The 230686-nt window shown below is 63.8% G+C and carries 157 protein-coding genes (1 of these 157 cut by a window edge); 52 read left to right on the top strand and 105 right to left on the bottom strand.

What is annotated here, in order from left to right:
* Both CWE01_RS14075 and CWE01_RS14070 read right to left on the bottom strand, forming a co-directional pair.
* Positions 1 to 936 carry the 5' portion of a glycerate kinase gene (locus CWE01_RS14075; protein WP_100941134.1) on the bottom strand. The gene continues 210 nt to the left of window position 1, outside the view, so 936 of the gene's 1146 nt are visible here — the first part of the coding sequence; it begins with the start codon at positions 934 to 936; its stop codon lies beyond the left edge, outside the window.
* A 99-nt stretch (positions 937 to 1035) separates the two neighbouring features.
* Positions 1036 to 2166, bottom strand: a complete 1131-nt coding sequence (locus CWE01_RS14070) for a sugar diacid recognition domain-containing protein (protein ID WP_100941133.1) — start codon at positions 2164 to 2166, stop codon at positions 1036 to 1038.
* 167 nt (positions 2167 to 2333) lie between these two features.
* On the opposite strand from CWE01_RS14070, the gene CWE01_RS14065 reads away from it, so the two are divergent.
* The gene (locus tag CWE01_RS14065) at positions 2334 to 3647 is read left to right on the top strand and encodes an MFS transporter (protein ID WP_100941132.1); all 1314 of its coding nucleotides are present in this window, start codon (positions 2334 to 2336) and stop codon (positions 3645 to 3647) included.
* Positions 3648 to 3721: 74 nt separating this feature from the next.
* On the opposite strand, the gene CWE01_RS14060 is transcribed toward CWE01_RS14065, so the two are convergent.
* Positions 3722 to 3952, bottom strand: coding sequence for a hypothetical protein (locus CWE01_RS14060; RefSeq protein WP_100941131.1), 231 nt, complete (start codon positions 3950 to 3952; stop codon positions 3722 to 3724).
* Positions 3953 to 4268: 316 nt separating this feature from the next.
* Between CWE01_RS14060 and CWE01_RS14055 the strand changes: the two genes are divergently transcribed.
* Positions 4269 to 5282, top strand: a complete 1014-nt coding sequence (locus tag CWE01_RS14055; protein ID WP_100941130.1) for an aldo/keto reductase — start codon at positions 4269 to 4271, stop codon at positions 5280 to 5282.
* Between the two features lie 92 nt (positions 5283 to 5374).
* Here CWE01_RS14055 and CWE01_RS14050 read toward each other — a convergent pair whose 3' ends face one another.
* Positions 5375 to 7180 (bottom strand): sensor domain-containing phosphodiesterase, encoded by a 1806-nt coding sequence (locus CWE01_RS14050; RefSeq protein WP_256346801.1) that lies wholly within the window; start codon positions 7178 to 7180, stop codon positions 5375 to 5377.
* 144 nt (positions 7181 to 7324) lie between these two features.
* Entirely contained in the window at positions 7325 to 8179 is an 855-nt protein-coding gene (locus CWE01_RS14045) for a pirin family protein (RefSeq protein ID WP_100941129.1), read from the bottom strand.
* Between the two features lie 157 nt (positions 8180 to 8336).
* Between CWE01_RS14045 and CWE01_RS14040 the strand changes: the two genes are divergently transcribed.
* A complete protein-coding gene (locus CWE01_RS14040) occupies positions 8337 to 9263 on the top strand; it encodes a LysR family transcriptional regulator (RefSeq protein WP_100941128.1) in 927 nt (308 codons plus the stop codon).
* Between the two features lie 119 nt (positions 9264 to 9382).
* Here CWE01_RS14040 and mqo read toward each other — a convergent pair whose 3' ends face one another.
* Positions 9383 to 11029, bottom strand: coding sequence for a malate dehydrogenase (quinone) (gene mqo, locus CWE01_RS14035; protein WP_100941127.1), 1647 nt, complete (start codon positions 11027 to 11029; stop codon positions 9383 to 9385).
* Between the two features lie 410 nt (positions 11030 to 11439).
* On the opposite strand from mqo, the gene CWE01_RS14030 reads away from it, so the two are divergent.
* A complete protein-coding gene (locus tag CWE01_RS14030) occupies positions 11440 to 12291 on the top strand; it encodes a CAP domain-containing protein (protein ID WP_100941126.1) in 852 nt (283 codons plus the stop codon).
* Here the strand turns inward: CWE01_RS14030 and CWE01_RS14025 are convergent, their stop codons facing one another.
* The 3 genes from CWE01_RS14025 to CWE01_RS14015 form a co-directional block, all read right to left on the bottom strand.
* Entirely contained in the window at positions 12292 to 12981 is a 690-nt protein-coding gene (locus CWE01_RS14025; RefSeq protein ID WP_100941125.1) for a GNAT family N-acetyltransferase, read from the bottom strand. It lies immediately after the preceding gene.
* A 77-nt stretch (positions 12982 to 13058) separates the two neighbouring features.
* On the bottom strand, positions 13059 to 13688 hold the full coding sequence (locus tag CWE01_RS14020; protein WP_100941175.1) for a LysE family translocator: 630 nt from the start codon (positions 13686 to 13688) through the stop codon (positions 13059 to 13061).
* A 210-nt stretch (positions 13689 to 13898) separates the two neighbouring features.
* A complete protein-coding gene (locus tag CWE01_RS14015) occupies positions 13899 to 14273 on the bottom strand; it encodes a tautomerase family protein (protein ID WP_100941124.1) in 375 nt (124 codons plus the stop codon).
* A gap of 109 nt (positions 14274 to 14382) precedes the next feature.
* Between CWE01_RS14015 and CWE01_RS14010 the strand changes: the two genes are divergently transcribed.
* On the top strand, positions 14383 to 15249 hold the full coding sequence (locus CWE01_RS14010) for a LysR substrate-binding domain-containing protein (RefSeq protein WP_100941123.1): 867 nt from the start codon (positions 14383 to 14385) through the stop codon (positions 15247 to 15249).
* Between the two features lie 82 nt (positions 15250 to 15331).
* Positions 15332 to 16774, top strand: coding sequence for a SulP family inorganic anion transporter (locus CWE01_RS14005; RefSeq protein WP_100941122.1), 1443 nt, complete (start codon positions 15332 to 15334; stop codon positions 16772 to 16774).
* Between the two features lie 23 nt (positions 16775 to 16797).
* On the opposite strand, the gene CWE01_RS14000 is transcribed toward CWE01_RS14005, so the two are convergent.
* From CWE01_RS14000 to CWE01_RS13990, 3 genes are read right to left on the bottom strand one after another with little or no spacing between them, the layout of a single operon-like run.
* Positions 16798 to 17682: a LysR substrate-binding domain-containing protein gene (locus tag CWE01_RS14000; RefSeq protein ID WP_100941121.1), complete on the bottom strand. Its 885-nt coding sequence runs from the start codon at positions 17680 to 17682 to the stop codon at positions 16798 to 16800.
* A 59-nt stretch (positions 17683 to 17741) separates the two neighbouring features.
* A complete protein-coding gene (locus CWE01_RS13995) occupies positions 17742 to 18494 on the bottom strand; it encodes an Asp/Glu racemase (protein WP_100941120.1) in 753 nt (250 codons plus the stop codon).
* A 26-nt stretch (positions 18495 to 18520) separates the two neighbouring features.
* Complete coding sequence (locus tag CWE01_RS13990; RefSeq protein ID WP_100941119.1) at positions 18521 to 19840, bottom strand: MFS transporter; 1320 nt, start codon at positions 19838 to 19840, stop codon at positions 18521 to 18523.
* Between the two features lie 269 nt (positions 19841 to 20109).
* Here CWE01_RS13990 and CWE01_RS13985 point away from each other — a divergent pair, with 269 nt between their 5' ends.
* The 3 genes from CWE01_RS13985 to rarD are packed head-to-tail and all read left to right on the top strand — an operon-like array spanning position 20110 to position 22422.
* Positions 20110 to 20511 (top strand): RidA family protein, encoded by a 402-nt coding sequence (locus CWE01_RS13985; RefSeq protein WP_100941118.1) that lies wholly within the window; start codon positions 20110 to 20112, stop codon positions 20509 to 20511.
* 47 nt (positions 20512 to 20558) lie between these two features.
* Positions 20559 to 21533 (top strand): class I SAM-dependent methyltransferase, encoded by a 975-nt coding sequence (locus CWE01_RS13980; RefSeq protein ID WP_100941117.1) that lies wholly within the window; start codon positions 20559 to 20561, stop codon positions 21531 to 21533.
* A gap of 7 nt (positions 21534 to 21540) precedes the next feature.
* Positions 21541 to 22422: an EamA family transporter RarD gene (gene rarD / locus CWE01_RS13975; RefSeq protein ID WP_100941116.1), complete on the top strand. Its 882-nt coding sequence runs from the start codon at positions 21541 to 21543 to the stop codon at positions 22420 to 22422.
* A gap of 21 nt (positions 22423 to 22443) precedes the next feature.
* Here the strand turns inward: rarD and CWE01_RS13970 are convergent, their stop codons facing one another.
* Positions 22444 to 23748, bottom strand: coding sequence for an ATP-binding protein (locus CWE01_RS13970; protein ID WP_100941115.1), 1305 nt, complete (start codon positions 23746 to 23748; stop codon positions 22444 to 22446).
* 4 nt (positions 23749 to 23752) lie between these two features.
* The gene (locus CWE01_RS13965) at positions 23753 to 24454 is read right to left on the bottom strand and encodes a response regulator transcription factor (protein WP_100941114.1); all 702 of its coding nucleotides are present in this window, start codon (positions 24452 to 24454) and stop codon (positions 23753 to 23755) included.
* A 154-nt stretch (positions 24455 to 24608) separates the two neighbouring features.
* Here CWE01_RS13965 and CWE01_RS13960 point away from each other — a divergent pair, with 154 nt between their 5' ends.
* Positions 24609 to 25766 carry an efflux RND transporter periplasmic adaptor subunit gene (locus CWE01_RS13960; RefSeq protein ID WP_100941113.1) on the top strand — a complete coding sequence of 386 codons (1158 nt, stop codon included), beginning with the start codon at positions 24609 to 24611 and terminating at the stop codon, positions 25764 to 25766.
* A 2-nt stretch (positions 25767 to 25768) separates the two neighbouring features.
* Positions 25769 to 28909: an efflux RND transporter permease subunit gene (locus CWE01_RS13955; RefSeq protein ID WP_100941112.1), complete on the top strand. Its 3141-nt coding sequence runs from the start codon at positions 25769 to 25771 to the stop codon at positions 28907 to 28909.
* On the opposite strand, the gene gspF is transcribed toward CWE01_RS13955, so the two are convergent.
* The 7 genes from gspF to gspG are packed head-to-tail and all read right to left on the bottom strand — an operon-like array spanning position 28890 to position 37030.
* Positions 28890 to 30101, bottom strand: a complete 1212-nt coding sequence (gspF, locus tag CWE01_RS13950; protein ID WP_100941111.1) for a type II secretion system inner membrane protein GspF — start codon at positions 30099 to 30101, stop codon at positions 28890 to 28892. The genes CWE01_RS13955 and gspF overlap by 20 nt on opposite strands.
* Complete coding sequence (gene gspE / locus CWE01_RS13945; RefSeq protein WP_100941110.1) at positions 30101 to 31519, bottom strand: type II secretion system ATPase GspE; 1419 nt, start codon at positions 31517 to 31519, stop codon at positions 30101 to 30103. Before gspE ends, gspF begins: the two co-directional genes overlap by 1 nt.
* Complete coding sequence (gene gspD / locus CWE01_RS13940; protein ID WP_100941109.1) at positions 31516 to 33906, bottom strand: type II secretion system secretin GspD; 2391 nt, start codon at positions 33904 to 33906, stop codon at positions 31516 to 31518. The genes gspE and gspD overlap by 4 nt, the downstream gene beginning before the upstream one ends.
* On the bottom strand, positions 33903 to 34445 hold the full coding sequence (gene gspM, locus CWE01_RS13935) for a type II secretion system protein GspM (protein WP_100941108.1): 543 nt from the start codon (positions 34443 to 34445) through the stop codon (positions 33903 to 33905). Before gspM ends, gspD begins: the two co-directional genes overlap by 4 nt.
* The gene (gspL, locus tag CWE01_RS13930; RefSeq protein WP_100941107.1) at positions 34438 to 35595 is read right to left on the bottom strand and encodes a type II secretion system protein GspL; all 1158 of its coding nucleotides are present in this window, start codon (positions 35593 to 35595) and stop codon (positions 34438 to 34440) included. Before gspL ends, gspM begins: the two co-directional genes overlap by 8 nt.
* Entirely contained in the window at positions 35592 to 36575 is a 984-nt protein-coding gene (gene gspK / locus CWE01_RS13925) for a type II secretion system minor pseudopilin GspK (protein WP_100941106.1), read from the bottom strand. Before gspK ends, gspL begins: the two co-directional genes overlap by 4 nt.
* An 8-nt stretch (positions 36576 to 36583) precedes the next feature.
* Positions 36584 to 37030 carry a type II secretion system major pseudopilin GspG gene (gspG, locus tag CWE01_RS13920; protein WP_100941105.1) on the bottom strand — a complete coding sequence of 149 codons (447 nt, stop codon included), beginning with the start codon at positions 37028 to 37030 and terminating at the stop codon, positions 36584 to 36586.
* A 520-nt stretch (positions 37031 to 37550) separates the two neighbouring features.
* Here gspG and hutH point away from each other — a divergent pair.
* From hutH to gspI, 10 genes are all read left to right on the top strand, one after another.
* A complete protein-coding gene (gene hutH, locus CWE01_RS13915) occupies positions 37551 to 39080 on the top strand; it encodes a histidine ammonia-lyase (protein ID WP_100941104.1) in 1530 nt (509 codons plus the stop codon).
* Between the two features lie 59 nt (positions 39081 to 39139).
* Positions 39140 to 40345: an alpha-hydroxy acid oxidase gene (locus tag CWE01_RS13910; protein ID WP_100941103.1), complete on the top strand. Its 1206-nt coding sequence runs from the start codon at positions 39140 to 39142 to the stop codon at positions 40343 to 40345.
* Positions 40342 to 41718 carry an FAD-binding oxidoreductase gene (locus tag CWE01_RS13905; RefSeq protein ID WP_100941102.1) on the top strand — a complete coding sequence of 459 codons (1377 nt, stop codon included), beginning with the start codon at positions 40342 to 40344 and terminating at the stop codon, positions 41716 to 41718. The genes CWE01_RS13910 and CWE01_RS13905 overlap by 4 nt, the downstream gene beginning before the upstream one ends.
* 101 nt (positions 41719 to 41819) lie before the next feature.
* On the top strand, positions 41820 to 42656 hold the full coding sequence (locus CWE01_RS13900) for a transporter substrate-binding domain-containing protein (protein ID WP_100941101.1): 837 nt from the start codon (positions 41820 to 41822) through the stop codon (positions 42654 to 42656).
* 73 nt (positions 42657 to 42729) lie between these two features.
* A complete protein-coding gene (locus tag CWE01_RS13895; RefSeq protein ID WP_100941100.1) occupies positions 42730 to 43389 on the top strand; it encodes an amino acid ABC transporter permease in 660 nt (219 codons plus the stop codon).
* Complete coding sequence (locus CWE01_RS13890; RefSeq protein WP_100941099.1) at positions 43386 to 44057, top strand: amino acid ABC transporter permease; 672 nt, start codon at positions 43386 to 43388, stop codon at positions 44055 to 44057. The genes CWE01_RS13895 and CWE01_RS13890 overlap by 4 nt, the downstream gene beginning before the upstream one ends.
* Before the next feature lie 50 nt (positions 44058 to 44107).
* Positions 44108 to 44947 (top strand): amino acid ABC transporter ATP-binding protein, encoded by an 840-nt coding sequence (locus CWE01_RS13885; protein WP_305729707.1) that lies wholly within the window; start codon positions 44108 to 44110, stop codon positions 44945 to 44947.
* Positions 44944 to 46077 (top strand): histidinol-phosphate transaminase, encoded by a 1134-nt coding sequence (gene hisC / locus CWE01_RS13880; RefSeq protein WP_100941097.1) that lies wholly within the window; start codon positions 44944 to 44946, stop codon positions 46075 to 46077. The genes CWE01_RS13885 and hisC overlap by 4 nt, the downstream gene beginning before the upstream one ends.
* Before the next feature lie 3 nt (positions 46078 to 46080).
* Positions 46081 to 46818: a histidine utilization repressor gene (hutC, locus tag CWE01_RS13875; protein ID WP_100941096.1), complete on the top strand. Its 738-nt coding sequence runs from the start codon at positions 46081 to 46083 to the stop codon at positions 46816 to 46818.
* A gap of 129 nt (positions 46819 to 46947) precedes the next feature.
* Entirely contained in the window at positions 46948 to 47364 is a 417-nt protein-coding gene (gene gspI / locus CWE01_RS13870) for a type II secretion system minor pseudopilin GspI (RefSeq protein WP_100941095.1), read from the top strand.
* Here gspI and CWE01_RS13865 read toward each other — a convergent pair.
* Positions 47324 to 47755, bottom strand: a complete 432-nt coding sequence (locus tag CWE01_RS13865; protein WP_100941094.1) for a general secretion pathway protein GspC — start codon at positions 47753 to 47755, stop codon at positions 47324 to 47326. The two genes, gspI and CWE01_RS13865, sit on opposite strands and share 41 nt — an antisense overlap.
* A gap of 233 nt (positions 47756 to 47988) precedes the next feature.
* On the opposite strand from CWE01_RS13865, the gene CWE01_RS13860 reads away from it, so the two are divergent.
* A complete protein-coding gene (locus CWE01_RS13860) occupies positions 47989 to 48441 on the top strand; it encodes a GspH/FimT family pseudopilin (RefSeq protein WP_100941093.1) in 453 nt (150 codons plus the stop codon).
* Positions 48438 to 49049 (top strand): prepilin-type N-terminal cleavage/methylation domain-containing protein, encoded by a 612-nt coding sequence (locus tag CWE01_RS13855; RefSeq protein ID WP_100941092.1) that lies wholly within the window; start codon positions 48438 to 48440, stop codon positions 49047 to 49049. The genes CWE01_RS13860 and CWE01_RS13855 overlap by 4 nt, the downstream gene beginning before the upstream one ends.
* A gap of 172 nt (positions 49050 to 49221) precedes the next feature.
* On the opposite strand, the gene CWE01_RS13845 is transcribed toward CWE01_RS13855, so the two are convergent.
* Genes CWE01_RS13845 through CWE01_RS13835 form a run of 3 tightly spaced genes read right to left on the bottom strand, consistent with a single transcriptional unit; the run spans position 49222 to position 51486 of the window.
* Positions 49222 to 50172, bottom strand: a complete 951-nt coding sequence (locus CWE01_RS13845) for a FecR domain-containing protein (protein ID WP_100941090.1) — start codon at positions 50170 to 50172, stop codon at positions 49222 to 49224.
* 34 nt (positions 50173 to 50206) lie between these two features.
* Positions 50207 to 50755, bottom strand: coding sequence for a sigma-70 family RNA polymerase sigma factor (locus CWE01_RS13840; protein WP_100941089.1), 549 nt, complete (start codon positions 50753 to 50755; stop codon positions 50207 to 50209).
* A gap of 5 nt (positions 50756 to 50760) precedes the next feature.
* Positions 50761 to 51486 carry a TonB-dependent outer membrane receptor gene (locus CWE01_RS13835; protein WP_256579352.1) on the bottom strand — a complete coding sequence of 242 codons (726 nt, stop codon included), beginning with the start codon at positions 51484 to 51486 and terminating at the stop codon, positions 50761 to 50763.
* A gap of 153 nt (positions 51487 to 51639) precedes the next feature.
* Between CWE01_RS13835 and CWE01_RS13830 the strand changes: the two genes are divergently transcribed.
* The gene (locus CWE01_RS13830; RefSeq protein ID WP_100941088.1) at positions 51640 to 51963 is read left to right on the top strand and encodes a hypothetical protein; all 324 of its coding nucleotides are present in this window, start codon (positions 51640 to 51642) and stop codon (positions 51961 to 51963) included.
* A 123-nt stretch (positions 51964 to 52086) separates the two neighbouring features.
* On the opposite strand, the gene dctM is transcribed toward CWE01_RS13830, so the two are convergent.
* The 8 genes from dctM to CWE01_RS13790 all read right to left on the bottom strand — a co-directional run bounded on the left by dctM (position 52087) and on the right by CWE01_RS13790 (position 60962).
* Positions 52087 to 53370, bottom strand: coding sequence for a C4-dicarboxylate TRAP transporter large permease protein DctM (dctM, locus tag CWE01_RS13825; RefSeq protein WP_100941087.1), 1284 nt, complete (start codon positions 53368 to 53370; stop codon positions 52087 to 52089).
* The gene (locus tag CWE01_RS13820) at positions 53370 to 54008 is read right to left on the bottom strand and encodes a TRAP transporter small permease (RefSeq protein ID WP_100941086.1); all 639 of its coding nucleotides are present in this window, start codon (positions 54006 to 54008) and stop codon (positions 53370 to 53372) included. The genes dctM and CWE01_RS13820 overlap by 1 nt, the downstream gene beginning before the upstream one ends.
* Before the next feature lie 186 nt (positions 54009 to 54194).
* Positions 54195 to 55181 (bottom strand): TRAP transporter substrate-binding protein, encoded by a 987-nt coding sequence (locus tag CWE01_RS13815; RefSeq protein WP_100941085.1) that lies wholly within the window; start codon positions 55179 to 55181, stop codon positions 54195 to 54197.
* 193 nt (positions 55182 to 55374) lie between these two features.
* The gene (locus CWE01_RS13810) at positions 55375 to 56187 is read right to left on the bottom strand and encodes a CoA ester lyase (protein ID WP_100941084.1); all 813 of its coding nucleotides are present in this window, start codon (positions 56185 to 56187) and stop codon (positions 55375 to 55377) included.
* 187 nt (positions 56188 to 56374) lie between these two features.
* Positions 56375 to 57589: a CaiB/BaiF CoA-transferase family protein gene (locus tag CWE01_RS13805; protein ID WP_100941083.1), complete on the bottom strand. Its 1215-nt coding sequence runs from the start codon at positions 57587 to 57589 to the stop codon at positions 56375 to 56377.
* The gene (locus CWE01_RS13800; RefSeq protein ID WP_100941082.1) at positions 57589 to 58938 is read right to left on the bottom strand and encodes an MmgE/PrpD family protein; all 1350 of its coding nucleotides are present in this window, start codon (positions 58936 to 58938) and stop codon (positions 57589 to 57591) included. Before CWE01_RS13800 ends, CWE01_RS13805 begins: the two co-directional genes overlap by 1 nt.
* 10 nt (positions 58939 to 58948) lie before the next feature.
* On the bottom strand, positions 58949 to 60112 hold the full coding sequence (locus tag CWE01_RS13795) for an acyl-CoA dehydrogenase family protein (RefSeq protein WP_100941081.1): 1164 nt from the start codon (positions 60110 to 60112) through the stop codon (positions 58949 to 58951).
* A 22-nt stretch (positions 60113 to 60134) separates the two neighbouring features.
* Entirely contained in the window at positions 60135 to 60962 is an 828-nt protein-coding gene (locus CWE01_RS13790; protein WP_100941080.1) for a MaoC family dehydratase N-terminal domain-containing protein, read from the bottom strand.
* A gap of 148 nt (positions 60963 to 61110) precedes the next feature.
* Here CWE01_RS13790 and CWE01_RS13785 point away from each other — a divergent pair, with 148 nt between their 5' ends.
* Positions 61111 to 62004, top strand: a complete 894-nt coding sequence (locus CWE01_RS13785; protein WP_100941079.1) for a LysR family transcriptional regulator — start codon at positions 61111 to 61113, stop codon at positions 62002 to 62004.
* A gap of 132 nt (positions 62005 to 62136) precedes the next feature.
* Positions 62137 to 63057, top strand: a complete 921-nt coding sequence (gene tal / locus CWE01_RS13780) for a transaldolase (RefSeq protein ID WP_100941078.1) — start codon at positions 62137 to 62139, stop codon at positions 63055 to 63057.
* A 193-nt stretch (positions 63058 to 63250) separates the two neighbouring features.
* Here the strand turns inward: tal and CWE01_RS13775 are convergent, their stop codons facing one another.
* Complete coding sequence (locus CWE01_RS13775; protein WP_100941077.1) at positions 63251 to 63463, bottom strand: co-regulatory protein PtrA N-terminal domain-containing protein; 213 nt, start codon at positions 63461 to 63463, stop codon at positions 63251 to 63253.
* Between the two features lie 214 nt (positions 63464 to 63677).
* On the opposite strand from CWE01_RS13775, the gene CWE01_RS13770 reads away from it, so the two are divergent.
* Positions 63678 to 64574, top strand: coding sequence for a LysR family transcriptional regulator (locus CWE01_RS13770; RefSeq protein ID WP_100941076.1), 897 nt, complete (start codon positions 63678 to 63680; stop codon positions 64572 to 64574).
* A gap of 3 nt (positions 64575 to 64577) precedes the next feature.
* Here CWE01_RS13770 and CWE01_RS13765 read toward each other — a convergent pair whose 3' ends face one another.
* The 4 genes from CWE01_RS13765 to CWE01_RS13750 all read right to left on the bottom strand — a co-directional run bounded on the left by CWE01_RS13765 (position 64578) and on the right by CWE01_RS13750 (position 69817).
* On the bottom strand, positions 64578 to 65813 hold the full coding sequence (locus CWE01_RS13765) for an HD-GYP domain-containing protein (RefSeq protein ID WP_100941173.1): 1236 nt from the start codon (positions 65811 to 65813) through the stop codon (positions 64578 to 64580).
* Positions 65814 to 65864: 51 nt separating this feature from the next.
* On the bottom strand, positions 65865 to 67487 hold the full coding sequence (locus tag CWE01_RS13760; protein WP_100941075.1) for a methyl-accepting chemotaxis protein: 1623 nt from the start codon (positions 67485 to 67487) through the stop codon (positions 65865 to 65867).
* A gap of 92 nt (positions 67488 to 67579) precedes the next feature.
* Positions 67580 to 68293, bottom strand: coding sequence for a hypothetical protein (locus CWE01_RS13755; protein WP_100941074.1), 714 nt, complete (start codon positions 68291 to 68293; stop codon positions 67580 to 67582).
* Between the two features lie 243 nt (positions 68294 to 68536).
* Entirely contained in the window at positions 68537 to 69817 is a 1281-nt protein-coding gene (locus CWE01_RS13750) for an HAD family hydrolase (RefSeq protein ID WP_100941073.1), read from the bottom strand.
* A gap of 262 nt (positions 69818 to 70079) precedes the next feature.
* On the opposite strand from CWE01_RS13750, the gene CWE01_RS13745 reads away from it, so the two are divergent.
* Positions 70080 to 70850 carry a DeoR/GlpR family DNA-binding transcription regulator gene (locus CWE01_RS13745; RefSeq protein ID WP_100941072.1) on the top strand — a complete coding sequence of 257 codons (771 nt, stop codon included), beginning with the start codon at positions 70080 to 70082 and terminating at the stop codon, positions 70848 to 70850.
* 11 nt (positions 70851 to 70861) lie between these two features.
* Here the strand turns inward: CWE01_RS13745 and CWE01_RS13740 are convergent, their stop codons facing one another.
* The 3 genes from CWE01_RS13740 to CWE01_RS13730 all read right to left on the bottom strand — a co-directional run bounded on the left by CWE01_RS13740 (position 70862) and on the right by CWE01_RS13730 (position 74168).
* The gene (locus CWE01_RS13740) at positions 70862 to 72058 is read right to left on the bottom strand and encodes an MFS transporter (RefSeq protein WP_371917140.1); all 1197 of its coding nucleotides are present in this window, start codon (positions 72056 to 72058) and stop codon (positions 70862 to 70864) included.
* 247 nt (positions 72059 to 72305) lie between these two features.
* The gene (locus CWE01_RS13735; RefSeq protein WP_100941071.1) at positions 72306 to 72938 is read right to left on the bottom strand and encodes a PQQ-binding-like beta-propeller repeat protein; all 633 of its coding nucleotides are present in this window, start codon (positions 72936 to 72938) and stop codon (positions 72306 to 72308) included.
* 9 nt (positions 72939 to 72947) lie between these two features.
* Entirely contained in the window at positions 72948 to 74168 is a 1221-nt protein-coding gene (locus tag CWE01_RS13730; protein ID WP_100941070.1) for a helix-turn-helix domain-containing protein, read from the bottom strand.
* Positions 74169 to 74290: 122 nt separating this feature from the next.
* Here CWE01_RS13730 and CWE01_RS13725 point away from each other — a divergent pair, with 122 nt between their 5' ends.
* The 3 genes from CWE01_RS13725 (at position 74291) to CWE01_RS13715 (ending at position 77097) form a co-directional block, all read left to right on the top strand.
* Positions 74291 to 75088: a thioredoxin family protein gene (locus CWE01_RS13725; RefSeq protein ID WP_100941069.1), complete on the top strand. Its 798-nt coding sequence runs from the start codon at positions 74291 to 74293 to the stop codon at positions 75086 to 75088.
* A gap of 5 nt (positions 75089 to 75093) precedes the next feature.
* Entirely contained in the window at positions 75094 to 75405 is a 312-nt protein-coding gene (locus CWE01_RS13720; protein ID WP_100941068.1) for a hypothetical protein, read from the top strand.
* A gap of 69 nt (positions 75406 to 75474) precedes the next feature.
* Positions 75475 to 77097, top strand: coding sequence for a SulP family inorganic anion transporter (locus tag CWE01_RS13715; protein ID WP_100941067.1), 1623 nt, complete (start codon positions 75475 to 75477; stop codon positions 77095 to 77097).
* 30 nt (positions 77098 to 77127) lie between these two features.
* On the opposite strand, the gene CWE01_RS13710 is transcribed toward CWE01_RS13715, so the two are convergent.
* The 5 genes from CWE01_RS13710 to CWE01_RS13690 form a co-directional block, all read right to left on the bottom strand.
* Positions 77128 to 77313, bottom strand: a complete 186-nt coding sequence (locus CWE01_RS13710) for a ribbon-helix-helix protein, CopG family (RefSeq protein WP_100941066.1) — start codon at positions 77311 to 77313, stop codon at positions 77128 to 77130.
* A gap of 132 nt (positions 77314 to 77445) precedes the next feature.
* Entirely contained in the window at positions 77446 to 78324 is an 879-nt protein-coding gene (gene yghU / locus CWE01_RS13705; protein ID WP_100941065.1) for a glutathione-dependent disulfide-bond oxidoreductase, read from the bottom strand.
* 20 nt (positions 78325 to 78344) lie between these two features.
* Complete coding sequence (locus tag CWE01_RS13700) at positions 78345 to 79832, bottom strand: efflux transporter outer membrane subunit (RefSeq protein WP_100941064.1); 1488 nt, start codon at positions 79830 to 79832, stop codon at positions 78345 to 78347.
* Positions 79825 to 80997 (bottom strand): efflux RND transporter periplasmic adaptor subunit, encoded by a 1173-nt coding sequence (locus CWE01_RS13695; RefSeq protein ID WP_100941063.1) that lies wholly within the window; start codon positions 80995 to 80997, stop codon positions 79825 to 79827. Before CWE01_RS13695 ends, CWE01_RS13700 begins: the two co-directional genes overlap by 8 nt.
* Position 80998: 1 nt before the next feature.
* The gene (locus tag CWE01_RS13690) at positions 80999 to 84187 is read right to left on the bottom strand and encodes an efflux RND transporter permease subunit (protein ID WP_100941062.1); all 3189 of its coding nucleotides are present in this window, start codon (positions 84185 to 84187) and stop codon (positions 80999 to 81001) included.
* A gap of 350 nt (positions 84188 to 84537) precedes the next feature.
* Here CWE01_RS13690 and CWE01_RS13685 point away from each other — a divergent pair, with 350 nt between their 5' ends.
* On the top strand, positions 84538 to 84951 hold the full coding sequence (locus CWE01_RS13685; RefSeq protein WP_100941061.1) for a MarR family winged helix-turn-helix transcriptional regulator: 414 nt from the start codon (positions 84538 to 84540) through the stop codon (positions 84949 to 84951).
* Between the two features lie 16 nt (positions 84952 to 84967).
* Here CWE01_RS13685 and CWE01_RS13680 read toward each other — a convergent pair whose 3' ends face one another.
* Complete coding sequence (locus CWE01_RS13680) at positions 84968 to 85939, bottom strand: LysR family transcriptional regulator (RefSeq protein ID WP_100941060.1); 972 nt, start codon at positions 85937 to 85939, stop codon at positions 84968 to 84970.
* Positions 85940 to 86118: 179 nt separating this feature from the next.
* On the opposite strand from CWE01_RS13680, the gene CWE01_RS13675 reads away from it, so the two are divergent.
* A complete protein-coding gene (locus CWE01_RS13675; protein WP_100941059.1) occupies positions 86119 to 87651 on the top strand; it encodes an MFS transporter in 1533 nt (510 codons plus the stop codon).
* 15 nt (positions 87652 to 87666) lie between these two features.
* Here CWE01_RS13675 and CWE01_RS13670 read toward each other — a convergent pair whose 3' ends face one another.
* Entirely contained in the window at positions 87667 to 88299 is a 633-nt protein-coding gene (locus CWE01_RS13670) for a TetR family transcriptional regulator (RefSeq protein WP_100941058.1), read from the bottom strand.
* An 80-nt stretch (positions 88300 to 88379) separates the two neighbouring features.
* On the opposite strand from CWE01_RS13670, the gene CWE01_RS13665 reads away from it, so the two are divergent.
* From CWE01_RS13665 to dapF, 4 genes are all read left to right on the top strand, one after another.
* On the top strand, positions 88380 to 89045 hold the full coding sequence (locus CWE01_RS13665; RefSeq protein WP_100941057.1) for an O-methyltransferase: 666 nt from the start codon (positions 88380 to 88382) through the stop codon (positions 89043 to 89045).
* Between the two features lie 134 nt (positions 89046 to 89179).
* Entirely contained in the window at positions 89180 to 90247 is a 1068-nt protein-coding gene (locus tag CWE01_RS13660; RefSeq protein WP_100941056.1) for an NAD(P)-dependent alcohol dehydrogenase, read from the top strand.
* A 210-nt stretch (positions 90248 to 90457) separates the two neighbouring features.
* Positions 90458 to 90907, top strand: coding sequence for a hypothetical protein (locus tag CWE01_RS13655; protein WP_100941055.1), 450 nt, complete (start codon positions 90458 to 90460; stop codon positions 90905 to 90907).
* Between the two features lie 20 nt (positions 90908 to 90927).
* Positions 90928 to 91743, top strand: a complete 816-nt coding sequence (dapF, locus tag CWE01_RS13650; protein ID WP_100941054.1) for a diaminopimelate epimerase — start codon at positions 90928 to 90930, stop codon at positions 91741 to 91743.
* A gap of 218 nt (positions 91744 to 91961) precedes the next feature.
* On the opposite strand, the gene CWE01_RS13645 is transcribed toward dapF, so the two are convergent.
* From CWE01_RS13645 to CWE01_RS13625, 6 genes are all read right to left on the bottom strand, one after another.
* Positions 91962 to 92291, bottom strand: coding sequence for a DHCW motif cupin fold protein (locus tag CWE01_RS13645; protein WP_100941053.1), 330 nt, complete (start codon positions 92289 to 92291; stop codon positions 91962 to 91964).
* Between the two features lie 134 nt (positions 92292 to 92425).
* On the bottom strand, positions 92426 to 92587 hold the full coding sequence (locus CWE01_RS33295) for a hypothetical protein (RefSeq protein WP_157815217.1): 162 nt from the start codon (positions 92585 to 92587) through the stop codon (positions 92426 to 92428).
* A gap of 104 nt (positions 92588 to 92691) precedes the next feature.
* A complete protein-coding gene (locus CWE01_RS13640) occupies positions 92692 to 95061 on the bottom strand; it encodes a hypothetical protein (protein ID WP_100941052.1) in 2370 nt (789 codons plus the stop codon).
* A 50-nt stretch (positions 95062 to 95111) separates the two neighbouring features.
* Positions 95112 to 95861, bottom strand: coding sequence for an ABC transporter permease (locus CWE01_RS13635; RefSeq protein ID WP_100941051.1), 750 nt, complete (start codon positions 95859 to 95861; stop codon positions 95112 to 95114).
* Positions 95862 to 95869: 8 nt separating this feature from the next.
* Positions 95870 to 96871 carry an ABC transporter substrate-binding protein gene (locus CWE01_RS13630; RefSeq protein WP_100941050.1) on the bottom strand — a complete coding sequence of 334 codons (1002 nt, stop codon included), beginning with the start codon at positions 96869 to 96871 and terminating at the stop codon, positions 95870 to 95872.
* Positions 96868 to 97716 (bottom strand): ABC transporter ATP-binding protein, encoded by an 849-nt coding sequence (locus CWE01_RS13625; protein ID WP_100941049.1) that lies wholly within the window; start codon positions 97714 to 97716, stop codon positions 96868 to 96870. The genes CWE01_RS13630 and CWE01_RS13625 overlap by 4 nt, the downstream gene beginning before the upstream one ends.
* 140 nt (positions 97717 to 97856) lie before the next feature.
* On the opposite strand from CWE01_RS13625, the gene CWE01_RS13620 reads away from it, so the two are divergent.
* The 7 genes from CWE01_RS13620 to CWE01_RS13595 all read left to right on the top strand — a co-directional run bounded on the left by CWE01_RS13620 (position 97857) and on the right by CWE01_RS13595 (position 104525).
* Complete coding sequence (locus CWE01_RS13620) at positions 97857 to 98600, top strand: GntR family transcriptional regulator (protein WP_100941048.1); 744 nt, start codon at positions 97857 to 97859, stop codon at positions 98598 to 98600.
* Positions 98601 to 98816: 216 nt separating this feature from the next.
* Entirely contained in the window at positions 98817 to 99338 is a 522-nt protein-coding gene (locus CWE01_RS13615) for a helix-turn-helix domain-containing protein (protein WP_100941047.1), read from the top strand.
* Between the two features lie 23 nt (positions 99339 to 99361).
* Positions 99362 to 100486, top strand: coding sequence for an HlyD family secretion protein (locus tag CWE01_RS13610; protein ID WP_100941046.1), 1125 nt, complete (start codon positions 99362 to 99364; stop codon positions 100484 to 100486).
* Positions 100483 to 102048: a DHA2 family efflux MFS transporter permease subunit gene (locus CWE01_RS13605; RefSeq protein WP_100941045.1), complete on the top strand. Its 1566-nt coding sequence runs from the start codon at positions 100483 to 100485 to the stop codon at positions 102046 to 102048. The genes CWE01_RS13610 and CWE01_RS13605 overlap by 4 nt, the downstream gene beginning before the upstream one ends.
* 20 nt (positions 102049 to 102068) lie before the next feature.
* Positions 102069 to 103535 carry an efflux transporter outer membrane subunit gene (locus tag CWE01_RS13600; protein ID WP_256579351.1) on the top strand — a complete coding sequence of 489 codons (1467 nt, stop codon included), beginning with the start codon at positions 102069 to 102071 and terminating at the stop codon, positions 103533 to 103535.
* A gap of 184 nt (positions 103536 to 103719) precedes the next feature.
* Complete coding sequence (locus CWE01_RS33580) at positions 103720 to 103881, top strand: hypothetical protein (protein WP_177143934.1); 162 nt, start codon at positions 103720 to 103722, stop codon at positions 103879 to 103881.
* Positions 103878 to 104525: a helix-turn-helix domain-containing protein gene (locus CWE01_RS13595; RefSeq protein WP_100941044.1), complete on the top strand. Its 648-nt coding sequence runs from the start codon at positions 103878 to 103880 to the stop codon at positions 104523 to 104525. The genes CWE01_RS33580 and CWE01_RS13595 overlap by 4 nt, the downstream gene beginning before the upstream one ends.
* 68 nt (positions 104526 to 104593) lie before the next feature.
* Here CWE01_RS13595 and CWE01_RS13590 read toward each other — a convergent pair whose 3' ends face one another.
* Entirely contained in the window at positions 104594 to 105100 is a 507-nt protein-coding gene (locus CWE01_RS13590) for a hypothetical protein (protein WP_177143935.1), read from the bottom strand.
* Between the two features lie 26 nt (positions 105101 to 105126).
* On the opposite strand from CWE01_RS13590, the gene CWE01_RS33685 reads away from it, so the two are divergent.
* Positions 105127 to 105339, top strand: a complete 213-nt coding sequence (locus CWE01_RS33685; RefSeq protein ID WP_157815216.1) for a hypothetical protein — start codon at positions 105127 to 105129, stop codon at positions 105337 to 105339.
* Between the two features lie 162 nt (positions 105340 to 105501).
* Positions 105502 to 105963: a DUF3574 domain-containing protein gene (locus CWE01_RS13585; RefSeq protein ID WP_100941043.1), complete on the top strand. Its 462-nt coding sequence runs from the start codon at positions 105502 to 105504 to the stop codon at positions 105961 to 105963.
* Positions 105964 to 106000: 37 nt separating this feature from the next.
* Here CWE01_RS13585 and CWE01_RS13580 read toward each other — a convergent pair whose 3' ends face one another.
* The 9 genes from CWE01_RS13580 to CWE01_RS13540 form a co-directional block, all read right to left on the bottom strand.
* Positions 106001 to 108400: a TonB-dependent siderophore receptor gene (locus CWE01_RS13580; protein ID WP_100941042.1), complete on the bottom strand. Its 2400-nt coding sequence runs from the start codon at positions 108398 to 108400 to the stop codon at positions 106001 to 106003.
* A 412-nt stretch (positions 108401 to 108812) separates the two neighbouring features.
* Positions 108813 to 109868, bottom strand: a complete 1056-nt coding sequence (locus CWE01_RS13575) for a substrate-binding domain-containing protein (protein ID WP_100941041.1) — start codon at positions 109866 to 109868, stop codon at positions 108813 to 108815.
* A 29-nt stretch (positions 109869 to 109897) separates the two neighbouring features.
* On the bottom strand, positions 109898 to 110923 hold the full coding sequence (locus CWE01_RS13570) for an ABC transporter permease (protein ID WP_100941040.1): 1026 nt from the start codon (positions 110921 to 110923) through the stop codon (positions 109898 to 109900).
* Entirely contained in the window at positions 110916 to 112478 is a 1563-nt protein-coding gene (locus CWE01_RS13565; protein ID WP_100941169.1) for a sugar ABC transporter ATP-binding protein, read from the bottom strand. The genes CWE01_RS13570 and CWE01_RS13565 overlap by 8 nt, the downstream gene beginning before the upstream one ends.
* Before the next feature lie 38 nt (positions 112479 to 112516).
* The gene (locus tag CWE01_RS13560; protein WP_100941039.1) at positions 112517 to 113188 is read right to left on the bottom strand and encodes a methionine ABC transporter permease; all 672 of its coding nucleotides are present in this window, start codon (positions 113186 to 113188) and stop codon (positions 112517 to 112519) included.
* Complete coding sequence (locus CWE01_RS13555; RefSeq protein WP_100941038.1) at positions 113185 to 114003, bottom strand: methionine ABC transporter ATP-binding protein; 819 nt, start codon at positions 114001 to 114003, stop codon at positions 113185 to 113187. The genes CWE01_RS13560 and CWE01_RS13555 overlap by 4 nt, the downstream gene beginning before the upstream one ends.
* On the bottom strand, positions 114000 to 114815 hold the full coding sequence (locus CWE01_RS13550) for a MetQ/NlpA family ABC transporter substrate-binding protein (protein WP_100941037.1): 816 nt from the start codon (positions 114813 to 114815) through the stop codon (positions 114000 to 114002). The genes CWE01_RS13555 and CWE01_RS13550 overlap by 4 nt, the downstream gene beginning before the upstream one ends.
* A 28-nt stretch (positions 114816 to 114843) precedes the next feature.
* The gene (locus tag CWE01_RS13545) at positions 114844 to 115881 is read right to left on the bottom strand and encodes an isopenicillin N synthase family oxygenase (RefSeq protein ID WP_100941036.1); all 1038 of its coding nucleotides are present in this window, start codon (positions 115879 to 115881) and stop codon (positions 114844 to 114846) included.
* Positions 115882 to 116186: 305 nt separating this feature from the next.
* Entirely contained in the window at positions 116187 to 116396 is a 210-nt protein-coding gene (locus CWE01_RS13540; protein ID WP_100941035.1) for a helix-turn-helix transcriptional regulator, read from the bottom strand.
* A gap of 132 nt (positions 116397 to 116528) precedes the next feature.
* Here CWE01_RS13540 and CWE01_RS13535 point away from each other — a divergent pair, with 132 nt between their 5' ends.
* Positions 116529 to 117104, top strand: a complete 576-nt coding sequence (locus CWE01_RS13535; protein WP_100941034.1) for an acyl-homoserine-lactone synthase — start codon at positions 116529 to 116531, stop codon at positions 117102 to 117104.
* Between the two features lie 11 nt (positions 117105 to 117115).
* Here CWE01_RS13535 and CWE01_RS13530 read toward each other — a convergent pair whose 3' ends face one another.
* The 22 genes from CWE01_RS13530 to CWE01_RS13430 form a co-directional block, all read right to left on the bottom strand.
* A complete protein-coding gene (locus CWE01_RS13530) occupies positions 117116 to 118651 on the bottom strand; it encodes an amidase (protein ID WP_100941033.1) in 1536 nt (511 codons plus the stop codon).
* Positions 118652 to 118695: 44 nt separating this feature from the next.
* Positions 118696 to 119397, bottom strand: coding sequence for a LuxR family transcriptional regulator (locus CWE01_RS13525; RefSeq protein ID WP_100941032.1), 702 nt, complete (start codon positions 119395 to 119397; stop codon positions 118696 to 118698).
* Between the two features lie 222 nt (positions 119398 to 119619).
* On the bottom strand, positions 119620 to 121038 hold the full coding sequence (locus CWE01_RS13520; protein ID WP_100941031.1) for a Rieske 2Fe-2S domain-containing protein: 1419 nt from the start codon (positions 121036 to 121038) through the stop codon (positions 119620 to 119622).
* Positions 121039 to 121078: 40 nt separating this feature from the next.
* Positions 121079 to 123064: an alpha/beta fold hydrolase gene (locus CWE01_RS13515; protein ID WP_100941030.1), complete on the bottom strand. Its 1986-nt coding sequence runs from the start codon at positions 123062 to 123064 to the stop codon at positions 121079 to 121081.
* A 59-nt stretch (positions 123065 to 123123) separates the two neighbouring features.
* Positions 123124 to 124710, bottom strand: coding sequence for a class I adenylate-forming enzyme family protein (locus CWE01_RS13510; protein ID WP_100941029.1), 1587 nt, complete (start codon positions 124708 to 124710; stop codon positions 123124 to 123126).
* 64 nt (positions 124711 to 124774) lie between these two features.
* A complete protein-coding gene (locus tag CWE01_RS13505; RefSeq protein ID WP_157815215.1) occupies positions 124775 to 125158 on the bottom strand; it encodes a Rieske (2Fe-2S) protein in 384 nt (127 codons plus the stop codon).
* A complete protein-coding gene (locus tag CWE01_RS13500; RefSeq protein ID WP_100941027.1) occupies positions 125148 to 125390 on the bottom strand; it encodes a hypothetical protein in 243 nt (80 codons plus the stop codon). Before CWE01_RS13500 ends, CWE01_RS13505 begins: the two co-directional genes overlap by 11 nt.
* Positions 125391 to 127637: a polyketide synthase gene (locus tag CWE01_RS13495; RefSeq protein WP_177410476.1), complete on the bottom strand. Its 2247-nt coding sequence runs from the start codon at positions 127635 to 127637 to the stop codon at positions 125391 to 125393.
* Positions 127634 to 127957 carry an acyl carrier protein gene (locus tag CWE01_RS33575; protein ID WP_121140477.1) on the bottom strand — a complete coding sequence of 108 codons (324 nt, stop codon included), beginning with the start codon at positions 127955 to 127957 and terminating at the stop codon, positions 127634 to 127636. The genes CWE01_RS13495 and CWE01_RS33575 overlap by 4 nt, the downstream gene beginning before the upstream one ends.
* Complete coding sequence (locus CWE01_RS13490; protein WP_100941025.1) at positions 127951 to 128718, bottom strand: SDR family NAD(P)-dependent oxidoreductase; 768 nt, start codon at positions 128716 to 128718, stop codon at positions 127951 to 127953. The genes CWE01_RS33575 and CWE01_RS13490 overlap by 7 nt, the downstream gene beginning before the upstream one ends.
* Complete coding sequence (locus CWE01_RS13485; protein ID WP_100941024.1) at positions 128715 to 130070, bottom strand: class I adenylate-forming enzyme family protein; 1356 nt, start codon at positions 130068 to 130070, stop codon at positions 128715 to 128717. The genes CWE01_RS13490 and CWE01_RS13485 overlap by 4 nt, the downstream gene beginning before the upstream one ends.
* Before the next feature lie 47 nt (positions 130071 to 130117).
* Positions 130118 to 131056, bottom strand: a complete 939-nt coding sequence (locus CWE01_RS13480) for a VOC family protein (protein WP_100941023.1) — start codon at positions 131054 to 131056, stop codon at positions 130118 to 130120.
* Positions 131053 to 132417: a cytochrome P450 gene (locus tag CWE01_RS13475; RefSeq protein WP_100941022.1), complete on the bottom strand. Its 1365-nt coding sequence runs from the start codon at positions 132415 to 132417 to the stop codon at positions 131053 to 131055. The genes CWE01_RS13480 and CWE01_RS13475 overlap by 4 nt, the downstream gene beginning before the upstream one ends.
* A gap of 138 nt (positions 132418 to 132555) precedes the next feature.
* Complete coding sequence (locus CWE01_RS13470) at positions 132556 to 133422, bottom strand: 4'-phosphopantetheinyl transferase superfamily protein (protein WP_100941021.1); 867 nt, start codon at positions 133420 to 133422, stop codon at positions 132556 to 132558.
* 69 nt (positions 133423 to 133491) lie between these two features.
* A complete protein-coding gene (gene ileS / locus CWE01_RS13465; RefSeq protein ID WP_100941020.1) occupies positions 133492 to 136584 on the bottom strand; it encodes an isoleucine--tRNA ligase in 3093 nt (1030 codons plus the stop codon).
* A gap of 46 nt (positions 136585 to 136630) precedes the next feature.
* Positions 136631 to 137488 carry an alpha/beta fold hydrolase gene (locus CWE01_RS13460; RefSeq protein WP_100941019.1) on the bottom strand — a complete coding sequence of 286 codons (858 nt, stop codon included), beginning with the start codon at positions 137486 to 137488 and terminating at the stop codon, positions 136631 to 136633.
* Complete coding sequence (locus CWE01_RS13455; protein ID WP_100941018.1) at positions 137485 to 141081, bottom strand: beta-ketoacyl synthase N-terminal-like domain-containing protein; 3597 nt, start codon at positions 141079 to 141081, stop codon at positions 137485 to 137487. Before CWE01_RS13455 ends, CWE01_RS13460 begins: the two co-directional genes overlap by 4 nt.
* A 12-nt stretch (positions 141082 to 141093) precedes the next feature.
* The gene (locus CWE01_RS13450; RefSeq protein ID WP_100941017.1) at positions 141094 to 141840 is read right to left on the bottom strand and encodes a polyketide synthase; all 747 of its coding nucleotides are present in this window, start codon (positions 141838 to 141840) and stop codon (positions 141094 to 141096) included.
* 35 nt (positions 141841 to 141875) lie between these two features.
* Positions 141876 to 142643: an enoyl-CoA hydratase/isomerase gene (locus CWE01_RS13445; RefSeq protein WP_100941016.1), complete on the bottom strand. Its 768-nt coding sequence runs from the start codon at positions 142641 to 142643 to the stop codon at positions 141876 to 141878.
* Complete coding sequence (locus CWE01_RS13440) at positions 142640 to 143905, bottom strand: hydroxymethylglutaryl-CoA synthase family protein (protein WP_100941015.1); 1266 nt, start codon at positions 143903 to 143905, stop codon at positions 142640 to 142642. Before CWE01_RS13440 ends, CWE01_RS13445 begins: the two co-directional genes overlap by 4 nt.
* Entirely contained in the window at positions 143902 to 145137 is a 1236-nt protein-coding gene (locus CWE01_RS13435; RefSeq protein ID WP_100941014.1) for a beta-ketoacyl synthase N-terminal-like domain-containing protein, read from the bottom strand. The genes CWE01_RS13440 and CWE01_RS13435 overlap by 4 nt, the downstream gene beginning before the upstream one ends.
* Positions 145124 to 145363 (bottom strand): acyl carrier protein, encoded by a 240-nt coding sequence (locus CWE01_RS13430; protein WP_100941013.1) that lies wholly within the window; start codon positions 145361 to 145363, stop codon positions 145124 to 145126. The genes CWE01_RS13435 and CWE01_RS13430 overlap by 14 nt, the downstream gene beginning before the upstream one ends.
* A 178-nt stretch (positions 145364 to 145541) precedes the next feature.
* Between CWE01_RS13430 and CWE01_RS13425 the strand changes: the two genes are divergently transcribed.
* Positions 145542 to 146540, top strand: a complete 999-nt coding sequence (locus tag CWE01_RS13425; protein ID WP_100941012.1) for an NAD-dependent epimerase/dehydratase family protein — start codon at positions 145542 to 145544, stop codon at positions 146538 to 146540.
* 27 nt (positions 146541 to 146567) lie between these two features.
* On the opposite strand, the gene CWE01_RS13420 is transcribed toward CWE01_RS13425, so the two are convergent.
* The 12 genes from CWE01_RS13420 to CWE01_RS13365 all read right to left on the bottom strand — a co-directional run bounded on the left by CWE01_RS13420 (position 146568) and on the right by CWE01_RS13365 (position 190841).
* The gene (locus CWE01_RS13420; RefSeq protein WP_100941011.1) at positions 146568 to 146825 is read right to left on the bottom strand and encodes an acyl carrier protein; all 258 of its coding nucleotides are present in this window, start codon (positions 146823 to 146825) and stop codon (positions 146568 to 146570) included.
* A gap of 62 nt (positions 146826 to 146887) precedes the next feature.
* Entirely contained in the window at positions 146888 to 147910 is a 1023-nt protein-coding gene (locus CWE01_RS13415; protein ID WP_100941010.1) for a zinc-binding dehydrogenase, read from the bottom strand.
* A gap of 20 nt (positions 147911 to 147930) precedes the next feature.
* A complete protein-coding gene (locus CWE01_RS13410; protein ID WP_100941009.1) occupies positions 147931 to 148680 on the bottom strand; it encodes an SDR family NAD(P)-dependent oxidoreductase in 750 nt (249 codons plus the stop codon).
* Positions 148681 to 148717: 37 nt separating this feature from the next.
* Positions 148718 to 148996, bottom strand: coding sequence for an acyl carrier protein (locus CWE01_RS13405; RefSeq protein ID WP_100941008.1), 279 nt, complete (start codon positions 148994 to 148996; stop codon positions 148718 to 148720).
* A 146-nt stretch (positions 148997 to 149142) separates the two neighbouring features.
* Positions 149143 to 150447 carry an NADH:flavin oxidoreductase/NADH oxidase family protein gene (locus CWE01_RS13400; protein WP_100941007.1) on the bottom strand — a complete coding sequence of 435 codons (1305 nt, stop codon included), beginning with the start codon at positions 150445 to 150447 and terminating at the stop codon, positions 149143 to 149145.
* Complete coding sequence (locus CWE01_RS13395) at positions 150444 to 170204, bottom strand: SDR family NAD(P)-dependent oxidoreductase (protein ID WP_177410475.1); 19761 nt, start codon at positions 170202 to 170204, stop codon at positions 150444 to 150446. The genes CWE01_RS13400 and CWE01_RS13395 overlap by 4 nt, the downstream gene beginning before the upstream one ends.
* Positions 170201 to 173512 (bottom strand): ACP S-malonyltransferase, encoded by a 3312-nt coding sequence (gene fabD / locus CWE01_RS13390; protein WP_100941005.1) that lies wholly within the window; start codon positions 173510 to 173512, stop codon positions 170201 to 170203. The genes CWE01_RS13395 and fabD overlap by 4 nt, the downstream gene beginning before the upstream one ends.
* 72 nt (positions 173513 to 173584) lie before the next feature.
* Positions 173585 to 179587 (bottom strand): SDR family NAD(P)-dependent oxidoreductase, encoded by a 6003-nt coding sequence (locus CWE01_RS13385; protein ID WP_100941004.1) that lies wholly within the window; start codon positions 179585 to 179587, stop codon positions 173585 to 173587.
* Positions 179588 to 179718: 131 nt separating this feature from the next.
* A complete protein-coding gene (locus tag CWE01_RS13380; RefSeq protein ID WP_100941003.1) occupies positions 179719 to 180633 on the bottom strand; it encodes a hypothetical protein in 915 nt (304 codons plus the stop codon).
* A 65-nt stretch (positions 180634 to 180698) separates the two neighbouring features.
* A complete protein-coding gene (locus CWE01_RS13375) occupies positions 180699 to 189332 on the bottom strand; it encodes an SDR family NAD(P)-dependent oxidoreductase (protein WP_100941002.1) in 8634 nt (2877 codons plus the stop codon).
* Positions 189329 to 190438 carry a MupA/Atu3671 family FMN-dependent luciferase-like monooxygenase gene (locus tag CWE01_RS13370; RefSeq protein WP_100941001.1) on the bottom strand — a complete coding sequence of 370 codons (1110 nt, stop codon included), beginning with the start codon at positions 190436 to 190438 and terminating at the stop codon, positions 189329 to 189331. The genes CWE01_RS13375 and CWE01_RS13370 overlap by 4 nt, the downstream gene beginning before the upstream one ends.
* Entirely contained in the window at positions 190428 to 190841 is a 414-nt protein-coding gene (locus tag CWE01_RS13365) for a hypothetical protein (protein ID WP_100941000.1), read from the bottom strand. The genes CWE01_RS13370 and CWE01_RS13365 overlap by 11 nt, the downstream gene beginning before the upstream one ends.
* Before the next feature lie 415 nt (positions 190842 to 191256).
* On the opposite strand from CWE01_RS13365, the gene CWE01_RS13360 reads away from it, so the two are divergent.
* Positions 191257 to 191988, top strand: coding sequence for a LuxR family transcriptional regulator (locus CWE01_RS13360; RefSeq protein WP_177143951.1), 732 nt, complete (start codon positions 191257 to 191259; stop codon positions 191986 to 191988).
* 74 nt (positions 191989 to 192062) lie between these two features.
* Here CWE01_RS13360 and CWE01_RS13355 read toward each other — a convergent pair whose 3' ends face one another.
* Positions 192063 to 192668 carry a LysE family translocator gene (locus CWE01_RS13355; RefSeq protein WP_100940998.1) on the bottom strand — a complete coding sequence of 202 codons (606 nt, stop codon included), beginning with the start codon at positions 192666 to 192668 and terminating at the stop codon, positions 192063 to 192065.
* Between the two features lie 374 nt (positions 192669 to 193042).
* On the opposite strand from CWE01_RS13355, the gene CWE01_RS13350 reads away from it, so the two are divergent.
* Together CWE01_RS13350 and CWE01_RS13345 are read left to right on the top strand one after the other, a co-directional pair.
* Positions 193043 to 193804 (top strand): acyl-homoserine-lactone synthase, encoded by a 762-nt coding sequence (locus tag CWE01_RS13350; RefSeq protein ID WP_100940997.1) that lies wholly within the window; start codon positions 193043 to 193045, stop codon positions 193802 to 193804.
* A 71-nt stretch (positions 193805 to 193875) separates the two neighbouring features.
* Entirely contained in the window at positions 193876 to 194700 is an 825-nt protein-coding gene (locus CWE01_RS13345; RefSeq protein WP_100940996.1) for a helix-turn-helix transcriptional regulator, read from the top strand.
* 47 nt (positions 194701 to 194747) lie between these two features.
* On the opposite strand, the gene CWE01_RS13340 is transcribed toward CWE01_RS13345, so the two are convergent.
* Genes CWE01_RS13340 through CWE01_RS13330 form a run of 3 tightly spaced genes read right to left on the bottom strand, consistent with a single transcriptional unit; the run spans position 194748 to position 200307 of the window.
* Positions 194748 to 197780, bottom strand: coding sequence for an efflux RND transporter permease subunit (locus CWE01_RS13340; RefSeq protein WP_100940995.1), 3033 nt, complete (start codon positions 197778 to 197780; stop codon positions 194748 to 194750).
* The gene (locus CWE01_RS13335; protein ID WP_100940994.1) at positions 197777 to 198880 is read right to left on the bottom strand and encodes an efflux RND transporter periplasmic adaptor subunit; all 1104 of its coding nucleotides are present in this window, start codon (positions 198878 to 198880) and stop codon (positions 197777 to 197779) included. The genes CWE01_RS13340 and CWE01_RS13335 overlap by 4 nt, the downstream gene beginning before the upstream one ends.
* A complete protein-coding gene (locus tag CWE01_RS13330) occupies positions 198877 to 200307 on the bottom strand; it encodes an efflux transporter outer membrane subunit (RefSeq protein WP_100940993.1) in 1431 nt (476 codons plus the stop codon). The genes CWE01_RS13335 and CWE01_RS13330 overlap by 4 nt, the downstream gene beginning before the upstream one ends.
* A gap of 277 nt (positions 200308 to 200584) precedes the next feature.
* Between CWE01_RS13330 and CWE01_RS13325 the strand changes: the two genes are divergently transcribed.
* Positions 200585 to 201919, top strand: coding sequence for a diaminobutyrate--2-oxoglutarate transaminase family protein (locus CWE01_RS13325; RefSeq protein WP_100940992.1), 1335 nt, complete (start codon positions 200585 to 200587; stop codon positions 201917 to 201919).
* 120 nt (positions 201920 to 202039) lie between these two features.
* Here the strand turns inward: CWE01_RS13325 and CWE01_RS13320 are convergent, their stop codons facing one another.
* The 3 genes from CWE01_RS13320 to CWE01_RS13310 form a co-directional block, all read right to left on the bottom strand.
* Positions 202040 to 204001, bottom strand: coding sequence for a MacB family efflux pump subunit (locus tag CWE01_RS13320; RefSeq protein WP_100940991.1), 1962 nt, complete (start codon positions 203999 to 204001; stop codon positions 202040 to 202042).
* A gap of 2 nt (positions 204002 to 204003) precedes the next feature.
* Positions 204004 to 205161, bottom strand: a complete 1158-nt coding sequence (gene macA / locus CWE01_RS13315; RefSeq protein ID WP_100940990.1) for a macrolide transporter subunit MacA — start codon at positions 205159 to 205161, stop codon at positions 204004 to 204006.
* A 64-nt stretch (positions 205162 to 205225) separates the two neighbouring features.
* On the bottom strand, positions 205226 to 230686 hold a 25461-nt coding region (locus CWE01_RS13310; protein WP_157815213.1), incomplete at its 5' end, for a non-ribosomal peptide synthase/polyketide synthase.

Raw genomic sequence — 230686 nt, 5'->3', positions numbered from 1 at the left:
GGCGATCCGCGCCACGCCGAACGGGGTCTTGCCGCGCAGGGTCTGGGCATCGAAGCGGCCTTCGCCGGTAATCACCAGGTCAGCGCCGCGCACCGCATCGGCCAGGCCCACCAGCTCCGCCACCACCTCCACACCAGGACGAAAGCACGCCCCGAAGAAGGCCTTGGCGGCAAAGCCCAGGCCGCCCGCCGCACCGCTGCCCGGCTCGTCACGCACATCCTGGCCCTGCACCTGCGCGCACAAGTCGGCAAAATGCCCGAGGGCCGCGTCCAGTGCTCGTACCTGGTCCGGCGTCGCGCCTTTCTGCGGGCCGAAGATCGCCGAAGCGCCCTGCTCACCGCACAGGGGATTGTTCACATCGGCGGCGATCTCGAAACGCACCTGGTCGAGACGCGGGTCCAAACCCTCAAGGGTCACCCGCACGACACCGGCCAAGGCCAGGCCGCCCGCTTGCACCACCTGCCCGCGGGCATCGAACAGCCCCACGCCCAGGGCCTGCAAGGCACCGGCACCGGCGTCGTTGGTGGCGCTGCCGCCAATCGCGAGGATGATCCGTTGCGCACCGGCATCCAGGGCGGCGCGGATCAGCTCTCCGGTGCCGAAGGTGCTGGTGATGCAGGCATTGCGCTGCTCGCTCGGGACCCGTTGCAAACCGCTGGCCTCGGCCATTTCGATAATCGCCGTGGCGCTTGCCGGCAACCAGCCCCAATGCGCGTCCACCGGCTCGCCCAAAGGGCCCCGTACGCGCTGGTTGCGCAGTTCGCCGTTGCATGCCGCCAACACCGACGCCACCGTCCCCTCGCCCCCATCGGCCATCGGACATTCAATCAGCTGCGCCTCGGGCAGTACCTGGGCCAGGCCTTGGGCAATCGCCCGGGCCACACCTTCGGCGCTGAGGCTGTCCTTGAACGAATCGGGGGCGATGATGATTTTCATGGGGACGATCTCCAGTTCTTGTGACGTTCATGCTGCCAGTTGGAACAGGGAATGACGCCGGTCTGCTGCACAAGTCGGGGCAGGCTTTATTGTTCATTCCTACAAAGCGCCCCCAGCGGCCGGCACCGGCGATTCGCTGTGGGGCAACAACTGAACCCCCAGGTACAACGCCAGCATGCCGTCCAGGCGCAGCGGGTCGACACCACTGATCTCGGCAATCCGCTCCATTCGATAGCGCAGGCTGTTGCGGTGAATCCCCAGTGCCTCGGCACAGCCCTGGCTCTGCCCGTCATGCTCGCACCAACTGCGCAAGGTGGCGAGCAACTGGCCGTTGCTGTCCTTGGCGATCACCTTGCGCAGCGGCTTGAGCAACTCCTCCAGCGCATCGTCGCTGCGATGCCGCCAGAGCATCACCGGCAGGCGATAGCGATTGAGGTGCAACAGGCGACTATGGGGCAGGACCTCCCGACCATAGGCCAGCAGATCACTGACCCGCCGATAGCAACGGCGCAAGCCCTGCAAACCGTCAGCCTGCCCGCCCGCCGCAACCCGGGCGATCTTCCAGCCCAGGCTGTCGAGCTTCTCCAGCAGGCGCTGATCGTCGAGGATCACCGTTGCCGGCCGACACCACAACAGCGAGGCGGTCGACCCACTCACGCACCAGCTGTCGGGATAACGCGACTGCAACCAGGCCATCAGCGCTTCGGCGCTCTGCCCCGGGTCCAGCTCGAACAGATAGGGAATCCGCGACAACTGCGGCTTGAGACCCATCTGCCGGGCCTCGTCGATCAAGCGTGGGGAGTCGCCCTCGTCGCTGAGCAACAAGGCCAGCAGATCGTCGCAACGCTGGCGCCGCCATTGCTGTTCGGCCTGCTGGTGACGCTGGCCGACAAGCATTTCGGCAGTCATGCGCACCAGTTCGGCATAGGTGCGCAACTGCTCCGGCTCACCGGTAATGCCCAGCACACCGATCAGCCGTTCGTCGTGCATCAGCGGCAGGTTGATCCCCGGCTGCACGCCCTTCAGGCACTTGGCCGCCTGCGCATCGATCACCACCACCCGGCCGTTGGCCAATACCAGTTGCGCGCCCTCGTGGCGGGTATTGATCCGCTCCGGCTCGCCACTGCCCAGGATCAGGCCCTGGCTGTCCATGACATTGACGTTGTACGGCAGAATGGCCATCGTACGATCGACGATATCCTGTGCCAGGTCATGGTCCAGTTCGAACATAGCGGTAAGGTCCTTGGTTCAGGTGGATCAACGTTTGTTCAGCAGCACAGGGTACACCGGCAAACCCTGTGCACTGGCACAAAGACAGCAAGGCTGGGGTGACCGAGACTCACAGGGCGATCAAGTTACCCTTGCCTCGCAAAAAATCATAATAAAGAGAGACCGCCATGTCACAGAGCGCCGCGTTATCCCAGGCCACCGCTGACTTGAAAAACGCCGTATACAAGCGCATCACCCTGCGCCTGATCCCCTTCATCTTCATCTGCTACCTGTTCAATTACCTCGACCGGGTCAATGTTGGATTTGCCAAGCTGCAGATGCTCGACGCGTTGAAGTTCAGCGAAACCATCTACGGCCTCGGGGCCGGGATTTTCTTTATCGGCTACGTGCTCTGCGGCGTGCCGAGCAACCTGGCACTGACCCGCTTCGGCCCACGGCGCTGGATCGCCCTGATGATGATCACCTGGGGGGTGCTGTCGACCTGCCTGCTGTTCGTCAGCACGCCGACCCAGTTCTATACCCTGCGCCTGTTCACCGGTGCCGCCGAAGCCGGCTTCTTCCCCGGCGTGGTGCTGTACCTCTCGCAGTGGTTCCCGAGCTTCCGCCGCGGGCGGATCATGGCCCTGTTCATGTCGGCGATCCCGGTTTCGGGCCTGCTCGGCAGCCCTTTCTCCGGCTGGATCCTCAACCACTTTGCCGCAGGCCAGGGCGGCCTTGCCGGCTGGCAGTGGATGTTCCTGTTGCAAGGGATCCCGACCATTGCCCTGGGCATTGCGGCGTTTTTCCTGTTGGCGGACAAATTCGCCAACGCCAAGTGGTTGACCGCCGAGGAACGCGCGGTGCTCGAGGCCGACCAGGCCGAGGATGCCGCGAACAAACCCAAGGCTGTCAGCGACTCCCTGGGTGAAGTGTTCAAGAACCCGGCGATCTGGGCCTTTGGCCTGATCTACTTCTGCATCCAGAGCGGCGTCTACGCCATCAACTTCTGGCTGCCGTCGATCATCAAGAACCTGGGTTTCAGCGACAACCTGGTGATCGGCTGGCTCAGTGCGATTCCCTACCTGCTGGCGGCGGTGTTCATGTTGCTGGTGGGCCGCTCCGCCGACCTGCGCAAGGAGCGTCGCTGGCACCTGGTGGTGCCGATGCTGATGGGGGCCATTGGCCTGTTGATCGCGGTCAACTTCGCCACCTCGCCGGCCATCGCGATTCTCGGCCTGACGATTGCGACCATGGGCGCCCTCACCGGCCTGCCGATGTTCTGGCCGGTGCCCACGGCCTTGCTCAGCGCCGGCGCGGCCGCCGGTGGCCTGGCACTGATCAACTCCATGGGCCAGATGGCCGGGTTCCTCAGCCCGTACCTGGTGGGTTGGGTCAAGGATGCCAGCGGCTCCACCGATGCGGCCCTGTATGTGCTGGCCGCGGTGATCGTCGCCGGCAGCCTGCTGGCCCTGCGCATGACCCGTACCTTGCGGGCGGTGTAAAACGGCGGGAATAAAAAAGCCCGAGGCTCGACATCGCTGTCGTCCCTCGGGCATATCTCCCCCAATGACTAAAGTCAGGCAGTGGCGCTTGCACTTACGCTTTGAGTCACGGAGCTCATGGTTTTCTTGTGGTGTTTATGCTTCTTGTGCTTTTTGGCAAGTTGCATACCGGCCTTCTCGGAAGTGACCTTCTGGGTCTGCGTTATCGGCGCAACTTGCGCCTGCGCCATCACCATCGGGACCACGCCCAACTGGGCAACAACGATCGCCATGGCCAGCGCCTTAAGACGTTTCGAATTAAGCATTATCTCTCTCCATATTGAGCGGGGTTATGTCCTGATGGCCTTACGACTGTACCCGCCGGACAAGCGGGTCTCCTGGCTATATATGACTCTAGTCCGGGCTACTGTAACAACCTGTCAGAATTGACAGTTCCGACGAATGGTCAAAGAGCTGACACTGTTGTGCCATATCCCAGGCGGGAGTCGGAATACATGAAACTTTTGCGCAGTTCGCCATAACAAGGCTGTCGGATATCGGCGAGTTGATTGAGGGATTGCTCAACAGCGACATTCTGGTATCTGATGAGCACCTTCTCTTTCGTGCAAAAGGATGTTGTTCATGAGTTACCGCACCCTCGGCCATTCCGGATTGCAAGTCAGCACATTGACACTGGGCAGCATGATGTTCGGTGAACAGACCGATACCGAAACCTCCCTGCGCATCATCGACAAGGCCTGGGACCAGGGCATCAACTTCATCGACACCGCCGACGTCTACACCGGCGGGCGCTCCGAGGAAATCGTCGGCGAAGCCATTGCCCGTCATCGCCATGAGTGGATCCTCGCGACCAAGGCCGGCTTCGGCCCGGTGGACGGCAAACCGAACCGCAGCGGCCTGAGCCGCAAACATCTGTTCAATGCCATCGAAGCCAGTCTCGGCCGCCTGGGCACCGATTACCTGGACATCTACTACCTGCACCGCGAAGACCACGGCACCCCGCTGGAGGTCACCATATCGGCCATCGGCGACCTGCTGCGCCAGGGCAAGATCCGCCATTGGGGCCTGTCCAACTACCGCGGCTGGCGGATTGCCGAAGTGATCCGCATGGCCGAGCGCCTGGGGGTGGACAAGCCGGTGATCAGCCAACCGCTGTACAACATCGTCAACCGCCAGGCCGAGACCGAGCAGATTACCGCCGCTGCCGCCTACGGCCTCGGCGTGGTGCCCTACAGCCCGCTGGCCCGTGGCGTGCTCAGCGGCAAATACGCCCCGGATGTCGCGCCGGATGCCAACAGCCGGGCCGGACGCCAGGACAAGCGCATCCTCGAAACCGAATGGCGGGTGGAGTCGCTGCGCATTGCCCAGCAATTGCAGGCGTATACCCGACAACGGGGCGTCGGCCTGGTGGAGTTCGCGATTGCCTGGGTGCTGAACAATACCGCCGTCAGTTCGGCGATTGTCGGCCCGCGCACCGAGGAGCAATGGGACAGCTACACCAAGGCACTGACGGTGAAGATCAGCGCCGAGGACGAAGCCTTTGTCGATTCGCTGGTGACCCCGGGGCACGCTTCCACCCCGGGCTTCAACGATGTCAGCCACTTTGTTTCGGGGCGCGTGCCACGGGGCCTCTGACTCCGGATCAACGCGATCCCTGCCTGCTGGCGATGAACGACCTGATACACCGTGTCGCGCCTATCGCCAGCAAGCCGGCTCCTACAGAGGCCTCAGCCCGTCTTCAGCGGGAAACGATCCAGTGCCGCCTGCTGGAAATAAAGCGCCTCTTCAACCGGCCTGGAAAGAAAGTAGCCTTGCGCTTCGTCACAGCCGAAGTGCTTGAGTATTTCCAGGCAGCCGAAACTTTCCACGCCCTCGGCTACCGTTCGGTAGCCCAGGTCGCGGGCCACGCCGATAATCGACTTGGCCACCCGCTGATGCTGGGCGCTGTATTCCAGTTCGAAAATCATCGACTGGTCGAGCTTGAGGATATTGGCCGGGATCTTGTGCAGGTAGGAGAAGTTGCTGTAGCCGGTACCGAAGTCGTCGATGGCCACATCGACGCCCATGTTTCTCAGTTGCTGAAGCTGTTCGATCACCCCGGCGCTGGAGCGCAGCCACTCGCCTTCGGTAATTTCAGCCTCAAGCATCGCCGGATCGACCCCATGGGCCGCACAGCGCTGGGCAATCACATCGGCCACATTGCGCCCATAAAAATCCCGCGATGACAGGTTGAGGGAGATCTTCTTATCCCGGGCATAACCCGTACTGGCGATCAGCATCACGACCCGTTCGATCACCCAATCCGTCACCGAATGGATCAGCGAGCTTTTCTCGACAATCGGAATGAACTCCGCCGGCGAGATAAACCCGTGCAACCGATGATTCCAGCGAATCAGCGCCTCGGCACTGAGATGCGCGCCATCGCGCAAGGAGAACCGCGGTTGATAGACCAGGAATACATCGTCGGACTTCAAGGCCGGCGTGATATCCGGCAGCAGGCTGAACAGACGGCGGAAGGCCGTATCCTCCTGGTGGTTGTAATAGGCGTATGGCTGGCCTTTCTGCCGCGCGGTTTCCAGGGCGAACAAGCCCTTGCGCAGCAATTCCCGAGCTGTCTGCGAGCCACTCTCGAACTCCAGCAACCCCGCACAGACCGTGGGCACCATCGGCAGATTCTCACTGATCGGTGCCCGCCGCAGCCAATCCACCAGCCGCGGTAAAAAACCGCGGGCTTCAACGGCGTCCATCTGCATGGTGAAGGCAAAGCCCTTGACCATCACGTGATAGATCTTGATCCCGGTGCCGATAAACGCCTGGATCCGCGAAGCCATATCCCGCAGGACCGCCTCAAAGGGCACCATGCCCTCCGCCACCGTCAAACGGTGCGCCCAGTCGGTATCCAGGGCATCGACCGTCACCAGGACTCTCTTGCGGGTCTCGCCCGCCAGGATCAAACCCTGCAGGTCGGAGAGAAATTGCGTGCGATTGGACAAGCCACTGACCGCATCCACGCGCTTGAGCAGGTGCTGGCGCTCGATCAACTGCATGATCAGCGCGGCGAAATCTTCCAGGGCTGCCTGGTCGTCCGGCGTCAGGTCGTGTGAAACCGTATCGAGGATGCAGACGCTGCCGATGGCGTAGCCGCCCTCGGTGCGCAAGGGCGCGCCGGCATAAAAGGTCAGGGCGTCGTCGCCCTGGACCACGGGGAAGTCGGCAAAGCGCGGGTCGAGACAGGCGTTGTCGACCACGAATACGCCGCTCTGGCGGATCGTGTGGGCACAGAACGACAGCTCCAGCTCCGGTGCCTGCTGAGCGGAAAAGCCGGTGCTGGCGAGGAACCACTGGCGGTCCTTGTCGATCAGGCTGACGATCGCCACCGGCGCTTGAAAGCGTGAAGCAACCAATCGGCAGATCCGCTCGAAACACTCTTCGCGGGCAACATCCATCAGGTCGAAGGCATGCAGGGCGGCCAGCCGCTCTTCTTCTTCGCGATCACGCAACAACATCAGCTCAACTGTCGTGAGTTTTTTCATCAGCACCTGTTGTCGTCAATCTGAGTCGTTCAGTCGGCCAGGAAGGATGGCCTTTTGCCGCCAATCATTGCGCGGGCACCGAATAATATCCAGATAAATGCGACCAATGTCTGACAAAGCGCGGAAAGCCTTGTACCCGTTTGGTTACAGGCGGCCCTCCTCGCGCAGACGTCGACCGATCCGCAGGATCTCGGCCTCGCCCCGTACCAGTGCCGCGGCGCTGGTATGCACCGAGTAGTTGCCCAGCACCAGTTCATGGGGATGCTTGTACGCTGAGCCTAGCACGAAGGTGGTCTCACCCCGGGCCACGAGATCAATGACCTCCTCGCGCTCCTCGAAGATCGCCAATTCGCCCTCGCCAAGGGGGCCGCCAGCGTCGCCGGCGTCAAGCTGGCCGATATCCACCGCCAGCCAACCGACCTTGTGACCGGCCGGTGGTGTGTAGGTCCAGCGCTCGCCGTCTTTCAAATGCACGGCCAGGTAGTTCATCGGTACGGGGGCCGCGATCAGGCTCTGCGCCGCGCCATAGTGACCCAGCAGCACCCGCGCCGGGCCGTCCTGCGGTACTTGTGCCGGGCTCAGGTATTGGCTGCGGGCCGGTGCGTTCTCATCGGCCGCCGGTAACGCCACCCAAAGCTGAAAACCGCGCACGTGCTTGACCTCGGGTGCAATCGAGCCGGTGTGCCAGACGCCGTTCCCCGCCTGCATCCACTCAACCCCGCCGGCCAGCAGACTGCCTTGTTTACCGGTGCTGTCTTCATAGAAAAATGCGCCTTCGCTCAGATAGCTCAAGGTGGCGATGCCGGAGTGCGGGTGCATGCCGAACCCCGACTGACCGGCCCGGGCCTGGAAACGGTCGAGAAAGACGAACGGCTTGAGCCACTCGCCCAGGTCGCCGGGGCTCACCAGGCGGGTAATCGAGCCGTGGGTGCTACCGTAGGTCCGGTGAATAATCGCGCGACGCTTCGGGGCGCGGGCACTGGCAGTGTTTGCTGTCATGGGAATGCTCCTGAAAAATGATCGGATAGCCCCCTGGACGGCAATCAACACGAGCGCGGTCGAGGGTCAGTTACGGCGCAGTATGGATCGCCCCCCTATTACCGGACTAGATGGCATAATTGGATTTCACTCCTCCATTTATGACAGTAATTTCGCCATGCTCGACCTGAATGAAATCGCCATGTTCGTCCAGGTGGTGCGCCACGGCAGCTTTGCCGAGGCGGCCCGGCACCTGGGCGTGCCGGCCAATACCCTGAGCCGACGTATCCAGCAGCTCGAAACCCGGCTCGGCACACGCCTGATGCAACGCTCCACCCGCAAGCTGAGGCTGACCGGCGCCGGCCAGGCCTTCCATACGCGGTGTGCCGGGGCCGTCGACGGTTTGCTCGACGCCGGCCATGACCTGCAAGGCGGCAGCCAGGTTCCCAGCGGCCTGGTGCGGGTGGCGGCGACAGCCGACTTCTTCGAGTTTTTTCCGATGGACTGGGTCGCCGAATTTCTGGCCCGTTACCCGCAGGTCAAGCTCGACTTCGTTCTCAGCGACGCCAAGGCCGACCTGATCGCCGAACAGATCGACGTCGCCTTTCGCGCCGGTCCCCTGCAGGATTCAGCTTTTGTCGGGCGCCAATTGCTGGGGCCACGTAGTGACGGCCTGGTAGCCAGTCCGGCCTATCTTGCGGCACATGGCGCGCCGCAGACCTTGCAGGACCTGGTCCACCACGACTGTATCAGCGCCCCGCACCCCAGCGGCCTCACCACCTGGCGCCTGAACAACCCGGCCGGTGTCGAGGAGGAAGTGCAGGTCAGCGGCCGTTTCAGCGCCAATACCGCCCAGGCGCTACGCAAGGCTGCCCTGGCGGGCCTGGGGATCGTCCTGTTGCCGCCCACCATGGCCCGACTCGATGTACAGGCCGGTTTGCTGGTGCCGGTACTGCCCGGTTACCAACGCAAGAGCCGGGGGATGAACGTACTCTACCCGAGTCGACGCCAGTTGCCCCTGGCGGTGTCGACGTTTATAGACACCTTCATGGACAAGCTCCATGGGCAGGATGGAGGGCCGAAGCCCGCCCTTGACCTTGAGTGACCTGCGTCACTCGCCGAAAGCCTTTTTCGCGGACATAAAAAAACACCCACTGGCCGGTCGCAAGAGCGGGCAATGGGTGTTCTTCGGTCTGCAGCACCTCGCCGAAGCGAGGCCGGGTCTTACAGCGCCATGTCAGCCGCTGGGGTGTCGGCCTTTGGCTTGTCAGTGGCGGCCGGTGCGGCTGGCGCAGCGGCGGTCTGACCGATCACCGGAGGCTTGGTCAGTTGCAGTATTTCAGCCGTGTAGTCCCATTCCTTCTGGACTGCTGCCGGGTTGCCGTTCAGCTTGGTGCCGTAGCTTGGCACGATCTGGTGCAGTTTTTCCTGCCAGGCAGGCGTCGCGACCTGGTCCTTGAAGACCCGTTCCAGAATGGTCAGCATGATCGGCGCGGCGGTGGAAGCACCAGGCGACGCGCCCAGCAGGCCGGCGATGCTGTTGTCCTTGGCGGTGACCACCTCGGTGCCGAGTTTCAGGACGCCGCCCTTCTCTTCGTCACGCTTGATGATCTGCACGCGCTGACCGGCTTGCCACAGGCGCCAGTCTTCTTTCTTCGCTTCAGGGAAGTATTCTTTCAGGGCGTTGAAGCGGTCGTCATCCGACATCATCAACTGACCGGCCAGGTACTCCACCAGCGGGTACTGCTCGATGCCCACGCGGGTCATCGGCCAGACGTTGTGGGTGGTGGTGCTGGTCAACAGGTCGAAGTACGAACCGTTCTTCAGGAACTTGGTGGAGAAGGTCGCGAATGGCCCGAACAGGATCACGCGCTTGCCGTCCAGCACACGGGTGTCCAGGTGCGGAACCGACATGGGTGGCGCGCCGGTCGAAGCAATACCATAGGCCTTGGCCATATGCTTGAGGGCGATGTCCTGGTTATCGGTCACCAGGAACGAACCGCCGACCGGGAAGGCCGCGTAGTCATTGGCTTCAGGGATACCGGATTTCTGCAGCAGGTGCAGCGCACCGCCACCGGCACCGATGAAGACGAACTTGGCGTCGGCCGCGGTTTCGCTGCCGTCCTTCAGGTTCTTGTAGGTGACGCGCCAGGTGCCGTCGTCATTGCGCTTGATGTCCTGCACTTCGCTGGACAGCTTCAGCTTGAAGTTAGGCTGGGCCTGCAGGTAAGCGACGTACTGGCGGGTGATTTCGCCAAAGTTCACGTCGGTGCCGATAGGTGTCCAGGTCGCCGCGATCTTCTGCTTCGGATCACGCCCTTCCATCATCAGCGGGACCCACTTCTTGATCTGTTCCTGATCTTCGGTGTACTGCATGCCGCTGAACAGCGGGCTGGTCTGCAGGGCCGCGTAGCGATCCTTGAGGAACTTGACGTTGTCGTCCCCCCACATGAAGCTCATGTGCGGCGTCGAGTTGATGAACGAATGCGGGTTCTTCAGCACGCCCTGACGAACCTGCCAGGAGAGGAACTGACGGGTGATCTGGAACGATTCGTTGATCTCGATCGCCTTGGAGATATCGATCTTGCCGTTCTTGTCGTAAGGCGTGTAGTTCGATTCGGCCAGGGCCGAGTGACCGGTACCGGCGTTGTTCCAGCCATTGGAGCTTTCTTCGGCGACGCCATCGAGGCGCTCGACCATTTCCATCGACCAATCCGGCTGCAATTCATTGAGCCAGATCCCCAGGGTCGAACTCATGATGCCCCCGCCGATGAGCAGCACATCGACTTTTTTTGTCTCGGCCGCGTGTACGGACATCGCGCCCATCGACACCGCCAGCCCCAGCAGCGCTGTGTTCAGTTTCTTCAACATTCAGTAATACCTAGGATAGGTAGACATACAAGGCCCATGAAAAAGCACCGGCCTCACGTTCATGTCCCTCCTGCGCTGACTTTTTATTAGTCATTGGCTTCAGCTACGTTGGGTGACACTCATTTTGTTTGCCCCTGCCCGGACCTGGCCGATGAGCGCAATCTGTCAGCTCATGCGACTCAGCCCGTGAGGCTTTTTTCTCGATTCCTTCGACGTCCGGTCACCTCGGATAGGCACGCTAGACGCTTCCGTGCTGCGACATAATACCTCAGCTACGTGACTTGATGAAAACGCCTCGCCTTTACACAGAAAAAACCTACCGGAATTGTAGGATAAGCTGACCAAGGTTCAAGTGCGCCTGCCGTGGGAAATCCGGCATCATGGGCGCAGTCCGCCCCCGGGAGATGTCCATGCGCTTCATATCATCACTTATCGGTCTGGCCACACTGACGCTGGGCCCGGTATTCGCGGCCAGCGCCGATCCTGCCGATCAGGCGCAACTGGTTGATTCGATCAACCACTACCGCAGCCAGGCGCAGCGTTGCGCGAGCCAGGTATCACTGGAGTTGCCGCCCCTGACCCGTGACCCCCGCCTGGTGTTGCCCATCAATAGCCCGGGCGACTTGCAGCAGGCGCTGAGCGCCAAGGCCTATCCGATGGTCAGCGTGCAGGCCATCAGCCTCTCGGGGCCCCGCGATGCGGCGGCGGCGATGAAAGCCGTGCAGGAAAGTTTCTGCCAGGTGGTGCTGAACCCGCAGTTCGTCGACATCGGTGTCAACCGCGAGGGGCGTGAATGGCGCATCGTGCTGGCGCGACCGCTGCTGAGCGCGCGCCTGGGGGACTGGCAGGCCGAAGGCCAGAAGCTGCTCGAACAGATCAACAGCGCCCGTACGCAAGCGCGCCAATGTGGCGGCCAGGCGTTTGCCGCCACCACGCCCCTGGCCTGGAACGCGGTATTGGCGAGCGCCGCTGAAGGCCATAGCCGGAATATGGCCAACAACAACTTCTTCGACCACAAGGACCGTGATGGGCGCATGCCGGGGGATCGGGCTGAACTGGCGGGCTACAACGGCCAGTTGATCGGCGAGAATATCGCCGCCGGGCAGGACACCACGCGCAAGGTGGTCGACGGCTGGCTGGCCAGTCCGGGGCACTGCGCCAACCTGATGAATCCCCAATTCCGCGAGCTGGGCGCCGCCTATGTGGTGGACCCGAAGAGCGATTCGGGGATCTACTGGACCGCGATGTTCGGCACCCCGTAACTATTGATGGTCCCCCAGCCGCTCCAGGACAAAAGCCCTGGCGTGGCGGGTCATCTGGTCGAGTTGGCGGTCACGCTGCTTCTCGGCGTCGACCATCGCGCGCTTGCCGTGCTGTTGCAGCAGATAGGCATGAATCTGTCGCACCTCCAGCGAACGATAGATCGGCGCGATATCCAGCACCGCCACCAGCCCGTCGGTGCCGTGGTCGCGGGTATTCATCAACACCTGCGGCCCGCGCGCGGCCAGCACCTGGAAACCCAGGGCCTCGAACACCGGCACCTTGCCGACGACGCAGGCCAGTTCCGCATGGGGATAACGTTCGAGCACCTGCCCCAGCATTCCCCGCGCCACGCCCTGGCGCCGATGGCCTTCACGTACCGCCATATAAGCGATCGAGCAGGCTTGGGGATCATCCTTGACCGGCAGATACAGCAGGAAACCGACAACCTTCTCGGAGTCCTGCGCATCGGTTGCCACGATCAATTCGACGGCCAGGCCCTTGGAGCCATCCATCGCCTGCAGATAGAGATGCACCTCATAACCGACGCCATACTGATAGAGGTTGTAGAGCGGATTGCTCGGCGCAATGGCCACCTGGCTGACGTCGGTGACGTAATCGACGACCATCTGCTGGATCTGGCTGTGGATCGACTCCGGGGGCGGGGTTTCAAACAAGGTGATCGTGGACATCGAACATCGGGCTCCGAGGGTTGAGGCGCACCCTCGGCAGTCAGCAGCCAAGGGCCGCCCATGATAACCGGTCTTGCCTAGGTCGGGCGGTTGAGCAGCACCAGGCGTGCCGCCAGCCCCGCCATCACGGCGGCAAAACCGTAGCTGCCCAGGCGCCGGGACACACCGCCACTCGGTAAGCGGTTACGCACCAGGTTGGCAAAGAGCGCCAGCAACGAGTGAAAAACCAGGGCGATCAGCGCCAGCAGGATGCCCAGCCCGACCAGCTGCAAAGTGATACCACCGTGCTCGAGATTGACGAACTGGGGCAGGAAGACCATGAAAAACAGCAGGGCCTTGGGATTGAGCAGGCTGTTCAGCGTAGCCCGGATAAAGATCGAGCGCATCGAACCCAGCGGCGCCTGACCTTGCGCTGCAGGCGCCGTCGACTTCAACGCCACCCAGGCCAGCCACAGCAGATAGGCCGCGCCGGCCCAGCGAATCAACTCGAACGCCGGCGCCCAGCTCATGACCAGCGCGCCAACCCCGGCACCGACCGCTGCGGTCATCAACAGATCCGCCAGGCTGATCCCCAACGCTGCCGCGAACCCGCCTTTCCAGCCATGGGACAGGGCATGGGTTGTGACAAAGGCCATGTTGGGCCCGGGAATCACCAGCAACATCGTCACGGCGGCCGCGAATACCGCCAGGGAAGAAAGGTCGATCATGATCACCACACTCGGCAAGGAAGGCCCCCACCTTAGCGTGGTTGAACACTGCGCAGCAGGAACAGCCGGCAACGATTCGGGCATAACAGTCACGAGGTCCGTGTCGAGTCGAGAATCCGCATACGACGGAAGACCTGTGGGAGCGGTGCTTGCCCGCGAAGCTTTTAGCGCCACAGCGCCCACAAGACAGCGTTGGCGCCGGTCGGACAGTCAGTTACCCCGCCCTCCCCCAAACGACCACTCATCCGCCTGGGTAGTGCTGATCACCACCATCACATCTTCCGGATCAATCCCAGGCGCCACCCTTAGCCGCTCCACCAGTCGCCGATAAAAGCGCTGTTTCGTCGCGGTATCCCGGATGCGCCCCGCAGTGATCGCAATCAGCACAAAGTCCTCACTGCGCGGCCCGCCCAGGTAGTCGCGATCGAAGATCAGCTCACCCACCTCATGCTGATGAATCACCTGGAAGCGATCGGTAGCCGGCACCTCGAAGCTCTCCACCAGGGCCTCATGCAGTTCCTCGGACAACCGGAGAAGGTACTCGGAGGACTTGCCCCGATGCAGGGAAATACGGGCGAAAGGCATACAACCTCCAACAAACTGTTGATTTGACGGAGGCAGGTTAACCAGCCACGATAGTTCCGAATATCAGATTAGACAGAACCCACAATCCCAAATAAGTGGATGATCTTCCATGCGCCACCCCACCTTCGACCTTGATGTACTGCGCACCTTTGTCGCCGGTGTCGAGCTCGGCAGCTTTGCCAAGGCGGCGGACCGTCTTGGCCGCTCGACCTCGGCGGTCAGTGCCCAACTGAAGAAACTCGAAAGCCAGGTCGGCAGCGCCGTGCTGGTCAAGTCGGGTCGCGGTCTGATCCTCTCGGCAGCGGGCGAATCCCTGCTCAGTCACGCCCGACGCCTGCTGGAACTGAACGACGAGATTTTCAGCAGCCTGCAAGGTGCCCGCATCGAAGGCACGGTATGCATCGGCTTGCAGGACGATTTCGCCGAGCACCTGCTCAGTGACGTGCTGCGGCGCTTTTCCAGGGTCCACCCACGGGTCAGCCTGGAGGTCAGTATCGCCCGCAACGCCGAACTGCTGGCGATGATCGAGAATGACCGCCTGGACCTGGCGCTGGCCTGGGAAACCGCCTCCAGCACACCTCACGCCACGCGTCTCGGTGAAACCCGGATGCACTGGATCGGCTCGCGCGAGTTGCCGGCGCCCTCCCCAGCCGACAACCTGCCTTTGCCCCTGGTGGTATTTGACGCGCCGTGCATTTTGCGCAGTGCGGCAACCAACGCCCTGGACCAGGCGCATATCCCCTGGCGAGTGGCGCTGACCAGCCCAAGCGTCAGTGGCATCTGGGCTGCCGTGTCGGCGGGGCTCGGCGTCACCTTGCGCACCCGTATCGGCCTGCCCCCTCAGCTTGCGGTGATTGAAAGCCTGCCGCCGCTGCCGATGCTCGGCTATGTGCTGCACCAGGCCGTGGCGGCGCCGACAACGGCGGTGCGGCAACTGTCCGAGTTGATCCAGGCGAGCCTGGCCGAACTGCGCTAACTGGCCGCCACGCATTCAATTGCGTACCATCCGCCCCCTTCTTTTCGCCGCCGGCCCTGCCGGCTCGTCTTTCAGGTACGCCATGAAACCCCAACGCCTGCGCGCCGATGCCCTGGCCGGACTGACCACCGCCTTTGCCTTGCTGCCCGAATGCGTCGCCTTCGCCCTGGTGGCCCACCTCAATCCGCTGATGGGCCTGTACGGCGCCTTTATCATCTGCACCCTGACCGCCTTGTTGGGCGGACGCCCGGGCATGATCTCCGGTGCGGCCGGCTCGATGGCCGTGGTGATCGTCGCACTGGTGGTGCAACACGGTGTGCAGTACCTGCTCGCCACCGTGCTGCTGGGCGGGTTGATCATGCTCGCCTTCGGCCTGCTGCGCCTGGGCAAGCTGGTGCGCATGGTGCCGCACCCGGTGATGCTCGGCTTCGTCAACGGCCTGGCAATCATCATCGCCCTGGCCCAGCTGGAACATTTCAAGAGCGGCGAAACCTGGCTGAGCGGCACGCCGCTGTACCTGATGACCGGGCTGGTGCTGCTGACCATGGCCATTGTCTATCTATTGCCGCGCCTGACCCGAACCGTCCCCCCGGCGCTGGTGGCGATCCTCGGCGTGGGCCTGGCGGTGTACCTGCTCGACCTGCCGACCCGCACCCTCGGCGATATGGCGCATATTGCCGGTGGCCTACCGGTGCTGGCCCTGCCGCAACTGCCATGGAACCTGGAAACCCTGCGGATCGTCGCCCCCTATGCATTCCTGATGGCCATGGTCGGCCTGCTGGAAACCCTGCTGACCCTGAACCTGACCGACGAAATCACCGAAAGCCGCGGTTACCCGGACCGTGAGTGCGCGGCACTGGGCGTGGCCAATATGGTGTCCGGCCTGTTCGGCGGCATGGGCGGCTGCGCCATGATCGGCCAGACCGTGATCAACCTCAGTTCCGGTGGCCGCGGTCGGCTGTCCGGTGTCGTCGCCGGGGTGATGATCCTGCTGTTCATCCTGTTTCTCTCGCCCTTTATCGAACGTATCCCGCTGGCCGCGCTGGTCGGGGTCATGTTCGTGGTCGCGCAGCAGACCTTCGCCTGGGCCTCGCTGCGGGTCGTGAACAAAGTGCCGCTGAATGACGTACTGGTGATCGTCGCCGTAACCGTCATCACCGTGTTCACCGACCTGGCCACCGCCGTGCTCTGCGGGATCGTCGTCGCCGCACTCAACTTCGCCTGGCAGCAAGCCCGGGAACTTTACGCCGACAGCCACCTGGAGGCCGACGGCAGCAAGCTCTATCGGCTGCATGGCACTCTGTTCTTTGCTTCGACGGCGCCCTTTCTCAATCAATTCGACCCGGCCAACGACCCGGCCCAGGTGACCCTCGACTGCCGTCACCTGAACTTCGTCGACTACTCGGCCATTGCCGCCTTGAAGACCCTGCGCGAGCGTTACGAGAAGGCCGGCAAGCAGTTGCACGTGTTTCACTTGTCCGAACGTTGCAAGCGCCTGCTCAAGCGCGCCGGCGCGCACCAATAAGCCCCTACGCGGGGCGCTGACGGTCAGCGTTCCGCGATCAGGTGCTCGAGAAACAGTCCCGCCGCGACCGACAACGCCTCGCGCGACCTCACACAGACACTGAGTTCACGGCAGGCCCAGGTTTCATCGAGCCCGACCATCCGAGTCCTGCTCAGGTTGTAAATCCCCACGCTACCCTGGGGCATGATGCCGATGCCCACCCCGGCCTGCACCATCAGGCACAGCGCATCGTAGCTGGACACTTCCATGCGGATTTTCAGCGAACGGCCCAGGTCGTTGGCCGCCTTGATCAACTGGAAATTCAGGTGAGTGCCACTGCGCAAGGCGACGCATTCGTAATCCAGGGTCTCACCGAAGCTGACCGATTCCCGTACCGCCAACGGGTGATCGTCGGGCACCAGCAACACCAACCGATCGCTGCGAAACGGAAACACCTCGATATCCGCGCCGTGGGGCAGACGGGTGAAAATGCCGATCTCGGCACGGTTTTCCGCCACCGCCTTGGTAATCGCCAGGCTCTGCTGTTCTTCCAGGCTGATGTTGATCAGCGGGTAGGCGGTCATGAACGACTTGACCAGCCCCGGCATGAACTGGGTGATGGCCGAGATATTGGCAAGGACGTGCACCGAACCACGCCGACCATGGGAGTAATCGCGCATCTGCACGACGATTTCATTGAGATTGTTCAGCGCGCTGCGGGCCATGAACAGCAGCGACAGCCCGGCGTCGGTGGGGGTGATGCCCTTGTTGGTGCGGTTGAGCAGCTTCGACTCCAGCAACTCTTCCAGTTCACTGAGGCGCTTGCTCACCGCCGCCGCGGCGATATGTTCGCGCTTGGCGGCGGCAGCAATGGTGCCCTCTTCGATGACACTGACAAAGAGTCGCAAGGAGACGGGGTCGAGCTTCATGGGCGGTACCGGGGCATGCGGGCCTGAGTGGCGGACATAATACCCCGCCCGCTCCCGACTCAGAACGCTCCGGACAACAGATGGCCGGCATTCGGCACCTGGGCCTTGAGGCCGAGGCTTTTCAGCATCTGGTAGACCGTCGCCACCGACGCCGACAGCACTGGCTTGTCGAGGCGATCCTGGACGATCTGGATGGCCGGCAGCGAGGGCATCTGCACACAGCACGAGAGCACCACGCCGTCGGCCTGGCCGATATTCAGCTTGTCGGCGTGGGCCACCAGGTTCATCGGGTCGAGGCGACCGACCGCCAGGTTATCCGAGACTTCCAGGCTGATGGAGTCGACCACTTCGATCCCGGCCGCCTCGATATAGTCGATGACCTGCTGGGTCAGGGGCTTCATATATGGCGTGATAATCGAGATTTTCTTGTATTCGAGCAGGTTCAGGCTGTCGATCAACGCGCCGGCGGAACTGAGCACCGGGGCGTTCGACTGGTTGCCGGCAACGGTCTTGCCCAGCCGTGCCTGGGAGACTTTGTGATAACCGGCGCCCTGGCACATGATCGCCACCAGGCAGGCATAGGCCATGACATCGACCCGCGCATCGCTGAGCTCCAGTGCGCAGCGATCACTGTCGATATCCATCTTTTTCAGCTCCTCGGGGCTGACGTGCATCATGCGCATCCGCGAGGAGTGGAACGTGAAGTGCTCCTCGGGAAACAGCGAGTAACGCGAGGTCAACATCGCCGGGATCTCGGTCTCCATGGTGGTATTGGAGCTGGGCACGATCTGGCCGATTCGGAAGTTTTTCATGGGTCGATGCTCTTCAAGGGTGCGGATCAGTTGCCGCTGGTGAGTTGAACGCCTTTGGTTTCCTGCAGCGTGAACACCATGACCGCGGCGATGGCGTAGGAAACAGAGGCGAGAGAAATGGTCGCGGTGAAGCCGATCAGCGGAATCAGCACCGGCACCAGCTTGATCCCGGCAATGGCGCCAACCCGCCCGAAGTTGAAGCAGAAGCCCGAGGCGGTGGAGCGGATGCTGGTCGGGAACAGCTCCGAGTACCAGGCGCCGAAGCCACTGAAATAACCGGTGAAAAAGCCCAGCAGCGCCGCCAGCGAACCCAGGGTGATCACGTTCCCAGTGGTGAACAGCAGCTTGCCGTCGGTCAATGGCATCAAGGTCGCCGAGTAGGCGAACACCGGCACCATGATCGCCATGCCGGCAAAGAAGACCGCGAATGAAAGGCGGCGACCGATGCTTTCCGCCAGATAGCCGTAGGCCAGGTAACCGAGGGTCGCGCCGATACCGATCCAGATCACGAACACCGGCGCCTGATCGATGCGCACGTTGAGGATGTTCTGCAGATAAGCCGGCATGAAGGTGGTGATGATCCAGTAGCCGTACATGCCCAGCACCGAAATGCTCAAGCCCAGCAGAGTCACTTTCAGGTACTGCGCCCGGAAGATCTCCATCAACCGGCCCTTGTCGGCGTTACGCCGCATGAACTCGCGGTTGGCCAGCCAGACCGGCGATTCCTTGACGAACAACCAGATGAACACCAGGGTGAAATAGGCCGGGATCGAGGCGTAGATAAACAGTTTGCGCCAGGACTCGGGGTTGCTGGCATCGAGAAAGCTCCAGGCAAAAATCGCCGCCAGCAGGCCGCCACCCGACCAGCCGGTCTGCATCACCGCAAAGGCCTTGGCGCGCCCGGCCGGCGGCCAGATTTCCGAGACCAGGGCCGCGGCCGCGGACCACAGGCCGCCGACGGCGATGCCGACGCAGAAGCGAAACAGATTGAGTTGCCAGAGACTCTCGGCAAAACCGCAGAGCAAGGTGCCGCTGCCATAGACGAACACCGACAGCATCATGGTTTTCTTGCGGCCGATCTTGTCGGAAATATTGCCGAGGAAAAAACCGCCGATCCCGGTCGCCAGCAAAAACCAGGCAACCGTGGACACCACATCGTTCAGGCCGACGGAAAAGGTCTTGGCAATCGCCAGCAGCACGAAGCCGAAAACGGTTGCGTCCAGCGCATCAAACAACCAGGCGGCCCAGGAGCCGCCCAGGGTGGCATACCGCTGGGAACTGCTGAGCTCACCGCTAGCGTCTGCCGGAACAGCATCGGCCGTGACCGTGGAAGTCAGGTTTTTCATGGAGGAACCTCAGGAACTCAACTTATTGTTTTTAGAAAATCGTCCGCCAACGGTGCTGATCGCCGAACGACTGTTCATGTGAAACCGATGTTAGTAGGGGCAAATCGAGGCGTATATCAGGCATTGACGAGCCTGCCATCGCGGATGGCGATGGCAGGTGGAAGGGTTCTGCGGGGCATCGGCTGATGCGACACAAGGTCGCTGTGGCGCACGGCGGCCCAGCGAGGCTGCTACTCTCGGCCGATCTTCTCTTGGCTGCGGAGCACAACATGCAAGACCGTGAAATCATCCTTCCAGCGTCCATGGCCCTGCTGGCCGAACGGGCGGGTTATGCGCCCGCGGTGAAGGTCGGCGCCACGCTTTACTGCGCCGGCCAGGTGGGCCGCACAGCGCAACTGGAAGTCATCGAGGACCCCGCGCAACAGTTCGCGGCAGCCTGGGAAAACCTGCGCCTGGTGCTAGCGGCCGGCGGTTGTAGCTTCGAAGATGTGGTCGAGATGACCACCTATCACGTGCACATGTCCCAGCACATGGCGGTGTTCCGCGAGGCCAAGAACCGGGTGTTCCCCAAGGGCCTGTGCGCCTGGACCTGCGTCGGCGTGACGGAGTTGGCCCACCCGGGGCTGCTGGTGGAAATCAAATGCGTGGCGGTACAACCCACAGCGAAGTAAACGGATAGGGTTAGAATGCCGGCCCTTTTCCTTGCCGGCACTGCCTGATGAACCCCGACGCCCTGTCCCTCCTCCACACTCACCTGCTCACGGCCCTGGCGGCCGCCCCTGCGGAAACCCGGCGGCTGTTCCATGGCCGCGGCCGCTGCTGGCCGGGTCTGGAGCAACTGACCGTCGACTGGCTGCAGGGCGTGGTGCTGGTGTCGCTGTTCAAGGAGCCGGAGCCTGAACAGTTGCAAGCCCTCAAGGACCTGCTGATGGAGATCTGCCAGGCACCCGCCTGGCAGACCAGCGGCGCGCACACTTTATTGCTGCACCATCGTTACCTGCCCCTGAGCCCCGCCGAATGGCTGGTGGGCCAGGCCATCGATGAGTGGGTGATCACCGAAGGCGGCCTACGCTATCAGGTCGACCTGGGCAAGAAACAGAACAACGGCCTGTTTCTCGACATGCGCTACGGCCGCGACTGGGTGCGGGCCAACGCCCAAGGCAAGCGCGTACTGAACCTGTTCGCCTATACCTGCGGTTTTTCCGTGGCGGCGCTCGCCGGCGGGGCCGCCCATGTGCTCAACCTGGATATGTCCCGCGCGGCCCTGAGCCGTGGGCGCGACAATCATCGCCTGAACGGCCACGACCTGGGCAAGGTCGGCTTTCTCGGCCACGACCTGTTCAAGTCCTGGGGCAAGGTCATCGGCAGCGGGCCTTTCGACCTGGTGATCATCGACCCGCCGTCCTTCCAGAAAGGCAGTTTCCTGCTGAGCAAGGATTACCAGCGGGTCTTGCGCCGTCTGCCGGAACTGCTCAGCGCCGACGGCCTGGTCCTCGCCTGCATGAACGATCCGGCCGTGGGTTCGGACTTCCTGATCGACGGCGTGACCCGCGAAGCGCCGGGCATGCTGTTCGAACGCCGCCTGGACAATCCGCCGGAGTTCCCCGATATCGACACCGAAAGCGGGTTGAAGGCCTTGTTGTTCAAGCAGAGTGCTATCCTGCCGGAAAAAACCGAATCCACCGTTGCGTGAGGCTGTTGTGTCCAGAGGTATTGTTTTATCGGTGTTGGCGTCCTGCCTGTTCGCCATCATGTATTTCTATACGTCTCTGCTCGCGCCCCTCAACGGCGAGGATATCTTCGGTTGGCGAATGCTCCTGACCGCGCCTTGCATGACGGTGTTCATGCTGGTGTCCGGAGACTGGAAGCTGGTCCCCGCGATCCTCGTCCGAGTGCGGCAGCAGCCACTGTTGCTGCTCAAATTGCTGTTGTCTTCGGCACTGCTCGGTTTACAGCTGTGGGTGTTCCTCTGGGCACCGCTCAACGGGCATAGCCTGGATGTATCCCTGGGCTACTTCCTCTTGCCGCTGACCATGGTGCTCACCGGACGCATCGTCTACGGCGAACGCTTGTCGCGGCTGCAAACCGTGGCCGCCCTGCTCGCCCTCTGTGGCGTGCTCAACGAGTTGTACCGGGTCGGCAGCTTTTCCTGGACCACCCTACTGGTAGCCATCGGCTATCCGATCTACTTCGTGTTGCGTCGGCGCAACGCCACCCACAACCTGGGCGGACTCTGGCTTGAGATGATGTTGCTGCTGCCGGTGGCGTGGTGGTTCGTGCAACACGGCGAACAGGGCTTTGCCGTGGTCAGCCAACGGCCGGCGCTGTATGCCCTGATTCCCCTGCTGGGGGTGATCAGTACCGCCGCACTGATCTGCTACTTGTTGGCGAGCCGGATGCTGGCCTTCGGACTGTTCGGGCTGCTGGGGTATGTGGAACCCGTGCTGCTGGTGATCGTCGCCCTGTTGCTGGGGGAAAGCATAGGACCGGGAGAATGGCTGACCTACCTGCCGATCTGGCTGGCGGTGGTGGTATTGGTGCTGGAAGGGGTAAAGCGCTTGCTCAAGCAGCGGCGCAAGTAATCCAGCAGCACCGAAGCGTCTCTAACAGGCCACGGTGGGTAGCCACAAACGGAAGCGCGCCCCGCCCAGAGGCGATTGCTCGGCGGTCAATGTGCCGCCCTGGGCTTCCAGCGCCCGCCGGCTGATAGCCAGGCCCAGGCCAAAACCACCGGTGGCACGATCGCGACTGCGGTCCAGGCGGTAGAACGGCTCGAAAATCCGCTCCCGATCCAGCTCGGGAATGCCGATGCCGTCGTCATCGACCCACAGCTCGCAACCTTCCGGATTGACCCTGACGCCAATCTGGATCCGTCGCTCGCAATAACGCATGGCGTTGCGCAAGAGGTTCTGCACCGCCCGCGCGGTCAGGCGCGGATCCAGCACAAAGCGGTCCAGCGAACCGTGCATCAATACGTCCAGCACGGTGTCCGGAGCTTCCAGTTCCTCATCGAAACTGCCGAGGATGCTGTCGACGAACTCGTCCAGCGAGACCATGACCCGTTCCGGCAACCGGGCCGGGTTCTGCAAACGGCTATAGGACAACAACTCCAGCACCAGCTCGTCCAGCTCGCGGATATGCGCCACCAGCCCTTGCAGACGGTCGCGGGATGCCGGCGGCAGATCCTCGGACAAGGCCAGGGCCAGGCCGAAGTCCAGGCGGGTCAAGGGTGTACGCAGTTCGTGGGACACCGCGTTGAGCAGGTCTCGCTGCTGGTTGAGCAAGTCTTCGACATCGCCGGCCATGGTGTCGAACACCGCCGCCAGTTCGCCGATATTGGAGCGTGGCGAGATATTCGTGCGTTCGCTGAGCTGCCCCTGGCCGAGGCGCCGGGCGGTCTGCTTGAGGCGTTCCAGATCACGCCAGTGCGGGCGCAGCCAGAACAACAGGCAGGCCAGCAACGCCGCCCCGATCAGTACGTTCATGCTCCAGTACAACAGGTTGACGTCCAGCGGATCGGGCGGGACTTGCAGGGCCACCGCCCATTGCTCATCCAGCGGCGACACCGCCAGGGTCCGCGTGCCCCACTCGCCAAGGCGCAGCACATCCTCGCCGCCGCGCAGGCGTTGTTGCTCCGGCGCGCTGAAGCTCGGGTCATCGACACGGGTCAAGCGGACCTGCAAGGGTCCGAAGCGTTGGTCCAGGCGCGTGGCCATTGCCGGCCATTGCTCTTTCGGTACCTGGCGGAACTGTTCGATCAGCAGGCTCTGCAAGCCCCGCGACTGGTCCATGTTGTAGCGCATGAAACGCTCGTGGAAGACCCCGATCACCAGCTCAGGCACCAGATAGATCGCCGCGCTGAAGGTGACGATGGTGACCAGGTACAGCCGCACCAGGATCTTCAGCATGGTTTCAGTATTCCCATTCGGAGCGACTGAACAGGTAACCCTTGCCCCAGACGGTCTTGATCTTGCGCGCCTCGCCGGCATTGTCGTCGAACTTGCGGCGCAGCTTGGAAATCGCCACATCCACCGAGCGGTCGGTGCCGTTGAACTCGATGCCGCGCAGGCGCTGGAGGATCTGGTCGCGACTGAGCACCTCGCCGGCATGCCGGGCCAGCACCACCAGCAGGTTGTATTCGCCGCTGGACAGCTCCACCGGCTGTTCGCGCCAGGTCACGGTGCGTTCCGAGAGGTCGATGCACAGGTTGCCCATCAGGATCCGGTCGCTGGCCACCTGCGGATCGGCCAGGCTGCTACGGCGCAACAGGGTCCGCACCCGGGCCAGCAACACCCGGGGTTCGCAGGGTTTGGTCACATAGTCGTCGGCGCCCATCTCCAGGCCCAGTACCTGGTCGTGGCTGTCGTCGCGGGCGGTGAGCATCAGGATCGGCAGCGTCGCCGAGTCGGCGCGCAGCAGGCGGCACACCTGCAGGCCGTCGAGGCCCGGCAGCATCAGGTCGAGGATCACCAGGTCCGGCGGAGTCTGTTTCGCCCGCTCGCGCACCTGGTCGCCACGGGCCAGCACATTGACCTGGTAGCCGTTGCGCTCCAGGTAGCTGGCGATCAATTCACTGAGGGCGCTGTCGTCTTCGACCAGCAGAATGTTAGGCATAGGTAAATTTACGAAGCGGAAAACCGTGAAGGATATACGCCTGCGCGTCCCCGAGAGCATAAGCTTCACACTTTTTCACCAACGCCCTACATAGCTTCACAGCACCGCTTGACCACGGCCCTTAGCATGCGGGGGCCATTATTGGGACTCTGTTATGTTGAAGAAGCTGTTTGCCCCGCTTTGCCTGTCAGCCCTGGTGCTGACCCTGAGCGCCTGTGACAAATCCCCGAAAGCCCCGGACACACCGCCCCCGCCCAAGGTTCGGGTGGAGATCCTCAAGAGCCAGAGCCTGTCGATCAACAGCGAACTGAGCGGGCGCATCGCCGCGCCGCGTATCGCCGAAGTCCGTGCGCGGGTGGCCGGTGTGGTGCTGCAGCAGGTGTTTCGTGAAGGCAGCGACGTGAAACAGGGCGATGTGCTGTTCCGCATCGACCCGGCGCCGTTCAAGGCCGATCTCGACAGCGCCGTCGCCAGCCTGCAAAAGGCCGAGGCCAATGCCTTCCAGACCCGCCTGCAACACCAGCGCTACCGCGATCTGGTGGAAAGCCATGCGGTCAGCCGCCAGGACTACGACAACGCCGAAGCCGCCGCGCGCCAGAGTGCCGCCGATGTCGCCGCGAACAAAGCCGCCGTGCAGCGGGCCCGACTCAACCTTGGCTACGCCACCGTCACCGCGCCGATTTCCGGACGTATCGGCCGCGCGCTGGTGACCGAAGGCGCCCTGGTCGGCCAGAACGAAACCACCGCCCTGGCGCTGATCCAGCAGTTGAACCCGATCCACGCCGACCTGACCCAGTCGACCCGCGAGTTGAATGACCTGCGCCGCGCCCTGCGTGCCGGGCAGTTGCAGCAGGTCGGGCAAAACCAGGCCAAGGCCACGCTGATCCAGGATGACGGCAGTGCCTACCCGCTGCCGGGCAAGTTGCTGTTCACCGATATCAGCGTCGACCCCGGCACCGGCCAGGTGATCCTGCGCAGCGAATTCCCCAATCCGGACCTCGACCTGCTGCCCGGCAGCTTCGTCCGGGTGCGCGTCGAACAGGCGGTCAACCGCGAAGCCATCACCGTGCCGCAACGGGCTATCCAGCGCGACAGCGCCGGGATCGCCCAGGTGCTGCTGGTGGATGCCGAACAGCGGATCAGCCAGCAACCGGTGCAATTGGGCGCGGTGCAGAACGATCGCTGGATCGTCACCGACGGCCTCAAGGCCGGCGATCGCATCGTCGTCGAGGGCCTGCAACACGCCCGGCCCGGCGAGTTGGTGCAGGTCGATGACAGCCCTCTTCCCCTCGCCCAGTCCAAAGGACAGTGAGCATGCCGCATTTCTTTATCGACCGACCGGTGTTCGCCTGGGTGGTCGCCTTGTTCATCCTGCTGGCCGGCGCCCTGGCCATCCCGCAGTTGCCGGTGGCGCAGTACCCCAACGTCGCCCCACCGAAGGTGGAAATCTACGCCGTCTACCCCGGCGCTTCGGCGCAAACCGTGGATGAAGGCGTGGTCAGCCTGATCGAGCAAGAGCTCAACGGTGCCGATCACCTGCTGTATTTCGAATCCCAGAGCAGCCTGGGCAGCGCCACCATCACCGCGACCTTCCAACCCGGCACCGATCCGGCGATGGCCCAGGTCGATGTGCAGAACCGCCTGAAAGCGGTTGAGCCGCGCCTGCCTGCCGCCGTGACCCAGCAAGGCTTGCAGGTGGAAAAGGTTTCCGCCGGCTTCCTGCTGCTCGCCACCCTCACCTCCAGTGACGGCAAGTACGACGAAAGCGCCCTCAGCGACTACCTGGCGCGTAATGTGATGAACGAGATCAAGCGTCTCGACGGTGTCGGCAAGGCCCAGCTGTATGGCGCCGAGCGGGCCATGCGGATCTGGATCGACCCGCAGAAACTGGTGGGTTTCAACCTGACCCCGGCGGACGTCAGCGCCGCCGTGGCCGGGCAGAACGCCCAGGTCTCGGCGGGTAGCATCGGCGACCTGCCGGCCCGTCCGACTCAGGAAATCAACGCCGCGGTGCTGGTCAAGGGCCAGTTGAGCACGCCGAAGGAATTCGCCGATATCGTCCTGCGGGCCAACCCCGACGGTTCCAGCGTGCGTATCGGCGATGTCGCCCGGGTGGAAATCGGCAGCCAGGACTACCAGTACGGCACCCGCCTGAACGGCAAGCCGTCCACCGCCTTCAGCGTCCAGTTGAGCCCCGGCGCCAATGCCCTGCACACCGCCACCCTGGTGCGCGCCAAGCTCGACGAGCTGTCGCGCTACTTCCCGGCCGGGGTTGAATACAAGATCCCCTATGACACCTCGCCCTTCGTCAAGGTCTCGATCACCAAGGTGATCTACACCCTGGGCGAAGCCATGTTGCTGGTGTTCGCGGTGATGTTCCTGTTCCTGCAGAACATCCGCTACACCCTGATCCCGACCCTGGTGGTGCCGGTGGCGCTGATGGGGACGTTTGCCACCATGCTGGCCCTGGGTTTCTCGATCAACGTACTGACCATGTTCGGCATGGTCCTGGCCATCGGCATCCTGGTGGACGACGCCATCGTGGTGGTGGAGAACGTCGAACGGATCATGGCCAACGAGGGGCTCTCACCGCGAGACGCCACGCGCAAGGCCATGGGCCAGATCAGCGGCGCCATCATCGGCATCACCCTGGTGCTGGTGGCGGTGTTTATTCCCATGGCCTTCATGCAGGGCTCGGTTGGAGTGATCTACCAGCAGTTCTCGCTGTCCATGGCCACCTCGATCCTGTTCTCGGCCTTCCTTGCCCTGACCCTGACCCCGGCCTTGTGCGCCACCCTGCTCAAGCCGATTGCCCCGGGCGAGCATCACGCCAAGGGCGGTTTCTTCGGCGCGTTCAACCGGCGTTTCGAGCAGTTGAGCAATAAATATGAAGGCTGGGTGGTCTATGCGCTGAAACGCAGCGGCCGTTACCTGGTGGTCTACGGTCTGTTGCTGGTCGTGCTGGGGCTGTGCTTCATGCGCCTGCCCGCCTCGTTCCTGCCGGTGGAAGACCAAGGCTACACCATCACTGATATCCAGCTGCCGCCGGGAGCGAGCCAGAACCGCACGATCAAGGTGGTGGAACAGATCGAAGCCCATAACGCCACGGAACCGGGCGTCGGTGACACCACCATGATCCTCGGCTTCAGTTTCTCCGGCAGCGGGCAGAACGCCGCCCTGGCCTTCACCACCTTGAAGGACTGGTCGGCGCGGGGTGCCAAGGACTCGGCGCAAGCCATTGCCGACCGCGCCAACCTGGCGTTGGGCGAGATCAAGGACGCCGTGGCCTACGCCATCCTGCCACCGCCGGTGGACGGCCTCGGCACTTCCAGTGGTTTCGAGTTCCGTTTGCAGGACCGTGGCGGCGTGGGGCATGAGGCGCTGATGAAAGCCCGTACCCAGTTGCTGGCGGCGGCGGAAAAGAGCCCGGTGCTGGCCAATGTCCGCGAAAGCGCCCTGGCCGAAGCGCCACAGGTGCAGCTGGAGGTCGACCGTCAGCAGGCCAATGCCCTGGGGGTGTCCTTTGCCGATATCGGCGCCCTGCTCTCCACCGCCCTGGGCTCGAGCTATGTCAACGACTTCCCGAACCAGGGGCGCATGCAGCGGGTGGTGATCCAGGCCGAAGGCGACCAGCGTAGCCAGGTGGCCGATCTGCTGAAGATCAATGTGCGCAACAGCGGCGGGAAAATGGTGCCGTTGTCGGCCTTTGTCCGGGCGCACTGGACCCAGGGTCCGGCGCAACTGACCCGTTACAACGGCTACCCGGCAATTGCCATTTCCGGCGAGCCCAAGGCCGGACACAGCACCGGGCAGGCCATGGCGGAGATGGAGCGGCTGGTGACGCAGTTGCCGGCGGGACTGGGCCTGGAATGGACCGGTTTGTCCTTGCAGGAGCGGTTGTCCGGTTCCCAGGCGACGACGCTGCTGGGGCTGTCGCTGCTGGTGGTATTCCTGTGTCTGGCGGCCTTGTATGAAAGCTGGTCGATCCCGACCTCGGTGCTGCTGGTGGTGCCACTCGGGGTGCTTGGCGCGGTACTGGCGGTGACCTTGCGCGGGATGCCCAACGATGTGTTCTTCAAGGTCGGGTTGATCACCATCATCGGTCTTTCGGCGAAGAACGCGATTTTGATCATCGAGTTCGCCAAGAGTCTGTACGACGAGGGGCATGATCTGCTGGATGCGACGGTGCAGGCGGCTCGGCTGCGCTTGCGTCCGATCATCATGACGTCCCTGGCGTTTATCCTCGGGGTGGTACCGCTGGCGATTGCCACTGGCGCCAGTTCGGCGAGCCAGCAGGCCATTGGTACCGGGGTGATCGGCGGGATGATCACGGCGACGCTGGCGGTGGTGTTCGTGCCGGTGTTTTTTGTGGTGGTGATGCGGTTGGCCAGAGGCAGGCGTCAAAGCTCATCAACGGCGAAACAGGTACCAGGGGCTATTGCACCAACTGATTGATCTCGATGATCGGCAGCAACACCGCCATCACGATCAACAGCACCACCGCCCCCATCACCACGATCATCAAGGGTTCGAGCAGCGCGGTCATGGCCATGGCCCGCCGCTCGATATCCCGCGACAAGGTCTGCGCCGCCCGCTCCAGCATCGGCGGCAACGAACCGGTCTTCTCGCCACTGGCGATCAGATGGATCAACACCGGTGGAAACACCTTCTCCACCTTCAACGCCGCCGCCAGGTTCACCCCTTCGCGGACCCGCGCCGTGGCCTCGGTCACACTCAGGCTCAGACGGTCGTTGGACACCGTCTGCCGCGCCGCCTCCAGGGCCCGCAACAACGGCACCCCGGCACCGCCGAGAATCGCCAGGGTCGAGGCAAACCGCGCAGTATTCAGCCCCAGCACAAATCGCCCGATCAGCGGCAAGCGCAAAATCCGACTATGCCAAGCCAACCGCGCCGCCGGATTGCGCAAATACAAGCGCCAGCCCCACAAACCGCCCACCAGCACGCCAAAACACAACCAGCCCCAGGCGCGGATAAAGTCACTGGCGTTGAGCATCGCCACCGTCAGCCCCGGCAGATCCTGGCGAGCCTGGGAAAAAGCGCTGACCACCTGGGGCACCACATAGCTGAGGAGGAAAATCACAATGGCCACCGACACCAACCCCACCACTCCCGGGTAGATAAACGCGGTGAGAATCTTGCCCCGCAGGTTGTTGCGCTCCTCGATGTAGTCGGCCAGCCGCTCCATCACCTGGGCCAGGTCGCCAGACTCCTCGCCCGCTGCGATCAGCGCCCGGTAGATATCGGGAAAGTCCCGTGGCCGCTTGGCCAGGGCTTCGGCCAGACGCATGCCGCCACGTACATCGGCGCGCACCGCGCTCAGGGTCTGGGCAATGTGCTTGCGCTCGGCCTGCTCCACCGTCGCGCTCAACGCAGCTTCCAGCGGCAGGCTGGCGCCCAGCAGGCTCGCCAGTTGCCGGGTGGCCCAGGCCAGGTCGTTGTCCGAGAGTTTGGCGCTGAACATCCCGCCGGCACTGCCACCGCCCTGGACGCCATCGGCCTGGACCAGCAAGGCGGTCAGTCCGCGACTGCGCAGCAGACCCATGGCCGCGCCCTGGCTGTCGGCTTCCAGATGACCGGTTTCGATCCTGCCCAGGGCGTCGGCGGCTTCGAAGCGATAGCGATTCATCAGGCGTCCCGTGTCACGCGAAGGATTTCTTCCGGCGCGGTGGCGCCGCTGCGTACCCAGCGCTCGCCGTCCTCGCGCATGCTCAACATCCCGGCAGCCCGCGCGGCCAGGCGCAGGGCCTGCTCGCCGGCACCCTGGTGGATCAGGCTGCGGATATCGTCGTCAATGCAGAACAGCTCGTGGATACCGGTACGACCGCTGTAGCCGGTGTGATTGCACACACTGCAGCCCAGCGGCCGCCAGGTGCCGGGCGCGGCCGGGTCTTCCTGGCGACAGTGCTGGCACAGGCGCCGGACCAGGCGCTGGGCGAGCACGCCGAGCATCGACGAGGCCAGCAGGAACGGTTCCACGCCCATGTCGATCAGGCGGTTGACCGCCGACACCGCGTCGTTGGTGTGCAGGGTCGCCAGCACCAGGTGCCCGGTGAGCGAGGCCTGCACGGCAATCTGCGCGGTTTCCAGGTCGCGGATCTCGCCGATCATGATGATGTCCGGATCCTGGCGCAGGATCGCCCGCAAGGCCAGGGCAAAGGTCATGTCGATCTTGGCATTCACCTGGATCTGGCTGATCCCCGGCAGGTCGTATTCCACCGGGTCCTCGACGGTGAGGATATTGCTGGTACTGGCGTCGAGCCGGGCCAGGGCGGCGTAGAGGCTGGTGGTCTTGCCGCTGCCGGTGGGGCCGGTGACCAGCACGATACCGTGGGGCTGGCGGATCAGATGGTCGAGCCGGGACAGCACATCGGGGTCCATGCCCAGGGTTTCCAGTTGCAGGCGTCCGGCCTGTTTGTCCAGCAAGCGCATCACCACCCGTTCGCCATGGCCGGTGGGCACGGTGGAGACACGGATATCGATGGGCCGGCCGGCCACGCGCAAGGCAATGCGGCCGTCCTGGGGCAGGCGTTTCTCGGCGATATCCAACTGCGCCATGATCTTGATCCGCGACACCAACGCGCCGTGCAGGGCCTTGCGGGGCGAGACCACGTCGCGCAGGGTGCCGTCGACCCGGTAGCGCACCACCGAATGGGTCTCGAAGGGTTCGATATGGATATCGCTGGCCTCGTCCCGCGCGGCCTGGGTCAGCAAGGCGTTGATCATGCGGATCACCGGAGCGCCGTCCTGGGTGTCAAGCAGGTCGGTGATTTCCGGGATGTCCTGCATCAGCCGGTCGAGATCCACTTCGTTTTCCGCCGCCCCGACCACCGCCGCCGCGCTGCCGGTGTCGGCATAGGCGCTGGCGAGCAGGCCGTCGAGTTCCTCGTCGCGGACCTGTTCCAGGCGGGCCGGACCGAACTGTCGGCGGACTTCGCTGATGGCCCAGCCGGGGGTCGATGGACAGGCGGTCAATACCGCCCCGTCCTCGCCGTCGCGCAGCAGGACCCGCTGCGCCTTGGCCCAGGCGTACGGCAGTGCACTCATGGCTGGGTACGCTCATTGATCGACAGCGGCACCGCGCGAATCGCCGCCCGCGGCGTTTGCGGGGTCGACGGCGCGGAACCCGGGATGGCCTGGGCCGCGTTCGGCAACTGCGGCGCCTGCATATCCGGCATGGCCCAGCTGCGCTCCGGTTGCAGGCTGCCCTGGGCCCGGCGGATAAAGTCATAACGGTTCAGGGTGATGCTCCGTCCCGCCGCCCCGTCGCGAATGATATAGGGCCGCAGGAACACCATCAGGTTGGTCTTGTTGGTCTCGCGCCGCTCATGACGAAACAGCGCACCGATCCCGGGAATACTCGACAGAAAGGGCACGCCATCATTGGTCTGGGTATAACCGTCCTGCAACAGGCCGCCGAGGACCATGATCTGCCCGTCATCCAGCAGGATGCTGGTATCGATGGCGCGTTTATTGGTCACCGTACCGGCCGCCGCCGCCGAGGCGCGATCATCCACCGTGCTGACTTCCTGGTAGATATCCAGCTTGACCGTGCCGCCTTCGGAAATCTGCGGCCGCACATTGAGCTTGAGGCCGACCTCCTCGCGCTGGATGGTCTGGAACGGGTTGTTGCTCGAGCTGCTGCCGCTGGTGACATACTGGCCGCTGACAAAGGGGATGGTCTGGCCGACGAAGATGCTCGCCACTTCGTTGTCCAGGGTCAGCAGGTTCGGCGTCGACAGTACATTGGAACCACCCTTGGTTTTCAAGGCCCGGGCCAGGACCTTGAGGTCCATGACCTGACCGACACCGGGGATATTCACCGCGCCCTTGACCAACCCAAGACTCAACCCCTGGGGCAACACGTCGATGCTGTTCTTGGCAGTACTGACCAGATTGGTCCCACCCAGGTTGACCCCGCCGATCACGCTATTGCCGGCCAGGTTGCCGGCTTGCCATTGCACGCCGAATTCATTGGCATCGTCTTCGCTGACTTCGACGATCAGGCTTTCGATCACCACCTGGGCGCGACGCTGGTCCAGTTGGTCGATGACTTCCCGCAGGTTGCGGTACAACGGGTCCGGCGCGCTGATCAGCAAGGTATTGGTGGTGGCATCGGCCTGGATGGTCACCCCACCCGCGGAAAACGCCACACTCTGGTCCGAGCCCTGGCTGGCGGTACCCGTCCGCGCGCCCTGGGCGCTTGAAGACCCGCTGGTGGCACTGCCCGTGCCACTGCTCGAGGTGCCGCCGCCGCTCTGGGTGCTGGCCTGGCCATTCTGGCTGCTATTGCTGTTCATCCCGCCGTTGCTGAGCATGGCCCGGGTCGGATCGCCCTTGCCGTCGCCACTGTCGCTTTCCCCCGTGAGCAGCCCACGCAGGGCCTGGGCCAGCTTGCCGGCCTGGGCATTGCGCAGGTACACCACGTGCAGGTTGCTCGGGTTGCTCTGGGCATTGTCCAGCTTGTAGATCAGTTCCCGCGCCAGCTGCGTGCGCTCCGGGCTGCCAGAGCGAATGATGATCGAATTGGAACGCGGGTCGCCGAGCACGACGATCTTCTGGGTCGGGTCATTGCCGGGGCTGTCCAGCAGTTCGGAAACCATGCTGGCGATATCGCTGGCAATGCCGTTCTGGATCGTCACCACATCGGTGTCGATGGCGCTGGGGGTGTCGATACTGGCGATCAGCGTGGCGACCCGGTCCAGGTTCTGCGCGTAATCGGTGATCACCACGGTGTTGTTGCCCGGGTAGGCATTGATCGGGTTGTTCGGCGAGACGATCGGCCGCAGCACCGGGATCAGGTTCACCGCGTTTTCGTATTGCAGGCGGAAGGTGCGGGTCAGCATACCGCCCTGGGCCGGACGGTCGGCGCTGTAGATCGGCCCGCCGAGCAGCTTGGCATCGGCTTCCGGCACCACCTGGCTGACCCCGCCCACATCCACCACGCTGAAGCCTTGCATGCGCAGGGCCGCCAGCAGCATGTCATAGGCGCGATGGGCCGGCACCTCGCCTTCGGAGACCAGGGTCAGGGTGCCCTTGACCCGTGGGTCCACCAGGAACTGCTGGCCGGTGGAACGCGACAATGCGCGCACCACCGCCTGGATATCGGCGTCGACGAAGTTCAACTGCACCGGCTGGTTGCCCAGGGGACTGGCCGCCGGAACGCCCTTGGCCGGGCCTTTGCCCGTACCGGGATTGATCGGCGCGCGCGTCTGCCGATGTTGCTGCTCCACCTGGGCCTGGAGCCGCTGCCGGTCGGCCACGGCATCGCCACTCCTGACCGTCGAGGCCAGGGGCCGGCCCAACTCGCTTTCCACCAGCAATGGCGGCTGCGCCGACGGGGGTGGCGTGCTGCACGCACTCAAAGCCATCAACAACCAGGGCGCCGCGGCCTGCCGATAACGCAAGGCCGATAAAGAACCTGACCACTTCATGAAGCTTCCTTAGCGCCAAGCGCCTGATCCATGCGAACGGTTCCGGACAGTTTGCCCGCCGTGCCATCGGGTTCGGTCGCGCCCTTGCGTTGCAAACGGGCCTCGACCACCTCCAGGGTGAATAAAGGGGGATTGCCCAGCAGCCAGCCCACCAGGCCATCGGCCGGGGCGTCGTCGAAGGTCAGCAGCCAGCCGGTACCGACGTTTTGCAACTGGTAGTGCCCGGCCAGGCCGCCGGCGTCCAGGCTGCTGCGCAACCCGACCTCGATGTTCCCGGCGCTCGGACCGGCCAGCCCTTGCAGCAGGCCGTCGAGGGTCTGCGCCTGGGTGCGCAATTTGGGGGTTTCCAAGCTCCAGAAATCGATCTTGCGCAACGGCGGCTGGATCAATACGAACCACACCAGCAAGCCCGAGACGCCCAGCGCCATGCCCAGCACCAGTTGGCGCTCGCGCTGCGCCAGGTTTTGCCAATACAACCGGACCTGGCTCGAAAACTGGCGCCAGCGGTTTCGATAGCGGTTGATCAAGGCCTTATTCACTGTCGTTCTCCGCCAGCGGTTGCGGGCCGGTGGTTTTCAGGACCCAGCCGTCGGCAACCGCCGTCGCTTCCACCCCGGCCTGGGTCAGGCTGAGCTGCCAGGCCTTGTCGCGACCACCGCCCGGCGTGCCCGGCAGCGGGCTCAGGTGCAGCTCGCCATGTTCGAAGACCAGTGTTTGCAGACTGCCGACCATAAAGGGCATGGCCAGACCGGCCTGCTGGACCAGCCGGGTAAAGCCGCTGTCGCCGGGCGCACCGCTCTCACGCAGGGCCAGTTGTTGACGGGCCTGCTGCAAGGGATTGAGGATCATCGGCAAGGCCGGGAATGCCTGCTTGACCCGCTGGGTCATCCAGGCCTTGAGTTGCTGGCCCTGCTCCACCTGGCGGGCAGCGTAGAGATTGAGGCCCACGGCCCAGACCGCCACCGCGAGCACCAGGCAGGCCACGGCGCGTCCCCAACCGCCGGTGTTGCCGGCCATCGGCTGGACCGCGCCGTGCAACCCCCAACTCGGCGCTTTACCAGACCAGGCCCGCTCTTCGGGCAGGCTCTGGACCAGGGCGTTGTCCGGTGCCGAGGCCCCGATCCAATGCACCACGCCACCGCTATTGAGCAAGTCCGACAGTGCGGCATCGACGGCCGGGTGAACCTGGGCCTGGTCCTGGCTGCGGCGCATCAGCAGATGCTCGTCGCGCACGCTCACCACCGGCGCTTGGGTCGCGTCCACCGGCAGGCAATAGGCCGCCGGATACAGGCCGCGCAGCTTGAGCCCGGACTGGCGCAGCAAGGTACCGAAACGCTCCAGCAGCGCCCGTTGCAACCAGGCGACCTGCACCTGCCCCTCGGCATCCCGCGGGCTATGAACGACATGCATCGACTCGCAACCGCCGAGAATCAGTGCCTGGGCCGCACAGCCCACCGCCGCCTGAATCCTCGCCGGCGGCAGGTTGGGCAATTCGATACTGGCCAGCAGGCTGTCGCGTGGATGCAGGTAACACTCCACGGCGGCACCTTTATAGGTCTGCCCCAATTGCGCCAGGCTACTGCGGCCACGGTCGGTCAGCTTGCCCTGGCGATCCAGCCAGGCAAACTCCAGCGGGCTGTCGAGGCTCAGCGTCTCCAGCGGCAACAAGGCCAGGCGTAGCGAAGTCATACGCCCACCCGTGACCAGATCACCTGGGGCATCTGCAACTCCTGGCGGTACAGCAACACCGCCAGGCTGACCCGTCGACTGTCGCTGCGCGAGCGGGCATTGAGGCGGAACCAGTCGCTGGTGATGCCGACCTTGATATCGCTGACCACCAACTCGGGCATCTGCAGGCGATTGACGAAATCGCCACGATTGATAAACCAGCGTCCGGCGTCGCGTTCGGCCACCAGATTGCGCGCCCGCGATAACGACAGCCCCGGCACCTGGGAGGCCAGGACTTCGGCACTGGCGGTATTACCGTTGACCCAGGTGTTGGCCGGCAGGATGGTCACATGGGCCGCCAGGAGCGCCAGCACCGCGTCGTCGACACCCGCCAGGGCGCCCAGGTCATCGAGGCTGTGCAACATCGGCCGGGTCGCCGGCAGCGGCTTGAGCGCAGTAGACGGTGAAGTCAGGCGACCACTGTCGAAGCTGCCCTTGACCACGGGCGCGACGGGGACGTTATCCGGCAGCAGCGGGTAGGCGGCGGTCACCCGCTGGACGATCCGCTGACCCACGGCAGGCTTGATGCCGATCGATTCGCACAACTGCTGGAAAGCCCGCACCTGGTCGGGATCGACGCGGCTGTCACGCACCAGGTTGCGCAGGTTGAACTTGCCCTGCTCGTCCTCCAGGCGCCCGCTGAACTGCCCGCCGCGCTCGCTCAGGCCTGCGGCCACAAGCGGCTGCGCCCAGGCCTGGTCAAGACGGGTCAACGGATCGTGCTGCCGGGCATCCCAAAGTAACTGTCGACTCAGTTCCAGGCCGCCGCGCAACAGCCAGGCGCCCTGGACCCGCGACTGCTCGGCTTCGAGGCTGCGGGTAAAGACGCTCTGGCGGGCGAGCATGCCACCGGCGATCACCGCGACCACGGCGGCAATCAGCAAGGCGCTGATGATCGCCATGCCGCGTTGCCCGGCGGCTGTCAGCGAAGGATTGGTCATGGCCCGGACTACAACTGCCAGGAGCCGATATCAGCGTCGGTGCCTTCGCCGCCCGGCTTGCCGTCGGCGCCCAGGGAGAATACATCGACTTCGCCGTTGGCCCCCGGATTGAGGTACTGATAAGGACGGCCCCATGGATCGTTGGGCAGGCGTTCGAGATAAGAGCGCCAGTTGCTGTCCTTGGCATTCGCCGGCCGTTCGGCCAGGACCTTCAGGCCCTGGTTCTGGTTCGGGTAGGTGCCGTGGTCGAGGCGATAGAGCTTGAGGGCCTGCATCAGGCTGCCGATGTCCTGCCGGGCCGCGGTGACCCGGGCCTGATCGGGTCGGTCGAGGACCTTGGGCACCACAATGGCCGCCAGGATCCCGAGAATGACCACCACGACCATGATCTCGATCAGCGTGAACCCTTTCTGGGCGCCGATCCGCGAGCGGGAATTGATGTGCGCGATATCCATCTCGACATTCCTTGGCTTGATTCGATTCGCCGCGGATTGTTGCAAGAAGATATGTCACCGGTATTGAAAATCCTCGGGAGGAAATACCTGCCGCCCTGTCGCGCATTTCTATCGCCAGTGTTCGGTCTCGCAAAGCCCGGACAGTCGATTGGCGAGTGAAATCACCGCAAGCTGTATATACAGCGTGAATTTCCATCGCCGTTGCCCGCCTTTTCCTCCCCGCGACACCTTGCACACCAAAACGACCCTTGGCCGCTCAGAAACCTTGCGCCGCGCAAAACCCTACTACCATTGGTTTCAAATCGCCCCAACAGTGTGCGGCAGGCGCGGTTTTGGTGCGGTCTTTGGTGACACATTCAACGTTCAGCGGACGCTGGCGTTTTTTCGAAAACGACGGGAATCGGGTCTGCAACGCCACTCTCAGGGTGGAATAAGCGTTTTGGCCCGCATATTGCTCATCCTGTATATACAGGAACATATAGCTACCTATTCCACCCACCCTCCGCCTCAGGACACTGCCATGCCCGCACCTCTGCCGCTCAAGCCCGGTCAACTCACCCTGGATCAACTGCGCGCCATCTATCAGCAGCAATGCGCGATCGAACTGGACCCTGCCGCCCGTGAAAACGTCGACGCCAGCACCCGCACGGTGAACGAGATCATCGCCAACCAGCGCACGGTGTACGGCATCAATACCGGCTTCGGCCTGCTCGCCCGGACCTCGATTGCCACCGAGTCGCTGGCCAAGCTGCAGCGCAACCTGCTGCTCTCCCACTGCACCGGCACCGGGCCGCTGCTCGACGATGCCAGCGTCGGCCTGATCATGGCGTTGAAGGTCGGTTCGCTGGCCCGTGGTTTTTCCGGGATCCGCTGGGAAGTGATTGAAGCACTGGTCAAGCTCTATCACGCCAAGGTCTATCCGTGCATCCCATCCCAGGGCTCGGTGGGTGCCTCGGGCGACCTGGCACCGCTGGCGCATATGTCCGCCGTGCTGATCGGCGTCGGTCGCGTGCGTCACGAAGGACGGGAGATGGATGCCGTCGAAGGCCTGGCGCTTGCCGGCCTGGAACCCATGGTGCTGGGGCCGAAGGAAGGGCTGGCGCTGATCAACGGCACCCAGGTCTCCACCGCGCTGGCACTGCGCGGGCTGTTTGCCGCCGAGAAGCTGTTCAACGCCGCCGTGGTCGCCGGCAGCCTGTGCGTGGAAGCCTTGAAAGGCTCGGACGTGCCCTTCGATCCACGCATCCAGGCGGTTCGTGGTCAACCCGGGCAAATCGACGTCGCCCAGTTCTATCGTGAACTGCTGGCGGACAGTGAGATTCGCCGATCGCATATCGACTGCGCGCGGGTCCAGGATCCTTACTCGCTGCGCTGCCAGCCACAGGTCATGGGCGCTTGCCTGGACCATCTGCGCTTCGCCGCCGGGGTGTTCCTGCGTGAATCCAATGCGGTTTCGGATAACCCATTGGTGTTCAGCGCCGACGGCGACGTGCTCTCGGGTGGCAACTTCCACGCCGAACCGGTGGCGATGGCCGCTGACGTCCTGGCCCTGGCGATTTCCGAAATCGGTGCGCTGTCCGAACGGCGGATCGCCCAACTGGTCGACCCGGCGCTCTCCGGCTTGCCGGCCTTTCTGGTGCGCGAAGGCGGCCTGAACTCGGGCTTCATGATCGCCCAGGTCACCGCCGCCGCCCTGGCCTCGGAGAACAAGACCCTGGCCCACCCGGCCTCGGTGGACAGCCTGCCGACCTCGGCCAACCAGGAAGACCACGTGTCGATGGCGACCTTTGCGGCTCGCCGCTTGCTGGATATGGCCGGCAACAGCAGCGCCGTGGTGGCCATCGAACTGCTCGGTGCCGCCCAGGGTGTCGACCTGCATGCCCCGCTCAAGACCTCGGAAAAACTCTCTGAAGTCCTGGCGATGATTCGCAGCGAGGTCGCGCACTACGACGAAGACCGTTACTTCGCCCCCGATATCGCGGCGGCCAGAAACTGGGTCGAGTCCGCCGCCTTCGAACGCTGGTTGCCCGCGACACGCCTGTACGCCTGATTACAAACCGGGTTGGCGCAGCCCCGCTGCGCCTCTTTCATCACGCCATGGGGATTGCCATGCGTCGCTATTATTCAGGGCCGGATTTTCATCGGGCACAGAGCATTGCCGAACTGGCGGCCATGGCTCGGCAACGCCTGCCGTACTTCGCCTGGGAATACCTGGAAGGCGGGGCCGAGGAAGAACTGACGCTACGCCGCAATCGCCAGGCCTTTGCTGATATGGCACTGCTGCCCCGTACCCTGGTGCCTTGCAGCGTGACGCAAACCCGGCGCTCGCTGTTCGGGCGAGACCTGCCGCTGCCCATGGCCATCGGCCCCACCGGCTATAACGCGATGCTTTACCGCGATGCCGATATTCATTTGGCCCGCGCCGCCACGGAGCGCGGCCTGCCCTTCACCCTGAGTACCGTTTCCACCAGTTCCCTGGAGCAACTGGTCATGGCGGTGCCCGAGGTGAATCTCTGGTTCCAGCTCTATTGCCTGCGTGATCCTGCCGTGCGCGAGGACCTGCTGCAACGGGCCGACGCGGTCGGTTGCAGGACCTTGCTGCTGACCAGCGATGCCGTGCTATTGGGCAATCGCGAATGGGACCGGCGCAACTTCGTCCGGCCCCGGCAACTGAGCCTGCGCAACAAGCTCGACCTGCTCTGCCATCCCCGCTGGATGGCCCAGGCGCTGTGGCCACGGGGCTTGCCGAACCTGGGCAATATCGAGCGCTACCTGCCGCCCGGGCAATGCACCCTCAAAGGCTCCGCGCATTTTATCGGCAACCAGATGGACACCGGCCTCGACTGGGACGCGCTGGCCCGCTTGCGCGAGCGCTGGCCCCATCGGCTGCTGCTCAAGGGCGTGCTGCACCCGGCCGATGCCGAGAAAGCCGTGGCGCTGGGCCTCGACGGGTTGGTGGTGAGCAACCATGGCGGCCGACAACTGGACGGGGTTCCCGCCAGCATCGACTGCCTGCCGGCGATTGCCGCCGTGGCCAAGGGCAAGCTCGCGTTGCTGCTCGACAGTGGCATCCGGCGCGGCACCGACATTCTCAAAGCCTGCGCACTGGGTGCCGATGCCGTCTTGCTGGGGCGATCTACCCTGTATGGAGTCGCCGTCGGCGGACAGGCAGGCGCCGGCCATGCCCTCGACTTGCTGGCGCAAGAGCTGCGCCTGGCCCTGTCCTTGCTGGGCACTGCGAACCTGGACCAGCTTGATCGTCGTGCCCTGGTCACGACGCCCTCTATCCTTTCCGACCGTGAGTTGAGCCGATGAGCGATTTACCACACACCCTCGAACTGCTGCGTCTGGCACTGGGGAATGACGCTGTCGTCACCGGTGCCGATATCAGTCAACGTCACTACAGCGACTGGACCGGCCATTCCCCGGCCTGTCCCGCCGCGCTGCTGTTGCCGAGAACCACCGCGGACGTGGCGAGCGCCTTGCGGATCTGCAATGACGCCGGGCAATCGGTGGTTCCCCAGGGCGGCATGACCGGGCTGGCGGGCGGTGCCGTACCGAGGGTCAGCGATATCGCCCTGTCCCTGGAACGCCTGCGCGGCATTGAAGAGATCGACCCGGCCGCCGCCACCGTCAGCGTCCTGGCCGGCACCACCCTGGAGGAGATCCAGCAGGCGGCGCTCGACGCCGGCTTTGTCTTCCCCCTGGACCTGGGCGCTCGCGGCTCGTGCCAGATCGGCGGCAATATCGCCACCAATGCCGGTGGCAATGCGGTGATCCGCTACGGCATGACCCGCGACCTGGTGCTCGGCCTGGAAGTGGTCCTGGCCGATGGTCGGGTGCTCGACTTGCGCAACAAGATGATCAAGAACAACTGCGGTTATGACCTGAAACAGTGCTTTATCGGCAGCGAAGGCACCTTGGGCGTGATTACCCGCGCGGTCCTGAAGCTCGCGCCGCAACCCGGCCAGACCAGCACCCTGCTCTGCGCCCTGCCCGACTACGCCAGCGCGGTCAGCCTGTTGCGGCGGATCCAGCGCAGTGTCGGCACGCCACAGGCCTATGAGCTGATGTGGCAGGACTTCTTCCGCCTCGGGGTGAGCTGGCTGGAAAACGCGACGGCACCGATGTCACTGGAGCATCCGTTGTATGTGCTGCTGGAGTCCGCCGGTTCCCGGGAACAGCTCGAAACCTCCCTGGAAGAGGCGTTCGCCGCCGGTGAGGTCCTTGATGCGGTCCTCGCCAGTTCCCAGGCCCAGGCCAGGGGACTCTGGAAGATCCGTGAAGCGACGGGTGAGTTTCCTATCCGCATGACCCCGCTGAACTTCGACGTCAGCCTGCCGATCGGCCTGATCGGCGACTTCGTCGAGCGTTGTCGCGTACGCCTGGAACAGCGCTGGCCGGGCAACCACAGTGTGTACTTCGGCCACATCGGTGACAGCAACCTGCACCTGACCGTGGACTGCGCGTCCCTGCCCCAGCCCGCGCCGATCCTGGCCATCGAGGAACTGGTCTACAGCGCTGTCGGCGAACTCGGCGGCTCGGTGTCCGCCGAACATGGCATCGGACTGCTCAAGCGCGAGTTTCTCCATCATTCGGTCGGTCCCGAAGCCCTCGCCTTGATGCGCCAACTCAAGAACTGCTTCGACCCCAACGGCATCCTCAACCCGGGCAAGATTCTCGCCTGATGGCTGTATATACCGGAGTGGCACGTTAACTGCTGTTACCAACCTGAATCACCGCTGGAACACACACTCAACCTCGCTGCATCCCCTGAAGGAGTGACACCATGCAACTCGATTCTCTATTCAGTAAACGATTCAACGGCCTGTGCCTGGCGCTCACCCTGAGCGTCGCATCCCTGGCGGCACATGCTGATCAACTGGCGGACGTAAAGAAAGCCGGTGAACTGGTGGTAGGTACCGAGCTGCAATTTGCGCCTTTCGATTTCACCGACAATGGCAAGCAGAAAGGCCTCAACTCCGAGCTGTTCGAGCAGTTGGGCAAGGAACTGGGGGTCAAGGTGAAGTTCCTCGACCTGCCGTGGCCCAGCGTATTGCCAGGGCTTGAAGCGAAGAAATTCGACGTGGTCGCCGGCCCGATCATCGTGACCCAGGCTCGTAAAGAGCGTTATCACTTCATGCTGCCGATCGCCGAAGCCACCGTGGCCTTGATGATCGGAGCCAACGACAACAGCATCACCAAACCGCAGGACATCGCCGGCAAGGCCGTGGGCGCGGGCAAGGGCTCGGCGCAACTTGAGGAACTGAAGACCTTCGCCGCGACGCTGCCGGAGAAAGTCACCATCCGCGAATACGTCGACAACAACCAGGCCTACGCGGACCTGGCGGCCAAGCGCATCGTCGCCGTCGCCAACTCGCTGCCGAACATCTCCTATGTCGCCGCCCAGCGCAGCAATGCCTTCAAAGTGGTCCAGCCACCGTTCGGCAAGACCTCCTACTTCGCCTACCTGGGACGCAAGGATGACGACGCCAACAGCCTGATCGCCGCACTCGATGCCGCCCTGCTGAAAATGCATGCGGACGGGCGCCTGGCGGCCTTGCAGAAGAAATGGCTGGGTGCCGAGATGAATGTGCCGCAAGCCGACTTCACCCCAACCTGGTAAATCCGCCTGCCCATTGGAGGACCTGATCGCCGGCCAAGCCTGGCCGGCGATCAGGTGAGTTGGAGTCACCGCAATGTTCGATTGGCCTTTATTTTTGCAGAACCTGCCGTTGCTGCTGACCAGCCTGCTGGTGACCCTCGAGGTTTCCACCGCAGCCCTGGTGATCGGCTTTTTCATCGGCATCCTGATCGCCAGCCTGCGCCTGTCGCCGGTGCCGTTGTTCAGGCGCCTGGGGGGCGGCTACATCTTCGTGTTCCGCGGCATTCCGCTGCTGGTGCAATTGCTCTTTGTCTATTACTTCCTGCCACGGGTCGGCCTGCCCAATGTGTCGCCGCTGACGGCCGCGATCATCAGCCTGTCGTTGTGCGCCGGGGCTTATATCGCCGAAATCCTTCGTGGTGGCTTTCTCGCCATTCCCGGCGGGCAGTTGGAAGCGGCCGGGCTACTTGGCCTGAGTACCCGGCAGATGCTGATCCGTATCCGTGTACCGCAAGCCGTGCGCCTGACCCTGCCGGCCCTGGTCAATGAAATGATCCTGCTGATCAAGGCCTCTTCCCTGGTGTCGGTGGTCGGCCTCGCCGACCTGACTCGTACCGCGCAGAACCTGGCGGCCAGCGACTACCTGTTCGTCCAGGACTACCTGATGCTGGCCGGCTTCTATTGCCTGATCAATATTCCACTGGCGTTCTGCGGCGGCCTGCTGGAACGACGCCTGAAGGAGCAACTGACATGATCTTCGACTACCGGGTCATTACCGAGCACCTCGACGATATCGCCCAGGGCTTCACAGTCACCCTCGGCACCTGGTCCGCCGGGGTGGTCCTGGGGTTGTTCCTCGGCATGCTGATTGCCGTGGCCCAGTTGTTCGGCAACAACCTGATTCGCGCACCGCTACGGGCGTTTATCGAGGTCATTCGCAGCACGCCATTCCTGGTCCAGCTGTTCCTGGTCTATTACGGCGGACCGTCCTTCGGCCTCAGCCTGGACCCTGTTCCCGCCGGGATCCTCGGGCTGGGCATCTATGGCAGCGTGTACTTCGCGGAGATTTTCCGCACCGGCTTCGAGTCGGTGGCCCGCGGCCAACTGGAGGCGGCCGACTGCCTGGGCATCAGCCGCTGGCAATGCATCCTGCGCATCCAGTTGCCGCAGATGCTGGTGATCATCCTGCCGGCGCTGGTCAACCTGGTGACCATCCTGTGCAAGGAAACCGCGGTGCTGTCGATCATCACCATCCCGGAACTGACCATGGTCATGACCGGTATCGGTTCGCAAACCTTCGCCTTCGTCGAAACCCTGCTGGTGCTGTGTATCGGCTACCTGCTGCTGGTGGAGTTCTGTTCACGCCTGGGCATGTACCTGGAAACCTGGGTCGGCCGCTTCATGAGCCGGCAGCCGCAATGAACGCCCTACAACGCCCTCAGAAACCTATTGTCCCGAAACAAGGTGACCCCATGAAGACTCCCGAACAACTCCCCGGCGACTCGCAACCCATGGTGCGCCTGCACAATGTCGGCAAGAGCTTCGGCGCCCTGCGTGTACTCAAGGGGATCGACCTGCAGGTCCGGCACTCCGAAGTGGTGTGCCTGATCGGCCCTTCCGGCTCGGGCAAAAGCACCCTGCTGCGGAGCATGGCCTTTCTCGAAGAGTACGACGAAGGCGAGATTCATATCGAAGGCCAGTTGCTCGGCTATGTCCCGGACAACGGCAAGGGCCGCAAGCGCGCGGCGCAAGCCCAGATCAATCAGGTCCGGCGCAATATCGGCATGGTCTTCCAGCAGTTCAACCTGTGGCCGCACATGACCGCCCTGGGCAATGTCAGCGAAGCCCTGCTGCGCGTGCGCAAGTTGTCCAGCGCCGAGGCCCGGCAACGCGCCCTGGCGATGCTCGACAAAGTCGGCCTGGCGCACAAGGCCGATGTCTACCCGATCCAGCTCTCCGGCGGCCAGCAGCAGCGCGTGGCGATTGCCCGGGCGCTGGCCATGGAGCCGCACATCATGCTGTTCGATGAACCGACTTCGGCCCTCGACCCGGAGCTGGTGGGCGAAGTCCTGCAGGTCATGAAAACCCTGGCCAAGGAAGGCATGACCATGGTGGTGGTCACCCATGAGATGGGCTTCGCCGCACAGGTCGCCGATTCGGTGGTGTTCCTTGACCAGGGCCAGGTGGTGGCCCAGGGCACCCCACAGCAGATCTTCCACAACACCGAACACCCCCGTCTGCAGCAATTCCTGCAGAACTATCTGGATCGCAATGCGTTCTGGCAAGACAACAAAGAGGCTTCCCCGGTATGAACGCTGCTGAACTGCAACTCCTCGCCCGCCCCCAGGTCCGTGATCTGGCCAGCTACAACGCCGGCCTCGGCACCGAAGCGGTGCGTAAACGTTTCGGGCTGACCCGGGTGGCCAAGCTGGGCAGCAACGAAAATCCCCTGGGCCCGGCACCGGCGGTCGCCGCCGCCATGGCCCTGGCCTGTTCCAGCATCGCGCTGTACCCGGATGCCAGTTGCCTGGAACTGCGCGCCGCCCTCAGCGCCAAGCTCGGCGTACCGGGCAATCAGTTGGTGTTCGGCAATGGTTCCGAAGATTTGCTGAGTATCATCAGCCGGGTGTTCCTCGATCATGGCGATGAAGTGGTCACCGTAGTGCCTTCGTTCGGCCTGCACTTTATCTACCCCATCGCCGCCGGGGCCCGGGTAACGGGCGTGCCGATGACCGATGAAGGCCGCTTCGACGTGCCGGCGATGATTCAGGCGCTGACCCCGAAAACCCGCCTGTTGATGTTTTCCTGCCCGTCCAACCCGGTCGGCTGCACCCTCGACGCCGACGAGTTGCAACGGCTGTTGGCGGCGCTTCCGGCCCAGTGCCTGCTGGTGTTCGACGAGGCCTATTACGAGTACGCGCAATTCGAGGAGGGCTACCCCGACTGCCTCGGCCTGATCCAGGCCAGCGGCAAGCCCTTCATCCTCCTGCGGACCTTCTCCAAGGCCTATTCCCTGGCGGGCTTGCGGATCGGCTACGGCATTGTCAGCGACCCGATGCTCGCCGACCTGATCGACCGCCTGCGCACGCCGTTCAACATCAACCGCGTGGCCCAGGCCGCGGCGATTGCCGCCCTGGCGGATGAAGAACACCTGCAAGCCACCCTCGCCCACGTCGCCCATGAGCGCCGGCATATGGTGATCGCCCTGCAGAACCTGGGCCTGGACACCGCGCCGTCACTGGCCAACTTCCTCTTCTTCAGCACGCCCTATCCCGCTGAAACCATCAACCAGGCCTTGCTGGGCAAGGGCATCATCGTCAAACCCTGGCGTGAAGACGGGTACACAGAGTACTTGCGCGTCTCCATCGGTAGCTGTGAGGATAACGACCTTTTTCTCAAAGCCCTGGCAAGTGTTCTTGCCGCTCAAAAAGATGCGGACTGACCCATGATCAAAAATGCACCGCAAGCCCTCTATCGGCGCGCGAAGGACTTTGTGCAAGACAAGCTGCGCAGTGGCGAATGGAAGCCTGGTGACTTGATCCCCTCGGAAAACCGCCTGGTGCAGGAGCTGGGCATTTCGCGCATGACCGTCAACCGGGCCTTGCGCGAACTGACGGAAGAAGGTCATCTGTTGCGGATTTCCGGCGTCGGCACCTTCGTCGCCGAAAGCAAGCCGCAATCGAACCTGCTGCGCATCACCAATATCGCCGACGAAATCATCGCCCGCGGGCACAGCTATTCCTGCCGGGTCCTGCACCTGGGCCGCGAGGCGGCCTCGATGCCCGTGGCCGCCGCTTTGGCGCTGCCCACCGGTTCGTCGGTGTTTCACCTGATCTGCGTGCACAGTGAAGAAGGCGTGCCGGTGCAGTTCGAGGATCGCTACGTCAATCCCGAGCTGGTGCCGGACTTTCTGCAACAGGAGTTCGGTGAGCAGCTGCAACCGGCGCGCTATCTTCTTCAGGTCATTCGCCCCGACGAGATGGAGCATATCGTCGAGGCCGGGCACCCCAGCAGCGACGAAAGCAGACATATGCAGATTGACGCCCTGGAACCGTGCCTGATCCTGGTCCGGCGGACCTGGAGCCAGAACAAGATTGTCACCTATGTGCGCCTGACCCATCCCTCGTCGCGGTATCGCCTCGGCAGTCGCCTGCCGGTGAGCGGCGCCCACCGGGACAGTTGAGGGAAGACCTGGCACTGGCTGAAGGCCAATCAACGACAAGCCGTTGCGAAAAGCTCGGGAGCTTTGGTCAGCAGGCGGTCAAACAAGCCCCCTAGTCTTGAGCCCGGGTTCCCCTCTCGAGTCGACTTGATGCCCCGTCCACACCACCAAGGTGGTTTCACCCTGATCGAAGTGCTGGTGGCGCTGACGATCATCGCCGTCGCACTGTCCGCCGCCGTGCGCATGGCCGGGGTGATGACCCAGAGCAACGGGCTGTTGCGGGACAAGTCCATCGCCTTGCTGGCGGCCCAGAGCCGTCTGGCGGAGTTGCGCCTGGAAGGACGCCTGCCCGTCGGGCGCAAGTCCTTTGAATGCGATCAGGGCCGGCTGATGTTGCGCTGCGACCAGATGATCGGCGCGTTCGGCGCCGGTTTGTTCAAGGTCGATATCCGGGTCCTCGATCGCAGCCGCGAGGCGCCGCCACTGGCGCAGCTGGAAACCGTGCTGAGCCCGGTCCAGCCTGGGCTCAAGGGCGGGTCAGCTTCGGCAGGAACGGCGCAGCGCTGAGGCGGGTCACGTTCAGCTGGAGTTTTTCCTTGCCCCGTTCGACAACAATACCCTCGGGCTCGATGGCCAGCAGGCGTACGCCCTGGCTCAGGACCTCGCCGGCGAGGAAGCTGCGCGGCGGGCCGTCGTTGAGGCTGAGGATCGCCACCGCCCCGTGCACGCCGGCCATGACCCCGGAGACCTTGATATCGAGTACCGCCGGCTGGTTGGAAAACCATTGCAGGGCGGGATTGTCGCTGCGACTGCCGGCAGCTTGCGGCAGACCTTCGGGCAACAGTGATGACGTTGGCTTCAGCAACAGGCTGGACCAGGTCAGCGCACCGGCCAGGGCCGCGAGCAAGGCCAGCCCCTGGACAAGCTGTGGCGGGGAGAAACGGTGAGTCCATTGCATGCTTGAGGTCCTTTTCGAGGGTGATCCGAACACACCGTCCTGTAGGAGCCGGCTTGCTGGCGATCAACGACGACACGGTGTACCTGATACACCGCGTCGTCCCTATCGCCAGCAAGCCGGCTCCTACAGAAACGCGTTGCAATCAGACTACCTGTCAATTCTCACGTTTTTATTTCACACGCCCATCATCTTCGCAGCGCAGCATGCATCCACCCCCAAGGAGCTCTTGTCGAATGGATGTCGTGCGCCCCCAGGCCGGTTTCACCCTGATCGAACTGATGGTGGTGCTGGTCATCATCGGTATCGCCAGCGCGGCCATTGGCCTGAGTATCAAGCCGGACCCGCTGCACCTGCTGCGCAAGGATGCCGAGACCCTGGCCCAGGCCCTGCAAGTGGCCCAGGCCGAAGTCCAGGCCGATGGTCGACCGATTCGCTGGCTGAGCGACAGCAAGGGTTATCGCTTCAGCCGTGGCGACGACCAGGGCGGCGTCGAGCAATTTTCACAAGACCCGCAACTGCGCCCACGGGCCTGGCAGAGCACACCGATGCAGGTGCGTATCGACCCGGGCAAAAGCCTGCTGCTGACCGCCGAATGGGTCGGCGCGCCGTTGCGCCTGTCCCTTTCCGACGGCCAGCACAGCATCAGCGTGCTGCGCAGCGCCACCGGCGAGGTCAAGGTCCAATGAACAAGCGCCAGCAAGGCTTTACCCTGATTGAAGTCATGGTCGCGATCATGCTGATGGCGATTGTCAGCGTGATCGCCTGGCGTGGACTGGACAGCGTCAACCGCGCCGATGAACACCTCAAGGCCAGCGCCGGGCAGACCCGCGAACTGCTGGCCGCCCTGGGGCAGTTGGAGCGCGATGTGGCATTGCGCGCCGGTATCGAACTGGTGGAGCCGGTGGTGGTGGATACCGAACACGAAGCCCCGCCCGCCCCCGTGGCCCTGAGCGTACGCAGCGCCGAGGGCAAGGGCTTTCGCCTGGACCTGATCCGCGCCGCGCCGCAGCAGGACGGTGCGCTGCAACGGGTGCGCTGGTGGTTGCAGGGCGGCACCCTGTATCGGGCCGCAGGACAAGCGCGCACGCAATTTCCATTGCCGGCGGCCAAGGATGGTGTCGCCGTGCTGAGTCAGGTTCGGGAAATGGACTTGCGGGTCTGGCAACCGGGCAAGGGCTGGCGCAACCTGGGCGGTAATCATCAGGATAATCCCCAGGGCCTGGAGATCACCCTGGTACGGGATACGCCCCAGGGGCCGGAGCGTTACCGCCAGGTGCTGGGCCCGCTGGAATAGCGTTACCTGGACTCACTTGCTCGAAAGCTGAACGCACACCTTGTGGGAGCGGAGCTTGCCCGCGAAGCTTTTGGCGATCTCAATGGCCTCTTCGCGGGCAAGCTCCGCTCCCACAAGGGCAGCTCCGACAGGGACCGGGGCAAGACGAGTATCTACAATCGACAGCCCAGAATCAGCTGAGCAACACCACCCCACCCGGCAACTCGGTGCACTTGGCCCCGTAGGCATCGCGAATCAACAACGCCACCCCGGCCAACTGGTCGAGGCTGAAACGCGCCTGGACCTTGCGCTTGCCCAGCTCGGTATTGAGCAGCACCAGCATGCCCGGGCGATAGCGGTTGATCTCGTCGATCACCGAGGCCAGGGTCGCGTCGTTGAACACCAGCATCTTGTTGCGCCAGGCGATCACATTCGCGGCGTCCACCGCTTGCGGCTCGCCGGTATGCTGGGCGTCATAGGTCAGTTGCCGACCGCTCTCCAGACGGATACTGCGGCCCTGCACCTGCACCGTGAGCAAACCTTCGATACAGGTCACACAAACGCTCTGGTCAATATGACGCAAGTTGAAACGCGCCTGGTCGGCCTGCAACCAGCCCGGACCGGCCTGGACGCTGATCGACTCACGCGAACGCGTCACCACTTCCACTTCACCACTGACCAGTTCGATCCGCGGGCTGCCGCCGACCGCTGCCAGACGATTGATCCGGGTCTGGGTGTTGAGTTCCAGGCGGATATCGTCGCCCAGGTCGATGCGCCGCTGCTCGCCGACTTCGGTAACGTAATCGGCACCCAGCCCGGAAAAGCCGCCCGGTATGGTTTCGCGGATCAGGAAAAATGCCGCCGACGCCGCAATGGCACCGCCGAGAAAAGCCCTTCGGCCGAACTGCCGGGCACGGGGCGGATGCTGCAATTGCAAGGCGGCCGGCTTGAGGGACTGCCACATCGACTTGCTGCGCTCGAACGCCTGGGCGTGTTCCGCACTCTGCGCGCACCACTGGCGCAAGGCCCGGGCATCGGCGGCGGTGGCCCGCCCCGAGGTCAGGAGGATCAGCCAATCCTGGGCTTCGCTGTGCAGTCGAGCGGTCTCGCCGGCCCGGGAATCAGTGATGGAAGTCGTGTTCAAGCGCGCAGGTACTCAAGAAGATTTTGCTGGTCTATTACCTAGACGGTTTTCCCGCACCGGGACCGAACCGCTGAATCACTTTTCTTTCAAGCCGCGCCGCGCAATGCCCCAGGGCGGCCTTCAACTCCTTCTCGACCATGCGCGTGGAAATCCCGAAACGCTGGGAAATTTCCAGGTGCGGCGCCTCTTCCAGACGCGCCGCGATAAAAATCCGCCGTCGCCGTGGCGGCAGTTCATACAGGGCGCTGAGCAGCAACTGGATCTCCTTCTGCCCGCCCACGACCCGCTCCGGGTCCTGGGATTCGTCGCTGACCTGCAACAGCTCCTCGATTTCCTCCCCCGTCAACAAGCGCGCGTCGGCCTGACGCCGATCGGCGGCGATGTTCAGCGCCATACGGTACAGGTAGGCGTTGGGCTGGGTGAGGTTGAGCGGCGCCTCCATGCGATCGACCCGCAGGTAGGTTTCGTGCAGGACATCGTTGGCCAGATCCTCGGAACCCAGGCGCCGGCGCAAACGCGCCTTGAAGTCGTCATAGGAGGTCAGGAACAACCGGACCATCGGACTCTGCCCGATATTCTTCATACTTCTCAGGCTCCTTCCCGCTCTGTGCATTCCATGCTGCTTCCTGCTGAATTCGGCGTTATTAGAAGGGTTATCGGCTGATGCAGCGACGTCGGCGCAGGACGCCTGACCCGCACACCGCTCAACCGTGCCACCAGCGCCCCATCGCGCTGAACATCTCCGGTGGAACTGACCAGGCGGCTGTACTGGACGTCGCCGGCTCGCCCGATCCACACCTGCAACACGGCCCGGTAAGTCCCCGGTCGGGTCAGGGGTAACGTACACAAGGCCTGTTCGATCGCCACCTGGATCGCCTGGGCATAACTGCTCGCCATGGCTTTCGCGGCCGGACTCTCACCCCCCTTGCCCGCCGGCCGTTCGCTGACTTGCGCCACTTGCAGGGTGAAGGCATCGGCCCGGGCGTAACGCGCCATCAAGCCTGTGCCAGTGAGCAACAGGCTCAAGGCTTCACTGGCCCGATAGTGCCCGTGCACGGCGAAGGAACGGCGTGCGCGGGTCAGGTCGCGGTCCACCAGCACGGCCATTCCGGTCAGGCGACTGAAGGTATCCAGTGCGCCGGCCAGCTCCTGGGCGGCAATGTCCAGGTCCAGGCGCGCCTCGGGATCGAGCTGCACCGGCTCAGCCGCCAGGCACGGGAAAACTCCGCCCAGCAACCAGCCGGCCAGGACCAGCCCCGCCAAGGGATAGCGAAAGAACGACAGACGCACCGCCACGGATCGAAGTCCCTGCACAGCTGACGTGTTCCTGAAAATCGTCATCCTGAGGGCTGTTTATGAATCTGATGTTACGTTCACTGCAAAAAAACCATCACCCAGTGGCAGAAGGCGTTGATCTAGACTAAAGGACTAGAGAAACCCTTCTTCCGGGGTCGCCAGGAGGCTTCAATGAAATGCCCTTTAACGCTCACGATCTTGTTGTTCACGCTATCGGGTTCGGCGCTGGCCGCTGAGCCGACCGCGCAACCGGTCGGTTGCATCGACGTCAGTGTCGGCGGCTACAAGGCGCCGGACTACACCTGTCTGAGCCAGCAGATGAGCGACCCGGAACAGACCCAGGCACGGCAGAAAAACCAGGAGGCGCTGAACCCCGACATCAGCAAGAAATCCCCCAGCAAGCTGGGCCTGGCAACGCCGGCCGCCACCAGCGTACGCATGGGCAATACCTTCGGCACCTCGGTGATGCCGCAGCGGCCGCCTGCGGGCCAGTGACACCTGGCCGCCCTTGAAGGAAATTCGAAGCCAGGCGCGGTCCCTGTAGGAGCCTGGCTTGCCAACGAAGAGGCCCTCAAGATCGCTAAAAGCTTCGCGGGCAAGCCCTGCTCTTCCAGGGCATCAAGGCATTCCCAACCAGTGCGGCAGCGTCAGCGAGATCATCGGCACGTAGGTCACCAGGATCAGGAACGCCAGCAGGATCATCAACCACGGCAACGCCGCACGGATAGTCTGTCCCAGGGTGAGCCCGGTTACCGCCGAGGTCACGAACAGGTTCAACCCCACCGGCGGGTGCACAAGGCCGATTTCCATATTCACCACCATGACGATGCCCAGGTGAATCGGGTCGATCCCCAGCTTCACCGCAATCGGGAAAAAGATCGGCGCCAGGATCAGCACAATCGCCGACGGTTCCATGAAACTACCGGCAACCAGCAACACCACGTTGACCATCATCAGGAAGCCGATCGGCGTCAGCCCCTCGGACACCACCCAATTGGTGATCTGCTGCGGGATCTGCTCGGTGGTCAGCACATGGGCGAACAGAATGGCGTTGGCGATGATGAACATCAGCATGATCGCCAGTCGACCCGACTCCATCAGCACCTTGGGACAATCGCGGATCTTCATGTCCTTGTAGATGAACAAGGCGACAAACGCCGAATACACCGCCGCCACCGCCGCCGCTTCGGTCGGGGTGAACAGGCCGCTGTAGATCCCGCCCAGGATGATCACCAGCAACAGCAACCCCCAGAAGGCCCGGCGCGCCGCCGTCAACCACTCGCGAAAGGTCGCCCGAGGTTGCGCCGGCAATTTCTTGATCCGCGCAACGATATAGATCGCCACCATCAGCATCAGGCCCAGCAGCAACCCGGGAATCACGCCGGCCATAAACAGCTTGCCCACCGAGGTTTCCGTGGCCGCCGAATACACCACCATGACGATGGAGGGCGGAATCAGGATACCCAGGGTCCCGGCATTGCAGATGATCCCGGCGCCGAACTCCTTCGGATAACCCGAACGGACCATCCCCGCCACCGCGATGGAGCCCACCGCCGCGACTGTCGCCGGCGAGGAGCCGGACAAGGCGGCGAACAGCATGCAGGCCAGCACCGCGGCAATCGCCAGGCCGCCGCGAATATGCCCGACACAGGCGTTGGCGAAATCGATCAGGCGCTTGGCCACGCCGCCGGTGGTCATGAAGGCCCCCGACAACAGGAAGAACGGAATTGCCAGGAAGGTGTAGGCGTCGGAGGTTTCGAACAGCTTGATCGCCAGGGAACTGAGGGAGTCCTGGCTGAAGATCAGGATCGACACCGCGCCGGACAAGCCCAGGGAAATCGCGATCGGCACACCGAGGAACATGAAGGTGAACAACAGCAGAAACAGACAGAGAACGGCCATCAGTGCTGCTCCTTGTGTTCACTCGCCAGCTTGCTCGCTTCGCCGGCTTCGTCGGCCAGGCCCAGGCCGGTCTGACGACGGGTGAAAATGCGGTAGAAGATTTCCAGGTAGCGGATCAGCACCAGGGCAAACCCCACCGGCACGATCAGCACGATATAGCCGACCTTGACCCCGTACTGGTCGAGGTCCTCGGCGCCGATCCCGGCGGCAAGCACCGCGCCCAGCCATTTGTAGCTGGCCACCATGAACAGCCCGGCGTAGGCCAGGCAGCAGGCGCAGGCGAGCATCGCCAGGTAGCGTTGCACCGGACGCGGGGTCAGCTTGACCAGGGCGTCGACCCCAAGGTGACCGGCGGTGCGCACGCCGTAGGAGATACCGAAGAAGATCAACCAGCCGAACATGGCCTTGGTCAGGGCCACGCTCCAGGTCATGTCCTGGGCCACGGTCATGGTGGCGTCGCCCAGGCGGTTGAAGAAGCCGCTGCTCCAGGCCCAGCGGTCGGCCAGGTTGAAGAACAGCGTGTAGATGTTGTTGGCCATCACATAGACAAAGGTCACCAGCGTCATGGCCGCCAGCAGGAAGGCGATCAAGCCTTCCTCGAAATGTTCCCAGATGCGCCGCAACGGTTGCGTTTGCATGGACAGGGCTCCGCGAGAGGGGAAAGGAGGTACCGGGGCATGAGCCACACGATGCCGATCAATCAAGGCTGGACACGATCCCTTGCAGGAGCCGGCTTACTGGCGTAGCCTTGCAGCGCCTGATCGGCCGCCATCGCCAGCAAGCCGGCTCCTACAGGGGTTGGGTGTTCACAAGCCAAACGCCGATCAAGGCTGGTTGGACTTGTCCGCGGCGTCGATCAGGTCGGCACCGATTTCACCCTCGAACTTCTTCCACACCGGCTTCATCGCCTCACGCCATTGCGCGCGCTCTTGCGGGGTCAGCTCGATGATTTCGCTGGTCTTGGCGTCGATGATCTTCTGCTTGGCACTCTGGTTCAGCGCTTCGGCCTGCTTGTTCACCTCGACGGTGACTTCGGCCATGATCTTTTCCAGCTCGCTGCGGATGTCCGGCGGCAGGCCGTCCCAGAACTTGCTGTTGGTGATCACCATGTAGTCGATCAGGCCATGGTTGGACTCGGTGAAGTACTTCTGCACCTCGTTGACCTTCTGGCTTTCATAGTTCGACCAGGTGTTCTCGGTGCCGTTGACGGTGCCGGTCTGCAAGCCCTGGTAGACCTCGGCGAAGCTCATCTTGCGTGGGTTGGCGCGGATCGCCTTGAACTGCTCCTCCAGCACGCTGGACGCCTGGACGCGGAACTTCAGGCCACGGGCATCGCCCGGGACGTGCAGCGCCTTGTTCGCGGAAATCTGCTTCAGGCCGTTGTGCCAATAGGCCAGGCCGAGAATGCCCTTGCCCTGCATCGCGGTCAGCAATGCCTTGCCCTGGGCCGCCTGGAAGCGGTCGACAGCGGCCATGTCGTTGAACAGGAATGGCAGGTCGTAGATCTGGATCTGCTTGGTGTACTGCTCGAACTTGGCCAGGGACGGGGCCAGCATCTGCACGTCGCCGAGCAGCAGGGCTTCCATTTCCTTGCCGTCGCCGAACAGCGACGAGTTGGGATAGACCTCGACCTTGACCCGGCCCGGCAGGCGTTCTTCGGCGAGTTTCTTGAACAGCAGCGCGCCCTGCCCCTTGGGCGTGTTTTCCGCGACGACGTGGGCGAACTTGATCACGATGGGCTCGGCCGCCTGGACCAGGCCGGCGGTGAGCAAGGTGGCGGCGCAGAACAGCGCCCGGGTCAACTTGAACATGTAAGTCACCTTCTTATTGTTGTGTTGCAGGCAGGTTGCCTAAAGCCATGCGTATAGAGAATTTCGAATTCTGAGTACCTGCGTTCGGCTCAGGTGAACGCTCCGTAAACCCTGGATTCATTGCCGAAGGTCGAGTACGACGAGGCCTCCGATCAGAGGGTAAGGATCTGCCTGTCGTGCCGGCGGTTATGGCCTACGCCAGCGCCAACAAACGTTGGGCTCGCAACAGGACCGGCGCGTCGACCATCTGCCCGTCGACCTGATAGGCCCCGGCGCCGGCGCTGCCGGCATCCACCACGCGCCGGGCCCAGGCCAGGTCTTCGGCGCTCGGTGCCAGGGCGGCGTGAATCACCGGCACCTGCCGGGGGTGAATGCACAGCGCGCCGGCAAATCCCATTTCATAAGCGTGACGGATCGAGCGGCGCAGGCCCTCCGGGTCGTCGATGGCCGGATGGACACCGTCCAGTGGGGCGACCAGGCCAGCAACCCGTGAATGGATGATCAGCGCCAGGCGGGCCTGGTCGAGGGCGAACTGCGCGGCGTCCGAGCCGCTGCTCAGGTTGAGGTCCAGGGCCAGGTCCAGGCCGCCGAAGGACAGGCGCTCGACGCCGGGGGCATTGGCGATTTCAGCGAGGTTCAACAGGCCCCGGGCACTTTCGATGATTGGCCAGACGGGTTTGCCGGTCGCCGCCACGGCACCGACCTGGGCTGCGTTCTCGACCTTGGGCAGCAGCACGCCGCTGACGCCGGGGTGTTGTTTGCAGAACGCCAGGTCGGCGCTGTGTTCGGTATGGTCCGGGGCATTGACGCGCACCAGGACCCGGGCCTGGGTGTTGGTCGTGAGAAATTGTCCGAGGTGGTCACGGGCAATTCGTTTGAGCGGCTCCTCGACGGCATCTTCGAAGTCGACGATCACGACATCGGCGCCGCTGGCCAGGGCCTTGGCGAAACGCTCGGGACGACTGCCGGGCACGAAGAGCGCGGAGCGGGCAATGGATGAAGGCATGTAGTGTTCCTTGTTTTTCAGTTGCGCGGCCTGTCTGGGGGACCGCGTTATCGTTCTTCGCGGCGGTGCGGCGTTCCGACAAGCCCTGCTCCTACAGTCCTCTGTCGTTCCCCATATTTGTGTACGACGCCAAACTGTAGGAGCAGGGCTTGCCCGCGAAGGGGCCCTTGAGCGCAGCTCATTTTTTTCAGACCACCCCATCCACCCGCAGCCGCTCCACCGCCTCGGCGGAAAAGCCCAGCTCACTGAGGATCGCCCCGGTGTGCTCACCCAACCCCGGCACCGCATCCATGCGCGGCTCAAACGCCGCATTGCGCGCCGGCGGCAGCAACGCCGGCAGTTTCCCCGACGGACTCCCGACCTCGCGCCAGCCATCCCGGGCCTTGAGCTGCGGGTGGTCCCACACGCCCTGCATATCGTTGACCCGGGCATTGGCGATCTGCGCCTCTTCCAACCGCGCAATCACCTGCTCGCTACTGAGCCGGGCAAAGCTGTCGACGATGATCTGGCGCAACACCTCACGATTGGCCGAACGCTTGAAGTTGGCTGAAAAGCGCTCGTCCACCGCCAGCTCCGGGGTCAGCAGCACCTTGTCGCAGAACGCCGCCCATTCACGCTCGTTCTGCAACCCGAGCATCACCGTGCCGCCGTCGCCGGCCGGAAAAGGCCCGTAGGGATAAATGGTCGAATGTGCCGCGCCGGCCCGTGGCGGTGGCGCGGCGCCGTCGAAGGCGTAATACATCGGGTACCCCATCCACTCCACCAGGCTTTCCAGCATGCTGACGTCGATGCGGCTGCCCTCCCCGGTTTTCTCCCGCAGCAGCAACGCCGAGAGAATGCCGCTGTAGGCATACATGCCGGCGGAGATATCGGCGATGGAACAGCCAGCCTTCGCCAGTGCTTCCTCGCCCGGCCCACCGGTCACCGAAAGAAAGCCGCCCTCGCTCTGGATCAGCAGGTCGTAGGCCTTTTTCTTCTCATAAGGACCGCCTTCGCCATAACCGGAAATATCGCAGACGATCAGCCGCGGAAAACGCTCGTGGAGTGCCTCGAAGGACAAGCCCATGCGCGCGGCGGCACCCGGTGCGAGGTTCTGCACCAGCACATCGGCCTCGCCCAGCAACTGCTGGAGGATGTCATCGGCCGCATCCTGCTTGAGGTCCAGGGTCAGGCTTTCCTTGGAACGATTGGTCCAGACGAAGTGCGAGGCCAAGCCGCGAACACGCTCGTCATAACCACGGGCGAAGTCACCGCTGCCGGGGCGCTCGATCTTCACTACCCGCGCACCCAGGTCCGCCAGTTGCCGGGTGCAGAACGGCGCCGCGATGGCGTGTTCGAGGCTGATCACGGTGATGCCGTCCAACGGGCGCGGTGCCGGGGTGTTGCCTGCTGCCGTATTCATCAGCGCAGCTCCTTCAAGTCAGTGGTGTTGCGCAGGTCCCAGACCTGACGGATCAAACCTTCGGCCTGCTCGGGCGAGCGCGCGCCGGAGAACTGCAGCAGACGACGGAATTTGTCTTCCAACTCGGCCCGCGACAGGCTGTTGCCGGGATCGCCCTTGGGCTCGTCGATGGCGCCGTACAGGGTGCGGCCGTCGACCGTGGTGACCACCACCCGACCCAGCCAGCGTTGCGGATAGGCACTGTCCACTTCGGGGTCGAGGGTCATACTGACCTTCTCGCGAAACGCCGACACGGCCGGGTCGGTCAATGCCATCTGGTGAAACTCCGGCAGGCCGGCCTTGCCGTGCACGGCGATCAGGCCCAGCACGGTGCCCATGGAGAATTTGGCCTGGTGCACGCTCTGCGGCACCTTGACCCGTCCCAGCACATCGATGCCTCCCTGATGCACACGGGTTTCCACGTGCCGGATCTGTTCATGGCCCAAGCCTTCCCGCCCCATCAGTGCTAACAGCGCATCAGCAGCCGGATGAGTGTGGCGACAGGACGCGTGGAACTTGAACGAGGTTTCCACCAAGGCCCAACGGCTGCCCAGGCGGTCGGACAACTTCGTCGGATCGGCATCGCTGGACATCCCGGCGGCCAGCCCCTGGTCGCCTTCGAGAATATTCCGTGCACCGGTCAGGCCATCCGCCGTCAGGTAGGCAGCCAGCAGACCATCCGCGGCCGCCTTGGCGGTGTGCAACTGCTTGGAATCGGCGGCATCCCGGAGGAACTCCCAGAGCCCGGCGGCCTGGGTGCCGGCGCTGCCCAGCAGGTTGCTGAACTGTTCATGGTCGAAGTCCATCAGCTTGCCCACGGCCACGGCCGCCGCCAGGGTGCCGACGGTGGCCGTGGTGTGGAAGATCCGATAGTGCGAACGCCCGAGGAACTCGCCGATACGAATCCCCGCCTCATAGCCGGCCACCGAGGCCAGCAGCAACTCACGACCGGACTTGCCCAGGTCCTGGGCCGCCGCCAGGGCCGCCGGGAACACCACGGTGGCCGGGTGCAACACGGAACTGTTGTGCAGGTCGTCCTGCTCCACCAGATGGGACGACGCGGCGTTGACCAGGGCGGCGAAATACGCCGAACTGCCCTGGCCATTGACCAGGATCCGTGCCGGGCCGTCCGCCGGCCCCATCTTGCGGGCATAAGCCTCGAACAGCGGAATCGGGTGCGCGCCCTGGCTGGCCAGGGCCGAAGCCAGCCAGTCGAGGAACAGATCTTCGGTACGCTCGAACACCGCCTGGGGCACCTGCTCGTAACGCAGGCCGGCGAGGAATTCGCACAGCGCTTGGGTATGGCTCATGCTCGATTCCTCAGAAGCTGCGTGGCAGTTCGAGCAAGTGCTCGGCCACGTAGGACAGGATCAGGTTGGTGGAGATCGGCGCCACCTGGTACAGACGGGTCTCGCGGAACTTGCGCTCGACGTCGTATTCACAGGCGAACCCGAAACCGCCATGGGTCTGCAGGCAGGCATTGGCCGCCTCCCAGGACGCCTTGGCCGCCAGGTACTTGGCCATATTGGCGCTGGCCCCGGCGTTCTGGCCGCTGTCGTACTCCTCGCAGGCGCGCCAGCGCATCAGGTCGGCGGCCTCGATCTCGATATGGGCTTCGGCAATCGGGAACTGTACGCCCTGGTTCTGGCCGATGGGCCGGCCAAACACCACCCGGTCGCGGGCATAGGCGCTGGCCTTTTCGATAAACCAGCGACCGTCGCCGATGCATTCGGCGGCGATCAGCGTGCGTTCGGCATTCAGGCCATCAAGGATGTAGCGGAAGCCCTTGCCCTCTTCGCCGATCAGGCTGTCAGCGGGGATTTCCAGGTTGTCGAAAAACAGCTCGTTGGTCTCGTGGTTGACCATATTGGCGATGGGTTGCACGGTCAGGCCGTTGCCGATGGCCTCGCGCAGGTCCACCAGGAAGATCGACATGCCCTCGGATTTCTTCTGCACCTCGGCCAACGGCGTGGTGCGCGCCAGCAGGATCATCAGGTCGGAATGCTGGACCCGCGAGATCCAGACCTTCTGGCCGTTGATCACGTACTTGTCGCCGTGTTTGACCGCGGTGGTCTTGATCTTGGTGGTGTCGGTGCCGGTGCTGGGTTCGGTGACGCCCATCGATTGCAGGCGCAACTCACCGCTGGCCAGCTTGGGCAGGTAGAAGCTTTTCTGCACCTCGCTGCCGTGGCGCAACAAGGTGAACATGTTGTACATCTGGCCGTGCACCGTGCCGGAGTTGCCGCCGCAGCGGTTCACTTCTTCAAGGATCACCGAGGCTTCGGCCAGGCCCAGGCCCGAGCCGCCGTATTCGGCCGGAATCATCGCCGCCAGCCAGCCGGCGTCGGTCAGGGCTTTGACGAAAGCCTCGGGAAAACCCTTCTCTTCATCTATCTTGCGCCAGTAGGCGGCATCGAATTCGGCGCACAGGGCACGTACGCCCTCGCGAATGGCATTGAGTTCTTCGTTGTTGTTCGGATTCATCGGGGTGATTGCCTTTTTATTGTTAGTCGAAGTGCACTTCAGCCTGCTGGGCCAGGCCAGCGGCGTTGCCGGCCCAGAGCTGGGCGACGCCGGGACTGAGGATCCGTCCGCCGACTTCGAAGGGTTGTGGTGCGATCAACGGGCGCACGCCGCGATAGGAAAAACGCCGCAGGGTCGCCTGCGGATTGGCCCGGCAGAACGCCCGCAGGTTCAGGGTGGCGATCATCGGACCGTGCACCACCAGGCCCGAATAGCCTTCGGTGTCGGTGACGTAGGGGAAGTCGTAGTGGATGCGGTGGCCGTTGAAGGTCACGGCGCTGTAGCGAAACAACAGGGTTGGCGTCGGCTCCACGGCTTCGTGCCAGTCGCCCTCGATCAGCGCTTCGCCGCTGCTCTGCTTCGGGGGGGTGGGTTCGCGGTAGACGATGTCCTGCTCTTCGCGAATCGCCAGCCGACCGTCCTGGGAGTATTCATGCCGCACGGTGACAAACAGCAAGGCACCGCTGCGGCCCTGTTTTTCCTCGATATGGCTGATGGTCGACAGCCGGGTGGCATCGTGACCGGCACGCAGGTGCTCGAAGAACTCAAGGCGCCCGCCGGCCCACATGCGGTTGCGGTTGTCCGCTGGCGGCAGGAAGCCACCCCGGGCCGGGTGACCGTCGCCGCCCAACAGGCTCTCGGCCAGCGGCTCCTGGAAGAAACACCATTGCCACAGCGGCGGCAACGCCTCGCCATGGGCCGGAGCCGCTTCGCCGAAGGTCGCGGCGATACGTTTGAGCAGGTTGCGGCTCAATTGGTCGTGGGCTTCTTCGGTCCGTCCTAGCCAGGCACTCAGATCCGTCGCACTCATGGAAGGTTTTCCCCTTGCCGGTTGTTGTCATGACACCGATGATGCAAGGCGCAGCCCGTTCCGAGAATTTGCATTTCTATAAGCCGGCGTTCAGTTATGCTGAACGCCAACGTCCTATCTGCACGCAACCCCTGAGCGGAGTCGCCCCATGCATTTCGACCTGGCGGATCTACGCCTCTTCATCCATATCGCCGAATCGCCGAGCCTGACCCAGGGCGCCCGGCGTGCCTTCCTCTCCCCGGCCGCCGCCAGCGCGCGGATCAAGGCCCTGGAAGCGCAACTCGACACTCGCCTGCTGTACCGCGACAGCCGTGGCGTGGAAGTCACCCCGGCCGGCCAGCGCTTGCTGCAACATGCGCGGTTGATCATGCGCCAGGTCGACTATCTGAAGAGCGAGTTCACCAGCTACGGTGGCGATTCGGCCGGGCATATCCGCATCTTCGCCAACACCACGGCGGTGACCGAGTTTCTCCCGGAGGTGCTGGCCGGCTTTCTCTCCCAGCGCCCCGGCGTGACGGTGGACCTGCAGGAACGGCTGTCGCGGGATATCGTCCGTGGCGTACTCGACGGCACCACCGACATGGGCATCATCGCCGGCCCGGTGGAAGCCAGTGGCCTGCAGGTGATGCACTTCAGCACCGACCGCCTGGTACTGATCATGCCGGTGGACCATCCACTGGCGGCGCAACAGTCGGTGACCCTCGGCCAGACCCTGGCGTTCCAGCACATCGGCCTGCATGAAGGCAGCACTCTGCTGAGTTTCTTGCGCGAGCATGTCGAACGGCTCGGCAAGACCTTGTCGTTGCGTATCCAGGTCTCCAGCTTCGAGGCCATCTGCCGGATGGTCGAGGCCGGCGTGGGCATCGGCATCATTCCCAAGTCCGCCGCCGTGCGGCACAGCCGGACCATGGAACTGGTGACCGTGGCGCTGGACGAGCCCTGGGCGATTCGCGAGCGCAGCATACTGGTGCGCGAACTCGAAGCCCTGCCCGGGACCATCCGTGCCTTGATCGCGACACTGATGCCCAGCGCGCAAACCTGAACCGTCCTACAGTTTGGGTTGCACAAACCCCTGCTTCGGCGGCATTCTTGAAGACATTCGACTGATAGAACTTTTCACCTCAGCCGCACTCAATCAGTGCATGGATCCACGCCCTTCCCGACAGAGACGCTCATGACTTCGAAGCTTGCACAACTCAAGCAGTTCACCACCGTGGTCGCTGACACCGGCGACCTCGATGCCATTACCCGCCTGAAGCCGGTCGACGCTACCACCAACCCTTCGCTGCTGCTCAAGGCCGCCGCGCTGCCAGGCTACGCCGACCTGCTCAAGGCCGCCGTGTCCCACGCCAAGGGCAATGTGGGCCTGGCCTGCGACCATTTCGCGGTCTCCGTGGGCAGTGGCATTCTCAAAGTGATTCCAGGGCGGATTTCCACCGAAGTCGACGCACGCCTGTCCTTCGATGAAACCGCGCTACTGGGCAAGGCCCACCAATTGGTCGAGCTGTACGACAAGGTCGGCGTAGGCCGTGACCGCGTGCTGATCAAGCTGGCTTCGACCTGGGAAGGCATCCGCGCCGCCGAGAAACTGGAAAAAGAGGGAATCCAGACCAACCTGACCCTGCTGTTCTCCTTCGCCCAGGCCGCGGCCTGCGCCGATGCCGGGGTATTCCTGATCTCGCCGTTCGTGGGCCGGATCTACGACTGGTACAAGAAGTCCACCGGCAACGAATACAGCGGTGCCGACGATCCGGGCGTGCAGTCGGTGACCCGCATCTACAACTACTACAAGTCCAACGACTACAAAACCGTGGTCATGGGCGCGAGCTTCCGCAACCTCAACCAGATCGAACAACTGGCCGGTTGCGACCGCCTGACCATCAGCCCGGACCTGCTGGAAAAGCTGGGCCAGGACGAAGGCCAGCTGGAGCGTCGACTGGTGCCGGGGGCCGCGGGTGAACCGCGCCTGAACCTGAATGAAGCGCAGTTCCGCTGGGCCTCCAACGAAGACGCCATGGCCACCGAGAAACTGGCCGAGGGTATTCGTCAGTTCGCCCGTGACCAGGAAAAGCTCGAAGCGTTGCTAGCTCAGTAACCTGAGCTTTACTCGCTCCCAAGGCGACCCGGGCAGTCGGCTACTCCGCTACCCGGGACAACGCTCTGTTCAGGTCCTGCTGCCACACGGCCAGTCAGCGACCCGCTTGATACCTGTTCTTTCCTGACCCGGAGCCCCACACCAGGCGTCAAGCGCCTGTGGGGCGAACCGCTGGGCTGCTCGACCCGCACCGTCAGTTGGTGCGTTCGATGCTGTTGGACGACCCCGACTTCTCGGCAGCCACGGCCTGGGCCTTTTCAGACTGCTGGTAATAGGCCATGGACGTATCGCGGGCCGCGTCCATCCGTGCCATGACTTTATCGCCGCCATCACCGCCGCCTTCGGCCATGGCCGCAACGGAAGCGGTCATCAGGGTTACGATCAACAATGCTTTAAGGGATTTCATCAGTCACTCTCCAATAGTTTGAGTTCGTCGGCACTTGTTTCTGCTGACTTGGGCTCATGCTATCGATCGGTGCATTTCAGACTGTTCCCCGCAGGATGAAATTTTTTACAGGAACCTCATCAGGAAAACCACGGTACAGGCCGTCTCCGGCGCTGGATAAGCTCCAGTCAACGCCCTAGAATCCGCAGAGCATTGATTCTGGAAAAGGGACAATATGGATCGTATTGACTGCATGCGTGCCTTCGTCGCCACCGTCGGCGCCAATGGCTTTGCCGCGGCGGCACGGGCCATGGACGTACCGCGTTCAAAAGTCAGCAAGCAGATCCAGGCGCTGGAAGAGGCCATTGGTGTGCAACTGCTGCAACGCACCACCCGCAGCCTGCACCTGACCGAAGCCGGCGCGGAATACTACGAGGCGGCCCGCGAGCTGCTGGCATCCCTGGATGAAACCGAACAACGGGCCCGCGATGGCGTCGGCGAACTGCGCGGCGTGCTGCGGGTCAACGCGCCCATGTCCTTCGGCCTGCGGCGGCTGGGGCCGCTGATTCCGCTGTTTCACCAGCAGCATCCGAACGTGGAATTGCAACTGGTGCTCAGCGACCAGCAAGTCGACCCGGTGCGCGGTGGCTTCGATGTCACCATCCGCATCGCCAACCTGCCGGACTCCTCCCTGGTCGCCCGTTTGCTCGCCCCCGCGCCCCGGGTCATGGTGGCCTCGCCGGCCTATCTGGCCCGGGCAGGCACACCGCAAACACCGAAGGACCTGACGGCCCATCAATGCCTGAACTACGGCTACCTGCAAAGCGGCGTCAGCCTGCAACTGAGCAATGGCAAGGAAACCCAGCGGGTCAACGTCACCGGACCGCTGCACGCCAACAATGGCGACCTGCTGGCCCAGGCCGCGCAGGCCGGCATGGGCATCGCCCTGCTGCCGGACTTTATCGTCGAAGATGCCCTGGCCGCCGGCACCCTGGTGCCGGTGCTGTGCAACTGGCAGGCCCCGGCGATCAGTATCAACGCGGTCTACCCCTCGGCGCGCCGGGTGCCGCAGAAGACCCGGGCCTTTATCGAGTTCCTGGTCAAGGCGCTGGCGGTGGAGACAACGGCCTGAGCCCTAGGCGGTATTGAAGATCGACTGTTTGCCAATGGAAATACCCGACCACAGTTCGTCCAGGTGCTTGAATCCCCACTTCTTGACCGACTCCAGGCTGACGATCGAGTCATGTTCGCCGGCAACGGCCAGATCGATGACCGCCTGGGCAATCGGCATCCGCAGTTTCGAGGAGTAGAACACCTTCACCCGAGGGGTCAGCAAGGACTGCTCATGTTGCTCCATGACGATCGCCAGGCGGCCGCTGTGCAACAGCACCAGGGCGCCCACCGGATAGATCCCGATGCAGCGGACGAAAGCATGGAAGATCTGCTCATCGAACTGGCCTTTCCAATCGGCCATTTTTCGAATGGCCTCGGCCGCCGTCCAGGCCGGTTTGCCATGTCGCTCGGAGGTCACCGAGTCATAGCTGTCACACACTGCGGCCATCCGCGAAAACAGGCTGATCTGCGTGCCACAGAGCTTGTGCGGATAACCACTGCCATCGACCCGCTCATGATGATGCAGGCAGACATCCACCACCCTCGGGCTGAAATGGCGGGTGTCGAGAATCATCTTCGCGCCGATCTCCGGATGGCGGCGCAGGCTCGCGAACTCGCCCTCGGTGAGTGGCGAGGTTTTACTCAGCAACTCGGCAGGCACCATCATCTTGCCCACTTCATGCAGGATGCCCGCCATGCCGGCCTCTTTCACCAGGCCTTCAGGCAGGTTCAAACGGTAGGCCAGGCTCATCATCAGGGCACACACCGCCACTGAATGCATGTAGGTGTATTCATCGCTGGTCTTGAGCCGGGCCAGGCTGATCAGGGCGTCGGGATGGCGCATCAGCGAATCCGAGATTTCCGCGATCAGGTGGGAAATCTGCTCGGGATGAACCGCCCTGCCCATCCGCAGGTCACCGAACAGGCTCAGCACCGCGGCCTTGGTCCGGGCGCACAGATTCAACGCATGGACCACCTCGTCGCTCATGGCAATCCGCGGGCGATTGCGTGGCCGCTCCTGCACCGGAATGGCCAGCGGCTCAGGATCCGCCGCAACGGGTTCCTCGACCTCGACATCCAGGCCCTTGTCGGTATCTATCCAGAGCGCGGCGAGACCGGAGGCGCGGATCTTTTGCAGATCCTCTTCATCATCGAGCAGAAAGTGGCTGCGCCAGAACGGGTGGTCCATCCAGGAGCCGCAGAAGGATTGTACATACATACCGACACGAAGCTCGCTCACCTGTATCTGTCTTAGCATGATGGACATCCTGGTTTCTTGTCACACCGAAGCACCTCCCTGGAAGTCTGACTACAGTGAAAACCGCGCGATCAGGTGATTCAGGCTCCCGGCCAGTTTGGACAGTTCGTTGCTGGCGATCGAAGTCTGGCTCGCGGCCGACGAACTCTGGATGGACAGATCGCGAATGCTCACCAGGTTGCGGTCGACCGAGCGGGCTACCTGCGCCTGTTGCTCGGAAGCCGTGGCGATCAGCAGGTTCTTGTCATTGATATGGGAGATCGACAAGGTCACTTCCTCGATCGCCAGGCCCGTTTCATGGGCCAGCGAGCGGGTCACCCGGGTTTCTTCGCTGCTGTGGTTCATCGACTCCACGGCCTTCTTCGAGTCGAGCTGGATACCCTTGACCATCTGCTCGATTTCCTGGGTCGACTGCTGGGTGCGATGGGCCAGCGCGCGCACTTCATCCGCCACCACCGCAAAGCCCCGACCCTGTTCGCCGGCCCGTGCGGCCTCGATGGCGGCGTTCAGCGCCAGCAGATTGGTCTGCTCGGCGATGGAGCCGATCACGTCAAGCACCTTGGCAATGTGCAGGGCTTGCCCGGCCAGGCCTTCTATATCGGTCTTGGTCTGTTCGACCCGGCTGCTCAAGCGTTCGATGGAGTCGATGGTCTCACCCACGCGGTCCTGGACAACCCGCGCCGAGCGTTCCGAAGCCTGGGTCGACTCCGAGGCCGAAACGGCATTTCTCGCCACTTCCTCGACGGCCGCGGTCATCTGGTTGACGGCGGTGGCGGCCTGGTCGGTTTCAACACTCTGCCTCTGGATACCCGCCGTCGACTCGTGGGTAATCGCGCTCATCTGCTCCGCCGCGGAAGCCAGTTGCCGGGACGAGTCGGCGATATGTTCGATGGTGTTCTTGAGACTCGAGCGCATGGCGGCGGCGACAGTCTGCAAGTCGGTGATTTCGTCCCGCCCGCTGATCTCCACCTTGCTCTTCAGGTCGCCGTCGGCGATTTTCTGCATCGACAGGCGCAAGGCATTGATCGGCTGCGCGATGCTGCGGGTAAACAGCAGCGCCACGACACAGGTGACCACCAGGGCCAGGACCATGAACATCAGCGTCATCAGGAACGCGCTGTCATAGCTGCCATTCGCAACCTGCCCCGAGCGCCCGGCGCCTTCTTCGTTGATGCTCATCAGCGCTTCAATTGAAGCCTGCAGTTTTTTCGCCGCTTCGCTGCTGGTGTCACGAATGAAATGGGTCATGGCCTCGAAGGACGCGGTCTGGCTCATGACCACCAGTTGATCGAGCAAGTCCTGGTAAGTGCGCACGTTCGCCACCACCTGGTCATAGCGCTGTTTTTCCTCGGGGCTGGAAACCATCGAGGCGTATTTCTCGGTTTCCTGGCTCAGGGTGGTTTTCAGCGCTGCCAGTTTGTCCTGGGAGCTTTTGCTCTGGCGGTCTTCATCCATGACGAAGCGGCGGCCATCGAGCCGGTAGAGCAACGCGGCATTCTGGATACGGGCGGCCTGGCGCACACTCGGCAACCAGTTCGTTTGCAGCGCCAGGGAGGCGTCATGGATTTCTTTCATGCGGTACAGCGAGGTCAGCCCGAGGCTGATCAGCAGCAGACAGATCAGCCCGAAACCGAGCAGGGATCTGGAGGTCAACCTGATGTTCCTTGTCTGCATGACACCACTCCGAGGCAGGTTGCTTGAGCATTCAGTTGCTGGGGACGCCAATCACTCCACCAGTGTAGTACGTCCCCTGCAAAAGATCGGTCTCAGCGCTCGCGCGGTGTCAGGTCCCGATCAACAAGTTTACGAAACTCTATGGACAGTCCTTTGTGCCCATTGCCGTCCAGGGTAATACCCATACTTCCGATATGCGTGATTTTATCCTGCTGGTAAGTCGTACCTGACAATTGATAGACGTGCCCTGGCCGAACTTGACAGTGGGCATATTTTATTTCGAACTGATTTCCTGTTTTTCGACTCATGTCCATAATGATGGGCTGGGTGGGATCAGTGACATCCATCAGTCTGACTTCCGTCACCCGATCGGGATCGCGAGTTTCCCGGGTTGTCCAATCGCCAATGCCCTCAAGAACCACCAGCCGGGTAACCGGGACGGGAGGCGGACTGGTCCTGGGATCCACGCGAATGACGATATCCCCTTGATCCTGCTCGCCCAGTGTCACCGGGTGGTGTCCCTCATGGGTAATGGTGTCGCCGAAATACACTCGGCTGAACAGTTCATAGCGGCCCCTGGCCTGTCTTTGACACAACGCGTATTTGACACTGAACAACACGCCCTTTTGCCGGCTGGTATCCAGCGTCACCGGTTGATCGGAGTGAGTCAGATCGCGCAGGGTCACTACCGTAACAAGATCGGGGGCGGGTACTTTATGAGTGGCCAGATCGCTAACGTTGAGGATATCGTTCCGGCCCTCAAGCAGGATAAGCGCGGTGTTGCTGACGGGGGCGTCGGTATTCATAAAACGACTCTCGATAAATAGAAAAACCGGTTGATGACCTAACGGCAAGTCACAAAACTTGCGTTCGAGAAATCACTGTAACAACGGTCAATCGAGGAAAAGTCGTAGCGGGATAGTGCACGTTGAACGGAATATTGAAGAGTGCGCAACAACTGACTTGCGACCCTGGACAGCGCCAGGATCAACAAGCCGGATAACAGTGCGACTCGCGGGCGACCTTGCGCCACCCGCGAGTCGACGGACTCAGGCCAGCAGCTTGCGCTCGGTCTTGCCGTACTTGATCGACTTCTCATCCGGGATCATCAGGCCGGTCTGCTCGTCACGGCCCTGCAGGACGAAACGCGCGTCCGCCTTGCCCAACTGCTCGGCGGCCTTCTGGCTGTCGGCACCGATCTCGCCCTTTTTCATGCGGTTGACGATCACGCCCACGGCGGTGTCCTTGAAGTCACGCAGCATCCAGGCATCGCCGTCGCTGTCACCGGCCACCAGCACCGGGCCATAACCCTTCTTCGCCACCAGGATATTCTTGATCCCGATGGTCTTGCCCGGGCCGTAGTTGAAGTGCCAGTCCGGCAGGTAGCGACTTTCGTACTTGCCGTCGGTCATGGCCAGGCGCAGGCCGATCACGTTTTCCGGCGGCACGCCGTAGCCGTAGTTGGGGTTGCCGGCGAATACCCGGACCACATCGTCGATGGAAGCGGTGCTGATATAGACGTCGATGCCGTTGGCCCGCAGCGTGTGCATCAGGCCACGGATTTCCTCGTGGATACGGATGCCGTGGAAGTGCGTATCGGCGACCACCCCGGCCTTGCCCGGCAAGCTGCTCGGGCTCTCGTACTTGACCTTGCGCAGGCCATCGCCCAGGTCGTGGTTGTTCGACGCCTCGGCCATCGCCTGCAACTCGGCGGTGCTCATGTTCTTGTAGAAGTAGATGATCCACTTGTAGCCGATCTCCACCGGATAGCTGTCGCAGATCGCGTCATACATGAAGTAGAGCTTGGTGAAGAAGTCCTTGAACTGATCCGTGGCGTGGATTTCCTCCAGGCTCTTGCTGCCGGCCAGGCCCTGGTAGTTGGCGTGCAGCCAGCGGTAGTCGGCTTCGACGTCGGCGGCGATGTCTTCCATGTTCACCGGCTTGCCGTCGACCGTGAGGTAGTCCTTCATGAACGGACCGTTGGGTACGTCCTGGCGCAGCACGGCGGCAAACTCGTCGGGGCTGAGTTTGTACTGCAGATTGTTCATCTGGTAGACCAGCAGCGCCTCTTCGCAGTCGTTCATGATGCAGGTGTTGTCCCAGTCGAACACCGCGTACGGACGTTTGTCCGGGTGGTAGGACGCACTCTTCACACCATGCTGGTCGATCACCGCCTGCAGACGTTTCTGGTTCAGCGGCGACCAGCGTGCCGGGTCCAACTCGCTCGGCACGGCCTTGGTCGTCGCGGCCTCGGCAAGGCGACCGCTCAACAACAGGGGACTGACAACGGAAACGGCGGCAAGGGTGTTCAGAAACTGGCGACGCTGCATGGCATAACTCCTGGAATTAGAAGAATGGTCGCAAACGGGGCGACGGCGAGTGCGTGTTTCAAAGCAAGGGCGCAAGGGGACAGGAGGCCCGGCGACGAGGCTAACGCCAAATACACATAAATACAACAATGCCACAATATTACACATTTATGGCACATCGACACTTTCTGACCGACGGTGATGGGCCGCCAAACTTGACAGCGCTGTCCCGCCTCCCACAATGCGTGTTCGGATACTGATCCCAACAGCAAGGACATGAGGTATGTGGCAAGAAGAGCGTTACCAGCGGATTCGTGCACTGCTGGCAACCTTGCAGCGCGTGACCACCGACCGTATCGTCACGGAACTGAATGTTTCCCGCGAAACGGTGCGCCGCGACCTGGTGGCACTGGAAGCCCTGGGTGAGTTGAAACGTATCCACGGTGGCGCGATCACGGTCGAGGACGAGGCGCCGATAGCCGAGCGCGCGCATATCAACGTCAAGTTCAAGCGTGACGTGGCCCGAGCCGCGGTAAGCCTGCTCAGCCACGGCCAGACGGTTTTTATCGACGCCGGAACCACCACTGAGATTCTTGCCCAGGAACTGGCCAAGCTGGGTGGGCTGACGGTGATCACCAACTCGTTCAACGTCGCGCTGCATCTGCGCGGCGGCAGCGCGCCGGGCAGCCGGCATAACGAGGTGATCGTCCTCGGCGGCTCCCTCGGCGACCGCTCACCGGCCACGGTGGGCGCGACCACCGTGGCGGAAATCGGCCGCTACCGCGCCGACCTCGCGCTGCTCTCGCCAGTGGGCGTGGACGCCCAGTACGGCGCCAGCAACTACGATCATCGTGAAAGCGAGGTGGCCCGGGCCATGGCCGAGAACGCCGAACGGGTAGTCATCCTCGCCGACTACAGCAAGCTCGGCGTACAGAGCCGTATCAGCTTCTGCCCGGCGGAACGTATCGACGTGCTGGTGACCAATCAGCGAGCCAGCGAAGAAGTGGCGTTCGAGGCACTGAAAGCCGGGCTCAAGGAAATCATCCTGGCCTGAGTCCGGGACTCCTAGGTTTCGCGCACGCTTGCAGGCGCCAGACTGCTCAGCCAGCGGCCGATACTGATGATCCATACCAGCCCGGCAATCAGTCCGGTGCTGAACAGCATGCCGTGCACGCCGCCATCGGCGATCAGCTTGCCGGCCACGAAGGGGAAACCAAAAACCCCGAGGAAATAGGCCAGGCTGAACAGCAACAGCGCCTGTGCAGTCAGCCCCGGCGGTGCTTCATTGGCCGCCAGCCCGTTGATCACCGAGTAATTCAGGCCGTAACCGATGCCGAGCAACGCCGCCATGGCGCCGTAACTCAGGCTGTCGTGCACCCATTGGCCAAAACCGAGTACTGCCAGCAGCATCAGCGTGGTCAATACGCTGGAGGCGGCAAAGGGGTTGCGCTTGACCACCCAACCGGCAATCAGCAGCCGACAAGCGATGGCAGCCCCCATGAAACAGAGGAAGAACAGCGAATAGTCGAGGCCAAGGCTGGCGGCATAGCTGGTTTGAAAACTGCCCAGGCCACCGAAGATCGCACCGCCCAGCCCGACCATCAGGATCGAGAACACTGACCTTGAGCGCAGCACCTGAACCGCCGACGCCGCGCTGATCTTGAAGGCCTGCCGGTTGGCCGTGCCCACCTCGTCGCGAGTGCCGAGGTGCCAGAAATACAGGCCGCCGAGTATCGCGGTGGTGGCGGCACAGAAGAACGCGGTCTGGATCGGCAAACCGAAGTAGCCGGCGAGCTTGCCGGCAATCGGACCGCTACCGATACCGGTCAGCATGCTCCCCGAGAGCAAGGCAAAACAGTGGGTACGCCGCGCAGGCTCGATCATCGCGGCGACCATGATCGGCCCCAGGGTGTAGAAAATCCCCCAACCCAGGCCCAGCAGCAGGCCGCAAAGCAGCAAGGCGACGCCCAGCCCTTTGACCAGGGCAAACCCCAGCGAAGCACAGGCCAGGCACACCGCCGCAAAGGCGACACAGCGCGCCGCCCCCCAGCGATTCATCATGTGCCCCGAGCCGATGACCGCGACCAGGGTACTGAACATCGCCGTAGCAATGACCTGTCCGGCATCATGCTCGTTGCCACCGAAGGACTTGACCAGCAAGGCCAGCAGGAAGGTCGAGCCGTAGGCGACCGACAGCAGGAAACTGGCCATGCAGAAGGCGCCGAATCCGGAGGATGGGCGACTGGAGGAAGAGGACATCATGATTTTTCCAGGCAGTGTTCAGTGTGCTTTTTAGCACTGCCCGGCGCACGATTAGCTAGGGAAATAGCGGAGTAAAGATAGAAAAGCTTGTACGTTTTTTGGGGCCTCATCGCTGCGCTGCGGTGTTCCGACAAGCCAGCGCCGACAAGGGATCGGTGGCAATCGTGATAGTTTGCGTTGATGCACGGACCTGTAGGAGCCGGCTTGCTGGCGATGGCGTCTGGATAGGCGCCGCAGGTCCTACTGCTTATCCTGGTCGACGGACCACCCGGATCTTGCCGCTATTCCCACCGCCACAAAAAAACCGGTCCCGGCCATCGGACTCAAGCCCCGACACACCCACGCCAGCCGGCATATCGATTCGCTCCAGCAATGCGCCTGTTTGCGGATTCACCCGTCGAACATCACTCTTGTCGTTCTCCCAGGTGCCGTGCCAAAGCTCACCGTCGACCCAGGTCACCCCCGTGACGAAGCGCTTCGACTCGATAATCCGCAGGACCGCTCCGGTTTCGGGATCGATCTGATGGATCCTGCGCCCGCGATGCTGCCCTACCCAGAGCGAACCTTCGGCCCATGCCAGCCCGGAGTCACCGCCATCGCCGGGGGCCGGTATGCTCGAAAGCACCTCACCGTTCCTCGGATCGATCTTGCGGATCCGACCCTCGGCAATCTGGAACAGGTATCGACCGTCAAAGGCGGTTCCGGCCTGCGCGGCGACATCGATCGAACGCACCACCACCCCGCTTTCCGGGTCAAGGGCGTTGAGCTTGTCACCCGAGGCAAACCAGACGTGCTGGCCGTCATAAGTCACGCCCGCCACCGAGTCGGCCCCTGGAAAAGGCCCGTATTCACGAAGAATTTCAGCTTGAGAGTTTTTCATCAACTCAGTCTAGCCGCTGCCCGGCGGACCAGGGAGTAACAAGGTTGACGGGAAGCCCGGCACCGACGGGAGCGTCCAGCGGCAGGCCGGCCCACGGCCGAAAGCCTGCACCTTGCCTGTCGCCGCCAGGGCATCGAGCGCCCGCTGCACGGTGCGTGGGCTGCTGCCCAACGCAATCGCCAGGGCCGAACTCGACCACGACTCGCCATCGGCCAAAAGGGCCAGCAGCGAGCCATGCCGCTCCTCGACGGGAGGCGCCAGGATGACCACCTCATGGGCCTGGCGCGGCATCAGCACAAAGCCCTCCCCGGTCGCCCTGACCTGCGCCAATCCGCGAATCTCACCCCGCAGCCGTCCGATTTCGACCCGCAGCCTGACCCGGTGCGATTCATCGGCCTCCTTGCCGCGAAATGCCCGGGCGATCAGCGCATGCCGTGAGACCGCGCCCGGCCAACTCTCGGCAAGGGTGCGCAGCAGCGTGAACAAGACCGGTCGCCTCGTCAGCAATACCTGCGTGTTGCCTTCACACACCGTGTAGCGGCAGGCATCCACCACCAGCGCCTTCGAGGCAAACAGTTTCTCGACGTCCTCCAGCAGCAGAAGGCGCTCCTCGCCCCGTGCAATCAGACGTGCCGCCGGTCTGTTCAGCACCTGAGAGGCGCTTTCGACTTCAGCGCCGAGTGCACCAATACCCGACTCATGCGCGGCATTTTCCGCCCGCTGCAATGCGCCGCGCGCCGCCCCCGTGCGCAGGCGCCGAATAGCGATCCCGGCGCTGACCAACTCGTAAGCAGCCCTCAAGGGCGGTGCCAGCCATATCGGCTCAAGCTCGGCGAGCAGACGTTCGGCCTGGTCAAGATGACCGGTCAACAGCAGGCGCCGGACTTCGAGGTGGCGTGCATGGGCGGCATTCAAGCGATCGCCATGGGCTTCGAGAACTGCCCGCGCGTCGGCGAGTGCCTTGACCGGCCAGGCCAGATCGCGGGAGACCAGCGCGATCTCGGCTTCGGCGACGATGCAGCGCGCCCTCGCCACTGCCTCTTGCGGCCCGAAGGCACGGGCGGCCAGCTTGAGCAAAGCCCTTGCGCGAACCAGGTCACCCAACTGCGCCATGGCAATACCGCGCAACGCAAGCCCAGGCCCATCATCGCGCAGGGCCACCCGCTTCAAGGCACCGAGGACATCCCCGGTGGCGAGCAACCGCGCCGCAGCGCTGATCATCGCGTCCATGGGCATCCCGTCATACTTGTCACTCCCACCCTCTTCCTGGCCCGTCCTAGTCTGTTCACGACCACCCGGTAACCGCTCGCACAACCGATGGTACGACGAGCACTGGCAAATGGAGAACCCTGATGACCACACAGAAGATTGGCACACGCGAAAAATGGCTGGCGGCACGACTCGACCTGCTGGCCGAGGAAAAGGAGCTGACCCGGCGCGGCGACGCCCTGGCCCAACAGCGCCAGGCACTGCCCTGGGTGCGGGTCGACAAGGCCTACCGTTTCGACACCCCCGCCGGCAGCGTCTCACTACTGGATCTGTTCAAAGGCCGCTCACAGTTGCTGGTCTATCACTTCATGTTCGGGCCTGACTACAGCGCCGGCTGCCCATCCTGCTCGTCGATCGCCGATGGCTTCAATGGTGTCGTCGTCCATCTCGAGCACCATGACGTCGCCTTTACCGCCATCTCGCGGGCACCGCTGGCCAAGTTGCAGGCGTTCAAACAGCGCATGGGCTGGAGCTTCGACTGGGCCAGCTCGTTCGACAGCGATTTCAACAGTGACTTCAACGTCTGGTTCAGCGAGGAGCAGCAGCGCGAAGGCGACATCGTCTATAACTATCTGCGTGAGGCGCCTTTGGCGGTTGCCCAGAAAGGCCAGGGCGTCCAGGAAAGACCGCCACAGGGCAGCGAAAGCCCGGTTGCCCGGATCGCCGCCACCACCGGCACCGACATTGCCACCTTCACCCGCGACCGGCCTGGTCTCAGCGCCTTCGTGCTTGAGGAGGGCGAGATCTACCACACCTACTCCAGCTATGCCCGCGGGCTGGACAGTGTCTGGGGCATGTACCAGTGGCTCGACCGCGCGCCCAAGGGCCGCAATGAACAGGGTATCTGGTGGCGCCGCCACGACGAATACGGCCAGGAGTAAACAGCATGCTCTTGTCCAATCGAACCGAGGAAAACCATTCGACAGGAGCGCCAACCGGCAATGCGCTGGGCATTGCCGACTGGCTGTGCCTGGCCGCCGCGCCAACCTTCGCCGGCATGGCGTTGCTCACGGCCTTCAGCCCCGGCACGCAGATGATCTGTTCATCGATGTCGGGAGCCTTTGCCCTCGATGGCATGGTCACGATGTACCTGATCATGGGCGCCTTCCATCTGCCACCCTGGCTGCGGCTGCTTTTCGGCCACTCCCGCGGATCGGCAGGAGGGTCCACGACACCGACCCACCACCGATCCAGTTGAGGCGACTTATTACACTTTAATGATCATCGCATGGTAATGTCATACACATGACTCCATGGAGCAAGCAGCATGATCGCGATACGGGAAGCGTGGAAATCCGGGCTGTTTGGGCGCAAACACTGGTCTCGCAACCTGGTCGCGGGCGTTATCGTGGGGATCGTCGCGCTGCCCTTGTCCATGGCCTTTGCTATCGCCTCGGGGGTCAAGCCCGAACAAGGCATCTACACCGCGATTGTCGGCGGCCTGCTGGTGTCCTTGTTCGGCGGCAGCCGGGTGCAGATCGCCGGCCCCACCGGCGCCTTTATCGTGATCCTGGCCAGCATCAGCGCCCGCTACGGCATTGACGGCCTGCAGATAGCGACGTTCATGGCCGGGGCGATCCTGCTGCTGCTCGGCGTCACCCGGCTGGGCTCGGTGATCAAGTTCATCCCCGACCCGGTGATCGTCGGGTTCACCGCCGGCATCGGCGTGATCATCTGGGTGGGGCAATGGAAAGATTTCTTCGGCCTGCCGAAAGTCGCCGCTGGTCATTTCCATGAACAGCTCTGGCAGTTGCTTCAAGCGCTGCCGCATCTTCACCTGGCGACAACCCTGCTGGCGCTCCTGAGCCTGCTGCTGGTGGTGCTCACGCCCAGGCTCCCCGGCATGAAACGCGTGCCCGGGCCGTTGATCGCGATGGTCGTCGCCACGGTCATACAGTCGATTTTCCAGTTTCCCGGGGTGGCCACGATCGGCAGTGCCTTCGGCGGGATCCCCCAGGGGCTGCCGACCTTGAGCCTGCCGGAAGTGACCCTGCCGCGGATCATCGAATTGATCGGCCCTGCGTTCGCCATCGCCATGCTGGGCGCCATCGAGTCATTGCTGTCGGCCGTGGTGGCCGATGGCATGGCCGGCACCCGGCATGACTCCAACCAGGAGTTGATCGGCCAGGGCATCGCCAACCTGTTCAGCCCCTTGTTCGGCGGCTTTGCCGCGACCGGCGCCATCGCCCGTACGGCGACCAATATCCGCAACGGCGGCAACAGCCCCCTCGCCGGCCTGGTGCATGCACTCACCCTGGTGCTGCTGATTTCTTTCCTGGCGCCATTGGCTTCGAATATCCCGCTGTGCGCCCTCGCGGCCATCCTGTTTGTCGTGGCCTACAACATGAGCGAGCTGAAACACTTCAAGCGCATGCTCCAGCGGGCACCGCGGGCCGATATCGCGATATTGCTGATCACCTTCCTGCTGACGGTCTTCAGCGACCTGACCATTGCCGTGAATATCGGCGTCATTCTCGCCATGCTGCAATTCATGCGGCGGATGGCGTCTTCGGTAGCCGTGCAGAAAATGCTCGGCAAGGAACTGGAGGTCGAATTGCCGCCGAATGTCCTGGTGTATGGCATCGAGGGACCGCTGTTCTTCGGGGCGGCGGAAACCTTCGAACGGGTGCTGGCACAGACCCACACCGATCCCGGGACCCTGATCATCCGCCTGAATCATGTGCCGTTCATGGACATCACAGGCCTGCAGACCCTGCTCGAAGTCATCGAGCAGCTACACAACCGCAGCATTGTCGTGAAGCTGTGCGAGGCCAACGAGAAAGTCCTCGGCAAGCTGCGCAAGGCCGGGATACTCCAGGCACTGGGGCCTGGGCATTACCATGCCGACTTCCAGTCGGCACTGAATGCGGCCGGCGAACCCGGGCAGTAGAAGCTGACTGCCCGGCGCCGGACGGTTGCGTCACTGCCCCTTGCCGGCCGCCTTGCTTTGGGTCGAATAGGAAACACCGTGGGTTTCCAGGTAGTCGCGAATCAGCTGGCGAACCACCTGGGACGGCGTCAGGTCCTGAGCAGCGCAAAGCTCCTCAAGGGCCTTTTTCTTGACCGGGTCAATGAGTACGGTCAAGCGTGCGGTCTTGCTTTCCATGGAGGGGTCGACACTCTGAAGCAGCTTATGATAATCAAATTATAATAAGCGCTCCCCAGCTTGTCACGCCCTTACCCCGGCAGCCACCGCACGCAGCCTCGTCATCTTGCGCAGACGCCGTTATCGACCGGCTTACTCACTCGCAACGGCCAGCTTGTCCTGGGTACGGGTAGCGAAATCGCTGGCATCGTGACGCTCGCGCAGCTGGCCGGAGAGTTCCCCGGACACCCGGTTGACCATTCGCCCACGCTGCACGGCGGGACGTGCGTCGATGGCATCGGCCCAACGCTGGACATGCGGGTAGTCCTGTACCGAAAGAAACTCCGCCGCCTCGTAAAGGCGACCTTTCACCAGACCGCCGTACCAGGGCCAGATCGCGATGTCAGCGATGCTGTACTCGCTGCCCGCGATGTATTCGCTGACCGCCAGTTGCTTGTCGAGGACATCGAGCTGGCGCTTGGTTTCCATCGCAAAACGGTCGATCGCGTATTCGATCTTGGTCGGCGCATAAGCATAGAAATGCCCAAAGCCACCGCCCAGGTAAGGCGCGCTGCCCATCTGCCAGAACAGCCAGGACAGGCATTCAGCACGGGCCGCCGGTTCGGTGGGCAGGAACGCGCCGAACTTCTCGGCGAGGTACTGCAAGATGGCCCCCGACTCGAAGATCCGGATCGGTTTCGCACCGCTGTAATCCATCAGCGCCGGAATCTTCGAGTTCGGATTCACACTGACAAAACCACTGCCAAACTGCTGACCCTCGCCAATATGGATCAACCAGGCGTCGTATTCCGCCCCCGTGTGACCCAGGGCCAGCAGTTCCTCCAGCAGAATAGTGACCTTCTGGCCGTTGGGTGTGGCCAGGGAATACAGCTGCAACGGGTGACGCCCGACCGGCAGGTCCTGGTCATGGGTCGCACCGGCAATCGGCCGGTTGATATTGGCGAATTTCCCGCCGTTCTCGGTATGCCAGGTCCAGACCTTGGGTGGCAGGTACTCCGATGAGTTGGTCATGCTCGATACACTCCTTGGGTTCAATGGGGCGCCGCGGCGCTGTCGGCTGCTGCCTGATTGACTGCAACCTCGGGCTTGCCGTTCAACTGCGTGATGTTCCAACCGCCGCCCAGCGCCTTGATCAGGCCGACATTGGCGCTCAACTGCTGGGTCTGCAATTCCAGCACCGAACGCCGTGCTTCCAGCGAAGCGACCTGCGCCGTCACCACATCCAGGTAAGCGACGGCGCCCTGGCGATAGCGGGCCAGGGACAGGTCCTCGGAATACTGCGCGGCCGCCGCGGCGTCACGCTGGTCGACCAGGGCGTTGTCGAGCCCGGCGATCGTCGAGAGATTGTTCTCGACCTGCTCGAAGGCGCCGAGCACCACGCTGCGGTACTTGGCCGCCGCCTCATCGGTGGCCGCCTTGGCGATGTCCACCTGGGCCTGACGCGCACCGCCGTCGAACAGGGTCGCCACCATCGAAGGGCCAATGACCCAGAACAGGTTCGGTGCCGTCAGCAGGTTGGCGAACTCGTCACTCTGATAACCCCCTTGGGCACTCAGGGTGATCGCCGGGAACCAGGCGGCCTTGGCCACGCCGATGCGGGAGTTGGCGGCAGCGATCCGGCGTTCGGCGGCAGCGATGTCGGGACGTCGCTGCAACAGCGTCGAAGGCAGGCCCGTGGGGACATTGGGCAAGGCAATCGGCGCGGTATTCGCGGCAATGCTATAGGTCGAGGCCGACTCACCCAGCATCGCGGCAATCGCGTGCTCGATCAGCGCCCGCTGGACCCGGTTCTGGCTCAACTGCGACTTGACCGAGGACAGCTGGGTACGGGCCCGCGCCACGTCCAGGCCAGAGACGATCCCACCACCGTGCAGCCCTTCGGTCAGGCTCAGCGCCTTGGTGTAGGCATCGCGGGTTTCGCTCAGCAACTGGTTCTGCCAGTCGAGGCCGCGCAGGTGGATGTAATTGTCCGTCAACTGGGCCTGCAGGCTCAGGCGTACCGAGGCCAGGTCGGCCTGTGACGCCTGGGCTTCGCTGACACCGGCCGCAACCGTGTCACGCACCCGGCCCCAGAGATCGACCTCATAGTCCACCTCGACCCCCAGCGTCGCCGAATCGTAGACATTCGGCGAGGTGGCCGAGCGCAACGGCCGCGTGTCCGACTGGCGTATGCGCTGGCCGCTGCCAATCGCCTCGATCTTGGGAAACAACCCGGACCGGGCCTGGGCGACAAAGCCCTGGGCCTGGAGATAATGGGCCAGCGCGGCGCTCAGGTCGGGGTTGTTGCTCAGCAACTGTTGCTGCATCGCATCCAGCTGCGGGTCTTTGTAGATCCGCCACCAGCCTTCCCGGCTGGCCTGATCGTCGGGCGTCGCCACTGTCCACGGGCCCTGGGTATGGAACTGCCCGGGCTCGGGGGTCTTGGGGACTTTCAGTTCCGGCGCCAGCGAGCAGGCGCCCAGGCCAAGGCTGGCGATCAGGCACAGGCTCGAAGGCCACAGCAGGCTGTGCTTAGCCATGGGGTTTGGCCTCCACCCGTACCGCGTCGTTGTCGCCGAGGCCATCGGGCGGCGTGTCGATCACCCGGTCGCTGGCGTCCAGGCCGCTGCCGATCTCCACGGTGTCGCCAAAGTCACGGGAAATGCTGACTGGCTTGAACAGCACGTGATCGTTCTTGTCGAGGGTCGCGACCCGCATGCCGTGTTCGTCGAACACCAGGGCACTGGCGGGCAGGCGCAATACATCGGCCTGTACCGGCAGGTCGAACTGCACGCTGGTATAACCACCCGGCAGCAGGCGACCGCCCGGGTTGTCCACCAGCAGTTGCACCAGGGTGCTGCCGGAAGCCGCCGTCACCGCATCGGCCGTGGCGATCACCCGCGCATTGAACGACTCCTTGCGATACTCAGGCACCGTGAGCCGGGCCGTGGTGCCGATGCGGATCTGTGGCGAGAAGGTCTGTGGCACTTGCACATAGACCCGCAGGCGGCTGACATCCGAGACGGCGAACAACTCCCGCCCGGCGCTGCCACCGGCGCTGATCAGGGCGCCGACATCGGTGGAACGCGCGGTGACCACGCCTTCGAAGGGTGCGGTCAGGCGCTGGAAGCCCTTGGTCGCGACCAACTGTTCGACACTGGCCTGGGCCGATTTGACGTTGGCCAGTTTCGCCGCCAGGTCGCCGGTGCGCTCATCGACATCCTGGCGCGACACCGAATCGGACGCCAGCATCGCCTGCCAGCGCTTGGCCGTGGTTTGCGCCAGCGTTGCGTTGGCCTGGGCCGAGGCCAGGTTGGCACGGGCCTGCAGGAGTTGCTGGTCGAGCTCGGGGGTATCGATCTCGGCGAGCAATTGCCCGGCCTTGACGTGGGCGCCGATATCGACTTTCCAGGACTTGAGGTAACCGTTGACCCGGGCAAAGATCGAGGCCCGCGAATACGCCTCCATCCGCCCTGGCAGATTGAGGACCGGCCCCTGGGGCTGGACGCCCGGGGTGATCAGGTTGACGCTGGGCAGCGCCTGGGCGTTGGTCCAGGTTTTCAGCTCCCGCGACTCGTTGGCCCGCACGCTGATGCCCAGTACCACGACGGCGACCAGCAACGCCAGTCCCAACAGAAGAGCGATCAAACCACGGCGTGAACGTGCGCGAGGGGTCGGATTGGGTACGGTGGTATCGGTGGACATGTCAGACCCCTTGAGCAGCAATGGCAGGTGATGCGGCGCGCGCATCGCGCCCATGGACAAGACTGAAAATCAGTGGAACCAGGAACAACGTGGCGATGGTGGCGAAGCCCAGGCCGCCGATCACGGCGCGGCCCAACGGTGCGTTCTGCTCACCGCCCTCCCCCAGGCCCAGGGCCATCGGCGCCATGCCGATGATCATCGCGATGGCGGTCATCAGCACCGGGCGCAGGCGGGTAAAGCCGGCTTCCAGGGCGGCCTTGAGCGGGTCGCCATGTTCGGCCAGGCGCTCCCGGCAGAAACTCACCACCAGGATGGCGTTGGCGGTGGCCACGCCCATGCACATGATCGCCCCCGTCAGGGCCGGCACCGACAGCGGCGTGTGGGTCACGAAGAGCATCCAGACAATACCCGCAAGCGCCGCCGGCAAGGCGGTGATGATCACGAACGGGTCGCTCCAGGACTGGAAATTGACCACGATCAGCAGGTAGATCAGCACCACCGCGCCGAGCAAGCCGAACAGCAGGCCGTTGAAGGCCGAGTTCATGGTCTGCACCTGGCCCTGCAACTGCACTTTCGAACCGGTGGGGATGTCGCTGGCATGGGCCGCGATGATCTTCTGGATATCCGCGGACACCCCGCCCAGGTCACGGCCCTGGATCGAGGTCAGGATTTCCACCACCGACTGGATATCCGACTGGGTCACCACCGAGTTGCTATGGCTGCGTTCGATCGATGCCAGGGCGCCGAGGGTCTGGTCCGCAGCGGCGTTGGCATTGCCGGTCAACGGCAGGTTATGCAGGGCCGCCAGGCTGTCGAGGCTGTACTGCGGCGTCTGCAGGACGATCGGGTACGACACGCCGTTGGCATTGTTGAGCCAGAACGTCGGCGCCACCTGGCTGGAGCCGGCGAGGTTGACCACCAGGCTGTTGGTGACGTCGCGCTCGGTCAGGCCAACCAGTTGCGCCCGGGTCCGGTCGACATCGATCTTGAAGGTCGGCAGTTGCTGCGATTGCTGGATACGCGCATCCACCACGCCAGGAACCCGGCGGATATCGCGCAACAGGCTGCCGGCGTAGGTGAAGTTGGCCGCCAGGTTGTTACCGCTGATCTGCAGGTCGATCGGCGCTGAAGAGCCGAAGTTGAGGATCTGCCCGACAATGTCCGAGGCCGGGAACGAGAACACCGCATTGGGGAACTCACGGGGCAGGGTCTCGCGCAATTCCTTTATGTACTCGGCGGTTGGCCGGTGCCCCTCTTTCAGGCTGATCTGGATATCGCTGTCCTGGGAGCCCACGGTCCCGGTGTTGTTGTAGGCGGTGTTGATACCACTGATGGGCAAGCCGATATTGTCCACCAGCGCGGCCAACTGCTCGGGTTCGATCACCGTACGAACGTACTTCTCGACCTCGGCAATCAATTGCGCGGTGCTCTCCACCCTTGTGCCCACGGGGGCACGCACGTGCAGCAGGATCTGCCCGGAGTCGACCTCGGGGAAAAAGTTGCGCCCCAGGAACGGCACCAGGGCGAACGATGCAACAACAAAGGCGAGCATCGAGACCACCACCAGACGCCGATGCTGCAAGGCGCCTTCCAGGGCCCCGTGATAATGCCCACGGAAGGTTTCGAACGCCGCCTCGAAGCCGCGCTGGAACCTCACCAACGGGTTGTTCGTCGGCGCCACATGGGGCTGCCCGTCCTCATTGTGCACATGGGGCTTGAGCAGGTAGTTGGCAAGGGTCGGAACCAGGGTCCGCGAGAGGATGAACGAGGCGATCATGGCAAAGATCACGGCTTCGGCCATCGGCACGAACAGGAAACGCGCGACCCCGTCGAGGAAGAACATCGGCACGAACACGATACAGATACACAGCAGCGAAACGAACGCCGGCGTGACGATCTGCGCGGCGCCATCGAGTATCGCCGTCTCCACCGGCTTGCCATGCTCCAGGTGCCAGTTGATGTTCTCGATGGTCACCGTGGCATCGTCCACCAGGATCCCCACCGCCAGCGCGAGCCCACCCAGGGTCATGATGTTCAGGGTTTCGCCGAGCATCGACAGCGTGGCAATCGAGGACAGGATCGCCAGCGGAATCGACACCGCGATAATCACCGTCGAACGCCAGCTGCCGAGGAACAGCAGGATCATCAGGCTGGTCAGTGCCGCGGCAATGATCCCTTCGCGGGCCACCCCGCTGATCGCTGCACGGACGAACAGCGACTGGTCGCCGATCAGGTCGATATTCAGGTTCGGCGGCAAGGCCGCCTTGGAGTCGGCCAGTTTTTCCTTGATGCCGGCGATCACCCCCAGGGTCGAGGCCGAACCGGTCTTGAGCACTGGAATCAACACCGAGCGGTTGCCGTTGACGTGGACGATATTGGTCTGCGGCGGGTTGCCGTCGCGCACCGTCGCCACGTCACGAATCAACACCGTGGTGCCGTCGGCGGTCTTGATCGGCAGGTTTTCCAGGTCGCGGAAGTCCGAAGGCGCATTGTTCAATTGCAGCATGTATTCGTAGCTGCCGATCTTTTGTGTGCCCACCGGGGTGATCACGTTCTGCGTGGCCAGGGCGGTGGCGACATCCTGCGCCGAGAGCCCGCGAGCCTGCATCCGCGCCGAATCGAGGTCGATCTGCACCTGACGGGTTTTGCCGCCGAATGGATAAGGCACGGCCGCACCGGCCACCGAGGTGAGCAACAGGCGCACCGTATTGAGTCCCAGATCCCCGAGCTTCTGCTCGCTGAGCCCGTTACCCGACAATGCCAGTTGCACAATAGGCACCGTCGAGGCACTGTAATTGAGAATCAAAGGCGGCACGGTGCCCGGCGGCAGGTTGCGCAGGATCGCCTGGGACACCGAGGTCAGTTGCGCGTTCGCGGTACTGATATTGACCCCGGGCTGGAAGTACACCTTGACGATGCCGAAACCGTTCAGCGACTGCGCGTCGATATGGCGGATGTCGTTGACCGTGGTGGTCAGGACCCGCTCGAAGGGCGAAGTGATGCGACCGGCCATCTGATCCGGTGGCAACCCGGTGTACTGCCAGATCACGGCAATCACGGGGATGCGGATTTCGGGAAAGATATCGGTCGGCGTACGCCAGGCGGCCAGCGGTCCGACGATCAGGATGAAGATAGCCAACACCAGGAAGGTGTAGGGGCGCCGTAATGCAATGCGCACAAGGCTCAGCATAGGTGTGATCCAGACAGGGGATTGAACACGGAAGAAGGTACGTGATGCAGGCGACGGGGGCGCTGGCTGCAGCACCCTGCTCCTGCCCTGTCGCCTTTTCCACCCGGGCAAATTGCCCTGACATCCAGGTCATAAAGAGGCATATGCCACGATATAGATCTTAGAGGCATACGCAAGTATATTTCTTGTCAGATAGACTGTTTCCGGCCATGACCTGAAAAAACCTTGTTCTCGAGGCGGTCACAGGCATAATTACTGGCTCGACCTTTGCATCAGAGAGTGATCAGCCCTTGAAATGTGCGCCACCCAGTCTTGACAGTCCCCAGACCAGCAGTTGTGCGAACGGTGCCGTGCGCCGTGCGTCCCGGCGCCTGGGACAAATCTATGACGAAGCGTTCGCAGCCTGTGGCCTGAAAGCTACCCAGTACTCCCTGCTGTCGCATATCGCCCGCGCCGACCGACCAAAAATGCGTGAGCTGGCCCAGTCCCTGGTGATGGACCTTTCGGCACTCGGCCATACCCTCAAGCCACTGGTGCGTGACGGCCTGGTGCTGTTGCAGGTGGACGAACTCGACCGGCGCAGCCGGCGCGTACTGTTGACCGAAGAAGGCCGGCGCAAATACGAAGAAGCCCGGCAGATCTCCCTGCGGATGTCATGCCGTTTCGAGCAGGCATTCGGCGAAGAAGAAACCCTTCAGTTGCGCAAGACCCTGGACTTTATCGCCTCGGATGATTTCGCCCGGTCATTGCTCGGCAGCGACTGACGCCCGGGATCAGCGCTCAACCGCCATCACGAGCCAGCGGGCTATTGCTTCTGCGCGAGTATAGACACTCCTGCGCGAGGGTCGCACGCATCTGCACCGCCTCCTGTTCCAGCCGTTCACACATGAAATCCACAAAGACGCGAATCTTGCGCGACAGCTGACGACTCGAAGGCCAGACGATACTCATGTTGTCCGGCGGGATCAGATAGCCATGCAGCAGGCAGCGCAACGAACCGTCGGCCAGGGCTTCGCGGGCCAGAAAATCCGGGATGACGCCCAGGCCAAAGCCCTTGAGCAGCGCCCCAAGCACCATTTCCATATGGTTGCTGATCATCACCGTGCGGGTCCGTGGCTCCCGTGCGCCCTCTTCCCGTAATAACGGGAAGTCCAGCAACTTGCCATTCTTGAAATAGCGAAAGCGCACCGCCAGGTGATCGTCCAGTTCGGCCGGAGTCTGCGGCGTGCCGTGCCGCTCCAGGTACCCCGGAGCAGCGCACAATATGGGTTGCACACCTGGCAAGGGTCGGCTCATCAAGCGCGAGTCAGGCAGATCGCCGCTGCGAATCACGATATCAAAACCTTCCTCGATCACGTCCACCAGCTTGTCGCTGAAGTCGAGGTCCAGTTCGATATCCGGATACAGCGCCATAAACGCCGTCAGTACCGACTGGAACAGCTGATAACTGGCCGCCGGCATGCTGATGCGCAAGCGCCCTCGAGGGATTTCCGTGGACTGCGACAAGGTCGCCTGGGCGTCGTCGAGGTCATCGAGGATGCGTCGGCAACGCTCCTGGAACACCCGACCCTCGTCGGTCAGGCTGAGGCTGCGGGTCGAGCGTTGAAACAGCCGCACGCCCAACTGCTGCTCAAGCCGGGTCACAGCCTTGCCGACGGCCGAAGCCGACAGCCCCAGAGCCCTGCCCGCCGCGACAAAACTGCCCAGCTCGGCCGTGCGGATAAAGGCCATCAAGCCACTCAGTCGATCCACCTGCCTCTCCTATTCGATCCTTTTATTCCGATATGGGCGGAATCCTGACCGCTTTTTGCCAGATTACTCGCCCTTTAAAATCCTTGCATGTTCTGACGGCCCGGGCAAACCACCGAATCGCGGCCATCTTCACGCTCACCCAGGGCAGATACACCTGCCCGCTACAAGGATCGCTCAACATGTCCATTCCACTCTTGCTGCAACAGCGGCTGATTCTGCTGGCCGTGTGCATCACGGCCATCACCATGCCGTTCAACTTCACTGCGGCGGCCGTGGCCCTGCCCGCCATCGGCCGCACCTTCGGCGGTTCGCCGATGGAACTGAACTGGGTCACCAACGCCTTCATGCTGACCTTCGGCAGTTGCCTGATGCTGGCCGGCGCGCTGGCTGACTACTATGGTCGCAAGAAGGTCTTTATCGGCGGCGTCAGCGCTTTTGCCCTGCTGGCCGCCGCCTTGCCTTTCGCCCCGAGCCTGGCGCTGTTCGACGTCCTGCGCGCGGCCCAGGGACTGGCCGCCGCGGCCGCCTTCTCCAGCGGCATGGCCGCCCTGGCGCAAGTCTTCGACGGACCGGGGCGCATCCGAGCGTTCAGCTTCGTCGGGACCAGCTTCGGTATCGGCCTGGCCTTCGGCCCCGTGGCCGCCGGGGTGATGATCGAAGCATTTGGCTGGCAGGTGATCTTCCTGCTGATCACCGTGCTGGCGGTGATCTCGCTGATCCTGGCCACGCGCCACATGAACGAGTCTCGCAACCCCGAGGCGGCCGGTATCGATTGGCCCGGCGCGATCACCTTCACCTGGGCGCTGGGGATTTTCACCTTTGCCATCCTCAAGGCGCCGGAAAGCGGTTGGGCCGACCCACTGGTGCTCGGGCTGTTCGCCGTCGCACTGCTGTCCTTCATCGCCTTTGTCATCATCGAGCAGCGGGTCGCCCAGCCGATGCTCGACCTGACGCTGTTCCGCTTCCCGCGCTTCGTTGGTGTGCAGTTGCTGGCCGCCGCACCGGCCTATTCATTCGTGGTGCTGCTGATCCTGCTGCCGATCCGTTTCGTCGGCATCGAAGGCATGAGCGAGGTCGCGGCCGGCTGGTTGCTGGTGGCTTTGTCGGCGCCACTGCTGGTACTGCCGATTGTCGCCGGCTACCTGACCCGCTGGTTGTCGCCCTCGACCTTGTGCGGCAGTGGCTTGCTGGTCTGTGCCGCCGGGCTGTTCTGGCTGAGCCATGTGCCGGTGGGCAGCAGCGCCAGCGCGCTGGCCTGGCCGATGCTGGTGATCGGTGTCGGCATCAGCCTGCCCTGGGGCCTGATGGATGGCATGGCGGTCAGCGTGGTGCCCAAGGAGCGTGCCGGCATGGCCACCGGTATTTTCAGTACCACCCGGGTAGCCGGTGAAGGTGTGGCCATTGCCGTGGTCATGGCGCTGCTGTCGGCATTCACCGCCGGTCACCTCGGTGGCGCAGCGATGCCAGACATCGTCGGCGCCGCACAGCATCTGGCCACCGGCGACCTGGGCGGTGCCATGCGTCTGCTGCCCGGCGCAGGGCGCGCCGCGCTGGCCGCGGGCTACAGTGCCGCATTCAGCACCTTGCTGTGGGTACTGACGGCGATCACCGTGCTGACGGCAGCCGTGGTGTTTCTGTTTCTCGACCGTGGTTCGGTCGAGGATGACAGCGACACCGAACTGGATGACCCGATGCTGGATCAGGCGGCCTGAATCCGCGAGTGACGGTCAAGCGTGTCCGAGACTTCGCAGGTAGCTACAAAACATATCGGCCATGGCCTCGGCGTAAGCTTCGATCTGCGCCGGGGTCCGTGGGCTTTCCGAAAACTGCTTGCCTACTGAACTGAGCGTCACTTTGATCAGATCGCCGGCCACGGCCCGGGTCGCCTCCGTAGCCTCGGGCAGCACCTCGCGCATAAACGCCTCGATAATCTGTTTTCCCCCGGCCCTCACCTCCTGCGCCTCGGGCGCATTGCGATAAAACGGCGCGGCGTCATCCAGGGCCACGCGGACCTCGGCTTCATCGCATTCAGACTGGATAAAAACGTGAACCAGCAGACGCAGCCTTTCCAGGGGCGGGTTGCGCGTGTCTTCAAGGATGCCGCGCAGCATCTCGAAGGTCTCGCGCCACTCATCACTCTGCAGGCGAAAGAGGATCGCGGCCTTGTTCGGAAAATACTGATACACCGAACCGACGCTGACCCCGGCCCGCTCAGCGACCCGCGTGGTGGTAAAGCGCCGCATGCCCTCCTTGGCCAAAACCTGAATAGCCGCTTGCAGAATCGAATCGACCAGGTCATTGGAACGAGCCTGCTTGGGCTGTTTGCGTGAGGCAATCCGCGTACTTGGTTGATCGGTCATGGGGCGGGCTCGCAATGCGAATAGAAAACATGAAGGTTTATTCGCATTATAAACCCTCACTGAACTCACCGGTAAAACCCATGACAACCCTAACCCAAGCCCCTCTCGCGCCTCTGCTGGACCGCCTGTTCGCCGAAGGCGATGCTTCTTGGCCAACCATCGCCGCCGCCGTCGGCGAGATCTCGGAAGAAGAGCGCGTACGCCTGATGCGCAGCAAGACCGACTACCTCGAGTTCTACACACGCCTGAAGGATTTTCCCCTGGCGGTCTCGCGGGAAACCGGGACACTCCTGTATATGCTGGCGCGCAGTTGCACGGCACGGACGATTGTCGAGTTCGGCACCTCGTTCGGCCTCTCGACCCTGCACCTCGCCGCCGCCCTGCGGGACAATGGCGGCGGACGCTTGATCACCAGCGAGTTCGAGCCCTCCAAGGTGCTGCGAGCACGGGAAAACCTGACCTCCGGCGAGTTGATCGACCTGGTGGAGATTCGTGAAGGCGATGCCCTGCAAACCCTCAGCGTCGACCTCCCGGACAGTATCGACCTGGTCCTGCTCGACGGTGCCAAGGCGCTCTACCCCGAGATCCTCGGCCTGCTGCAGAGTCGTCTGCGCCCGGGTGCGCTGATCATCGCCGACAATGCCGACCACAGCCCCGAGTACCTGGCACGGGTGCGCAATCCTGCCGAGGGTTACCTGTCCACGCCGTTCGCCGAAGACGTCGAACTGTCCATGTGGCAGGGCTGAGCCAATCGGGGGGCTTCCAGACGCGGATAGACTGGTTTGTCCCCCCTGTCTTCGGATCGTCATCCCCTTGAACGATTCAGTGGCTATGCTGGTCAAGTTCTTTCCAGCCCCATGAAACCCAAGGTGACGACGCCATGACCAAGACGTATAGCTACGCGGCCCAAAATCCAAAGGATTCACTCAAGCCTTTCACCTTCGAACGTCGCGCGCCCGGCGCCGACGACGTGCAGATCGAAATCCTCTACTGCGGTGTCTGCCACTCCGACCTGCACACCGCGCGCAATGAATGGCACAACACCCTGTACCCGTCGGTACCGGGGCATGAAATCGTCGGCCGGGTCACCGCGGTCGGTGCCAATGTCAGCAAATTCAAGGTCGGCGACCTGGCCGGTGTCGGCTGCATGGTCGACAGCTGCCAGCACTGTGCGTCCTGCGCCGAAGGCGAAGAACAATATTGCGAGAACGGCTTCACCGGCACCTACAACGGCCCGGTGTTCGGCGGTGAAAACACCTTCGGTGGTTATTCGGACAATATCGTCGTCAAGGAAAAGTTCGTCCTGCGCATCTCCCACGGCGACGCCAACCTGGCGGCGGTCGCGCCGCTGCTGTGTGCCGGCATCACCACCTATTCGCCGCTGCACCACTGGAAAGTCGGCCCGGGCAAAAAGGTCGGCGTGGTCGGTCTCGGCGGCCTGGGGCACATGGCGGTGAAAATCGCCCATGCCATGGGCGCGCATGTGGTGCTGTTCACCACCTCGCCGAACAAGCGTGAAGACGGCCTGCGCCTGGGTGCCGATGAAGTCGTGGTGTCGAAGAACCCGGACGAAATGGCCAAGTTCACCAACACCCTGGACTTCATCCTCAACACCGTGGCCGCGCCCCACGACCTGGACGCGTTCCTCGCCCTGCTCAAGCGCGACGGCACCATGACCCTGGTCGGCGCCCCCGACAGCCCGCACCCTTCGCCGTCGGTGTTCAACCTGATCTTCAAGCGCCGCAGCCTGGCCGGTTCCCTGATCGGCGGCATCCAGGAAACCCAGGACATGCTGGATTTCTGCGCCAGGCACGGGCTGGTCTCGGATATCGAGATGATCGATATCCAGGACATCAACGAAGCCTATGGCCGCATGCTCAAGGGCGACGTCAAATACCGCTTCGTGATTGATATGAACAGCCTGAAGAAAGAAGCCAACGCGGCCTGATCGCTCCCCTCCCTCCGGCCCCGTGGGACCGCGCCAGGCGCGCGGTCATCACGGGCTTCGCAAGCCCTATCCACTCCTGAACCTGGTGAGGTACTGTAGGACCACGACGCGTGATCCATCGGTGGCTGCAAGAGCGAAAGCGAATGCCGATGGCCAAGCAAGACAGGGTTGAACCGCAAGGCAAATCCCTAAATTCAAGATGAGATCAGAATGTTCAAGAAAGCTGTTTTTTGCCTGTCCCTCCTGGCGACTGCAAGTTCCGCCTACGCCAACGACGCCATTGCCTACAAAGACGAGTTAGAGAACCAATACAGTCAGTGCATTGAAAACAAGTTGGCATCGGACTGCTGGAGCAAAGCTTTTTCCGGGCACTTCGACAAGTGGCAAACCAAAGAGAAAGATCTCATCTCCAAAAGCCAAAACACACTGTCCGCCTGGCTCGGACAACATGAAATATACAAAATACACCTGACCCCCAAAGAGGCCAAAGGTGAAGTGTTTGAAAACAGAGCCTATCTGATCGAGCGCGATGACGGGCAATTGATCGGGCTGCACATAGGCTTCAGGCAGGTGCAAGGCCAGTGGTACGTATCTGAACTTCAGGCCAACACCGACGACGCCTTTATCAGATCCATACTGGATATGCCCAAGATAAAATAAGGCGGGAAAACAGGATCGGTATGACGCTGAACTTCGTGAAGATGCATGCCCACGGCGACGACTTCGTGATTGTCGACCTGCGCGGCAAGGTCGATCCGATCACCCCTGAGGTGGCCCGTCGTCTGGGTGATCGAAATCGCGGCATTGGCTTCAATCAGTTGGCCGTGGTGCTGGACTGCGAAGATGCGGCGGCACGCTTGCTGTTCTGGAATCCGGACGGTTCCAGCCTGGAAACCTGCGGCAGTGCAACCCGCGGTGTGGCGGACATGTTGATGCGTGAGGCGAATAGCACTTCAGTGCTGCTCAGGACCCATCGCGGTGTGCTGACCTGTGTCCGCGAGTCGGGTCGGCGGGTATCGGTGGACATGGGCAAGCCTTCGCTCGATTGGCAGGAGATCCCGCTTGCCGAAGAGGTGGACACCAATCGCTTGCCGCTGCCCGGAAGCCCCACGGCTTGCAGCATGGGCAATCCGCACTGCACCTTCTTTGTCGAGGATCTGGCAGCGGTCGACGTGGCGGCTTTTGGCCCCACGGTGGAAACCGATGCGCTTTTCCCCAGCAAGACCAATGTGCATTTCGTCCAGGTCATCGACCGTGGCCATATCCGCCTGCGCATCTGGGAGCGTGGCGGCGGTATCGCGCAGGGCTCGGGCTCCTGCTGTTGCGGGGCGGTAGTGGGCGGGATTCGCCGTGGCCTTCTGGACGATACCGTCGAGGTGCAATGTGACGGTGGAACGGTGCAGGTGAAATGGGACAGCGTCGGCGGCGTGGTCCTGACCGGATCGGTTGAACCGATTTGCTCCGGGACCATTGCGAGCCATTTTCTGCAGGTCTAGGCCTGAAGATACAAGAACACTCCATCCTGAACGAAACAGAGAGTCCTCTGCTCTCTGTGCGGAATACGTGTATCTGCGCGCAACAAGCTAGGTCGCCTCCCACAGGATCACAGGAAGTGGCTGACTTTCTCCCCTAGTGAACTTCCCTTGCCTAAAACAGCCTTCGACTACATCGTTGGCAAATAGCTTTTGATCCAAAGCAGCCCAGCTGTCGGTACTCAATCCACAATGAACAGCTTCGCCCCGCGGGTAGTGGATGACCGATGCCCCTCGTTATTGTTGCCCACCTGATAGCTCATCCCCGCAGACAGGATGAACCGACGACCATCTTCCAGCTCGGTCTCCAGCTCGCCCTCCAGGCACAACAGGATATGCCCTCTCCAGCACCAGTGGTCGGCCAGGTACCCGGGACTGTACTCGACCATCCGTACACGGGCACTGCCAAACTGACAAGTCCGCCAATAGGCGGTACCCGTCTGGCCCGGATGGGCGACGGGCTCGATAGTCGACCAATCAGTCGTACCGAAGGGGATAGCCGTAAGGTCCATGGAGCCGTTCCTTGCCGAGAAGAGCTTCAAACTCTATCAAGCCACCAGGGCGCCAGATAGATACAGATGAACAGGATCGCAGGCATACGCGCCTCGAATGCTGACGAAACACGAGACCTGTAAAGACCTATTCGTCATCCCTTCTGGCGACTTTCCGTCCGTGCCCTTTTAGCCGCCACAAAAGCGACGATCTCTTCAACCTCCCGGGGTGTCAGGCTTCTCTTCAAGTACAACTGCGCAACCTCGCACATCCGCTGGACCTCCAGGGCTTCATCGTTATCCGGTGTATTGGCCATCATCTGCTCCTGAGTCCAGCATCCTCGTGATGCCCAAACAGATAGCCTATTTCAACCCAAGGCGCCAGCCCTGGACGGTTGGCGCACTGCGCTTCCTGGCCGGCCTACACCGTCAAAAACAACGCCGAAGTCCAGACCCTCGACTGATCCCGCTGCCGTGCGCAGATGAACAACGGATGCTCACGCCCCGCTTCCAGCTGCAACTCAGCCAGCTCGATCTGCCCCTGCACCTCTCGCGGCAACAACGCGTCGGTTGTCCGCTCCAGGGAGACCTTCAACTCCGCCCCTGGCAACTCCTCGATCACCTGCCCCTGCGCCAGCAGTTGCTCACCGGACAACTCCATCAGCACCGTCGGCGCATGCACATAAGGTTGCGGCTCGGATGGGTCGCCGACCTTGATGTAATTGTCGATACGGCTTTGAATCTGCAGGGTCGCGCCCGCCAGTTGCGACAGGTCGATCTCGATGCTGTCGGTATCGCCATTGGTATCGGTGCGAAATGCCAGTGTCGTCGCATCCTTGCGCCATACGGTCTGCTCGGGATGATCGAGGCCCAATGCCCGGAAGCCCTTGATCACCGCGCCGGTCACGCGGATTTCGCCGGTCCAGTAGGCACCGCGATAACGGTCCTTGATCCGTGCGCCGCCCAACCGCAGGCGAATGCCGTGCCCCGAGAAACCCAGTTCCTCATGCAGATTGCGCGACCAGACCCGCTGCTCGCCGTCGAACAACTCGACCTGCTCCCAACCCGCCTCCCCCAGCAAACGATAATCCAGCGTCGCATCCGCCCGTGCAGTGAACACCTCGCCCATAAAGTGTGCACCCTGGCGCAGGCTGGCGAACGAGCGCTCGCCGGTGGTGGCAAAGGTCCGGCGGGCACGCAATGCCTTGCCGACACTGGCACGGTCAAAACTGTCGGCAACCACCCCGGTCAGCCCGCCACGGGAACCAAACACCGCCGTGGCCGGCACACCGCCGCCGCAACGGCCCTGGTGTTCATCGCTGTTGGCGGCGGCCCCCACCCGATATCCACGCTGCAAGGCTTCAGCGTAGACCCAATGGAACTGCCCCCACGCCGAACCCACTTCAATCAGGCGCTCCAGCTCGGGGTGATGCCAGTCCAGGTTGCAGCGACGCCCGCCCACGTGAGGCATCATCAGATGGCCTTCGGGGTCCTTGGCATAGGCGGCATACAGCTCGTCCACCGGCCAGGCGCCGGGCTTGATGGTCCCGGCGGTAAACTCGTTCCATTCGAAGGAGCGCACCAGCCGCCCCTGGTTGTCGAACGGAAACTCCGGCTTCCGACCGTGCAGGAACACCACATTGCGGTCGCCGCCGGCGCAGGAGTTGCCGCACCATTCGGTACCGGGATAGCAGACAAAGCGACCCGGCTCATTGAGCTCGTGGATCAACTTGACCGCCTGGTCCCAGCGCTGCTCGGTGATATTGAAGTCGTTGGCGGTATAACCGAGCACATCGAGCCCGGCGACATCACGGCCATAGCTGAGGTTGTACAAGGTGTCATTGGTGCCCACGGTGTCGTCGGAATGCACATGCAGGTCCGCATAGAGCGGACGCAATGCCGTACCCGCCGGGTCGACCGTGACAAAGGCCTGGGCCCCGCGCACAAACGGCCCCTGCACCTCGGCCGACAAGCGCCACTCGCCCACCGCGCCGAACTTCAGCCCCTCAAGCCGGGCAATCGCCCAGCCCTCGGCCGCCAGGCGGAACGGCTGTTGCCGTTGTTCGCCCTCAGGGCCGGTCAGGGTCAATAGCCCCTCCAACGGCAGCTGGCGACAGGTATTGCCCCAGGCATCGTCGACCCGCAACAGCACGTCGAACACTTCACCGGCGCTGACCAGCCGCGGCACGATCAGTTGCACGCCTTGCGCCGGGCCCGGGACGATATCCAGCAACGGATCACCCGGCACCTCGGCAAACTTCGAGCTGCCCAGCGGGTCGATAAACAAGCGGAAACGGAAGTCCTTCTCGACGAAACTCTGCACCCGCGTGCCCGCGCCGCCCTGGCGTCGGTCACCGAGGCGGATGACGATACGGTCGCCAGGATTGAGGTAGCCGTCGACGATATCGATGATCACGGCTTTCTGGAACGGCCGCTCATGACCCTTCTGGTCGAAGCGCACCTTCAGGTGCTGCACCGTGGCCTGGCTCTGCCCCGGCACCAATTCACCGGCCTGATATTCGGCACTGACGTAGTTGGGACCCGCCGGGTTCGAAGTCTGGAACAACGCCCAGTCGGAGTAGAACTTGAACGCCAGCTTCAACCAGGCACCGTCCGCCAAGCCGCTGCCGCCGACCTCGTAGACCAGGGTGATCTCGTCCCATTGGCCGGCCACCAGGGTCTGCCGATCACAGCTGATCGCCCCCAGGAACGGGCGTTGCTTGTTGCGTTCATACAGGCCTTGCGGGGCAATGTAGTGCCCGGCTTCGCGGGGATCGAACGGGTTACTCACATGACACCTCATACAGGTTCATTGAAGGTTTGAAAGGGAGCACCGGCGACTTATTGCTCGCGCCATTGCTGGTAATGACGCTCGATGCGCCGGAACACGAAACTCTCCATCAACCAGGCGATCAGCCCGATCAGGACGATGCCCAGCAGCACCTGGCTGCTGTTGCCGATCTGGCCCCCGGTGGAGACCATCCAGCCGATGCCCCGGGAGGCGCCGATCATTTCCGCCGCCACCAGCGCCCGCCAACCCTGGCTGAAGCCGATGCGCAGGGCCGCCGTGACAAACGGCAGCGATGCCGGCAGATAGACATGGGCCAGCAACTGCCAGGAACTGGCACCCAGCGTGCGGGCCGCGCGCACTTCCCCGCCACGAATGCCCTGCACGCCCTCCTGGATCGTCACCGCCATGGGGAACACTGCGGCGATGAAGATCACCAGCACGATGGACACATAACCCAGGCCGAAGATGATCATGATCAGCGGCGCCCAGGCGATCGGCGGGATGGCCATGAACAGGCTGTTGAGTGGCGCGATGAAGTCACGGAAGCGCGAGGACAATCCACCCGCCGCCCCCAGCAGCACGGCGACAATCACCGCCGCGCAGAACCCGCCGAGCTCCTCCAGGACACTGGCTTGCAGGTGTTGCCAGAGCGAGCCATCACCCAGCCAACGCAGGGCCTCGCGAGCCACGTCCCAGGGTTGCGGCAAAATGTAGGTGGGAAAACGGCTGGCCAGGGCCACCCAGATCAACAGCAGGAACGGCAGCGACGCCCATCCCCAATTCGGTTTTGGCAAGGACATGGGCAGACTCAGCGCGAAGCTTTTTCCAGGTAGGAGGTGTCGACGATCTGCTCGGTCTTGAGCGTGGTGTCGATAAAGCCCAGGTCATGGGAGTAGTTCATCAGGCGCTGGATAAACTGGATGTCCGTGGCCTCCAGGTCCGCCGACCAACCCAGCCGGGTGCGGGCCTGGGCAACGATGGTTTCCGGAGCGATGGTCTTGCCGTCCGGCCCTTGCACCGCTTCGAGCTTGAAGGCCTCGGCGATGATCCGGTTCGACTCGTCGGGATGTTCATTGAGAAAGGCGATGGCCTTGCGATGGGCGCGCAACAGTTTCACCACGTCATCCGGGCGTTCCTGCAAGGTTTTCGGCAGCGCGATCACCACGTACCAGGGGTACTGGGGCAAGGCCTGGTTGACGTCGAACAGGACCCGGCTCGAGCCGCGCAGCAAGGATTGGCTGACAAAGGGTTCCCAGGAGAACGCCGCATCGACGATGCCGCGCTCCAGGGCGGCGTTCATATTGCCCGGGGGCATATCGATGATGTCGAGGTCATGATCGGGATTGAGTCCGGCCTTTTCCTTGAGCACATAACCACGCAGCAGCACGTCCATGCCACTGCCCTTCTTCACCCCGGCGAGCTTTTTGCCCTTGAGCTCGGCCAGGGAGTTGATCGGGCTTTTGCTGTCGACGATCACCGCCGCCTGGCCGTAATTGACCTTGGCCAGGATCCGGCTCTGCAAGCCTCGGGAAAACCACTGGTACACCGGTGGCGTGCCGACATAAGCCACGTCCAGTTCACCCGCGGCCAGTGCCTGCTGGATCACCGGACCATCGCCCAACGCCCTGAGGTCCACGTTCAGGCCTTCCTCACGGTAGTAACCTTCCTTGTCCGCGATCAGCGCCGGGGCGTTGGCCATGGCAAAGACATAACCCACCCGCAGCGGCTTGGCTTCCCCGGCGACGGCCAATGAACTGCCGGCCACCGCGGCAACCGACAATGAAAGGGCAAGCAGCGTACGTTTGATCATTGGATCGACTCGAGTTCAAGGGAGAGAGAGGGAGAGGAAACGCGGGCCTCGGACAGCGCCATGACCTGGGAAATACGCTCCATCAGTTCATTGCGGTAATCGAGGAAAGCCGGCAGGCGGCGGGTTTTCAGATTGGAGCGCGGACGTGGCAGCTGGATCTTCAGCTCGCTGTGAATACCGCCGGGGGCAATATTGAGGACGATGACCCGGTCCGCGAGGAACACCGCCTCGTCGATATCATGGGTAATGAACAACACGGTCTGGCCCAGCTCGGCCCAGATCCGAAGGGTTTCTTCATTCATGTGGTTACGGCTGATGGCGTCCAGAGCGGCGAACGGCTCGTCCATCAGCAAGACCTCCGGCTCAAGGGCCAGGGTCCGAGCCAGCGACACCCGCTGCTGCATCCCGCCGGAAAGCTGATGGGGCAAACGCTGCGCGGCCTGTTCCAAACCCACCAGGCGCAGGTACTGCATGGCCTGTTCCCGCTGCTGCGACTCGCTGATATCAGCCGCCATGCGCAGACCGAAACGGACGTTTTCCAGGGCTGTCAGCCAGGGAAACAACTGTGGCGCCTGGAACACATAACCCAACTCCGAACGCTCCGGACTCACCGTGGCCTGGTTCAAACGGATCTGCCCCGCCTGCGGTTGGACAAACCCCGACAGCAGGTTCAGCAAGGTGGTCTTGCCACAGCCGGACGGCCCGAGGATCGCGACAAATTCACCAGGGGCAGCGCTGAGACTGAAGGAGGAAAACACCCGATGACCATTGGGGTAGCTGAAGCTGATCTGCTCGACGCTCAACGCATCGGCTGGCTGCGGCGCACGAAGGAAGGTTTCTGGCATGGCAAGTGTCGTCAGGTCGTCTACAATGGGAATGCCTGACATAATACGTATTAATACAAGTCATCCCAATAACCGATTTTTATAACCTTAGAAGTGAAGGCTCCGCCGGCGCCACGCTTCTCAGATCACGGAATCCAGCAGTGTCCACGCCCATTCTTCGTGACAGCACCACCTCGCTCTACGAACAGATCGCCCATCAGTTACTGGAAGAGATTCAGCGCGGCGCCTACGAACCCAGTGGCAAGCTGCCCTCGGAGGCCGAACTGGGTCAACGCTTTGCGGTGAGTCGAGTGACCATCCGCCTGGCCGTGGGCAAGCTCAGTGACGAGGGCGTGGTGGAACGCAAGCAAGGCAAAGGCACCTTCGTCGCGGCCAAGCAGGTCCGCCATGGTCTCGATGCCCTGCGCAGTTTTCATGAGGCGCTGCTGTTGCAAGGCCTCAAGCCGAGCATGCGGGTCCTCGATCATCATCTGCAGCCGGTACCCGAGGCGTTGTGCGCGCTGTTTGCGGAAGCCGACCAGTGCCTGTTGCTGGAGCGCCTGCACTTTGTCGACGACGAGCCCATCGCCCTGGGTCGCAGCCATCTGCCGGTGGAACTGGCGGACGTGGTCTGGAGCGCGGTCGAGAACCGTCCGATCTACTCGATCCTGGAGTCGATCACCGGCTCCCCGGTCAGCCGAGCCGACATGGCGATTCGCGCCCAGGAAGCCGACAGGCACCTGGCCAATACCCTGAATGTGAAACGTGGCGCGGCGCTGCTGGTGATGGAGCGCACCTCGTATTTTGCCGATGGCCGCTGCTGTGACCGGACCACCTTTTTTATCCGCCCGGAGCGCTATGCGTTTGTCCTCAGCGGTGTCTTCAAGTCCAGCCCCAGCCCTTGAAATCAGGGCGCCCAGCCCCCTCCCTGCTGACTCCCTCCGCCCCGCTCCGTCGAGCGGGCAGCCCCTGATTCCGCTCAGTTGAGAACTGACCTCGCCCCGGCCCCCAGCGCTGGCCGACGATCGGCATCGTTTTTTTGCAAAAGTCACTTTCATTATGAAATCCACTATGAAATATTATGAGCGTAATAAAATTAAACACCGACCTGGAGAAATCCAATGAAAAGAGCCAGCTTCCAACCCATGCCTTGTCCGGTCGCCCATGCCCTCGAGCATATTGGTGACGGCTGGAGCTTGCTGATCCTGCGCGATGCCTTCTACGGCCTGCGCCGTTTCGACGAGTTCCTCAACAGCCTGGGTATTGCCTCGAACACCCTGACCCGCCGCCTGAATGATCTGGTGGCCGCCGGTTTGCTGGAGCGCCGCCCCTATCAGGACAACCCGCCACGCCATGAGTACCACCTCACCGAAGCGGGCCGGGAGCTACGCCCGGTCATTCTCACGCTGATGGCCTGGGGCGCTCGCCACTCCAGCGGTTCAGACAAGGTTTTCCTGGCGGACGAAACCACCGGACAACCCGTGGCGCTGACGCTGATGGATGCCAATACCGGCAAGCCCATCACCCCCGAAGGCCACCGGGTGCATGTATCCCATGATGCCGATGAATTGACTCAATGGCGTGTCCGTACCGGCCAGGCCTATCGCCAGAGCGATGCCCTGGTCAGCCACTTTCCCAATTAACGTTTCGCAAAGGTCATTTCGCCATGGCAACCCAAGTCAGCGTTGAGCCCGAACCCGTCCCCCCCGTCTCATCCACCCCCGTCCGCCGCAAGCAGGCATTGCGCCTCGGGCTGTTGACCCTCGCCGTCATCGGCGCCGTCGGCTATGGCGGCCACTGGTGGTGGGCCGGGCGCTTCATCGAAGACACCGACGACGCCTACGTGGGCGCCGATGTCACGGTCATCAGCGCCAAGGTGCCGGGTTACATCAGCGAGGTGGCGGTGCTGGACAACCAGTTTGTCAAAGCCGGCGACCTGCTTGCCCGTATCGATGTACGCGACTACCGCGCCGCCCTGGACAAGGCCGATGGCGCCGTGGCGGCGCAACAGGCCAGCCTGGTCAATCTCGACGCGACCGAACAGTTGCAACAAGCGGTCATCAACCAGGCCAAGGCGCAGATCGATGCTTCGGATGCCGAGACGCAACGGGCCGGAGACGATCACGCGCGCTATCAGAATCTGGTGCGCAGCCAGGCCGTATCGGTCGAGAGTGCCCAGCGCGTCGATGCCACCTGGAAGACCGCGCGTGCCGATCACGCCCGCGCCGAGGCCGGGCTGCTCGCGGCTCGCCGGCAACTGGACGTGATCGAAAGCCAGCGCGGCCAGGCCCGGGCAGCGCTGCAACAAGCCCAAGCCGAGCGTGAACAGGCCCAGTTGAACATCGGCTATACCGAGTTGCGCGCGCCTGTCGATGGTTACATCGGTAACCGTCGTGCCAGGGTCGGCACCTATGCCGCCGCCGGCAGCCAGCTGATCGCGGTGGTGCCGGCAAGGGGGCTGTGGGTCGACGCCAACTTCAAGGAAGACCAACTGGCGCGCATGCAGGCTGGCCAAGCGGTCAGTATCCGGGCCGATATCCTGCCCGGCCGTGAGTTCCACGGGCACATCGAAAGCCTGGCGCCAGCCACCGGCGCGCAGTTCAGCGTGCTGCCACCGGAAAATGCCACGGGCAACTTCACCAAGATTGTCCAGCGAGTCCCCGTCCGGGTACGCCTGGACAGCGCCGACGCACAATTGGGTGCGCTGCGCCCCGGGCTGTCGGTGGTTGCCCGGGTGAACACCCATGATGCACTGCCATCCGATGACGTCGCCGTGGCGGGCCGGCCATGAACAACCCACTGCCCACACTGACCATGGCACAAAAAGTGGCGGCTTTCGCCACCATGTGCGTCGGCATGTTCATCGCCCTGATCGATATCCAGATCGTCTCTGCCTCGCTCAAGGATATTGGCGGCGGTCTGTCGGCCGGCGCCGACGACACGGCCTGGGTACAGACCGCCTACCTGATCGCGGAGATCATCGTGATCCCCATGTCCGGCTGGCTCTCGCGCGTGATGAGCACGCGCTGGTTGTTCGCCGTGTCGGCAGCCGGTTTCACCTTGACCAGCCTGCTGTGCGCGTTGGCCTGGAACATCCAGAGCATGATTGCCTTTCGCGCCTTGCAGGGTTTTCTCGGCGGCTCGATGATCCCGCTGGTGTTCACCACGGCATTCATGTATTTCACCGGCAAACAGCGGGTGATCGCCGCCTCCACCATCGGCGCCATCGCCTCGTTGGCCCCGACCCTGGGCCCGGCGGTAGGAGGCTGGATCACCGATATATCATCCTGGCACTGGCTGTTCTACATCAACCTGGTACCCGGGCTGTTCGTGACCTTTGTCGTGCCGATGCTGGTCAAGGTTGATCGCCCCAACCCGGCCTTGCTCAAGGGCGCCGACTATATCGGCATGGCGCTGATGGCGGTGTTTCTGGGTTGCCTGGAGTACACCCTGGAAGAAGGACCACGCTGGAACTGGTTCAGCGACGGCACCATCGCCACTACCGCCTGGATTGCCGGCATCAGCGGCGGATTGTTCATCTGGCGCTGCCTGGAGATTGCCGAACCCATCGTCGACCTGCGCGCACTGGGTGATCGCAATTTTGCCCTGGGCTGCCTGTTTTCCTTTATCACCGGTATCGGCATTTTCGCCACCATCTACCTGACGCCGCTGTTTCTAGGGCGCGTCCGTGGATACGGCTCGCTGGACATCGGCCTGGCAGTGTTTTCCACGGGTGTGTTCCAACTGCTGGCGATCCCGGTGTATGCGATCCTGGCCAACCGCATCGACCTGCGCTGGATCCTGATGCTGGGCCTGTCCTTGTTTGCCCTGTCGATGTGGGACTTCTCCCCCATCACCCATGACTGGGGTGCCAGGGAACTGCTGCTACCGCAGGCCATACGTGGCTTCGCCCAGCAAATGGCGGTGCCGCCCGTAGTGACCCTCACCCTTGGCTCGCTGGCTCCCGCGCGCCTGAAACTGGCCTCCGGCCTGTTCAACCTGATGCGCAACCTGGGCGGCGCCATCGGTATCGCCGCCTGTGCCACCGTGCTCAACGACCGGACCAACCTGCATTTCCTGAGACTGGCCGAGCACCTCAATACCCGCAACGAAGCCATGAATACCTGGATCGACCAACTCACGGTGAATGCACAACTGCTCGGGCAGAACAGCATTGACGCCAGCCAGCTTGCGTTGCGCCAAGTGTGGGCCCTGACCTGGCGAGAGGCACAAACGCTGACTTACGCCGACGCCTTCCTGATGATCATGGTCTGCTTCGTGGCCGCCACGTTGCTGGTGCCGTTGATGCACAAGGTCCAGCCGCCCAAACAACCGTCCGCCGACGCTCATTAATCACGTTTGAGGATTATTCGATGAACACTTTGCTTGATCGCATGCTTCCCCACGGGCGCTTTGTACTGGCCGCACTGGCCATGACGGTGGCCGGCTGCACGGTGGGACCGGACTACCAGCGCCCCGCCGATCAGGCCGCCGCCCGATTCATGGCGCAAGACGCCCTGCAGCAGCGCGACGCCGGGCGCCCCGCCCCCGCACTGGAAAACTGGTGGAAAGGCTTTGATGACCCGCAACTGACCCAGTTGATTCAGAAAGTCCTGGCGCAGAACCTCGACTTGGCCGTAGCCATGGCCCGTGTCGAGCAGGCGCGTGCCGTCGCCCAAGAGGCCGGCGCGACGCGTATGCCTCAAGGCAGCCTCGATGGACAGGTCGTGCGGCAGCGCCAATCGCTGGAAAGTCCCGAGGGCCAACTCGCGAGCCCCCAGCCAGGCTACGAGCGCAATCAAACCCTGAGCAATATCGGCGCCGGTGCGAGCTGGGAGCTGGATCTGGCCGGAGGACTCAAGCGTGGCGAGCAGGCCGCGCTGGATGACGCCCAGGCCGCACAAGCCAGCCAGGCAGGCGTGCGCGTTTCCGTGGCCGCCGAAGCCGCTGACGCTTACTTGCGAATTCGCGGTGCCCAGCAGCGGATTCAGGTGACCGAACAACAGATAAAAAACCAGGGTGATTTGCTCGGCCTGGTCGAAAGCCGCCTGGCCCAAGGGCTGGGCAACCAGCGCGAAACCGCCCAGGCCAGGGCCGTGCTGCAACAGGCGCGTACCACCCTGCCACCCTTGCGCACCGAACTGGCGGTGCAACTCAATCGGCTCGACGTGCTGATGGGCGCCGCGCCCGGGACCTATGCCCGCGACCTGGCCGGTAGCGCACCGGAAAAATTCGATTACAAGGTTCCACAAATCCCGGCCAGCATTGCGCCCGGAGAAATGCTGCGCCGGCGCCCGGATGTCATCGCCGCCGAACGGCGCCTGGCGGCCAGCAACGAGCGGATCGGCGTAGCGGTTGCCGAGTTCTACCCGAAGGTTTCTCTGGGCGGCCTGCTGGGCTTCTCCAGCCTGCACAGCGGCTCGCTGTTCAGCGCCCAGGCCTTCCAGCCACAGGCGCTGTTGGGGCTGCATTGGCGCCTGTTCGATTTCGGCCATGTCGACGCCGAGGTCGCCCAGGCCAAAGGCGCAAACGCCCAGGCGCTGGCCGAATACCGCCAGTCGATGCTGCGCGCCAGCGAAGATGTTGAAAACGCCGTGGTGACCCTGACTCAACTCGAGGCCCAACGTCAGGAACTGGCCCTTGAAATCACCGCCAGGCAAACCGCGCGACAAGCGGCCAGCGAGGCGTACCAGGGCGGGGCGGTGAGCCTGATCGAAGTGTTGAACGAGGACAGCGAACTGCTCCGCACACGAAACCAGATGGCAGAGCTCAATGCCAACGACGCGCGTGCCGCCGTCGCCACGTTCCGCGCCCTGGGGGGCGGCTGGGCCGTGGAGTAGCGCCAAGGTCATATCGCCTGGCCATCAGGGGCTCCGGCCTTTGATGGCGGTGATTTGTCCATCTCGTCACGCGCATAAGATCAAAAAAGCATTAATAAATAAACAATCAATATTTATTGTTATTAAAACGTTCGACGTACTCTCAGCTCATCCCGTCCAGTCATCGCGACAATGGAGAGCCCTTATGAGTCCAACTGATAGCGTTATCGACCTCGCCCAGTACCGCAAGCGCAAGCACGCGCAGAAGCTGGCCCGAGCGCTGTGGGAAATGTATGCACGCAATGCCGGCCAGCAAGCCTTCCAATGGGTGCAACTGGCCCGTGCCAGCGAGACCCGTCACGCGTGAATGCACCGGACCCGACACGGTTTCTGGCCAGCGCCGACGAACCGCTGCTGGACCTGAACAACCTGCAACCCCTTGAAGAAGACCCGATCGGTGAAAGGGTCGCGCAGAATCTGCAACGCCTGCGCGGCAAGCATCACTTGTCCCTCGACGCCCTCGCCCGCCAATGCGGCGTGAGCCGGGCGATGCTGGCGCAGATCGAGTCCGGGCGCAGCGTGCCGTCGATCAAGGTACTGTGCAAAATCGCCAAGGGCCTGAAGGTCTCGGTGGCGGCGTTTCTCGAACACCGTGCCTTTGAAGGGGTTGCCGTGCTCTCGGCAAGCAAGAGCAAACGCCTGGTCAGCGCCAACGGTGCGTTTGTCAGCCGCGCCCTCTTCCCTTTCGACGTGGCCCGCCAATCGGAGTTCTACGAGCTGCGCCTGAGCCCGCTGGGCGAGGATATCTCCGAGGGCCACGGTCCCGGCGTCCAGGAAAACCTGGTGGTGTCCCAGGGCGTGCTGGAGATCAGCGTCAACGACGAACGCTACCTGCTTTCCACCGGTGACTCGATCCTGTTCTACGCCGACCAGCCGCACCGCTATCGCAATCCCGCCGACAGCGAAGCCGTGGCCTACCTGGTGGTGACCCACCCCGAACGCCTGGACTGAATAACCGACAGCCACGAAAAAGCCCGGCGAGGATCACTCCAGCCGGGCTTTTTTACTGATTCAATCGATCAGCAGGTGCAGCACATCATGGGCATGCCATTGCAGCTCATCATCATCGGCATGCTGCAATCGTTCATCATCTTCATCATCAGGGTGCAGCAATTCTTCATCATGTCCATGTTCATGCCGGCCATCGGCATGATTTTGCACATCATGCAGTCGGCCATCATGGTGCATTCCATCACGCACTTCATCGACGGCATCGGCATGCCCATCATCGGCATTGGCATCATCATGTTCATCATCGGCATGGCCATGGCCGACCGGGACATGCACATCATGCTCATGTTGCCGCAATGCATCATCATCGGCATGCCGCAGTTCATCATCATCTGCATCATTTCAGCGCTGTTCTTGAACATCGCCATGTCCATGCCAGCAGCCGGCATCATTTTGCACAGCATGCCGTCGTCCATCATTTCGCAGGTCATGGTTGCCATCATCATTGGCATCCCCATGGCCGGCATCATCGGCATGGTGTTCATCGGCATTTGCATCTGCATGGCGTTCATCATGGTGAAACTCCCTGAATGATTCGATAGTGGGTAAAGCTGATGGGGCGGATTCTAAAGAAAACCCAATGCACGGCAAGACGCTGATCCAGCAGCCGAAGCGGATGCCAGGACAGGCTTTAGGACGCCATTTGCAGGCCGGCGTCTGCTATGGCATCCATTCAAGTACAAAAACAGATAAATACAAATTCATAACATCGATTTGGCTGTTATGGATATGTGGAAAACCACTAATCAAATAACTCAAGGAAATAATCATTCTAAACAGACATCGCTTTTTACTCGCCCGCCCGGTCTTATTCCAAAGCCACAACCAACAATGTTCTTTTGGTCTTTTATAGATATAAACCTGCCCCCTTATAGTGATAGGCAAGCCACTTTCCTACACACAATAAGGACATTTCATGCATTCACGTTTTTTGCTGGCGGCGCTGTGCCTGGCAGTTGCCGGTTGCGTCAGCGCGCCTGTCGCTTCGGTGCACACCAAGGACCCCAGCAGCTCAACCCTCCAGGGCGACGCAAGCCGGCCGGCCCAGGCGCAATGGGTGCGCACCGAGCTGTATTTCTCGGTGGGGCCTCTGGAAGGTCAGGAAGGTGTGATCAGCCCGGCACGCTGGCGGGCGTTTCTCGATCAGGAAGTCACGCCGCGCTTTCCCGATGGTTTCAGCGTACTGGATGCCTACGGTCAATGGCGCGACCACGGGGCCAAGGAGCCCGAACGGCTGGGGACCAAGGTGATCGTGATCCTGCATGAAGACACCCCGCAGCACGGTAATGACATCGAGGCCATTCGCCTGGCGTGGAAGCGGATCACGGGGGATTTGTCGGTGTTGCGTTTATCGCAGCCGGCACAGGTGTCGTTCTAGGCCCTGTGGCGAGGGGCTTGCCCCCTCGCCACAGACCTTAAAACGCGTAAGTCGCCCGCCCGTAGTAATACGCACCGTTGGTGCCGATCGCGGACAACACGTCGTACGGCAAATTACCGCCATAGTTGATCTGCGAGTTGGAGCGTGCCGGATAGTTGTCGGTGAGGTTATTGCCACCCAGGGCCACCGTCAGGTTCCTGGTCACCTTGTACTGCGCCTCGGCATCCAGCTGCCACACCGCGCCGTAGGTCTGCGTCGGATGATCACCATCGCCAAAGTCGAAGACCCGGGTGGTCTCACCCTGGCGCGTCAGACGCCCCAGCAATCCCCAGGTGTCATCAGTCCAGTTGGCGGTGAACACAAAGCGGTCCTTGGGCGCCGCATCGGTCAGGGTGTTGCGCTCCTCTATCCCCACCAGCGCGTCACTGCCAATGCCCAGGGCGGTCAGTTGCGACGGCGTGCCCTTGGTCGACAGGACCTTGGTGTGGTTGTAGGTATACGCCGTGGTCAGCCCCAACTGCCCACCGGCCCAGGGCTGGCGGTAGTTGAGCACCAGTTCGGCGCCATCGGTGCGGGTGTCGGCGGCATTGGTGAAGAAGTTGACATCATGCACCCCGGCCACCCCGACCGTGTTCTGGATGTATTGCTCCAGGGCATCGCCACCGATGCGCTGGGACAAGGTGATGCGGTTCTTCACATCGATCCGGAACACGTCGAACGACATATCAAAACGATCATTGAGCTGCGCGGTAAGGCCGATGCTGAAGTTCTTCGAGGTCTCGGGCTTGAGATCCTGGGCGCCGAGGGCGCGGGCCACCGGGTCGTTGACCGATAACACACGAATATCCGTCAGTTGCCCGCCATCGCCGAAGTTCGTGGTGGTGTGCTGGAAGCCCACCTGGGCCAGGGATGGCGCGCGGAAGTTGTTGGAGATCGCGCCACGCAACGCCAGGGCATCGGTAAAGGCATAACGGCCACTGAGTTTGCCGGTGAGCTTGCTGCCGGCGTCGTCGTAACGCTCCCAGCGCGTCGCTGCATCGACAAACAGTTTATCGGTCAGGTCGCCGGACAGGTCGGCGTAGGTGCCGAACACATTGCGATCGATGTTCACCGTCTCTGAGGGCCGCAGGCCGCTGCCGCCATCGGCACCGGTGCCCACATAGGAAGCGCTGTCACCGGGTTCGGTCAGGTAGTTTTCATACCGGTACTCGCTGCCCAGCGCCAGGACGAACGAGCGCTGGCCCAGCTTCAATTCACGGGTGAAGTCGAGGTTTGCCACGCTCTGGCGCAGCTCATAGTTACCGGTGTCGAACGAAGTCGGCGAATCGGCGCCCAGGGAGGCGTTGAGGGTATCGCGCACCGAAGACTCGAAGCGGTTGCGGCCGTGGGTCAGGCTGGCATCGAAGTCCCACAGCTCGCCGATCAGCCCCTTGTAGCCCGCCGTGGCGGAGAGGTCGAGGTTCTTGCCCAGGGTCTGCGGCAGGTAACCGTCGGGATAGAACGCCGGCTGCTCGGAAGGATAACGATAGAACGCCGCGCCCGTGGTATGACGCTGATTGTAGGTGCCGAAAGCGTAGGCCTTGCCCGAGCCCAGCGGCAGCTCACTGTTGAACCAGGCGTTGGTGTCCCGGGCCACGCCATCGCCCATCACGTAGTTGCGCTGGCCCGGCGTGTCGGCGAAACCGTCGAAGCCGGCGCGGTTGGTCGGGTCGCGATCCTTGTATTCGGTACCGCCGCGAATGAATCCGCCGTCCTCCCCCAGGCGCGTACCGATCTTGGCGCTGGTAAAGGAGTTGCGACCATCGGTGGTGGTACGGTCGATGGGGTCCTGATGGGTGTGATAGGCGCCGTAGCTGGTGGAGACTTCGCCACCTTCCGGGGCGTCGTCGAGGATGATATTGATCACCCCGGCAATGGCATCGGAACCGTACTGGGCTCCTGCCCCGTCACGCAGCACTTCGATGCGCTTGATGGCGCTGATGGGAATCGAGTTGAAATCCACCGGCGCGGTACCCCGGCCGATTTTCGAAGAGTCGTTGACCAGCGCCGAAGTGTGCTGGCGCTTGCCGTTGATCAGGACCAGCACCTGGTCGGGACTCATGCCCCGCAGTTGCGCGGCCCGGACATGGTCGGCGCCACCGGAGTTGGACTGGCGCGGAAAGTTGAACGACGGCAACAACGTCTGCAAGGCCTGCCCCAGTTCGCCGCCAACGGCGCCGGTGGACTTCAGGTCAGCCGCGGTCAGTACATCCACCGGCACCGGAGAATCGAGCACGGTACGGTTTTTTCCCCGCGTGCCGGTCACCAGTACGGTATCCAGTTTATTCGTGGTGTTATCGGTACTTTCTTCGTCGGATGAAGTTTGTCCGAATACCGGAGTTTGGGCCAGGGCGGCGACAATCGCTGCGCTCAGCAATGAACAAGAACGACGAGACATCGGTACGGCTCCCAGATAACGTGCGGCACTGTACGACGGGCAATAGCTATCACTGCCCGGTGCAAGACAGGCCTGCTCCAATGGTTGTTTCAGTACGGTTTATTATGAGTTGCTCATTCGTCGAACAGCCGCACACGGACACGACAATACCGCTGCCGAGCCGACAAACTAACGAGTTGAACTTTGAGTCACCGTCCAGGCGACGAGGGTGTTGTTTCTGGCGTCCTTGCCACGGATAAAACAACAACCCGGTAATACTAGTTAATTCAAAAGTCTTTTAAAAAGAACCAATGTATCTGAGGTTATACCTGTTGATACAAATGAGTGACCAACAACTACAAGTTTATCGCAGGCGCGAACCGACTCGCGCCTGCCAGGCCAACAGCAACTTCAGAGGTACTACCGACAGCGATCAATCGGTCACGGGAATCCACGCCGAACGCGCCACATTGGCCGCATCGCCAAAGGCCGGAACCTTCTGCGCCAGATCGCGGACGTTCTTCACGTCCAGGTCCACCAGTTGCTGGCGGGTGATCAGGGTCGGTGGCACCAGTACCTGGTGCCCGGGGTTTTCACCGGCAATCAGCATCGCCAGGGCACGGACGCTGATGGCCCCCGCCACTTGCGGATTGACTGCCGCGGTAGCGGCCCAGGCGCTACCCGGTTCTTTCATGATCTGGATATCCGCGGTGGAAATATCGGCGCTGTAGATCTTCACTTTCGAACCGAGCCCGGCTTCGTCGACGGCGATTTTCGCGCCTTTGGCGAACTCGTCAAACGGCGCGAAGATCACGCTGATCCCCGGGTTGGCGCGCAACACGGCGCTGGCCTGGTCGGCCACCGAATTGGCAATCGGTGGATTGAGGGTACCGAAGCGAGCCTTCTCGACGATGCCCGGATTCGCCGCCTTGACCTGGCTCCAGATTTCGTCACGGCGCTCCATCGGGGTAAAGCCGCTGATATAGACATACCCGGCATCGAAACGCGTGCCGTTATCCTTCAGCGCCTGATCCAGCGCCAGCCGCGCCAGGGCATGGTGATCCTGCTCGACCTGGGTCACCTTCGGGCTGTTCAGGTCGACGTCGAACGCCACCACCTTGATGCCCTTGGCGACGGCCTTGTCCACCGCGTCCTTGAGGGTTTCCGCCAGCCCCAGCTCGATGATGATGCCATCGACGCCGAGGTCGACGGCCTGCTCGATCATCTCCCGCTGGCTGGCGGCCTGTTGCCGGGCATCGAACACCCGCAGGGTCGCGCCCAGGGCCTCGGTCTGTTTCTCCACGCCGCGCAGGTAGGCTTCGGTGAAGTCACCGGAGAACAGATAGCCCACCAGCGCGATCTGCACCTTGCCCTTGTCGAACGGCGCGGGTGCCCCCGGCAGCGGCTTGGCGTTGGCGGCCAGGACCACCCCGGACAACAACGCGCCTGCCAGGCAGTGGCGAACAAAACCCTTGATTGATCCTTGCATGCTAAATCCTTGGGAACGATAGAAGCGGCTCAGCGCGCCCGATGCGCGAGGCCGAAGGTGAACATCAGGGCCAGCACCAGGACCAATCCCTTGACGAAATCCTGGGCGTAATAAGGTGCGTTGAGCATGGTCAGCCCATTGAGCAGCGTGGCCACCAGCAAGGCGCCGACCAGGGTGCCAAAGGCATTGGGCTTTTTCGCGCCGAGCACGGCAAAACCGATCAGCGCCGCGCCGAGGGCGTCGAGGACCAGGCCATTGCCGGAGCTGACATCGCCACGGCCGAGGCGCGCCGCCAGCAACAGGCCCCCCAGGGACGCCAGCAACGCCGACAATACGTAGGCCAGCAGCTTGTAGCGCTGCACCGGCGCGCCGGCCAGGCGTGCGGCCTGCTCGTTGCCGCCGATGGCGTAGAACAGCCGGCCGATGCGGGTTCGCTCGAGAAACAACCACACCGCCAACGCGACGACCGTGGTGACCAGCACCGGAACCGGCACCGTGTCCCACAGGCGAGCGCGTCCCAGGGCGAGAAACAGCGCACTGAAAGTGCCTTCGGCTTCCTCGCCATTGGGCAGGGTCATGCCCACCGCAATCGAGCGCCCACCGGTGGGAATCAGTTGCACGCCGATCACCAGGAACATGCTGCCCAGGGTCGCGAGAATATCCGGCACACGCATCCTGACGATCAGCCAGCCGTTGAGCAGCCCCACCAATGCACCGCCCGCCAGGCTGATCAACACCGCGGGCACCGCGCCCCAACCCAGCACCACCATCACGTAGCTGGCAATCATCAGGCTCATGGCGGCCACCGCGCCGATGGACAGGTCCAAGCCACCGACCGCCATGGTCAGGGTCACGCCAAGGGCCAGCAACGCGACGATCGACACCGATTGCAGGATGATGAACAGGTTGCCGACCCGCAGGAATGCCGGCTCCGCCACAGAAAAAAACACCACGATCAACGCCAGCACCAGCAACAGCCCATAACGGATCGCGGCGTGCAGCCAACGCTGCGAACGCGCGGAGCCGGTGGACAGTGAAACACTCGAATCAGGCACTCGCTCTACTCCTTGGCGAATCGCTACGGGGGGATGTTGCGGGGGCCGCCGTGGCGCTACCGGCCACCTCGGCCACCAGCGCCGCGCGGCTCAGTCCGGCGCGGGGAAACTCGGCAACCACGCCGCCCTCGCGGACCACCAGGATGCGGTCGGCGATCTCCAGGGCTTCGTCGAGATCGGCGCAGATCACCAACGTCGCGCGCCCCGTGGCGCTCTGGCGCAGCAACTGGCCGATCTCGCGGCGGGCGCGCACATCGACACCCTGGAACGGCTCGTCCAGTATCAGCACCCGCCCGTCCCCCAGCAGCCAGCGTCCGAGCACGACCTTTTGCTGGTTGCCGCCGGACAACGCGCTCATCGGCAGGTCGATACCGGCGGTCTTGATCCCCAGCGCGTCGACCTGGGCCTGCACCGCTGTCGCCTCGGCCCGGTTGCGGATAAAACCGGCGCGGGTAAAGCGTTCGAGAAACGGCAAGGTCAGGGTCCGGCGCAGGGAAAAGTCAGGGATCAGTGAATGACTGGCACGGTCCTCGGCGGCGTAGAACACCCCGCAGCGGATCGCCTGGCGCGGTGATCCGGGCTGCCAGGCGACACCGTCCAGTTGCAGCTTGCCGGCCAGCGCCGGGCGCAAGCCGAACAGCACCTCGGCGATCTCGCTCTTGCCGGCGCCCAACAGGCCGGTCAGCACCACCACTTCAGCCTCGTGCAGGTCCAGGTCGAATACCTGGGCATGGGCCACGACTTTGGCCCCACGCCAGCTCAGCACGACCCGCCCCGGCGGGCGCGGCTCGAACGACCGGCTATCGAGTGACTCACCGAGCATGGCGTGAACCGCAGCCGGCAACTGCCCGGCGCCAAACTCCCCGGCCAACTTGCCGTCGCGCAGGACAATGGCGCGGTCGGCGACACGCTGCAGATCGGACAGGCGATGGGAGATATACAGAATCGCCACCCCGCGACTGCGCAAGGTATCGATCAGGCTGAACAGCCGCTGGGCCTCGGTATCCGACAAGGCCGCCGTCGGTTCATCGAGGATCAGCAGGCGCGGCTGCAAGGCAAAGGCCCGGGCCAGCACCACCAGTTGCCGCTCGGCCTGGCCGAGGCATTCGATGGGTTGCTCCAGGGGCAAGCTCAACGCCAGCCCGGCGGCAATACTCGCCGCCCGTGCCAGCAGGCGTTGGCGATTGAGCCAGAAGTCCGCCCCGGGCTGGCACAACTCATCGAGCAAGAGGTTTTCCGCCACGCTCAGACCCGGCGCGATACCTTCGTTGACCTGCTGATGGACAGCAACGATACCGACCCGGCGTGCCGACAGCGGTGAGCTGAAACGCTGTGACTGGCCGTTGACCCAGACCTCGCCGGCATCCTGTCGCTGACTGCCGGAAAGGATCTTCACCAGGGTCGATTTGCCGGCCCCGTTGGCCCCCAGCAAGGCCACCACCTCACCCGGAAACAGTTGCAGGTCGACCTGGTCGAGGGCGCGGTTGGCGCCGAAGGTCTTGCTCAGGTTACGCACCCGGATCAAGGATCCAGGGCTCAAGGGATAAGCGGCCAGGTGTTCGGCGCTCAAGGAATCAGGGCTGACCAAGCTGCTCACCGCCGATGCGCCAGGGAACGTACCAACCGATCACCCAGGCTTTGCACGCCCTGCACCAGGATCACCAGCACGATCACCGTGGCGACCATCACCTGATTGTTGAAGCGCTGGTAACCGTAACGAATCGCCAGGTCCCCCAAACCGCCACCGCCGATGACCCCGGCCATGGATGAAAAGCCGATCAGCATCACCAGCGTCAGGGTGATCCCCGCCAGCAAGGCCGGCAGGGCCTCGGGCAACAGGACTTTGAAAATCACATGGCGAATGTCGCCGCCCATGGACAGGATCGCTTCGATCCGTCCCTTGTCGACGTCATCCATGGCATTTTCGACGATACGGGCAAAGAACGGAAAGGCGCCGATGGTGATCGGCACCACGGCGGCGGTGCTGCCCAGGGTGGTGCCGACAATGATCCGGGTCAGCGGAATCAAGGCGATCAACATCACCACGAACGGCAGCGAGCGACCGAGGTTGACCAGCGCGCTGAGGACGCTGTTCAACCGGGGCATGGGGTACAGGCCACGGCGGCGACTGACAAACAGCAGAACGCCGAGAGGCAAGCCGATCAGCAAGGTAAACAACCCCGCCAGCAACACCATATAAAGCGTTTCGCCCGTGGCATTGAGCAGCAATTGGAAAATCTCGTTCCAGTCGATGGTCCGATTCATGACGGCTCAGCCCTGACCCCGTGTTGCTTGAGAAACCCCACCACCTTCGCCAGTTTCAGCGGCGTGACGGCCCTCTTGAACGGCAGGTTGTAACTCGCCAGCAAGGAGCGTCCGAGGGACGAATCCCGCTCGTCCGGTAATCGTTCCAACGGCCCCGACTCCAGCAACCGCCCCTGATCCAGCACGGCGGCGTGATCGCAGATCGACTTGACCACATCCAGCTCATGGGTGATCAGCACGATGGTCAGCCCCAATTGGCGATTGATATCGCGCAGCAGCTCGAGAATCGATGCCGTGGTTTCCGGATCGAGGGCGCTGGTGGCTTCATCCGAGAGCAGATAGGCCGGCCGCGCCGCCAGGGCCCGGGCAATGCCCACCCGCTGCTTCTGCCCACCGGAGAGCTGCGAGGGAAACGCCTCGGCCTTGTTCCCCAGACCGACCAGGTCCAGCAGCTCACGCACCCGCGCCTGGCGGACGGCCTTGTCGGTGCCGGCGATCTCCAGCGGCACGGCGATATTGTCGAAGACATTGCGCGAATGCAGCAGGTTGAAACCCTGGAAGATCATGCCGATACGCTGGCGCTGTTGGCGCAATGCCTGGTCGGACAACAGCGTCAGGTCCTGGCCGTCGATGACCACGCGTCCACTGCTGGGACGTTCGAGCAGATTGAGACAACGCAGCAAGGTCGACTTGCCGGCACCGCTACGCCCGACAATCCCGTAGATCGCCCCGTCCGGAATACTCAGCGACACCTGGTCGAGGACCGGCGCCTGTCCCGCGCCGTAGCTTTTGCTCAACTGCTCGACGCAGATCATGGCTGGCTGCCCGCCACCACCACCGGAATCACCGAGCCCGAGTAGGTATCGGTGATGAACTTCGCCACCTGGGGCGAGTTGAGGTCCTTGGCCAGCTGTTTGATCCGTGGGTCATCCTGCAATTTCGGGAGAGTCACCAGGATATTCGCGTAGGGATTGTTCGCCGCCTTTTCCAGGCCCAGGGCATCCTTGGCCGGCGACAGTCCGGCCTCCAGCGCGTAGTTGCCGTTGATCACCGCCAGGTCCACATCATCCAGGGCCCGGGGCAACTGCGGCGACTCGATCTCGAGGATCTTCAGCTGTTTCGGGTTCTCGGCAATGTCCTTGGGCGTTGCCTGGTCAATGGCCGGATCGTTGAAGCCGGGCTTGAGCTTGATCAGGCCATTGTCTTGCAGCAGGTACAGCGCGCGGCTGAGGTTGGTGACATTGTTGGGCAGCGCGACGGTGCCCTTTTGCGGCACCTGGTCGAAACTTTTGTGCCGGTGCGAGTAGATCCCCAGCGGCTCGATATGCACGGTCGCCGCCACCACGAATTTCTGCCCGAGGGCCTGTTCCTGGGACTTGAGGTACGGCAGGTGCTGGAAGTAGTTGGCATCGACATCGCCATGGGCCAGCAACTCATTGGAGTTCACGCCGTTGGGAATCTCGATGATCTTGAGGTTCAACTGCGGGTCGATTTTCTGCACATACGCGAGGATCTGCGCATGGGGGACCGGGTCCGCCGCGACCCGCAGCGGCTCAGCCGCCAGGGCGCCGAACGAAGAGAACAGGCCCGCCCATACCGCCAGGGTCAATCCGGTTTTTTTCAACATGCTGATAATCCTTGATCAAGTGACAGGGTCAGGCGCTCAGGGCCTTGGGGAGCAGTGCATCGGCGTAGAAACGCTGGGCAACATCGGGGTGGGAACGCAGGCGGCCCTTGAGGTAGTTCCAGCCCACATCGCGTAACAGTGGATTGGCCGGATCGCTGGCTGGCCCCCGCGCCTCGCGCAGCAGCGCCGTCGGCAAGGGATACAGCGGCACGACCGCGTCCAGCTGCGCACCGAGGAAAAAGGCAATCGACAAACGCTCGCTGCCCACCGGCGGTGACTGCACCCGATGCACCGTGGCCCGCAGATAGCCGTTGGTGGCCAGTTCGAGCAATTCGCCGATATTCACCACCAGGGTATTTTCCCGGGGCAACGCATCAATCCAGCGCCCCTCCTCGACCTCCACTTGCAGACCCGCCTGCTGGTCCTGCAAGAGGAAACTGAGGAAGCCGGAATCCTTGTGGGCACCCACGCCCTGGCGGCTTTCGCCTGGCGCGCGGCCGGGGTAGCGGATCAGCTTGATATGTTCATTCGGCTTGTCGCCATACAGCGGGTCGAAAGCCTCTTCGTGCAACGACAGGGACTGGGCGAACGCGCGCAGCAGGCGCAGCGACATCGCGGTCATCGCCTGCTGCCATTCCAGCAGCAACGGCTTGAGTCGCGGCAGCTCGACAGGCCACAGGTTCGGGCCTTGCAGGCGTGCCCAACGGGGGGTGTTTTCATCCAGCACCAGGGCTTCCCGCTCGGCGCCGACATCGAACTGTTCGCGCAGGTCCGGCTGGCCCCGGGTGATCTCCGAAGCCGCCCGGTTGTACCCGCGAAAGTGTGGCGAGTGAATCATGCCGACGGCGTTTTTCGCCGCCTCGGGCAAGGCAAAGAGCTCCCGGGCGTGGACCTGGACCTGCTGCAACAGCGCACTGTCGATGCCATGTCCGGTCAGGTAGAAGAAGCCCACGTCCCGCGCGGCATGGCGCAATGCATCGAGAAAGCCCTGACGCTGCTCGCAGCTGCCCTCGAGCTGGGACAGGTCCAGCAAAGGTAGCGCGGTGATGTCCAGCGAGTTCGGCATGGTTCACTCCCCTGTGATTTGAAAGGTATTCATCCTGCAATCAGTCGAACTGACACGCCGATAAACAGCTGCTCAAGGCAGGGGAAAGACAAGGACCCCAGCGACTGACCAGCACTGGGTTAAAGCTATACGATCTTAAAAATCCTCAATAAATATCTTTTTTGCATTAGCTTAGGCTGTCGCCAGCGGCCACCACAGCGAAACGCACAATCCACGCGACGGCGCTTCGTCGCAAGACTCCAGGCGGATACCCGCACCGGTGTGCTCGGCGGTGGGCAGTCCCCTGGGAACAGATGGGGCACGCCTCACTCAAGCCTCAGGTCATCATCGACAACGACCCCGGAAAAATACAAGCGCACGAGAAAATACAACGGGATCAGCATACGACCGCTGGTCTCGATACGACTGCCGACACTTTGTGTCACCCCGAACTTTGCCCAAAAATCCGTCTGACTGATGCCCGCCTCCAAGCGATAACGAACAACTTCCCTGACAAAATCAGTCCTGTAATACATGCACGCCCCAGTTGAAAATATGAACGGGGGGCAGTTTTACATGCTCACTCATCGTCCACCACCTATCAATACTTATAGTTTCGCCCTTATGCAAATTGCATAACCATGTAGCCTTCCACACAGGAGTCGGACATGAGATACCTGATAGACACACGTGACAACATAGCCCCCCGTACACTCGTCGAGATGCACAGGCTGCGGGCCTCCATCTTCAAGGAGAAAAAGGGCTGGGATGTCTCGATTATCGATGACATGGAAATAGACGGTTATGACGCCCTGAAGCCGTCCTACATGCTGTTACTGGACGAACAGGAAGAAGATAAAGTTACCGGTTGCTGGCGGATATTACCGACCACCGGCCCTTATATGCTCAAAGACACTTTCCCGCTGTTACTCGACACCCAACAAGCACCGGCCGCCGAGAACATATGGGAACTCAGTCGTTTTGTCATAAAGGCCTCGGACAGCGGACAGGCGGGGTTTTCCAAGACCGCGATGAACGCCATCAGCCATCTGATTTTCCACGCCCATTCATGCCAGGTGGAAAAGCTGGTGACCGTCACCTCCGTGGGCGTTGAAAAGATGCTGATCAAAGCCGGACTCGAACTGGTCCGCCTCGGCCCCGCCATGACCATCGGGGTTGAACGGGCCATCGCCATCGAGGTGTGCCTGAGCGAAAAGACCCTGGCTGCCTTGCGCCAGCATTAGCTCACCTTGACTCAGGCAACCACCGCCCGGAAGGCATCCTCGACCCGCGTCGGTTCCCGATGGTCCCAGGGACGTGCGTTCTCCAGGGCGGTCGCCAGTTGCAACAAGAGCTTTTCGTTGCCCATGCCCGCGACAAACTGGGTGCCGATGGGCAATCCGGCCTTGTTCCAGAACAGCGGGACACTCATCGCCGGCTGTCCGCTCATGTTGAACGGAACGGTCCAGCCCATGTATTGCATGATCGCCTGGGACATGTCGGCAAGCCGGCTGCCCATGCGCAGGGGCCAGTCCATGCCCCATTTACCCAACACCAGGCGCGAAAGCTTTGCCTCCCGGGGATCGAGGCGGAACGCACCGACGGGGACCGGCAACTGGTTGACCGTCGGCGTCACCAGGAGGTCGTAGTGCTGATGAAAGTCGCGCATGATCCGCCCCTGGCGCAGTGCCAGTTCCCTCATCCTGGCAAAGTCGACGGCCTTGAGAATGTGGCCGTAACGGGCCAAGGCCCAGCTACCACTTTCGAAGTCCCGGTAGGTCGCGTGACGTCCGAGCAGACGGATTGAATTGTCGACGAAACTGGCCATTTCGCCACAGACGATCACCAGCATGGCGCGACACAACTCGTCCGGCGAGGACAGCGGCGGATGCGCCTCGATCACCTCATGGCCCATGTCGCGGAGCAGCACCAGGCTGTCCTCCAGCGCGGCCCGGCAGTCCGGGTGCAAGACCCCGCCCATGAAGGGTTCGAAGGTGTAGGCGATACGCAATTTACCCGCAGGCAACTGGCTGGACGCGAGAAAGGAGTCCTCGGGCACCGCCCATTGATAGGCGTCGGCACTGTCCTGGCCGGCGACCAGGATATCGAGCATGGCGGCGCTGTCGCGAACGCTTCTGGACACCGCATGCTCAGTCACCAACCCCTGCCAGACTTCCGAAAAATGCGGGCCGCAGGGTGAGCGACCACGGCTCGGTTTGAGACCGAAGACCCCACACTGCGACGCCGGCATGCGCAACGAGCCGCCGCCATCGCTGCCATGGGCAATCGGTGTCATCCGGGCGGCGACCGCCGCGCAGGAGCCACCGCTCGAGCCGCCCGGCGACAGCCGCAGATCCCAGGGGTTGCGCGTGATGCCGGTCATCTCGGATTCGGTGTAAGGGTGAAGGCCCAGCTCCGGTGTGGCGGTTTTTCCGGCAAACACCAGCCCGGCGCGGCGATAACGCAAGATCGTCTGCGTGTCCTCGGCGGCAATGTAATGCTCGAACAGGCGCGAACCGTTCCAGGTCGGACAATCCTTGATGTCCGCCAGCAGGTCCTTGACCAGGATCGGCACCCCGGAAAGCGGTCCGTCGGGCAGCGGCGCGAGGCACTGTGCCCGCGCCTGCCGCTCAAGCCGGTGGATGACCGCATTCAAGGCGCCATTGCGCGTGTCGATGCGCTCAAGGGCCGCGCCCAGCAGCTCCAGGGGCGTGACCTCGCCCGCCCGAACCAGCTCCGCCAGGGCAATACCGTCCAGACGGTCATACTCGGGAAAATCGAATCCATTCATAGTTCCACTCTGGCTACCCGCTCAAAACGAGCACAGCAATGACATCAGGGCATGACCAGCCCGGAGCGAATGCCCCTGATCACCGCATGCTGTCGAGATTCAGCATTGAATTTGCGCATGAAATTGCTGACATGGTAATTGACCGTGACTTCGGCACAGGAAAGGATCCGGGAAATCTCCCAGGAGGTTTTCCCCGCCGCCACCCACTTCAGGCACTCCAGTTCACGGGCGGTCAACTTCGGTGGAACGTCGAGTTCATCGGCGGATGAGCGCAAATGAATGTACGACTGCATCGCATAGTCACGCATCAGCACCAGCGCCCCGAGACGCTCGGGGTGCAGCGCGTCCGCGGTCGCCGATTCGTCGCAGAGGAAATTCAGCATGCCGAACTCGCCACTCGGCCCATGGATCGGCATGCACAAGCCGGAACGCACATTGTGCGCCCTCGCCGCTTCATACAGTTCCTGTTCCGGGCGCGTGTGAAAGTTGTTTTCCGTCCACAACAACGGCACCGAACTGTTCAGGCAATGAAAGACCACCGGGTCGACTTCATGATAACCGCCCGAATCATAAGCCTCCCGCCAACTTCGCGAATAGTTGCTGATAATAACCGACGCGGTAAAAGGTGAACTGATCGTCGGTTTGATACCGAAAAGAACCGATGAGAACCCCAGTTTTCCCGCCGCCTTGAATAACAACTGGCTCCATTCATCCAATGTCCGACATTGCAAGAATTCTTGAAACATAGCGCCTCCTGTTGAGCATCAGGCCTGCAATCCCATTAATGCACCCTCTCAAGGATGCACCAACCTGACACTTTCCACTGCTGTTCACAAAGGTATGGTTATTCAAGAACCACGCCAACTAACTGTACAGGCAGCACAAATGTAACAAAATATTTCACAAGCAGGAGCAAACTTAGCCAAGACGGCAAGAATGTCAAATTATTTTTTCTTCATGCCCTGGATTCAGCGCGGGCCGGGGCTCGGATCCGTCGCGCAGGCCCCTTCAAGATAGCCTGTCAATGTTTCATGAAAGTGCCTGATCCTCGACTCATGGGTTCGACTCAAGACCAATGAGTCATCTTTCAGCGCTGCCAGCCCTGCGCGCATATTCTTGATATTGTCCATATCCTGGTCGTATACGTAACCTAGCCAGTCGGGCAGTACACCGGCCGCTTCGTAAGTATCATCCGGCGCCATATAAACCGTTGCGGCAGGTTCCGGTCGCGTGCACCCCTTTGGAACATCCACCAGATAGAACAGGTCGAAAATGCAACTATTCTGGTCATTCCCGTTCGGGCGGAAGCGCAAAACCGGAGGCAGCGATATACCCCTGAACAAAATCAGGTTGGGAAACAATGAATACTGCAATACATCGACCGCCTCGGCGTCCGATAAGTTCCTGACATCGCGACCGGATATAAGCCCGTACTGCAAACGCATGATATCGGCCATATAGCGCCGGGCACTGGTCCCTGGCGGCAACCGGGGGCCGGCAGTCTCGTTCTTGCCGTTCTGCACATTCTGGTGGAAGCGGTCCATGATCTCCTGGTCGGCAATCGGCGCGTGATCTTCCCCGACCTGCAAGCCGACGGCATGGAAACTTCGACTCACATGGCGCTCTCCCGGCCGCACGTCGTATTGCAGGATGTCACTCAGGTGGGCCCAGGTATGCCCATGGGTTTGCGCCGCATGCAGGCCCTCCATGAACGACTCCATGACGTTCTTCCAGTTGGCGGGCAGGATGTGCTGGCTGTGACCGGCGATGTACTTGCCTTCGTAGCGATTGACCTGCAACTCGGCCGGCAGGCTTTCCATATAGCTGTGCAGGGATTCGCAGCCGGCATCCATGTTGATGAAGACAAAGCCGCCCCAGGTGTCGACCTTGACCTCGAGCAGGCGCCGGCCTTTCCAGTCCAGGTCGGGGAAATCCCAGGCGGCGGGGATGCGCTTCAGGGCACCGTCCAGGTCCCAGGCGAAACCATGGTAGGGACAGCGCAGCTCCCTGACACTGGAATCCCCGGCGCACAGGCGGCGGCCGCGATGGCGGCAGCTGTTGTAGTAGGCCTTGATCTGCTCGGTGTCGCTGCGCACGATGATGAATGACAGGTCGCCGATCTCATACAGGGTCAGGTCGCCCACCTCGGGGATCTGCTCCTCGCGAGCGGCCATCTGCCAGACCCGCGACCACATCCGATCCATTTCCAGGCGATGGAAATCGGCCGACAGATAGGCCTCGCGGTCGATGCTCTGGAGCTGCGGCCGCGCCGGAAAATGCTCGCGCATGTCCGCGCAGATCGTCTCCTGGCCATCGTTGTCCAGGACATCCTGGTAGGTCGCGGGCATCGACAAGTCCGCGACGTGATCTATGAGCCTGCTGTTCATCCTGCCTCCTCGACCTTTGCCAGGTCCGCCCGGGAAACGTTCAAGGGTTTGCCTGGCGGGTGTCGCCAGCACTGCCCAGGTTCTTGATATAGGTCGCCACCACCTCGAGCAGACCCAGGTTGTTATAGAGCCCGAAGTGGTCCATGCCGCTGATTTCCGAGTAGTCGACACCGGCGTGCAGTGCGCTGAAACGCCGGGACTCCTGGGGGCTCACCGCTTCGTCGCAACTGCCGGCAATCACATGACAGGGGATCGTCAGCAACACCTCCTGCAACGGCTGTTCACCGACCTGCAGCGCGGTGATGGCGCGGCTATAGCAATACAGCGACTCCGGCGATTCGAACGGCAGGCTGGTCAGGTGAATCAGGTTCGGGTCGGTGGCATCGAGGATTTCGCTGGTCTGCCGGTGTTGCTGCGCCTCTTGCGCATTGCCCTCGCCAGAGCGGGCGAAAAACGACGCATGGAAGCGTTCGGCGGTGCTCCTGGATTGCGAAATCAGCGGCAGCACCTGCCGCAGGTTGCGCATGAACGCCGTTTCATCCTCCTCCGCCCCCACCAGCCCATAGGCACCATTGATCAGCGTCAGGCTCGCCAGTTGCTCCAGGCCTCGGGCGTGGTAGGCGATGTAGGCCCCGGAACACCAACCGATGACATGGGCCTTCTCGATATTGAAGTACTCGAAAATCGTCTGCAGGTCCCCCACATGGGCCTGCACGCTGACATCGATCCGATCGATATCTTCCACCGGGCTGGGGATGCCCCGGCTTTCCCAGGTCACGAAGCGGAAATCGTCTTCCAGGGACTCCCGTAGCCGATTGGCCAGCTCCAGCGGCATGCCTACCGCATTGATGAAGATCACCGTTTCCTTTTGCCGATCCCGGGAGGCATAGACGTTCAGCGGGACCTGGTCGGCGGTATCGACGACATACTGGCGCAGCAGTTCCGGTTTGCGCAGGCTCAAGGCCTCCACGCCGCCGGCGATGTAGGCCTCGATTTCGTCCAGGTTCAGGCGACAGCCCGCGCCGTCGGCCCGCAGGAAGGTCTTGGTGTTGTGGATGTAGGGGTTGTAGAACACGGTTTTGCGCGCCAGCAGTTTCTCCACCGCCGAGGCATTTTCCAGGGTGCCTTCATCGACCCGCAGGCCCATCAGGTCGACGGCCCGGGAGATGATCTCGAGCAGCGCACTGACCGCGATATTGCTCGCGGAGGTGGCGTGGAAGATCCCTCTCGGTCGCTCGGGCAAGGTGTTGTAGACGGCCATGATGTCCCGGCAGACCTCGTCCACCGGCACCAGGTTGATCTTGGCCTGCGGATTGCCCGACAGCCTGACGGTCTGCTCGGTGTTGCGCATGGCCCGCTTGAGCCGGCTGAGCTCGCGAATGAAGCCGTAGAGTCCGGTACTGCTACCGCCGGCGGATTTCGACAGGCGTGGGCCGATGACAATCGAAGGCCGGATGATCACCAGGTTGATCCCGCTGGCCGCGCACAGGCGGTCGATCAGATGCTCGGCCGCGCATTTGGTTTCTTCGTAGTAATTGTTGAACTGCGAGCCCTCGTGCAGCGCTTCACCGACCTCCCCCGAGCCGACACCCGCGGTGTAAGCGGTCGACACGTAGAAGAAAGTCTTGCAGCGCAGCCCCAGGGCCGCGTCAAAGGCATGGTTCAGGCCATTGATATTGTGCTCGTAGATGATCTCGCGGTTCTTTTCCTCGAAGTTGAGCGACGAGGCAAAATGAAAAAACACCGCCTGGTCCTCGACCTCCGCCCTCGCCCCGGCGATATCCAAGCCCAGCAGCGGCAGCGTGATATCGGCCCGGCGCGCCTTGAGCCCATCGAAGTACAAACGCCCGCCCACCGGATAGTGCGCGCCCGCGCTCAACACCGCATCGCGGATACGGTGCCGGCATTCGTTGTCATCGCGGCCCCTGACCAGGCAAGTGACTTCATACTCGCCGGTCAACAGATGCTGGTGGATAAAGTGGCTGCCCAAAAAGCCGGTGCCGCCGGTTACATAAAGCTTTTTCATGTCGCGTTCCTCGCAACGGTGGGGTTCCACCCGGCTGTCCCAGCCCGGTCCTTGTATCCTCAAGCCGGCTCGCTGGCCATCCGCAGGGCCATCTGGCGCAGCTCGCCCTTGGCCACCTTGCGCAGACCGGCACGGGGAAAATCATCGAGAAAAACAATCTCACGGGGGCGTTTGAAGTCCGCCAGGCGTTCATGACAGGCCAGCAGGATGCGTTGCCGGGCCAGCGCCTGGTCCGCACGCCCCTCGGCATTGAGTACGGCAAACAACACGGGGATCTCCGTGAGCAAGGCATCGGGCCTGGAGATCACCGCGACTTCGCTGATGACCGCACTGGCGTAGGCGGCGAACTCGATCTCCGCGGCCGAGACGTTCTCGCCGCCGACCTTGATGATGTCCTTCAGGCGAACATCGAAGAACAGCACCTGGTCGTCGTTCTGGAAAAAACGGTCGCCGGTGATATACCAGCCATCCTCGGTAAACGCCTCGCGGGTCTCCCGTGGCTTGTTCAGATAACCGACGAACAAGGTCCGGCCGGGCTCGCCGGCCAGCTCCAGGGCGCCGCTGATACGCGCCTTGAACGGCCCGGCGTCGTCACGCACCTCGCTCATCCGATAGGGATATCCGCTCACCGGCTTGCCGATCGAATAATTGGCATCCGCGCCCTCGGCCGACGAGGTCACGCAGCCCAGCGCGAACAGCTCGGTCATGCCCCACCAGCCCAGCGTCCTGACGCCGAACCGAGCCTCCACGTCCTGGTTGCGACTCGGAAACCCCCAGAAGCGAAAGCTGTGTTGCGCCGGGACATCGAGTGCCGCCAGGGCATGACAGACGAAGGGCAGGATGGCGGCCCAGGTGCATTGGAAACGCTGTGCGTCGTTCCAGAACCTGGCCGGGTTGAAAACCCGTCGCAGGACCACCGCCGCACCGGCAAACAGTGACGAGAGCAATTGATAGGAGAACGCCATCGTATGGCAGAGCGGGAAGAACACCAGGGTCACGTCCCGTTCGCTGAGCCCCAACTGGCGGATATTGCTCTGCGCCGCCCATTGCAGATGGGCGTGGGAAATCACCACACCCTTGGGCCGGCTGGTGGTCCCGGAGGTGTAGAGCACCAGGACCGGATGCTCGGCGGCGACCGGCGCGATGGGCACCACCTCCCGCGCGTCCTCACACAGCGCCTCGATCGACGGAAACAACCGCAACCCCGGCGTTTCCTCGCCAGGCCCGGCCACCACGAAAACAGTCGGACACCCAGCGGCCGGCGGGCTGTCGAACAACGCCAGGCACTCGCTACTGGTGACGATCATCGAGGGCGCCGCATCGCCCGACACATAGTGCATTTCCTCCTGGCTGAGGCGGCTGCCGACCACCACCGCCGTCGCCCCCAACCGGGCACAGGCAAAGACCAGCAACGGGACATGCACTTCAGTGTCCAGGCACACCAGCAAGCGCTCCCCATACTTGAGGCCCGACTGTGCGAGAAAAGCCGCCGCCGCGCCGACCGCGCGATCCAACTGCCCATAGCTGAGCCTGGCATCGCCACCCAGGTCCGGCAGATACAGGGCGGTACGCTCGGCATGCAGAGCGCAGATACGCCCCAGCTCCCGGCACACATTGTGTTCATCACCCGCGTTCGACTGTTGCATCTCAACTTCTCCTTGTCCGGCCGACAAGCGGCGCTGCTGATGGAACGGCTCCCACCGGGGGACCTCACGGGACGCTGTCGGTCACACCCTTCGGCTGGCTGTCGACCAGCACATCGCTGGCGATCAGGCGCACTTCGAAGGCCTTCAGTGCACAGCGGGCCAAGGGACCCGAAGGCGCTCCGGTCTCGAGATCGAAACGGGCGCCGTGATGGGGGCAGACCAGCTGCCCACGCCGTATCAACGCACCGTCCATGGCCCGGCCCTGGTGCGGGCAGCGGTTTTCGAAGGCGTAGACCCGCTCGCGGTACTGGCAGAGCAACAGGTCCTGGCCATCGAGCTTGACGCTCAGGGTTTCGCCCTCGCGCAAGGCCTCCCGCAGGGCGGCGAACCGATAGCCCTGATCGGTCTGATCCCTATCCGGCGTACTCCCTTGCCGCTCAACGCTCATGTCGGACAAACCACTGGACGATCTGATCGATACTGAAGCCGTACAGGCCAATGGCATCCTGCTGGCTCACGCGGACCCCGGCGACCTGCTCCAGCTGGGCGAACAACGCCAGCATCGTCAGCGAGTTGATCTTCAGTCGCGTCTCGATCAACGGCACGTCCGGCTCGACTTCAACCGCGCGCCCGAGGGCGAGGTTCAGCGCCTCCCGGACCACCTGGCGGGTAATCTGCATTCAAGGTTCCTCCTGCTGACTGGCCGGATCGGGCCAGTGACGTTCCAGGGCAAAGGGATAGGTCGGCAACGACAGCCTGAGCTGGCGCGAACCGCTGTAATAACTGTCCCAATCAAACTCGACACCCGCCTCCAGCACCTTGCAGACCAGGCGGTCCATATCGTCCGAGGACAACAGGCCGCCGGTCAGTGCGAGCCAGCGCCCGACCTCCGGGTGCGCAGGTACACCGGCCTGGCGGCTGATCACCAGGGTCGCCTGGGGATGTGCCCAGGTCAGCGCATCAGGCACTGGCTCGGCCCCCGCGGCGGCCAGCGCCTGGAGCAGGGTCTCGAATCCTCGCGGTGCCTGCTCAAGGGCGGCTTCAGCCTCCAGGTAACGACGGACCCAGCGCCCGAAACCGACGTCGACGACCTGCTCGAAGACCAGCCCCCAGCGCCGTAGTTGCTGATAAAGGGCAACCTCGAACGCCAGGGCCCGTCGTTGCGCTTCAAGCGCCACAGAGGACGTGGCGCCGGCCAGCCGCTCGAGAGCGGCCCGGTAATCCTCGGCCAACCGGAGATGCCGAGGCGCGGCCAGAAAAGCGCCGAGGGCGACCTCGTCCAGCGCCAGCGGCTGATCGCAGACGTACAGCAGGCGCCGTGGCGTAAAGGTCGGCGGCAGGTCCGCGAGCCGACGCACGGCCTCTTCGAAGAAGGTTGCCAGGTCCATCTCCGGCGCCAGCACCGCCGCCAGCCGTTCCCGATGATGCGCGCGGCTGATGTTGAGCGTATGGGCCAGGGCCCGCCGGTCCAGGTCCGGATGTTCGCGGCAGAAGTCGGCGAACCGTTGCAGATAGGCCTGCAATTGCTCCCGGGTCCTGGCCGAGAGACACACCGGCAGGCCCGTGACGGCGGCTGACACCTCTTCCGGATTATCCGGAGGCGACTGGAGAATGCTGAACGCATTGGTCCCGCCGATCCCCAGGCAATTGATCGCGGCCAGACGGGGTTCTGTCGCCCGTTGCCCAAGGGTTGCCGACCACGGCGCGGTGCCGGTCACGACCCGGAACGGCGAGCGCTCGAAATCGATATTCGGATTGGCCTGGTGGTAGTTGAGCGACGGCACCAGGGTGTCATGCCTGAGCATCAGGGCGACCTTGATCAGGCTGGCCAGGCCGGCCGCCTGTTCGAGATGGCCGATATTGGACTTCACGCTGCCGATGGCACAAAAACCCTGGTCATCGGTGTCGAGCCGAAAGGCCTTCTCCAGTGCCTTGATCTCCAGCGGGTCGCCGATCTTCGTCGCCGTGCCATGACACTCGACGTAGCTGATCCGCCGCGCATCGGTATCGGCGCTGGCCATGGCCCGGACCATCGCCTTGGCCTGCCCCGGGACGCTGGAGGCGGTGTAGCCGATTTTCATTGCCCCGTCGTTGTTGACCTGGGTCGACTTGATCACCGCGTAGACATGATCACCGTCGCGCTGCGCATCGGCCAGGCGCCGCACCACCACCGCCGCCACCCCACTGCCGAACACCGTGCCGCTGGCCTCGGCGGAAAACGGCGAACAGCGTCCGTCCAGGGATAGCAGCGGGCTCTGGCCGCGCACATAACCGACATGATGAGGAATACGAATGGCGCTGGCGCCCACCAGGCCGATATCGATTTCCCCCAGGCGCAAGGCATTGCAAGCCAGGTGCAGCGCCACCAGCGAGCTGGAACAGGCGGTTTGCACGGTCATGCTCGGCCCTGTCAGGTTGAGCTTGAACGACAGCCGGGTCGCGAGGAAATCCTTGTCATTGCCCAGGTGCACCAGGCTGGCGGTTTCCTGGTGCTCGGGATCGAGCCGGGCGCCAAAATGCTGCAGGTAGCTGGTGGTGATCCCACCGCCACAGGCGAAGACCCCGGTCATGGCCCGCTGCGCCGAACGTACATGGCCAGCATCCTCGAGCGCCGCATAACCGACTTCGAGCAATAGCCGGTGCTGCGGGTCCAGCAGCAGCGCTTCCCGGGCCGGGATACCGAAGAACCGGGCATCGAAGGACTCGATGTCCTCCAGCACCGGGCTACGTCGGATGTAGTCCGGATGGGCGAATACGGCATCGCTCACACCGGCCTCACGCAAACGCCGCGGGTCCAGCTCGGCAATCGACTCCCGTCCCGCGCAGAGGTTGCGCCAGAACGCGAGCGGGTCGCCGGCACCGGGAAAACGACAGGCCAGGCCGACAATCGCCAGCTCCACCCTGCCGCCATCCGCTGCGCGGTTCACAGGCGCCGCAGCTCGAGCAGTTCGGCGTCGAGCGGGTCCTGGCCACGCAGCGTGTGGTGCAGCGTGCCCGCATAGGCCTGGCAGAGGTCGCGCACGGTGACGATGCTGGTGATCGCCACATCGCTGGCGAACGGATCGACGTCGTAGAGACTTTCCAGCGTGCTGACCAGGGTCGCCAGTTCCAGGGAACTCATGCCCAGGTCGCTGAAGCGGCTCTGGGCCTCGACCACGATGAACGGGCCGCCCTTGGCCGCGAGTATCTGGGCGATTTCCCGCTCGACTTCGTTGAAAACCTGATCCAGTGCCTGTTGTTCTAACATGTGAAACCTCCGTCGACCGCAATGTTCTGCCCGGTGATGAATGTGCCCCGATCCATCAGGTAGACGATCAGGTCCGCCACTTCCTGCTGGGTGCCCAGGCGCCCCAGCGGTGTTCGGCGCTCGATCCGACGCAGGGTCTCCGGGCTCAGGTCCTTGACCATGTCGCTGGCGAAATAGCCCGGCGATACCGAGTTGACCCGGATGTTGCGCGGCCCGAGCTCCTTGGCCAGGCTGCGGGTCAAACCGTCCATGGCGGCCTTGGTGGCGCTATAGATGGTCAACCCGGAATGCCCGCGGATGGCATTGATCGAAGAGACATTGACCACGCTCCCGGCCCCCGCTTTAAGCAGTTTTGCCGTGACCAGCTTGGTCAGGTAGATCTGGCCCTTGAGATTGATATCGAGGGCCGCATCGATGTCGGCCACCAGCAGCGTGCTAAGAATGCCCTGGCTGCCGGTGGCGGCGTTGTTGACCAGCCCGGCGATGCTGCCGAAGCGTTTTTCCACCCCCTGCACAAAGGCATTCAGGGCTGCATAGTCGGTGCAATCCACCGACTGCCAGTGGAAGTCGTCGCGCTCCTGCAACAAGCCGACGGCATCGTTATGGCGGCGACTGAAGGTCGCCACCTTGTAGTTGGCGTCGAGGAAACGCTGCACCAGCGTCAGCCCGAGCCCCTGGCTGCCACCGCTGACGATGATGGTGCCTTTGCTTGTCGCACCGGTCTCGCCGGTCGGATGAAGTCCGCGCGCTGTGTCGGTCATTGCTGGGCCACCTTGAGCTTCTTGAAACGTTCGCTGTGCAGTTGCCCCGTCGCGAATTCGATATGACGCGGCACCTTGTAGTCATCCAGCCGTTGCTGGCAATGGAGGGTGATCTGGCGTTTGGCCTCGGCGGGCTCGAGCGTCGCGTCGGTCACCACCGTGGCCGCGACGATCTGTCCGGTGACCGGGCTGCGACGGCCCCAGACGACGACATCCTTGATGAAGGCCAGCTGCAGCAACTGGCTTTCCACCTCGACCGGAAGGACCTTCAGCCCGCCGACATTGATCAGGTTTTCGCCGCGCCCGAGGATCCGGAAATAGTCGCCACGCCGCTCGACCAGGTCGCCGGTGCACAACCAGCCGTCCGCATCGATCACCGAGGGCGCATTCAGGTAGCCGAGCATTGCCGTGCGGGCCTTGACCCAGAGAATCTGGTCCAGCACCTTGACCTCGACCCCGTCGCCGCCGATCTGGATCCACAGGGAATCGTCCGCCTCGGAGCGGGTGGCGAGGATGCCCAGCTCGCTCATGCCGTAGGTCTGCTTCAGGCGCACCCCGGGGAAGACCTTGACCATGCTGGCCAGTGTCGATTCGGGCATGGTCTCGGTGCCGTAGGTCACCAGTTCGAGACTGGAGAGGTCGTACTGTTCGTAGACCCGGCCCCAGAGCAGCATATTGAGGAAGGTCGGAGTCGCCGGCAGCAGCTGGATCCGGTGCCGGGCGATCTGCGCGCAGATCCGCGCCGGGTCCCGTGAGTCGAGGCGGACCAGGGTGGCGCCGGTCAACAGGCAGTGCAGCAAGGTGTTGAAACCACCGATATGGTCGAACAACAGGAACGCCGCCGTGGTGCGTGGCTGGAAACGTTGAATGTCGCGGTACTTGGCGAACAACCGGTCCAGGGCGAGCAGGATCGCCTTGGGTTCGCCGCTGCTGCCTGAACTCAACAGAATCAGGCCGGCTTCCCGGGCTTCGAAGAGGCCCAGCACCAGTTCATGCAGTGGCTCGCTGACGCTGAGCGCCCGGGGTGCCTGGAAAGTCTCGGTGTCGATCAGGTAGCTGGCGCTGGTGCAGCGTGCCACGGCGGCGCACTTGGCGGCGTCGGCCCGATTCAGCGGGACCACCACGCCACCCCGGCGGTACAAGGCCAGCATCGCGCCAATCGTGATCGGCGTGTAGTCACCGTTGACAATCACCGTGTGCCGCCCGATGCCCTGCCGCTGCAGGATATCGTCCCAACTCGTCATGGCCTCGAGGATCTGGTTGAACGAGTACTGCTGCCCGTCGGCGATCAAGGCGATCCGCTCGCCAAAGGAGGCGAGGCGCTCACTGACCCAATTGCGCGTTGCATCCATGTCTGCCCTACCCCTGTTCAGTGGTTTTGCGCCGTCGAAGTTCGCCGCTAGCGTCGCGTTTGCCCGGTCCGGCCGCCGACCAGCCAGCCGATCGCCGAGCGCACCAGCCGGGCCAGCGCCCCCGGCGCCCGAAAGCCCCAGATCGCATCCATCCAGGCCGGCAACTGGAGCAACTCCACGGACACGCCCTGGCGGCTGCGCAAATAGACGACGTTGGACAGTGCGCCACCAATCGGCGGCGTACTGGAGGTAAAACCGTTGTTCAACACCCGTTGGTAGATGGCCCTGAAATCCCGGGGCCGCCTGACCCCCAGGGCAATATTCATCAGGCCCCGTTCGTTCAATGGCCTGACCCCGGCCGCGCCGGGACGGTGCAGCAGCTCGATCCAGTGCGCGCCGGCATCGAAGCGAAAGCTGCGGACACTGCCAAAGGCGTTTTCCTCCCGCTGCGTCGATGACAGCGGCAAACCCAGGGCCTGGCGGAAATAACGCAGGGCATCGGGCAGGTCATCGACCACCAGGCTTACGCCAACGACCTTTCCATGGCGCAGGCGGGTATCGCCGGCCACCAGTTCGATCAGCACGCCATCCGGGTCGCGAACGACGGTCGGCCGCTCCAGGTCGGTCGCCAAGGTGCAAGCGCCGCTGGATTTCAATTGGCGCAAAGTGGCCTCGATATCGCCGACCTCGACGAAAATCCGCTCATAACCCGTGCGCTCCGTGGCGGCCTGGGAGGACGGTCGTGGTTCGCTGAACTCGAACAGCTCCAACTGGAAGAATTCGCCGCCCCCCGCCATCCAGTGGTTCACCGCCGACACCCGCTCCAGTTCCAGCAGACGGGCAGCGGTCGTGCCACGGACGGCGAAGCTGCCACTGGCGTACAGCCCCAGCAGCGCCGCGTAGAAACCCATGCTCGCGGCGGCGTCCGCGGTGCAGATAGCGATCTGGCACAAGCTCGGTGTCGACACCAACGCTTCAAGGCTCATGCCGCGCCCCGTGGGGAAAATGAAATGGCGAAGCGCTCATCCAGCCCGGCGCTCGGATTGGAAAAATCCATCTTGATCGATTTCAGGTCACAGGCCGGGCGCAGGTCGGTGTGGTAGAGAAACAACGCCAGGTTCAGCGACAGCAGGATATTCGCCAGGCCGGCGCCGATGCAGGTATGTGCGCCACGGCCGAACGGGGCCCAGGCACCATTGGCCCGATGCTCCATCCGTGGGGCCTGGTAGCGCGTGATATCGAACCGCAAGGGCTCCTTGAACCACTCGGGATCGGTGTGATTGGCGGTGGTGAACAGGATGATGTCCTGGCCTTTGTCGATGCTGTAGCCCTGGAAGACAAAGTCCCTCGCCGCGGTGCGGCGTACCGCGTAGGCCGTCGGATAGAGCCGCATGACCTCGCGGATAAAGTTCTTCAGCGTTTCCATGCCGTCCAGGCCATCGGCATCCGGGATTCCCTGGCTGAACACCGCATCCACCTCGGCCCTGAGCTGGCGCAGCAACTCGGGCTGTTTGAACAGCTCCAGAAGCATGAAACTCAAGGTGGCACCGACGGTATCGATGCCGGCCAGGTAGGAAATGATCGCGTGGTTGCGCATGTCACCCGGGGTAAACCACTCGGGATGGACATCCTGGCCGTGCTCCTTGAGCGTCTGGAAATACCCCAGGCCCTGCTCCTGGGTCCGTTCGGATGCGATGATCCGATCAGCCAGGGCCTGGACCTGCTTTTTCGCCTGCCGATAACCGGGCATCCACAGCGCCATTCGCGGCCATTTTTTCAGCGAGCAGACATTCATCGCCGTGGTCTGGTAGCGCATCAGCGCCTCCACTTCCTGCGGCGTCGGCTGGTAGCCTTGCAGCGAACCGCCGATCTGCCGGGACAGCACGTGGCGGAACAGCTCCGACACCCGTTGCGTGGAGTCGTAGCGCACGCTCAGGGTTTCCTTGAAAATATCGGCCAGTTCGGGGATACGTTCGTTGAAGGCGGTCTTGGAAAACAGCGGTTTCATCAGGTTGCGCTGGAACCGATGGACATCGCCGTCAACGCCGATGAACGAATGCGGGCACTGCATTTCCTTGAGGGTGCCTTCCCAGAAGCCACTGGAAACGAAGCAGTCCTTGCCCTTGTCGGCGACGAAGCGGTTGGCTTCCATCCCGGCCAGGACCACGAAGTCCATATGGGCCGCCGTGACCCGATACACATCGCCATGGGTTTCCCGTGTCCGCCGGAGAAAACCCAGCGGGTCGCGAATCAGCGCATAGGCACTGCCCAGCAACGGCCATCCCTTGACCCGGGGAAGCTGGCGGTTGTTGGAATCCTTGCCCATCTCCCTTGCCCATGACGTCATCGCTGTTCTCCCGAATCCCGTTAGTGGCTCCGCCCCGCCCGTTCACCGAAGCCACGGCGAATCGCGGCGGACGGACGACCAGCGGTGCTGGCAGCCACCCGAGGGAAAAAGAATAACCAAAAGCGCCGCCGGCCAAACCTATAAGCACTGATAGGTCGGGGCCGCTCGAAGGGTCAGGGAAGGTCGGGCAATCGCCGGCAAAGCCACGCCGCGCAAGGGGCTGGCGAAACGGTCATGCCAGTGGCAGACGCAATGGATATCGCGGATTTCCACCCCGGGGACGATCTCCCCCACGCTCAGCGACAGCCCTGGCCCCTGGACGCGGCCCGGCGCCGCCAGGGCCAGGCAGAATTGATCGAGGAGCCGGCCCGACCAGAATCGCCAGTGGCCCTGACAGTCGTCCATCGCGCTGAATTCAAGGGTCTCGGCGCATGGTCTGCCCAGGCGAAAGGCAAAAGAGTCGAACGCCAGCGAGAGTCCCGTGCCGCGGGCCTTCACATAGGCCTCCTTGAGCGTCCACAGTTCGAAAAAGCGTCGCTGGCGTTGCGCCAGATCACGCTGCTGCACGTCCTGCCACTCCACCGGCGCGAAAAACCGCTGGGCAACCGGCAGCCACTCGCCCTCCCGCCGGGTATTCTCGACGTCGATCCCGACTTCCTGGCGCGAGATTGCCATGACCACCAGGCCGTCGGTGTGGGAAACGTTGAAGCGCAGTGCCGGTTCAAGCCCTGGGGCGATCTCCGGCTTGCCATGGGCATTGCTGCCGAACTGCCAAAGGCCGGGGCCGATGTCGGGGCGATAGAGTGACAGCACGTGCCGCACCAGCGCCCGGGTGACCAGGTACTGATGACGGTGACGGGCAAAATGGAACTGTGCCAGACGCTCGCGCTCGGCGGCGCACAGCATTGACTCGTAGTAGCGGAGCAATTGCGGATCGTCGATCGCTTCGTCGCGACAGACCCAGATCTGTATCTCACCAGCCGGCAATGACAACCCGCGTTCCATCGCCACCCTCCTCCACGGCAACCGGACCGTCGCCCTTCAATCCCGGGGCGACGGTATCGGCCGGCTGCGTCAGGCCTGGGCGGTACGCCGCAGCTGGATACGCACCGGGTCGCCTTCCGGCAGCTCGACCTCATCCACCGCCAGGGCATCCTCCAGGTCGCTGCGCAAGACATTCAAGGCCAGGAGCTGGCCCTTGAGCCAGTCGCCGTGATGGACCAGGATCTCGTCCACATAGGCGCCCCCGAGCACGGCAATATCGACCTTCTCGGTGTAACCCAGGCGCGCTTGCTTGCGCAGGTCCTGCAACCGTCGATTGAGCTCGCGCACCGCCCCCTCGCGCTTGAGCGAGGCATCGATATCCAGGTCCAGCCAGACCACCATGTTCTCGACGATGCCGACGTTGCTCTGGTTGTCGCGCACCGTCAGGCGGCGTTCGAACTCATGGGGCAGGATCCGCTCGCCGGCGGCGACCAGCGCCCCATCGTCCTCGATCCGGTAGTTGCCGGACTTGACCGCACCGGTCACGGTTTTCATCGCCTGCCCCAGGCGCTTGCCGAGTAACGAGAAGGTCAGCACCACCACCGGCTCGGCCCATGCGCCGGCATCGCCAGCCCATTCGACCTGCTTGACGTTGAGCTCTTCCTGGAGGAACTGCGCATAACGCTCCAGTACCGCGGCCTCGATACCCGCCACGCGGATGCTGCGCAACGGAAACTTCTGCGAGACCGAGTTGGTTTCCCGCACATTACGCACGCAGGCGACCAGGTTACGCAGGCTGCTCATTTCCCCCGCCAGTTCGTGGGACACGTACTGGCGGTCAATCCGCGGCCAGTCTTCCAGATGCACCGAGCCCTCATAGCCCAGCTCGGTGAACACCGCCTCGGCCAGGAACGGCATGAACGGCGCCAGCAAGCGGGCGAAGTTCGACAGGCTGTAATGCAGCACCTCGTAGCACTGGCGCTTGTCGGCATCGAGCCCCTCGCGCCAGATACGCGGCTTGTTCAAACGCAGGTACCAGGTGCTCAGGACATTGATGAAGACTTCGATGCGCGCATATATCTTGGAAAAGTCCAGCGACTCCATCCAGACCCCGATGTCCGTCTCCAGCACCGCCAGCTCGTGCAGCAGGTAGTGATCGAGGACGTTGTCACGGGCCTGGGCCAGATCGCCCGTCGGCACGAAGCCATCGATCTCGGTGAAGGTCTTGTAGAACTGCAGGCAGTTCCAGAACAACAGGTGGAAGCGCCGCACCACATCGCGGACCGACTCCTCGCTGAACTTGATGTCCTCGCCCTTGCACACCGGCGAGGCCAGCAAGGCCACGCGCAAGGCATCCGAACCGTGGACCTGCATCAGCTCCATCGGGTTGGGATAGTTCTTCAGGCGCTTGGACATCTTGCGCCCGTCCTTGGCCAGGATGACACCATGGCACATGGCATTCTTGAACGGATTCTGGCCGAAGCAACCGGTGGAGATGACCATCATCGTGTAGAACCAGCCGCGGGTCTGCGCCAGGTATTCGACAATGAAGTCCGAAGGAAAGGTGTTCTCGAACTCGAGCTTGTTCTCGAACGGATAGTGCCGACTGGCGAACGGCATCGCGCCCGACTCGAACCAGCAGTCGAACACCCCGGTCACCCGGCTCATGGTGCCGTCGCAGGCCTGGCAGGCAAATTTATGCTGGTCGATGTGTGGCACGTGCAGGTCCTCGACCTTGTGCCCGGAGCGGCGTTCGATATCGGCAATGCTGCCCATGACCTCGATCGTCGGACACTGGTCGCAACGCCAGACCGGGATCGGTGCGCCCCAGAAGCGGTTGCGCGACACCGCCCAGTCACGGGCATTGCGAATCCAGTCGCCGAAGCGCCCTTCCTTCACATGCTCGGGCACCCAGTTGACCCGGCTGTTGTTTTCCACCAGTTGCTCGCGCAAGGCCGAGGCGCGGATAAACCAGGACTCCACCGCGCGGTAGATCAACGGATTGTCACAACGCCAGCAGTGCGGATAGTTGTGCTCGATCTGTTCCTGCTTGAACAACAGGCCGGCTTTTTTCAGGTCGGCGAGGATGCGTGGCGTCGCTTCGAAGATGTTCTGCCCCGCGTAAGCCGGCACCGAGTCGGCGAACGTGCCGTCATCGCGCACCGGATTGGGCGCCGGCAGTTCGTACTGCTGGCCGAGCAAGGCATCGTCCTCACCGAACGCCGGGGCGATATGGACGATGCCGGAGCCGTCGCCCATCTGCACGAAATCCGCGGTGACCAGACGATAGGCCAGGGGATCGATGGCCTCGCCGATCACCGGCACATAACGCCGGCCGGCAAGCTCGGCCCCGGTACAGCGCTCAACGATCACGGGCTCGTCGAACAGGCCGCCGAGGCAACCTTCGGCCAGCCACAGGCGCTCCTCCTCATGCTCGATGCAGACATAGTTCTGGTCGGCCGCCACGGCCAGGGCGACGTTCGCCGGCAGGGTCCAGGGGGTGGTCGTCCAGGCGAGGAAATAGCTGTTGGCGCTGCCCTGCTCCTTGAATTTCACATAGGCGGACATGTCGCGCCGTGGCCGGAACGCATCGTCCAGGCGCGCTTCGAAGTTCGACAGGACTGTCTGGCAACGCACGCAGTACGGCACGATCTTGCCGCCTTCGTAGACATGGCCTTTGTCGTGCAGGGTCTTGAAGCCCCAGAGCACGGATTCCATGTAGTCGTTGTCCATCGTCTTGTAGGCGCCGTCGAAATCCACCCAGCGGCCCATCCGATTGACAAAGGCCCGCCAGTCGTCCGCGTACTTGAGCACCAGGCCCTTGCAGGCATCGTTGAACTCGCTGACGCCGAAGTCGAGGATGTCGCGCTTGGACTTGAAGCCCAGGGCCTTCTCGACTTCGAACTCGACCGGCAGCCCGTGGCAGTCCCAGCCCCAACGCCTGGGCACCTGCTTGCCGAGCATGGTCTGGTAGCGCGGAATGACGTCCTTGATATAGGAAGTGAGAATATGACCGTAATGGGGCAGCCCGGTGGCGAACGGAGGACCGTCATAAAAGACATAGACCTGCTTGCCTTCGCGCGCACTGATGGACTTCTCGAACGTCTTTTCCTTTTCCCAGCGTTCAAGCACCGCATCTTCCATTGCCGGAAACCTGACCGGCCCACTTCCTTCCGTACTCATCAGCCACACCTGTCGATAAAATCCAAAGAACCGAACGCCACCCGTTTCAGCGACGTTGACCGAACGCGTCCAGCGTTTCGAGAAACGGCAGGATAACCTCAGTCACCGTCTCCTGTGTATCGGTGAAAAGGTTGTAGTGCCCCCACCCGTCCATGATCCGGGACCGACCCCGGGGTAAAATGCGCGCCAGGTTGAGGGAATCCTCGAAGGCCACCATGGAGTCCTGCCGGCCTCCGACCACCAGGGTCGGCACCGTGATGGCCGAACACCATGACGCATCGACCCGGGGTTCGCCGGCGCCCCGGATCAGGTGCATATAGCGCAACAGGGCCTCGGGCCCGCTCTTGAACGGTGCCTCCACCAGGCCGCGGATATGTTCATCGCCCAGGCCGGTCAGGCGGGCTCCGGCCTGCTCGGTGTTGCTGGCGAAGATGGTGTGGTAGAGAAATTCCAGCTTGGACTCGTCCTCCACCAGGATGCGGCTGACCTTGCCAATCGCATCACCGGCGACACCGCTGTAGCGGCTTTCGAAAAAATTCGGACTGTTGAACAGCACCGACGCCTGGACCCGTTCTGGCCATTTATGGGCAAAGGCCAGTGCGGTGTTGATCCCGGTGCACCAGGCGGCCAGCACCACAGGTCCCGGTGGCAGCTGCTCGAAGAGTTGCTCCAGGTCGCTGACCTGGTCCGCCAGCCGATACTCGCGAAAACGCGTGTCGTAGGCACCCGGCAGGCCACGACGGTCCCAGGTGACAAAACCCAGGCCGGCTGCCTGCAATGCAGCGGCGAGCCCGGCGGTCACGGCGCTGCCGATCCCCAGGGCGTTGACGAACACCAGCGTAGAAGGTTGCGACCGGGTGCTCAGCACCTCCAGCACCAGGCCATCGTGGGTGGTCAAGGTCATGTTCCGGTTCTCCGACCGATCTCCCGCGCCGGCACGGGGCTGCCGGCCAAGCCGAGAATTTCATCCCAGATCAGCGCCGAGCGCTGTTGCCAGGCCAGGGGGTAGCGGCTGGCCGTGGTCTGATAAAACTCGCCGGCCGCCTCGCGGTCATGCCGCGCCCGCCGGCAGTACTCGTCCAGGGCCCAGCCGTAGGCGGAAATCGCCAGGCCCGAGCCCAGCCCGGCGTTCGGCGAGCCGGTACCGGCGGCGTCGCCGACCAGCAGCAGATTGCCCTGCTGCACGCGCTGCGCCAGGCTCTGGCGCACTTCGATACGCTGAGTCAGCCAGTTCATGCCGTCATGGCCGACGCCCCAGGAGCGGGCAAAAAAATCGGCTTTCTCGTTGAACAACGCAAGCTCGGGCAACGTCTCGCGGCTGCTGTAGAACGCCACGCCAAACTCGTTGCGCCGTGGGTAGGCCAGGCCGAAGGCGCAGTGGTCGAGATGGCCGGCCTGGTCGAAGGAGAACTCGTAGTTCAACCACGAAGTGTCCAGGCGACTGGCACAGTGATAGACGTACCAGCTTTCGGCACGGGTCGAGTCACAGAACCCATAGTCGATACCCGCCGCCTGGGCCACCTGGCTACGGGCACCGTCCGCGAGGACCAGGAGATCCGCGCCAAGGCGACGCGACGGCTCATGGCCGTGCTCGCCCAGCAGCAGTTGCCAGGTGTTCTCGACCCGCTCATCGGCCACCACCGTCGCCTGCCGGTCGGCCATGAAGCGCACACCCCGGGCGAGCGCGACTTCCATCAGCACGTCCTGCAAGTCCGCCAGGGAAATCGCCATGACCGACTCGCCGACAAACAGCTCGGCAATCGCTTCATCGCCGTACCCCAGCTGCGGATCGATGCTGTCGAGGACACCCGGCGGCAACTGGCGAGAGTAATAACGGGTACGGCGCCCGGCCATATTCAGGTAGAAGTCGTGCCGGGCAATCGGCGAGGCCCGACGCACGACCGCGTCCAGCACGCCGATGCGCTTGAGATACGGCAAGGTGTGACGGTACAGCGTGACCATCTGCATGCGATTGATCGCGGTGCGCTTTTCCACCACCAGCACTTCGTCGTAGCCGTTTGCCGCCAGCGTCAGCGCCGCCACCAGGCCCGCCGGCCCCGCCCCCACCACGACACCGCGCTTGCCGGCAGACAGGCTGGCGATGGCGGCCGGGGCGTCATTGGCGAAAGCAAAGGCATAGCCATTGCGGTGGTAAAGCTGCAAGTGCTCGGAGGCGATATACGGCGTCTCGACCGGCGCCGCGAGGTTCAGCGGCGACTCGTCCCGGGCTGCCGGTTCGGCGACCGGGTCCGGCGCCAGCCCGGCCAGCAGGGTAATCATTTCACTGGCCGTGCGACATTGCGCGAGGCGACTGCCGTCACGGTTTTCGTCCGCGACCGCAAATGCCTGGCACAGGCACGAGGACAGCACCATCATGGTCACCGAGTTCAGCCCATATTCGAGCAGCGCCTTGCCCAACTGCAACGCCTGCGGCTCGATCTGCGTCAGGGCGCCAATCTGTTCACGGACCAGCGTCTCGATCGAGTCGTCGAGAGGCTCGGACGCCGTTGCCTCAGGCGTCGGCTCGGATTCAGCCAGGGTCGTCGGCACCGAGACGGGCAACCAGCAGAGCTGGTTGGCGAAGGGATAGGTCGGCAGTGCCAGGATCCGCCGGCCGCCGCCATTGCGCGAAGCGCCCCGGGCGCTTTGCAGGCTGATCTCGCCACGCACCCAGGCCGCCGCCTGCTCGTCGAGGGTCAATGACACCCGGGGCGCTACCGCGAGCGGGTCGAGCGCATCGAGATAGGCGTACTGGAACCGGGCGGTCTCAAGGCCCCCATGCGGTTCGGCCAGAAACGCCCCGGCCTCGCGCAACGAATCATCCAGCGCCTGCGCCTGCGGCAAGACCCAGGCGATCCGACAGGCCAGGGCTTCCCGGCCCTCGGCCAGGGTATGGGCGAGATCACCGAGGTTGACGGGCGCGAGCGCCGCCAGGGCCTGGCGCATCTCCCCGACCAGTCGTTGCAGGCGCTCCGGCGTGGCGGCGGAAAATACCAGCAGCCACGGGCCGCTGTCGGCCTGCTCGATCAGCGGCTCGTCGGCCCCCACGGCCGGGCGATACTCCTCCAGCAGGATATGCGCGTTGCTGCCACCCGCCGCGAAGGTATGGATCGCCGCACGCCGAGGCGTCGCCCAGTCCGTCGGCGACAGCGTGTCGCTGGGATGCGCCCAGGGCTCCAGGCTGCGCTGGGCCCGCAGCGGCACTTCATCGGCGCGCACCCCGGGGTTGAGGGGATCGAGCCGGATCGACGGCACACGCACCTTGTCCCGCAGTTGGCAGGCGACCTTGATCAGTTGGGCAATGCCGATCGCCGCCTCGGCATGGCCGATATTGGACTTGACCGAACCGGTATGGCACAGCGGCAGTTGCGCGTGGCGCTGGCCATAGACCGCCCGCAGGGCCTGGAACTCGGCCACATCGCCGAGATCGGCGCCCGATGCCGAGGTCTCGACATAATCCACCGTCGCGGCGTCCACCCCGGCCGCCTGGAAGTGCCGCGTCAGCAGGTTCTGCACGGCCTCGGCACTCGGCACGCTGAACCCTGGCGTATAGCCCTTGTGACTGACGGCGCTGGACTTGATCAGCGCGACGATCGGATCGCCGTCGGCGATGGCCTGGCGCAAGGGCTTGAGCAACACCGCGCCGACCACCTCGCCCGGGAGGAAACCGTCGGTTTGCCCGAAGGCCCGCACCGAGGGGTCGCTGGCAAGCAACTGGGCCTGGCACAGGGCGATGTACTTGAACGGGTGGATCGACAGGTTCGCCGCCCCCACCAGCGCCATCCGGCACGTGCCATGGCGCAGGCTTTCACAGGCCAGGTGCAGCGCCGTGGCCGCGGAGGAACACATGGTGTCGAGCGCCAGGCTGGGGCCCGACAGGTTGAAGAAATGCGAAATACGGTTGGCCATGCTCGCATTGGACGACATGGCGATGGCGGCCTTCCTCGGCAGGTCCGTGTCGAAGGCGTGGTACTGCTGGTACATCGAACCGGTAAACACCCCGACCTCGCCGCCATAGGCCGCGCCCAGGTGCGCGCGGGTGTAGCCGATGCGCTCGAACAGGGTCCAGGCCACCTGGAGCAACAGGCGTTCCTGGGGATCCATCAACTGGGCTTCGCGTGGCGAAATACCGAAGAACACCGGGTCGAAGCGGTCGACATCGTCGATAAAACCGCCCCAACGGCAATAGGCCTTGCCCGGCGCACCCTTCTGCGCGGAAAAGTACTGGTCCGGGTCCCAGCGGCCCTTGGGCACCTCGGTGATGCCGTCGACGCCGGCCCGCAGGTTGTCCCAGAACTGCTCGACGCTGGCGGCCCGTGGAAAGCGCCCGGCCATGCTGATAATGGCGATATCGTCGATATCGTTGCTCGAAGTCTGCGGCGCCTCTTGCACCGCCGCCAACGGGCCCGGCGCCTGCAACTGCTGCAAGCGCGACCTGGCCTGCTCGAGCGTCAGCCGGCCTTCGCGAAGCTCGTCCAGAATCCCTTTGACCGTCATCCGCTTATCCTCTCAACGACCGAACAAGGTTGAAATCCGCACGCCCACTTCCGGCTGGTGCATGGTCAGTGCATGCATCGCCAGCTCCCTTTCGATCACGTCCGGCAGGGCCGCGCGCAGCTCGCGGTTCAGATGGTGCTTGAGCGTGACCAGCGACAAGCGCGGCTTGTCGGCCAGCTCCGCCGCCAGGTCCAGGGCATAGGCCAGCACTTCGCTGCGGGGCAGTACCGTGAACGGCACACCGCGCTGCTGCAGCGCCGCGCCGCTGTAGCTCTGGGCTCCCAGCAGCATTTCATTGCCCAGGCTCTGGCCCAGCCGGGTCGGCAGGATATGGGTCGCGCCCATGCCGGGGGTGAAGCCGTACTTCATGAAGTTGGCGGTGTACAGGCTCTCCCGGGACAACACCACCACATCGCAGAACAAGCCCATGACCCAGCCCCCGCCGATGGCATGGCCCTGCATCGCAGCGATCACCGGGATCGGGCATTCCAGCGCCAGGCTGTAGACATTCGCGTCGGTGAAGTCGCCGCGCGTCTGGTTCAAGGCCTCCAGGCCCTCGCGGGTGCCGCCGCTGCAGAAAAAACTGTCGTAGCCGGTCAGCACCACGGCGCGGTAGTGCGTGCTCGCATTGATCCGCCCATAGGCCTGCATCAGGCCGTCGAGTAGCGCCGGAGTGAAGGTGTTCTTGTGTTCGCGGTCCTGGAGTGTCAAGACCACCACTCCATCCTCACGCTCGACAAAGTCGACGACGTTTGTCATGGCTGATCCTCGCTCTTGGGGGCACACCCGGTCCCTCAGTCGTTTTCCCAGGGAAACAGACCGTGGCTGACATACCGATTGATATTGTCCAGCGTGCGCTGATTGCTGAAGACCTCGTGGTTCTGCCGTATCGCCATGTCCCGGGCCTCCAGCGGCAGGGGCGAAAGGCGATTCATATAGGCCTTGTATTGGCCGATACCGTGCTTGGACAGACGCCGCAGCCGCAGCAACTGCTTGCGCAGCAGCTCCTCGCTGTCCTCGCCGCATTCATCCACCAGGCCCCAGAGGCTGGCCTGGCGGGCATCGATGGCCTGCGTCGTCAACGTCAGGTAGTGGGCGTGCTGGAAGCCCACCCGGCGCACCAGGAACGGCAGGACACAGGCCGGCATCACATCAAAAATCAGCTCGGAAAGGCTGTAGCGCGCCTCGGTATGGCTCAACACGATGTCGCTGGCCGCCACAAACCCCATGCCCCCGGCGTTCACCTGGCCGCGCACATGACAGATCGTGATAAATGAACCGCTGACCATCCGCTCCCAGATCTCGTAGAGCCGCTGCGGCTGATGCTCTTCACTGGCGCCGCGCAAGGCATCGTCATGCATGCCCTGGAAGTCCGCGCCGAAACAGAACACCTGCGGGCTGCCCTCCAGGGTCAGCACCGTCGAATGGGCCTGGCAATGCTCGAGGACGAACAGACACTCGTCGACCATCTGCCGATTGATCGTGTTCCTCGCCTCGGGGCGATTGAAGCGCAGGAACGCCAAGGGCCCCTCGCTACGAAACTCGATGGCCTGGAAGTTCATGGCTGAAAGCTGTATTCGCGGTGATAGCCGCTGATGGCGGTCAACAACAGCTTGCCGGACAAGCCGCCCGCGGCCACCACGCTGCGGGTCACCGGACAGGCCACCTGGCGGTCGCGGGTGCCGAAACGCACCGCGTCATTGCCCTGCAGGATCGATTCGTACTCCACCAGGCTCAAGCGGTAGCGATTGTCGAGTTGCCGATCAATCGCCTGGACCGTCAGGTGTTCGTGGCTGCGTGGGGTAATCGTGCCGCTGAAGAACTCCGAACAGCAGCCCGAGCCATAGGAAAAACAGCCGATACGCCGTGGCGAATCGAAGCGCGCGCTGCTGATGATGCCGGCCAGGGACAGGAACATCGTCGCCCCCATGATATTGCCGACCCGCTGGCAGAACGCCAGCCCCGGCGCCACCCGCTGCTGGTAATCCGCTTCCACGGCCTGGGGGTCGCGGGGGGCGAACTTGCGCATCATCAGCCGGTGCGCGCCCTTGACCATGCCCCCGAACGGCGTGTGAAACGCCAGGTAGTCAAAGCTCTTGGCATAGTCGATATCCTCGACCCGCAGGCGATATTCGTTGAACGTCTGCTCGCAGCAGTCGAGGTAGGACATCAGCGACAGGTCGGCATCACCGGCCTCGTTATCCGGCTCCGGCCGGCAGGTGTCCATGACCTCGAAGCTGTAGTAACCGCTGGCCCCGACATCCAGGCTGAACACATGGGGCTGGTCGCTGATCAGCATCGCCACGGCCCCCGCACCGCCGCTGGGCTCGGAAAACGCCCAGTCCTGGGACTCGGCGCCACCCTGGCCGATCATCAGGAAGCGGCACAGGTCCACCGCCACCACCAGCGCCTTGGCCCCGGGCGAGGTGCCGGAGAGGATGAACTGCACCGCGCTGTGAAAACCCGCGGTCCCGGAATAACAGGCCTGCTTGAGTTCGAAGACCCGGCAATTCCTCTTCAGCCCCAGGTAATCGTGGACATAGGTACTGATCGACTTGCCGAAGTCGATACCCGACTCGGTACAGGTAATCACCAGTTCGATCCGGTCCCGCTCCTCGGGGCTCAAGGCATCGATCAGCGGCTTGGCGGCGTTCACGGCAAAGGTCACCGGATCTTCGCTGTGCAGCGCCACGCTCTTTTCCTTCATCAGCAGATTGCCGAAACGCTGGGCATCGAGCTTGCGATGCCGGGCCAGCTCGGTGACATCCAGGCAGGCGGCGCCGCCGTACACGTTCATCGCTTCGATACCGACTTGCCTTGTCATGACAGCGCTCCCGAATTTTCCAGACACAGGGCTGTATTGATCCCGCCAAAGCCGAAACTGAGGTTCAGCGCGCACTGGATCGAATGGCTTTGGGCCTGATTGCCGGCCCAGGCGAAGCCCGGGTCCAGCGGGTGCTCCAGGTTGCGATTGGGATGCAGTTGGCCGGCCCGCATCTGCAACAGCGAGGCGATGGTCTCGACCATGCCGGCCGACGCCAGGCCGTGGCCGGTCAGGGACTTGGTGGCATTGATCGGCGCGTCGCGCAGCCCGCAATCGGCCAGCGCCCGCAACTCGGTTTCATCGCCCACCACCGAGCCGCTGCCATGGGGATTGATGTAGTCCACTTGCCGCGCGTGCCAGCCGGCCCGGCCCAGGGCCTGGCGAATCACCCCGGTCTCGCCGTCGAAGGACGGGTTGGGGTTGCGGTTGCCGTCCATGGCCACCGACCAGCCGGCGATCCGCGCATAGGGCGAGATCCCCCTGCGCCTGGCGCTGGCCGCACTCTCGATGATCACCGCGGCACTCGACTCGCCATAGATAAAGCCATCGCGATCACGGTCGAACGGCCGGCAAGCCAGCGCCGGCGACTCGGCGAAACGGTCGGAGCCCATCGCCCCCAGCGAACGGAAGCCGTGGCATTCCCAATAGGAAAGGTCCATGACCGGCGCCAGCGCGATGCACACATCGACATCCTGGGAGCGCACCGTCTGCGCCGCATGGATCACCGCCATCTGGCCGCTGGCCGACGCCGCGCCCAGGGTGTAGGCAAAGCCGCGAATAGCGAAATGCTCGGTGCACACGCCGCACAGGTCGGTGTCGAGAAACTGCATGGCGTAGCTGGGCTTGATGAAATACGGCTGCAAGGCGCAGGGGGCGTGGGCCTGTTCGATGGCGCGCTGCTGGAAGTTCGAGCCGCCGATGACCAGGCCGATACGGGCCGGGTCCACCTCGTCGAGACGCGCATCCTGCCAGGCCTCGGCCAGCGTCGCCAAGGCGACCCGGGCCGAGAACGACAGGCCACGGGAACCACCGGGCGACTCGTCGCCGAGTGTCTCGCCGCCTATTTCGGCACCGATAAAGGTGCTGTCGAGCTGCCGCCCCGGGCGCCGCATCAGCGAGAACGCGTGCTTGCCGGCCAGCAGCGCCTCAAGGAAATCGGCCTTGCCGGTGCCAATTGCCGAGGTCACCCCCAGGCCGCTCACCATGAGCGATTCGGCCTCAGAGGCGCTCATGCAGCAACTCGGCCAGTTCGCCGATATTGTTCGCGCCCTGGGTCTTGACCAGCGGCAGGCGCAGCGCCAGCGAACTCAGGGTCATGGCGACGATCTCGACCCGGTCGACCGAATTGGCCCCCAGGTCCACCAGGCGATCCTGCCATTCGAATTGGCGCTGTTCGAGCCCGGGAATGACCTCGCGAGTATGTTTGACAAGCAATTCGAAGACTTCGGCCTGGGTCATCATCTCAATCCTTTAGCCGGTTCATCCGGTCGCTGCGGGGATGGTTCTGCTGCCTAACTTAGCCGATCACCCCGGCGGCGAAACCTATAAGACCTTGTAGTAGGCAGCGGCCGAAAGCTGCGCTATACCGTCGGACCCATCGATAACCGACCGGTCGCCACGGCCCAGGAAGCCCGCCATGTCCCAACACGTCTGCGTTACCGGAGCCTCGGGCTTCCTCGGCAGCCATATCGTCGAGAACCTGCTGGAGCAAGGCTGCACAGTCACCGCCCTGTTCCGCCACGAGACCGCGCACCTGCGCTGGCTGGCCGCCGCGCAACCGGCCCTGATCCTGCGCCGGCACGACCTGGCCCAGGGCACGACCGAGGACAATCCGTTCCTGGGCTGCGATGCGGTGATCCATTGCGCGGCGAGCGTCACCAACAATGCCCGGCCGGGTTCCCGACTGTGGAAGCAGACCCTGGAGATGAACATCGACGGGACCCACGCCGTGGTCCGTGGCGTCCAGCAGGCGCCCAGCGTGCGCAGCCTGGTGCATACCTCATCGATGGCGGCGATCCTGTCGCCGGACAAACCGGCCGACTACACCTTCAGCGAGGCCGACTGGAACCGCCAGCCGCTGGAAGCGAGCGACCCCTACTGGTATTCCAAGACCGTCGCCGAGCAGATCGTCGCGGCCGCCTTCGAGGAAACGGCGCCGGACCGGCGACTGGTCTGCATCAATCCATCGGTGATCATCGGACCGGTTCGCGATCCGCGGCATGCCCATAGCAGCGTGGCAATCCTGCAAGACCTGCACAGCGGCAAGACCCCCGCCTGCCCCGACCTGAACTTTCATTTCGTCGACGTCCGCGACCTCGCCGACCTCCACGTGCGCGCCGCCCTCGACGACCAGGTACGGGGCCGCTTCATCGTGCCCGGCCACGAGATGTCGATGCTGGCCCTGGCCGCCGCCATCAAGCAGCAGTTCCCCGACAGCAAGGCACCGCAACGGCGCGCGCCGGACTGGCTGGTGTACCTCGGCGCCCTGTTCAACCCGCAATTGTCACGGCGCTATCTGCAACAGAACCTCGGCGTACGCCGCCAGTTCGACGACAGTCGCGCCAGGCGCCGCTTCAACCTGCACTATCGGCCGCTGGAACAGAGCATCGCCGACACCCTGCGTTCATTGACCTGAGGGCCGGCAACCCGGCCCCCGCGAAAACTATCCGTGTGCCACCAGCAGATCCACCAGATCGCCGACGGTGTGGAACTCGAACCCGCCCGCCCCGGCGTTGAGCTGGGCGAACTCGAAATTCGACTGTTCCTGCAAACGCGTCAAAAGAATCAGCTTGTGCAGGGAATCGATACCCAGTTCGCCCTGGAGTCGGGTCGCCGCCTCGATGGGTGTCTGGGCCTGGCCGGGGAGTTTCAATTCCCGGATCAACTCACTGACCGTCTGCAACGCAAGGCTGCCTTCCATTGTTCACCTCCTGGTTCTAGTGCAAAAAGAAGCGACAGCGACGCGGGAAGCGCCACTGCCGATCAGAATTTCAGAACGATCTTGCCAAACACATCCCGCTCGCGCAGGCGCCGCAGCCCGCTTTCGAAGCCGCTCAGGGGCAGGATCGAGTCGATCACCGGGGCCACGCCCTGGCGGATCAGGTCCAGCGAAGCCCGCAACCCGGAAACCGGCGCACCGAAGGAACCGAGGATGCGGATCTGCTGATTGAACAGGTGCATGAGATTGGTCGTGGCCTCCACGCCCGTGGTCGAGCCGCAGATCACCAGGCGTCCGCCCCGCGCCAGGCTCAACAGGCTTTGCTCCCAGGTGTCGGCGCCGACATGCTCGAAGACCACATCGACGCCACGGCGCTCGGTCACTTCGCGAATCACCCGCAGGAAGCGCTCCTGGCGGTAGTCGATAACGTGTTCGGCACCCAGGGCCCGGGCCGGCTCGATCTTGTCCGGATGGCCGACGGTGGTGAAGACCGTCGCACCGATATGCCTTGCCAGGCGGATCGCCAACGAACCGATGCCGCTGCCGCCGGCCTGGACCAGCAGCGTTTCGCCGGCAGCCAGCCGCGCGTTGTCGACCAGCATGTGGTGCACCGTGGCGAAGGTCACCGGCGCGCAGGCCGCCTGCTCCAGGGCGACCCCCGCGGGCACCGGCACCAGCATGCGCCAGGGCACATCGACATATTCGGCGGCGACGCCGTCGCAGTGGAAACCCATGACCCCCGGCGAATCGGCACAGAGGTTTTCCCGACCGGCCACGCAGGCCGGGCAGCGACCGCAATACACGCTGGGATAGATCGCCATGGCCTGCCCGATCGCTTGCCGGTCAAGCCCCTCGCCGACCTCGGTGACCAGCCCGGCGCCCTCCGCGCCGACCGTCACCGGCAATGTCCGACGGGCAAACGCCATGCCCCGATAACCGAACAGGTCCAGGTGATTGAGGGTCATATAGGCCATGCGCAACCGCGCGTGGCCCGCCGCGGGCCTGGCCGGCAGCGCCAACTCGCGCAGTTCCAGGAGCTCCTTGCCAACCAGTTGCAGCGCTTGCATAGGTATTCCTTTCCAATGGACTAGCGGGCCATACCGCGCGACAGGCCACCGTCGACCACCAGGGCCTGCCCGGTGATGTAGGCGCCGTCCGGTGAAAACAGCAAGGCGGCCAGGCCGGCCACCTCCTGCGGCGTGCCATAACGGCCGACGGGAATCGACTGCTGGATGGCCTCGCGGCGCGTCTCATAGTCGGCGAGCAACCGGGTGTCGATAAAACCCGGCTCGATGCAGTTGATGGTGATATTGCGCCCGGCGATTTCGGTCATGCTCGAACGCATGAAGCCGAGCAGCGCCGCCTTGCTCCCGGCATACAGTGCATTGCCGCGCATGCCGAGCTCGGCGGCCACCGAGCCGATGCACAGGATGCGCCCGTAACGACGCAGCGACATCGGCCGCACCAGCGCCTGGTAGAGCTGCACGAAGGCCCAGTAATTGATTTGCATCATGCTCCTGGCCACGTCGAGCGGGGCCACGGCGGCCAGGCTGTCCTGGCTGACCCCGGCGCAATGCACCAGGCCGTCGAAGTCGCCATGGCGCGCCTCCAGCGTCGAACAGAAGGCCTCCAGCGCCTCGGCATCCGCCAGGTCGCAAGCGACCCACTGCGCACTGCCGGCGCCGTGTCGATCGTTGAGTTCGTCACACAGCCGGCTGGCGTCCTCGGTCGAACGATGCGCCACGACCAGCGCGGCATGCCCGGCGGCAACCAGCTCGCGGGTGACGCCGGCACCGATACCGCGGCCACCGCCGGTGATCAAGACACGCCTGCCCATGCACACTCCTCCCTCGAGCCGGAAACGAGCAGGTGGATCAAACCGAAGCGCCGGCGCGTTCGGCGATCGCCGCGACGAAATTTTCCATGATGAAATAATCGGTCAATTGCGCATTGCCCTCGTTCACCGCGCTCATCCACTGCCCGACGGGGATGCGGATGTCGAAGTGCTTGTCAATGCAATACACCGCGTCGAGAAAATCCACGCTGTCGATGCCCAGGTCCGCGAACAGGTTGGTGCTCGGCGTGATATCGCGCTCATCGACCTTGCAGATGGAGGACAGGGTACTCACGACAAAGGAATAGATAGCGTCCAAGAGCGTTCTCCGTCTTTCAATAAACCGGGGAGCGCGATCCAGCGTCGCACTGCCGCCTGGAAAAAACCGACCCCCGAGGGATGGCCGGCTGCTGGGGGCAATGTACAAGAGCCCCCACGTGCTGCCACCTATCAGCACTTATAGGTTCAGCCCCGGGCGCTGCGCTTTTTCATCACGCAGGCGCCGAAATTGAGCAGGGTCTTGCCCAGGCTGGTCCATTCGCTCAGGCCCGGTTTCGGCAACTGGTGCCTGGCCATGCGCTGCAACTGATGCTCGTACCAGGACACATTCAAGGTGGCGATCCGGTCCAGGGCGTCGAAGCCGGTACTCAGGGGACGCAGGTCCATTCGGTAGTGCGCCTGCTGGAGCAGCTTGGCCGGCATCTGCGGGTCCAGTGCCAGGGGGCGGGCCAGGCCGATAAAGTCGGTGGCGCCACTGCCCAGGGCCTCGCCCATGGCCTTTGCGGAGCGAAAGCCGCCGGTGACCACCAGCGGCAGCGCACTGATCTCGCGCACCCGCACGGCGTAGTTGAGGAAATAGGCTTCACGCGCCAGGGTGCTGGCCGCCGGGTCGCCGACCATCACCGGGCTTTCATAGGTGCCCCCGGAGATCTCCAGTTGATCGAGGCCCAGTTCGCTCAGGGTCCGCACCACCTGCAACGACTCTTCCTCGGTGAAGCCGCCACGCATGAAGTCCGCCGAGTTGAGCTTGATGCCCACCGGGAAATCCGCGCCGACCACCGCCCGAATCGCCTGGTACACCGCCACGACAAAGCGCATGCGGTTGGGCAGGCTGCCGCCCCAGCGGTCCTCGCGCAGGTTATGCCGTGGCGAAAGGAACTGGTTGATCAGGTAACCGTGGGCGCCATGGATCTGCACGCCGGTGAAACCCACGGCCTTGGCCAGCCGGGCGCTGGTGGCGAACTGTTCGATGATGGTCTCGATGCCCCGCTCGGTCAGCGCCCGCGGCCGGTTGAAGTTTTTCTCCAGGCCACCCTCCAGGCTCACCGACGACGGCGCGACGGGCTCCTCGCAGAGCAGGTTGATGATCTGTTTGCCGGGATGATTCAGCTGGGCCCAGAAATGCGTATCGCCCTCGCGGGCGGCGCGGGTCCAGCGCTCGAAGGCGCCGAGATCGCTGTGGGAATCGAGGACCACGTTCTTCAGCTCACCGATGGCCTGGCGGTCGACCATGATATTGCCGGAGATCGACAGCCCGATGCCGCCTTTGGCCCATTGGCGGTAGAGAACCGGCAGGCCGGGCGACGGGTTGTGCCGGCGGTCGCCGAGTTGCTCGCTCATGGCCGCCTTGACCAGGCGGTTCTTCAGCACGCAGCCATTGGGCAGGACAAAGGGGCTGCCCAGGGAGGGTGCGTCCTGAACCACGGACGCCTCCTCGGGCAGGATCGATAACGAACGGGCCAGTGTTGACGACAGTGTCGTATGGGTCATTTGAGCGCGCCCTCGGCGGTGGTTTGCAGATAGCCGGCCAGTGTGCGAATCGTCGCGTATTGCACCAGCCAGCGTGGTTCGACGATACGACCCAGGGCACGGCTCAAGGCCGACGCCACCTGCATCGCCCCCACGGAGTCGAGGCCATAACGCGGGAAGCTTTCATCCAGGTCCGGGTCGGGCACCTGGAGGACCCTGGCGACCACTTCACGTACCTGGGCCAGGGTGCTGGCGCGTACCGCCGGCGCCTCATCGGGCATGGGCGCAGTGGCCTCGCCCGCGAAGAACAGGCGATCCAGTCGGTCGATCGTGGCCTCGTCCAGCAAGTCCAGATCATGTGCGCCGACGACCTGGCACCAGACGGCCGGGTCAAGGATCGAGCCATCGCGGCACTGCTGTTCCCAGGCCAGCAGCTGCGCGTGCAGGCTCGCCAGCGGACTGGAGACTGTGGCGGCCGGATCAGACAGGGGTTCAATCCCCAGGCCACGACAGGCCTGCGCCGCATCGACCACCGCCAACGCCCCGACCACCCCGCTGTCCGGGCTGGCGTGCAGATAGGCAAAGGCTGACTGGATATCGATCAGCCCCAGGCCCAAAGCCTGCAGATGGGCAGGACGGTTGTCCGGCATATAGCGGTCCACGCACCAGGCACCCCAGCAATGCGCCATCGACACGCCACGCCGCTCACCTTGGCGCTCCAGCCGCTGACGATGGCCCACGAAGGCATTCTGGAAGGCCGCGGCATAACCGTAGTCCGCCGAACCGCGAATACCGTAGGCGGCCATGGACGAGAACAGCATGAAGAAATCCAGCGGCTGACGGGCCGTGACCTGGTCCAGGTTGATCGTGCCCTGGACCTTGGCGGCAATCGAACGCTGGAACGCGGCCCAGGTCTTGTCGACGATCAGGCCATCGTCGACCAGACGCGCGAGATGAATCACCCCGTGCAACTCGCCGACCGCGCCGACCCGCTGCTCCACCACGGCCTGCAAGGCGGCCCGGTCGGTGATATCGACGGCGCTGTAATGCACGCTCGCGCCCAGGGCCCGGAGCACATCGCAGCGGGCCTGCAGCTCGGCGTCCGGCGCGGAACGCGAGACGATACTCAGTCGGGCCTGGAAGGTCCGCGCGAGTTCCTGGCACAGCAGTTCACCCACCGGTCCCAGTCCGCCCACCAGCAGGTAGTGGCCGTGGCGCCGAAAGCGCTGCACTTCGCCTTCAGCCCGTGGACGCTGGACCAGGTGTCGGCGCAGTCGTTGCGTGCCCTGATAACGCAGCATCGCCACTTCGCTGCCCTGGCGCTCGCCGGCCAGCCATTCACGGACGATCAGTTGCAGATCGTCGGCCTGGGCATCGGCCTGGTGCTGCAACAGGGTCCAGCCGTGGTGGCTGTTCTCCAGTGTCGCCGAACGGGCAAAGCCGTACAGCGCCTGCCCATCGCATTCACTCGTGGCGAGCGCCGGGCCGTGCACATGGAAATACTCCACGGCATGCTCCCAATCGGCGGCCATCAGTCGACGGCTGACCTGGAACACCGCCTCGATCTCGTCCAGGGCGCCAGGCTGCGGCACCTGGCCGGCGGTCGCTGCATGCCCGAGGAAGAACACCGCGTCGGGCAACCGCCCGCTATTCGAACCGATCCGCGGGTCCAGGTGTTCCAGGGTCGGCGCCGTACTGGCGGCCTGGGCCCACAAGGCCTCGATCAATCGGGCAAAGGCGCCGAAGCGCTGCGGCTGCGAGGTGACCACCGCCACATGGGCACCGGACAGGGCCTTGATTCTGGCCGACCAGTCAAGGCTTGCTGGCAGGTCCTGTTCGCGCCATTGCTCCTCGCAGAACAGCCAGCTATTCGGCGTTTCCTCCTTCACCACCACGGGCGCGACCGTCGACGGCGCCTGGAATGCCGGCGCCACCCAGTAGGACTGGCGCTCGAACGGATAAGTCGGCAGCGACAGCCGACGCCGTTCGGCCGGTGTGAACAGGCTCGGATAGTCCAGTCCATAACCCTGGACGAACGCCTGGGCCACCGTGGCCAAGGCTTCGCCACGGGCTTGCGCATCGCGATTGCCGGCCAGTCGGATCAGCGCCGCCCGCGCGGCTTCGAGAACCGCCGGCTGTTCGACGAAGCTGCGCGCCTCCCAATGCCCGACCTGCACCGCCGCAGATTCGCGACCCTTCAGCCAATCGCGCAGGCACGCCAACAGTTGCGCCGCGTCCGTGACGACCAGGGCCAGGCGGAACTCGTGATGCTTGCGCCCGACCATCAAGGTGAACGCCACCGCCGCCGTATCCAGGGACGCCTGGGTGGCCGCGTAGCCGAGCAGGTTTTCGGCTTGCTGGCGCAACTGGGCAACCGAGCGCGCCGACAGCACGATCAGCCAGGGCGGGCTGCTCTCCCCGCCGCGCAAGACCGGCAGCGGTGGCTGCTGCATGACCAGGTGCGCGTTGGTGCCACTGAAACCGAACGAGCTTACCGTGGCCCGGCGCACGCCACCGTCGATGCCATTCCAGGCACTGAGCTGGCGATTGACGAAGAACGGACTCCGGGCAAAATCGATGGCCGGGTTGCCGACCGCGAAACCCGCCGCTGGTGGCAACTGCCCATGACGAAGTGCCAGCGCCACCTTGAGCACCCCGGCCACGCCGGCCGCCGTGACACAGTGCCCCAGATTGGCCTTGATCGAGCCCAGGGCACAGTAACCGTTGCGCCCGCCCTCATCGCCAAACGCCCGCTTGAGGCCCTCGAACTCGATGGGATCGCCCAGCGGCGTGCCGGTGCCATGGGCCTCGACCAGGGAGATGGAAGCCGGTGCAATGGCGAAATCCTCGTGCACCTGGCGGATCAGCCGTTCCTGGGAACGTGCGCTCGGCGCGGTAATGCCATTGCTGGCACCGTCCTGATTGATCCCGCTGCCGCTGATCACCGCCTGGATATTGTCGCCGTCGGCCTGGGCCTGGCTCAGGCGCTTGAGGATCACCACGCCAACGCCCTCGGCCGGGACAAAACCATCGGCGCGCTGGTCGAAGCTGTGGCAATGACCGGTTGGCGAAAGCATGCCGGCATTCTGCGCCGACTGGTAGAACGCCGCGGTCGACTGCACGAACACACCGCCCGCCAGGGCCATCTCGATCTCCGAGGTCCACAGCGCCTGGCAGGCCAGGTGGATCGCCACCAGGGAACTGGAGCAGGCGGTATCGACGGCAATCGCCGGGCCTTGCAGATCCAGGTAGTAGGCGATGCGCGCCGGCACGATCGAACTGGCATTGCCCCAGAACGCCTGGGCCGGCGGCGTCTCGACGAACAGCGAACGATAGTCGCCGGCACTGCAGCCCACGTACACCCCGACCTTGCGCCCGGCAACGGCGTCGGCCACATACCCGGCGTCCTCCAGCGCCGTCCAGGATTCCTCGAGGAACAGGCGCTGCTGGGGATCCATGCAACTGGCTTCCAGGCCGGAGATATTGAAGAACAGCGGATCGAAGCCATCGATCCGTTCCAGGAGGCCACCCCGGTTGCAACGGCCCCTGGCGGGCTCGACATCATCGCCGCTGGCCAGGTCCCAGCGCTGCACCGGCCCGGTCAGGTCATGGCCGGCGGCCAGGTGCTGCCAGAGTTGTTCCAGGGAGTCGGCCTGGGGGAAACGTCCGCTCATGCCGATGATTGCAATCGGCTCGCGCTCGAACGACGGGCGGGTCGGGGGTTTTTCTTCGGCTACTTCGGGGCGCGCGACAGGCCACGGTTCGGCGGCTGGAGCGCCGGATACCGAGGGTTGCACCGGCACCGGCGCGACAGCCGGGCTCGCCGATGTGGCCACCCCTGGCAAGCGCAGGCTGGCGCCGTGCTGTTCGACGATATGCGTGGCCAGCCGGGTCGCGGTGGAGAAATCGAACAAGGCCATGGTGCCGAGGTTGATGCCCAACTGCTCGTCCAGGACCCGCACCAGGTTGACGCCGGTAATCGAATCCAGCCCGTAGTCGGAGAAAGATTCATCCGGTTCTATCACTTCCAGCGCCACCTTGAGCGCCGTGGCCACACAGGCCATGACCACCTGGCGAACGCCGGCACGCAGGTCGACTGCTGCCGGGACCGGCTCCGGACGCACCGCAGCCGCTTGGGACTGGCCGCTGTCGATCGCCACCGTCGGCGCAACGACCGGCACCTGCGCCACCTGGCGTGACAGCCGGGCCACGCCGTCACTGCGGGCCATGATCACTTGCTGACCCAAACCGTGGAAAGACTGCGCCGGGAAGCCCACGCCCCGATAACCTTCCTCTTCCAGCACCCGCTGCCAGTTTTCGCTCGACAACCCTGGCGAACCGGGCAGGCGCAATGCTTCGTCACGGTAACGCCACCAGCCCTCCAGCAGGCCGAAGGTCAAGTGGCTGAACAACGAGGCTTCGCTCAATTCGTTCAACAGCAGCCAGCCATCGCCCTTGAGCGCTGCCTTGGCATGCCGCAGTACCTGGCGGATATCGGCCGTCGCATGCAGCACATTCGTTGCGATCACCAGGTCGTAGCCGCCGATCTCCAAGCCTTGTCCGACCAGGTCCTTCTCGATATCCAGCAGTCGATAGGCCAGGTATGGCCGGCCGGCGCCATAGGCCTCCTGTCCATGCAGCAGAAACGCCCGCGAGACATCGGTGTAGGCGTACTCGCCGACCTCGATACCCAAGCCGTCCAGGGCTTCGAGCAGCCGGGCGCTGGTGCCCCCGGTCCCCGCGCCGATCTCCAGGATGCGCACCGGCACCGTGGCGTTTTCGCGACCGGCCCTGACCCGCGCCAACACGGCCTGGATCAACACATCATTGAAGTAGTCCGACACCGCGTTGTGTTTGTAGATGCCCTCGACCAGCGCCATCGATGAATCGGGAAATATCACCTGGGTCGCCCGCGTGCGGCCGCCCAATACCGCCGGCAAGGCCCGCAGGCACGCATCCAGCAGTTGCACCTGGGCGCGTCGATCCGGGTTGGCCTCGCCCTCGCCCAGCACCTGTTCCCAAGCCGCCCAGGCCTCGGCTGCCGGTATCCCACGCAGCAGCGTATAACGCGGTTCGAGCGCCGCGTCGCCGCTCAGATAACCTTGGACCGCCAGCCACTTCAGGCTGTGTTCCAGCCAGCGCCGGTCAACCCCGACCGGGCCCTGGGCCCGCGCCTGCAAGCGCTGGTAAAGGGCATCGAGCGAGTAGCCGCCCGGCTCGGCGAACAACCCGGCTTCGCGCAACTGCACCAGCAGCACCTGGCACAGCGGCGCCTGATGCTGCCGCGCGCCGTCGCGATAGCGTTCCAACAGGCCCGCCGCGTGCCTATCGCGGGCACTGACCCAGGCCTGCACCGCCGGCTCGATATCCAGCGCTACCGCTGACACCGACGGCTGGCCGAGCCACTGCCGCGACGCGTCGCTGCCCGGCAACGCCACGGGCGCCAGGGTCTTGATAAAGGCCAACTGGTCCAGGGGACCGGCCAGCAAGGTCTCGATCGCCTGCATGGCTTCGCGCGGTTCGATGGAGCCGATCCCTTCGCGCGCCATGCGCTGGCGATAGGCATCCGAGGCAACCACCCCGGTGCCGCCCCAGTAACCCCAGTTCATGGTTTTCACCGGGACCCGGCTTTCCTGGCGCCAGCGCGCGGCAAACATGTCCTTGAACGAGCAACCGAGTGCGTAGTTGGCCTGCCCGGCGTTGCGGGTAAAGGCGATCAGCGAGGAAAAGAACAGGACGAAATCCAGCGGCTGGCGGGCAAACACCTGGGCCATGCGCACACTGACATCGACTTTGGCGGCCAGGCTGCGCTGCAACTGTGTTTCGCTCATATTCGCCAGGCCACGGTCATCGAGGACAATGGCCGAATGCACCAGGCCGTCGATACGCCCGAAGCGCTGGAGGATCGTCTCGTTGGCCTGTTGCAATTGCCGGCTGTCCGTGGCGTCGACGCTCAGGTAGAGCGGGCGCGGTCCGTGCCGGGCGATGTCATCGAGGCTGGCCTCGATCGACGCATCCAGCGGCCGCCGGCCAAGCCACACCACCTGGGCGGCATGGTCGCGCGCCACCACTTCGGTCCAGACCCGGCCCAGGCCGCCGCTGCCGCCAATCACCACATAGACGCCACCCTGGCGGTAAACCGGGGTGGTATTCGCCGACGGACGATAAAGCACCAACTGCCGCGCCCACCAGACGCCGTCACGCAGACGGCGACTGGTCTCTTCACCCTGAACCGGCACGCTGAAGACCTGTTCCCAGGGCAAGGCCGTGGCGTGCTCAAGATCCAGCGCCTGCACCGTCCAGTGCGGCATTTCCTTCGCCAGGCTGCCCGCCAGGCCATGAATGCCGGCATGAGCGGGCTGCGCGGCGTCAGCCGACCAGGCGTCACGGGTAATCACCACATAATGCAGCGCCTGCTTGTCGAACCCGCAACGCAGCAAGGCCTGGACCAGCCGTAGCTGCTGCCGGGCCAGGGCCTGTTGCTCCTCGACCAGGCGCTCGTCGCCAAGGCTGCGGGTGCTGCCCGGCGCGAGCAGCAGCACCAGCCGATCAAATGGCGGTAAAGCCTCGAACCTGGCCAGCAGTTGCTCGACGCTGTCGTCGAGCGCCACCCGGCACTCCAGCCCATTCACCCCGGTGGCGCGCAGCGCCTCCAGCGCAAGTCCGTCGGCGCCGATCACCAGCGTTGCCGCCGTTGAAATCTTCCCGGGCTGCAACGCCAACGGCGCCCAATCCGGTGCCAGCAGCAGATCGCCGGCAGGCAAGGCGTGTGTATCGAGTGCAGTGTCCGTCGTCACCGACGCCGACCACTCGCGGACCCGCAGGCCCTTGAGGCTGACGCACAATGTCCCTTGCTCATCGAACAGTTCCAGGTCATGGCCCTCGCGGCCCTGGCTATGGCGCGCCGACACCCACATCCGCGCGGCACAAGGCGCATACGCCAGCAGTTCGCCGAGGGCAAAAGGCACCCGCAACGGCTGCTCGCCGCGATTCAGGAGCTGGGTCGCCTGCAACGCGGCGTCCAGGATCGAAGGATGCAAGGGCTGCCGCTCCAGGGACAGCAGGTCCCCAGGCGCCAGCTCGATCAGGGCCAGGACCTGTTCCTCGCTGCTGTACAAGTGACTCAGGCAGCGGTGGCTGGGCCCATAGTCGATCCCCAGCCTGGCGAAGGTTTCATAGAATTGCGCGGAGGTCGGTTGCTGAAACCCCGGCGCGCTGCGCAGTTGCGCCAACAGCGCTTGAGGATCGATGCGTTGGGGCGTCTCAAGCGCCAGCCGTTGTAGCGTGCCACGAACCTTGATCGCCTCGCCGCCGGGAACACGCGAAACGCCGTCGCCCTGGAGGATCTCGAACCCCACCGCCCCGCCCGACCCGGGCTGCAAGCGAATCTTCAGGCTCACCGGCTCGGCCTCGACCACCACCGGTGCCAACCAGAACACATCGCTCAGGCGCAATCCGGCCGCTCCGTCGACATCTTGTGCGCCAGCCTGGAACAGGGCCTTGCGCGCCAGCTCCAGGTAGGCCACACCGGCCATCATCCGCCGGCCCCGGACCCGGTGATCGGCCAGGAAGCTTTCCTCGCCATCGACCCGGGTGGTGTAGCTCAAGCCCTCCAGGCCGGAGCTGTTGACCAGGGCCAGGGGACCGGCAACCGGCACCTCGTGGCGCCCGGGCAGGCTGTTTATCCCTGGCCCGTCCGGGTGGATGCCCGTATACCAGTAACGCTCCCTGGCAAAGGGATAGGTCGGCAACGAAACCTTGCGGCCACCCTGGCTTTCCAGCAACGCCGCCCAGTCAATCGCGACGCCGTTGATCCACAATTCCAGCAACTTCTCGAAGCGTCCGGCGGTCACCCATTGGCGTTGCAACCGGGAAAGATCGTCGTCCCCCAGCAAACGGGCAACCGAGCTATCGCCGTGTCGGCACGAGCCGCTGTACAGCGTCCCCGCCTCACCGCGCTCGTGCAGATACTCGTGCAGACGGGCCCGTAATTCCTCCCAGGAGCCAGCCATGAACGCCAGTCGTTCATTCAGCGCTTCGCGCCCCGTGCGCAAGGTGTAGGCCAGGTCCTCGAACAGCAGGCCCTGCCCCGGGGCCAGGTCACAAAATCCCAGGTAACGTTCGGCCAGCTCGTGCAAACGCTCGGCATTGGCCGCGCTCAGGAGGATCGGCAACGGCCGTTGCTGCGCCGCCGGGACAACCTCGCGCGCGGCCAGCGGATACTCCTCGATGATGAGATGGGCATTCGAGCCACCGGCACCGAACGACGACAGCCCGGCCAGGCGCGGGCACTCGCGGACGACGCCATCGACCTGCCGTGTCGGCCGTGGCCAGTCAGCCAGCTCACGCTGGACAACAAAGGGCGAATGCTCGAAATCGATCGCCGGGTTCAGTTCACTGCTGTGCAGCGAAGGCACCAGCTGTCCATGGCGCATCTGCAACAGCACCTTGGTCAGGCCGGCGATACCCGCGGCGCTCTCGCAATGACCGATATTCGACTTGACCGAGCCCAGGGCACAACGGCCCTCGCCGGGCCCGCGCTGGCCATAGGCCTTGGCCAGGCCGGCCAGTTCGATCGGATCGCCCAGGGCGGTGCCGGTGCCATGGGCCTCGACATAACCGACCTGGCGCGGATCGACCGCCGCCGCCGCCAGTGCCTGGCTGATCACCTGTGCCTGGGCATTCGGGTTCGGCACGGTAAAGCCGTTGGCCTTGCCGCCATGGTTGATCTGGCTGCCGCGCACCAGCGCATAGATCCGGTCGCCATCCGCCAGGGCCTTGCTCAAGGGCTTGAGCAGCACCGCACCGACGCCTTCGGCGGGCACATAACCATCGCCACCGGCACCGAAACTCTCGCAGCGCCCGCGGCTGGAAGCGAAATTGCCCTGGGCCAGGCCCAGGTATTTGTTCGGGTGCAGATTGACGTTGACGCCACCGGCCAGGGCCACTTCGCAATCGCCGCTGCGCAGTCCCTGGCACGCCAGGTGGATGGCCGTCAGCGATGCCGAGCACATGGAGTCGACCGCCAGGCTCGGGCCCTTGAGCCCCAGACACCAGGACACCCGGTTGGCAATCGAGGCGCTGCTGCCGGAGAGGGCCATCGGCCGGCCGAGCAAGGTCTGCTCGGCACCGTAGAGCTGATACTCCTGGTACATCACACCGACATAGACGCCGGTACGTCCCGCCTCGCCCTGGCTACGCAAGCCTTGGGCCAGCCCGGCATCCTCGAAGGTCTCGTAGGCACATTGCAGGAACAGCCGTTCCTGGGGGTCCATGAACTCGGCGTCATGGGGCGAAATATTGAAAAACAGCGGGTCGAACTGGTCGACGCCGTCGATAAAACCACCCCAGCGACTCAGCGACTTGCCCTCGGGCTTGAGGACCTGTGCCGGGTCCCAACGTTGCGCCGGCACTTCGGTGATGCAATCGAGGCCCTCGACCAGGTTCTGCCAGAAGACCTGCAGATTGGCGGCCTGCGGGTAACGCCCGCTCAGGCCGACGATGGCGATCGGTTCCGGGGTGCTGGTCGAACCAGACGGCGCGACGACTGCCGCTGACGCCGTAACCACGGGTGGCAGCGGCACCTGGGCCACGAACGGGGTGAATGTCGATGGCGCGTCGGGCGCCAGTTCATTGAGCCTGGCGCCGTGCCGGAGCAGAAAGTACGCCGCCAACTCCTCGATCGAGCCGTGCTCGAAAAACAAGGTCTTGGACAAGGCGCCGAAGGACTTCTCCAACTCGGTGGTCATCTGCACCACCATCAACGAATCGATGCCGTAGTGCTCGAAATGACGACTGTCCTGCAACTGTTCAGGCGCGACCCGGGTGACCGAAACCAGCAGTTTGCGCAGCAGCGCGAGGATAAACGCCTGGGCGTTTGGTGTCGGGGTGGCGGTATGTGTGTCCACGGTAAGGGGATACTCCATCGCAGCAATGGAAGACGCTGCCGGCAGGTGTCCGGCGCACTGCGCGCAGACCTCGCGCAGGCAGCTGCAGTGGGACAGCGCCAGGCTGTGGGGCGCCAGGTCCAGGTGCTCGGCCATGCGCCGGAACAGCTCCTCGCGTTGCACCCGGTCGAAGCCATAGTCGGCAAAGGGTTGTTCGGGATCGATGTCCGCCTCGGGCACGCCGGCAAGCAGCGCTGCCGTCGCGCATAACCACGGCTCCAGTGGCTCCAGCGCGGACGTCGCAAGCGCCTCGACCGGTGCCGGCGCAGCGCCTGTTTCGCCGAGCAATGCCCGGGCCTGCGCCTGGACGCCATACAGCACCAGCAGATTCGCCTGGGACTGGCCGAGCGCCTGGTACAGCACCTGCAAACCCACGGCGGACGGCATCGGGGTCAATCCCCAGGCCGTGTGCAAGCGTGCCAGCGACGGCGCATCGATGCGCAGGCCGCCCTCTTCCCAGTAAGGCCAGGCAATCGAAAGGCTGGTGCCGCTGCGCAGGCCGCGTTCGACCTCACTGGCCCGCAGCCGGGCAAAGCCATCCATGAAACGGTTGGCGGCCGCGTAGTCGGCCTGGCCGACATTGCCCAGTTGCGCGCTGATGGACGAGAACAGCAGGAAGACATCCAGCTTGAGCGCCGCCGTGGCGCTGTCGAGGTTCAATACCCCCTGGACCTTCGGCGCGAACACCTCGGCCAGTGCCTGCCCGGTCTTGTGCAACAGGTAGCCGTCGCGGGTCACACCGGCGACGTGCAACACGCCATCAAGCCGGCCGTAACGTTGCAGCACCTGCTCGACCAGACGTTGGGTCGCCGCCAGGTCGCTGACATCCAGCGCCCGGATATCAATGCGAGCGGTACTGCCGTACAGGCGCTCGAGCGCCTCCGGTCCGGGTGCGGCCGCCACCTGACGGGTCGCCAGGATCAGGGTCGCGCCGGGCGCATGACGAACAATGTCCTGGGCCAGGACGCGGCCCAGGCCGCCCAGGCCGCCGGTGATCAGGTACACCCCGGCGAATTTCCAGGGTGCCACGGCGGGCTGTACGGGTAGCGGCTGCCAGGCCGAACCTTCCCAGCGCCCATGACGCCAGCGCAAGCGCGTCTGACCCAGTGTCAGCGCACTGTCCAGCGCCGCAGCCCAATCTTTTTCAGGCGACTCGATATCGAGTATCAGGCACTGCGGTTTCAGCGCCGGATATTCCTGCGCGACACTGCTGAGCATCCCCAGCAGCCCGTCATTCAGCCCCTGGCGGTCACCCGCCTCGACCAACAACTGCAGGTGCAGGGTCCGGCCGCCGCCGTTGCGGATACGCGACTGGAGCTGTGTCATCAAGGCAATGGCCGCCTGGACATAACCCTCGCCCAGGGGCAAATCCTGCTCGACCAGCCTGACCCAGGGCAACCCGGCCAGGGCCCGTTCGGCCTGTAGCCGTGCCGGAGCAATGGCAACGATCACCAGGCGATCCTCGACCGGCTCGCTACCCGCCCCGCTGCTCGTTTGCGCCGGCGTCCATTTTTCGCTCCAGAGCGTCGGTCCACGGTCGGGGCCTTGCGGCCGGCCGGCGGCACGAAAGGTCAGCCCGCTGAAACGCGCACAGACCCGCCCACTCTCGTCGGCCAGGCTGATATCGAGCGCCGGGATCGCTGATCGGCCCAGCACTTCACGGCGTACCACATGCGCCCACATGCGTGGGCCACAGGTGCCGAAGAGATCGAAACGTTCCAGGGAAAACGGTACCAGGGCCTCGGGCGTCGGCCAGTCATGGACCAGCCAATGCGCCGCCGCTTGCAAGGCCGCATCGGCCATCCCCGGTTCGAGCCGCCAACCCGGGCCGGCATCCGCGCGCCGCTCCAGACGCGCCAGCAGTTGCGCACCAACGCCATGTCCGGCATTGACCGAGCTTTGCTCCACACCACGAAAAGCCGGACCGTAGTCGATGCCCACCGATTCGAAATGCCGGTAGCACTGCTCCGCCCCCAGGACCGAGGCCGAACACAACTGCTTCAGGTTTTCCAGATCGAGGGGCGCGGGAGTGGCGACCTCATCCACGGCACAGTGGCCGAGACAATGCAGCCGAGCGCCATCGGCGCCAGCCAGGGTAAAACTGTCGAAGCCTCCCGCCAATGCCGGCGGGTTGAAGCGGATCCGCACCCGGGTCGACGCTTCCGTCACCCGCAAAGGCTCCTGCCAGGCCAGGTTGACCAGGCTCAGCGTGGCCGTTTCCGGCGCCTGGTGCCGTTGTCGCTGGGCGACCCCGACCATCTCCAGGAAAGCCACCCCCGGCATGACCCGCTGCCCGCCGATCCGGTGCTGGGCCAGGAAGTATTCATCACCGTCGAATGTCCATTCGAAGTCCGCCGCGTCCTCCACCAGCGCCGCGCCGCCCATCGGATGAGCCCGGCTCGCCTGCACCCGGGAGGTCAGCAGAGGCACATCGGCGCTCGTGTCGCTGACCCAATACCGCTCACGGGCAAAGGGATAACCCGGTAGCGGCAGGCGCTGGCAGTCCAGCTCATTGAACACATTGGAAAAATCCGCGGCTTCACCCCGGGAGAACGCCAGGGCCGGCGCACACAGGCTCGCCAGATAACTCCGTGCCTGGCCGGCGGACTCTTCGACCCGGTGCAGCAGACGTTCATGACACGCCAGCGGCGCCTCGGCAAAGGTATCCACTCCCGGCGGATACGCCTGCAACCAGTCCTGCAAGGCGCCGATCAATTCGCCGCGGTCGACCGCCAGGGTCAGGAACCGGTACTCGAAACGCTGGCGTCCGGTAAGCAGGCTGTAGCTCATGTCCAGCAAGGCAAAGTCGTTGTCCTGCTGACAAAAGCCCAGCAACTCCGCCACCCGTTGGCGCAATTGCTCCGGAGTGCGGGCATCCAGTCCGATCAGCACCAGCGGCACCTGACTGGGCGGACGCAGACGCGACAGTGCCTGCTCGACCACCATATGCGCATTGGTACCGCTGAAGCCGAAGGAACTGATGGCAGCGCGCCGTGGTTGGCCTTCGCCAGCCGGCCAATCCCTCAGGCGAGTATTGACAAAAAACGGACTGGCAGTGAAATCGATCGCCGGATTGGCCTGCTCGAAGTGCAGCGAGGCCGGCATCTGCCGATGACGCATGCCCAGCAGCAGCTTGAACAGCCCGGCCATGGCCGCCGCTGTCGCCGCATGGCCCATGTTCGACTTCACCGAGCCGATGGCGCAGTAGCCCTTGCGCGAGGTGTTGCGAGAAAACGCCGCATTCAGTGCCTTGAACTCGATCGGATCGCCCAGGCGGGTCCCGGTGCCATGGGCCTCGACCAGCTGGATGCTCTGCGGATCAATGGCAAAACGCTCATGCACCGACTCGTGCAGGCGCTGCTGGGACAACGCGCTGGGGGCAGTAATGCCATTGCTGGCGCCGTCCTGGTTGATCGCCGAACCGCGAATCAGCCCATGGATATGATCGCGATCGGCCAGGGCGTCGGCCAGGCGCTTGAGCACCACCACCCCAACCCCTTCACCCGGGACAAAGCCGTCGGCACGGCTGTCGAAGGTGTGGCAGGCCCCCCTGGCGGAAAGCATGTTGGCGCGATTGGCTTTCTGGTAGAACGCCGGTGTGGATTGGATAAATACCCCGCCGGCCAGGCCGATTGCGGTATCGCCGGCAAGCAGGCTCTGGCAGGCCATATGGATCGCCACCAGGGAACTGGAGCAGGCGGTATCGACCGCGATGGCCGGCCCCTGCAAGTCCAGGTAATAGGCAATCCGTGCCGGAATGATTGACGGCGCATTGCCCCAGAACGACTGTGGCGGCGGCCCGGCACTGAACAGGCTTTCGTAATCGCCCTGCTCGCAGCCCACGTAGACGCTGACATCGCTGCGCCGCCGTTCGCCCATGCAGCCGGCATCGGCCAGGGCATTCCAGGCTTCCTGAAGAAACAGCCGTTGCTGGGGGTCCATATAGGTGGCCTCCAGCGGCGAAATATTGAAGAACAGCGGGTCGAAATACTCGATGCCGTCGACAAACCCGCCGCTCGCGCAGGCCGCTTGTGGGTCCATGCCCGGATGGCAATCCTGCGGGTCCCAGCGCTCGACCCGGCCCACCAGGTTTTCGCCGGCGGCCAGATGCTTCCAGAACGCCTCCAGATTGCGCGAGCGCGGGAATCGGCCACTGACGCCGACAATGGCAATGGCCGTGTCGTCGCTCGCTGGCGCGGGCGCCTCGACCCGGCTCTGCGCCTGGGGCTCCGGCGGCGGCGTGGTGGGAACCGCGGCGACGTTCAGTTGCGGGTATTGCGCGACGATATAGCCCGCCAAACGCTCGATGCTGGTGTAGTCGAACAGGCAGGTGGTGTAGAGATCCAGGCCCAGGCGCGTATTCAACTGGCGCACGGCCGAGACCCCGGTGATCGAGTCCACGCCATAATCGGCGAAGGGTTCGTCATCGCGGATATCGGCCAGCTCGAACTGCAGGCTGGCGGCCAGTACTTCACGCAGGGTCTGCATGACCTGCTGTCGATTGTCCTGAGCGGCGGGCGCCACCTCGGCGACCGCCGTAACGGCCTCTTCGACCACCGCCGGCGGTTGCACCGGCGATACCCGGCGAGCATGGCGCACCACGCCGTCGCTGCGGGCCATGATCACTTGCTGGCCGAGGCCATGGAAGGCCCGCGCCGGAAAGCCCACGCCCCGATAACCTTCCTCTTCCAGCACCCGCTGCCAGTTTTCGCTCGACAGCCCCGGCGAACCGGGCAGGCGCAACGCCTCGTCGCGATAACGCCACCAGCCCTCGAGCAGACCGAAGGTCAAGTGGCTGAACAACGAGGCTTCGCTCAGTTCATTCAACAGCAACCAACCGTCGCCCTTGAGCGCCGCCTTGGCGTGCCGCAGGACCTGGCGGATATCGGCCGTCGCATGCAACACATTCGTCGCGATCACCAGGTCATAGCCGCCGATCTCCAGCCCCTGCCCGACCAGGTCCTTCTCGATATCCAGCAACCGATACGTCAGGTACGGCCGACCGGCGCCATAGGCTTCCTGCCCATGCAACAGAAATGCCCGCGAAACATCGGTGTAGAGGTACTCGCCGACTTCGATCCCCAGCCCGTCCAGGCCCTCGAATACCCGGGCGCTGGTGCCCCCGGTGCCGGCGCCGATCTCCAGGATGCGTACCGGCGCCGCAGCACTTTCGCGACCCGCCCGCACCCGCGCCAGCACCGCCTGGGTCAGCACATCGTTGAAGTAGTCCGACACCGCGTTGTGCTTGTAGATCCCCTCGACCCGGGCCATCGAGGCTTCGGGAAACATCACCGCGGTCGCCCGCGTGCGACCGCCCAGCACCGCCGGCAACGCCCGCAGGCAAGCGTCCAGCAGCTGCACCTGGGCGCGCCGATCCGGGTCCGCCTGGCCATCGCGCAACGCCTGGTCCCACGCGCTCCAGACCTCGGCGACCGGCGTCTCGTCCAACGCTTCGTAACAGGGTTCGGCCGCCTCATCGCTGCGCAGATAACCTTGTTGCACCAACCACTTCAGGCTGTATTCCAGCCAGCGCCGGTCGACCCCGACCGGTCCCTCGGCCCGCGCCTGCAAGCGCTGGTAGAGCGCGTCGAGGGAATAGCCCACCGGCTCCGCGAACAACCCGGCTTCGCACAACTGCACCAGCAACACCTGGCAGAGCAGCGCCTCCAGGCCCGGCAGGGTCAGGCCGCCACGCAACTGCGTGGAACCACGACCGTTGAGGGCCGCCTCGAACAAGCGGATCGTCGTAGCAACGCTGTCCTGCCCAGCGGGCACCAGGCTGATCTGCCGGTCCGGCAACTCCAGCCCGGATGGCCGCGCGGCCGCGCTGCCGGTCACCGCGACATGGAGCAACGGCCCCGACAGTACAAAATCGGCCGCCCGCATTGCCGGCAACAGTTCCACCGGGGCGGTGCCCTCGCGCTCGCGCAACACCTCGAGCGCCGCCGAACCGGCCAGCGCTCCGACCTCCGACCAATAGCCCCAATCGATCACCGCCACACGACAGGCCAGGCGCTGCGCCAGGCTTGCCGCCAATTCGTCGATAAATACGCAGCCCGCCGCATAGTTGCCTTGATTGGCGATCCGTTCGAAGGCGTTGATCGAGGAAAAGAACAGCAGGAAGTCCAATGGCTCGTCACACAACGCCTCGGCCAGCGCCGCCCCAGTGTCGACCTTGGCCGACAGCACCTGGCGAAACGTTTCTCGATCCATGCGTTCCAGGCTTTTGCCACGCATCAGCATCGCCGCGTGAATGACCCCATGCAGTTGCCCGTGCTGCTTGCGGATACGCTCAATGGCCTCGGCCAAGGCCTTCGGATCACGGGCATCGGCACACAGGTAGGTGGGCGCCGGCCCCTCGCCCGCCAGGCGCTGGATATCACGGCGGATATTTTCGTCCAGGGGCCGCCGGCCGATCCAGTAGACATGGGCTCCATGCTCACGGATCAGTCGCTGGGTCCAGGCCACGCCGATACCGCCGGCCCCGCCGATGATCAGGTAGCAACCGCCCTGGCGATAGGCCGGTGCCACCTCGGGATAGTCCACGGGCAGCAACGCTTGCTGGTACCACTGGCCGTCACGCCAGGCCCGACTGAGCGCGGCGGGTTGCGGCGGCAGACAACGTAAGGCGTCGAGAGGCAGCGGCTGCTGTTGCTGGAAATCCGCCAGGCGCACCTGCCAGGACGGGCATTCCCGCGCCAGCGTTCCCGCCAGGCCGTGCACGGCGGCGTGGGTCGGGTCATGGGCTTGCCCCGAGCCGACCTGCAACGCCTGGGTGGTTGCCACCCAGAGTTCCAGCGGCCGCTGGCGCAAGCCCATCAGGAACAGGCCCTGGCACAGCGCGAACAAGGCCATGACCCCGGCGTCCTGGGCCTCGATCAGCGACTGTGCGTGCCAGGGCTCGCCGCAGCCTTCGGGCGCCAGCCAGACCAGGCGCTCGAACGGTGCCAGCTCGCTCAATGCACGCTGCCAGTCTTGCCCGCTCGCCTCGACCGGGGCCGGCAGGAACAGCACCGAGCCGAACGGCCGGCGCCACTCATCGGCCTGACGTTCATCGGCCCCCACCACCACGGTGTAGCCGACCTCGACAGGGCTCGACGGCAGCCATTGGCTCGCGTCCTGCGCCACCCACTCGACCGCGCACAGGTGCGCCTTGGGCGCCGCCGCACCGGCCTTGAGAATAAAATCAGTGGCGCTGGCACAGAGTCGACCGTCATCGCCGATCCACTCGATATCGAAACTCCAGTGACCGGTGCCGGCACTCCGACGGGTGACCTGGACCCAGAAGCGCTCGGGCAAGCCCCCCATGATCTGTAATTGCCCGACGGAAAAGCCCAGCCTGACGCCCTCCCCGGAAAGCTCCAGGGCCAACAGCAAGGCCGCCTGGAAAGCCGCATCCAGGGCCTGCGGGGCAAAGGGAAAGGTAGCGTCGGATTCGGCTGGCGGCAGCACGATACGCCCCAGCAGCGACGCATCGCCGTCCAGCCAGCTCTGCTGGAGGGCGCGGTAGCTGGGCCCATAGGCCATGCCGACCTTGCGCAGCCGTGCATAAAGCGCCTCGCCTTCCAGCTGGGCAGCGCCATGCCGTTGTCGCAACGCGGCGATATCGCGTAGCACCGGCACCACCGGCAGCGCCTCGATACTGGCGCTGCACAGCGGATGGCCGAGGCCGTCCGCGCGGACATCGAACTCACTCAAGGCCCCATCGCGGCGCAGGTCGACCTGCACGCGAGCGCCTTCCCCCGTCAATGCCAGCGGTTGCAACCAGACCACCCGGTCGAACCGCAGCGCCGTCCCTGCTCCCGCGCCCCAGGCCTTGGCCGCGACCGCCAGCAACACCGCACCCGCCACCCAATGCCGATCGGCGATCACATGGTCGGCGAGGCTCGGCTCGGCAATCGACAGAAAGTGCCCGGTAGCCGGCCCACGGACCTCGGCCAGCGGCAGCCAGTAACGGTCGCGGGCGAAGGCGTAACCCGGGAGCCCGAGATGTCGACGGGGTTGGCCGGCAAACAGGCCGGCAAAGGCAATCGTTGCCCCTGCCAGAAAATGCCCGGCCAGTTCGTTCAGTTGTCGGAGATACGGCTCGCTTCCCCGCGCCGCCGCCGAGGACAGCGCCTGTACCAGCCGTTGCGCAGCCTCCTCGCGCCCGGACAGGTCCGTTTCACTGTGGACAGGGTTCGCCACGGAGGCCTGCGCGGCGTTGTCCAGCAAGCGGATCAACTCGTCCTTGTCGCGGACCACCCAGGCCTCGCGGTACGCCATGGCTTCACGCCCGGTCAACAGCACCTGGCTGATGGCGCCCAACGCCACCTCGGCGCCGGAGCCCTGCAACCAGTCGCGCAGCTGTGTGCATTGTCGACGCAGGCCCGCCTCGCTCTTGGCCGACAGGGCAATCAACCAGCCAGGGGCCGTCGATGTCACGGGCAACGGTTCGACCACACCCGCCTGCTCCAGGACCAGATGCGCATTGGTCCCGCCAAAACCAAAGGAGCTGACCCCCGCCCGGCGTACCGGCGCTTCACCCGCTCCGGCCGGTAACGCTTGCCAGGGCTGCAAGTGCGCGACCGGATAGAAAGGACTGTCGCGCAGTTCGATACGCGGGTTGAGCCGGGAGAAATGACACAGCGGCGGCAACTGCCCGGCCTTGAACGACAGCAGGACCTTGATCACCCCGGCCACTCCGGCCGCGGCTTCCAGATGGCCGATATTCGACTTGGCCGAACCGATCCCGCAGGTTTGCCCGGCGATAGACTCGCCGGCACCCGCAAAGACCTCGGACAAGCCCTGGATTTCAATCGGATCGCCCTTCGGCGTGCCGGTACCATGGGCCTCGATATAGGAAATGCTCGAGGCCGCGACCCGGGCATCGTCCAGCGCGGCACGAATCACCGCCGCCTGGGCCTGGGCACTCGGGTAGGTCAGGGTGTGGGTCTTGCCGCAATGGTTGACCGCGCTGCCCTTGATGATCCCGTGGATCGGGTCGCCGTCCTCCAGGGCCCTGGCCAGGGGCTTGAGCAACAGCACACCGGCGCCTTCGCTGCGGACATAACCGTCGGCGGCCTCATCGAAGCTCTTGCACGAGCCGCTCGGCGACAACATGCCGGTCTTGGCGAAGGAGATATGCCGGGTGGGAGTCAGCAGCAGGTTGATGCCGCCGGCCAGGGCCAGTTCGCTTTCCCCCAGGCGCAGGGACTGCAAGGCCTGGTGAATCGCACTCAGGGACCCGGAACAGGCCGTGTCCACCAGCACGCTGGGGCCACGCAGGTCAAAACCATGGGAGATCCGGTTGGCGATCACCGCGGCGGCGCTGCCGGTGGACTGATACGCCTCGATCGGCAGCCCGGCGCCTTCGAGCAACTCCTTGTAGTCGTAGTTGAACGCAGCGATAAACACCCCGGTGCGTGAGCCCGCCAGGGCGGACGGCAGCACGCCGGCGTCCTCCAGGCAATGCCAGCTCAGCTCCAGCATGATTCGCTGCTGGGGGTCCATGTTGTGGGCACTGGCCGGGGAAATGCCGAAGAACTTCGCATCGAACGCCTCGACCTGGTCGATGCAACCGGCATGGCGGGCGTCGCTCTTGTTGACCTCGGACGCCGGGTCGCCCCAGTACTCGCGCCAGTCCCAGCGGCTGGCGGGGATCTCGTCGACGCTGTTGCGGCGGGCCGCCAGGTTCTCCCAGAACGCCTGGTAATCGGCGGCGCCGGGAACCCGACAGGCCATGCCGATCACGGCGATATCGCCGGCCGCTGGGCCCTGCTCGGCGGCCGGCGTCTGCACAGGTGCCTGCCCGGTCAGGCGGCGTATCAGGCTGCTCAGCGGATTGCTCATGCCACTGCGCTCCCCAGTGTCCGTGGCGCTGTCGCCGCACGGGCGGCCTCCGCCGGCGGCGCGGATAGCGCCTCGGGGTGGAGCATGGCGTTCAAGCGCTGGTTCAGGTAGTCGGCGGTGCCGTGCAACAGCCGGGTGGCGACGAGATCGGCATGGCGGTTCTGCCAGGCCTCCAGTTCCGTGCCCTTCACCCATTGGTTGAAGGCGCCCATGGACGGGCCGCAATGCACCTGGTAATCGACGCGCTGGGTCTCGCTACCGCTCATGGCCAGGCGCGTGCTGTGGATGAAGTACCAGCGGAACACCAGGGCCATCTTGTGCTTCGGATTGCTCAGGGCCTTTTCGATCTCCTGGGGCGCGACCTTGCCGTAGTACTGGCGGGTTTCCTCGAAGACCTCATCGAAGCTGCGCTTGAAAAAGGTCTCCTGGATCTGCCGGGAAGTCTTGTCGTCGAGTTCCTCCAGCGAGTCATAGCGCCGCCACAGGTCGTAGAGCTTGTTCGCCCGGGCTGGGAAAAACACCCCGCGCTTGAGCACCTGGACCCTGGCACCCAGTTCGAACATATCCCCGGCGGGGGCATATTCGGTGTCCTGCACGTTGATGTCCTGCAGCAGCGTCTTGACCGCATCGCTGGTGCCGGCTTCGGGTGTGCATTGGTTGATCGAACCGGTGACGATAAAGTCGGCACCGAGCATGAAGGCCGCCGCCGCCGACTCCGGAGAGCCGATGCCACCGGCCGAGCCGACCCTGACCGGGACCCGGTAACCGGCGGCCCGGCAGACGTTGTCCCGCAGGCGGATGATCGTCGGCAGCAGCACCACGGTCACGCCCATGTCGGTGTGGCCGCCCGAGTCGGCCTCCACCACCAGGTCGTCGACCATCGGCACCCGGCTGGCCAGTTGCGCCTGCGCGGCGCTGATCGCGCCTTGCGCCAAGAGCTTTTCCAGCAGCCGCGGCGGCACCGGATCGAGAAACTGCTGGGCCACTTCCGGACGCGAGACCTTGGCGATGATCCGGTGGCGGGCCTGGACCTCGCCGTTGACCTCCACCAGCCCGCGAACCCGGTACAGTGCCAGCGCCGGGGTGATCTGCATGAATGCGGCGGCCTCGATGACATCCACGCCCTGGCGCATGAACAACTCCACCAGTTCGGTTTCCTTGTGCGGATTCGACAGGTTGCACACCAGGTTCATGCCGAAGGTGCGCCCCGCGGTCCGTTGGCGGATCTCGAGGATCGCCGCCTCGACCACCGCGGTGCTGAGCCCGCCGGCACCGAAAAAGGCCAGGCAGCCGGCATTCACCAGCCGCACCACCAGCTCCACCGAGGCGATGCCCTTGTACATGCCGCCGGCCATATAGGCGTAAGTGAGCTTATAGGCCTGGCGAAACTGCGCGCTGCCCAGCCGCTCGGCCGTCAATCCATCGGATTGAACTACCGGGACCTGGGGCGCGGGACGCGGGTCGGCGGCGCGGCTGGCCGGCACCGGCGTGCGCAGGATCTTGCTCAGCAGGTTGCTCAGCACATTGCCGGGACCCACCTCCTCGAAACGCTCCGCGCCAGCCTGGCGCAGGGACTGGATGCTCTCGACCCATTGCACCGACGAGGTCACCTGAAGCTCCAGGCGACGGGCAATCGCGCCGTCCTCGTGGGGCCGGGCATCAACGTTGGCAATCACCGGAATGCCCAGCGGCTTGAACGCGACCTGCGCCAGGTCGCGGGCGAAGGCTTCGCGGGCCTGGGCCATGTAACGAGAATGGAACGGCGCGCTGACATTCAGGCTGACAAACACCCCGCCCGCCTCCTCGATCAGCGGCTGTACCTTGCGCAGGTCGTTTACCGGCCCGGCCAGGACGATCTGTGTCGGGCCATTGAAATTGGCGAAGTCCAGGCTGTCGACGCCGGCCTGTTGCAAGGTCCGGGTGATGGCTTCGCGGTCCATGTTCAGGACCGCCGCCATGCCGCCGTCCACCACCTGGGCCATCAGCTCGCCGCGCCGCTTGACCAGCCGCAAACCGGTCTCGAAGTCATAGGCCCCGGCGGCAAACAGCGCGGCGAACTCACCCAGGCTGTGCCCCAGCAGATAATCCGGTGGCGGCGTGCCGGCGGCCTTGTCGAGGTAGGCCAGGACGCTGACCACATACAGCGCCGGCTGGGTGAACTCGGTCCTCGCCAGCTCGTTGCGCGGGTCGGACTCGCACAGCTCGCGGATCGAGTAACCCAGCACATGGTCGGCACGCCGGGTCAACTCGGCAAAGCGTTCGAACAGGCCTTCGCCCATGCCGCGGTGCTGTGCGCCTTGTCCAGGAAACATGTAAACCACTTTGCTGGTGTTCATAGCCATGATCTCCCTGCGGACGTTGCTGCGCCCCAGATGTGTGATGCATCGTTCGAAGGGGCGAAGCGACGCGTCGAATGGACTCAGAATGAGCCGGTCAGTGGACGCCGAGCCGACGGCGCGGCAGCGTTTGGCAAAATTGGCCATCGACCCGGAAGGACCGACATCGAGGTATTCGTGGGCTCCGAGCTGTTCGAGATAAGCGATCGCCGGCGGCAGTTCCAAGCGGGCGCGCACCACGTTCCACAGGTAATCCGCTGCGAACCCGTGCACCGGCCCGCCGAACGTCGACGAGACGTAGCTGATCCGTGGAGACCTCATGGGCAAATCGGCGCACGCTTGGAGGAAAGCCCCGCGAACACTGTCCATGGCCGAGGAATGGAACGGCCGGCTCACCGCCAGGCGCTGGAACACCACGCCCTGTTGCCCCAGCAGCGCTTCGGCGCGGTTCAACTCGGCGACCGCGCCACTGATGACAAAATGTTCGGCAAAGTTGATCGCCGCCAGCTCGACCTCGATGCCTTGCCCGAGCAACTGCTCGAAGCGCTTTGCTGCATCGAGCACCGCGGTCATTCCTCCGGCTGGGCAGTGCTCGTGGAACAGCCGGGCCTGGCGCACCACGAACAGCAGCGCCGGTTCGGCTTCCACCGCACCGCTGACCGCCGCCGCCGCGACCTCGCCCAGGCTCGAACCAAGCACATGATCAGGTCGCACTCCCTGTTCGATCAGGGTCTGCGCCAGGGCGTACTCGAGCATGAAGATCGCCGGGTGCGTCACCAGGATGTCATCGAGGGCCCCCGGCATCGGCGTGTCGGGATACAGCTGCTGGAGCACCGAGTGCCCCGTGGCGCCCAAGACCACCTGATCGAGTCGCTCCAGGTGTCGTCGAAAGCCCTCATCCTGTTCGTACAACGCCCGGCCCATCTGGCGGTACTGCGATCCCTGCCCGGAAAACATGAAGACAATCGACACGCTGTTTCTCCTGTTAGTCGATCCCGCCGGCCGCGGCGTCCGCCCCGGCCGGGCGCTATCCCTGGCCTGCGCCTAGACGTTGCCGACAGCGGCGTGACGCAACGGCAACGCATCGAAGCGCTGCTGCAGGACCCGCACGAGGGACTGCACATGGTCCTTGTTGAGCATCGACATATGCCCGCCGGTGACCGTGGCCACCTGCGGCCCCGAGGCCAGGTAGGCGCAGTAGCGCTCCAGGGTGCGCGGCAGGTTGGCCGCCCCGAGGATGCTTTGCGCCGGCACGATCACCCAGGTCTCGCCATCGAAGCGCCCCGAGGGCCGGTAGGCGACACTCATCGCCACCTGGGCCGCAAGCCAGTCGCCGGGACCGTTCGCGGCCGTCTGCGTGGGCAGCAGATCGCGCATCGCCACTTGCATCTGGCTGAAGGACACCGCGCAGCGCTCGCCTTGTACCGCCAGCAGGCGGCTGCGCAAGGGTGTGTCACCGAGGAAATAGGTCAACTGGTCCAGGGAAAAGTCTTCGCCCTGCTGACCCTGGGGCACATAGAAAAAGCTGTCGAGCATGTACAACTCGACTTGTCGCCCGTGGATCCGCAACTGGCGGGCCACCTCAAAGGCAATGCTCGCGCCGAAGGAATGTCCCAGCAGCCGCAGCACCGCACCCGAGCGCCGGCGCAGCAGCGCCTGCACATGGGCCGCGACCAGACGTTGCAAGGCTTGCGCGGGATCGACCCGTGGGTCCAGTGGCGGATACTCCAGGACCTGGATCGCCGCCACCCCGTCGAGCGCCGCCGCCAGGGGCAGGAACGAGTGCGCCCCGGCCCCCGCAGCGGGGAAGCAATACAAAGGCTCGCCCACCACCGAGTTCAGAAGCGTCAGCGCTGTCGCTTCGTCCGCCGCAACCGATGACCACGGGCGCTCAAGGCGTGGGAGCGGATCGCGCCCACTCGGCTTGCCCGGTGCCGCCGACAATACCTGCCAGTCGATCTCCAGGCCCTGACTCCACAACTGCAACAGCGGCTCCACGGCGCCCTCGCGCAACCAGCCGGCGACTTCGCCGGCCAGCCCCGGAAGCGCCATGACGCGATTGAGCACCGAACCGCTGAGCGAGGCCACCCCGAGCCGGGCCCCGGTGGCCTGCTGATCGTTGGACAGGTAACCGCGCAACCCGCCGGCCAACTCCTCGAGATCGCTGGCGACCAGGCCCAGGCGTACGTCCATCAGGCCACTGCTCGCCTGGCAAACCTGCGCCAGTGTCCGCAGATCCAGGCGCTCGCCCTGGGGTGTCTCGATCCGTTGCAGCAGATTGCTCGCCACCCGGCGCAGTTGCTCGTCGCTGCCGGCGGACAGCAGCACCACCTGGGGCAGCGCAAGGCTTTCGAGGGGCGGGGGAGCACTGACCGTCAGCGCGCGAGGCGGCTCCGCCAGTGGGACCGGCAACGTCACGCGGTCCTCGGCGGGTGCCACGGCGCCCAATTGTCCCCCTACACTGGCGACCAGTTGCTCCAGGCTCGGGGTTTCGAATATCTGCGCCGCCGACAGCTCCAGCCCATAGGCCGCATTGACCTCACTCAGCAGTTGGGCGAGCAGGACGGAGTCGAAACCGAAGTCATGCAGGTCGGTGCGCGGGTCGATGTCATCGGCACTGGTTTTCAGGAGCCGGCAGACCATATCGGTGATCTCGGCCATCAGCCGGCTGGCAGCCGGTCCCGCCCCGGCAGCCGTCGCCTCGACGTCTGCGCCGGTCAGTCCGCTGCGGGGCTCGGCAAGGGTCGGCGCGGCGTTGCCCAGATACGCCGCCAATGCCTCGAGGCTCGAATATTCGAAGAGTTGCCCGACCGCCAGGTCCAGGCCATGTTCAAGGTTGAGCGCCGACACCAGCTCGGTAAGCATGACCGAATCGAAGCCCATGTCCGGAAACAGCGTGGCGTCGTCGATATCGGCCGGGTCGACCTTGAGGATCTGCCCGACCCGATCTCGCAGCAGCTTCAACCAGTCCGGGCCGGCGGCAGTCGGCTTCGGCGCCGGGGCGGGAGCTGTCGTCGGCAGCGCTTGCAGCTCACCGAGCAGCGCCCCGAAGCGTTCGCCCTGCCCCGCCAGCACCAGCCACTGCTCGCCGCCCTGGACAATCGCCTGGCGCAACACCTGCAAACCACGGGCGCTGTCCAGGGGCAGCAGTCCGCTGGCCTGGGTCATGGCGGCGATCCGTTCGGGTGTCAGTTGCATGGCCCCGTCACGCCACAACGGCCAGTCGATGGAGAGGCTGCGCCCCTGACGCAGTCCCTGGCGCACCTGATGGTTGCGGTACCTGACGAAGGCGTCCATGAATCCGTTGGCACAGGCGTAATCGGACTGCCCGGCGTTGCCCAGCGCCCCGGAAATCGAGGCGAAGGTCAGGAAAAACTCCAGGGGCTGTCCGGCGGTGGCCAGGTCCAGGTTCCAGGTCCCGGCCACCTTGGGTTGCAACACCTGATCCAACTGCTGCGCCGTCTTCTGACGCAGCAAACCATCCTGGCGTGTACCGGCCAGGTGCAGCACGCCGGTCAGCGGGCCGACCTGGGCCGACCAATCGCGGACCAGGGCATTCAGATCGGCCTCGGCGCTCAAATCAACCTGGCGATAGAACGCCCGTGCCCCCAGCGCCTGCAACTGCTGGATATGCTCAGCAGTCGCGGCATCCGCCGCGCCACGCCCGAGCAGGAGCAAGGTGACATCGCCGACACTGCCGGCGATATCCAGCGCAACCTGACGGCCCAGGGCCCCCAAGGCGCCGCTCAGCAGGTAGACGCCACCGGCGCGCCAAGGCAGCGCCGGCCGATCCAGCTCAACCTCGGGCAGCACCTGCCAGGCGGCCTGGCGCAGTTGCCCGGCCTCAAGGCTCAGGACCAGCTCACTGCCCGCTGCGCGCCCGGCGTCCAACAGAGGGCCTGGGTCGTCTCCGGCTGAAAGCGTGATCAATTGCACCGGGCAATACGCTTGCTCGCGCGAAAAGGAACGCAATTGTCCGAACAATCCGGCAAACAGACCGCCGCTTTCGCCATCGACGACCACCAGTTGCAACAAGGTCCGCCGTCCATCGACGACACCTCGTGCCAGATCCTCGCGCAACACCTGGGCGGCGGCGCGGTAACGTTCGGCCAGCGACCCGGCCTCCCCAGTGGCCTCAAGCTTCACGCACTGCGCCAGGGGAAAGCGCGCGACCAAGGCTTCGGCATGGGCTTCACTGCCCGGGCCCAGGTAGATCCGCTGCGCCTCGGGAGGCAGGCCATTTTCCGTTGCGACCCAGGCCCTGGTGGTGGGGGCCAGCAGGGCCAACCGCGATTCCGCGGTCGGCGCGGCAGCGCGCGGCATGACCCTGGAGCCCATGGCATGCAGATGAACGCAGGCTTCACCCTGTTCATCGAACAGGTCCAGGTCGAACACGAAGGCCGCACTGCCGCGCACTTCGCCGTGGGCGGTCAGGCGTGCCCAGACCGGCAGACGGCTGGAACGGCCCAGGGTCAGGCGCTCCAGCGAAAACGGCACCCGCGGGCCACCCTCCGACTCATTCCCGTCGGCGAAGCCCAGGGCGGCCTGCAAGGCGCTGTCCAACAGGCTCGGGTGCAGGCGGAACTCGCCGCCCGGCAGCAAAAACTCCGGCAATTGCAGGCGCGCGAGAACCTGCCCCGGTGAACAGCGCAGGCCACGCAAGCCGCGATGCCCGGGGCCGTAGTCGATGCCCACGGCGGCAAAACGCTGGTAAAACGCGTCGACCGAAGTGTCTTCCTGGCTAATCGAAGACAGCTCGTCGAGATCCGGCAGCGGCGCCACCGTCGGCTCGCTGCTGCGTTCGGCCTGCCCCCGGCAATAGACCACGCGACTCGGTTCGGCACCGGCAACGCGAACCCGCCAGCCGAAGAACTCGAACTCCCACTCACTCTTGCGTCCGCGCTGCACGGACAGCGACAGCTCGACCGGTTCGTCGAAACATTCGAAGGGCCGGATCCAGAGAATATTCCCCAGCGCCAACGCCGCTTGCCCCGACACCTCCTTCAAGGCCTCCAGGGCCATTTCCAGGTAGGCGACACCGGGCAGGATCTTGCGACCGTTGACCCGATGGTGGTCGAGGAAAAACTCATCGCCACGCAGGGTCGTTACAAACTGGTGCCCCTCGCCATCGTCGATACGCCGCAGCAGCGGCCGGTGCCCGGCCACCGGCGGTGTTGTTCCCCAGCGCAACAACGCCGAACCGCCCGTCCCTTCCAGGGGCGGCACCCAGCAGCGCTCACGGACAAAGGGATAGAACGGCAGGCCCACGCGCGCGGGCTGGAATCCGTCCGGTCCGTAGAGCAGCGCCCCATCCAGCGCTCCGCCGGCCAGCCAATACCTGATCAGCGCGAGGCTGTCATGCGGATCCGGTGTCGGCACGGCAACCGGCGTTTCACCGGCACGGGGGCGAGCCGGCTTCAGCGCCTGGCCATGGAACAGCCCCTCTTGCTCGACGCCGGCGGCCACAGCGCGCAGCTTTTTCTTCAATTCGTCCGCCGATCCGGCGAGAAATGCGACGCGCCAGTCCAGCGCTTCGCGCCCGACCAGCAGGGTGTAGGCCAGGTCATGCAGCCCTTCAAGGTCGCGGGCCAGCGTCGAGCCGTCACGTTCCAGGCTGGCCAGCAGTCCGGCGGCAACCGCCTGGAGGCGTTCGCGGCTACGCGCCGACAACAGGATCAGGGCATTGGCGGGCAGTTCGGCCGACGCGACGGGTGCGCGTTCAGGCGCGCGGTATTCCTCCAGCACCACATGGGCATTCGAGCCACCGGCACCGAACGAGGACACCCCGGCGCGGCGCGGCGCGCCCTCCCTGGAGGTCCAGGGCGCCAGGTCCTGCTGGACCTGGAACGGACTCGTGGCGAAATCGATGTTGCGATTGAGCTGCGCCGAGTGCAGCGATGGCACCAGTTGGCCGTGCTTGAGTTGCAGCAGCACCTTGGTCAGCCCGGCAATCCCCGCGGCGCTTTCACAATGGCCGATATTCGACTTGATCGAGCCGATCACACAGGACTGCGGCGTGAAGCCCTCCTGCTGGAACACCGAACGCAAGCCCTCGACCTCGATCAGGTCGCCCAGGGCGGTGCCGGTGCCATGGGCCTCGATATAACTCAACTCGCTGGCCGCGAAGCCGGCCTGCTCCAGGGCCGATGCCACCACGCTGGCCTGGGCCGAGGACTTCGGCACGGTGAAGCCGGTGGCCCGGCCACCATGATTGATCGCGGTGCCCTTGATCACCGCATAAATGCGGTCGCCGTCGGCCACGGCCCGGGCCAGCGGCTTGAGCAGGACCGCGCCCACGCCCTCGGCCGGCACATAACCATCGCCGCCCTGGCCGAAGGTCTTGCAACAGCCGACGCTCGAGGCAAAGCGCCCCTGGGCATGCAGCAGGTACTTGTCGGGATGGATGGAGACATTGACCCCGCCGGCCACCGCGTAATCCGACTCGCCACAACGCAGGCTCTGACAGGCAAGGTGCAAGGTGGTCAGGGACGATGAGCACATGCTGTCGAGGGTCAGGCTCGGACCGCGCCAGTCACAGAAGAACGAGACCCGGTTGGCGATCGACGCCGGCAGCGCCGCGACCAGGGTCTGCGGGGTGCTGAAGGCGGTGTACTCGGTGTACTGGACCCCGACGTAGACCCCCACGCGGCCCTTGGCGCTCAGACTCTGGCGGGTGTAACCGGCGTCTTCGATCAGGTGATAGGCGCATTGCAGGAACAGCCGCTCCTGGGGGTCCATGATCTCGGCTTCGCGGGGGGAGATATTGAAGAAGCGCGGATCGAATTCATCGACCCCTTGCAGGAAGCCGCCCCATTTGCTGTAGGTCTTCCCCGAAACCCCCTTGGCCGGATCATAGATCGCCCCATGATCCCAGCGCCCCCCGGGCACTTCGATCACACAGTCGCGACCCTGCTTGAGATTGTCCCAGAGCTGATCGAGATCCTCGGCCTGGGGGTAGCGTCCGGCCAGGCCGATAATCGCGATGTCGGCGGCCTGCGGCCCGGACACGAGGTCAACCTTGGCATTGCTGTCGAAGTCTTTGCGCATGATTCGTCTAGGTCCTTGGAGAATCCTTGAGGACTGGCCGCCAGGCGACCCCACATCATCCCCAACTTACAAGAATTCGATCCCGGCCAAACCTATGAGCGGTTATAGGTCGCGGCCCACGCCCCTGGCCGTCAGGCTTCCAGCACCCGCTGCAAGAGCAGTTGGCTGCGCAAGCCCGTCGCATTGGCGGTGAGCATCAACAACCCAGCCCGCCCGTCGACGCCACGGGCCTGGTAATCCTGCAGGTTGATCAGCGAGTCAGCCGAAAAGCAGTGCCCCAGCCGGGCCACGTTGTCCAGGTAGAGCTGGCTGGCGCCGATGCCCAGGCGCCCTTCCTTGATCTTGAGCACCGGCAGGAACACATTGCTGCACAGCACCTGTTCAAGGTCCGCGGTGCGCAATTGCTGGCGCCGCAGCAGGCGTTCATGGGTCTGGGCATAAAGCGCGGCGTCATCGGCGTCCTTTTCCCCCTCGCGGCTCTCGCGGCCCGAAAGCGACTGGCTGGCAAGCATCTCGAAGCCCGCCCCGCGCCGCGAGGTCACCAGGCAACTGGCCGCCCCGTCGCTGAACAGCGCGTAGTGCTGGAAGCGATAGGCTTCGTCCTCGATGCGATTGACCGACAGCACCAGGACATTGTCCAGCCCGGCCAGGACCTGGGCCCTGGCGATATCCAGGCCGGCGAGCAACATGGTGCAATCGCCCCAGGTGACCCCGATGGGAAAGGCCCGCTCCAGCTCCAGTTCGCGCAGCAAGGTCAGATACGGCGGCACCTGGCCCAGGCCCGACTGGAAGTTGCTGCTGCACAGCACCACGGCATCGATATCGCTGCCCTTGAGGCCACTCTGCTCCAGGGTGCGCCGCGCTGATTCGACCGCCAGCGCGGTCAAGGTCCCCTCCGTGCGCCGGTAATGTCCCCAGCCGAATACCGCGGCCATGTCCGGCATCGCGTACTGCCGACAGACCGTCTCGAACGAGGCGGCTTCCCGATAATGATGTTCCTGCTCGCCCAATGCATAGGCAATCGAGGTCAAATAGGCCTTGTTCATCGTTTCGTCCCCAGGTGTATGAGCCATCCGTTGGCATGCCGCGCACGCAAACAGCCTTGTCGCTGTCAGGTGCGCGCCAACACCTCCTCGATCAATGCACAGGCGTTTCTCACTTCCAGCGTGCCGTTCTGCACCTCGGCCAACAGTCCGTCCAGCGGTGATGACGGGGCCGACGGAGCAAGGACCGGCAATCTGAGGCGGATTTCATCGGCCAGGCTGCGCAGCGTCGGCGTGGCATAGATCGAGTCCGCCGCCAACTGGATGCCGAAATGCCGGTTGAGGGTGCGAATCCACTGGGCCCCCGTCACCGAGTCCATGCCCAGGTCGAGAAAGCGCGCCCCGCTGCGTACCTGGTCCGGCTCGAGAAACAGCAACTCGCCCAGGCTATGTTTGAGAAACGGCTCGATCTCCGGCTGCGTCGACTCACGGCTCGGCACAGCGACCCGGATCGCTGCTGCCGGGCTGGCCGGGGCCCGCTCGGGCAGTACCGGAGCGGCGACGCTGCCCCGGGAATGCTCGCCCTCGACGAACTGGGCAAACAGGTTGAACGCCGGATAGCTGTAGATGCCGTCGGCCGGGACTTTCAAGGCAAAGTGCTTGTTGATTTCGCGAATCCACTGCGCGGCGATCACCGAGTCGAGGCCCAGGTCGAGGAAACGGCTGCCCTCGCGAATCTGCTCGGGCTCGCAATAGAGCATTGCCGCCAGGCTCTGGCGCAGAAAGCGCTGCACATCGTCCGGCACCGCTGGCGCGGGGACGGCCAACGGGGGCTTGGGTTCGGCCACGGGCGGCGCTGCCATGACCGGAATCTGGACCGGCACCGGCACAGGTTCCGCCACCGCGACCTGGACGGCAGGCGCCACGCCAGGCATCGCCACATCGCCCAGCGCCCCCAGCGGCCGCAGGCGGATCTTCCCGGCGGGCACCGCTGGTTGAGCGTCCTGCGCAACAGGCAGCCAATAGCGCTGACGGGCAAATGGATAAGTCGGCAGGGCCAGGCGCTGCACCTGCCAATCCCGATGCAGCAGCGACCAGTCCACCGCGCAACCCTCGACCCAGGCCTGCAACACGGCGCCCAGGTCCTGCTCGGCGAGCAGGCGCCCGATCCTTGCGCGACTGTCCGCGTCGGGACGGGCAAACAGGCTGAGCTCCTCCGGCAACTGCCCCGACCAGCACCCTGGGGCTGGTTCATCGCCCTTGATAAAGGCCCCCAGGCGCGTGGCCAATTGCTCGACATTCTCCACCAACAGTGCCAGTCGCCACTCCCAGGCCTCACGCCCGACTTGCAGGGTATACGCCAGCGCCTCCAGCGAGACTTCGCGATGGCTCCCGCGCCCCAGCCAGTCAAGCAAGTCTTCGGCGGCCCGGAGCAACGCTTCGCGCGAGCGCGCCGAAAGCACGATCGGCCATGGCCCCGCGCGCTGCGCGGGTGCCGTCGCAGCGCGCGGCGCGGGCGCCTCGCTGACGATCAGGTGGGCATTGGCGCCGCCGGCACCGAACGAGGAGATTGCCGCCAGGCGCGGGCCCGGCCGGCCCTCCTCGCCAAGCGGTCGCTCCCAGGGCGCCAGCGTGCGCTGGACACGGAATGGCGTGGCGGCAAAATCGATATTCGGATTGAGCTTGTCGGCATGCAGGGAACTCACCAGCAAACCGTGTTGCATCTGCAGCAGGACCTTGGTCAGCCCGGCGATGCCCGCCGCGCTCTCACAATGGCCGATGTTCGACTTGACCGAGCCCAGGGCGCAGAACTGCCGGTCGGACGTGAGGGCCTGCCAGGCGCTGGTCAATCCGGCGACCTCGATCGGGTCGCCCAGGGCCGTGCCGGTGCCGTGGGCTTCGACGTAACCGATCTGCCGCGGATTCACCTTAGCGGCGTGCAGGGCCCGGGCGATCACCGCGGCCTGGGCGTTGGGATTGGGCACCGCATAACCATTGGTCCTCCCGCCGTGGTTGATCGCGCTGCCGCGAATCACCCCATAGATCCGGTCGCCATCCGCCAGAGCCCGGGCCAGCGGCTTGAGCAGCACGGCACCGACACCTTCGCTGGGCACATACCCGCTGGCTCCCTCGGCGAAACTTTCGCAACGGCCCTTGCGCGAGGCGAACTTGCCCGCCCCGAGCATCAGGAACTTGGCCGGATGGATCGAGACATTCACACCACCGGCCAGGGCTACCTGGCACTCGCCGCTGCGCAGGCTCTGGCAGGCCAGATGCACGGTGGTCAGCGACGACGCGCACATGCTGTCCAGGGCCAGGCTCGGCCCGTGGAAGTTGTTGCAGAACGACACCCGATTGGCGATTGACGAGGGACTCATGGACAACACCATGGGCCGTCCCTGGGCGGTCGCTTCGGCCGCGTAGAGCTGATATTCCTCATAGGTGACGCCGACAAACACACCGACCGCGCCCTCGATCCCGTCGCAGGTGGCATTCGCCGCCAGGCTCTGGCGGGTGTAGCCGGAGTCCTCGATGGCTTCATGGGCGACCTGCAGGAACAACCGCTCCTGGGGTTCCATGATCGCCGCCTCACGGGGTGAGATATTGAAAAAGCCCGGGTCGAACTCGTCGACACCGTCGATAAAACCGCCCCAGCGCGCATAGGTCTTGCCCGGCGCATCCTCGTCGGCGCTGTAGTAGAGCGCGTGATCCCAGCGTTGCGGCGGGATCTCGCTGATGCAGTCGCGGCCTTCGCACAGCACCTGCCAGAACTCTTCCAGGTTGCGCGCCTGCGGATAACGCCCGGCCAGCCCGATCACGGCCACTTCGAATGGCTCATCGGCCGGTGCGGCTGGCGGCGGAAGCGGACTCGCGGACGGCACGGGTTCGGCAACCGCTGCCTCGACCGACTCGCGCAGCGGTTGTGGTTGTGGTTGCGGTTGCGGTTGCGGTTGCGGTTGCGCGGCACTGGCCTGCCCGGCCAGACGTTGCAAGGTCGCGGCATGGGCCCGCGCCAGGTAGCCGCCCAGCTCACGCAAGCTGGCGTACTCGAAGAACAGGGTCTTGGGCAGCGGTCCGAAGAGTTCCTCGAGCTCGGCGGTCATTTTCATCACCATCATCGAGTCGAGCCCATAACGCTCGAACGGTTCATCGCTGTTCAACCGGGCCACCGGCCACCCCACCGCCCGCGACAGAATGTCCTTGAGCCGCTCCAGGCCATGGGCAAGCAGCGAATCGCCTTCGCCAAGCGTCACCGGCGCCTGCCTCAGCGGCCGGCCGGCGCCCTGCTCGCGGACATGGGCCAGCAGTTCGTCAAGCGTGCGGACCTGTCGATAGGCCAGCGGCGAAAGCTCCAGGCCATGGGCGGTATTGAGGGCCTCGATCAGTTGATTGAAGCGGACCGGGTCAAGGCCATAACCGTCGAAATCCTGGTCGTCTTCCAGTTCCGCCGGGGCGATGCCCAGCGCCAGGCCGGCCAGGGTCCTGATCTCCTGCCGCAGGTCAGAAGCGGCCGGCTCCAGCGGTGCGGGCGCGCCCTGGGGATGCAGACGCAGGCGCAGGCGCTGCACATCGCCGTCGATCACCACCGCCTGATTGCCCTGCCCCGCCATCAACTGATGGAACGCCGCCAGGCCATGTTCGCGACTCAAGGCCTGCATCCCCGACTCGCGCTCCAGCAAGGCGCGGGCCTGGGCATCCAGTTGCATGCCGCCGTCCTGCCACAGGCCCCAGCCGATCGAGAGTGTCCGGCCATGGCGTTCGCCCGCGCGGACCTGGGCCTCGCGCTGTTCGGCAAAACCGTCCATAAAGCCATTGGCCGCCGCATAGGTGGCCTGGCCGGGATGCCCGACCGCCGCGGCGGCCGAGGAAAACAGCACAAAGCCGTCGAGGCGGCAATGCCGCGTCGCCTGGTCGAGCGCCAGGGTCCCGGCGACCTTGCTCGCCAGCACGACATCGCGCTGCTGCGGCTGCAAGTGCCGCAGGAAGGTGTCGCGCAACTCACCGGCACAATGCAGCACCGCGCTCAGGCCGCCATGACGGGCCTCGATCTGGGCCACCAGCCGTTCGGTGGCCGGCGCATCGGTGATATCCAGTCGTTCATAGATCACCTCGCCGCCCAACTGCCGCAGGGCCTGCAAGCGTGCCTGTGCCGCGGCGTCCGGAGCGGAACGGCCGACCAGCACCAGGGTGGCGCGCCCGACCCGCGTGAGGATATCCCGGGCAAACAGCTGTGCCAGGCCACCCAGGCCACCGGTGAGAAGATAGACACCGGCTTCTTTCCAGGCGCAGGGGCTGTGCTCGGACAACAACGCAACCTCCGTCCACTCACGCGCCTGGCAACCCTGTGCATCGAAGCGCAGCCAGGGGTGCTGGTGCAAGGTGGCGGCCTGGGCCATGGCCTGGCGCACCTGCTCGCGGGTAAAGCCGGGATCGAGCTCGATCAGTTGGGTCAGCACCTTGCTGCTCTCCCACTGCGCCGAACGCAACAATCCATGCAGCCCGCCCAGCCAGGGCGTGGTGCCGGCGCTGACAACCACCTGCAAGCGCGTGACGCCCGTGCGCGGCTCGACGATCAGTTCGCACAAGTGCTCGCTGACGCGTTCGACACAGTAGCGATAACGCTCGGCCGGGGACTCGGAAGCACTCCGGACCCGCAGCCAGCCTTCATCCACCAAGACGCCCTGCCACTCGCAGGCCAGCACCGAGCCCGGCAGGTCGTCGACGAGAGATCGCGGCCGATCCGGCAAGACTTGCCAGCGTGGGCGAACCAACAGCGTGCCGATGCCGGAAGGCTGCGCTGCCGGTTCCACCGCCAACACTCCCACCTCAAGCCGACCCCGTGCTGGCATCAGCATCGGTGCCGGTTCGATAAATTCCTTGTCGAAGCAGTAGCCGGGAAGACTGATGCGCCGGGCACTGCCGCGCGGCACCAGGCGTTTCCAGTCGATCGCCTCCCCCGCACGCCACAGCTGCGCCAGCGGTTCCAGGCGACCTTGCGCATACCAGGTGTCAAGCAAGGCCAGCGCCGACGCGTCGTCACCGAACAGGGCGATACGCTCGCTGCTCTTCACCGCGGCCACCTGCAGCCCCTGAGTCGACGCCCCTTCGCCATAACGAACCAGGGCGGCGATCAGTTCGGCGGTCGAGCCGGCCACATAACTCAGGCGCCACTCCATCGACTCACGGCCGACCTGGAGCGTGTAGCAGATATCCGCCAACGACAACTGCGGATAAACCTCGAGATACTGGCGGATCGCGCCGGCCTGGCGCCTCAGCGACGCCTCATTGCGGGCGGACAGCAGGAACAGGCCGACGGCCTTTTCCTGCCGTGGCGGCTCGCTCGACGCCGGGGCCTGGCGGACGACCACATGGGCATTGCTGCCGCCGGCGCCGAAGGACGACAGGCAGGCGATCCGCTCGCCATCACCACATTCCCAGGGTTCAAGCTGCTGGGGCACACAAAACGGTGATGTGGCCTGGTCGATATCGAGGTTCAGGGTCTGGGCATGCAAGGACGGGGCGATCTGGCCATGGCGCAGTTGCAGGAGGATCTTGGTCAGCCCGGCGATGCCCGCCGCCGCCTCGAGATGGCCGATATTGGTCTTGACCGAACCCAGTCGGCAGAACGCCAGGCGCGCGGTGTCCTGGCGGAAAGCTTCGACCAGGCCACGGAACTCGATGGGATCCCCCAGCGCCGTGCCCGTGCCATGGGCCTCGACGTAGCTGACGTCATCGGCGCTGATCCTGGCGCGCTCCAGGGCCAGGCGAATCAGCGAGCGATGGGCTTCGGGATTCGGCACGGTGTAGCCGTTGGCCTTGCCGCCATGGTTCACCGCACTGCCGGCGATCACCCCATGGATCACGTCACCGTCGGCTTGGGCCCGGGCCAGCGGCTTGAGCAGCAACGCCCCCACGCCCTCACCCGGTACGAAACCATTGGCGCCGATGCCGAAGGCCCTGGACTTGCCATCAGCGGAGAGCACACCCAGGCGGGCGAACTCGGCGAACGTCGAAGGATGGGTGTAGGCATTGACCCCACCCACCACCGCCACACTGCACTCGCCGGCCTGCAAGTGCAGGCAGGCTTCGTGCACGGCAGTCAACGACGACGAGCACGCGGTATCGATGGGCAGGCTCGGGCCGCTGAAACCGAATCGATAGGAAACCCGGTTGGCGATGGAAAAGAACGAATCCTTGTAGTTGTCATGACCGGCCTTGGACACTCCGACATAGACCCCGACCTTTTCCTGCGCGAGCTGGTCCGGCGTGTACCCGGCATCCTCCATGGCGTGCCAGACGCACTGCATGAACTGCCGTTCCTTGGGGTGCATATAGGTGGCTTCGGCCAGGGACAGGTTGAAAAACATCGGGTCGAATTCGTTCAGCCCCTCGATGAAACCGCCCCACTTGCCGAAACTTTTCCCGCTGGCCACCGCCTGTTGCGGGTCCGCATCGAAATGCTCTCCCAGGGACCAGCGCTCTGCGGGAATCGTCTCGATACAGTCGACCCCCGCCGCCAGGCAATCCCAGAACGCCTGCAGGTCCTGGGACTTCGGATAACGTCCGGCCAGCCCGATGATCGCGATGTCCTGCCGTTCAGCGAGGCCGGCGCTGTTGCCCCGCACTGCGCGAGTAGCGGCCACGGGGCGTCCGGCGCCGATCAACCAGGCGACCAGGCGCGCCGGCGTCGGCTGCTCGAACAACACGGCGGGCTCGACCACCACGCCCTGCTCGCGCAGATGCCGGCACAGCAGGCGAACCATCATCGAATCGAACCCCAGCTCGCTGAACTGCGCGCTCAGGTCCAGCGCCTCGGCGGGCTGGCGCAAGGCCACGGACAAGGCCGCGCGCACCGCCTGCTCGGCCTCTTGCGCCGTGCGTAACAGGGCCTCGCGCCATGGCGCGGACACGGCGCCGGGGCGTGAAGGCGCCTGGGCGGGAGCGGCATCGAACCAGTATGAGGTGGTGTCGAAAGGCGTCGTCGGCAAATGCACCCGAGGCAAGCGCGCACCCGTACCTTCCGGCTGTTCGCCGGCCAGCCAGCGTCGCGCCCACTCGTGCTGGAGGGACGCGGACGTCTCCCCGACACTGGCAGAGCGGACGACTTCACCCAAAGGCAGAGCTACCCGCAGCCCGGACAACGCCGCGAGCAGTTCCTCGCGATCGCAGGCCTGGATCACCAGACCCGTGGCATATTTCACCCGACCGAACTTCAGCGTATCGCTGACCTGCTCCAGCACCAGTTGCGGTGTGTCGCTCAGGTGTTGCCACAGCTGCCCGCAGAGGGTTGCCAGAAGCGCCGGGGTTGGCGCGCTGAGGGCAAAAATCAATACGTCCGACGCGGTGCCCGGGGCAACCGGCACCGGCCGGGGATATTCCTCGATCAGGATGTGCGCGTTGTTGCCGCCCGCGCCATAGGCGTGCAAACCCGCCAGGCGCGGCGTCTGCCGAGGCGGCCAGGCGACCGTCTGCTCGGCGATCCGACAGGGTTGCCCGGCGGTTTGCAGGTGTTCGTTGGCCTGGCGAAAGTCCAGTACCTTGTGGATCCGGTCGGTCTGCAAGCTGCGGATGATCTTGAAGATCGCCCCCAGTGCGGAGGCCGCGTGCATATGCCCGGTCATGGGCTTGAGGGTACTGACCAGGCATTGCCCCTGCGCCAACTCGACACCCTGCTCGCTCCCCAGTTGCAGCAGCGCATGGTTCAGCGCATCCCACTCGGCGATATCGGCGACCGGATTGCCCATGCCCTGGGCTTCGATGTAATCGAGTTGCCGAGGATCGACAGCCGCCCCGCGATAACACGCCTGAACCAGTTGCGAATGCGCGGACACACTGGGCGCGGCGATGGAAGCGCCGCCCCGGCCGTTGTAATTGATCGCGCTGTTGCGGATCAGCGCATAGATGCTGTCACCGTCGGCCCGGGCCCTGGACAAGGGCTTGAGCAACAGGCTGCAGACCCCCTCGGCGCGAAGAAATCCGTCCGCGTCGGCGCCGAACGAACTGACCGTGGCCTGTGGGCTCATCTGCCGGCTTTGCGACAGCTTGATAAACACATCGGGGCGCAACAGCAGGTTGCAGGCGCCGACGACCGCCGCATCGATCTCCCCGCAGCGCAGGGCGCGAACCGCATGGTGGATGGCCACGGCACCGCCGGCGCACATGGCGTCGATCCGTTCGCTGGGGCCACGCAAATCGTAGAAATGCGAGATCCGGTTGGCCAGCATACTGTCCGACTGGTCGAGGCCGTCACCGGTATCCACCCCGGCCTGCAACAGGTTCAGGTGATACTCGTTGCGCTCGGCGGCGATAAAGACCCCGGTGCGGCTGCCTTGCCAGTCCGTGTGGGCGTAACCGGCATCTTCGAATGTCTGGCGTACCGACATCAGCAGCAGGCGTTGCTGCGGGTCCATCAGCACAGCCTGTTCGGGCGGAAGGCCGAAGAACCCCGCGTCGAACTGGTCGATCGCCGGGATGAACCCGCCCCAGCGCGTGCGCATCCTGCCTTCCTCGACCTCCGGCCCCGAGTAATGCCAGGTGTAGTCGAAGCGACTCAAGGGGATCTCTTCGATCAACCCGCGGTCATCGTCCAACGCCTGCCAGAACGCCTGGGCGCTGACCGACTGGGGGAAGGTGCCGGACAGGCCGATAATTGCTATCGGCTCCAGTGTCGTGGCGACAGCGGGCGTGGCGTGGCGTGGGTCGGCTTGCAGCGTTGCCTGGATGGCCGCTTCGATACGGGCCTTCTTGCGTTCGATATTCAAGACACGTGCTCCGCTCGGAATGAGGACACCAACTGCTCGAGGTAGGGCAGCGAATCATGGACCGCGGCATAGTCGACGCCGAAATCCATGAGGCAGGCAATTTCATCGACCCCCGCCGCCAGCGCCTGGCGGACCCGCTGGCGGCCCTGCTCGACCGTTCCAAACAAGGCGCCGGTCTCGAAATAGCGTTCGAAGGCGTATTGCAGGATGTTTTCCTGCTCGCCGGCATCCAGGGGCGCGGCGCCCGGCTCGGCCCGCGCCTTAAGGTGCGCGCCCAGCGAGCTGCGGATATAGTCTTTGAAGGGCGCTTCGACAACCTCCCTGACCCAGTCGCAATCAGGCCCGATCAGGGTGTGCAGCATCAGCGTCACCCTTCCGGTGTGCGGATCGAAGCCGGCCTGGCGACGCGCCTCGCGGTACAAGCCGATCTTGTGGCCGAGGTCCTGCAAGTCATTGCCATAGAGCATGGTGAAGACATTGAAGCCGGCCTGGCCCGCCGCCACGAAGGACTCATCGCTCTGCGCCACCAGGATCCAGACATTCAGCCGGGCCTGCAGTGGCCGCGGGAAAGTCGCCACGGTGACCGGATCGCCGCCCGGCCCGGCGAACGTCAAGGACTCCCCTGCCCACAACCGGCGCACCTCTTCGATACGCGTCCACATCAGCGCGCGACGGTCCTCGTAGGCCTGCGGTGCCAAGAGAAAATCCGGCCGGTTCCAGCCCGAGCCGAACCCCAGGTCCACCCGCCCACCGGACAGCACGTCGATCATCGACCAGGTCTCGACGACCCGGGCCGGGTGATGCAAGGGCAAGCTGATGCCCGCGGTGCGGAAGCGGATACGTTGCGTCTGCGCCACCAGCGAGGCCGCCATCACGGCGGAGTCCGGATAGATGGCCCCGAACTCATGGAAATGACGCTCCGGGAAATAGACCGCCTCGAAACCCTGGGCGTCGCCAAACAGAGTCAGCGAACGGGCAAACGCATATTTCTCGCTGGCACTGAGGTCCTGTCGGACATCGGAAAAAAACAGCAGGCTGAATGCCGGCCCGGCGCTGTCCTGGCGGGCTGCCGGTGTCCGTAGCCCGAGCAATTGCTCAATGGACATCGCTGGCTCCTTGCCCGACGAGGCCCTCGCGCGGGTCGACGGACAAGGTCCGGCAATAGCTGTGTTGCACCTCGAAGAACAGCGGCTTCATGAATGCAAGGGGCTCGCGCAGCTTATCGAGTTCCTCCCTCGGACCGTGAACCTCATAACGTACGATGGACGCCAGGTGGAACGCCGCTCGATTGAGTTCGGCGATATTGCCCAGGTGATCCAGCAACCCCTGGGCATCGACATAGGTTTCCCGGCAGTGCGCCTGGCTACCGTTGAAGCTGAAGCCGTAGTAGAGGCATTTGGGCTCTTGCGCGGTCTTCGCGATGAAGGCGTCGCAGAACGTCTTGAACTGCTCGAGATGGCGCGCGGGAATCTCGAAATAGGGCATTGCCGTGCACGTGCGGTCGGTCATGTCGGCCACTCTGTTCGAAACGAATGTTGCCATGACCTTACAACAGCATAATCGCGGCTTTCCCCTATCAGGGGGCATTATTGACAGCCCCATGAAAATACGGTAGCGCACTGAAAATCGATGACCGTCAAGGATCCGTTCAAGGAAGACCGCAGCATTTCGGGCCCATTGCATCGATCTCGATCGATTAGCCCGGAACTCTTAATATGCCCTTAATCATCGGGAAAACTTGACCGAATGGCCGAGCCGGCGAAAGCACAAAGCGTCAAAAATAAGTGATTTAATCGGTTTCGCGTCAAATTATGTTTTCTATTTGACACATATTGAAATGGTTTTCGGGCGATGCTATAAGTCAGACATACCCCATTTGGATCCATATAACAGAGCACATCCAGCCAACCGGAGCCCGCTTGTCATGCCTAAACTCCGCACAATCAAACATACGTTTGACTTGGTTAGAGAAGTTGAGAACAACATTCCTGGGGCCAGCACAAAAACCTATGTCGATGTCCTGACCTGGGTATTCTACAAACTGGAAATAACACGATTTGCCTATGTCTACCTCGATTCACATTTAGTTGATAACGGTGATATCTCGATCCACAGCAGCTACCCCGCCGAGTGGGTTGAGACCTATCGCAAGCAGGCGCTCTACAAGTCCGACCCGGTCATGGCCAATGCGGCCATCACTTCGCGGCCGTTCTTCTGGACGACGGTAAACGATCGCACTCATTCGCCCAGCAAAGTCTTCGAACAGTCCGCGCGCTATGGCATTGATCAAGGCTTCAGCATTCCCCTTCATGAGCCCGGCAGTGCCTTTGGCTCCCTGCACCTGCCTTGTGTCGAGGGCGACCCTGACTTTGATCGTATCGTCCAGTCGAACATGTTCCTGATCAAGGCCATCGGTACCATTGCCCATCAATATCGACCGATTGAGGTGAGCCAGGAAGAGCTCCTCTCGCTGAGTCCCAGGGAAATTGAATTCCTCCACTGGCTGGCCCTCGGCAAGAATTATCAGGAAATCGGCCTGATCATGAATATCACTGAAAGGACGGTGAAATTCTACGCCAAGAAAATCACCGAAAAAATGGGTTGCACCAATGTCAAGCAGGCCATGGTCAAGGCCATTCGGCACAATATCTTTTAATTCTCCACGTTCGAGTCGCCCCCTCTCATCGCCACACAGGTCTCGTACTTGTGGGGTTGACTCACGTGTCCTCGTCACGCAAATATCACTTTCGAGGCCAAGTTATACAGCGCCATACTGGCAAATAAGCCAATGACTAATGAAACAAATCTATTGACCCGATTACCGGATATTATCGATGGCAGATTGCGCCCAAAGACCGCCCCCAGTCCTACCCAGACAATCCCCACGGGAAGAATAACCAGGGAAAAAATCGCCATGAATGAAAGATAACTTTCCAAGTGCATGAAGGTTCCGGCGGGGGCTACGAACGAAGCAAAAAACAGCCCTTTCGGATTGGTCAACGTTGCCAGGAACAGCGCCGAAACCGAGATGGCAGCGGGCTTCCCTGACGTATCCAGTTGCACCGAAAACCACAGTTTCAGGGAGATGTAGAACAGGAAAATCACCGCCAGGACCTTCGTTGCCACCACCACCCAGCCGTAATTGGCCGTCAGCGCATCAATGGATATACCCCAGGCGGTAATCTGGATCAGGTAGGCGATCCATTCAGCAAGAATCAACTTCAGCGAATAACCGCCCAGTCCGCGACTGACCCCCGACTGCAGCAGCAGCGAATTGGTCGGCCCCGGCACCAGCAATACCGTGAGCATTGCAATTGCAACGTAATACATAACCAGCCCCCAAAAAATTCCAAAATGGATTTATTTTCCAGTCGACTTATTTTCCAGAGTGGAAAATCCGTTTTCTTATTTAACCGCGAGAACACCCTTGCCTTTGTTGCAACTTGATGACTTCGCGTCCAGACTCTTCAAACCCAAGATCAACTCGTCAGCGCTGTCACGGCGACCGGGGTCACAATCTTATAATTTCCCCCTGCATCACAGTTATCGTACAACCTGCCGAACACCGATAAACAGCCGGGATGGCGAAAGTCTCACGATGACAATTAAACAGTACTTTGCCCTCGCCAGCCACCTGCACTTAAGTACAGTTGCCGCGTTTATACAGGATCACTATAAATAAGCACCTCTTCCCTATCCGCGACGTACTTATGATCGGCTATTTCCCTCACTCGTACATTTTCTCCGAGCACTCGTACACTTTCTCCGACGTGCATATCGCCATTGCCAGCTACAGCGAACTGCCCACCCAGGCATTAGAGCAAATACTCAGTATTCGCAAATCCGCTTTTATCGACCGGAGAAAATGGGATATTGAAAGCTACGCCGGCAGCGATTATGAATTCGATGAATATGACAATGATGACGCGATCTATATTTACTCCCATAAAGGGCCACAGGTGACCGGCTGTGTCAGACTTCGCCCGTCCTATAAACCGACCCTGATTTGTGGCGCCTTGAGCTTCATGCTCAGCGATGATCTGTCCAGGCCCAACCCGTTTGATTGCTGGGAGGCGACCCGCTTTGCGCTGCTGAGCACCGACACCTCGAGCAACGACTTCAGCAAGACCAAAGTTGATTTTCGTACCGCCGCGCTGTTCATGGCGATGTTACAGTTTGCCCGCACACAAGAGGTCAGCACTTATGAAGTTATTGTAGATGCCATGATGGAAAAAGTTCTAAGACGTTCTGGCTGGGTCCTCCATCGACGCAATGTTGCACAAGGTAGCAAGGGCGAGAAAGTCATCTATGGCACCCTCGAGTGCACGCCCAGGATCTACGACAACATGCTCAAGATAAACCATATGCAGTGCCTGACAGGCGATCAACTGCCATTGGTTGCACTGCCCGCTGTCGACTACGGCGCGACCCACGCAAGCAACATGACTCGTTATATGACCCAAATCATCTGATACGTACCGATAAGCCTCATGGACCGTGGGCGGCGCTTGCCGTTGTGCCCAGAATAAAAAATGGAGAACGGATGAACTTGCAAAGACTTTTCCCGTCAGTCGGCAAAGTGATTGCCAACACCGGCAACCGTAATTTTCCGCGGGTGCTGCATGACCTGATCGTTGCCCAATTGCCTGTCGACGCCACGCACATCACCGAACTGCGGATCGACGCCACCAATGCCGCACAGTCGATCACCTCGAGTATCGGCGGCGTGGGTATCAGCCCGATCTGCACCGACACCCTGATGAATGCCTCATCGGTCAAGCAGTCTGCCCAGGCAGGTGACGGCACCTGGCTGGCGCCGCAAACCGAGCTGGCTTGCTGCCAGCGGGCGGCCACGCAGCACGCATCCCCCAACCACCTGCACCTGATCTGCCGCACGAAAAATCGCTGCTACGCCTTGTCGGTCTATCGATCCAACCCGTCCCTGGGGTTTTCCACGCAGGAATGCGCGTTCCTCCAGGATTTTTCCTGCCTGTTGCTGCCCATGATCGGCGAGCATATCGAGGCCCTGCTGCCGACGCCGGTCCGCCTGGAAGCCTTCTCGGTCACCCAGGAGCTGGAAAACGGTGGCATGGATGCCCTGCGTCAGCGCTTCATCGAACGCCTGGAAATGTCCGGGTTGAATCTGTCCTCGCGGGAAACCGAAGTCTGCGTCGGCCTGCTGGCCGGGCGCACGGCACCGGAACTGGCTGACCAGCTGGAACTACGGGTCAATACCGTGGAGAGCTATCTCAAGCGTGCCTCCATCAAAATGGGCATCGGCGGGCGTCGCTCGCTGATCCGCTGGATGCATTCGGCGGACGCCAGGACCGGCATGGAAAACACCGTTGCCCTGCAAAGCGCCCTCTGATCCCTTGCTCTCATTCGTGAAAACACCTCGATAGCCGCCTGTTGCGTCTATCGAGGTGTGCGAAAGAGCCGCTTGACCCCTTCCAGCCCATCGTCAACGTAAGTAAAGATCACCGGCACCACCAACAGGCTCAAGACCGTCGAGGCCAACAGGCCACCGATCACCACCACCGCCATCGGCTGGCGGAAACTCGACTCCCCCCCCCACCCCAATGCCGTCGGCAGCATGCCCGCCCCCATCGCAATGGTGGTCATCAGAATCGGCTGGGCACGTTTGTGGCAGGCATCGATCAACGCCTCATAGCGACTCATGCCCTGGTCACGACGGGCCATGATTGCGTACTCCACCAACAGAATCGAGTTCTTGGTGACGATCCCCATCAGCATCAGCAAGCCGATGACCGAGGCCAGGGAGAAGCTCATCCCGCCGACAAGCAGCGCCAACAGGGCCCCACCCAGGGACAAGGGCAAGGCCGAAAGAATGGTCAGCGGCTGCATGAAGTCATGGAACAGCAGCACCAGCACCGAATAGATACAGAACACGCCAACGGCCATGGCCAGGCTGAAATTGCCGAACAGCTCGCTCATCAACTGCAACTCGCCCTGCTCCACCAGCTTCACTTGCCCCGGCAGGTGCTGCATCACCGGCAACTGTCGGGCTTCGTCCATCACCTCGCCGAGGTTGCGACCATTGAGCTCGATGGACAGGGTGATATTGCGCAGGCGATCCAGCCGATCGATCTGCGCCGGCCCGCTGCCCATGCTGATCGCTCCCAGGGAGGCCAACGCGACCTGACCATCCCGGCCCTTGACCCGTAACTGGGCGATGCTGTCCAGATCGGTGCGCACCTGCGCTTGCATGCGCACCCGCACATCCACCTGGCGCTGGGACAGATTGATCTTGCCCAGTGCCGATGAAAAATCGCCGTAGGTGGCCATGCGCAAGGTGTCGGCAATGTCCTGGCTACTGATGCCTTGTTCGGCCGCACGGACAAAATCCGGGCGCATCTGGATTTCCGGGCGCTGCACCGCCGTGCTCGAGGTCACGTTGCCGATGCCTTTGAGCTGCCGCAGTTGGGGTTCGAGGGCCGTGGCGGTACGCTCGAGCAAATCGCCGTCATCACTGGCGAGGACGATGTCCAGGCGTTCGCCGCTGCGGTCGCCGCCGACATTGACCCGTACGCCGGGCAAGCCGCGCAAGGCGTCGCGCATCTTCGCCTCGACCGCGGACTGTTTGAGCTCGCGCTGGTTGCGCGGCAGCAGATCGACGGTCAGGACCGCCTTGCGATTGCCACCGCCGGCAACATCGCCACTGCCCACGGCGGCGAAAACATGGGCCACTTCGGGAATGGCACGCAGCAACGCGTCGGCCTGCAGGGTGATCGCCCCCGTCTGCGCCAGGCTGCTGCCCGGCGGCAATTCCAGGCTGAGGGTACTGAGGGCGTTATCCTGGGCCGGCAGAAAGCTGGTGGGCAGCAGCGGAATCAGCGCCAGGGAGCCGAGAAACAGTACGCCGACCAGGGCCACGGTGGTCTTGCGCCGGGTCAGGCTGGTGTGGATCCAGCCCAGATAACGGCTCATCAAGCGACTGTCGTGCTCGACATGCGGCCGGGCCTTGAGCACATACGCCGCCATCATCGGCGTCAACAAACGTGCCACCAGCAGGGAGAATATCAGCGCCGCACTGGCGGTCACGCCGAATTGCCGGAACAGCTTGCCGGAAATCCCGCCCATGAAGGCCGTGGGCAAAAACACCGCCACCAGGGTCACGGTGGTTGCCAGCACCGCCAGGCCGATTTCGTCGGAAGCCTCGATCGCTGCCTGCCGCGGGCTTTTACCCATGCGCAGGTGCCGCGCGATGTTCTCGACCTCGACGATGGCATCGTCCACCAGGATGCCGATCACCAGGGCCAGGGCCAGCAGGGAAATGGTGTTGAGGGTGAAGCCGGCAAAATAGATCACTCCAAAGGTGGGGATGATCGACAACGGCAGCGCCGTCGCCACAACGATGGTCGCCCGCCAGTCACGCAGGAACCACCAGACCACCAACACTGCAAGCAACATGCCCTCGTACAACAACTCCATGGAACCGCGATAATTCTCCAGCACCGGCTGGACGGTATTACTCGCCTCGGTGATATGGATATCCGCGTGCTGTCGGGCAAACTGGCTCATCGCCTGGCGCACATCCGCCGTGACCCCGACATCGGAAAAGCCCAGGGAACGGATCACCTGGAAACCGATAACCGGCTTGCCGTCGCGATAAGCCCGGGTACTGCGCTCGGCATGGCTATCGCGCACCGTGGCCAATTGCTGCAAGGCCAACATGCGCCCATCATTGACGGGGATCCGGATGGCCCCGAGGGCCGCCGGATCGTCGATCGCGCCGAGGATGCGCAAGGCCTGCTGGCCGCTGCCGAGGTCACCCTGGCCGCCGGAGTTGTCTTTCTGCATCGCCCGCAAACGGCTGGCCACATCGTTCACGCTCAAGCCCAGGCCGGCCATCATCGCCGGGTCAAGGTCGACCTGGATTTCGCGGTCCACGCCACCGACCCGGACGACCTTGGTGACCCCGCGCACCGCCAGGAGCTGCTTGCTCAGTTCATTGTCGACAAACCATGACAAGGCTTCTTCGTTCATCCGCGGGGCCTCGACGACATAGGTCAGCAACGCGGAGGCATTGGTGGTCAAGCGGGCCACCGACGGCGTATCGAGGTTCGCCGGCAACTCCGCCTTGGTGCTGTCCACCGCGTTGCGCACTTCGTTGAGGGCCTCGTTGCCGTCCTTGTCGATGGCAAAGGTCACGCTGATGCTCACGCTGCCGTCGGTAATCAGCGTGGTGACATGCTGCAGCAGGCGCAGCGAGGTCAGTTTGTCTTCGAGCTTGCGCGCCACTTCGGTTTCCAGCTGCTCGGGCGCCGCGCCCTCCAGGGAGGCGCTGATGACTACAGTGGGCAGGTCGGTGTCCGGAAAGTCCTGGATGCCGAGCCGATCCAGGCCGAACACACCGAACAGGGTCAGCAGCACGAACAGCATGACCGCCGGAACCGGATAACGAATCGACCAAGCGGAAATATTCATCGGGCATCCGCCTCGGCCCGGACCAGGGTCACACTCGCGCCGTCACTGAGAAAGGCCCCGCCACTGCGGACGATCCGCGCCTGTTCCGCCAGGCCGCCGACGATCTCCACCGCCGCCCCGCGTCGACGCCCGACTTCCACGCCCTGCTGGCTGACATGCAGATCCTGGCCCAGCACAAACACATAGGAGCGACCATCGCGCAACACCACCGCGGTGTCAGGAACGGTCAGCGCCATGCTCGGCGCCAGTTCGATGCGGCCGCTGGCATACATGCCCGGCCGCGCCATGGACCCGGCGGGCAAGGACACATAGACCAGGGCGCGACTGGTCTTGCTATCGAGCACCGGTGAAACCAGTCGCACCCGACCTTCCACCTGCGCACCATCCGGCAGTTCCAGCTGGGCGGACTGACCGACCCGGACCCGCGACAATTGCCGCGCATCCAGCTCCGCCTGCCATTCGATACGGCCATCGCGAATCATCCGGAACAGTTCGCTGCCGGCCGCCACCACGTCCCCGAGCAAGGCCTTGCGCCCGGAGATAAGCCCATCGTCCACCGCAACGATGCGGGTCTGTGCGAGCTTGATACGGGTGGTACGCAGGTCGGCATTCGCCGAGGCCAGGTTGGCTTCGGCGGTCTGCACCTTGACCCGATATTCTTCCAGTTGCTGCTCCGACAAGGCCCCGCTCTGCCCGACCACCGCCGCCCGCCGCGCATTGGAGCGAGCTTCCTGCAACTGCGCGGCGGCCTGGGCAACCGCCGCCTTCTGCTTGTTTTCCTCGGCCTGGACACTGTCATCGGCCAAGGTGGCGAGGACCTGGCCCTTCTTCACCCGATCACCGATATCCGCCTTCAGGCTGGCGATGCGCAAACTGCCCGTTTCGGCGCTGATCACGGCTTCCTGCCAGGGTGCCAGCGCACCGCTGGCGACCAGGATTTGCGGCCACTCTTCGCGGTGCGGCTGAACCGCCTCGACACTCAGGCTGGTGGCCGCCACGGGGGCCGCCGCCGGTGCCGGCGCAGCGCGACCGAAGACCAGCCATCCCGAAACGGCCAACGCGGCAACCCCCAACAAGCCATAACCCAGGACCGGCTTCATGCTCCGCCTCGCGTCGCTACGTCGCTGGCCAGTCCCTCGCGACGGTCCTGCCAGCCACCGCCGAGGGCCTTGTACAGCGCGATCCAGTAGCGGACCTGATTCTGTTGCAGGGTGATCAGCTCGATCTGCGCCGACAGCGCGGAACGGCGGGCCAGTTCGCGGTCCAGCAGGCTGGCACTGCCGGCGTGCCAGTTGCGATCAATGGCCTGGAAATACGCTTCGTAACCGTCGGTGGCGCGCTGTGCGTCGACTTCCGAACGCCGCGCGGCGTCGAGGCGCACCAGCGACTGCTCGACTTCCATGACCGCCGTGCGAAGGGTCTGCCGATAGGTGGCCAGCGCCGAGTCATAACCGGCCCGGGCCGAGTCCACCGCCGCTCGCCGCTTGCCGCCATCGAACAGCGGAACATTCAACTGCGGGCCAAGACTCCAGTTCCGGCTGTATTCGCCGGTGGTGGTGCCCACGGCAAAAGAGCCGACCAGGCTCAGGCTGGGCAGGCGATCGGCCTGGGCCGCGCCGATTTGCGCATTCGCGGCCGCCAGCTCGCGTTCGCTGGAGGCCAGGTCCGGGCGCTGGCGCACCAGGTTGGCGGGGATCTCCCGCACGTCCAGCAACGCAGGCGCTGGCAACCGCGCCGGCGTATGAGCAAGCACTTCACGTACCTGCTCTTCGCCGCTACCAGTCAGGGCCACCAGGCTCTTGAGCAACACATCACACTCGCTTTGCTGATTGGTCAGGGTCGCACTGCTGGCGGCGGCGCTGGCATCGGTCAGCGCGGCATCGGCGGCGGCGGTAAAACCGGCCTGGAACGACAGCCGGGTCAGGCGCGCGGTCTGCTCCTGGGATTGCGCCTGGTCGCGGTAAGCGTTCACCAGCATTTGGCAGCCTCGGTACTGCACGAAGTCATCGCCGACCTCGGCGGCCAGGGACACCCGGGCCTCATGCCAGTCATCGACCCGGGCCTCGAGCAGGTTGCGCGAGGCCTCGTCGGTGCGCCGCAGCTTGCCGAACAGATCCAGTTCCCAGGCCGCGTCGAGGGTTGCCCCGGAGGTGGTACCGGTCTTGTTCAACCCGGTCTGACTGACCCCGGCCCGAGCCTTGGTCAGCCCGCCGTTGAGCTGCGGCCGGGTGTCGGCGATGCTGCCGTCCAGGGTTGCCCGGGCCTGGGCAATACGCGCCAGGGCCTGGTCGAGGGATGGGCTGTCGGCCTCGGCGAGGTGCAACAGGGTCGCCAGCGCCGGGTCATTGAACTGTTGCCACCAATCGCTCAGCCCCACCATCGAAGCGCCATGGGGCAGCGGCGCATGCCACTGGCTGGCCACCGCCACCGCCGGCAACTGGTAATCCGGACCCAACGTGCAGCCGCCCAGCAACGTCGCCAACAACGTCGACAGCAGGCAGCGGGCAGCAGGTTTGGCGATAGGCATAACGCTCTCGAAGACACCTGAACACAGGCGCCCTGGGAAATAGGAAAACAGGTGATGGCGCAGAAGGCTACGAAGGGTGTCGTGGCGTTTTCTTCCCGCGCCATAAAGTCCTTTCGTGGCATGCATTTAACCCCAGGGGCCGCAGCCTGTCTGGCGTGGAAAACGGGGACATCCCGGGCCCGATAAAGTGGCGATCGCCGCAGGGCTCTTACAGAATCGGGACCAGCTCGAAATGAGCAGCCAATGAATCCGTACCTGTGCCAATGAGTGATCGACTATGGAAGAGTTAAGCAATCTCAAGAAATTGGAGTCGAACGCGCGCACCTACGCGGCGACGTTTCAGCGCCTGTTTGTCAGCGGCAAGGGCATGCGGGTCAAGGATGCCAACGGTCAGGAATACCTCGACTGCCTGTCGAATGCCGGCACCCTGGCGCTGGGCCACAACCCTGCGGTGGTCCGTGATGCAGTGATCGAATTCCTCAACAGCGATCACCTGCAGCAGGCCCTGGACCTGGCCACGCCGGCCAAGCACGCGTTCGTCCAGGAACTGTTCGCGACACTGCCGGCCGGCATGCGTGACAACAGCAAGATCCTCTTCTGCGGCCCCAGCGGCTCGGACGCGGTCGAAGCCGCGATCAAGCTGGCCCGCCATTACACCCAGCGCTCCCCGCTGATGGCCTTCCATGGCGGCTACCACGGCATGACCGCCGGTGCGCTGTCGGCCATGGGCAACCTCAATCCCAAGGCTGGCCTGATAGCCCAGGGCACCCACTTCCTGCCGTTCCCCTACCGCTTCCGCTGCCCGTTCGGCACCGATGGCGAACACACCGACCGTCTCTCCATCGACTACATCCGCACCGTGCTCTGTGACCCGGAAAGCGGTGTGTCCAAGCCGGCGGCGGTGGTGGTCGAAGTGGTCCAGGGCGAAGGCGGTTGCATCGCGGCCTCGGCCGAGTGGCTCCGCGCCCTGCGCGAGATCACCCGGGAACAGGGCATCCTGCTGATCATCGACGAAGTGCAAACCGGCCTGGGGCGTACTGGCAGCCTGTTTGCCATCGAACACTCCGGGATCACGCCGGACATCCTGGTGCTGTCCAAGGCCATCGGCGGTGGCTACCCGATGTCGGTGATCGTCTATGCCGAGCACCTCGACACCTGGGGTCCAGGCATGCACGCCGGGACCTTCCGTGGCAACCAGGTGGCCATGGTGGCCGGGGCTACGACCATGCGCTACATCAAGGAGCACGACCTGGTGGGCAATGCCGCACGTCGCGGCGAGCAGTTGCAAAGCGGCTTGGAGGATATTGCCCGGCACTTCCCGTTTATCGGCGATGTGCGTGGCCGTGGCCTGATGCTCGGGGTGGAAATCGTCAAGCCGGGCAGTGGCTCGCGTCCAGGGCTGGGTGATGGCGCGCGGGCGCGGGCGATCAAGCTGGAGTGCTTCGACAACGGCATGATGATCGAGACCGGCGGACGCCACAGCGCGGTCCTGCGCTTCCTGCCACCGCTGAACATTACCGAATCGGAAGTGGGCCAGGTCCTCGATCGCTTCGAACAGGCCCTCAAGAGCAGCAGCGCGGCACGGGTTACCAGCGTCAGCGCGGTAGGCTGAGGCCATCGGTGCTTGCCCGCGACGCCAAGAGCTTCGCGGGCAAGCACCGCTCCCACATGATCAGCGTCACCCTGAACTATCAAAAAAAGGGCCCGTCGTGCAAACGACGGGCCCTTCTTCTTAATCCCGCGCCAACGCCTCGATCGGATCAAGCCGGGCGGCGTTGCGTGCCGGCACAAACCCAAACACGATACCGATCAGCGTCGAACAGATGAACGCGGTGACAATCGAGCTCACCGAGAACACCATCTGCCATTCCTTGACCAGCAGCGAAAACACATAGCCGATACCGAATGACAGGCTGATGCCGATCACCCCGCCGATCAGGCAGACCATCACCGCCTCCACCAGGAACTGCTGGCGAATGTCCGACTGACGTGCCCCCACGGCCATGCGGATACCGATCTCTCGGGTCCGTTCGGTCACCGACACCAGCATGATGTTCATCACCCCAATACCCCCCACCGCCAGCGAAATCACCGCGATCAACGACAACAGCAAGGCCAGCGACTGACTGGTCTTCTGTACCGTCTGCATCACGCTGTCGAGGTTGTAGGTGAAGAAGTCCTTGGTCCCGTGGCGCTTCTCCATCAGCTTGCTGACGTTGTCCTCGACCACCTTGCTCGGCTGGCCGTCCTTGATCCGCACGGTGATGCTGTCCAGGAAGCTCTGGCCCAGCACCCGACCCGCCGCGGTTTCGTAAGGCATCCAGATATTCAGGTTCTTGCTGGTGTTGAAGATGTTCTTCTTGTCCTCGGTCACGCCGATCACCGTACACGGCAGGTTATCCACCAGGATCACCTGGCCCAGCGGGTCCACCGTCGGGCCGAACAGGCGGGTGCGGGTGTTGTAGTCGATCACCACCACCTGGGCCTGGCGCCTGGCGTCGTCCTTGGTGAAGGACACCCCCGAGCCGATCTTGGTGCCGCGCACCTGGAAGTAACTCGGGCTGACCCCACTGACCGTCGCCGTCACATCGAGGTTGCGGTAGCGCACCAACAGGTTGCGGCCGATGTTCGGCGAGGCACTGTCGATATAGTACAAGCCGCTCAAGGCCGCGACATCGGACAGGGCCAGGGTCTCGATGGACCCCGCCTTGTTGTCGCCAAAGTCACTGCCGGGGAAGATCTCGATGGTGTTGCTGCCGATGGCCTGGATGTCTTTAAGCACATAGCGCTTGGCCCCTTCGCCAATGGCCACGATCGACACCACCGACGTGATGCCGATAATGATCCCGAGCATGGTCAGCAAGGTGCGCATACGGTGCGAGATCAGCGCCACCCAGGCCATCACGAAGGCCTCCTGGAACAGCGCCAGGCTGGCCATCAGCCGGTTGCCCTGCTTGGGCTTGGCCGGCAGGCGCTCGGTGGCCTTTTCGTTGACCAGCGGGCGATTGGCGTTGACCCGATCGGCGATGATCTCGCCGTCGCGCATCTCGATGATGCGCTCGGCATGGGCCGCGACCTTTTCATCGTGGGTCACCAGGATCACCGTGTGCCCGGCGCTGTTGAGCTCCAGCAGGATCTTCATCACCTCCTTGCCGCTGACGCTGTCCAGGGCCCCGGTGGGTTCGTCGGCGAGGATGATTTCGCCGCCGTTCATCAACGCCCGGGCGATACTGACCCGCTGTTGTTGACCGCCCGATAACTGGCTCGGCCGATGTTCCAGGTGCCCCCCCAGGCCCAGGCGTACCAGCAGTTCCTGGGCGCGACTGTAGCGCTTGGTCTCGCCGGTGCCGGCATAGACCGCCGGCATTTCGACGTTGTGGGTCGCCCCCAGGTGCGGCAACAGGTGATAGCGCTGGAAAATGAAGCCGAAGTGATCGCGGCGCAACTCCGCCAGCTCATCGTCGCTGAGGGTGCTGGTTTCACGCCCGTCGACCTTGTAGCTGCCGCTGTTGGCGTGATCCAGGCAACCGAGCACGTTCATCAGGGTCGACTTGCCGGAGCCCGAGGCGCCGGTAATCGCCACCAGCTCGCCGGCATTGATCGTCAGGTTGATGTCATTGAGCGCGATGAAGTCCTTCTCACCGGCGACGAAACGACGGGTAATGCCCTTGAGTTCCAGCAGGGGTCTGCTCATGGTCAGGCTCCCGCTACCGCGGGTGTTGCCGACGGCTCGCCGATCACGACCTTGTCACCCTCGGCCAGGCCACTCTTGATCTCGACCCGCACATTGTTGTTGATGCCGGTCTGCACATTGCGGGTCTGCGCCTGGCCCTGGTCGTCCACCACCCGTACCGGGAATGTACCGTCCTGGTTCTTGTCACCCAGTGCCGCCACCGGCACCGTCAGCACGGTCTTGGCCTGGTCACGGACGATATGCACCTGGGCGGTCATGGAAATGCGCAGGCGATGATCCGGGTTCGGCACATCGAACAACGCGTTATAGAACACTGCGGTGTTCTGCTTGCTGGCGCCGGTGGCCTGGGCATCGAGGAAGTTCTGCGGCGCCGGCTCAGTGCCGCGCAGCTTGGCGTAATAACGTTTGTCGGCGTCACCGAGGATGGTGAAATACACCTCCTGGCCCGGGACAATGTGAATCACGTCGGCTTCGGATACCTGGGCCTTGATGGTCATGGTGTCCAGGTCAGCGAGCTTGAGGATGACCGGGGTCAACTGGCTGGCGATCACGGTCTGGCCTTCCTGGGTCACGATGCCCACCACATCACCGTTGATCGGAGCGACGATACGGGTGTAGCCCAGATTGATCCGGGCGGTCTCGACCTGGATCCGTGCGTCCCTGACCTGCGCTTCCAGCGACAGCAGGTTGGCCCCCTTGACCTCGAAGTTCGACTGCGCGGTCTCGAAGTCCTGTTTGGAAATCGCATCGTCCTCGCGCAGCAGCTTGTAGCGCTCGTAGGTGGACTTGGCATCCTTGAGTTGCGAGGCGGCCGCCTGTTTCTGCGCGATCAGGTTCTCTTCATTGACCTGCGTCTGGCGCAGGGCGTTCTGCAGCACCACCGGATCGATTTCCGCCAGCCACTGGCCCTGGGAGACCTTGTCGCCCAGCTTGACCTTCAGCGACTTGAGCTGGCCCGAGACCTGCGCACCGACATCGACCTGCTTGATACCTTGCAGTACCCCGCTGGCCAGCACGGAGTTCTCGATATCCGCGCGTTCGACCTTGGCGGTCAGGTACTCCGGCGGTTTTGCCGGGGCTTGCACGCTGTAGAAAATAATTGCCGCCAGAACCAGCAGCACCACCACTATTACCACTTTGCGAAACTTCAACTTTTTCATAGAAAGCCACGAATGTGTTGAGGGTTGACCCGACGGACCCACCGCCGGGCTTGAAGAAACCGAGTTATTGATGGGATCGCCACCAACTCGCCAGATGCTGCACATGAGGCGCCTTGAGGAGCGTGAAATGGTTGCCCGGCCCACGCCAGACGGTGAGATCCGGTGCACAACGACGCCAGCCGTCGACCATCGCCTGCTGCTCGCGCTGGTTGCCTGCCGCATCCAGTACCGGGTCGTCGGCCAGCACCAGGCGAACCGGCCCGGTGTAGATCGACGACGGTTGATAACGGGTCCGCAAGGCCGTACCGAAGGCCCGTGCCGGCCCACGCATCGAGTCCGTCGCCGAACGCTGCGGCAACAACCCGACGCGCACCATCCCGGCATGCAGCAAGCGCATCTGGCCGGCATCGTCCTGCGCGGCGAAGGCCGCCCGGTCGACTTCCAGCGACTTGCCGGCGGCCAGTTGCATGGTCTCGATCAGGCGCTCCAGCACACCCATTGCCGTATAGGGTTTACCTACCACGCCATTGCCTCCCGGCGACTCGCTGTCGATCAAGGTCAGTGAAGCCACCTCACGACCCCGTGCCGCCAGGCGCTGGGCCATTTCGAAGACCACCCAGCCACCGAAGGAGTGACCGAGCAGATGCACCGGCCCGTTTGGCTGCACGCTGTCGATTGCCTGCAGATAGGCCTCGGCGGCGGTTTCCACCAGGCTGTACGGCACCGTACGGCCGTCCAGCCCGCGGGGTTGCAGGCCATGGATCGGCCAGTGCGGACCGAATGCATCGGTCAGGCTGATAAAGCCCGTGACACTGTCGCCGGCCCCCGGGACGCAGAACACCGGCGTGTGATCGCCGCGCCCGCCCTGGATCGTCAGCAACGGCTGGTGGGTACCGCGAGGCGGCAACGGACGCCCGGCCAGGCCGGCCAGTGCCGTGTTGATCGCCTGCCCCAGGCCTTCGATATGTGGTGCCTGCATCAGGCTCTGGTGATCGCCCGGCACCTTGATGCTGTGCAACTGGCTCAGCGGCAGCACGTCGTCCCAACCCAGGTAGCCGCTGTGGGCCGGTGCATCATGGGCCCGCTCGGTGGCGGTAAACAGATGTACCGGCACGCTGTTGGCGTACACCGTGTAATGAGCCTGGGCATGACCGTGGGCGACTTCGCGATCCAGGTACTGCCAAAGATCCTGGGTCCCGTAGACATCGAGCTCCGGCGGCAGCACGCCCTGTTCGCGGCAGCGTTGCAGCAGGCCTTCGAAATCGAAGGACTGCAGTTGCGCACGCAACGCCTCCAGCCGCGCCAGGACATCCGCAGATTCCACGCGCCCCGCCCAGAACCGCTCGCAGTGTTCCAGCAGATGCTGTCTGTGGGCATTGTCCGGATTCCAGCGGGCCCGACCCTGATCCACCAGGCGCGGCAGATAGGTGTCGATCAGGCCGACGAACTCCACTTCCTCGTCGAGGCCAACCAGCTGGATGGCGATCTCATAAGCCAAGACCCCGCCGAACGACCAGCCGGCCAGGCGATAAGGCCCTTGCGGCTGGACCGTGCGCATCAGCTGCAACAGACGGGTCGCCAGGCATTCCATGGTCTGCAACTGCGTCTGCCCGAGGGCCACGCCAGGCAGGCCGTAGACCGGGATATCGCTGTCGATATGCTGACCCAGGGTCGGGAAGTACAGGTCCAGGCCGGTGAACTCGTGGACCAGGAACAATGGCCGTTGCTGACCGGTGGTACGCACGGCTATCACTTGATCGTCCGAGCGCACATCGCCGCTGCGGCTGTCCAGCAGGACCGCCAGCGCCGCGACACTGGCATGCTGGAACAGTTCGGCCAGGGACACCGGCAACCCGGCCAATGTCAGTTGGCTGACCAACCGCACCGCCAGCAGCGAATGACCGCCCAGGGCGAAGAAGTTGTCGTGACGCCCCACCCGCTCCAGGTCGAGCACCTCGGCCCAGACCTGCGCCAGGCGACTTTCCAGATCGCCATGCGGCGCCTCGAAGGCGTGGGTGGCGAACTGCTCCGCCTCCGGTGCCGGCAGGGCCCGCACGTCGACCTTGCCGTTGAGCGTCAGGGGCAAGGCATCCAGGCGAATGCAGATACCCGGGACCATGTATTCCGGCAAGTCGGCGGCCAGTTGCGCACGCAGGGTTTCGGGTTCCGGTACTTCGCCGTCAGGCAGCACGGTGTAGTAAGCCACCAGGTACTTGTCGCCCGGGCTGTCCTCGCGCGCCACCACCACGGCGTTGCGCACACCGGCACAGTGATGCAGGCAGGTCTCGATTTCCCCCAGCTCCACACGGAAACCACGGATCTTCACCTGGCCGTCGTTACGTGCCAGATACTCGAGGTTGCCGTCCGGCAGCCAGCGCGCCAGGTCACCGGTGCGATAGAGCCGGCCACCGAGATGCTCGGCGAACGAGTCGTCGCTGAAGCGCTCGGCGGTCATTTCCGGGCGGTTCAGGTAACCCAGCGCGACCCCGGCACCGCCGATATACATCTCGCCGACCACGCCCACCGGCACCGGCTCGCGCCGGGCATTGAGCACATAGATGCGCACGTTGGCGTTGGGCTGGCCGATCGGCAGGCCGAGGGTGCCCGGCAGTACGTCGAACACCTCGTAGCGGCTGGCGCAGGTGGTCGCTTCGGTCGGACCGTAGCCGTTGAACAGACGGACCGTGGACGAGTGCTCGCGCACCCGCCGGAACGACGCCGGGTCGGCCCGCTCGCCACCGCACATCACCATCCGCAGTCCCGCCAGGGCTTCGGGAATCAGCCCGGCATACAGGTTGAACAAGGCGGTGGAAGTGATCAGCACCGTCACTTCGCTGCGCTGCAGCAACCGGGCAAAGGCCGTCGGTTCAAGCAGCACCTGATGCTCGACAATCACCGACTGCCCGCCGTTGAGCAAGGCACCCCAGATTTCCGGGCTGCTGGCATCGAACGCCGGGTTGGAGGAGAAGGCCACGCGGTCCTCGGGGGAGAAATCGTAGTAGCCATTGTCCTGGACCAGACGCGCCAGGCCGTTATGGCTGACGATCACGCCCTTGGGCTGACCGGTGGAACCGGAGGTGTAGATGATGCAGGCCGGTGTGTCTCCCGCCGTGTTGTCCTCAAGTGCCGGTGGTGCCTGATTGACCGCCAGAGTTACGGGTTCCAGGGTGTCCAGGTTCAAGCGTGGCGTACCTTCGGGGGCCGACAGGTCGCTGCGGGTCAGCAGCACAATGGCTTCACTGTCTTCTAGCATGAAGCGCACGCGCTCCTCGGGAGCCAGGCGATCCAGCGCCAGGTAGGCGGCGCCGCACTTGAGGGTCGCCAACAGGCTCGCCAGCAAGTCAATCGAACGATCCAGCAGGATCGCCACCCGGGTTCCCGGCACCACGCCCTGCTCCCGCAGGCTGTGGGCCAAGGCATTGGCGCGGGTATCGAGTTCGCCGTAACTCACGGTCAACTCGCCCTGACGTACCGCAATTGCCTCTGGCCGCGCCGCCGCATGGGCCTCGAACAGCTGGTGAATCAGTTGGCCATGGGGATAGGCACGTTCGGTCCGGTTGAAGTCGAGCAACAGTTGCCGACGTTCCGCCAGCGGCAGGATCGACAGATCGTGCAACGGCATTTCCGGCGTGCGTTCCAGCGCTTCCACCAGGTTCTCCAGCGCCGCGTGCATGTAGCCGCAGATACGCTGGGCACCGATTTCAGCCAGCACCTGCGCGGTCAGCACAAAGGCTTCGCCGAGATCATCGATACTCAGGGACAGCGGGTAGTTGGTCCACTCATCGCCACCCAGGCTCTCGATCCCGCTCCACGCCGCCTGGGCTTGGTTGTCGAGTTGCCCGCCACTGTGCCGGTAGTTGAGCAAGGCACTGAACAACGGTGCCGGGGCAACGACGCCGCTGCAACGTTGGGCCAGGGCCAGGGACGCATGTTCGTGACCGAGCAAGGCACTCAGGCGGGCATGGGTCGCCCGGACACCGGCCCGGGCACCCTGGGCGCCGACCTCGACGCGCAGCGGCAAGGTGTTGATAAACATCCCCAACGCCCGATCCGCGCCCTCGCCGCCTTGCATCCGGCCCATCAGCACGGTGCCGAAGACCACGTCCTCGCGGCCGCTGAGGCCACCGACCACCTGAGCCCAGGCCAGGTGATGCAGGCTGGCGGCGCTGACGCCGAGCTGGCGGGCACATTGCCGCAAGCGCAGGCTCAGGGCCTCGTCGACCACCCGGTGGGCCTGATCGATGGCGCTGCCGTCACCCTGCACATCGTCCAGGCCGAATGGCAGGGTCGACTCGTCGACATCGCCGAGCATCTCGCGGAAGAACGCTTCGTGGGATTCCTGGCTGACACCCAGGCGCGCCTGGGCCACGTAGTTGCGATACGGCACCGCCGCGCCCAGTTGATCCTGCTGCCCCAGCAGATAGGCCTGCATCTCGTGCCGCACCACGTCCAGCGCGGTGTGGTCGAGGGCCATGTGATGGAACAGGAGCAAGGCGACCCAGCGCTGCTGAGCGGCGTCATAGGCACAGGCCAGGCGCAGCAACGGCGCCTGGCGCACATCGAGCCGGTAATGCAACGGATCGAAATGCCCACGCAACTGGCTGTCGATATCACCGTCCGCGGATGCAAAGGTCAATTCCTCCAGCACCATCGGCGCCTGCCGCAGTACCACTTGCAGCGGCTCGTCCAGGCCCTCCCACAGTACGGCGGTGCGCAGGATGTCGTGGCGGCCGATCACCCCCTCGAAGGCGTCGACAAAAGCCAGCAGCCGCACGCGGTCTTCCAGGTAGAACAACGCCTGCTGCACATACGGATCGCCCTGCTCCGCCGCCAGGTGGTGATAGAGAATCCCCTCCTGCAACGGCGCCAGCGGGTAGATATCCTGCACATTTGCAGCACCGCCTGGCACTGTCGCCACGACCCGGTCGATCTGCGCCTGGGTCAGGCTGACCAGTGGCAACAGGTCCGGGGTGATATGCGTGCAGCCTTCAGCGATCAGGTTGGCCGGTACCACGATTTCCGTGCTGCCACCCACCGCCGCTGCCAGTGCCGACAAGCTCGGCTGGCCGAACAGTACCCGTACATCGGCGCTCAGGCCGACCTGGCGCATGCGTTCGATCAGCGTGACGGCCAATAGCGAGTGACCGCCGAGTTCGAAGAAGTTGTCGTGCCGCCCTACTCGCTCGACCTTGAGCAGCTCCGCCCAGAGTTGCGCCAGTACGCTTTCGACTTCGCCTTGCGGCGCTTCATATTCGCGGCTGATCAGTGCCGCGCCATCCGGGGCTGGCAGGGCCTTGCGGTCCAGTTTGCCGTTGGGGGTCAATGGCAAGGCATCGAGCTGCACGTAGGCTGCCGGGACCATGTATTCCGGTAGCGCGCCTTGCAGATGGCCGCGCAGACTTTCGATCTCCAGAACGGTTTCAGGCTGTTGTGCAGTGATGTAGGCCACCAGGCGTTTTTCGCCAGGGTTGTCTTCCCGTGCCAGGACCACGCTTTCCTTGACGCCAGGATAAGCGGCCAGACGCGCTTCGATTTCGCCCAGTTCGATACGGAAACCACGGATCTTCACCTGGTCATCGTTACGGCCCAGGTATTCCACCGTGCCATCCGGCAGGTAGCGACCCAGGTCGCCGGTGCGGTACATACGCCCGGCGGTGAACGGATCATCGAGGAAACGCTCGGCGCTCAGTTCCGGACGGTTGAGGTAGCCGCGAGCCACTTGCACGCCACCGATATACAGCTCGCCTGCCACACCCAGTGGAACAGGCTGACGGCTGGCGTCCAGCAGATAGATCCGCGTGTTCGCCACCGGTTTGCCGATAGGCGTGTTGTCCGGCGTTTCGTCCAACGGCCCGGCACAATCCCAGGCCGTGACGTCCACGGCAGCTTCGGTCGGACCATACAGGTTGAACAGCCCAACTTCCGGCAACTGTTGCTTGAAGCGTCGCACCAGATGCCCCGGAAGCGCTTCACCGCTGCACATTACTCGCAGCAGGCCACTGCCTCCGGCCTCGCCATGGGCGAGGAACAGATCCAGCATCGACGGCACAAAGTGCAGCGTGGTGATGTTCTGTTCGCGAATCACTTTGCGCAGATAACCCGGATCACGATGACCACCTGGGCGAGCCATCACCAGCCGAGCGCCGTTGAACAGCGGCCAGAAGAACTCCCAGACCGACACATCGAAACTGAACGGGGTTTTCTGCAATACGCTGTCCGAAGCGTCAAGACCGTATTCGTCCTGCATCCACAACAGGCGGTTAACCACACCACGGTGTTCGTTCATCACGCCTTTCGGCTGACCAGTGGAACCCGAGGTGTAGATCACATAGGCCAGATGCTCTGGGCGGACTTCAGCCCGCAGCGGATTGCTATCTGGTTGTGCGAGGAAACCTTCGTGCTCGGCATACTCAGGATCGAGCAACAGCACCGGTACGTTGCTGGCTGGAAGCACCGCACGCAAAGCCTCTTGGGTGAGGACCACCGCAGGAGCACAGTTCTCCAGCATGTAGGTCAGGCGATCAATCGGATAATCCGGGTCCAGCGGCACATACGCAGCGCCGGCCTTGAGAATCCCCATCAGCCCCGCCACCATTTCCAGGCTGCGGTCGACACAGATTGCCACCCGATCATCCGGACCAATGCCCAGGCCGATCAGACGATGGGCGATACGGTTGGCCTGACGGTTGAGTGCGTCGTAAGTCAGACTGCCCTTCTCGTCGACGACCGCTACTGCGTCACCACTGATTGCAACACGAGTTTCAAAGAGGCCATGCAGGGTGAGATCCTGCGGATAATCAACCCCAGTGTCATTGAAGCCTTCCAACAACTGCTGACGCTGTTCATCGTCGAGCAATGGAATCTCTGCCACCAGCGCCCGCTCATCAGCGGCCATCCCACGTAACATGGCTTCCAGGTAACCCAGGCAACGCTGCATGGTCGACTCGTCGAACAACGCCGTGGCGTATTCCAGAGTACCGAACAGACGATCACCGACCTCGGTCATGTCCAGCAGCACGTCAAATTTGGCCGTGCGACTGGTCACCCCGACGCCTTGCAGGGTCATGTCGCCGAGCGCCAGATCGACGTCCTCGGTGTTCTGCCAGGACAGCATCGCCTGGAAAATCGGGCTATGGGACAGGCTACGCTGCGGACGGACCACTTCCACCACCTGCTCGAACGGCAGGTCCTGATTGGCCTGGGCGGCCAGGGTCTGGCGCTTGACCTGTTGCAGCAGGGTTTCGACGCTCAGCGCTGCCGAGACCTCGACACGCACCGCCAGGGTGTTGACGAAGAACCCGATCAGGTCCTCCACCTCGGTGCGCAGGCGGTTGGCCGCCGGCGTGCCGATCACCACGTCATCCTGCCCGGACAGCCGGCTCAGCACCGCAGCCCAGGCGGCCATGACCGTCATGAACAAGGTGGTGCCCTGACGCTGGCTCAGGGACTTGAGACCACGGGTCAAGTCGGCATCGAGGGCCAGGCCCAACAGATGCCCGCTGTAGTCCTGCTGCGCCGGACGTGGCCGGTCGCTCGGCAGTGCCAGCAAGACCGGCGCACCGGTCAAGGCCTGCTGCCAATATTGCCCTTGCTGTTGCAGAACCTCACCGCTCAGCCAGTTGCGCTGCCAAACCGCATAGTCGGCGTACTGCACCGGCAACGCCGGCAATGGATCTTCCGCGCCCTGGCGGAAGGCTTCATAGAGTACCCCCAGCTCGCGAGTCAACACCCCGGCAGACCAGCCGTCGGAGATGATGTGATGCAGGGTCACCAGCAGCACATGGTCGTCATCGGCCATGCGCACCAGACGCCCACGCACCAGCGGTCCACGCAGCAGGTCGAAACTCTCGCGAGCCTCTTCGGCGGCGATGGACAGCAGCTCTTCTTCCGCTTCCGCCTGCCCGGCCAGTACATGCAATTGCAGGTTGAAGCCGATGTCGGCCGGGGCGATACGTTGTTCCGCGTCATGCCCCTGCAGTTGCACAAAGGTGGTGCGCAGCGATTCGTGACGGGCGACGATACGATCCAGCGCCCGCTTGAGGGCAATACGATCCAGGCTGCCGCGCAAACGTAGGCCGGCCGGAATGTGATAGGCCGAGCTGCCGCCGTCCAGTTGCGCCAGGAACCACAGGCGCTGCTGGGCAAACGACAACGGCAAGGCCTGGTCGCGGGACACCGGCACGATCGGCGGCTGACGGCTGCCAGCGGCCTGGGCCAGCACCTGGGCCAATGCCGCCAGTTCCGGCTGGGCGAAGATATCCGCCAGGCTCAGCTCGACGCCCAGGCGTTGACGCACCTGGGAAATCAGGCGCATGGCCAGTAGCGAGTGTCCACCGAGGTCAAAGAAGTGGTCGTGACGCCCCACCTGTTGCAGGTTCAGCAGGTTCTGCCAGATCTGCGCCAGGGCCGTCTCGGTGGCGCCTTGCGGGGCGACATGCTCGCGACTGGCAAAGGCATCGTCCGCCGGAGCCGGCAAGGCCTTGCGGTCAAGCTTGCGGTTCGGCGTCAACGGCAGTGCGTCGAGGATCACGAAGGCACTTGGCAGCATGTACTCGGCCAGTTGCGGTGCCAGTTCAGCACGCAAACCGGCGGCATCCAGGTGGACTTCTGGCTGGGCGACCACATAGGCCACCAGGCGTTTTTCGCCCGGACGGTCTTCGCGGGCAATCACCGCCGCTTCCTTGACCCCGGTGCAACCACCGAGGCGTGCCTCGATTTCCCCCAGTTCGATACGGAAGCCGCGAACCTTGACCTGGAAGTCGTTACGGCCCAGGTACTCGATGCGACCGTCGGCCATGTAGCGCGCCAGGTCACCGGTTTTGTACATCCGAGCATCAGGGCTGGTGCTGAACGGATCGACGAGGAAACGCTCGGCGTTGACCTGTTCAAGGTTCAGATAACCCCGCGCCACGCCGTCGCCACCGATAAAGATTTCACCGGCCACGCCATACGGTACCGGTTGCTGATGGGCATCAAGCAGGTAGATGCGGGTGTTGGCCATCGGCTTGCCGATGGTCGCGTTGCCGCTGCCCTCGCTGCCGGCCACGGCATCATGGCTGACGTAGGCCGCGGTGCAGGACACCGTTGCCTCGGTCGGACCGTAGGTGTTGATCAGTCGGGTATGCGCCGGGCGTACTTCATCCCAGAGCTTGAGCTTTTGTGCCGACAGTGCGTCGCCGGTCACGTTGATCAGGCGCACGCCTTCCAGACGTTGCGCGGCAACCTGTGGCTGGCTGTGCCACTCGGCGGCCAGGGTGTGCCAGTGAGCGGCGGTCATGTGCAGGAAGGTCGGACGAATACCGTGATTCTCCGAGCCCTCGCTGCCGAAGATCTCCCGGCTCGGCGCCAATGTGGCCCCGGCCAGCAGCGCCGGGAAGATTTCTTCCACCGACAGGTCGAAGTTCAGGGTGTTCTGTTGCAGTACGGTGTCTGTCGCGGTCAGGCCGAACAGGCGTGCGGCGTCGACGCTGTAGTTGACCAGGCCACGGTGTTCGATCATCACCCCTTTCGGATTACCGGTGGAGCCCGAGGTGTAGATCACGTAGGCCAGGTTGCGCACGCCGAGGTTCTTCACCACCGGGTTATCGTCGCGTTCGGCAAAGCCTTGGCGCTGATCGTCGTCGAGCAGCACCAGCGGCATGGCCAGTGCAGGTAAATGGCTCTGCAATGCACGCTGGGCCAGCAAGGCCGACGGCTTGCTGTCCTCGATCATATAGGCCAGACGCTCGGCCGGGTAAGCCGGGTCCAGTGGCACATAGGCCGCACCGGCCTTGAGCACGCCCAACAGGCCGACCATCATCTCCACACCGCGTTCGACGCAGATCGCTACCCGATCATCCGGGCCGATGCCCAGGCCGATCAGGTGATGGGCCAGGCGGTTGGCCTGGCGGTTCAGCTCGGCATAACTCAGGCGCTGTGTCTGGAAAGCCACCGCGATGGCCTCGGGTTGTGCCCGGACCTGCTCTTCGAACAGTTGATGAATCGTGCTGTCCTGCGGATAAGGCACTTCGGTCGCGTTGAGGCTTACCAGCAGATGCTCACGCTCGCCGGCATCGAGCAACGGCACGCGTTCCAGCACCTGGCTATCGTCGGCAACCATGGCTTCCAGCAGGCGCTGGAAGTAGCCGAGGTAACGAACCATGGTGCCTTCGTCGAACAGCGCCGTGGCGTATTCCAGCGAACCGAGCAGGCGACCTTGGGCCTCCCCCAGGTCCAGCGAGATATCGAACTTGGCAAGGGTCTGGCTTGCGCCCAGGCCTTCGAGTTGCAGATCACCGAGGGCGAAGTCGCCGCCGCCCATGTCCTGCCAGGTCAGCATCGCCTGGAAAACCGGACTGTGGGACAGGCTGCGCACCGGCTTGATCACTTCCACCACCTGCTCGAACGGCAGGTCCTGATGCGCCTGGGCGCCCAGGGTCGCGGTCTTGACCCGTGCCAACAGGGACTCGGTCGTCGGCTGCTCGCTGAGGTCGACACGGATCGCCAGGGTATTGACGAACAGGCCGATCAGCCCTTCGACTTCACTGCGCATGCGGTTGGCCACCGGCGAACCGATCACCACGTCGTCCTGCCCGGCCAGGCGGCCCAACAGCGCCGCCCAGGCGCTCATGACGGTCATGTACAAGGTGGTGCCGTGACGCTGGCCGAGGGCCTTGAGGCCACGGGTCAGGTTTTCGTCGAAGGCCACCGGCAGCGAGGCGCCGGCATAGTCCTGCTGTGCCGGACGAACCCGATCGGTCGGCAACATCAACAACGCCGGGGCCTCTGCCAGGGCATGCTGCCAATAGCCGCACTGCTTTTGCAGCAGCTCGCCACTGAGCCAGCGACGCTGCCACACGGCGTAGTCGAGGTAATGCAGTGCCAATGGTGCCAGTGGATCGTCCTGGCCTTGACTGAACGCTGCGTAGAGCGCGGCCAGTTCGCGGGTCAGCACGGCAATCGACCAGCCATCGGAGACGATATGGTGCATGGTCAGCAGCAGGACATGGTGGTCCTCGGCCATACGAATCAGTCGGCCACGAATCAACGGCCCCTGTTCCAGGTCGAAGGCCTGCACGGCCTCCTCGCTGGCCAGGACCTGGAGTTTTTCCTCGGCCGCCGCCAGCCCCTGCAAATCGTGCAGTTGCAAGCTGAAGCCGGCATCCGCCGAGGCGATTCGTTGCAGTGGCTGTTCGTCATCGCCCAGGATAAAGGTCGTGCGCAGGCCTTCGTGGCGCGCGACGATACGCTCCAGCGCCTGTTGCAAGGCCACCCGGTCAAGGCTGCCACGCAGGCTGAGGCCGGCGGGCATATGGTAGGCCGCGCTGGCGCCTTCCATCTGCGCGAGGAACCACAGACGCTGCTGGGCAAAGGACAATGGCCAGGCCTGGTCACGCGCCACCGGTACGATCTCCGGCAATGTGCTGCGCCCGGCCTGGGCGATCACCTGGGCCAGGGCCGTCAGTTCGGGATGGGCAAACAACGACGCCAGGCCCACCTCGACCCCCAGTCGCTGGCGGATCTGCGAAATCAAGCGCATCGCCAGCAACGAGTGGCCGCCCAGTTCGAAGAACTGGTCATGCCGGCCGACCCGGGACAGGCCCAGCAGTGCTTGCCAGAGCTGGGCCAGGGCGATTTCGATATCGCCTTGGGGCGCCTCGTAGCCACGGCTGATCACCGCCTCCAGATCCGGCGCCGGCAGGGCCTTGCGGTCCAGCTTGCCGTTCGGGGTCAGCGGCAATGCCTCAAGCAGCACGTAGGCCGCCGGGACCATGTATTCCGGCAACTGTTCCTGCAGGTGCAGACGCAGGCTGTCGATGTCCACCGAGGTGTGCTCGGCGGACAAGGTGTAATAGGCCACCAGGCGTTTGTCGCCCGGCACGTCTTCACGGGCCATGACCACGGCTTCGTGGACGGCCGGGTGTTTGGCCAGGCGGGCGTCGATCTCGCCCAGTTCGATACGGAAACCACGGATCTTCACCTGGTCGTCGTTACGGCCGAGGTATTCGATATTGCCGTCCGGCAGATAACGACCGAGGTCACCGGTGCGGTACATGCGGGCCGAGGCGTCCTGGCTGAACGGGTCCTTGAGGAAACGTTCGGCGGTCAGGTCGTCGCGGTTCAGGTAACCCCGGGCCACGCCGGCACCACCGATGTAGATTTCGCCCGGGACACCCAGTGGGACGGGTTGCTGATGTTCATCCAGCAGGTAGAACCGGGTGTTGCCGACGGGTTTGCCGATGTGGGGAGCGAAGCCATCTTCGCGATCCATAGCCACCCAGCTTGAGTAGGTGGTGGTTTCCGATGGGCCGTAGAGGTTGCACAGGCGTTGGACACCGGTCTGTTCGAAGAGGGTTTCCACCAGGCTGCGCTTGAGGGCTTCGCCAGCGACGTTGATCGTGTGCACCGATTCCGGCACGCCACCGACTTCCAGCAACGCCTTGAGGGCTGATGGCACGGTGTTGATCAGGCCGATATCGTGTTCGCCCTGTTGCAGTTCCAGGACGTTTTTCACCACCTCGATGCTGCCGCCGGAAGTCAGGGGTGCGAAGCACTCGTAGACCGCCAGGTCGAAGTTCAGCGAAGTGGAGAACAAGGTCTTGCTCAAGGCCGAACCATCAAAAGCGGCGTGGGCCCAGGCCAGGAAGTTCACGGTATTGCGGTGTTCGATCATCACGCCTTTAGGCAGGCCGGTCGACCCCGAGGTGTAGATCAGATAGGCCAGATGCGCCGAATTCAGCCCCGGCACCTCCGGATTCTGGACGGATTCGTCCTGCCAGGTGTCCTGATCGAGATTGATCAGCGGCACCGAAACGCCCGCCAACAGATCCTGGGTAGCCGACTGCACCAGCACCGCTGCCGGAGCACTGTCCTGCAACATATAGGCAATCCGCTCTACCGGGTAAGCAGGGTCCAGCGGCACATAACCGCCACCCGCCTTGAGAATAGCCAGCAAGCCGACGACCATCTCGACCCCACGCTCAACGCAGATCCCCACCCGCGAATCCGGCTGCACACCCTGTTTACGCAGGGTATGCGCCAGGCGGTTGGCCTGCTCGTTAAGCTCGCGATAAGTCAGGCGCTGCTCGCCATGCACCACTGCCTGGGCGTCCGGCGTGCACTGCACTTGCGCTTCGAACAACCCATGCACGGTCTGCGCCTGCGGATATTCCAGCGCCGTGTCGTTGAACCCCACCAGCAACTGCTCACGCTCACCGTCCGGGAGGATCGACAGGCTGTTCAGCGCTGCCTGTGGCCGCTGCTCCAGTGCTTCCACCAGACTGGCCAGGGCCGCCTGCATATAACCACCGACCCGCGCGGCACCGATCTGCCCGACGGCCTGGGTGGTGAGCATGAAGTCATCGCCCAGGTCATCGACGTTCAGGCACAACGGATAGTTGGTGCGCTCTTCCATGCTCAGGGTCTGGATGCCCTGCCAGGCCGACAGCGCCTCGGACGAGGCCACGCCGCTGGCACTGTGGCGGTAGTTGAGCAGCGTGCTGAACAGCGGCAACGAGCTCGGCACGCCACTGCAACGCTGGGCCAGGGACAACGAGGCATGCTCGTGGCCGAGCAGGGTCGACAACCGCCCGTGGGTCGCCTTGACCCCGGCCAGTGCGCCCTGGGCGCCAACGCTGAGGCGCAGCGGCAAGGTATTGATAAACATCCCCAGGGCCCGGTCGGTGCCCTCGCCGCCTTGCATGCGGCCCATCAGCACGGTGCCGAAGACCACTTCCTCGCGACCCGAGACCCGGCCCACCACCTGGGCCCAGGCCAGGTGCACCAGGCTCGCGGCGCTGACCCCCAGTTGCCGCGCACGGCTGCGCAGCCGCAGGCTCAGGCCGCTGTCGAGGACCTGGCGGGCTTCGTCGACACCGCTGCCGTCACCCTGTACATCCTGGATGCCATAGGGCAGCGTCGGCTCGTCGATATCGCCGAGCATCTCGCGGAAAAAGGCTTCGTGTTCCTGCTGGCTGACCCCAAGGCGTGCCTGGGCCACGTGGTTGCGGTACGGCACCGGCGCCGGCAATTGCCCGCCCAGGCCTTGCAGGCTGGCCTGCATTTCCTGCACCACCACTTCCAGCGCGGTGTGATCCAGGGCCATGTGATGGAACAACAACATCCCGACCCAGCGCTGATTGGCCATGTCCTGTGCGTAGGCAATGCGCATCAGCGGCGCCTGGCCGATATCCAGGCGGTAATGACGCGGGTCGAAGCGCTCATGCAGGTGTTCCAGCACATCACCCGCCGCCGGATCGACCGTTACTTCTTCCAGAACCAGTTGCGCAGTGCGCCAGACCACCTGCACCGGCTGGTCCAATCCCTCCCAGACCACGCTGGTACGCAGGATGTCATGGCGATCGACCACGCTCTGCAAGGCCTCGGCGAAACCACCCAGGCGCTCGCGATTGTCGAAGGCGAACAGCACCTGCAGGACATAGGGGTCACCCTCGTGGGCCGCCAGGTGGTGATAAAGAATCCCCTCCTGCAACGGCGCCAGGGCGTAGATATCCTGCACATTGGCCACACCGCCCGGCACGCTGGCGACAATGCGATCGATGGCTGCCTGATCCAGATCGGCCAGGGGCAGCATGTCAGGGGTAATACGTTCACAGCCAGGGGCAATCAGGTTGTCCGGTATCCGCACTTCCTGATGCCCACCTACCGCCGCCGCCAGGGCCGCCAGGGTCGGCTGGCTGAACAGCACCCGTACATCGGCGGCCAGGCCGACCTGGCGCATGCGCTCGATCAGTTTCACTGCCAGCAACGAATGCCCGCCCAGTTCGAAGAAGTGGTCATGGCGACCGACCTGCTCCAGTTGCAGCAAGGATTGCCAGATCTGCGCGATGGCGATTTCCACCGCGCCTTCAGGCGCCGCGTAGTCACGTCGTACCAGGGCTTGCGCATCCGGTGCTGGCAGGGCCTTGCGATTCAGTTTGCCGTTGGTGGTCAGCGGGAACGCGTCCAGGGCCACAAAGGCGCTCGGCACCATGTAGTCCGCCAGGGACAGCAACAACTGCGCCCGCAGCTCGGCGGCCAGCACTTCCTGGCCCGGCGTGGCAATCACATAGGCCACCAGGCGTTTGTCCCCCGGTTCATCTTCGCGGGCCAGCACCACCGCCTCGCGGACGCCTTCACAGGCAGCCAGCGCCGCTTCGATCTCGCCCAACTCGATACGGAAGCCGCGGATCTTCACCTGGTCGTCGTTGCGCCCCAGGTAATCGAGGCTGCCATCGGCCATCCAGCGACCCAGGTCGCCGGTCTTGTACAGTCGCGCCTGGGGATCCTTGCTGAACGGGTTCGCCAGGAAACGCTCGGCGGTCAGTTCGACACGGTTCAGATAGCCCCGTGCAACCCCGGCACCACCGACATACAGTTCGCCGACCACGCCCACCGGCACCGGCTCGCGGCGGCTGTCGAGCACATACAACTGCAAGTCGGGAATGCGCACGCCGATAGGGCTGACGCCCGCGCGCTGCGCATCCGCCGCCACCAATGGGCAGTAGGTCACATGCACCGTGGTTTCGGTAATGCCGTACATGTTCACCAGTTGGGTACCGGCGTTGGCCACCCGGGCGTACCAGGGTTTGAGAATCCCGGTTTCCAGGGCTTCACCACCAAAGATCACCTGGCGCAGGGAGTGGCGCAGATCGCTCTCGCCCTGGGCATTGAGCAACTGGCGGAAGGCACTCGGGGTCTGGTTGAGCACCGTCACCCCGGCGTTGCACAGCAGTGCGTAGCAGTCTTCCGGAGAACGGCTGACCAGTTGCGGCACCACCAGCAGACGCCCGCCGTGCAGCAGCGCGCCCCAGATTTCCCAGACCGAGAAGTCAAAGGCGAACGAGTGGAACAAGGCCCAGACATCCTGCTCGTTGAACTCGAACCAGCTCTGGGTCGCCGAGAACAACCGCGCGACGTTGCGGTGCTCGACCATCACGCCCTTGGGCAGGCCGGTGGAGCCGGAGGTGTAGATCACATAGGCCAGGTGATGCGGACTGAGCCCGCTGACCCGTGGATTGCTGCTCGACTGGGCCTGCAGCGCCGGGCTGCGCAGATCGACCCGTGGGCCGTCGAAGGTGTCCAGCAGCGCCAGGCCGGCGGCATCGGCCAATACCGCCACGGGAGCACTGTCCTGCAACTGGTAGGCGATACGCTCGGCCGGATAGGCCGGGTCGATCGGCACGTAGCCGGCGCCCGCCTTGAGGATCCCCAGCAGCCCGACAATCATCTCCAGGCCGCGCTCGACACAGATCGCCACCCGGTCATCCGGACGCACGCCCAGTCCCAGCAAGTGATGGGCGACCTGGTTGGCACGGGCATTCAGCTCGCCGTAGGTCAGCGTGCGCCCTTCATATTGCAGGGCCACGGCTTCCGGTTGCGCCACGACCCAGGCTTCGAAGGTGCGGTGGATCAAGGCGTCATCGGCATACAGCGCATGGGGGGTGTTCCAGCTTTCCAGCAATTGCTGGCGCTCGCCCGACGGCAGGATATTGATCGCGCCCAGCGCCGTGTCCGGCGCCTGTTCCAGGGCCTGCACCAGGTTTTCCAGGGCGCAGTGCATATAGCCGCAGACCCGCTCGGCACCGATCTGCCCTTCGGCCATGACGGTCAGGTTGAAACCTTCGCCCAGATCGTCCACCGACAGGGTCAGCGGGTAGTTGGTGCGTTCTTCACCGTCCAGCGCCTGGATGCCTTCCCAGGCGGCCAGCGCCTGGTCGGTCACGTTGGTATCGCCGATCTGCCGATAGTTGAGCAAGGAACTGAACAGCGGCGTCGACGCGGCCACGCCGCTGCAGCGCTGCGCCAGCACCAGCGACGCGTGTTCGTGGGCCAGCAGCCCGCTGAGTCGGGCATGGGTGGCCTTGAGACCACTGCGCACGCCCTGCTCGCCCAGCGCCACCCGCAGCGGCAAGGTGTTGATGAACATGCCCAGGGCCCGATCGGCCCCGGCGCCGCCTTGCAGGCGACCGAGCAGGACGGTGCCGAAGACCACATCGTCCTTGTCCGCGACCACGCCCAGTACACGACCCCAGGCCAGGTGATAGAGACTGGCGGCACTGACCCCGAGCTGACGGGCCTGCAAGCGCAGGCGCCGGCTCAGGTTGTCGTCCACACGTTGCCGCACCTCCTCGATCGCATGACCGTCACCCTGCACATCCTGCAGACCGAACGGCAGCGTCGGTTCCTCGATATCGCCGAGCATGTCGCGGAAGAACGCTTCGTGTTCCTCGCGGCTGACACCCAGCCAGGCCTGGGCCACGTAGTTGCGATAAGGCACGGACGGCGGCAGCTCGGCCTGGCGGTCGAGCATATGTGCCTCGATTTCGCCACAGAGAATGCGCAGCGAAGTGGCGTCGTCCACCAGGTGATGGAACAGCAGCATGCCGACCCAGCGGTTGTTCAGCGGGTCCCGGGCATAACCGATGCGCATCATCGGTGCCTGGCGGATATCCAGGCGGGTATGGCGTGGGTCGAGGCGTTCACGCAGTTGCTCGACCACTTCACCGTTCGCCGGGTCCAGCTCAAGCCGTTCAAGACCCAGGGTCGCTTCGCGCCAGACCACTTGCACCGGCGCATCGAGGCTTTCCCAGAATACCGAGGTACGCAGGATATCGTGCCGCGCCACCACGCCTTGCAGGGCCTGGGCGAAACTGTGCAGGCGTTCGAGACTGTCAAAGGCGAACATTGCATATTGCAGGTACGGGTCACCTTGGGCCGCGGCCAGGTGGTGATACAAAATCCCCTCCTGCAACGGCGCCAGGGCGTAGATATCCTGCACATTGGCCAGGCCACCGGGCACGCCGGCGATCACACGGTCGATATCGTCCTGACTCAGGGACACCAGCGGCAGCATGTCCGGAGTGATGCGTTCACAACCTTCGGGGATGAGGTTGGCCGGGACTTCGACCTCGTGCTTGCCACCCACCGCGGCCGCCAGGGCGGACAGGGTCGGCTGGCCGAACAGCACACGGACATCGGCACTGAGGTTGACCTGGCGCATGCGCTCGATCAGTTTCACCGCCAGCAGCGAGTGACCGCCCAGTTCGAAGAAGTGGTCATGTCGACCGACCTGATCCAGTTGCAACAGGTCCTGCCAGATGCGCGCAATGGCGATCTCGATGTCACCTTCAGGGGCCTCGTAGCCACGGCTGGCCACCGCCGAGCGATCCGGGGCCGGCAGGGCCTTGCGGTCAAGCTTGCCGTTGGCGGTCAGCGGGAAGCTTTCCAGGCTGACAAAGGCGCTCGGCAGCATGTAGTCGGCCAGGGACTGGCGCAGTTGCTCGCGCAGTTGCGCGGCATCCAGCTCAACCCCCGCAGCGCCGATGACATAAGCCACCAGGCGTTTGTCGCCGGGCTCGTCTTCACGCACCAGCACCAGCGCATCACGCACGCCTTCGCAAGCGGAGAGTTGCGCTTCGATCTCGCCCAGCTCGATCCGGAAACCGCGGATCTTCACCTGTTCGTCGTTACGACCGAGGTATTCCAGGCTGCCGTCGGCCAGCCAGCGACCGAGGTCACCGGTGCGGTACATGCGGGCGTTCGCCTCGCGGCTGAACGGGTTGTCGAGGAAACGCTCGGCACTCAGTTCGGCACGGTTCAGGTAGCCCCGGGCAACCCCGGCGCCACCGACATACAGCTCGCCGACCACACCGACCGGGACCGGTTCGCGGCGGGCGTCGAGGACATACAGCTGCAGGTCGGGAATGCGCTTGCCGATCGGGCTGGCGCCCAGGCGCTGGGCGTCTTCGGCCTGCAACGGGTAATAGGTCACATGCACCGTGGTTTCGGTGATGCCGTACATGTTCACCAACTGTGTCGCGGCGTTCAGGTCCCGGGCGTACCAGGGCTTGAGCAGCGCGGTGTCCAGCGCCTCACCGCCGAAAATCACCTGGCGCAACGAATGCGGCTGGCCGTTTTCACCCTGGGCAGCGATCAGTTGACGGAACGCGCTTGGGGTCTGGTTGAGTACCGTGACCCCGGCGCTGCACAGCAGGTTGTAGCAGTCTTCAGGCGAACGGCTGACCAGTTGCGGCACGATCAGCAAACGACCGCCATGCAGCAGCGCGCCCCAGATTTCCCAGACCGAGAAGTCGAAAGCGAACGAGTGGAACAGTGCCCAGACATCCTGCTCATTGAAGCCGAACCATTCTTCGGTGGCCGAGAACAGCCGCGCCACGTTGCGATGCTCGACCATCACGCCCTTGGGCAGGCCGGTGGAGCCGGAGGTGTAGATCACATAAGCCAGATGCGCGGCCGTCAGCCCCGGCACCTGCGGATTGCGCACGGACTCGTCCTGCAGATCCGCATCGTCGAGATTGATAACGGGCACCTGCACCGCTGGCAAGGCTTCCTGCACCGAGTGCTGGCTGAGCAATGCCACCGGAGCGCTGTCGCCAAGGGTGTAGGCCAGACGTTCACGGGGATAGGCCGGGTCCAGCGGGACATAACCGGCGCCGGACTTGAGGATACCCAGCAGACCGACGATCATCGCCGGGCCGCGCTCGACACAGATCGCCACCCGATCATCAGGGCGAACGCCCAGGGCCAGCAGACGATGAGCAACCTGGTTGGCACGGGCGTTGAGTTCGCCGTAGCTCAGGCTTTCATCCTGGTACACCAGCGCCACGGCCTCCGGCCGATCTTCGGCACGGGCTTCGAACTGCTGATGGATCAATGCATCGGCGGCATAGTCCTGGCCAGACTGATTCCAGTGGTCGAGCAACTGCTCGCGTTCGGCCAGCGGCAATATCGATACTGCATGCAACGGCGTCTGTGGTGCCTGTTCCAGGGCCTGGACCAACCCGTCCAGGGCCGTCTGCAAGTAACCGCAAACACGCTGCGCGCCGATGGCCGCGGCCACCAGCGTGGTGAAGTAGAAGCCGTCGCCCAGATCGTCGACGTTGACGGTCAACGGATAGTTGGTCCGCTCTTCGCCCGCCAGGGCCTGCATACCTTGCCAGGCGCTCTGGCCTTGCTCGGTCACCACCGCGCTGCTGTGGCGGTAGTTGAGCAATGCGCTGAACAGCGGTGCCGGTGCGACCACGCCGCTGCAACGCTGGGCCAGGGCCAGGGAGGCGTGTTCATGCCCGAGCAAGGCGGTCAGCCGCGCATGGGTCGCCTTGACCCCTTCGCGGACTTCCCGTTCGCCCAGGTCAACCCGCAGCGGCAAGGTATTGATAAACATCCCCAGGGCCCGTTCGGCGCCCTCGCCGGCCTGCATCCGGCCGAATAGCACGGTGCCGAACACCACCTGCTCACGCCCGCTGACCCGACCCAGGACCTGGGCAAACGCCAGGTGCACGAGGCTTGCGGCACTGACCCCGAACTGACGGGCCTGGACCCGCAGACGCTGGCTCAAACCGGCATCCAGGGCCAGGTGCGCCTGTTCGATGGCATGGCCGTCGCCCTGCACATCCTGCAGGCCGAACGGCAACGTCGGCTCGTCGATATCGCCGAGCATGTCCTTGAAGAACGCCTCGTGGGCCTGCTCGCTGACGCCCAGGCGGGCCTGGGCGACATAGTTGCGATAGGGTACGGAGACGCCCAGTTGATCGGTCTGGCCCAGCAGCCAGGCCTGCATTTCCTGCTTCACCTGGTCCAGCGCGGTATGGTCGAGGACCATATGGTGGAACAGCAAGGTCGCCAGCCAGCGCTGGTTGGCCGTATCCAGGGCGAAGACCAGGCGCAGCATCGGTGCCTGGCGCACATCCAGGCGTACCTGGCGTGGATCGAAAAGCCCCTGCAACTGCTCGGCGATATCGCCGACGCGAGGGTCCAGGTGAACTTCCTCGCTGCTCAACTCGGCATGGCGCCAGACCACCTGCAACGGCTCGTCGAGGCTTTCCCAGTGCATGGAGGTGCGCAGGATGTCATGCCGGTCGATGACCGCTTGCAGCGCCTGGGCGAAATCGTTCAGGCGGGCGCGGCTGTCAAAGGCGAACTGCGATTGCAGCACATAGGGGTCGCCCTGCTCGGCGCTCAGGTGGTGGTAGAGGATGCCTTCCTGCAACGGTGCCAGCGGGTAGATGTCCTGCACGTTCGCCGCACCGCCGGGCACCGTGGCCACGACACGGTCGATGGTGGCCTGGTCCAGGCTGATCAGCGGCAGCATGTCAGGGGTGATGCGCTGGCAGTCCGCGGCAATCCCATTGGCCGGAACCGCCAGGTCGCTGACCGCGCCCACGGACGCCGCCAGGGAGGCCAGGGTCGGCTGGCCGAACAGCACGCGGACATCCGCCGCCAGGCCGACCTGGCGCATGCGCCCGATCAGGTTGACCGCCAGCAGCGAGTGACCGCCGAGTTCGAAGAAATGGTCATGCCGACCGACGCGTTCGACCTTGAGCACATCGGCCCAGAGCCGCGCCAGGGTGATTTCGATATCGCCCTGGGGCGCTTCGTAAGCACGGCTGACCAGCGCCGCCAGATCCGGCGCGGGCAGCGCCCGGCGGTCGATCTTGCCATTGGCGGTCAGCGGGAAACTGTCCAGGGCGACATAGGCCGACGGCACCATGTAGTCCGGCAATTGCGTTTGCAGGTAGGCCCGCAGGGTATCGATTTCCAGCGTCGCGTCGGCCGAGCTGTAATAAGCCACCAGGCGCTTGTCGCCGGGGTGGTCTTCGCGGGCCAGGACCACCGCTTCCTGGATCTGCGGATGGCTGGCCAGACGGGTTTCGATTTCCCCCAGTTCGATACGCAGGCCACGGATCTTCACCTGGTCGTCGTTACGCCCCAGGTAGTCGAGATTGCCATCGGCCAACCAGCGCGCCAGGTCGCCGGTCTTGTACATCCGCGCTTCGGGATCGCTGCTGAACGGGTCCTTGAGGAAACGTTCGGCAGTCAGTGCCGCGCGGTTCAGGTAACCGCGGGCCACACTTGCGCCACCGATATAGAGCTCACCGGGCACGCCCAGCGGCACCGGACGCAATTGCTCATCGAGCAGATAGACCCGGGTATTGGCCACCGGTTTGCCGATATGCAGCGTCGCGGCGTGTTCGTCGATCAGACCGGAGGTGGCCACCACCGTGGTTTCGGTCGGGCCATAGTTGTTGATCAGGGCAAAGCGCTGGCCCTGGGGAAACTGCCGCAGACGGTCGCCGCCGATCAGCAGGGTGCGCAGAGTCGGGTGCTGCAACGACTGGCTGAAGGCATATTCGGCAATCGGCGTCGGCAGGAAGCTGACGTCCAGGGGCTGGGCCAGCCACCAGGCCAGCAGGCCGTCGACGTCTTCGCTGCCGGCCGTGGCCGGCGGCAGGTGCAAGGTGGCGCCGACACACAGTGCAGGCCAGACTTCCCAGGCCATCGCATCAAAGCCGAAGCCGGCGACACTGGAGGTCTGGCTGCCCGCTTCCAGGGCGAACGCCTGGCAGTGCCAGCTCACCAGATTGGACAGCTGACGGTGCTCGACCATCACGCCCTTCGGCTCACCGGTGGAGCCCGAGGTGTAGATCACATAAGCCAGGCTGGACGGTGTGGCGATATCCGGGTTGCTCTGCGGTTGCGCGTCGACACCCGCGGCGCGGCGGGATTCGCCGTCGAGCAGCAGCACTGGCACGTCCTGCACCGGCAGGCGTCCGAGCAGCTCGGCCTGGGTCAGCAGTACCCGTGGGGCGCTGTCGCGCAGCAGGTAGGCCAGGCGTTCCGCCGGATGAGACGGATCGATCGGCACATAACCGGCGCCGGACTTGAGGATCGCCACCAAGCCGACCAGCATGTCGAGGCTGCGCCGCGCGCTGATAGCGACCCGGTCATCAGGCTGTACGCCAAGGCCGCGCAGATGATGGGCCAGCTGGTTGGCCTGGCGATTCAGCTCGGCATAGCTCAGGGCTTGGCCTTCATGGACCACCGCGAGCGCGTCCGGGGTTGCCAGAACCTGGGCTTCGAACTGCCGGGCAATGGTCAGCTCGGCGGGATAAGCCGCGGTGCTGTGGTTGAAGTCTTCCAGCAGCAGTTGGCGCTCGGCGGCCGGGACGACCGACAGTGCGGACAGTGGCGTCAGCGGTGCCTGCTCCAGGGCATCGGCGAGGTTGACCAGGGCCGTGTGCATATAGTCGCAGATCCGTTGCGCGCCGATTGCCTCCGGAGCCAGGACACTCAGGGCGAAGTCTTCACCCAGATCATCCACCGACAGGGTCAGTGGGTAGTTGCTGCGCTCCTCGCTGCCGAGGATCTCGATGCCTTGCCAGGCCTGCACGGCCTGTTCGGAAACATGCTCCGAGGCACTGTGCCGGTAGTTGAGCAGGCCGCTGAACAGCGGCGTCGGTGCGGCCACGCCGCTGCAACGCTGGGCCAGGGCCAGGGAGGCATATTCATGGCCGAGCAGCGCGGTCAGCCGCGCGTGGGTCGCCTTGACCCCGGCACGTACGCCCTCCTCACCCACGGCAACCCGCAGCGGCAAGGTGTTGATAAACATCCCCAGCGCCCGCTCGGAACCTTCGCCGCCCTGCATCCGACCCATCAAGACGGTGCCGAAGACCACGTCCGACTTGCCCGACAGAGCCCCCATCACCCGCGCCCAGGCCAGGTGATGCAGGCTGGCGGCACTCACCCCCAACTGCCGGGCGCGGGTCCTCAGGCGCAGGCTCAAGCTCGACGCCAGGACCTGCGAAGCTTCCTCGATCTGCTGGCCGTCGCCCTGCACCTCGCGCAGGCCGAACGGTAGCGTGGGTTCGTCGACATCCCCCAGCATGTCGCGGAAGAACACCTCGTGTTCCTCGCGGCTCAGGCCCAGGCGCGCCTGGGCCACATAGTTGCGGTACGGCACCGGGCTGCCGAGCTGCTCGGCCTGCCCCAGCAGGTACGCCTGGATTTCATGGCGGACCACTTCCAGGGTCGTATGGTCCAGGGCCATGTGATGGAAACGCAACATCGCCACCCAACGCTGCTCGGCTTCATCCCGGGCAAACACCAGTTGCATCAGCGGCGCACGGGTGACGTCCAGGCGCGAATGACGGCTGTCGAAACGCTCCTTGAGCTGGCCGGCGGCGTCACCGGCCCCAGAGTCCAGTTCCACGGCTTCGCATTGCAACCGAGCCTGGCGCCAGACCACCTGGACCGGCTCGTCCAGGCCTTCCCAGAGCACAGAGGTGCGCAGGGTGTCATGGCGGTCGATCACCTGTTGCAGCGCCTGGGCGAAGTCGTCCAGCCGCTGACGGTCCTGCACCGTGAACATCATGTGCAGGACATAGGGGTCACCGGCCACGGCGGACAGATGGTGGTAGAGAATCCCTTCCTGCAACGGCGCCAGCGGATAGATATCCTGCACGTTTGCCACACCACCCGGCACGCTGGCGACAATACGGTCGATGGCCGCCTGGTCGAGATTGGCCAGCGGCAGCATATCCGGGGTAATACGTTCGCACCCTTCGGCAATCAGGTTGGCCGGCACGCTGATTTCATGGCCCCCACCCACGGCGGCGGCCAGTGCGGCCAGGGTTGGCTGGCCGAACAGCACCTGGACATCGGCACTCAGGCCGGCCTGGCGCATGCGCCCGATAAGGCTGACCGCCAGCAACGAGTGGCCGCCCAGTTCGAAGAAGTGATCGTGACGCCCTACCTGCTCGACCTTGAGCAAGTCGGCCCAGATCTGCGCCAGGGCGATTTCGGTTTCACCCTGAGGCGCTTCATAGCCACGACGGACCAGCGCGTCACTGTCCGGTGCCGGCAGGGCCTTGCGGTCGAGTTTGCCGTTGGGGGTCAGTGGCAACTTGTCCAGCACGACGTAGATGGCCGGAACCATGTACTCCGGTAGTTTTTCCTGGAGATGACGGCGCAGGCTGTCGATCTCGACCGAGGTATGTCCATCGGCCAGGGTGTAATAGGCCACCAGGCGCTTGTCGCCCGGGATGTCTTCGCGGGCCGTGACCACGGCTTCGTGGACGGCCGGGTGTTTGGCCAGGCGAGCGTCGATCTCGCCCAGCTCAATACGGAAGCCGCGGATTTTCACCTGGTCGTCGTTACGGCCAAGGTATTCGATATTGCCGTCCGCCAGGTAGCGACCCAGGTCGCCGGTGCGGTACATGCGGGCATTCGGCGTGGTTGCGAACGGATCTTGGAGGAAGCGTTCAGCGGTCAGGTCGTCGCGGTTCAGGTAGCCTCGGGCTACACCGGCGCCACCAATGTAGATTTCACCCGGCACGCCCAGCGGAACGGGCTGTTGCTGCTCGTCCAGCAGGTAGAACTGGGTGTTGCCGACCGGTTTGCCGATATGCGGGGCGAAACCGTCTTCGCGGTCCATCGACACCCAGCTTGAGTAGGTGGTGGTTTCCGAGGGGCCGTAGAGGTTGCACAGGCGCTGGACGCCGGTTTTTTCGAACAGGGATTCAACCAGGCTGCGTTTCAGCGCTTCACCGGCGACGTTGACCGTGTGTACGGACTCCGGCAGGCCATCGACTTCCAGCAATGCCTTCAAGGCTGACGGTACGGTGTTGATCAAACCGATATCGTGTTCGCCGTGTTGCAGTTCCAGGACGTTTTTCACCACGTCGATGCTGCCGCCCGAGGTCAGAGGGGCGAAGCACTCGTAGACCGCCAGGTCGAAGTTCAGCGA

Source organism: Pseudomonas sp. QS1027 (genome assembly GCF_002814235.1).
In the GTDB taxonomy this organism is placed as follows: Bacteria; Pseudomonadota; Gammaproteobacteria; order Pseudomonadales; family Pseudomonadaceae; genus Aquipseudomonas.
The sequence above is the reverse complement of the archived record's forward strand: the minus strand, read 5'-3'. Positions and strand labels throughout refer to the sequence as shown.

What these genes read in the sequence shown, in the direction of transcription:
- CWE01_RS14070 (WP_100941133.1), bottom strand. Translation starts at nt 2,166, where the DNA reads ATGTTCGAACTGGACCATGACCTGGCACAGGATATCGTCGATCGTACG.
- CWE01_RS14065 (WP_100941132.1), top strand. Translation starts at nt 2,334, where the DNA reads ATGTCACAGAGCGCCGCGTTATCCCAGGCCACCGCTGACTTGAAAAAC.
- CWE01_RS14060 (WP_100941131.1), bottom strand. Translation starts at nt 3,952, where the DNA reads ATGCTTAATTCGAAACGTCTTAAGGCGCTGGCCATGGCGATCGTTGTT.
- CWE01_RS14055 (WP_100941130.1), top strand. Translation starts at nt 4,269, where the DNA reads ATGAGTTACCGCACCCTCGGCCATTCCGGATTGCAAGTCAGCACATTG.
- CWE01_RS14050 (WP_256346801.1), bottom strand. Translation starts at nt 7,180, where the DNA reads ATGAAAAAACTCACGACAGTTGAGCTGATGTTGTTGCGTGATCGCGAA.
- CWE01_RS14045 (WP_100941129.1), bottom strand. Translation starts at nt 8,179, where the DNA reads ATGACAGCAAACACTGCCAGTGCCCGCGCCCCGAAGCGTCGCGCGATT.
- CWE01_RS14040 (WP_100941128.1), top strand. Translation starts at nt 8,337, where the DNA reads ATGCTCGACCTGAATGAAATCGCCATGTTCGTCCAGGTGGTGCGCCAC.
- mqo (WP_100941127.1), bottom strand. Translation starts at nt 11,029, where the DNA reads ATGTTGAAGAAACTGAACACAGCGCTGCTGGGGCTGGCGGTGTCGATG.
- CWE01_RS14030 (WP_100941126.1), top strand. Translation starts at nt 11,440, where the DNA reads ATGCGCTTCATATCATCACTTATCGGTCTGGCCACACTGACGCTGGGC.
- CWE01_RS14025 (WP_100941125.1), bottom strand. Translation starts at nt 12,981, where the DNA reads ATGTCCACGATCACCTTGTTTGAAACCCCGCCCCCGGAGTCGATCCAC.
- CWE01_RS14020 (WP_100941175.1), bottom strand. Translation starts at nt 13,688, where the DNA reads ATGATCGACCTTTCTTCCCTGGCGGTATTCGCGGCCGCCGTGACGATG.
- CWE01_RS14015 (WP_100941124.1), bottom strand. Translation starts at nt 14,273, where the DNA reads ATGCCTTTCGCCCGTATTTCCCTGCATCGGGGCAAGTCCTCCGAGTAC.
- CWE01_RS14010 (WP_100941123.1), top strand. Translation starts at nt 14,383, where the DNA reads ATGCGCCACCCCACCTTCGACCTTGATGTACTGCGCACCTTTGTCGCC.
- CWE01_RS14005 (WP_100941122.1), top strand. Translation starts at nt 15,332, where the DNA reads ATGAAACCCCAACGCCTGCGCGCCGATGCCCTGGCCGGACTGACCACC.
- CWE01_RS14000 (WP_100941121.1), bottom strand. Translation starts at nt 17,682, where the DNA reads ATGAAGCTCGACCCCGTCTCCTTGCGACTCTTTGTCAGTGTCATCGAA.
- CWE01_RS13995 (WP_100941120.1), bottom strand. Translation starts at nt 18,494, where the DNA reads ATGAAAAACTTCCGAATCGGCCAGATCGTGCCCAGCTCCAATACCACC.
- CWE01_RS13990 (WP_100941119.1), bottom strand. Translation starts at nt 19,840, where the DNA reads ATGAAAAACCTGACTTCCACGGTCACGGCCGATGCTGTTCCGGCAGAC.
- CWE01_RS13985 (WP_100941118.1), top strand. Translation starts at nt 20,110, where the DNA reads ATGCAAGACCGTGAAATCATCCTTCCAGCGTCCATGGCCCTGCTGGCC.
- CWE01_RS13980 (WP_100941117.1), top strand. Translation starts at nt 20,559, where the DNA reads ATGAACCCCGACGCCCTGTCCCTCCTCCACACTCACCTGCTCACGGCC.
- CWE01_RS13970 (WP_100941115.1), bottom strand. Translation starts at nt 23,748, where the DNA reads ATGCTGAAGATCCTGGTGCGGCTGTACCTGGTCACCATCGTCACCTTC.
- CWE01_RS13965 (WP_100941114.1), bottom strand. Translation starts at nt 24,454, where the DNA reads ATGCCTAACATTCTGCTGGTCGAAGACGACAGCGCCCTCAGTGAATTG.
- CWE01_RS13960 (WP_100941113.1), top strand. Translation starts at nt 24,609, where the DNA reads ATGTTGAAGAAGCTGTTTGCCCCGCTTTGCCTGTCAGCCCTGGTGCTG.
- CWE01_RS13955 (WP_100941112.1), top strand. Translation starts at nt 25,769, where the DNA reads ATGCCGCATTTCTTTATCGACCGACCGGTGTTCGCCTGGGTGGTCGCC.
- gspF (WP_100941111.1), bottom strand. Translation starts at nt 30,101, where the DNA reads ATGAATCGCTATCGCTTCGAAGCCGCCGACGCCCTGGGCAGGATCGAA.
- gspE (WP_100941110.1), bottom strand. Translation starts at nt 31,519, where the DNA reads ATGAGTGCACTGCCGTACGCCTGGGCCAAGGCGCAGCGGGTCCTGCTG.
- gspD (WP_100941109.1), bottom strand. Translation starts at nt 33,906, where the DNA reads ATGAAGTGGTCAGGTTCTTTATCGGCCTTGCGTTATCGGCAGGCCGCG.
- gspL (WP_100941107.1), bottom strand. Translation starts at nt 35,595, where the DNA reads ATGACTTCGCTACGCCTGGCCTTGTTGCCGCTGGAGACGCTGAGCCTC.
- gspK (WP_100941106.1), bottom strand. Translation starts at nt 36,575, where the DNA reads ATGACCAATCCTTCGCTGACAGCCGCCGGGCAACGCGGCATGGCGATC.
- gspG (WP_100941105.1), bottom strand. Translation starts at nt 37,030, where the DNA reads ATGGATATCGCGCACATCAATTCCCGCTCGCGGATCGGCGCCCAGAAA.
- hutH (WP_100941104.1), top strand. Translation starts at nt 37,551, where the DNA reads ATGCCCGCACCTCTGCCGCTCAAGCCCGGTCAACTCACCCTGGATCAA.
- CWE01_RS13910 (WP_100941103.1), top strand. Translation starts at nt 39,140, where the DNA reads ATGCGTCGCTATTATTCAGGGCCGGATTTTCATCGGGCACAGAGCATT.
- CWE01_RS13905 (WP_100941102.1), top strand. Translation starts at nt 40,342, where the DNA reads ATGAGCGATTTACCACACACCCTCGAACTGCTGCGTCTGGCACTGGGG.
- CWE01_RS13900 (WP_100941101.1), top strand. Translation starts at nt 41,820, where the DNA reads ATGCAACTCGATTCTCTATTCAGTAAACGATTCAACGGCCTGTGCCTG.
- CWE01_RS13895 (WP_100941100.1), top strand. Translation starts at nt 42,730, where the DNA reads ATGTTCGATTGGCCTTTATTTTTGCAGAACCTGCCGTTGCTGCTGACC.
- CWE01_RS13890 (WP_100941099.1), top strand. Translation starts at nt 43,386, where the DNA reads ATGATCTTCGACTACCGGGTCATTACCGAGCACCTCGACGATATCGCC.
- CWE01_RS13885 (WP_305729707.1), top strand. Translation starts at nt 44,108, where the DNA reads ATGAAGACTCCCGAACAACTCCCCGGCGACTCGCAACCCATGGTGCGC.
- hisC (WP_100941097.1), top strand. Translation starts at nt 44,944, where the DNA reads ATGAACGCTGCTGAACTGCAACTCCTCGCCCGCCCCCAGGTCCGTGAT.
- hutC (WP_100941096.1), top strand. Translation starts at nt 46,081, where the DNA reads ATGATCAAAAATGCACCGCAAGCCCTCTATCGGCGCGCGAAGGACTTT.
- gspI (WP_100941095.1), top strand. Translation starts at nt 46,948, where the DNA reads ATGCCCCGTCCACACCACCAAGGTGGTTTCACCCTGATCGAAGTGCTG.
- CWE01_RS13865 (WP_100941094.1), bottom strand. Translation starts at nt 47,755, where the DNA reads ATGCAATGGACTCACCGTTTCTCCCCGCCACAGCTTGTCCAGGGGCTG.
- CWE01_RS13860 (WP_100941093.1), top strand. Translation starts at nt 47,989, where the DNA reads ATGGATGTCGTGCGCCCCCAGGCCGGTTTCACCCTGATCGAACTGATG.
- CWE01_RS13855 (WP_100941092.1), top strand. Translation starts at nt 48,438, where the DNA reads ATGAACAAGCGCCAGCAAGGCTTTACCCTGATTGAAGTCATGGTCGCG.
- CWE01_RS13840 (WP_100941089.1), bottom strand. Translation starts at nt 50,755, where the DNA reads ATGAAGAATATCGGGCAGAGTCCGATGGTCCGGTTGTTCCTGACCTCC.
- CWE01_RS13830 (WP_100941088.1), top strand. Translation starts at nt 51,640, where the DNA reads ATGAAATGCCCTTTAACGCTCACGATCTTGTTGTTCACGCTATCGGGT.
- dctM (WP_100941087.1), bottom strand. Translation starts at nt 53,370, where the DNA reads ATGGCCGTTCTCTGTCTGTTTCTGCTGTTGTTCACCTTCATGTTCCTC.
- CWE01_RS13820 (WP_100941086.1), bottom strand. Translation starts at nt 54,008, where the DNA reads ATGCAAACGCAACCGTTGCGGCGCATCTGGGAACATTTCGAGGAAGGC.
- CWE01_RS13815 (WP_100941085.1), bottom strand. Translation starts at nt 55,181, where the DNA reads ATGTTCAAGTTGACCCGGGCGCTGTTCTGCGCCGCCACCTTGCTCACC.
- CWE01_RS13810 (WP_100941084.1), bottom strand. Translation starts at nt 56,187, where the DNA reads ATGCCTTCATCCATTGCCCGCTCCGCGCTCTTCGTGCCCGGCAGTCGT.
- CWE01_RS13805 (WP_100941083.1), bottom strand. Translation starts at nt 57,589, where the DNA reads ATGAATACGGCAGCAGGCAACACCCCGGCACCGCGCCCGTTGGACGGC.
- CWE01_RS13800 (WP_100941082.1), bottom strand. Translation starts at nt 58,938, where the DNA reads ATGAGCCATACCCAAGCGCTGTGCGAATTCCTCGCCGGCCTGCGTTAC.
- CWE01_RS13795 (WP_100941081.1), bottom strand. Translation starts at nt 60,112, where the DNA reads ATGAATCCGAACAACAACGAAGAACTCAATGCCATTCGCGAGGGCGTA.
- CWE01_RS13790 (WP_100941080.1), bottom strand. Translation starts at nt 60,962, where the DNA reads ATGAGTGCGACGGATCTGAGTGCCTGGCTAGGACGGACCGAAGAAGCC.
- CWE01_RS13785 (WP_100941079.1), top strand. Translation starts at nt 61,111, where the DNA reads ATGCATTTCGACCTGGCGGATCTACGCCTCTTCATCCATATCGCCGAA.
- tal (WP_100941078.1), top strand. Translation starts at nt 62,137, where the DNA reads ATGACTTCGAAGCTTGCACAACTCAAGCAGTTCACCACCGTGGTCGCT.
- CWE01_RS13775 (WP_100941077.1), bottom strand. Translation starts at nt 63,463, where the DNA reads ATGAAATCCCTTAAAGCATTGTTGATCGTAACCCTGATGACCGCTTCC.
- CWE01_RS13770 (WP_100941076.1), top strand. Translation starts at nt 63,678, where the DNA reads ATGGATCGTATTGACTGCATGCGTGCCTTCGTCGCCACCGTCGGCGCC.
- CWE01_RS13765 (WP_100941173.1), bottom strand. Translation starts at nt 65,813, where the DNA reads ATGCTAAGACAGATACAGGTGAGCGAGCTTCGTGTCGGTATGTATGTA.
- CWE01_RS13760 (WP_100941075.1), bottom strand. Translation starts at nt 67,487, where the DNA reads ATGCAGACAAGGAACATCAGGTTGACCTCCAGATCCCTGCTCGGTTTC.
- CWE01_RS13755 (WP_100941074.1), bottom strand. Translation starts at nt 68,293, where the DNA reads ATGAATACCGACGCCCCCGTCAGCAACACCGCGCTTATCCTGCTTGAG.
- CWE01_RS13750 (WP_100941073.1), bottom strand. Translation starts at nt 69,817, where the DNA reads ATGCAGCGTCGCCAGTTTCTGAACACCCTTGCCGCCGTTTCCGTTGTC.
- CWE01_RS13745 (WP_100941072.1), top strand. Translation starts at nt 70,080, where the DNA reads ATGTGGCAAGAAGAGCGTTACCAGCGGATTCGTGCACTGCTGGCAACC.
- CWE01_RS13740 (WP_371917140.1), bottom strand. Translation starts at nt 72,058, where the DNA reads ATGATGTCCTCTTCCTCCAGTCGCCCATCCTCCGGATTCGGCGCCTTC.
- CWE01_RS13735 (WP_100941071.1), bottom strand. Translation starts at nt 72,938, where the DNA reads ATGAAAAACTCTCAAGCTGAAATTCTTCGTGAATACGGGCCTTTTCCA.
- CWE01_RS13730 (WP_100941070.1), bottom strand. Translation starts at nt 74,168, where the DNA reads ATGGACGCGATGATCAGCGCTGCGGCGCGGTTGCTCGCCACCGGGGAT.
- CWE01_RS13725 (WP_100941069.1), top strand. Translation starts at nt 74,291, where the DNA reads ATGACCACACAGAAGATTGGCACACGCGAAAAATGGCTGGCGGCACGA.
- CWE01_RS13720 (WP_100941068.1), top strand. Translation starts at nt 75,094, where the DNA reads ATGCTCTTGTCCAATCGAACCGAGGAAAACCATTCGACAGGAGCGCCA.
- CWE01_RS13715 (WP_100941067.1), top strand. Translation starts at nt 75,475, where the DNA reads ATGATCGCGATACGGGAAGCGTGGAAATCCGGGCTGTTTGGGCGCAAA.
- CWE01_RS13710 (WP_100941066.1), bottom strand. Translation starts at nt 77,313, where the DNA reads ATGGAAAGCAAGACCGCACGCTTGACCGTACTCATTGACCCGGTCAAG.
- yghU (WP_100941065.1), bottom strand. Translation starts at nt 78,324, where the DNA reads ATGACCAACTCATCGGAGTACCTGCCACCCAAGGTCTGGACCTGGCAT.
- CWE01_RS13700 (WP_100941064.1), bottom strand. Translation starts at nt 79,832, where the DNA reads ATGGCTAAGCACAGCCTGCTGTGGCCTTCGAGCCTGTGCCTGATCGCC.
- CWE01_RS13695 (WP_100941063.1), bottom strand. Translation starts at nt 80,997, where the DNA reads ATGTCCACCGATACCACCGTACCCAATCCGACCCCTCGCGCACGTTCA.
- CWE01_RS13690 (WP_100941062.1), bottom strand. Translation starts at nt 84,187, where the DNA reads ATGCTGAGCCTTGTGCGCATTGCATTACGGCGCCCCTACACCTTCCTG.
- CWE01_RS13675 (WP_100941059.1), top strand. Translation starts at nt 86,119, where the DNA reads ATGTCCATTCCACTCTTGCTGCAACAGCGGCTGATTCTGCTGGCCGTG.
- CWE01_RS13670 (WP_100941058.1), bottom strand. Translation starts at nt 88,299, where the DNA reads ATGACCGATCAACCAAGTACGCGGATTGCCTCACGCAAACAGCCCAAG.
- CWE01_RS13665 (WP_100941057.1), top strand. Translation starts at nt 88,380, where the DNA reads ATGACAACCCTAACCCAAGCCCCTCTCGCGCCTCTGCTGGACCGCCTG.
- CWE01_RS13660 (WP_100941056.1), top strand. Translation starts at nt 89,180, where the DNA reads ATGACCAAGACGTATAGCTACGCGGCCCAAAATCCAAAGGATTCACTC.
- CWE01_RS13655 (WP_100941055.1), top strand. Translation starts at nt 90,458, where the DNA reads ATGTTCAAGAAAGCTGTTTTTTGCCTGTCCCTCCTGGCGACTGCAAGT.
- dapF (WP_100941054.1), top strand. Translation starts at nt 90,928, where the DNA reads ATGACGCTGAACTTCGTGAAGATGCATGCCCACGGCGACGACTTCGTG.
- CWE01_RS13645 (WP_100941053.1), bottom strand. Translation starts at nt 92,291, where the DNA reads ATGGACCTTACGGCTATCCCCTTCGGTACGACTGATTGGTCGACTATC.
- CWE01_RS33295 (WP_157815217.1), bottom strand. Translation starts at nt 92,587, where the DNA reads ATGGCCAATACACCGGATAACGATGAAGCCCTGGAGGTCCAGCGGATG.
- CWE01_RS13635 (WP_100941051.1), bottom strand. Translation starts at nt 95,861, where the DNA reads ATGTCCTTGCCAAAACCGAATTGGGGATGGGCGTCGCTGCCGTTCCTG.
- CWE01_RS13630 (WP_100941050.1), bottom strand. Translation starts at nt 96,871, where the DNA reads ATGATCAAACGTACGCTGCTTGCCCTTTCATTGTCGGTTGCCGCGGTG.
- CWE01_RS13625 (WP_100941049.1), bottom strand. Translation starts at nt 97,716, where the DNA reads ATGCCAGAAACCTTCCTTCGTGCGCCGCAGCCAGCCGATGCGTTGAGC.
- CWE01_RS13615 (WP_100941047.1), top strand. Translation starts at nt 98,817, where the DNA reads ATGAAAAGAGCCAGCTTCCAACCCATGCCTTGTCCGGTCGCCCATGCC.
- CWE01_RS13610 (WP_100941046.1), top strand. Translation starts at nt 99,362, where the DNA reads ATGGCAACCCAAGTCAGCGTTGAGCCCGAACCCGTCCCCCCCGTCTCA.
- CWE01_RS13605 (WP_100941045.1), top strand. Translation starts at nt 100,483, where the DNA reads ATGAACAACCCACTGCCCACACTGACCATGGCACAAAAAGTGGCGGCT.
- CWE01_RS13600 (WP_256579351.1), top strand. Translation starts at nt 102,069, where the DNA reads ATGAACACTTTGCTTGATCGCATGCTTCCCCACGGGCGCTTTGTACTG.
- CWE01_RS33580 (WP_177143934.1), top strand. Translation starts at nt 103,720, where the DNA reads ATGAGTCCAACTGATAGCGTTATCGACCTCGCCCAGTACCGCAAGCGC.
- CWE01_RS13590 (WP_177143935.1), bottom strand. Translation starts at nt 105,100, where the DNA reads ATGATGAACGCCATGCAGATGCAAATGCCGATGAACACCATGCCGATG.
- CWE01_RS13585 (WP_100941043.1), top strand. Translation starts at nt 105,502, where the DNA reads ATGCATTCACGTTTTTTGCTGGCGGCGCTGTGCCTGGCAGTTGCCGGT.
- CWE01_RS13580 (WP_100941042.1), bottom strand. Translation starts at nt 108,400, where the DNA reads ATGTCTCGTCGTTCTTGTTCATTGCTGAGCGCAGCGATTGTCGCCGCC.
- CWE01_RS13575 (WP_100941041.1), bottom strand. Translation starts at nt 109,868, where the DNA reads ATGCAAGGATCAATCAAGGGTTTTGTTCGCCACTGCCTGGCAGGCGCG.
- CWE01_RS13560 (WP_100941039.1), bottom strand. Translation starts at nt 113,188, where the DNA reads ATGAATCGGACCATCGACTGGAACGAGATTTTCCAATTGCTGCTCAAT.
- CWE01_RS13555 (WP_100941038.1), bottom strand. Translation starts at nt 114,003, where the DNA reads ATGATCTGCGTCGAGCAGTTGAGCAAAAGCTACGGCGCGGGACAGGCG.
- CWE01_RS13550 (WP_100941037.1), bottom strand. Translation starts at nt 114,815, where the DNA reads ATGTTGAAAAAAACCGGATTGACCCTGGCGGTATGGGCGGGCCTGTTC.
- CWE01_RS13545 (WP_100941036.1), bottom strand. Translation starts at nt 115,881, where the DNA reads ATGCCGAACTCGCTGGACATCACCGCGCTACCTTTGCTGGACCTGTCC.
- CWE01_RS13540 (WP_100941035.1), bottom strand. Translation starts at nt 116,396, where the DNA reads ATGTATTACAGGACTGATTTTGTCAGGGAAGTTGTTCGTTATCGCTTG.
- CWE01_RS13535 (WP_100941034.1), top strand. Translation starts at nt 116,529, where the DNA reads ATGAGATACCTGATAGACACACGTGACAACATAGCCCCCCGTACACTC.
- CWE01_RS13530 (WP_100941033.1), bottom strand. Translation starts at nt 118,651, where the DNA reads ATGAATGGATTCGATTTTCCCGAGTATGACCGTCTGGACGGTATTGCC.
- CWE01_RS13525 (WP_100941032.1), bottom strand. Translation starts at nt 119,397, where the DNA reads ATGTTTCAAGAATTCTTGCAATGTCGGACATTGGATGAATGGAGCCAG.
- CWE01_RS13520 (WP_100941031.1), bottom strand. Translation starts at nt 121,038, where the DNA reads ATGAACAGCAGGCTCATAGATCACGTCGCGGACTTGTCGATGCCCGCG.
- CWE01_RS13515 (WP_100941030.1), bottom strand. Translation starts at nt 123,064, where the DNA reads ATGAAAAAGCTTTATGTAACCGGCGGCACCGGCTTTTTGGGCAGCCAC.
- CWE01_RS13510 (WP_100941029.1), bottom strand. Translation starts at nt 124,710, where the DNA reads ATGCAACAGTCGAACGCGGGTGATGAACACAATGTGTGCCGGGAGCTG.
- CWE01_RS13505 (WP_157815215.1), bottom strand. Translation starts at nt 125,158, where the DNA reads ATGAGCGTTGAGCGGCAAGGGAGTACGCCGGATAGGGATCAGACCGAT.
- CWE01_RS13500 (WP_100941027.1), bottom strand. Translation starts at nt 125,390, where the DNA reads ATGCAGATTACCCGCCAGGTGGTCCGGGAGGCGCTGAACCTCGCCCTC.
- CWE01_RS33575 (WP_121140477.1), bottom strand. Translation starts at nt 127,957, where the DNA reads ATGTTAGAACAACAGGCACTGGATCAGGTTTTCAACGAAGTCGAGCGG.
- CWE01_RS13490 (WP_100941025.1), bottom strand. Translation starts at nt 128,718, where the DNA reads ATGACCGACACAGCGCGCGGACTTCATCCGACCGGCGAGACCGGTGCG.
- CWE01_RS13485 (WP_100941024.1), bottom strand. Translation starts at nt 130,070, where the DNA reads ATGGATGCAACGCGCAATTGGGTCAGTGAGCGCCTCGCCTCCTTTGGC.
- CWE01_RS13480 (WP_100941023.1), bottom strand. Translation starts at nt 131,056, where the DNA reads ATGAGCCTTGAAGCGTTGGTGTCGACACCGAGCTTGTGCCAGATCGCT.
- CWE01_RS13475 (WP_100941022.1), bottom strand. Translation starts at nt 132,417, where the DNA reads ATGACGTCATGGGCAAGGGAGATGGGCAAGGATTCCAACAACCGCCAG.
- CWE01_RS13470 (WP_100941021.1), bottom strand. Translation starts at nt 133,422, where the DNA reads ATGGAACGCGGGTTGTCATTGCCGGCTGGTGAGATACAGATCTGGGTC.
- ileS (WP_100941020.1), bottom strand. Translation starts at nt 136,584, where the DNA reads ATGAGTACGGAAGGAAGTGGGCCGGTCAGGTTTCCGGCAATGGAAGAT.
- CWE01_RS13460 (WP_100941019.1), bottom strand. Translation starts at nt 137,488, where the DNA reads ATGACCTTGACCACCCACGATGGCCTGGTGCTGGAGGTGCTGAGCACC.
- CWE01_RS13455 (WP_100941018.1), bottom strand. Translation starts at nt 141,081, where the DNA reads ATGACGGTCAAAGGGATTCTGGACGAGCTTCGCGAAGGCCGGCTGACG.
- CWE01_RS13450 (WP_100941017.1), bottom strand. Translation starts at nt 141,840, where the DNA reads ATGACAAACGTCGTCGACTTTGTCGAGCGTGAGGATGGAGTGGTGGTC.
- CWE01_RS13445 (WP_100941016.1), bottom strand. Translation starts at nt 142,643, where the DNA reads ATGAACTTCCAGGCCATCGAGTTTCGTAGCGAGGGGCCCTTGGCGTTC.
- CWE01_RS13440 (WP_100941015.1), bottom strand. Translation starts at nt 143,905, where the DNA reads ATGACAAGGCAAGTCGGTATCGAAGCGATGAACGTGTACGGCGGCGCC.
- CWE01_RS13435 (WP_100941014.1), bottom strand. Translation starts at nt 145,137, where the DNA reads ATGAGCGCCTCTGAGGCCGAATCGCTCATGGTGAGCGGCCTGGGGGTG.
- CWE01_RS13430 (WP_100941013.1), bottom strand. Translation starts at nt 145,363, where the DNA reads ATGACCCAGGCCGAAGTCTTCGAATTGCTTGTCAAACATACTCGCGAG.
- CWE01_RS13425 (WP_100941012.1), top strand. Translation starts at nt 145,542, where the DNA reads ATGTCCCAACACGTCTGCGTTACCGGAGCCTCGGGCTTCCTCGGCAGC.
- CWE01_RS13420 (WP_100941011.1), bottom strand. Translation starts at nt 146,825, where the DNA reads ATGGAAGGCAGCCTTGCGTTGCAGACGGTCAGTGAGTTGATCCGGGAA.
- CWE01_RS13415 (WP_100941010.1), bottom strand. Translation starts at nt 147,910, where the DNA reads ATGCAAGCGCTGCAACTGGTTGGCAAGGAGCTCCTGGAACTGCGCGAG.
- CWE01_RS13410 (WP_100941009.1), bottom strand. Translation starts at nt 148,680, where the DNA reads ATGGGCAGGCGTGTCTTGATCACCGGCGGTGGCCGCGGTATCGGTGCC.
- CWE01_RS13400 (WP_100941007.1), bottom strand. Translation starts at nt 150,447, where the DNA reads ATGACCCATACGACACTGTCGTCAACACTGGCCCGTTCGTTATCGATC.
- CWE01_RS13395 (WP_177410475.1), bottom strand. Translation starts at nt 170,204, where the DNA reads ATGAGCAATCCGCTGAGCAGCCTGATACGCCGCCTGACCGGGCAGGCA.
- CWE01_RS13385 (WP_100941004.1), bottom strand. Translation starts at nt 179,587, where the DNA reads ATGCGCAAAGACTTCGACAGCAATGCCAAGGTTGACCTCGTGTCCGGG.
- CWE01_RS13380 (WP_100941003.1), bottom strand. Translation starts at nt 180,633, where the DNA reads ATGAACAAGGCCTATTTGACCTCGATTGCCTATGCATTGGGCGAGCAG.
- CWE01_RS13370 (WP_100941001.1), bottom strand. Translation starts at nt 190,438, where the DNA reads ATGTCCATTGAGCAATTGCTCGGGCTACGGACACCGGCAGCCCGCCAG.
- CWE01_RS13365 (WP_100941000.1), bottom strand. Translation starts at nt 190,841, where the DNA reads ATGACCGACCGCACGTGCACGGCAATGCCCTATTTCGAGATTCCCGCG.
- CWE01_RS13360 (WP_177143951.1), top strand. Translation starts at nt 191,257, where the DNA reads ATGCCTAAACTCCGCACAATCAAACATACGTTTGACTTGGTTAGAGAA.
- CWE01_RS13350 (WP_100940997.1), top strand. Translation starts at nt 193,043, where the DNA reads ATGATCGGCTATTTCCCTCACTCGTACATTTTCTCCGAGCACTCGTAC.
- CWE01_RS13345 (WP_100940996.1), top strand. Translation starts at nt 193,876, where the DNA reads ATGAACTTGCAAAGACTTTTCCCGTCAGTCGGCAAAGTGATTGCCAAC.
- CWE01_RS13340 (WP_100940995.1), bottom strand. Translation starts at nt 197,780, where the DNA reads ATGAATATTTCCGCTTGGTCGATTCGTTATCCGGTTCCGGCGGTCATG.
- CWE01_RS13335 (WP_100940994.1), bottom strand. Translation starts at nt 198,880, where the DNA reads ATGAAGCCGGTCCTGGGTTATGGCTTGTTGGGGGTTGCCGCGTTGGCC.
- CWE01_RS13330 (WP_100940993.1), bottom strand. Translation starts at nt 200,307, where the DNA reads ATGCCTATCGCCAAACCTGCTGCCCGCTGCCTGCTGTCGACGTTGTTG.
- CWE01_RS13325 (WP_100940992.1), top strand. Translation starts at nt 200,585, where the DNA reads ATGGAAGAGTTAAGCAATCTCAAGAAATTGGAGTCGAACGCGCGCACC.
- CWE01_RS13320 (WP_100940991.1), bottom strand. Translation starts at nt 204,001, where the DNA reads ATGAGCAGACCCCTGCTGGAACTCAAGGGCATTACCCGTCGTTTCGTC.
- macA (WP_100940990.1), bottom strand. Translation starts at nt 205,161, where the DNA reads ATGAAAAAGTTGAAGTTTCGCAAAGTGGTAATAGTGGTGGTGCTGCTG.